216 protein-coding genes, 1 tRNA gene, 1 pseudogene and 1 riboswitch (1 of these 219 cut by a window edge) are annotated in these 222,962 nt (G+C 72.8%); of the genes and pseudogenes, 92 read left to right on the top strand and 126 right to left on the bottom strand.

Features of this window, described 5'->3' with window-relative positions; all coding sequences use genetic code 11:
* The 8 genes from AC0666_RS16190 to AC0666_RS16155 form a co-directional block, all read right to left on the bottom strand.
* Nucleotides 1-1,370 carry the 5' portion of an aldehyde dehydrogenase family protein gene (locus AC0666_RS16190; protein WP_478707786.1) on the bottom strand. 100 nt of this gene lie to the left of the window's left edge, so 1,370 of the gene's 1,470 nt are visible here — the first part of the coding sequence; the start codon lies at nt 1,368-1,370; its stop codon lies beyond the left edge, outside the window.
* Nucleotides 1,367-3,106, bottom strand: a complete 1,740-nt coding sequence (locus AC0666_RS16185) for an N-acyl-D-amino-acid deacylase family protein (RefSeq protein WP_478707785.1) — start codon at nt 3,104-3,106, stop codon at nt 1,367-1,369. The genes AC0666_RS16190 and AC0666_RS16185 overlap by 4 nt, the downstream gene beginning before the upstream one ends.
* Before the next feature lie 351 nt (nt 3,107-3,457).
* Complete coding sequence (locus AC0666_RS16180) at nt 3,458-4,579, bottom strand: LLM class flavin-dependent oxidoreductase (RefSeq protein ID WP_468970000.1); 1,122 nt, start codon at nt 4,577-4,579, stop codon at nt 3,458-3,460.
* A 105-nt stretch (nt 4,580-4,684) separates the two neighbouring features.
* Nucleotides 4,685-5,470, bottom strand: a complete 786-nt coding sequence (locus tag AC0666_RS16175; protein ID WP_468970003.1) for an SDR family NAD(P)-dependent oxidoreductase — start codon at nt 5,468-5,470, stop codon at nt 4,685-4,687.
* A 10-nt stretch (nt 5,471-5,480) separates the two neighbouring features.
* On the bottom strand, nt 5,481-6,389 hold the full coding sequence (locus AC0666_RS16170) for an LLM class F420-dependent oxidoreductase (RefSeq protein ID WP_468970006.1): 909 nt from the start codon (nt 6,387-6,389) through the stop codon (nt 5,481-5,483).
* Nucleotides 6,390-6,632: 243 nt separating this feature from the next.
* Complete coding sequence (locus AC0666_RS16165) at nt 6,633-7,394, bottom strand: L,D-transpeptidase family protein (protein WP_468970008.1); 762 nt, start codon at nt 7,392-7,394, stop codon at nt 6,633-6,635.
* Nucleotides 7,395-7,477: 83 nt separating this feature from the next.
* Entirely contained in the window at nt 7,478-8,143 is a 666-nt protein-coding gene (locus tag AC0666_RS16160; RefSeq protein ID WP_468970011.1) for a sensor histidine kinase, read from the bottom strand.
* Nucleotides 8,143-8,652, bottom strand: a complete 510-nt coding sequence (locus AC0666_RS16155; protein ID WP_468970014.1) for a hypothetical protein — start codon at nt 8,650-8,652, stop codon at nt 8,143-8,145. The genes AC0666_RS16160 and AC0666_RS16155 overlap by 1 nt, the downstream gene beginning before the upstream one ends.
* A gap of 285 nt (nt 8,653-8,937) precedes the next feature.
* Here AC0666_RS16155 and AC0666_RS16150 point away from each other — a divergent pair, with 285 nt between their 5' ends.
* A complete protein-coding gene (locus tag AC0666_RS16150; RefSeq protein ID WP_361712863.1) occupies nt 8,938-9,387 on the top strand; it encodes an NUDIX hydrolase in 450 nt (149 codons plus the stop codon).
* A gap of 59 nt (nt 9,388-9,446) precedes the next feature.
* Here the strand turns inward: AC0666_RS16150 and AC0666_RS16145 are convergent, their stop codons facing one another.
* Entirely contained in the window at nt 9,447-10,298 is an 852-nt protein-coding gene (locus AC0666_RS16145; RefSeq protein WP_468970017.1) for a trypsin-like serine peptidase, read from the bottom strand.
* A 93-nt stretch (nt 10,299-10,391) separates the two neighbouring features.
* Nucleotides 10,392-11,612 carry an amidohydrolase family protein gene (locus AC0666_RS16140; protein WP_468970020.1) on the bottom strand — a complete coding sequence of 407 codons (1,221 nt, stop codon included), beginning with the start codon at nt 11,610-11,612 and terminating at the stop codon, nt 10,392-10,394.
* Between the two features lie 396 nt (nt 11,613-12,008).
* Between AC0666_RS16140 and afsR the strand changes: the two genes are divergently transcribed.
* The 4 genes from afsR to AC0666_RS16120 all read left to right on the top strand — a co-directional run bounded on the left by afsR (nt 12,009) and on the right by AC0666_RS16120 (nt 17,661).
* Nucleotides 12,009-14,993: an SARP-family global regulator AfsR gene (gene afsR / locus AC0666_RS16135; protein WP_468970516.1), complete on the top strand. Its 2,985-nt coding sequence runs from the start codon at nt 12,009-12,011 to the stop codon at nt 14,991-14,993.
* Between the two features lie 173 nt (nt 14,994-15,166).
* A complete protein-coding gene (locus tag AC0666_RS16130) occupies nt 15,167-15,391 on the top strand; it encodes a hypothetical protein (protein WP_361725093.1) in 225 nt (74 codons plus the stop codon).
* Nucleotides 15,392-15,640: 249 nt separating this feature from the next.
* Nucleotides 15,641-16,381 carry a class I SAM-dependent methyltransferase gene (locus AC0666_RS16125; protein ID WP_478707784.1) on the top strand — a complete coding sequence of 247 codons (741 nt, stop codon included), beginning with the start codon at nt 15,641-15,643 and terminating at the stop codon, nt 16,379-16,381.
* A gap of 134 nt (nt 16,382-16,515) precedes the next feature.
* On the top strand, nt 16,516-17,661 hold the full coding sequence (locus AC0666_RS16120) for a hypothetical protein (RefSeq protein ID WP_478707783.1): 1,146 nt from the start codon (nt 16,516-16,518) through the stop codon (nt 17,659-17,661).
* Nucleotides 17,662-17,699: 38 nt separating this feature from the next.
* On the opposite strand, the gene AC0666_RS16115 is transcribed toward AC0666_RS16120, so the two are convergent.
* On the bottom strand, nt 17,700-19,325 hold the full coding sequence (locus tag AC0666_RS16115) for a FadD3 family acyl-CoA ligase (protein WP_478707782.1): 1,626 nt from the start codon (nt 19,323-19,325) through the stop codon (nt 17,700-17,702).
* A gap of 86 nt (nt 19,326-19,411) precedes the next feature.
* Here AC0666_RS16115 and AC0666_RS16110 point away from each other — a divergent pair, with 86 nt between their 5' ends.
* Genes AC0666_RS16110 through AC0666_RS16100 form a run of 3 tightly spaced genes read left to right on the top strand, consistent with a single transcriptional unit; the run spans nt 19,412 to nt 21,802 of the window.
* A complete protein-coding gene (locus AC0666_RS16110; protein ID WP_468970030.1) occupies nt 19,412-20,563 on the top strand; it encodes a lipid-transfer protein in 1,152 nt (383 codons plus the stop codon).
* 10 nt (nt 20,564-20,573) lie between these two features.
* Nucleotides 20,574-21,029, top strand: coding sequence for a Zn-ribbon domain-containing OB-fold protein (locus AC0666_RS16105; protein ID WP_468970032.1), 456 nt, complete (start codon nt 20,574-20,576; stop codon nt 21,027-21,029).
* Nucleotides 21,026-21,802 (top strand): enoyl-CoA hydratase/isomerase family protein, encoded by a 777-nt coding sequence (locus AC0666_RS16100; protein WP_468970035.1) that lies wholly within the window; start codon nt 21,026-21,028, stop codon nt 21,800-21,802. The genes AC0666_RS16105 and AC0666_RS16100 overlap by 4 nt, the downstream gene beginning before the upstream one ends.
* A 52-nt stretch (nt 21,803-21,854) precedes the next feature.
* Here AC0666_RS16100 and AC0666_RS16095 read toward each other — a convergent pair whose 3' ends face one another.
* Entirely contained in the window at nt 21,855-22,343 is a 489-nt protein-coding gene (locus tag AC0666_RS16095; RefSeq protein ID WP_468970038.1) for a hypothetical protein, read from the bottom strand.
* Between the two features lie 107 nt (nt 22,344-22,450).
* On the opposite strand from AC0666_RS16095, the gene AC0666_RS16090 reads away from it, so the two are divergent.
* Complete coding sequence (locus tag AC0666_RS16090; protein ID WP_478707781.1) at nt 22,451-22,945, top strand: hypothetical protein; 495 nt, start codon at nt 22,451-22,453, stop codon at nt 22,943-22,945.
* A gap of 105 nt (nt 22,946-23,050) precedes the next feature.
* Here the strand turns inward: AC0666_RS16090 and AC0666_RS16085 are convergent, their stop codons facing one another.
* From AC0666_RS16085 to kbpA, 7 genes are all read right to left on the bottom strand, one after another.
* Complete coding sequence (locus AC0666_RS16085; RefSeq protein WP_478707780.1) at nt 23,051-23,425, bottom strand: hypothetical protein; 375 nt, start codon at nt 23,423-23,425, stop codon at nt 23,051-23,053.
* A gap of 173 nt (nt 23,426-23,598) precedes the next feature.
* Nucleotides 23,599-24,060, bottom strand: coding sequence for a hypothetical protein (locus AC0666_RS16080; RefSeq protein ID WP_468970045.1), 462 nt, complete (start codon nt 24,058-24,060; stop codon nt 23,599-23,601).
* A gap of 77 nt (nt 24,061-24,137) precedes the next feature.
* Entirely contained in the window at nt 24,138-26,039 is a 1,902-nt protein-coding gene (locus tag AC0666_RS16075) for an alpha/beta hydrolase (RefSeq protein WP_478707779.1), read from the bottom strand.
* Nucleotides 26,040-26,048: 9 nt separating this feature from the next.
* Nucleotides 26,049-26,504 (bottom strand): hypothetical protein, encoded by a 456-nt coding sequence (locus tag AC0666_RS16070; protein WP_478707778.1) that lies wholly within the window; start codon nt 26,502-26,504, stop codon nt 26,049-26,051.
* 150 nt (nt 26,505-26,654) lie between these two features.
* Entirely contained in the window at nt 26,655-27,149 is a 495-nt protein-coding gene (locus AC0666_RS16065; RefSeq protein ID WP_468581789.1) for a peptidylprolyl isomerase, read from the bottom strand.
* Nucleotides 27,150-27,206: 57 nt separating this feature from the next.
* Nucleotides 27,207-29,633, bottom strand: a complete 2,427-nt coding sequence (gene afsK / locus AC0666_RS16060) for a protein serine/threonine kinase AfsK (RefSeq protein WP_468970051.1) — start codon at nt 29,631-29,633, stop codon at nt 27,207-27,209.
* A gap of 227 nt (nt 29,634-29,860) precedes the next feature.
* Entirely contained in the window at nt 29,861-30,670 is an 810-nt protein-coding gene (gene kbpA / locus AC0666_RS16055) for an AfsK-binding protein KbpA (protein WP_468581786.1), read from the bottom strand.
* A gap of 420 nt (nt 30,671-31,090) precedes the next feature.
* Here kbpA and AC0666_RS16050 point away from each other — a divergent pair, with 420 nt between their 5' ends.
* Complete coding sequence (locus AC0666_RS16050; RefSeq protein ID WP_468970053.1) at nt 31,091-31,738, top strand: TetR family transcriptional regulator; 648 nt, start codon at nt 31,091-31,093, stop codon at nt 31,736-31,738.
* Nucleotides 31,739-31,925: 187 nt separating this feature from the next.
* Here AC0666_RS16050 and AC0666_RS16045 read toward each other — a convergent pair whose 3' ends face one another.
* Entirely contained in the window at nt 31,926-32,408 is a 483-nt protein-coding gene (locus tag AC0666_RS16045) for a nitroreductase family deazaflavin-dependent oxidoreductase (RefSeq protein WP_468970519.1), read from the bottom strand.
* Between the two features lie 8 nt (nt 32,409-32,416).
* Nucleotides 32,417-33,679 carry an acyl-CoA dehydrogenase family protein gene (locus AC0666_RS16040; RefSeq protein ID WP_478707777.1) on the bottom strand — a complete coding sequence of 421 codons (1,263 nt, stop codon included), beginning with the start codon at nt 33,677-33,679 and terminating at the stop codon, nt 32,417-32,419.
* Nucleotides 33,680-33,850: 171 nt separating this feature from the next.
* Between AC0666_RS16040 and AC0666_RS16035 the strand changes: the two genes are divergently transcribed.
* Complete coding sequence (locus tag AC0666_RS16035; protein ID WP_478707776.1) at nt 33,851-35,050, top strand: thiolase C-terminal domain-containing protein; 1,200 nt, start codon at nt 33,851-33,853, stop codon at nt 35,048-35,050.
* Between the two features lie 627 nt (nt 35,051-35,677).
* Here the strand turns inward: AC0666_RS16035 and AC0666_RS16030 are convergent.
* A complete protein-coding gene (locus tag AC0666_RS16030) occupies nt 35,678-36,394 on the bottom strand; it encodes an SDR family oxidoreductase (RefSeq protein ID WP_389192600.1) in 717 nt (238 codons plus the stop codon).
* A 140-nt stretch (nt 36,395-36,534) separates the two neighbouring features.
* Between AC0666_RS16030 and AC0666_RS16025 the strand changes: the two genes are divergently transcribed.
* Entirely contained in the window at nt 36,535-37,488 is a 954-nt protein-coding gene (locus AC0666_RS16025; RefSeq protein ID WP_468581776.1) for an AraC family transcriptional regulator, read from the top strand.
* 17 nt (nt 37,489-37,505) lie between these two features.
* Here AC0666_RS16025 and AC0666_RS16020 read toward each other — a convergent pair whose 3' ends face one another.
* Complete coding sequence (locus AC0666_RS16020) at nt 37,506-38,060, bottom strand: DUF3291 domain-containing protein (protein WP_478707775.1); 555 nt, start codon at nt 38,058-38,060, stop codon at nt 37,506-37,508.
* A gap of 1,062 nt (nt 38,061-39,122) precedes the next feature.
* On the opposite strand from AC0666_RS16020, the gene AC0666_RS16015 reads away from it, so the two are divergent.
* Nucleotides 39,123-39,818: a pyridoxine/pyridoxamine 5'-phosphate oxidase gene (locus tag AC0666_RS16015; protein ID WP_478707774.1), complete on the top strand. Its 696-nt coding sequence runs from the start codon at nt 39,123-39,125 to the stop codon at nt 39,816-39,818.
* A 10-nt stretch (nt 39,819-39,828) separates the two neighbouring features.
* Here the strand turns inward: AC0666_RS16015 and AC0666_RS16010 are convergent, their stop codons facing one another.
* Together AC0666_RS16010 and AC0666_RS16005 are read right to left on the bottom strand one after the other, a co-directional pair.
* A complete protein-coding gene (locus AC0666_RS16010; RefSeq protein ID WP_468970069.1) occupies nt 39,829-40,242 on the bottom strand; it encodes a Zn-ribbon domain-containing OB-fold protein in 414 nt (137 codons plus the stop codon).
* Nucleotides 40,239-40,691, bottom strand: coding sequence for a DoxX family membrane protein (locus AC0666_RS16005; protein ID WP_468581768.1), 453 nt, complete (start codon nt 40,689-40,691; stop codon nt 40,239-40,241). Before AC0666_RS16005 ends, AC0666_RS16010 begins: the two co-directional genes overlap by 4 nt.
* A 256-nt stretch (nt 40,692-40,947) precedes the next feature.
* Here AC0666_RS16005 and AC0666_RS16000 point away from each other — a divergent pair, with 256 nt between their 5' ends.
* The 3 genes from AC0666_RS16000 to AC0666_RS15990 all read left to right on the top strand — a co-directional run bounded on the left by AC0666_RS16000 (nt 40,948) and on the right by AC0666_RS15990 (nt 45,589).
* Nucleotides 40,948-42,153 carry a flavin-containing monooxygenase gene (locus AC0666_RS16000; RefSeq protein ID WP_478707773.1) on the top strand — a complete coding sequence of 402 codons (1,206 nt, stop codon included), beginning with the start codon at nt 40,948-40,950 and terminating at the stop codon, nt 42,151-42,153.
* A gap of 192 nt (nt 42,154-42,345) precedes the next feature.
* A complete protein-coding gene (locus tag AC0666_RS15995; RefSeq protein WP_478707772.1) occupies nt 42,346-44,580 on the top strand; it encodes an acetate--CoA ligase family protein in 2,235 nt (744 codons plus the stop codon).
* 181 nt (nt 44,581-44,761) lie between these two features.
* Nucleotides 44,762-45,589, top strand: coding sequence for an enoyl-CoA hydratase/isomerase family protein (locus AC0666_RS15990; protein WP_478707771.1), 828 nt, complete (start codon nt 44,762-44,764; stop codon nt 45,587-45,589).
* A 56-nt stretch (nt 45,590-45,645) separates the two neighbouring features.
* Here the strand turns inward: AC0666_RS15990 and AC0666_RS15985 are convergent, their stop codons facing one another.
* Complete coding sequence (locus tag AC0666_RS15985; RefSeq protein WP_478707770.1) at nt 45,646-46,437, bottom strand: VOC family protein; 792 nt, start codon at nt 46,435-46,437, stop codon at nt 45,646-45,648.
* A 244-nt stretch (nt 46,438-46,681) separates the two neighbouring features.
* On the opposite strand from AC0666_RS15985, the gene AC0666_RS15980 reads away from it, so the two are divergent.
* A complete protein-coding gene (locus AC0666_RS15980; protein WP_468970522.1) occupies nt 46,682-47,299 on the top strand; it encodes a flavin reductase family protein in 618 nt (205 codons plus the stop codon).
* A gap of 108 nt (nt 47,300-47,407) precedes the next feature.
* On the opposite strand, the gene AC0666_RS15975 is transcribed toward AC0666_RS15980, so the two are convergent.
* From AC0666_RS15975 to AC0666_RS15965, 3 genes are read right to left on the bottom strand one after another with little or no spacing between them, the layout of a single operon-like run.
* Nucleotides 47,408-48,475: a Zn-dependent alcohol dehydrogenase gene (locus AC0666_RS15975; protein ID WP_478707769.1), complete on the bottom strand. Its 1,068-nt coding sequence runs from the start codon at nt 48,473-48,475 to the stop codon at nt 47,408-47,410.
* 7 nt (nt 48,476-48,482) lie between these two features.
* On the bottom strand, nt 48,483-49,685 hold the full coding sequence (locus AC0666_RS15970) for an acyl-CoA dehydrogenase family protein (protein WP_468970088.1): 1,203 nt from the start codon (nt 49,683-49,685) through the stop codon (nt 48,483-48,485).
* 11 nt (nt 49,686-49,696) lie between these two features.
* Nucleotides 49,697-50,617 (bottom strand): SDR family NAD(P)-dependent oxidoreductase, encoded by a 921-nt coding sequence (locus tag AC0666_RS15965; protein ID WP_478707768.1) that lies wholly within the window; start codon nt 50,615-50,617, stop codon nt 49,697-49,699.
* 101 nt (nt 50,618-50,718) lie between these two features.
* Here AC0666_RS15965 and AC0666_RS15960 point away from each other — a divergent pair, with 101 nt between their 5' ends.
* Nucleotides 50,719-51,645: a cyclase family protein gene (locus AC0666_RS15960; protein WP_478707767.1), complete on the top strand. Its 927-nt coding sequence runs from the start codon at nt 50,719-50,721 to the stop codon at nt 51,643-51,645.
* A 100-nt stretch (nt 51,646-51,745) separates the two neighbouring features.
* Here AC0666_RS15960 and AC0666_RS15955 read toward each other — a convergent pair whose 3' ends face one another.
* Complete coding sequence (locus tag AC0666_RS15955) at nt 51,746-52,375, bottom strand: hypothetical protein (RefSeq protein ID WP_468970097.1); 630 nt, start codon at nt 52,373-52,375, stop codon at nt 51,746-51,748.
* Between the two features lie 148 nt (nt 52,376-52,523).
* Between AC0666_RS15955 and AC0666_RS15950 the strand changes: the two genes are divergently transcribed.
* Together AC0666_RS15950 and AC0666_RS15945 are read left to right on the top strand one after the other, a co-directional pair.
* Nucleotides 52,524-53,729: a sensor histidine kinase gene (locus AC0666_RS15950; RefSeq protein WP_478707766.1), complete on the top strand. Its 1,206-nt coding sequence runs from the start codon at nt 52,524-52,526 to the stop codon at nt 53,727-53,729.
* Entirely contained in the window at nt 53,726-54,388 is a 663-nt protein-coding gene (locus AC0666_RS15945) for a response regulator (RefSeq protein WP_468970101.1), read from the top strand. The genes AC0666_RS15950 and AC0666_RS15945 overlap by 4 nt, the downstream gene beginning before the upstream one ends.
* Nucleotides 54,389-54,578: 190 nt before the next feature.
* Here AC0666_RS15945 and AC0666_RS15940 read toward each other — a convergent pair whose 3' ends face one another.
* From AC0666_RS15940 to AC0666_RS15925, 4 genes are all read right to left on the bottom strand, one after another.
* Nucleotides 54,579-55,064: an ATP-binding protein gene (locus AC0666_RS15940; protein WP_361714417.1), complete on the bottom strand. Its 486-nt coding sequence runs from the start codon at nt 55,062-55,064 to the stop codon at nt 54,579-54,581.
* Between the two features lie 322 nt (nt 55,065-55,386).
* Nucleotides 55,387-56,367, bottom strand: a complete 981-nt coding sequence (locus AC0666_RS15935; protein WP_478707765.1) for an acyl-CoA dehydrogenase family protein — start codon at nt 56,365-56,367, stop codon at nt 55,387-55,389.
* A gap of 4 nt (nt 56,368-56,371) precedes the next feature.
* Nucleotides 56,372-57,526, bottom strand: coding sequence for an acyl-CoA dehydrogenase (locus AC0666_RS15930; RefSeq protein WP_468581750.1), 1,155 nt, complete (start codon nt 57,524-57,526; stop codon nt 56,372-56,374).
* Nucleotides 57,526-58,752 (bottom strand): amidohydrolase family protein, encoded by a 1,227-nt coding sequence (locus tag AC0666_RS15925; RefSeq protein WP_478707764.1) that lies wholly within the window; start codon nt 58,750-58,752, stop codon nt 57,526-57,528. The genes AC0666_RS15930 and AC0666_RS15925 overlap by 1 nt, the downstream gene beginning before the upstream one ends.
* 138 nt (nt 58,753-58,890) lie before the next feature.
* Between AC0666_RS15925 and AC0666_RS15920 the strand changes: the two genes are divergently transcribed.
* Nucleotides 58,891-60,459 (top strand): class I adenylate-forming enzyme family protein, encoded by a 1,569-nt coding sequence (locus tag AC0666_RS15920; RefSeq protein ID WP_478707763.1) that lies wholly within the window; start codon nt 58,891-58,893, stop codon nt 60,457-60,459.
* A gap of 137 nt (nt 60,460-60,596) precedes the next feature.
* Here the strand turns inward: AC0666_RS15920 and AC0666_RS15915 are convergent, their stop codons facing one another.
* Entirely contained in the window at nt 60,597-61,115 is a 519-nt protein-coding gene (locus AC0666_RS15915) for an EF-hand domain-containing protein (RefSeq protein ID WP_478707762.1), read from the bottom strand.
* A 302-nt stretch (nt 61,116-61,417) separates the two neighbouring features.
* Here AC0666_RS15915 and AC0666_RS15910 point away from each other — a divergent pair, with 302 nt between their 5' ends.
* A complete protein-coding gene (locus AC0666_RS15910) occupies nt 61,418-61,981 on the top strand; it encodes a sigma-70 family RNA polymerase sigma factor (RefSeq protein ID WP_361714399.1) in 564 nt (187 codons plus the stop codon).
* Nucleotides 61,978-63,255 carry a maleylpyruvate isomerase N-terminal domain-containing protein gene (locus tag AC0666_RS15905; RefSeq protein WP_478707761.1) on the top strand — a complete coding sequence of 426 codons (1,278 nt, stop codon included), beginning with the start codon at nt 61,978-61,980 and terminating at the stop codon, nt 63,253-63,255. Before AC0666_RS15910 ends, AC0666_RS15905 begins: the two co-directional genes overlap by 4 nt.
* Before the next feature lie 57 nt (nt 63,256-63,312).
* Here the strand turns inward: AC0666_RS15905 and purU are convergent, their stop codons facing one another.
* On the bottom strand, nt 63,313-64,188 hold the full coding sequence (gene purU, locus AC0666_RS15900; protein WP_361714393.1) for a formyltetrahydrofolate deformylase: 876 nt from the start codon (nt 64,186-64,188) through the stop codon (nt 63,313-63,315).
* 28 nt (nt 64,189-64,216) lie between these two features.
* Nucleotides 64,217-64,663, bottom strand: a complete 447-nt coding sequence (locus AC0666_RS15895) for an SCO4402 family protein (RefSeq protein ID WP_356850724.1) — start codon at nt 64,661-64,663, stop codon at nt 64,217-64,219.
* A 206-nt stretch (nt 64,664-64,869) separates the two neighbouring features.
* Between AC0666_RS15895 and AC0666_RS15890 the strand changes: the two genes are divergently transcribed.
* Nucleotides 64,870-66,144, top strand: a complete 1,275-nt coding sequence (locus AC0666_RS15890; RefSeq protein ID WP_478707760.1) for an ABC transporter substrate-binding protein — start codon at nt 64,870-64,872, stop codon at nt 66,142-66,144.
* 51 nt (nt 66,145-66,195) lie between these two features.
* Here the strand turns inward: AC0666_RS15890 and AC0666_RS15885 are convergent, their stop codons facing one another.
* On the bottom strand, nt 66,196-67,494 hold the full coding sequence (locus AC0666_RS15885; RefSeq protein WP_478707759.1) for a hypothetical protein: 1,299 nt from the start codon (nt 67,492-67,494) through the stop codon (nt 66,196-66,198).
* Between the two features lie 149 nt (nt 67,495-67,643).
* Nucleotides 67,644-69,026, bottom strand: a complete 1,383-nt coding sequence (locus AC0666_RS15880) for an NsdA family TPR-like regulatory protein (RefSeq protein WP_468970123.1) — start codon at nt 69,024-69,026, stop codon at nt 67,644-67,646.
* A gap of 214 nt (nt 69,027-69,240) precedes the next feature.
* Here AC0666_RS15880 and AC0666_RS15875 point away from each other — a divergent pair, with 214 nt between their 5' ends.
* From AC0666_RS15875 to AC0666_RS15865, 3 genes are all read left to right on the top strand, one after another.
* Entirely contained in the window at nt 69,241-69,927 is a 687-nt protein-coding gene (locus AC0666_RS15875; protein WP_468970126.1) for a bifunctional DNA primase/polymerase, read from the top strand.
* 136 nt (nt 69,928-70,063) lie between these two features.
* Complete coding sequence (locus AC0666_RS15870) at nt 70,064-70,909, top strand: ABC transporter ATP-binding protein (RefSeq protein WP_468581738.1); 846 nt, start codon at nt 70,064-70,066, stop codon at nt 70,907-70,909.
* Nucleotides 70,906-72,564 (top strand): transporter, encoded by a 1,659-nt coding sequence (locus tag AC0666_RS15865; protein WP_478707758.1) that lies wholly within the window; start codon nt 70,906-70,908, stop codon nt 72,562-72,564. The genes AC0666_RS15870 and AC0666_RS15865 overlap by 4 nt, the downstream gene beginning before the upstream one ends.
* Before the next feature lie 60 nt (nt 72,565-72,624).
* On the opposite strand, the gene AC0666_RS15860 is transcribed toward AC0666_RS15865, so the two are convergent.
* From AC0666_RS15860 to AC0666_RS15840, 5 genes are all read right to left on the bottom strand, one after another.
* A complete protein-coding gene (locus AC0666_RS15860) occupies nt 72,625-72,813 on the bottom strand; it encodes a hypothetical protein (protein ID WP_468970132.1) in 189 nt (62 codons plus the stop codon).
* 241 nt (nt 72,814-73,054) lie between these two features.
* Nucleotides 73,055-73,456 carry an oxidoreductase gene (locus AC0666_RS15855; RefSeq protein ID WP_468970135.1) on the bottom strand — a complete coding sequence of 134 codons (402 nt, stop codon included), beginning with the start codon at nt 73,454-73,456 and terminating at the stop codon, nt 73,055-73,057.
* Entirely contained in the window at nt 73,366-73,824 is a 459-nt protein-coding gene (locus tag AC0666_RS15850) for a tRNA-specific adenosine deaminase (RefSeq protein WP_478707825.1), read from the bottom strand. The genes AC0666_RS15855 and AC0666_RS15850 overlap by 91 nt, the downstream gene beginning before the upstream one ends.
* 47 nt (nt 73,825-73,871) lie before the next feature.
* Entirely contained in the window at nt 73,872-74,189 is a 318-nt protein-coding gene (locus AC0666_RS15845) for a DMT family transporter (RefSeq protein WP_468581734.1), read from the bottom strand.
* 129 nt (nt 74,190-74,318) lie between these two features.
* Complete coding sequence (locus AC0666_RS15840) at nt 74,319-74,735, bottom strand: DMT family transporter (RefSeq protein ID WP_478707757.1); 417 nt, start codon at nt 74,733-74,735, stop codon at nt 74,319-74,321.
* Between the two features lie 137 nt (nt 74,736-74,872).
* Here AC0666_RS15840 and AC0666_RS15835 point away from each other — a divergent pair, with 137 nt between their 5' ends.
* The 3 genes from AC0666_RS15835 (at nt 74,873) to AC0666_RS15825 (ending at nt 76,591) form a co-directional block, all read left to right on the top strand.
* Complete coding sequence (locus tag AC0666_RS15835; protein WP_468970142.1) at nt 74,873-75,319, top strand: MarR family winged helix-turn-helix transcriptional regulator; 447 nt, start codon at nt 74,873-74,875, stop codon at nt 75,317-75,319.
* A gap of 391 nt (nt 75,320-75,710) precedes the next feature.
* Nucleotides 75,711-75,920, top strand: a complete 210-nt coding sequence (locus tag AC0666_RS15830) for a hypothetical protein (RefSeq protein WP_478707756.1) — start codon at nt 75,711-75,713, stop codon at nt 75,918-75,920.
* Between the two features lie 191 nt (nt 75,921-76,111).
* Nucleotides 76,112-76,591 carry a hypothetical protein gene (locus AC0666_RS15825; RefSeq protein ID WP_478707755.1) on the top strand — a complete coding sequence of 160 codons (480 nt, stop codon included), beginning with the start codon at nt 76,112-76,114 and terminating at the stop codon, nt 76,589-76,591.
* Nucleotides 76,592-76,745: 154 nt separating this feature from the next.
* Here the strand turns inward: AC0666_RS15825 and AC0666_RS15820 are convergent, their stop codons facing one another.
* Together AC0666_RS15820 and AC0666_RS15815 are read right to left on the bottom strand one after the other, a co-directional pair.
* Nucleotides 76,746-77,627, bottom strand: coding sequence for an alpha/beta fold hydrolase (locus AC0666_RS15820; RefSeq protein WP_468970150.1), 882 nt, complete (start codon nt 77,625-77,627; stop codon nt 76,746-76,748).
* A gap of 365 nt (nt 77,628-77,992) precedes the next feature.
* Nucleotides 77,993-78,685 carry an iron-dependent transcriptional repressor DtxR gene (locus tag AC0666_RS15815; RefSeq protein WP_356850688.1) on the bottom strand — a complete coding sequence of 231 codons (693 nt, stop codon included), beginning with the start codon at nt 78,683-78,685 and terminating at the stop codon, nt 77,993-77,995.
* A 179-nt stretch (nt 78,686-78,864) separates the two neighbouring features.
* On the opposite strand from AC0666_RS15815, the gene AC0666_RS15810 reads away from it, so the two are divergent.
* Nucleotides 78,865-79,620 (top strand): SIS domain-containing protein, encoded by a 756-nt coding sequence (locus AC0666_RS15810; RefSeq protein ID WP_468970153.1) that lies wholly within the window; start codon nt 78,865-78,867, stop codon nt 79,618-79,620.
* A gap of 347 nt (nt 79,621-79,967) precedes the next feature.
* Here the strand turns inward: AC0666_RS15810 and AC0666_RS15805 are convergent, their stop codons facing one another.
* Nucleotides 79,968-81,284, bottom strand: a complete 1,317-nt coding sequence (locus AC0666_RS15805; protein WP_468970156.1) for a PAS domain-containing protein — start codon at nt 81,282-81,284, stop codon at nt 79,968-79,970.
* 574 nt (nt 81,285-81,858) lie between these two features.
* Nucleotides 81,859-82,521, bottom strand: a complete 663-nt coding sequence (gene pdxH, locus AC0666_RS15800; RefSeq protein ID WP_468581728.1) for a pyridoxamine 5'-phosphate oxidase — start codon at nt 82,519-82,521, stop codon at nt 81,859-81,861.
* 200 nt (nt 82,522-82,721) lie between these two features.
* Here pdxH and AC0666_RS15795 point away from each other — a divergent pair, with 200 nt between their 5' ends.
* A complete protein-coding gene (locus AC0666_RS15795) occupies nt 82,722-83,828 on the top strand; it encodes a citrate synthase 2 (protein ID WP_361714354.1) in 1,107 nt (368 codons plus the stop codon).
* A 107-nt stretch (nt 83,829-83,935) separates the two neighbouring features.
* Here AC0666_RS15795 and AC0666_RS15790 read toward each other — a convergent pair whose 3' ends face one another.
* The 7 genes from AC0666_RS15790 to AC0666_RS15760 form a co-directional block, all read right to left on the bottom strand.
* Complete coding sequence (locus AC0666_RS15790; protein WP_478707754.1) at nt 83,936-84,541, bottom strand: TetR/AcrR family transcriptional regulator; 606 nt, start codon at nt 84,539-84,541, stop codon at nt 83,936-83,938.
* Nucleotides 84,529-85,275 (bottom strand): enoyl-CoA hydratase family protein, encoded by a 747-nt coding sequence (locus tag AC0666_RS15785; protein WP_468970162.1) that lies wholly within the window; start codon nt 85,273-85,275, stop codon nt 84,529-84,531. The genes AC0666_RS15790 and AC0666_RS15785 overlap by 13 nt, the downstream gene beginning before the upstream one ends.
* Before the next feature lie 72 nt (nt 85,276-85,347).
* Nucleotides 85,348-86,520, bottom strand: coding sequence for an acyl-CoA dehydrogenase family protein (locus AC0666_RS15780; RefSeq protein WP_478707753.1), 1,173 nt, complete (start codon nt 86,518-86,520; stop codon nt 85,348-85,350).
* Complete coding sequence (locus AC0666_RS15775) at nt 86,517-88,499, bottom strand: acetyl/propionyl/methylcrotonyl-CoA carboxylase subunit alpha (protein ID WP_478707824.1); 1,983 nt, start codon at nt 88,497-88,499, stop codon at nt 86,517-86,519. The genes AC0666_RS15780 and AC0666_RS15775 overlap by 4 nt, the downstream gene beginning before the upstream one ends.
* 17 nt (nt 88,500-88,516) lie before the next feature.
* The gene (locus AC0666_RS15770) at nt 88,517-90,115 is read right to left on the bottom strand and encodes an acyl-CoA carboxylase subunit beta (RefSeq protein WP_478707752.1); all 1,599 of its coding nucleotides are present in this window, start codon (nt 90,113-90,115) and stop codon (nt 88,517-88,519) included.
* Nucleotides 90,112-91,833: an acyclic terpene utilization AtuA family protein gene (locus tag AC0666_RS15765; protein WP_478707823.1), complete on the bottom strand. Its 1,722-nt coding sequence runs from the start codon at nt 91,831-91,833 to the stop codon at nt 90,112-90,114. The genes AC0666_RS15770 and AC0666_RS15765 overlap by 4 nt, the downstream gene beginning before the upstream one ends.
* Before the next feature lie 113 nt (nt 91,834-91,946).
* Nucleotides 91,947-92,747, bottom strand: a complete 801-nt coding sequence (locus tag AC0666_RS15760; protein WP_468970176.1) for a TIGR03084 family metal-binding protein — start codon at nt 92,745-92,747, stop codon at nt 91,947-91,949.
* 300 nt (nt 92,748-93,047) lie between these two features.
* Between AC0666_RS15760 and AC0666_RS15755 the strand changes: the two genes are divergently transcribed.
* A complete protein-coding gene (locus AC0666_RS15755) occupies nt 93,048-94,679 on the top strand; it encodes an alpha/beta fold hydrolase (RefSeq protein WP_478707751.1) in 1,632 nt (543 codons plus the stop codon).
* A 45-nt stretch (nt 94,680-94,724) separates the two neighbouring features.
* Here AC0666_RS15755 and AC0666_RS15750 read toward each other — a convergent pair whose 3' ends face one another.
* Nucleotides 94,725-95,177, bottom strand: coding sequence for a hypothetical protein (locus AC0666_RS15750; RefSeq protein WP_468970180.1), 453 nt, complete (start codon nt 95,175-95,177; stop codon nt 94,725-94,727).
* Nucleotides 95,178-95,216: 39 nt separating this feature from the next.
* Here AC0666_RS15750 and AC0666_RS15745 point away from each other — a divergent pair, with 39 nt between their 5' ends.
* Nucleotides 95,217-96,182: a helix-turn-helix transcriptional regulator gene (locus AC0666_RS15745; protein WP_478707750.1), complete on the top strand. Its 966-nt coding sequence runs from the start codon at nt 95,217-95,219 to the stop codon at nt 96,180-96,182.
* Between the two features lie 47 nt (nt 96,183-96,229).
* Here AC0666_RS15745 and AC0666_RS15740 read toward each other — a convergent pair whose 3' ends face one another.
* Together AC0666_RS15740 and AC0666_RS15735 are read right to left on the bottom strand one after the other, a co-directional pair.
* Complete coding sequence (locus AC0666_RS15740) at nt 96,230-97,198, bottom strand: EamA family transporter (protein ID WP_468970186.1); 969 nt, start codon at nt 97,196-97,198, stop codon at nt 96,230-96,232.
* 47 nt (nt 97,199-97,245) lie between these two features.
* Nucleotides 97,246-100,218, bottom strand: a complete 2,973-nt coding sequence (locus tag AC0666_RS15735) for an FAD-binding and (Fe-S)-binding domain-containing protein (protein WP_478707749.1) — start codon at nt 100,216-100,218, stop codon at nt 97,246-97,248.
* 50 nt (nt 100,219-100,268) lie between these two features.
* Here AC0666_RS15735 and serC point away from each other — a divergent pair, with 50 nt between their 5' ends.
* Both serC and AC0666_RS15725 read left to right on the top strand, forming a co-directional pair.
* Entirely contained in the window at nt 100,269-101,387 is a 1,119-nt protein-coding gene (serC, locus tag AC0666_RS15730) for a phosphoserine transaminase (protein WP_468581714.1), read from the top strand.
* A gap of 188 nt (nt 101,388-101,575) precedes the next feature.
* Nucleotides 101,576-104,707, top strand: a complete 3,132-nt coding sequence (locus AC0666_RS15725) for a sacsin N-terminal ATP-binding-like domain-containing protein (protein WP_468970192.1) — start codon at nt 101,576-101,578, stop codon at nt 104,705-104,707.
* Nucleotides 104,708-104,728: 21 nt separating this feature from the next.
* Here AC0666_RS15725 and AC0666_RS15720 read toward each other — a convergent pair whose 3' ends face one another.
* Complete coding sequence (locus AC0666_RS15720; protein ID WP_478707748.1) at nt 104,729-105,730, bottom strand: ArsR/SmtB family transcription factor; 1,002 nt, start codon at nt 105,728-105,730, stop codon at nt 104,729-104,731.
* Nucleotides 105,731-105,831: 101 nt separating this feature from the next.
* Between AC0666_RS15720 and AC0666_RS15715 the strand changes: the two genes are divergently transcribed.
* Nucleotides 105,832-107,037: an MFS transporter gene (locus AC0666_RS15715; protein WP_468970197.1), complete on the top strand. Its 1,206-nt coding sequence runs from the start codon at nt 105,832-105,834 to the stop codon at nt 107,035-107,037.
* A gap of 8 nt (nt 107,038-107,045) precedes the next feature.
* Here the strand turns inward: AC0666_RS15715 and AC0666_RS15710 are convergent, their stop codons facing one another.
* The gene (locus tag AC0666_RS15710; RefSeq protein ID WP_468970200.1) at nt 107,046-109,511 is read right to left on the bottom strand and encodes an HAD-IC family P-type ATPase; all 2,466 of its coding nucleotides are present in this window, start codon (nt 109,509-109,511) and stop codon (nt 107,046-107,048) included.
* Nucleotides 109,512-109,625: 114 nt separating this feature from the next.
* Complete coding sequence (locus AC0666_RS15705; RefSeq protein ID WP_468970203.1) at nt 109,626-109,958, bottom strand: DUF2530 domain-containing protein; 333 nt, start codon at nt 109,956-109,958, stop codon at nt 109,626-109,628.
* A 162-nt stretch (nt 109,959-110,120) separates the two neighbouring features.
* Here AC0666_RS15705 and AC0666_RS15700 point away from each other — a divergent pair, with 162 nt between their 5' ends.
* Nucleotides 110,121-111,575: an NCS2 family permease gene (locus AC0666_RS15700; RefSeq protein ID WP_478707822.1), complete on the top strand. Its 1,455-nt coding sequence runs from the start codon at nt 110,121-110,123 to the stop codon at nt 111,573-111,575.
* 9 nt (nt 111,576-111,584) lie between these two features.
* Here the strand turns inward: AC0666_RS15700 and AC0666_RS15695 are convergent, their stop codons facing one another.
* Nucleotides 111,585-111,767, bottom strand: coding sequence for a ribbon-helix-helix protein, CopG family (locus tag AC0666_RS15695; RefSeq protein WP_361714295.1), 183 nt, complete (start codon nt 111,765-111,767; stop codon nt 111,585-111,587).
* 129 nt (nt 111,768-111,896) lie between these two features.
* Between AC0666_RS15695 and AC0666_RS15690 the strand changes: the two genes are divergently transcribed.
* Together AC0666_RS15690 and AC0666_RS15685 are read left to right on the top strand one after the other, a co-directional pair.
* Nucleotides 111,897-112,334: a MarR family winged helix-turn-helix transcriptional regulator gene (locus tag AC0666_RS15690; RefSeq protein ID WP_356850709.1), complete on the top strand. Its 438-nt coding sequence runs from the start codon at nt 111,897-111,899 to the stop codon at nt 112,332-112,334.
* A 26-nt stretch (nt 112,335-112,360) separates the two neighbouring features.
* The gene (locus AC0666_RS15685; RefSeq protein ID WP_478707747.1) at nt 112,361-113,722 is read left to right on the top strand and encodes an MFS transporter; all 1,362 of its coding nucleotides are present in this window, start codon (nt 112,361-112,363) and stop codon (nt 113,720-113,722) included.
* Nucleotides 113,723-113,806: 84 nt separating this feature from the next.
* Here the strand turns inward: AC0666_RS15685 and AC0666_RS15680 are convergent, their stop codons facing one another.
* Complete coding sequence (locus tag AC0666_RS15680) at nt 113,807-114,814, bottom strand: WD40 repeat domain-containing protein (RefSeq protein WP_478707746.1); 1,008 nt, start codon at nt 114,812-114,814, stop codon at nt 113,807-113,809.
* A 76-nt stretch (nt 114,815-114,890) separates the two neighbouring features.
* Between AC0666_RS15680 and AC0666_RS15675 the strand changes: the two genes are divergently transcribed.
* Together AC0666_RS15675 and AC0666_RS15670 are read left to right on the top strand one after the other, a co-directional pair.
* Complete coding sequence (locus AC0666_RS15675; RefSeq protein WP_478707745.1) at nt 114,891-115,577, top strand: GDSL-type esterase/lipase family protein; 687 nt, start codon at nt 114,891-114,893, stop codon at nt 115,575-115,577.
* Nucleotides 115,578-115,644: 67 nt separating this feature from the next.
* Nucleotides 115,645-116,634 carry an aldo/keto reductase gene (locus AC0666_RS15670; protein WP_468970215.1) on the top strand — a complete coding sequence of 330 codons (990 nt, stop codon included), beginning with the start codon at nt 115,645-115,647 and terminating at the stop codon, nt 116,632-116,634.
* Nucleotides 116,635-116,865: 231 nt separating this feature from the next.
* Here AC0666_RS15670 and thpR read toward each other — a convergent pair whose 3' ends face one another.
* The 4 genes from thpR to AC0666_RS15650 all read right to left on the bottom strand — a co-directional run bounded on the left by thpR (nt 116,866) and on the right by AC0666_RS15650 (nt 120,285).
* Nucleotides 116,866-117,435 carry an RNA 2',3'-cyclic phosphodiesterase gene (thpR, locus tag AC0666_RS15665; RefSeq protein ID WP_468970218.1) on the bottom strand — a complete coding sequence of 190 codons (570 nt, stop codon included), beginning with the start codon at nt 117,433-117,435 and terminating at the stop codon, nt 116,866-116,868.
* A gap of 42 nt (nt 117,436-117,477) precedes the next feature.
* On the bottom strand, nt 117,478-118,977 hold the full coding sequence (locus tag AC0666_RS15660; RefSeq protein ID WP_468970220.1) for an SPFH domain-containing protein: 1,500 nt from the start codon (nt 118,975-118,977) through the stop codon (nt 117,478-117,480).
* A 132-nt stretch (nt 118,978-119,109) separates the two neighbouring features.
* Nucleotides 119,110-119,328: a hypothetical protein gene (locus AC0666_RS15655; protein WP_478707744.1), complete on the bottom strand. Its 219-nt coding sequence runs from the start codon at nt 119,326-119,328 to the stop codon at nt 119,110-119,112.
* Between the two features lie 48 nt (nt 119,329-119,376).
* A complete protein-coding gene (locus tag AC0666_RS15650) occupies nt 119,377-120,285 on the bottom strand; it encodes a DUF3027 domain-containing protein (RefSeq protein ID WP_468970225.1) in 909 nt (302 codons plus the stop codon).
* Between the two features lie 383 nt (nt 120,286-120,668).
* Here AC0666_RS15650 and AC0666_RS15645 point away from each other — a divergent pair, with 383 nt between their 5' ends.
* The 4 genes from AC0666_RS15645 to AC0666_RS15630 all read left to right on the top strand — a co-directional run bounded on the left by AC0666_RS15645 (nt 120,669) and on the right by AC0666_RS15630 (nt 124,177).
* Nucleotides 120,669-122,039, top strand: coding sequence for an MFS transporter (locus AC0666_RS15645; RefSeq protein WP_468970228.1), 1,371 nt, complete (start codon nt 120,669-120,671; stop codon nt 122,037-122,039).
* A gap of 77 nt (nt 122,040-122,116) precedes the next feature.
* Nucleotides 122,117-122,602, top strand: a complete 486-nt coding sequence (locus AC0666_RS15640) for a DUF2771 domain-containing protein (protein WP_361714265.1) — start codon at nt 122,117-122,119, stop codon at nt 122,600-122,602.
* A gap of 11 nt (nt 122,603-122,613) precedes the next feature.
* Entirely contained in the window at nt 122,614-123,333 is a 720-nt protein-coding gene (locus tag AC0666_RS15635; RefSeq protein WP_468581697.1) for a futalosine hydrolase, read from the top strand.
* Nucleotides 123,326-124,177, top strand: a complete 852-nt coding sequence (locus AC0666_RS15630) for a 1,4-dihydroxy-6-naphthoate synthase (RefSeq protein ID WP_468970235.1) — start codon at nt 123,326-123,328, stop codon at nt 124,175-124,177. Before AC0666_RS15635 ends, AC0666_RS15630 begins: the two co-directional genes overlap by 8 nt.
* Before the next feature lie 57 nt (nt 124,178-124,234).
* On the opposite strand, the gene AC0666_RS15625 is transcribed toward AC0666_RS15630, so the two are convergent.
* Entirely contained in the window at nt 124,235-124,618 is a 384-nt protein-coding gene (locus AC0666_RS15625; RefSeq protein ID WP_030012939.1) for a cold-shock protein, read from the bottom strand.
* A gap of 189 nt (nt 124,619-124,807) precedes the next feature.
* Between AC0666_RS15625 and AC0666_RS15620 the strand changes: the two genes are divergently transcribed.
* The gene (locus AC0666_RS15620) at nt 124,808-125,059 is read left to right on the top strand and encodes a hypothetical protein (protein ID WP_361714255.1); all 252 of its coding nucleotides are present in this window, start codon (nt 124,808-124,810) and stop codon (nt 125,057-125,059) included.
* On the opposite strand, the gene AC0666_RS15615 is transcribed toward AC0666_RS15620, so the two are convergent.
* Together AC0666_RS15615 and AC0666_RS15610 are read right to left on the bottom strand one after the other, a co-directional pair.
* A complete protein-coding gene (locus AC0666_RS15615) occupies nt 125,056-125,682 on the bottom strand; it encodes an HAD family hydrolase (RefSeq protein WP_468581693.1) in 627 nt (208 codons plus the stop codon). The two genes, AC0666_RS15620 and AC0666_RS15615, sit on opposite strands and share 4 nt — an antisense overlap.
* Before the next feature lie 337 nt (nt 125,683-126,019).
* Nucleotides 126,020-127,030, bottom strand: coding sequence for a hypothetical protein (locus AC0666_RS15610; protein ID WP_478707743.1), 1,011 nt, complete (start codon nt 127,028-127,030; stop codon nt 126,020-126,022).
* A 108-nt stretch (nt 127,031-127,138) separates the two neighbouring features.
* On the opposite strand from AC0666_RS15610, the gene AC0666_RS15605 reads away from it, so the two are divergent.
* The 3 genes from AC0666_RS15605 (at nt 127,139) to AC0666_RS15595 (ending at nt 131,965) form a co-directional block, all read left to right on the top strand.
* Complete coding sequence (locus tag AC0666_RS15605) at nt 127,139-129,688, top strand: helicase-associated domain-containing protein (RefSeq protein ID WP_468970531.1); 2,550 nt, start codon at nt 127,139-127,141, stop codon at nt 129,686-129,688.
* A gap of 72 nt (nt 129,689-129,760) precedes the next feature.
* The gene (locus AC0666_RS15600; protein ID WP_468970242.1) at nt 129,761-130,369 is read left to right on the top strand and encodes a DUF4291 domain-containing protein; all 609 of its coding nucleotides are present in this window, start codon (nt 129,761-129,763) and stop codon (nt 130,367-130,369) included.
* Between the two features lie 318 nt (nt 130,370-130,687).
* A complete protein-coding gene (locus AC0666_RS15595) occupies nt 130,688-131,965 on the top strand; it encodes a hypothetical protein (protein ID WP_468970245.1) in 1,278 nt (425 codons plus the stop codon).
* A 56-nt stretch (nt 131,966-132,021) separates the two neighbouring features.
* Here the strand turns inward: AC0666_RS15595 and AC0666_RS15590 are convergent, their stop codons facing one another.
* A complete protein-coding gene (locus AC0666_RS15590) occupies nt 132,022-132,486 on the bottom strand; it encodes an N-acetyltransferase (protein WP_468970248.1) in 465 nt (154 codons plus the stop codon).
* Between the two features lie 142 nt (nt 132,487-132,628).
* Between AC0666_RS15590 and AC0666_RS15585 the strand changes: the two genes are divergently transcribed.
* Entirely contained in the window at nt 132,629-134,272 is a 1,644-nt protein-coding gene (locus tag AC0666_RS15585) for a DNA repair helicase XPB (protein ID WP_361714237.1), read from the top strand.
* Nucleotides 134,273-134,288: 16 nt separating this feature from the next.
* Here AC0666_RS15585 and AC0666_RS15580 read toward each other — a convergent pair whose 3' ends face one another.
* Nucleotides 134,289-134,474 carry a hypothetical protein gene (locus AC0666_RS15580; protein ID WP_356853809.1) on the bottom strand — a complete coding sequence of 62 codons (186 nt, stop codon included), beginning with the start codon at nt 134,472-134,474 and terminating at the stop codon, nt 134,289-134,291.
* A 414-nt stretch (nt 134,475-134,888) separates the two neighbouring features.
* Here AC0666_RS15580 and AC0666_RS15575 point away from each other — a divergent pair, with 414 nt between their 5' ends.
* Entirely contained in the window at nt 134,889-136,865 is a 1,977-nt protein-coding gene (locus AC0666_RS15575) for a HelD family protein (protein WP_478707821.1), read from the top strand.
* A 613-nt stretch (nt 136,866-137,478) separates the two neighbouring features.
* Here the strand turns inward: AC0666_RS15575 and AC0666_RS15570 are convergent.
* The gene (locus AC0666_RS15570; protein ID WP_361714233.1) at nt 137,479-138,165 is read right to left on the bottom strand and encodes a copper homeostasis protein CutC; all 687 of its coding nucleotides are present in this window, start codon (nt 138,163-138,165) and stop codon (nt 137,479-137,481) included.
* Nucleotides 138,166-138,302: 137 nt separating this feature from the next.
* Between AC0666_RS15570 and AC0666_RS15565 the strand changes: the two genes are divergently transcribed.
* Together AC0666_RS15565 and AC0666_RS15560 are read left to right on the top strand one after the other, a co-directional pair.
* Nucleotides 138,303-138,956: an HD domain-containing protein gene (locus tag AC0666_RS15565; protein ID WP_468581687.1), complete on the top strand. Its 654-nt coding sequence runs from the start codon at nt 138,303-138,305 to the stop codon at nt 138,954-138,956.
* Nucleotides 138,957-139,012: 56 nt separating this feature from the next.
* Nucleotides 139,013-140,236, top strand: a complete 1,224-nt coding sequence (locus tag AC0666_RS15560; protein ID WP_478707820.1) for a Cmx/CmrA family chloramphenicol efflux MFS transporter — start codon at nt 139,013-139,015, stop codon at nt 140,234-140,236.
* A gap of 100 nt (nt 140,237-140,336) precedes the next feature.
* Here AC0666_RS15560 and AC0666_RS15555 read toward each other — a convergent pair whose 3' ends face one another.
* The gene (locus AC0666_RS15555; RefSeq protein WP_468581686.1) at nt 140,337-140,603 is read right to left on the bottom strand and encodes a DUF4031 domain-containing protein; all 267 of its coding nucleotides are present in this window, start codon (nt 140,601-140,603) and stop codon (nt 140,337-140,339) included.
* A 7-nt stretch (nt 140,604-140,610) separates the two neighbouring features.
* Nucleotides 140,611-140,982: a hypothetical protein gene (locus tag AC0666_RS15550; protein ID WP_361714224.1), complete on the bottom strand. Its 372-nt coding sequence runs from the start codon at nt 140,980-140,982 to the stop codon at nt 140,611-140,613.
* A gap of 97 nt (nt 140,983-141,079) precedes the next feature.
* Between AC0666_RS15550 and AC0666_RS15545 the strand changes: the two genes are divergently transcribed.
* From AC0666_RS15545 to AC0666_RS15525, 5 genes are all read left to right on the top strand, one after another.
* Entirely contained in the window at nt 141,080-142,009 is a 930-nt protein-coding gene (locus tag AC0666_RS15545; RefSeq protein WP_468970256.1) for a MurR/RpiR family transcriptional regulator, read from the top strand.
* Complete coding sequence (gene murQ / locus AC0666_RS15540; RefSeq protein ID WP_468970259.1) at nt 142,006-142,938, top strand: N-acetylmuramic acid 6-phosphate etherase; 933 nt, start codon at nt 142,006-142,008, stop codon at nt 142,936-142,938. The genes AC0666_RS15545 and murQ overlap by 4 nt, the downstream gene beginning before the upstream one ends.
* Before the next feature lie 84 nt (nt 142,939-143,022).
* Nucleotides 143,023-144,507, top strand: a complete 1,485-nt coding sequence (locus AC0666_RS15535) for a PTS transporter subunit EIIC (RefSeq protein ID WP_478707742.1) — start codon at nt 143,023-143,025, stop codon at nt 144,505-144,507.
* 21 nt (nt 144,508-144,528) lie between these two features.
* Entirely contained in the window at nt 144,529-144,885 is a 357-nt protein-coding gene (locus AC0666_RS15530; protein ID WP_478707741.1) for a hypothetical protein, read from the top strand.
* 7 nt (nt 144,886-144,892) lie between these two features.
* Complete coding sequence (locus AC0666_RS15525; RefSeq protein WP_478707740.1) at nt 144,893-145,540, top strand: GNAT family N-acetyltransferase; 648 nt, start codon at nt 144,893-144,895, stop codon at nt 145,538-145,540.
* Here the strand turns inward: AC0666_RS15525 and AC0666_RS15520 are convergent.
* Entirely contained in the window at nt 145,486-146,190 is a 705-nt protein-coding gene (locus AC0666_RS15520; protein ID WP_478707739.1) for a hypothetical protein, read from the bottom strand. The genes AC0666_RS15525 and AC0666_RS15520 overlap by 55 nt on opposite strands.
* Nucleotides 146,187-146,405, bottom strand: a complete 219-nt coding sequence (locus AC0666_RS15515; protein WP_468581679.1) for a hypothetical protein — start codon at nt 146,403-146,405, stop codon at nt 146,187-146,189. The genes AC0666_RS15520 and AC0666_RS15515 overlap by 4 nt, the downstream gene beginning before the upstream one ends.
* Before the next feature lie 115 nt (nt 146,406-146,520).
* Here AC0666_RS15515 and AC0666_RS15510 point away from each other — a divergent pair, with 115 nt between their 5' ends.
* Both AC0666_RS15510 and AC0666_RS15505 read left to right on the top strand, forming a co-directional pair.
* Nucleotides 146,521-147,357, top strand: coding sequence for a helix-turn-helix domain-containing protein (locus tag AC0666_RS15510; protein ID WP_478707738.1), 837 nt, complete (start codon nt 146,521-146,523; stop codon nt 147,355-147,357).
* Entirely contained in the window at nt 147,341-147,595 is a 255-nt protein-coding gene (locus AC0666_RS15505; RefSeq protein WP_478707737.1) for a DUF397 domain-containing protein, read from the top strand. The genes AC0666_RS15510 and AC0666_RS15505 overlap by 17 nt, the downstream gene beginning before the upstream one ends.
* Nucleotides 147,596-147,604: 9 nt before the next feature.
* Here AC0666_RS15505 and AC0666_RS15500 read toward each other — a convergent pair whose 3' ends face one another.
* Nucleotides 147,605-148,786 (bottom strand): S8 family peptidase, encoded by a 1,182-nt coding sequence (locus tag AC0666_RS15500; protein ID WP_468970281.1) that lies wholly within the window; start codon nt 148,784-148,786, stop codon nt 147,605-147,607.
* Nucleotides 148,787-149,175: 389 nt separating this feature from the next.
* On the opposite strand from AC0666_RS15500, the gene AC0666_RS15495 reads away from it, so the two are divergent.
* Entirely contained in the window at nt 149,176-149,511 is a 336-nt protein-coding gene (locus AC0666_RS15495; RefSeq protein ID WP_468970283.1) for a protease inhibitor I9 family protein, read from the top strand.
* 6 nt (nt 149,512-149,517) lie between these two features.
* Here AC0666_RS15495 and AC0666_RS15490 read toward each other — a convergent pair whose 3' ends face one another.
* Complete coding sequence (locus AC0666_RS15490) at nt 149,518-150,117, bottom strand: phosphoribosylanthranilate isomerase (protein ID WP_468970286.1); 600 nt, start codon at nt 150,115-150,117, stop codon at nt 149,518-149,520.
* Between the two features lie 139 nt (nt 150,118-150,256).
* Between AC0666_RS15490 and AC0666_RS15485 the strand changes: the two genes are divergently transcribed.
* On the top strand, nt 150,257-150,829 hold the full coding sequence (locus AC0666_RS15485; RefSeq protein ID WP_468970539.1) for a Uma2 family endonuclease: 573 nt from the start codon (nt 150,257-150,259) through the stop codon (nt 150,827-150,829).
* Between the two features lie 189 nt (nt 150,830-151,018).
* Here the strand turns inward: AC0666_RS15485 and groL are convergent, their stop codons facing one another.
* From groL to thrC, 4 genes are all read right to left on the bottom strand, one after another.
* Nucleotides 151,019-152,638, bottom strand: coding sequence for a chaperonin GroEL (gene groL / locus AC0666_RS15480; protein WP_468581673.1), 1,620 nt, complete (start codon nt 152,636-152,638; stop codon nt 151,019-151,021).
* Between the two features lie 342 nt (nt 152,639-152,980).
* Nucleotides 152,981-153,184, bottom strand: coding sequence for a cold-shock protein (locus AC0666_RS15475; protein ID WP_005315736.1), 204 nt, complete (start codon nt 153,182-153,184; stop codon nt 152,981-152,983).
* 383 nt (nt 153,185-153,567) lie between these two features.
* Nucleotides 153,568-153,846 carry a MoaD/ThiS family protein gene (locus AC0666_RS15470; RefSeq protein ID WP_468970290.1) on the bottom strand — a complete coding sequence of 93 codons (279 nt, stop codon included), beginning with the start codon at nt 153,844-153,846 and terminating at the stop codon, nt 153,568-153,570.
* 34 nt (nt 153,847-153,880) lie between these two features.
* Nucleotides 153,881-155,155 (bottom strand): threonine synthase, encoded by a 1,275-nt coding sequence (gene thrC, locus AC0666_RS15465; RefSeq protein ID WP_478707736.1) that lies wholly within the window; start codon nt 155,153-155,155, stop codon nt 153,881-153,883.
* Between the two features lie 17 nt (nt 155,156-155,172).
* Nucleotides 155,173-155,325, bottom strand: a riboswitch (SAM riboswitch).
* Nucleotides 155,326-155,521: 196 nt separating this feature from the next.
* Between thrC and AC0666_RS15460 the strand changes: the two genes are divergently transcribed.
* Together AC0666_RS15460 and AC0666_RS15455 are read left to right on the top strand one after the other, a co-directional pair.
* The gene (locus tag AC0666_RS15460) at nt 155,522-156,499 is read left to right on the top strand and encodes a glucosyl-3-phosphoglycerate synthase (protein WP_478707735.1); all 978 of its coding nucleotides are present in this window, start codon (nt 155,522-155,524) and stop codon (nt 156,497-156,499) included.
* 46 nt (nt 156,500-156,545) lie between these two features.
* Nucleotides 156,546-158,030, top strand: a complete 1,485-nt coding sequence (locus tag AC0666_RS15455; RefSeq protein WP_478707734.1) for an alpha,alpha-trehalose-phosphate synthase (UDP-forming) — start codon at nt 156,546-156,548, stop codon at nt 158,028-158,030.
* Nucleotides 158,031-158,197: 167 nt separating this feature from the next.
* Here the strand turns inward: AC0666_RS15455 and otsB are convergent, their stop codons facing one another.
* The 3 genes from otsB to AC0666_RS15440 all read right to left on the bottom strand — a co-directional run bounded on the left by otsB (nt 158,198) and on the right by AC0666_RS15440 (nt 160,743).
* Nucleotides 158,198-159,058, bottom strand: a complete 861-nt coding sequence (otsB, locus tag AC0666_RS15450) for a trehalose-phosphatase (protein WP_478707733.1) — start codon at nt 159,056-159,058, stop codon at nt 158,198-158,200.
* 53 nt (nt 159,059-159,111) lie between these two features.
* Nucleotides 159,112-159,348 carry a DUF3263 domain-containing protein gene (locus AC0666_RS15445; protein ID WP_361714166.1) on the bottom strand — a complete coding sequence of 79 codons (237 nt, stop codon included), beginning with the start codon at nt 159,346-159,348 and terminating at the stop codon, nt 159,112-159,114.
* Between the two features lie 93 nt (nt 159,349-159,441).
* Entirely contained in the window at nt 159,442-160,743 is a 1,302-nt protein-coding gene (locus tag AC0666_RS15440; protein WP_468970299.1) for an extracellular solute-binding protein, read from the bottom strand.
* Nucleotides 160,744-160,919: 176 nt separating this feature from the next.
* On the opposite strand from AC0666_RS15440, the gene AC0666_RS15435 reads away from it, so the two are divergent.
* The 4 genes from AC0666_RS15435 to AC0666_RS15420 all read left to right on the top strand — a co-directional run bounded on the left by AC0666_RS15435 (nt 160,920) and on the right by AC0666_RS15420 (nt 164,641).
* The gene (locus AC0666_RS15435) at nt 160,920-161,852 is read left to right on the top strand and encodes an ROK family protein (RefSeq protein WP_468970542.1); all 933 of its coding nucleotides are present in this window, start codon (nt 160,920-160,922) and stop codon (nt 161,850-161,852) included.
* Nucleotides 161,852-163,015, top strand: a complete 1,164-nt coding sequence (gene nagA / locus AC0666_RS15430; RefSeq protein ID WP_478707732.1) for an N-acetylglucosamine-6-phosphate deacetylase — start codon at nt 161,852-161,854, stop codon at nt 163,013-163,015. The genes AC0666_RS15435 and nagA overlap by 1 nt, the downstream gene beginning before the upstream one ends.
* Before the next feature lie 93 nt (nt 163,016-163,108).
* Complete coding sequence (locus AC0666_RS15425) at nt 163,109-164,029, top strand: 1-phosphofructokinase family hexose kinase (protein ID WP_468970304.1); 921 nt, start codon at nt 163,109-163,111, stop codon at nt 164,027-164,029.
* Nucleotides 164,030-164,182: 153 nt separating this feature from the next.
* A complete protein-coding gene (locus AC0666_RS15420) occupies nt 164,183-164,641 on the top strand; it encodes a hypothetical protein (protein WP_478707731.1) in 459 nt (152 codons plus the stop codon).
* Between the two features lie 93 nt (nt 164,642-164,734).
* On the opposite strand, the gene AC0666_RS15415 is transcribed toward AC0666_RS15420, so the two are convergent.
* Together AC0666_RS15415 and cdgB are read right to left on the bottom strand one after the other, a co-directional pair.
* Nucleotides 164,735-165,760, bottom strand: coding sequence for a CBM35 domain-containing protein (locus tag AC0666_RS15415; RefSeq protein WP_478707730.1), 1,026 nt, complete (start codon nt 165,758-165,760; stop codon nt 164,735-164,737).
* A gap of 68 nt (nt 165,761-165,828) precedes the next feature.
* A complete protein-coding gene (cdgB, locus tag AC0666_RS15410; RefSeq protein ID WP_478707729.1) occupies nt 165,829-167,562 on the bottom strand; it encodes a diguanylate cyclase CdgB in 1,734 nt (577 codons plus the stop codon).
* Nucleotides 167,563-167,865: 303 nt separating this feature from the next.
* On the opposite strand from cdgB, the gene AC0666_RS15405 reads away from it, so the two are divergent.
* Nucleotides 167,866-168,435: a flavin reductase family protein gene (locus AC0666_RS15405; protein ID WP_468970316.1), complete on the top strand. Its 570-nt coding sequence runs from the start codon at nt 167,866-167,868 to the stop codon at nt 168,433-168,435.
* Nucleotides 168,436-168,488: 53 nt separating this feature from the next.
* On the opposite strand, the gene arfB is transcribed toward AC0666_RS15405, so the two are convergent.
* Nucleotides 168,489-168,914, bottom strand: a complete 426-nt coding sequence (gene arfB / locus AC0666_RS15400) for an alternative ribosome rescue aminoacyl-tRNA hydrolase ArfB (RefSeq protein ID WP_361714145.1) — start codon at nt 168,912-168,914, stop codon at nt 168,489-168,491.
* 154 nt (nt 168,915-169,068) lie between these two features.
* Between arfB and AC0666_RS15395 the strand changes: the two genes are divergently transcribed.
* The gene (locus tag AC0666_RS15395; RefSeq protein WP_361714142.1) at nt 169,069-169,644 is read left to right on the top strand and encodes a TerD family protein; all 576 of its coding nucleotides are present in this window, start codon (nt 169,069-169,071) and stop codon (nt 169,642-169,644) included.
* 175 nt (nt 169,645-169,819) lie between these two features.
* Nucleotides 169,820-170,374 (top strand): N-acetyltransferase family protein, encoded by a 555-nt coding sequence (locus tag AC0666_RS15390; protein WP_478707728.1) that lies wholly within the window; start codon nt 169,820-169,822, stop codon nt 170,372-170,374.
* Here the strand turns inward: AC0666_RS15390 and AC0666_RS15385 are convergent.
* Together AC0666_RS15385 and AC0666_RS15380 are read right to left on the bottom strand one after the other, a co-directional pair.
* A complete protein-coding gene (locus tag AC0666_RS15385; RefSeq protein ID WP_468970323.1) occupies nt 170,371-171,795 on the bottom strand; it encodes a M1 family metallopeptidase in 1,425 nt (474 codons plus the stop codon). The genes AC0666_RS15390 and AC0666_RS15385 overlap by 4 nt on opposite strands.
* Before the next feature lie 51 nt (nt 171,796-171,846).
* Entirely contained in the window at nt 171,847-172,404 is a 558-nt protein-coding gene (locus AC0666_RS15380) for a GlcG/HbpS family heme-binding protein (RefSeq protein WP_468970325.1), read from the bottom strand.
* Nucleotides 172,405-172,805: 401 nt separating this feature from the next.
* Between AC0666_RS15380 and AC0666_RS15375 the strand changes: the two genes are divergently transcribed.
* The 3 genes from AC0666_RS15375 to AC0666_RS15365 all read left to right on the top strand — a co-directional run bounded on the left by AC0666_RS15375 (nt 172,806) and on the right by AC0666_RS15365 (nt 175,207).
* Nucleotides 172,806-173,924, top strand: a complete 1,119-nt coding sequence (locus AC0666_RS15375) for a sensor histidine kinase (protein WP_468970544.1) — start codon at nt 172,806-172,808, stop codon at nt 173,922-173,924.
* Complete coding sequence (locus AC0666_RS15370) at nt 173,921-174,550, top strand: response regulator (protein ID WP_468970328.1); 630 nt, start codon at nt 173,921-173,923, stop codon at nt 174,548-174,550. The genes AC0666_RS15375 and AC0666_RS15370 overlap by 4 nt, the downstream gene beginning before the upstream one ends.
* 153 nt (nt 174,551-174,703) lie before the next feature.
* Nucleotides 174,704-175,207, top strand: coding sequence for a hypothetical protein (locus tag AC0666_RS15365; protein ID WP_468581654.1), 504 nt, complete (start codon nt 174,704-174,706; stop codon nt 175,205-175,207).
* A 106-nt stretch (nt 175,208-175,313) separates the two neighbouring features.
* Here AC0666_RS15365 and AC0666_RS15360 read toward each other — a convergent pair whose 3' ends face one another.
* The 3 genes from AC0666_RS15360 to AC0666_RS15350 form a co-directional block, all read right to left on the bottom strand.
* On the bottom strand, nt 175,314-175,862 hold the full coding sequence (locus AC0666_RS15360; protein WP_468970330.1) for a DUF1062 domain-containing protein: 549 nt from the start codon (nt 175,860-175,862) through the stop codon (nt 175,314-175,316).
* Between the two features lie 262 nt (nt 175,863-176,124).
* Nucleotides 176,125-176,814 (bottom strand): pentapeptide repeat-containing protein, encoded by a 690-nt coding sequence (locus AC0666_RS15355; protein ID WP_361721371.1) that lies wholly within the window; start codon nt 176,812-176,814, stop codon nt 176,125-176,127.
* Between the two features lie 29 nt (nt 176,815-176,843).
* Nucleotides 176,844-177,317, bottom strand: coding sequence for a GNAT family N-acetyltransferase (locus tag AC0666_RS15350; RefSeq protein WP_361721373.1), 474 nt, complete (start codon nt 177,315-177,317; stop codon nt 176,844-176,846).
* Between the two features lie 120 nt (nt 177,318-177,437).
* On the opposite strand from AC0666_RS15350, the gene AC0666_RS15345 reads away from it, so the two are divergent.
* The gene (locus AC0666_RS15345; protein ID WP_468970333.1) at nt 177,438-178,820 is read left to right on the top strand and encodes an NAD(P)/FAD-dependent oxidoreductase; all 1,383 of its coding nucleotides are present in this window, start codon (nt 177,438-177,440) and stop codon (nt 178,818-178,820) included.
* 85 nt (nt 178,821-178,905) lie between these two features.
* Here AC0666_RS15345 and AC0666_RS15340 read toward each other — a convergent pair.
* Both AC0666_RS15340 and AC0666_RS15335 read right to left on the bottom strand, forming a co-directional pair.
* Nucleotides 178,906-178,982: transfer RNA gene (locus AC0666_RS15340), tRNA-Thr, on the bottom strand.
* A 51-nt stretch (nt 178,983-179,033) separates the two neighbouring features.
* Complete coding sequence (locus AC0666_RS15335; RefSeq protein ID WP_478707727.1) at nt 179,034-179,693, bottom strand: hypothetical protein; 660 nt, start codon at nt 179,691-179,693, stop codon at nt 179,034-179,036.
* Nucleotides 179,694-179,869: 176 nt separating this feature from the next.
* Between AC0666_RS15335 and AC0666_RS15330 the strand changes: the two genes are divergently transcribed.
* The 3 genes from AC0666_RS15330 to AC0666_RS15320 all read left to right on the top strand — a co-directional run bounded on the left by AC0666_RS15330 (nt 179,870) and on the right by AC0666_RS15320 (nt 182,404).
* Entirely contained in the window at nt 179,870-180,958 is a 1,089-nt protein-coding gene (locus tag AC0666_RS15330; RefSeq protein ID WP_361721381.1) for an ABC transporter ATP-binding protein, read from the top strand.
* Between the two features lie 191 nt (nt 180,959-181,149).
* Nucleotides 181,150-181,563, top strand: coding sequence for a hypothetical protein (locus AC0666_RS15325; RefSeq protein ID WP_356849563.1), 414 nt, complete (start codon nt 181,150-181,152; stop codon nt 181,561-181,563).
* 52 nt (nt 181,564-181,615) lie between these two features.
* Nucleotides 181,616-182,404 carry a nucleotidyltransferase family protein gene (locus AC0666_RS15320; protein ID WP_468970340.1) on the top strand — a complete coding sequence of 263 codons (789 nt, stop codon included), beginning with the start codon at nt 181,616-181,618 and terminating at the stop codon, nt 182,402-182,404.
* A 387-nt stretch (nt 182,405-182,791) separates the two neighbouring features.
* On the opposite strand, the gene AC0666_RS15315 is transcribed toward AC0666_RS15320, so the two are convergent.
* The 6 genes from AC0666_RS15315 to AC0666_RS15290 form a co-directional block, all read right to left on the bottom strand.
* The gene (locus tag AC0666_RS15315; protein WP_468970343.1) at nt 182,792-184,396 is read right to left on the bottom strand and encodes a DoxX family membrane protein; all 1,605 of its coding nucleotides are present in this window, start codon (nt 184,394-184,396) and stop codon (nt 182,792-182,794) included.
* Between the two features lie 160 nt (nt 184,397-184,556).
* Nucleotides 184,557-185,513, bottom strand: a complete 957-nt coding sequence (gene rlmB, locus AC0666_RS15310) for a 23S rRNA (guanosine(2251)-2'-O)-methyltransferase RlmB (RefSeq protein ID WP_468581642.1) — start codon at nt 185,511-185,513, stop codon at nt 184,557-184,559.
* A 101-nt stretch (nt 185,514-185,614) separates the two neighbouring features.
* Nucleotides 185,615-187,015: a cysteine--tRNA ligase gene (gene cysS, locus AC0666_RS15305; RefSeq protein ID WP_468970347.1), complete on the bottom strand. Its 1,401-nt coding sequence runs from the start codon at nt 187,013-187,015 to the stop codon at nt 185,615-185,617.
* Nucleotides 187,016-187,131: 116 nt separating this feature from the next.
* Nucleotides 187,132-187,725 (bottom strand): 2-C-methyl-D-erythritol 2,4-cyclodiphosphate synthase, encoded by a 594-nt coding sequence (ispF, locus tag AC0666_RS15300; RefSeq protein WP_468970350.1) that lies wholly within the window; start codon nt 187,723-187,725, stop codon nt 187,132-187,134.
* A complete protein-coding gene (gene ispD, locus AC0666_RS15295) occupies nt 187,715-188,470 on the bottom strand; it encodes a 2-C-methyl-D-erythritol 4-phosphate cytidylyltransferase (RefSeq protein WP_478707726.1) in 756 nt (251 codons plus the stop codon). The genes ispF and ispD overlap by 11 nt, the downstream gene beginning before the upstream one ends.
* A gap of 240 nt (nt 188,471-188,710) precedes the next feature.
* On the bottom strand, nt 188,711-189,193 hold the full coding sequence (locus AC0666_RS15290; protein WP_003953493.1) for a CarD family transcriptional regulator: 483 nt from the start codon (nt 189,191-189,193) through the stop codon (nt 188,711-188,713).
* 605 nt (nt 189,194-189,798) lie between these two features.
* Between AC0666_RS15290 and AC0666_RS15285 the strand changes: the two genes are divergently transcribed.
* A complete protein-coding gene (locus AC0666_RS15285; protein WP_468970356.1) occupies nt 189,799-190,494 on the top strand; it encodes a DUF461 domain-containing protein in 696 nt (231 codons plus the stop codon).
* 76 nt (nt 190,495-190,570) lie between these two features.
* Here the strand turns inward: AC0666_RS15285 and phoP are convergent, their stop codons facing one another.
* Together phoP and phoR are read right to left on the bottom strand one after the other, a co-directional pair.
* Nucleotides 190,571-191,242 (bottom strand): two-component system response regulator PhoP, encoded by a 672-nt coding sequence (phoP, locus tag AC0666_RS15280; protein ID WP_466527820.1) that lies wholly within the window; start codon nt 191,240-191,242, stop codon nt 190,571-190,573.
* A 53-nt stretch (nt 191,243-191,295) separates the two neighbouring features.
* The gene (gene phoR, locus AC0666_RS15275; RefSeq protein WP_468970358.1) at nt 191,296-192,585 is read right to left on the bottom strand and encodes a two-component system sensor histidine kinase PhoR; all 1,290 of its coding nucleotides are present in this window, start codon (nt 192,583-192,585) and stop codon (nt 191,296-191,298) included.
* A 213-nt stretch (nt 192,586-192,798) separates the two neighbouring features.
* Between phoR and phoU the strand changes: the two genes are divergently transcribed.
* From phoU to AC0666_RS15255, 4 genes and pseudogenes are all read left to right on the top strand, one after another.
* Complete coding sequence (gene phoU, locus AC0666_RS15270) at nt 192,799-193,476, top strand: phosphate signaling complex protein PhoU (protein WP_361721411.1); 678 nt, start codon at nt 192,799-192,801, stop codon at nt 193,474-193,476.
* Nucleotides 193,477-193,938: 462 nt separating this feature from the next.
* A complete protein-coding gene (locus AC0666_RS15265; RefSeq protein WP_468581634.1) occupies nt 193,939-194,139 on the top strand; it encodes a hypothetical protein in 201 nt (66 codons plus the stop codon).
* Nucleotides 194,140-194,267: 128 nt separating this feature from the next.
* Nucleotides 194,268-195,005 (top strand): VOC family protein, encoded by a 738-nt coding sequence (locus tag AC0666_RS15260; protein WP_478707725.1) that lies wholly within the window; start codon nt 194,268-194,270, stop codon nt 195,003-195,005.
* Nucleotide 195,006: 1 nt separating this feature from the next.
* A pseudogene (locus AC0666_RS15255) lies at nt 195,007-195,183 on the top strand (site-specific integrase); the annotation flags it as partial.
* 78 nt (nt 195,184-195,261) lie between these two features.
* Here the strand turns inward: AC0666_RS15255 and AC0666_RS15250 are convergent.
* Nucleotides 195,262-196,023 (bottom strand): phosphoglyceromutase, encoded by a 762-nt coding sequence (locus AC0666_RS15250; RefSeq protein ID WP_361721420.1) that lies wholly within the window; start codon nt 196,021-196,023, stop codon nt 195,262-195,264.
* A 166-nt stretch (nt 196,024-196,189) separates the two neighbouring features.
* Here AC0666_RS15250 and AC0666_RS15245 point away from each other — a divergent pair, with 166 nt between their 5' ends.
* On the top strand, nt 196,190-197,542 hold the full coding sequence (locus AC0666_RS15245) for an MDR family MFS transporter (protein WP_478707724.1): 1,353 nt from the start codon (nt 196,190-196,192) through the stop codon (nt 197,540-197,542).
* On the opposite strand, the gene AC0666_RS15240 is transcribed toward AC0666_RS15245, so the two are convergent.
* Entirely contained in the window at nt 197,539-198,081 is a 543-nt protein-coding gene (locus AC0666_RS15240) for a type III secretion system chaperone family protein (protein WP_468970369.1), read from the bottom strand. The two genes, AC0666_RS15245 and AC0666_RS15240, sit on opposite strands and share 4 nt — an antisense overlap.
* Complete coding sequence (mshA, locus tag AC0666_RS15235) at nt 198,074-199,456, bottom strand: D-inositol-3-phosphate glycosyltransferase (protein ID WP_468581629.1); 1,383 nt, start codon at nt 199,454-199,456, stop codon at nt 198,074-198,076. The genes AC0666_RS15240 and mshA overlap by 8 nt, the downstream gene beginning before the upstream one ends.
* 189 nt (nt 199,457-199,645) lie before the next feature.
* Between mshA and AC0666_RS15230 the strand changes: the two genes are divergently transcribed.
* The 3 genes from AC0666_RS15230 (at nt 199,646) to AC0666_RS15220 (ending at nt 203,340) form a co-directional block, all read left to right on the top strand.
* Complete coding sequence (locus tag AC0666_RS15230; RefSeq protein WP_468970372.1) at nt 199,646-200,482, top strand: class I SAM-dependent methyltransferase; 837 nt, start codon at nt 199,646-199,648, stop codon at nt 200,480-200,482.
* Nucleotides 200,483-200,672: 190 nt separating this feature from the next.
* Nucleotides 200,673-201,743, top strand: coding sequence for a C40 family peptidase (locus AC0666_RS15225; protein WP_468970375.1), 1,071 nt, complete (start codon nt 200,673-200,675; stop codon nt 201,741-201,743).
* Nucleotides 201,744-202,017: 274 nt separating this feature from the next.
* Nucleotides 202,018-203,340 carry a PP2C family protein-serine/threonine phosphatase gene (locus AC0666_RS15220; RefSeq protein WP_361721435.1) on the top strand — a complete coding sequence of 441 codons (1,323 nt, stop codon included), beginning with the start codon at nt 202,018-202,020 and terminating at the stop codon, nt 203,338-203,340.
* 85 nt (nt 203,341-203,425) lie between these two features.
* Here AC0666_RS15220 and AC0666_RS15215 read toward each other — a convergent pair whose 3' ends face one another.
* The 3 genes from AC0666_RS15215 to AC0666_RS15205 all read right to left on the bottom strand — a co-directional run bounded on the left by AC0666_RS15215 (nt 203,426) and on the right by AC0666_RS15205 (nt 204,915).
* Nucleotides 203,426-203,767 carry a DUF2516 family protein gene (locus tag AC0666_RS15215; RefSeq protein ID WP_468970379.1) on the bottom strand — a complete coding sequence of 114 codons (342 nt, stop codon included), beginning with the start codon at nt 203,765-203,767 and terminating at the stop codon, nt 203,426-203,428.
* A 170-nt stretch (nt 203,768-203,937) separates the two neighbouring features.
* Nucleotides 203,938-204,498, bottom strand: a complete 561-nt coding sequence (locus tag AC0666_RS15210) for a hypothetical protein (RefSeq protein WP_361721439.1) — start codon at nt 204,496-204,498, stop codon at nt 203,938-203,940.
* 18 nt (nt 204,499-204,516) lie between these two features.
* Entirely contained in the window at nt 204,517-204,915 is a 399-nt protein-coding gene (locus AC0666_RS15205) for a helix-turn-helix domain-containing protein (RefSeq protein ID WP_361721442.1), read from the bottom strand.
* Nucleotides 204,916-205,126: 211 nt separating this feature from the next.
* Between AC0666_RS15205 and AC0666_RS15200 the strand changes: the two genes are divergently transcribed.
* Together AC0666_RS15200 and AC0666_RS15195 are read left to right on the top strand one after the other, a co-directional pair.
* Nucleotides 205,127-205,519: a VOC family protein gene (locus AC0666_RS15200; protein ID WP_478707723.1), complete on the top strand. Its 393-nt coding sequence runs from the start codon at nt 205,127-205,129 to the stop codon at nt 205,517-205,519.
* Nucleotides 205,520-205,555: 36 nt separating this feature from the next.
* On the top strand, nt 205,556-207,955 hold the full coding sequence (locus AC0666_RS15195; protein WP_468970384.1) for an ATP-binding cassette domain-containing protein: 2,400 nt from the start codon (nt 205,556-205,558) through the stop codon (nt 207,953-207,955).
* Here AC0666_RS15195 and AC0666_RS15190 read toward each other — a convergent pair.
* The 5 genes from AC0666_RS15190 to AC0666_RS15170 form a co-directional block, all read right to left on the bottom strand.
* Nucleotides 207,906-208,433, bottom strand: a complete 528-nt coding sequence (locus tag AC0666_RS15190) for a hypothetical protein (RefSeq protein WP_468581623.1) — start codon at nt 208,431-208,433, stop codon at nt 207,906-207,908. The genes AC0666_RS15195 and AC0666_RS15190 overlap by 50 nt on opposite strands.
* A gap of 119 nt (nt 208,434-208,552) precedes the next feature.
* Nucleotides 208,553-209,395, bottom strand: coding sequence for a putative protein N(5)-glutamine methyltransferase (locus AC0666_RS15185; RefSeq protein WP_478707722.1), 843 nt, complete (start codon nt 209,393-209,395; stop codon nt 208,553-208,555).
* A complete protein-coding gene (locus AC0666_RS15180; RefSeq protein WP_468970388.1) occupies nt 209,392-210,297 on the bottom strand; it encodes a sigma-70 family RNA polymerase sigma factor in 906 nt (301 codons plus the stop codon). Before AC0666_RS15180 ends, AC0666_RS15185 begins: the two co-directional genes overlap by 4 nt.
* A 153-nt stretch (nt 210,298-210,450) precedes the next feature.
* On the bottom strand, nt 210,451-211,695 hold the full coding sequence (locus AC0666_RS15175) for a GNAT family N-acetyltransferase (protein WP_478707721.1): 1,245 nt from the start codon (nt 211,693-211,695) through the stop codon (nt 210,451-210,453).
* Nucleotides 211,696-211,790: 95 nt separating this feature from the next.
* Nucleotides 211,791-212,393 carry an RsiG family protein gene (locus tag AC0666_RS15170; protein WP_468970393.1) on the bottom strand — a complete coding sequence of 201 codons (603 nt, stop codon included), beginning with the start codon at nt 212,391-212,393 and terminating at the stop codon, nt 211,791-211,793.
* A gap of 662 nt (nt 212,394-213,055) precedes the next feature.
* Here AC0666_RS15170 and AC0666_RS15165 point away from each other — a divergent pair.
* Together AC0666_RS15165 and dtd are read left to right on the top strand one after the other, a co-directional pair.
* Nucleotides 213,056-214,288 carry a hypothetical protein gene (locus AC0666_RS15165; protein WP_478707720.1) on the top strand — a complete coding sequence of 411 codons (1,233 nt, stop codon included), beginning with the start codon at nt 213,056-213,058 and terminating at the stop codon, nt 214,286-214,288.
* Nucleotides 214,289-214,317: 29 nt separating this feature from the next.
* A complete protein-coding gene (gene dtd, locus AC0666_RS15160; protein WP_361721466.1) occupies nt 214,318-214,743 on the top strand; it encodes a D-aminoacyl-tRNA deacylase in 426 nt (141 codons plus the stop codon).
* Nucleotides 214,744-214,795: 52 nt separating this feature from the next.
* On the opposite strand, the gene ygfZ is transcribed toward dtd, so the two are convergent.
* The 11 genes from ygfZ to AC0666_RS15105 all read right to left on the bottom strand — a co-directional run bounded on the left by ygfZ (nt 214,796) and on the right by AC0666_RS15105 (nt 222,718).
* Nucleotides 214,796-215,764, bottom strand: a complete 969-nt coding sequence (ygfZ, locus tag AC0666_RS15155; protein ID WP_356849608.1) for a CAF17-like 4Fe-4S cluster assembly/insertion protein YgfZ — start codon at nt 215,762-215,764, stop codon at nt 214,796-214,798.
* A gap of 21 nt (nt 215,765-215,785) precedes the next feature.
* A complete protein-coding gene (locus tag AC0666_RS15150; RefSeq protein ID WP_468581616.1) occupies nt 215,786-216,241 on the bottom strand; it encodes a Fur family transcriptional regulator in 456 nt (151 codons plus the stop codon).
* 69 nt (nt 216,242-216,310) lie between these two features.
* A complete protein-coding gene (locus tag AC0666_RS15145; protein WP_361721475.1) occupies nt 216,311-216,883 on the bottom strand; it encodes a heme-binding beta-barrel domain-containing protein in 573 nt (190 codons plus the stop codon).
* Between the two features lie 296 nt (nt 216,884-217,179).
* Complete coding sequence (locus AC0666_RS15140; protein ID WP_478707719.1) at nt 217,180-218,175, bottom strand: hypothetical protein; 996 nt, start codon at nt 218,173-218,175, stop codon at nt 217,180-217,182.
* Entirely contained in the window at nt 218,172-219,005 is an 834-nt protein-coding gene (locus tag AC0666_RS15135; protein WP_468970404.1) for a hypothetical protein, read from the bottom strand. The genes AC0666_RS15140 and AC0666_RS15135 overlap by 4 nt, the downstream gene beginning before the upstream one ends.
* The gene (locus AC0666_RS15130; RefSeq protein ID WP_478707718.1) at nt 219,002-219,844 is read right to left on the bottom strand and encodes a hypothetical protein; all 843 of its coding nucleotides are present in this window, start codon (nt 219,842-219,844) and stop codon (nt 219,002-219,004) included. The genes AC0666_RS15135 and AC0666_RS15130 overlap by 4 nt, the downstream gene beginning before the upstream one ends.
* Nucleotides 219,845-219,961: 117 nt before the next feature.
* Nucleotides 219,962-220,225 carry a DUF3099 domain-containing protein gene (locus tag AC0666_RS15125; protein ID WP_468970408.1) on the bottom strand — a complete coding sequence of 88 codons (264 nt, stop codon included), beginning with the start codon at nt 220,223-220,225 and terminating at the stop codon, nt 219,962-219,964.
* A 107-nt stretch (nt 220,226-220,332) separates the two neighbouring features.
* Entirely contained in the window at nt 220,333-220,623 is a 291-nt protein-coding gene (locus tag AC0666_RS15120; protein ID WP_007265476.1) for a DUF1416 domain-containing protein, read from the bottom strand.
* A 99-nt stretch (nt 220,624-220,722) separates the two neighbouring features.
* Nucleotides 220,723-221,568, bottom strand: coding sequence for a sulfurtransferase (locus tag AC0666_RS15115; protein WP_468970410.1), 846 nt, complete (start codon nt 221,566-221,568; stop codon nt 220,723-220,725).
* A gap of 190 nt (nt 221,569-221,758) precedes the next feature.
* Nucleotides 221,759-221,842 (bottom strand): putative leader peptide, encoded by an 84-nt coding sequence (locus tag AC0666_RS15110; protein ID WP_350206375.1) that lies wholly within the window; start codon nt 221,840-221,842, stop codon nt 221,759-221,761.
* A 162-nt stretch (nt 221,843-222,004) separates the two neighbouring features.
* Nucleotides 222,005-222,718, bottom strand: coding sequence for an LmeA family phospholipid-binding protein (locus tag AC0666_RS15105; RefSeq protein ID WP_468970412.1), 714 nt, complete (start codon nt 222,716-222,718; stop codon nt 222,005-222,007).
* Between the last annotated feature and the right edge of the window lie 244 nt (nt 222,719-222,962).

Below are 222,962 nucleotides of genomic sequence, written 5' to 3'. Positions count from 1 at the left end.
GCCTCCATGTTCCGCCCGATGGTGTTGACGCCGACCCCGCCCGCCCGCAGCCGCCGCGCCACCCGGAAGGCGCGGGCGGCGTCCCCGGACCACACGTAGCTCAGCAGACCGAAGTCGCTGTCGTTGGCCAGCGCCACCGCCTCGTCCTCACCCCCGTCGAAGGGGACGACCACGACCACCGGCCCGAAGATCTCCTCCCGGACCACCCGCATGTCGTTCGTGCAGTCCACCAGCAGGGTCGGCGCGACGTAGAAGCCGCGGCCCTCCCCCACCACCGGCCGCTCGCCGCCGTACGCGATCCGGGCGCCCTCCTTGCGGCCGAGCTCGATGTACGACTCCACCCGGTCGCGGTGTGCCGCCGAGATCACCGGGCCGACCACCGTGCCCGCCGCCGCCGGGTCCCCGACCTTCATGAAGGCCAGGTAGCCGGTCAGCTTCGCCACCAGCTGCTCGTACACGGACCGCTGCACGATCACCCGGGTCGGTGCGGTGCAGATCTGGCCGCTGTAGAAGGAGAAGGTGGTGCCGATCCCGAGCACGGCCGCGTCCAGGTCGGCGTCCTCGAAGACGATCGCCGCGCCCTTGCCGCCGAGCTCCATCAGCTGCCGCTTCATCGACCGGCCGCAGACCTCGGCGATCCGCTGCCCGACCGCCGTCGACCCGGTGAACGACACCATGTCCACGTGGGGGGAGTCGACGGCCGCCTCGCCCACCTCGACCGACTGCCCGTTCACCACGTTCACCACGCCCGGCGGTACGCCCGCCTCGTCGAGCGCCTGCGCCATCTTGAACACCGACAGCGGGTCCTGCGGGGCGGGCTTGACCACCACCGTGTTGCCCATGGCCAGGGCCGGGGCCACCTTGCCCGCCGGGTTCGCCCACGGGTTGTTGTACGAGGTGATGCAGGTGACCACCCCGACGGGCTGGCGCACCTCCAGCGCGCCCAGGATGCTCGCCCTCCCCATCGGGCCGGCCTCGGTGACCTGCGGCGGCAGCCCCCGCTCCACCGGCTCCAGGGCGCCCTTCGCGTACCGCCGGAAGCGGGCCACCCCGACCGCGACCTGCATCCCGCGCGCGATGCCGGTCGGCGCGCCCGTCTCCGCCCGGGCCAGCTCCGTCCACGGCTCGAACTCCCGCTGCATGATGTCCGCGGCGCGGTCCAGGATCGCCGCCCGCTCCTCGGGCCGGGTACGGGACCAGGTCTCGAAGGCCGCGGCCGCGGCGCGCGCCGCCTCCTCGACCTGGCCGCGCGAGGCCTCCGGGGCGAGGCCCACCACCGACTCGTCCGCCGGGTTGACCACCTCGTAGTGGCCACCGTCCGGCTCGACCCACTCCCCGCCCACGTACAGCTTCCGGGGCCCGTCGGTCATCGGGTGCTCACCGTCCTCGTGTCCCGGCCCGACCGGAGCACGATCCCCGGTACGGCGCCCGTCACCTCGTCGTCGCGGATGGTCTCCACGCCGTTGACCCGTACGGACACGATCCCGATCGCCCGGGCGTCCAGCCGCGGGCTGTCCCCGGGCAGGTCGTGCACGAGCGTCGCCGGGCCGGCCTCGATCCGCTCCGGGTCGAACAGCACCAGGTCCGCGTGGTAGCCCTCGGCGATCCGGCCGCGCTCGCGCAGCCCGAACAGCTGCGCCGGCTCGTCGGTGAGCATCCGCACCGCCTGCTCCAGCGGCACCAGCTTGCGGCCGCGCAGGCAGTCCCCCAGGAACCGGGTCGTGTACGGGGCGCCGCACATGCGGTCCAGGTGGGCGCCCGCGTCGGAGCCGCCCAGCATGACGTCCTCGTGCTGCCAGGTCTCGGCGCGCAGCGCCCAGCTCGCCGGGTCGTTGTCGGTCGGCATCGGCCAGAGCACCGTGCGCAGGTCATCGTGGGCGCAGATCTCCACCAGGCAGTGGAAGGGGTCCTGGCCGCGCTCGGCCGCGATGTCGCCCACGACCCGGCCGGAGAGGCCCTCGTTCTCCTTGCTGTACGTGTCGCCGATGACGTAGCGGCCGAAGTCGGCCAGCCGGCGGAAGACGCCGGCCTCCTTGCTGTCGGCGCGGCGCAGCATCTCGGCCCGGACGGCCGGGTCGCGGAGCGTGGCTATGCGCTGCGGCACGGGCAGGCCCAGGATCTCGCCCCAGCCGGGGATCAGGTTCAGGGCGCAGAAGGTGCCGAGCGACATGTTCATGGGGGTGAGGATCGGCATCGTGAGGGCGACGATCCGGCCGCCTGCCTTGCGGGCCCGTTCGCTCGGGATCAGCTGGCGCGGCACGCGCTCCGGGACGGCGGCGTCGATGGTGAGGACGTTCCAGTTCAGGGGGCGTCCTGCGGCCGCGCTCATGTCGACGAAGAGGTCGACCTCCTCGTCCGAGAACTGGTCGAGGCAGCCCGCGACGATCGCTTCGAGCTGGGTGCCCTCGTGCTCGGCGACCGCACGGGACAGGGCGAGGAGCTCGGCGGGTTGGGCGTGGCGGGAGGCGACGGGTGCGCCGGAGCCGTCGGAGTGGGTGGAGGACTGGGTGGTGGACAGGCCCCAGGCGCCGGCGTCCATGGCCTCGTGGAAGAGCGCGAGCATCTCCTCCATCTGGGCGGGGGTGGGCTGGCCGCCGACGGCGTCGGCGCCCATCACGTACCGGCGCAGGGCGCAGTGGCCGACCATGAAGCCGGCGTTGACGGCGATCCGCCCTTCCAGGGCGTCGAGGTATTCGCCGAAGGTGGACCAGCTCCAGTCGACGCCTTCTTCGAGGGCCCGCAGGGCCATGCCCTCGACCTTGCTCATCATGCGGCGCGTGTAGTCGGCGTCCTCGGGGCGGTCGGGGTGGAGCGGGGCGAGGGTGAAGCCGCAGTTGCCGCCGGCGACGGTGGTGACGCCGTGGTTCATGGAGGGGGTCGCGTACGGGTCCCAGAACAGCTGGGCGTCGTAGTGGGTGTGCGGGTCGACGAACCCGGGGCACAGGACGAGCCCGTTCGCGTCCTCACTCGTGCGGGCCTCTTCGGTGACCGTCCCCGGCTCGGCGATGACGGCGATGCGGCCGTCCCGTATGCCGACGTCGGCGACGCGGGCGGGCGAGCCCGTCCCGTCGACGACGGTCGCTGCGCGAATGAGGTGGTCGAGCATGACGGATCTTCCCTCCGGTTTGCCGGTGTACGACTGCGTCGAGCTGGGCGGCCGCCCGGTACGCAGGGCGGCCGGAGCGCGTACGGCAGGCCGCTGCCCTGCGCGCTCCGGCCGACACCGCCGGGGCCGGGCCCCGTTCCGGGCGGCGGTCCGGGAAGACGCCGCCCCGTCCGTTGACCGTCCCGCCGTGCTAGTGCTGTGACCGGAAAGGTCCACCGGGTCGCGCCGCCCGGCACGGCACCTCGCTGCGTTGTCGGACCGCGCAAGTACGTCCAGTACGAGCCGCGGGCCTCCGCCTTGCGATGCACCGCACCGGACAACGCGACCCGGCAAACCTTCCCAGCCACAGCACTAGACGGACTGGCGGAAGCGCGTGGTGCGGTGCACCGGGTCGGTGTCGATCTTCGGGATCACGTGCTCGCCGATGAGCTTGATGGTGGTCATCGTGTCCTCGTACGAGACCCCGGTCGGCAGGCCGAAGGAGAGCTGGTCGGCTCCGGCCTGCTCCCAGCGCTTGCACTGGGCGAGGACCTCGGACGGGTCGCCGCAGATCAGCAGCTCCTCGGCGATCAGCAGCTCGACGATCTCGGCGTTGTACTCGGGGAGGGTCTCGGGCCACTGCGGGATGGCCTCGGGCCGCGGGAAGGTGTCGTGGTAGCGGAAGACCAGCGACTGGAAGCGGTTCATGTTGGCGTTGACCGCGATCTCGACGGCCTTGTCGTGGGTCTCGGCGCAGATCGCGGTCGAGGTGACCATGACGTTGTCGTTGACGAAGGCGCCGATGGCCTTGGCCTCCTGGATGGCGGTCTTGTACTGCTCCAGCACCCACTCCATGTCGGAGACCTTCTGGACGCTGAAGCCGAGGACGCCGAGGCCCTTCTTCGCCGCCATGGCGTACGAGGAGGGGGAGCCGGCGGCGTACCACATGGCCGGGTGGGCCTTGCCGTACGGCTTGGGGAAGACCTTGCGCGGGGGCAGCGACCAGTGCTTGCCCTGGAACCCCTCGTATTCCTCCTGGAGGAACATCTTGGGGAACTCGGCGATGGTCTCCTCCCAGATCTCCTTGGTGTGGTTCATGTCCGTGATGCCGGGGAGGAATCCGAGGATCTCGTGGCTGCCCGCGCCGCGGCCGGTGCCGAACTCGAAGCGGCCCTTGGAGAGGTGGTCGAGCATGGCGACCTTCTCGGCCACCTTGACCGGGTGGTTCACCGGGGCGAGGGGGTTGAAGATGCCGGAGCCGAGGTGGATGCGCTCGGTCGCGTGGGCGAGGTAGGCGAGGAAGACCTCGTTCGCCGACAGGTGCGAGTACTCCTCCAGGAAGTGGTGCTCGGAGGCCCAGGCGTACTTGAAGCCGGACTTGTCGGCCTGGATGACGTACTCGGTCTCCTCGATCAGCGCCTTGTGCTCTGCCTCGGGGTCGACCTTGGACCGCGCCTCAGGCACGTATCCCTGCACGAAGAGCCCGAATTCCAAGGGGGTTCACCGTCCTTCGTTTTCTGACGTTGCGTCAGATCAGATGTGCCGACTGTTCCACCGGGAAGGCCGGAGCGTCAATACCTGACGCTCCATCAGGCATCGTCAGAGGATGCTGACTCCGGCCATCCAGCCGCCGTCGATGACGAACGGCTGACCGGTGATGTACGAGGAGTCCTCGCTGCTCAGGAAGAGTGCGAGCCTCGCGATCTCCTCGGGCCGGCCCACCCGGCCCATCGGCACGACCCGCCGGTAGAGCTCCGCCATCGCGTCCCGGGCCTCGTCGCCCAGGTTGGCCGGGTCCAGCAGGCCCGGATTGGCCATCGGGGTGTCCACCGCGCCCGGGCACATCGCGTTGACCCGGATGTTCTTCGCGGCCAGCTCCAGCGCGGCCACCCGGGTCAGGCCCACGATCGCCGCCTTCGTCGCGGCGTACGAGCCGACGTACGCCATGCCCGTCAGGCCCGTGTACGAGGAGGTGTTGACGATGGTGCCGCCGCCGGCCGCCTCGATCTCGGGGGCGACGGTCTTGATGCCGAGGAAGGCGCCGACCTGGTTGACCTGCACCACCTGCTGGAACTCCTCCAGCGGGGTCGAGACCAGCTCGTTGAACCGCAGGATGCCCGCGTTGTTGACCAGGCCGTCGACCCGGCCGAAGGCCTCCTTGGCCGCGGCGACGGCCACCGCCCAGTCCCCCTCCCGGCTCACGTCGAGCCGTACGTACCGGGCGCGCTCCTCGCCGATCTCCTTGGCGACGGCGGTGCCCTGCTCGTCCAGCACGTCTGCGAGGACCACCTGCGCGCCCTCGGCGGCGAAGAGGCGGGCCTCCTGCTCACCCTGGCCGCGCGCCGCACCCGTGACGATGACGACGCGCCCGTCCAGCTTGCCCATGCCGGTGCTCCTAGTCGTTGAGGAGGGGGGCCACCTCGGCCCCGAAAGCGGTGATCTGGTCGGTCAGTTCGGCCCGGTCCCGGCTGCGCAGGCGCACCTGGATCTGGTCCACGCCGAGCGCCGCGTACTCCCGCAGGGACTCGGCGAGCACCTCCGCCTTGCCGGTCAGGGTGCGGCGGCCGGTGTCCCAGCCGGGCTCGCCGACGTACAGCGCCTCGGTGATCGCCCCGAACTCGATCGGCTCGGCGATCCCGGCCGCCTCGCGCAGCTCCCTGATCCGGGCCATCCCGCCCGGGAGCCGGTCGCGCGGGTCGCCCTGCGGGAGCCAGCCGTCCCCGCGTTCGGCCGCGCGGCGCAGGGCGGCGGGAGAGGAGCCGCCGACCCAGACGGGGATCCGCTCCTGGGCGGGCCGCGGCAGCTGCCCGAGGTCCGCGAAGGAGAACAGCTCGCCCTCGAAGCGCGGGAACTCCTCAGGGCCGAGGGCGGCGCGCAGGGCGTCGAGGGTCTCGTCGAGGACGGCGCCGCGGCGGGCGAAGTCCACCCCGAGGAGCTCGAACTCCTCCTGTACGTGTCCGGCGCCGACCCCGAGGATGAGACGGCCGCCCGAGAGGTGGTCGACGGTGGCGTACTGCTTGGCGCTGAGCAGCGGATGGCGCAGGCCCAGGATCGCGACGTGGCTCAGCAGGCGCACCCTCCCGGTGATCCCGGCGAGGAAGGCGAGGGTGGCCACCGGGTCGTACCAGACGGTGCTCATGGCGCCGGCGAGGCGGCGCGGCACGGCCACGTGGTCGCAGGTGGCGAGGTAGTCGAAGCCGGCCCGGTCGGCGGCGCGCGCGACCTCGGCGAGGTCGGCGGCGGTGGCCCGGGCCTCCCAGGGCTCGGCGTACAGGGTGCTCTGCGACTGGATTGGGAGCTGCATCCCGTAAGCCAGCCGGCCTTCCGCAAACACGCGCGCCATGCCGTCCCCGCCTCGTCCTCGTGTGCCGAACCGTCATGTCGGCGCCGAGGGGACATCGTCGTATCTGACGGTTCGTCAGGCAATAGGGGTGACGGGATCCGGCACGCGCGGGGCGGCGTAGGGCCGGATCCCGGCAGGGGGCGGGGCGGGGTCCGGCCAGGGACGTACCGGTAGGTGGACCAGGGCCGGGGCGGGGCGGCCCGGTCAGAAACCCTGCGGGCCCATCACGATGACCGGCTTCGCCGCCGGGTCGAGGGTGGCCAGGATCTTCTTCATGGCCTCCTTCGGGATGCCGACACAGCCCCGCGAGGGCCCGTCGTGGTCCACATGAAGCCAGATGTACCCGCCCTTGTCCCGGCCGTCCGGCTGCGTCGGGTCCAAGGGCGACACCCCCGGCTTGCGGTTGAAGTCGATCGCGACGACGTAGTCGAAGGCCCCGTCCAGGGGCTCCCCGTTCACTCCGCTGCCCGAGGGGACGAAGGACTCGTCCTGGTCGTACGGGAGCTTCGTGCCCGGCGGCTTCGGCAGCAGGCCGCCCGCGTCGGTGAGTGCGAACACGCCCTGCGGGGAGGTCAGGTCGCCGTAGGTGCGCTTCGTCGACCAGCCCTTGGCCCCGTTGCGCGCCGGCCAGCTCTCCGCCCGGACCCAGTCCGCGCCGGCCGCCGGCCGGGTGTAGAGCGTCGCGGTGGACTCCGAGGAGTGCCTCGCCTTGCCGGCGACGAGGATGAGCTGGCGGGAGGCGGCGGGGATCCTGGCCCGGGTCCGGTCGCTCACGCCGGGCAACCCCTGCCGGGGCGCCCTGCGCGCCACGCGGGGCGGGGCGGCCGGCGGAGTCTGCGGGCGGGCGACGGCGGGCCGCGCCTTGGCGTCCGCGGCTGCGGACGCGGAGGCGTCCTGGTGCTGGGCGGTGTACACCCACCCGGCTCCGAAGGTCAGCAGACCGAGAGCTGCTGCTACAAGGGCCACGGGTCGCGACGCACGGGGGCTACGCGTGCCGTCAGGACGCGGGGCACGGGTGCGGGCGCGGACGCGGGCTCGGCGGGGCGTGCTCATCCCCCCGACCGTACACAGGCGATCTTCAGTTCCGTGGCAGGCGGATGCTGTCGGGCGCTGGGGTCGGCCCTTCGGGCAGGGGGAAGCGGACGCGGACCGTCAGTCCGCCCTCCGGACCCGGATTGGCCTCGGCCGCCAGCCGCGCGCCGTGCGCGCGCGATCGAGGCGACGATCGACGGCCCCAGCCCGGCACCCTCGCCCGCGGTGTGCCGCCGCTCGGCGCTGCGCCGGAACGGCTCCAGCAGCCGCGGCACATCGGCCGGGTCGATCACCGGTCCGGTGTTCGACACCCTCAGCACCCCGTCGGCGGAAGCCGACAGCTCCAGCCGGCCGCCAGGGCGGTTGTGCGGTGCGGCATTGGCCGGCAGGTTCCGCACCAGGTGGCCCAGGAGCGTCCCGTCCCGGACCACGGTCAGCGGCGCGAGGTCCCGTACGACCGTCAGGTCCTGGGGCGGGCCTGCCGGGCCGGCGCCCGGTTCCCCCGCGGCGGGCTCCGTCGCGGCCAGGGCCGCCAGGTCCACCGGGCCGGTGTGCTCCAGACCCTCCTCCGAGACCGCGGGCAGCAGCGACTCGATGAGGTGCTCGCCGGAGTCCGCGACCCCGATCAGGCTCCCTCTCCCGTCGGCGCCCGACGGGAGAGGGAGGGGGCCCGGCGGGGGCATCAGAGCTTGTGCACTCCGCGCCAGGTCCATCCCGCCCCGGTGACCGTGTCCCGCAGGGGGTTCTTCATGTCCCGGGTGTCCAGGCTGAAGGTCTCGACCTTGCGGCGGCGGCCGTCGGGCCCCTTTTCGTACGTCCATTCCTTGTGGATCAAGCGCATCGGCCCCCGGCCGCGCTCGCGCCCCACGGTCAGCCCGGGCGGGTTCCCGGCCCGGGTCACCGACCACTGCTCGTCCATGGCGCGCACCACGCGCTCCCCGGGGAGCAGGCGCATCCAGATCTTGAGGGTGCGCTCCACCTGCCGGCGGGACACGCCGCTGCCCCAGGCGGGCTCCACGACCCGCCACTCCGCCAGCAGGTCCGACCCGGCCGCCCCGGCGTCGCGCACGTCGAACGGCACGCCCGTGCCGTTCAGCGCGAGCAGCGCGGTCCGGAGCTCCATGGTGGGAAGCGGCGTGACACCGCTGTCGGGGTATCGGGTACCCATGTACTTGTCCCAGAGGCGGCCCATCGCTAGACCTCCTCCCCGCCCACCAGTTGGTCCTGACCGCAGCCCGTCGGCACGTTGCGCCTCCCCCGTCGTCGAACGTCGATCATATGACCGGCCTCTGCGGCCTTCACCGCCTCCCCACGCCGCCCTCACGCCCCCCCTGGCCGCACCGAACTCCCCACCTCACCCGGTCACATGGGGCACCACGGGCCGCCTGAGGCGACGTGAGGTGCGGCGGGCCGGCCCCGGCGGGAGGTGCCGTCCCGCGGGATCCCCTCCAACCCCTCCCCGTCGTACGCTGATCTGATGAGAACTCCACGTCAGGCTGCGCGCATCGTCATCCTGTCCCCCGCCGGATCCGTGTTCCTCTTCCGCGAGAACAACGTCGAGGTGGGCATCCACTGGCTGCCGCCCGGCGGGGGGATCGATCCCGGGGAGACCCCCGAGGAGTGCGTGCGGCGGGAACTGCGCGAGGAGACCGGGTGGACCGACCTGGAGCCGCAGCGGCTCCTGTGCACCTGGGAGCACGACTTCACGCACCAGGGCATCCCGGTCCGCCAGCACGAGCACATCTACGTCACCACCGGACCCCACCGCGACCCGGTCCCGGAATCCCCCGACGCGCACTGGCGCTGGCTGACGCCCCGGGACCTGGCAGGGCTCGGCGAGCCCCTGTGGCCTCCGCGGCTCGCGGACCTGCTGGCCGACTCCCTGGCCGAGCCCGTCCACCTCGGCCTGGTGGCCAACGGCAACTAGAACAGGAACCGACCTGGTCGCCGCCTGCGATCCCGTCGGTCAGCGGTGCTGACCGCGGCTCACCGCCGGTTGCCGGCGGCCGCTCCCGGCGAGGCCGCCGTCGCCTTCGCGTAGAGCGCTGCCGCGTACTCGCCCAGGATGGTGCTGGTCGAGACGTCGTCCGTGTCGCCGCCCGTCAGGATGCCGATGACCTTCCCGTCGCGGGCCAGCCAGGCGCTGCCGCTGGTGCCGCCGGGGAAGTCGGCGCAGTCGAAGCGCTGCTCCGTCGGGGTCTCGCGGACCGCCACCGCCGTGCAGGTCCGGGAGACCTTGCGGTCGGCCGGGTAGCCGGTGACGGTGATCTCCTCGTCCGAGCGGCCGGTGGTGTCGAGGACGGCAGCGCCCGTCACGTCCTCGATGGAGCGGCCGGTGGCGTCCGGGGCGAGCCGGGCGAAGGCGAGGTCGTAGTCGTCGTCCGTGTCGTCGGACCAGCGGGGGTCCTCGAAGACCTCCTCGACCTTCCAGGACCCGTACGGGGCCGCTCCGTTCGCGTACGCGGGTGCGAAGACCGCGCCGCCGTCGCCGGACTTTCCGGCGAGCAGGCAGTGTCCGGCGGTGACGATGAGGTTGCGGCCCGGGCTGTGCACCACGGTCGCCGTACAGAAGTGGTCACCCTGCACACTGCCCGAGAACAGGGCGCCGGTGAAGGCCGCGGGGCTGCCCGGCCTGGGCGTGCCCGTGGCCGACAGCTGCGGTTGCTTTGCCGCTTGCGATCGCGATGACGGGCTCGGGGAGGCGGTCGCGGGGGCGGCTGCTTTGGTGCGCGCCTCCGGCCGGCCCTCGGCGGCCGGCACCACCTTCGTCATGACAGCGGACGCGCCCAGCGCCGCCACCGCGCACAACACCCCGGTCACCACGGTCCGCTTGTCCACCACAGTCGCCCCTCCAGCTTTGCTCTGGCGAAGCATGCCCTGGCGTCCCGTCGGCCGCAAGGGGCGGGCGGGGGCCGAAGCCCGGCCCCCGTCCTACGCCCCCGCCCAGAGGCCCTCCGCCGTCAGCCCCAGCAGGTCGATGGCGTTGCCGCGCACGATGCGCTCCACCACGTCCGGGGCCAGGTGGCCCATCTGGGCCTCGCCCACCTCGCGGGACTTCGGCCAGGTGGAGTCCGAGTGGGGGTAGTCCGTCTCGTACAGCACGTTGGCCACGCCGATCGCGTCCAGGTTCCTCAGTCCGAACGCGTCGTCGAAGAAGCAGCCGAAGACGTGCTCCGCGAAGAGTTCCGACGGCGGGCGCAGTACCTTCTCCGCGACGCCGCCCCAGCCGCGGTTCTCCTCCCACACCACGTTCGCGCGTTCCAGGATGTAGGGGATCCAGCCGATCTGGCCCTCCGCGTACATGATCCTCAGGTTGGGGAAGCGTTCGAACTTCCCGCTCATCAGCCAGTCGACCATCGAGAAGCAGCAGTTGGCGAAGGTGATGGTGGAGCCGACCGCGGGCGGGGCGTCCGCCGAGGTCGACGGCATCCTCGACGAGGAGCCGATGTGCATGGCGATGACCGTGCCGGTCTCGTTGCACGCCTCCAGGAAGGGGTCCCAGGCGTCGGTGTGGATCGAGGGCAGTCCCAGGTGGGGCGGTATCTCGGAGAACGCGACCGCGCGTACGCCGCGCGCCGCGTTGCGGCGGACCTCGGCGGCGGCCAGGCGGGCGTCCCACAGCGGGATGAGGGTGAGCGGGATGAGCCGGCCCTGCGCCTCGGGGCCGCACCACTCCTCCACCATCCAGTCGTTGTACGCCCGGACGCCGAGCAGCCCGAGTTCGCGGTCCTTGGCTTCGGTGAAGGTCTGGCCACAGAAGCGGGGGAAGGTCGGGAAGCAGAGCGCCGATTGGACGTGGTTGACGTCCATGTCCGCAAGGCGGTCGGGAACCGAGAAGGAGCCCGGGCGCATCTGTTCGTACGTGATCACCTCAAGCCGGATCTCGTCGCGGTCGTAGCCGACGGCGGTGTCGAGGCGGGTCAGCGGCCGGTGCAGGTCCTCGTACACCCACCAGTCGCCGATCGGCCCGTCGTCGCCCTTGGCGCCCATCACGGGGGCGAACTTGCCGCCGAGGAAGGTCATTTCCTTCAGGGGGGCGCGGACGATCCGGGGGCCGGTGTCGCGGTATCTCGACGGGAGCCGGTCCCGCCAGACGTGAGGGGGCTCCACCGTGTGGTCGTCCACCGAGATGATCTTCGGGAAGGTCTCCATGCCTCCCACGGTAGCGTTCATCTGACGAACCGTCAGCTAGTTCGGAGGCGATCGGTCCGACACGGGCTGACGGGTACGAGCAAGACAGGGCAGACTGGCCCTTACACCGACGGAAGGCAGGGGGGACGACAGATGGACGGCATACCGGCCATCCCGCACCAGCGGAACCACCCCGAGACAGCCCGACGCCACCGCGCCGCCGCGCCGAGCACGCCTCCCGGACCCCACCCCGCCACCGCCGCCACCACGCCCGGGGCGCCGGCCTGTGCCCCGCCCGACTCCCCCTCCCCGTCCCCTGCGCCCGCCGAGCCCGCCTCCACCGCCCCGGCCGCCGGCCCTGTCTCCACCGCCCGGCCCTCCTCCGGGGCGGGCGCCGTCCCCGCCACCGCGTCCACCATGCCCATGCCCGAGCCCGTGCCCGTGTCTTCGCCCGCGCCTGCGCCTGCGCCTGTGCCGGAGCCCGTGCCCGTGAACGCCGCCGGCTCCCGCTTCGCCGTCCTCGGCCCCATCCGGGCCTGGCGCGGCAGCGAGGCCCTGCCCTCCGGAACCCCCCAGCAACGCGCGCTGCTCGCCGTGCTGCTGCTGCGCGACGGGCGCACGGCCACCGCGCCCGAGCTCATCGACGCCATCTGGGGCGAGGACCCGCCGCAGCAAGCCCTCGCCACCATCCGTACGTACGCCTCGCGCCTGCGCAAGGTCCTCGACCCCGGCATGCTCGTCACGGAGTCCGGGGGCTACGCCATCCACACCCCCACCGGCGCCCTCGACCTCGGCGTCGCCCGCAGCCTGGCCTCCGAGGCCGAGCACGCCCGCGCCGCGGGCGACCGCCCGCTCGCCCGCACCCTGCTGGCCCGCGCCCTGGACCTGTGGGACGGAGAACCCCTCGCCGGGGTGCCCGGGCCGCACGCCGAGACCGAGCGCACCCGGCTCGCCGAATGGCGCCTCCAGCTGCTGGAGACCCGCCTCGACCTCGACCTGGAGGTCGGCCACCACGCCGAGGCCGTCTCCGAGCTCACCGCGCTGACCGCCGCCCACCCGCTGCGCGAACGGCTGCGCGAGCTGCTCATGCTCGCCCTGTACCGCAGCGGCCGGCAGGCCGAGGCCCTCGCCGTCTACGCCGACACCCGCCGCCTCCTCGCCGACGAGCTCGGCGTCGACCCGCGCCCCGAGCTCTCCGCGCTCCAGCAGCGCATCCTGCGGGCCGACGCCGAACTGGCCCGCGCCGAGGACTCCGCCCCGGCCGCCCGGCCCACCCAGGTCAGGCCCGCCCAACTGCCCGCCACCGTGCCCGACTTCACGGGCCGTTCCAAACTCGTCGCCGAGCTGGGCGACACCCTCGCCGAGGCCGACGGCCAGGTCATGGCCGTCTCCGCGCTCGCCGGTATCGGCGGCGTCGGCAAGACCACCCTGGCCGTCCACGTCGCGCACGCCGCCCGCCCGCACTTCCCCGACGGGCAGCTGTACGTCGACCTGCAGGGCACCGAGCCCCGCCCGGCCGAGCCCGTGGCCGTCCTCGGCTCCTTCCTGCGGGCGCTGGGCACCCCCGACACGGCCATCCCCGACACCGCCGCCGAGCGGGCCGCGCTGTACCGCTCGACGCTCGACGGCCGGCGCGTGCTGGTCCTGCTCGACAACGCGCGCGACGCCGCCCAGGTCCGCCCGCTGCTGCCGGGGACCGCGGGCTGCGCGGCCCTGGTCACCAGCCGGGTCCGGATGGCGGGACTCGCGGGGGCGCACCTCGTCGACCTCGACGTGATGAGTCCCGAGGAGGCCCTGCAGCTGTTCACCCGGATCGTCGGCGCGGAGCGGGTCGGCGCCGAGCGGCAGGCCGCTCTCGACGTGGTCGGTGCCTGCGGTTTCCTGCCGCTCGCCATCCGCATCGCCGCCTCCCGGCTGGCCGCCCGCCGCACCTGGACCGTGTCCGTGCTCGCCGCGAAGCTCGCCGACGAGCGCCGCCGCCTGGACGAGCTCCAGGCCGGCGACCTCGCCGTCAAGGCCACCTTCGAGCTGGGCTACGGGCAGCTGGAGCCCGCCCAGCAGCGTGCGTTCCGGCTGCTGGGGCTCGCCGACGGGCCCGACATCTCGCTGGCCGCGGCCGCCGCCGCCCTGGACCGGCCCGAGCACGACACCGAGGACCTCCTGGAGGCCCTCGTCGACTGCTCCCTGCTGGAGTCCGCCGCGCCCGGCCGCTACCGCTTCCACGACCTCGTACGCCTCTACGCGCGGGCGTGCGCGGAGCGCGACGAGCAGCCGCCGAGCGAGCGCGACGCGGCCCTGGACCGGCTGCTGGACTTCTACCTGGCGACCGCCTCCGCGGTGTACGCGGTGGAGCGCCCCGGCGACCGGCTCCCCGCGCACCTGTCCGCCACCCACTATCCCGGCCTGCGCTTCTCCGACTCACGCGCCGCCCTGGACTGGCTGTACGCGGAGGCCGACCCGCTGCTGGCCTGCGTCCGGCAGGCCGCCGTACGCACGACCGGGCAGGCGGACGTACTGCGCCGGGCCGTGGACCTGCTGTGGGCGGCGAAGGACCTGGCCGAGTCGGGGGCCAACTCCAAGCAGTACGAGTCCGCCGCGGTGGCCCTGCGCGACGCGGCGCACGCCGCGAAGGACCCGCACGCCGAGGGCCGCGCCCGTACCACCCTCACCAATGTCCACCTGGTCGCGGGCCGTTTCACCGAAGCCGACGACGAGGCCCGCCGGGCCATGGTGCTCGCCCGCGAGGCCGGCGACCCGCTGCCGAGCTGCTGGGCGCCCAACGACCGCGGGATCATCGCCCTTTACCAGGGACGGCACGCCGACGGCGAGCGGTACCTGCTGGAGGCCATCGAGAACTTCCGCGCCGACGCCAACCACATCGGGGAGGCGAGCGCGCTGTGCAACCTCTCCCGCATCCACGTGGAGCTGGGCCGGCTGACCAGCGCCATAGAGCTCGCCGAGCAGGGCATCGCCATATACGACCGCATGGGCCTGACCCTGCGCCTGGCCAACGGCCGCTACGCACTGGGCATCGCCCTCACCGAGGCGGGCCGGCTCGCGGAGGCGCAGGAGCAGCTCACCGAGGCGCTGTCGCTGTTCCACGACAACCGGCAGCCGCTGTGGGAGGGCGTGACGCACTTCCGGCTGGCGGTGGCCCATCTGGCCGCGCACCGGCCCACCCTGGCGGCCGCCCACGCCGAGCAGGCCATCGCGCTGCGCGGCATCGGCGGGGAGTGGCGCCGGGCCACCGTGCTGACGGTCCTCGGCAAGGCGCTGCGGCGGCTGGGCCAGCGCGACCGGGCGCGGGTGTGCTGGCGGGACGCGGAGTCCATCTTCGCGCAGCTGGGCTCGGCGGAACTGGCCGAGGTGCGGGCCCTGCTGGCGGCGGAGATACCGGCCTGAGCTGGGCGGATGCTGCGATGAACGCGGCATTCATCGTTCGTTTATCGCCGCGCGCCACTATAAGTGCATCGACTCACCGCGTCGGGGGAAGCGGGAGTCGGCTGGAGGACCACCCGTTCGGCGGTCCGCGGGGGAATCGCCGAACGGGCCCGACCCATCCATCAGGAGATCCGATGACGACGAACGAGAACACCCTGCCGAACGACGGCGACATCAAGCCGCTCGACAACCACGCGTCGGGCATCGAGATCAAGCCGCTCGACAGTCACGCGGGCAGCGCCGACATCACGCCGATGGACAACCACGCCTCCGGCATCGAGATCAAGCCGCTCGACAACCACGCCTCGGGTGAGGACATCGTGACGCTGGACAACCACGCGTCCGGTCCTCGTCCGTAAGACGTCCCACGGGGGATACGGGGGACAGGTCCCGCGGGGGGAGTACGGGGGTACCGGGACCACGGGGGAAGAAAGGGGTGCCGGCGCGGGTCACGGGGGACCGCGGCGGCACCCACGGGGGAGCACAACGGGGAACGGCGGCCGCGGTGGCCCGGAGGGGGAGCCACCGCGGCCGCCGCATGTCCGCACGTCTGCATGTCCGCACGTCTGCATGCCCGGACGGGGGCTTCGGATCATTAGGCTGGGGGCGTGTTCACCTCCCAGGGACCGACGCTCCGCGAGCTCGCCGTGCAGGCCCTCTCCTCCGTCGAGCGCGGCTACGACCTGCTCGCGCCCACCTTCGACCACACCCCCTTCCGCACCCCGGACCGCATCCTCGACGCCGTGGAGGAGACGCTGGCCCAGCACGAGGGTTCCTTCGGTACGGGCCTGGACGTCTGCTGCGGTACCGGCGCGGGAATCGCAATGCTGCGGCGGCTGTGCCGCGGGCCGGTGACCGGGGTGGACCTGAGCGCGGGGATGCTGGCCGAGGCCGAGCGGGCCCACGCCGACGAGCGGGTCCGCTTCGTACGGGCCGACGCGCGGGCGCTGCCGCCCGAGTTCGAGGACGCGTACGACCTGGCGGTCAGCTTCGGCGCCTTCGGGCACTTCCTGCCGACCGAGCGGCCCGCCCTCTTCGCGGGGGTGCACCGGGCGCTGCGCCCGGGCGGGCTGTTCGCCTTCCCGATCGGGGCGCCGATCCCGCCCACCTCCCCGGTGTGGTGGGCGGTGGCGGGCTTCGACGCCGTGATGCGGGTGCGCAATGCGGTGTGGCGGCCGCCGTTCGTCATGTACTACCGCACCTTTCCGCTCAGCGGGGTGCGGGCGGACCTGGCGGCGGCCGGTTTCGCGGTGGGGACGGCGGCGCTGGAGCACTTCGGCCGCCGCGACGACGGCTCCCCGCGGTGGCGGCTCGTACTGGCCCGCAAGCCGCTCCAACCAGGGCCGTAGCCGGGCTCGTCCCCTCCCCCGCATGAGGGAGGCGGATGCTCCGTACGGCGGATGTGACCGGTACCGGTGCGGGCGAGCCTTGAGTGGCAGCTCGTCTTGAGCGGCAGCTCGGATCGTCGGAACCGGAGGGCACCATGGCTGTTTCCAGACCACCGCAGACGACCGCCGGCACCGTCCGGACATGGGTGCGGCGCTGGCCCGTGTGGGTCCCCTACGCCGCCGTCCTGTGGGGCGCGGTGTTCGCCGCGGTCGAGATCGCGTGGGCCGCCACCGGCACCACGGTGCCCTGGTCGCCGCACGTCGCGTACCCGCCGACGGTCCACCTGTCCCTGGCCGCCCTCGCGGTGCTCGCGGCCGGAGCCGCTCTCGCCACCACCCGCAGGCTCCCCGGGTGCGGCCGGGTGCTGGTGGCGGCGGTGCTGGTCCTGGCGACCGCGGTCCTCACGACGGGGATGGCCGCCCTGCCGGCGTACTTCGTGACGTTGGTGGCGCTCTGCGGGGTGGAGAGCGCCACCGGCTTCGTGCAGGAACTGCTGAGTGCGGCGGGGGCCGCGCTGCTGGTCCTCGTCGCGCTGTCGTACCGTCGGCGGCTGCGCGGCAGGTGTCCGCGGTGCGGGCACCGTCACGGGGGTGAGGTCGACGGTCCGCTCGCGCACCCCGCCCCTTCCGTCGCGTCGAAGCGGACCCGGGCCGGGGTCTACCTGTCGATGTGCGGGCTCGTGCCCTGGGCGGGGGTCAAGACCGTCTGGACGCTGGGTGGCGATGCGCTCGGCGTGTCGGCGCAGGGGTGGCGGGAGGCGAGCGCGGGCTCTTCGGGGTTCGCGAAGGCACTCGCGTCGGTCGGCGTCGACGTCACCGTGCTCGCCGCGGCGGCCGGGAGCTTCCTGCTGCTGGGCCTGTTGTACCCGTGGGGGCAGGTCTTCCCGCGCTGGACCCCGGTCGTCGCGGGACGGCGGGTCCCGCGCCTCCTGCCCCTGCTGCCGGCCTGGCTGAGCGCGGTCGGCCTGTCGGTGTACGGCGCATTCCTGCTGGTCTACGCCCTGCTCACGGCCACCGGGGTGCTGCCGGGGATGCAGCCGTCGGGCATCTTCACCACCGGGTCCGGCATCACCTGGATGGTGGTGTTCGGCGGCCTGGCCTTCGGCGGCCTCGGCTTCGGCCTCCTCGCGGCCTCCCGTTCCTACGCCGCCCGCACCCGCCCCGTCTGCGCCGGCGCCACCGCGGCTCCCCGTGCCGCCGAGGCCGGGGTGCGGCCGGGGTGGGCCGGGGCCGGGACGTAGCCGGGGCGGGCCGGGGAAGCCGCCCCGGAGGTCGTCCCCTAGGCCACGGGCCGGGCGCGGGCGCGCAGTTCGCGCTTGAGGACCTTTCCGCTCGCGTTGCGCGGGAGTTCGGTGACGAACTCGACGGCGCGCGGGACCTTGTAGTTGGCCATCTCCCGCCGGGACCAGGCGATCAGGTCGTCGGCGGTGAGGGTGGAGCCGGGGCGGCGTACGGCGTAGGCCTTCCCGACCTCTCCGAGGCGCGGGTCGGGTACGCCGACGACGGCGACGTCCGCGATGTCCGGGTGCAGGCCGATGAGCTGCTCGATCTCGGCGGGGTAGGCGTTGAAGCCGCCGACGATGAACATGTCCTTGATCCGGTCGGTGATGCGGAGGTTGCCGGCCGCGTCGAGGACGCCGACGTCCCCGGTGCGCAGCCAGCCGTCGGCGGTGACGGCCCGGGCGGTCTCGGCCGGGTCCTCGAAGTAGCCGCGCATGACGTGGTGGCCGCGGACCCACACCTCGCCCGCGGTGCCGGCGGGCTGCGCCTGCCCGTCCTGGCCGACGATCCGCACCTCGGTGCCGGGTATGGCCCGTCCCGAGGTGGACGCGATGACCTCGGCCGGGTCGCCGCGGCGGCACATGGTGACGATGCCGCTCGCCTCGGACAGCCCGTACGCGGTGAGGACGGTGGCGATGTGCAGTTCGCCGCGCAGCCGCTCGACGAGCCGCAGCGGGACGACGGCAGCTCCCGTGACGACGAGGCGCAGGGCGGACAGGTCGTGGTGGTGGCGCTGGGGGTGGTCCAGGAGGGACTGGTGGAGGGTGGGCGGGCCGGGGAGTACGGAGATCCGCTCGGCGGCGATGTTCGCGAGGACGGTGTCCACGTTGAAGACGGGCTGGGGGACCATCGTGGCCCCGCGCATCAGGCAGGCGATGATGCCGGCCTTGTAGCCGAAGGTGTGGAAGAAGGGGTTCACGATCAAGTAGCGGTCGCCCTCGCGCAGTCCGGCGAGCTCGCTCCAGACGTCGTAGCAGCGCAGGGACTGGGCGTGGGTGATGACGGCGCCCTTGGGGCTGCCCGTGGTGCCCGAGGTGAAGATGATGTCGGAGGGGTCTTCGGGACGGATCGACTCGGCCCGCTGGCGCACGGCCCCGGCGCTCACGCCGTCCCCTCCGGCCAGGAAGTCCTTCCAGGTGCGGAAGGACTCGGGGGCGTCCTCGGCGAGGACGACGACCTGTTCGAGGTGCGGCAGCCCGGGCAGCGGTCCGGGGCCGTCCCCCGCGGCGGCGGCCCGGCGCAGGGAGGCGACGTAGGAGGTGCCGAGGAAGGTGCCGGTGATGAACAGGAGCCTGGTCCGGCTGCGCTGCAGGACGTATGCGGCTTCCGCGCCTTTGAAACGCGTGTTGAGGGGGACGAGCACCGCGCCCGCCGAGACGGCTCCGAGTGCGCTGACGATCCAGTCCAGGGTGTTGGGGGCCCAGACGGCGACCCGGTCGCCCGGTTCGACGCCGGCCGCGAGTGTGGCGGCGGCGGCGCGCTCGACGCGTTCGCCGAGCTGCGCGTAGCTGATGCGCACGCGTCCGTCGACGACGGCCTCGCGGTCGGCGTACTGCTCCGCCGCCGCCCGCACCAGCCCCGCGATGCTGCCCCAGCGCAGATCGCCCCGCGCGTCCTCGCCCATCGCACACCCCTCCCAGTAGCTGACTATCCGTCAGATTAGCTGTAGCCTTCGCGGCTGTCAGTACTGGCGCAGCCCCGGAGGTGGCGATGGCGGCAACACTCAAGGACGCTACGGCGATAGTCGGGATCGGCCAGACCGCCTTCGCCAAGCGGCTCCCCCAGTCCGAGAAGGAACTGGCCTGCCGGGCGGTCCTCGCCGCCCTCGCGGACGCCGGCATCGCCCCCTCCGAGGTCGACGCCTTCTCCTCGTACACGATGGAGGAGACCGACGAGGTCGAGGTCGCCAAGGCCATCGGCGCGGGCGACGTCACCTTCTTCTCCAAGATCGGCTACGGCGGGGGCGGTTCCTGCGCCACCGTGGGCCACCTCGCCGCCGCCGTCGCGACCGGGCAGGCCTCCGTCGGGGTCGCCTGGCGCTCCCGCAAACGCGGCTCCGGCCCGCGCCCCTGGAAGAACACCACCGTCCAACTGCCCACCCCCGGCCAGTGGACCCGCCCCTTCGGGCTGCTGCGCCCCGCCGACGAGATCGGCATGCTGGCCCGCCGCTACATGCACACCTACGGGGCCACCCGCGAGCACCTCTTCAACGTCGCGATGGCCTGCCGCAACCGGGCCAACGAGAACCCGGCCGCGATGATGTACGAGCGCCCGCTGACCCGCGAGATGTACATGACCTCCCGCATGATCAGCGACCCGCTCTGTCTCTTCGACAACTGCCTGGAGACCGACGGCGCGCTCGCCTGCGTGATCGTGAGCGCCGAACGGGCCCGGGACTGCCGCCACAAGCCCGTCTACGTGCACTCCGCCGCCCAGGGCCTGCCCGCCCAGCACCACGGCATGGTCAACTACTGGAATGACGACCCGCTCTCCGGACCCGCCTGGACGGCCGCCCGGCACCTGTGGAAGCACGCCGACTTCGGCCCCCAGGACGTGGACGTGGCCCAGATCTACGACGCCTTCACCCCGCTGATCCCGCTCTCCCTGGAGGGCTACGGCTTCTGCGGACGAGGCGAGGGAGCCGCCTTCACCGAGGGCGGCGCCCTGGAGACGGGCGGCCGGCTCCCCATCAACACGGGCGGCGGAGGCCTGTCGGAGGCCTACGTGCACGGCTTCAACCTGATCAACGAGGGCGTCAAACAGCTGCGCGGCACCTCCACCGCCCAGGTGCCGGACGCCTCGACCTGCCTGGTGACCGCAGGCGAGGGCGTCCCGACCTCCGCCATCCTGCTGCGAGCTTGAGGAGCCCACCATGACCGCTGCAGCCGAAGACGCCACAGGCCTCCTGCTGCCGGTACCTGACGAGGACGGCGCGCCCTTCTGGGAGTACGCCGCCCGCGGCGAACTGCGCATCCAGGCCTGCACCTCCTGCGGGCGGCTCCGCTTCCCGCCGCGCCCGTGCTGCCCGCACTGCCAGTCCTTCGACTCCGAGTGGCGCCCGATGAGCGGCCGCGGCCGCATCTGGTCCTACGTCCTGCCCCACCCGCCGCTGCTGCCCGCGTACGCCGCGCAGGCCCCGTACAACGTGATCCTCGTCGAGCTGGCCGACGCCCGGCACATCCGCCTCGCGGGCAACCTCGTCACCTCGGCCGACGCCCCGCTGAACTCCGTGGACCCGGCCCGGCTGCGCATCGGCGCACGGGTGCAGGCGGTCTTCACCGAGACCGGCGGCATCACCGTGCCGCGCTGGGTACTGGAGAGGTCATGACGGTACGGGTGGAGCGGGACAAGGCGAGCGGGGTCGCGGTCGTCACCCTGGACCGGGAGCGCACGCACAACGCGATCGACCTGGCGACGGCGGCCGAACTGGCCTCCCTGTGGCGGGAGCTGCGCCACGAGGAGGAGGTCCGGGCGGTGGTCCTCACCGGGGCCGGGCGGGCCGCGTTCTGCACGGGCATCGACCGCGGTGTGTCCGTCCCCCAGCCCTCCTCCCCGTACTCGGTCGACGATCCGCTGCTCGCGATCGGGCCGAAGGCCAACGACCTGTGGAAGCCGGTGGTCGCCGCCGTCAACGGCATGGCCTGCGGCGGGGCGTTCTACCTGCTGGGCGAGTCGGAATTCCTGATCGCCTCGCGGACGGCGACCTTCTTCGACCCGCACACCACGTACGGGATGGTCAGTGCGTACGAGGCGGTCTACATGGCGCAGCGGATGCCGTTCGGGGAGGCGGCCCGGATGTCCCTGATGGGAACGGCGGAACGGCTCTCCGCGGAGCGGGCCCACGCGATCGGCCTGGTCTCGGAGCTGGCGGAGCCCGGGGAACTGCTCGCGGCGGCCGTGCGCGCCGCCGAGACCCTGGCCGGTTTCCCGCCGGAGGCCGTGCAGGGCACCGTACGGGCCCTGTGGTCGGCGAAGCAGGCGGCCCTGCAGCAGGCCCTGTCCCAGGCCCCGGCGCTGATCAGCCTGGGAAACCTCCCCCCGGAGCGCCAGGAGGCTCTGTTCACGGCCCGCAGGACGCATCCGGTGCCCAGGGTGCGGTGAGGCCCGGGGGCCGGGGGGCCGAGGGCCGGGGGCCGGGGCCGCTGGGCGGCGGTCAGTCGATGCGGCCGACGACGCAGGTCCTGGTCTCGGCGGCCTTGTCTTCGTGGACCATCACGGCCGTGACCGTCTGGGTCTCGCGGGCCTTGAGGGTGACGCGGACGGAGGTGCGGTCGACGACGCCGCTCGCGCCTTCGAAGGTGACCGGCACGTCGACGGTGCGTGCCGTGTCGATGTCGGAGGTGACCGTGAGGACGGCCTTCGGGCTGCCGGGTCCGGCGCAGCTGACGACCTGGGCGTGCGCGGGCGGGCGCGCGCTCTTGGTCGGCGAGGGCGTCGACTTGCCGCTGCCGTTGCTGTTGTTGTTGTCGCTGGTGCTGTGGTAGCTGCTGCGCTTCTTGGAGCTGGAGCATCCGCCGCCACTGCTCCCGCCGCTGCTGCTCTTCCCGCCGTGGCTGCCGTGGCCTCCGTGGGAGAACCCGGTGAGCGAGAACACGACGGCCACCAGCACCGCGGTGAACCTGATACGACGGCCGGCCACCATGACGCGATCCCCTCCCTGGACAACGGCGGGCCACGCTATCACCGGCGTGCGGGGGACGGGACCGGGGCGTAGCTTCGGAGCAGGGACCGCTACCCCGGAGGCCCGGCATGATCCGCAACGTCATCGGTTCGCTCATGGGCCTGGCCGGAGCGGCAGCCGCCGTCTGGAGCCCGTTCCGCGCCTGGTACGACGGCCGTCCCGGACGCGACTACCGCCTGCAGGACCTCTTCACCGCCGCCGGGATCACCGACCACGAGGCCGCCCTGCTGGGCTCGCCGCTGCTGCCGTTCCTCGTCGCCGCGGTCCTCGTCCTCGGTGCGGTCGTGGTCCGCTCGCGGCTGCTGATGGCGCTGGCCGGGATCATCGTCCTCGGCTTCACGGTGCTCTGGATGGTCCGGCAGGGGCAGGCGGCGGGCAGCCTCTCGGTCAGCGGCGGCGGCCGCGGCATCGGAGACGGGGTGGCCACCGCCTTCGTCGCCGGCGCCCTGCTGCTCCTGGCGGCGGCGGTCATGAGCGGCCGCCCCCGGCGCGAATCCCCCGGCCGGGTCGGCCCCCCGCCCGACGAGCACTGGCCTTCGCCGCCGGGCGGGGATCCCGTGTGACGCGGCCGGGTCAGTACTCGCCGTCGAGGGCGGAGGCGGAGGCCGCGCGGTAACAGGCGGACACCACCGTGAAGTTGAGCATGGTGTCGCCGTGCGCGGTCTTCTTCAGGCCGTGACCACCATGTCGAACCCCTCGGCCTTGTTCTCGGCGATGATCTCCGGGTCCTGGTCCTTGGTCTTGGCCTTGCCGTCCTTGGTGATCTTCCAGCCGTTCTCGGTGAGCCCCTTGCGCAGGTTCGCCATGCCCGTGTCCACGTCCTGCTCGCTGAGGCCGTACACCGACCACGGGTGGGACGTGGAGAACAGGTCGTCCCCGTACTCGCGGCAGCGCGAGACGCTCGGGCCCGGCTCGGTGACCTTGCCCTCGGTGACCTTGCCCTTGACCCCGGTCATCTCCAGCAGTCGGCCGGAGACGGTCTTCGCCTTCTGGCGCGCCGGGTCGGGGTCCATCCTCACCGGCGTGTAGTTGAGCTCCTTCACGTTCGCACACCCCACCGACAGCATGGAAAACAACCCGGCAAGGACGACTGCGAGAGCCCCGGCCCGCAGAGGTCGGCAAATGCGGCGTCCGCCGGCCCCCGACCCATAGAGGGCGGGGCCGGTCGACCGTTGCGGGCGGGGCGGAGGCCAGGCGGAAGCCGGCGGAGACTTTCTCACTCCGCGTCGGTGGCGCGGAAGCACCGGGAGTAGACGCTGAAGTAGATCAGGTTCTCACCGCCGTCGGAGCTGTCCATCCAGCTGGCCTCAAGTTGGGTGTGCGTCTTCTCGTGGACCGCGAAGACCTCAAGCGTCTTGGCCTTCGTGTTCACGTTCGGGCCGTTCTTCACGACCTGCCAGCCGTTCTGCGGCAGCTTTTCGGCGAGGCTCTTCATACCCTTGTCGAGAGTGTCGCGGTCCGCACCGTAGAGGGACCAGACGTGCCGGACCACCCTCAGACCCTTCTTCTTCTCCTCGCTGGTGCCGCAGGGATAGGTCACCGGTCCCCCGGTTTCCGAAACCTTGCCCTTGACCTGGGTCATGTCGAGCGCCCTGCTCGACAGCTCGCCGACCTCTGCCTCCACCTCCTTGCTGGTGCGGGGCTGCGGGTCGTAGGAGCGCTTGGATTCGTTGTCCATGAGAGAACATCCTGCTGTGAGGGTCAGAGCGCCCAGGAGCGCCAGTGCAATGACGTTACGCCCGTGCCTTCGAACCACTAATGGGCCTCCCACTCAAGTTCGACTCTGTCGTACCGCCCGGCTATGACGGCTGCCTGGTTCCGCAGGCTGAGGGACGGCTTGCCGTCCTGCTCGTCCCAGAAGTTTCCGTGGCCCGGGGCGTCGCTCCGCATCTTGTTGGCGCCGAAGGACTCGTCGGTCGGAATGGTCCAGTTGTCGCCGAGCCCGACGAGTCGCCCGCCGCCGGTGACGAGGTCGTCGTCACCTCCACCTTCCATCGCCCACGTGTGCTTCCCCTTGAATCCCAGGTCCGCCGCATGGTCCGCCTGCATGCCGGGGCTGCCCGCCACGACCACGTCGTCGACGGGCAGGGGGTCGGCCCAGGTGTCGGCGTAGTCACTGCGGTACTTCGCCGTGTCGCCGATCACCGTGGAACCGTAACTGTGGCCCATGAGCGTCGTGTGGGAGTGGTTGCCGGAAGCCGACTGGTGGGCCGCCTCGGTGCCGTCGAGAAACCGTCGCAGGGTAGGCGCCGCCTTCTCGGCGTACTTGTCGTCGACGGCCTCGGGGATGATGTCCCCGCTGTCGCCGGGCGCCGCCGAGCGCGGGGCGTCGTAGTCGAACCAGGTGATGGTCGACACCGTCTGGCCGGGCGCCATCGCCGAGCTGTGGCGCCACATGGCCTCACTCTTCAAGGCCTCGTCCTCGATGCTGCCCAGCGTCGTCTTCGTGCCGGGCACGAAGATCGCGGTGTGGTCCGCGGTGTCGGGATTCCCGTTGGCCAGGATCACGCGTCCGTCGTGGTTCGCCTCGGCGTCGAAACCGAGCAAGTACGCCTCGGGCAGTCCGTCCTTGCCCGTCTCGTCGAAGCGCTTCTGGATGACCTCCATGCCGTGCAGGCGGTCTTCCAGGTGGGCTTTCCTGTCCGCGTGCTTGTCATGCCACTCGCGCCACTCGTCGGTCTCCTCGCGCATCCATGCGCGCCCGTGCTGGACGTAGTGGTACTTGGGCTGCGGTTCCGGGGGGATCCCGTTCAGTTCAACCTGGTAGGCGCCGTGCTGCTCCGCGAGTACCGCACGGTTGGCCTGGTCACGGACGTCCGCCGGAAGCCCGTCCAGCGCTCCGACGCTCGCGGGCCGCAGGGTGACGTAGGCGTCCCTCTCGTCCTGGGACAGGCTCTTCCACCAGTCGGCGTTCGACCGCGGATCGCCGTCCTTCGGCGGGGCCTTCACATGGTCCAGGTAGTCCTTCGCGCCCGCGCGGACGTCCGCGGTGTCGCTCTGCACGTCGGCCCAGTCCTTGTCGGACACGACGAGGTCGTCGTCGGCCTTGAGCTTGCGGAGCTTGGGCGCCCACAGGGTGTCGGCCTCGGTGGCCTCGGCGACGGCCTGCGCGATGCGGTTGGCGATCTCCACCGCCTTGCCGAAGTTCGGGTTGGGGTGGATGTTCGCCGCCTGCCGCTCCAGGGCGTCGGCCAGGTTGTTGGCGTCCCGCGTCGGGTCGATCACGTTGCCGGAGGGCTTGCCCTTGGCGCTGCCGGTGACGGTGCCGCCCTCGGGCACCTTCCCGTCCTTCTCCTCGCCGCCGGGCGGGTAGCTCACCGAACCGTCCGCGCCCACCGTGAACTTCGCGTGTACGGCGTCTTCGAGGGCTGCTTCCAGCTTCTTCTTCGCGTCGGTCATCGCCGCCGCGAGCGCCTTCAGGGAGGTGGCGGCGAGTCCGCATTCCACCTGTACGTAGTGGAAGTTCTTCGCCAGGTCCCGGAGCGAGCCCAGCGCCGCGTCCACGGCTTCGCCCTTGAGGCCGGCCCGCAGGCGGGCCGAGATCTGGCCCTCCGCGTCCCCGTAGCCGTGGTCGGCCATGTCGCTGACGGCCTTGTAGCCGTCAGCCGCCTCGGTGAACTCGGACGGCTTGAGGGCCTTGAGTGCTGCGTAATCCATCGCTCAGGCTCACCGGCTCCCGTTGCCGCCGGTGGCGGGGGTGTCCTTGTACTGGCCGTTGATCTGGGCGAACCCGCCCTTGATGTCCTCGTCGTTGGCGTACTGGCCGGTGCCGGCCTTCTCCAGCGGCCCCTGGAGCGAGGTGCACTTGCCCGCCAGGCTGTCGAGGTACGTCTTCCAGGACTGGTAGAGCTCCTGCTGGGCCGTGGCGCTCTCCACGCCGGTGAGGGCGGCACCCTTCTGGCCGTTCTCCAGGGACGTCACGGCGGTCTTGATGCTCGTCGCCAGTCCGCCGAGGTCCTGACTGGCCCGGTTCCAGACCGCCTTGTCGGACGTCAGGTCACCGTCACCGCCACCGCCACCGCCGCCGCCTCCGTCGGCTGCCGCGGTACTGGCGAGGTGCATCTGCGCCCCGCCCGCCGTCTGTTGTTTGAGACCCGCCCACTCCGTGTCAAAGGACGTCATGCCGGATCGGCCCCCGTGCTCCCGATTGCTGTGATCAAGGGCTCATCCTATGAGCACATGAAGCGGAGCCGTCAGTACCGGGTGCCGGGCATGGCGGCGGCCCCGTTCCGAAACAGAGGGAACGGGGCCGGCCTGCCGGATCGGCGGGGATCAGGCCTCGACGACGCCCGAGGCGGCGACCTCGATCTTGCCGCGGGTGGCGCCCGAGGGGGTGCCGAGCTTCTCGATCCGGTCCACGACGTCCTGGCCCTCGACGACCTCGCCGAAGACGACGTGCTTGCCGTCCAGCCACGGGGTGACGACGGTGGTGATGAAGAACTGCGAGCCGTTGGTGTTGCGGCCGGCGTTCGCCATCGACAGCAGGTACGGGCGGTCGTGCTTCAGCTGGAAGTTCTCGTCGGCGAACTTCTCGCCGTAGATGCTCTTGCCGCCGGTGCCGTTCTGGTTGGTGAAGTCGCCGCCCTGCAGCATGAACTGCGGGATGACCCGGTGGAACGGCGAGCCCGCGTAGCCGAAGCCGTGCTCACCGGTGGCGAGCTCCCGGAAGTTCTTGGCGGTCTTCGGGACGACCTCGTCGAAGAGGTTGAAGACGATACGGCCGGCGGGCTGGCCGTCGATGTTGATGTCGAAGTAGACGTTGCTCATGGGGTCCATCCTGTCACTCCCGGTGCCGTACGCGACCCGGCGGGGCCGGAAACGGGCTCAGCCGGCCGTACGGGTGCCCGTGCCCTTGGCCGCGTCCAGGGCGTACACGCAGCGGTCCTTGCTGCACGCGTACACCACGCCCGCCTCCGCGACCGGGGCGCCGGTGATCTCCCCGCCCGTGGCCAGCTTCCAGCGCAGCTGGCCGCCTGCCGCGTCCAGCGTGTACAGGCAGTGGTCCGCCGAACCGAAGTGCACGCGGCCGTCCGCGACCGCGGGCAGGCCGGTGATCTCGCCGCCCGCGGCGAAGCGCCACTTCGGGGTGCCCGTGACCGCGTCCAGCGTGTACAGGGCGCTGCCCGCCCCCAGGTGGACGTTGCCGTGGGCGACCACCACCGGGTCCGCGGAGGACCGCGGCTCGGTCGCGATGCGCCAGCGGTCCTTGCCGGTGGCCGCGTCCAGGGCGTAGACGGTGCCCAGGTAGTCCGCGAGGTAGACGCCGCCGCCCGTCACCGCCGCGCCGGGCGCGAAGGCGGGGGGCGCCAGGAAGACCGCGGGGGCCTCGAAGTGCCAGCGGACCCGGCCCGAGGCCCGGTCGACGGACAGGACGCGGGTGCCGGCCGCGACGTAGACGTTGCCGTCCGGCGCCGGGGTGACCCGCACGGGGACGTTCCCGCAGGAGGCCGCGTCGCCGACCGGGTACGACCACGACTCCCGGCCCGAGCGGGCGTCCAGGGCGCGCAGCCGCGCGTCCTGCCACACGTACACGGTGCCGTCGTGCAGGACGGGGGCCGCCTCCGGGGTCTCGAAGTCGCTCTGCGCGCCGGTCAGCTCCCACAGCTTCTGGCCGTTCGAGGCCTCCCAGCCCTGCACTCCGCCGCCGCGGGTGGCGGTGACGACGGTGCCCCGCTCGGCGCGCAGGGCGTACACCCAGGCTTCGGTGGACAACCGCCACCGCTCGGAGCCGTCGGAGGCGTCCAGGGCGTAGAGCGAGGGGCCGTCGGAGGCGTGGATGCGGCCGTCGGCGACGGCCATGGACCAGGCCACGTCGCGCGTCTTGAACTGGCGCCGGCCGCTGGCCACGTCCAGGGCGTGCACCTCGAAGGAGGTGACGTAGAGCAGGTCGCCGGCGACGGTCGGGGTCCCCCAGACCTCGTTCGACATGCGGAAGCGCCAGGGGCGCCAGCGGCCGCTGTCCGGGGACGGGCCCGGATGGGGCACGGCCGCGGCCGCCCCCGCCGCCTGGACGGCCGCGGAGGCGCCCGCCCCCGCGCCGCCCGGCGGCCGGACCCAGCCCGTCGCCGAGTCCGCGGCCGGAGCGTGCGCCGCGGGCGCCGAGGCGGTCGCCCGCGGCCCGGGCCCGATCGGCACCGGGGAGCCGCCGAGGCGGACCGGCTCGCCGGAGGGCGCGGGGGACACCGGCCTCGGCGGATGCTGGGGTCGCTGCGGCGCAGGCCGGCCGGTCCGCGGGTCCACCCAGGAGTCGACGCCGCGGGGCTCGCGGCGGTGTGTGGCGGCGCTGGAGGCAGGGCCCCCGGCCGGGCCCCCGTCGCCCCGCGGTCCGGGCGCCGGGACGGGCGCGGCCGCCGTACGCTGGCCGGCCCGCCGGGCCTCGATCATCGCGACGGCCCGGCCGGGCAGCCACGCCGATGCGGTCCCGCTGTCGTCACCGCCGTCGAAGAGGTGCGGGGCCAGCTGCGCCTGGAGGTCCGCCGGGGTCGGCCGCAGGGCGGCGTCCATCTGCATGCAGGACTCGATCAGCGGCCGCAGCTCCTCGGGCAGCCCCTCCAGGTTGGGGCCCTCGCGCAGCAGCATGAACACCGTCTCCACCGGGTTGGCCCCGTGGTAGGGCGGGTGCCCGGTCGCCGCGAACACCAGCGTCGAGCCGAGCGAGAACACGTCGCTGGCGCCCTTGACGCTGCGCGAGTCCTTCGCCTGCTCGGGCGACATGTAGGCGGGCGTGCCGACGGCGACGTTCGTCATGGTCAGGCGGGTGTTGGAGACGCCGCTGGCGATGCCGAAGTCGATCACGCGCGGGCCGTCCTCGACGACGAGCACGTTGGACGGCTTCAGGTCGCGGTGGACGAGGCCGGCCCCGTGGATGGACTGCAGTGCCTCCGCGATGCCGGCGGCCAGCCACCGTACGGCCTGGGCGGGCATCGGCCCGCACTCGTTGACGATCTCCTCCAGAGAGGGCGCCGGGACGTACGCGGTCGCCAGCCACGGCACGGCGGCCCGCGGGTCCGCGTCTACGACGGCCGCGGTGTAGAAGCCGGAGACGGCGCGCGCCGCCTCCACCTCACGCGTGAAGCGCACCCGGAACAGCTGGTCCTCGGCGAGCTCGGTGCGCACCGTCTTGATCGCCACCCGGCGTCCGGACGCCGACCGTGCGAGATAGACCAGCCCCATGCCGCCGGCGCCGAGCCGTCCCAGCACCTCGAAGGGGCCGATCCGTCTCGGGTCGTGCTGCGTCAGCTGCTCCACCACTCGCCTCACACCTCCCCGTACGGGCCCTCGCCGGGCCCGTATCCACCTGCACGCGCGCCGGCACGGCGGTCGGCCCCGTGCAGCGTCTCATCCCGGGCGCCGCCCGGGGTCGCGCAACCCCGATTCTGTCAGGCCCGCGCCGAGGCCGTGTCGCCACACGGGAGCCGCGGGGCGCGTCGTGCGGATCAGGGCTCACGGATCAGGACTCACCGATCAGGACTCACCGATCAGGACTCCTGGGCGGACTGCCGGGTGCGGTGCTCCGACAGCAGCGCGAAGACCGCGCCCTGGTTGTCGGCGACGACCGCGATCCGGCCGTACGGCGTGTCGAGGGGATCGGCGGTGACCCGGCCGCCGAGCCGCTGCACCACCGCGACGGACTGGTCGCAGTCCGGGACGGCGAAGTACGCGAGGAAGTGCGCGGGCATGATGTCCGGGAAGGCGTCGGTGATCAGGCTGCGGCCGAGGACGGCGGTCTCGGCACCCGGCGCACTGCCGGGCGGGGACCACAGGCGGTATTCGAAGCCGGTGCCGTCGTCGTCCTGGTCCTCGGGGACGTAGCCGAAGACGTTGGCGTAGAAGACGTCGACGGCGTCACGGGCCCGCGTGTAGAGCTCGGTCCAGCAGTAGGTGTACGGCTCCTGCTGGGCCTCGAAGCCGTGGTGGGTGCCGGGCTGCCACAGGCCGAAGACGGCCCCGCCGGGGTCGGCGGCCAGGGCGGCGGTGCCGTACGGGCCCACGGGCTGCGGATCCATCACCATCTGGCCGCCGGAGGCGCGGATGCGGGCGGCGCAGGCGTAGGCGTCGGACGTGTAGAGGTAGATCCCCCAGACGGTGGGCATGCGGCCGTCGGGCTTGGGGGCGAGGGCGGCGACGTTGCGGCCGCGGCTGTAGGCCTGGGTGTAGTGGCCGTACCGGGCGCCGGCGCCCTCTCCGAAGGTCCACCCGAAGAGCTCCCCGTAGAAGCGCTTGCCCGCTTCGACGTCCGGAAGGGAGGCATCCACCCAGCAGGGTGTGCCCTCCGCGAATGCGGCCATGGCCCGTTTCCTTCCGTTGTGCGGGGGTGCGTACCCTCTCCCTCGGCCATGATCCGCCCGAGGCCTTGTCCACACCCTGTTGATAAGACTAATCGGGGGATACCGAGAGGAAGCGGGCGGGTCGGGCTCCGGAGGGCGGGAGGGGGCCGGGAGGGGGCGGGAGCGGGCCGAGGGGCGGGGGCGGGGCCGGTGTGGGGGTGGTGTGGGGGCGGGCGGGTGCAGGGCGGCAGCGGGGCGGGTGTGGGGCGGTCTCGGGGCGGGCCGCGGGGAGGCCACGGGCCGGGGCGCCTGCGGCACACGATCGGCCGGAATCCGCCGGGAAGCGCCCACGGGTGCGGCTCAGCCCCAGGCCAGGGGCCCCGTCACCCCATTTGCAGGCGGCCGAATCGCGCCCGGATCCCCCCTCGGTAAGCTGACGGCATGACAGGACAAGTACGCACCGTCGACGGCCGCGTTGCCGGTCGGCGCGGTCAGGCGACGCGGCAGAAGCTGCTCGACTGCCTGGGCGAGATGCTCAGCTCCTCGCCGTACCGCGACGTGAAGGTGATCGATGTCGCCCGCAAGGCCGGCACGTCCCCTGCGACCTTCTACCAGTACTTCCCGGACGTCGAGGGCGCCGTCCTGGAGATCGCCGAGGAAATGGCCAGCGAGGGCGCAGAGTTGACGACGCTCGTCGAGGGCCGCAGCTGGGTCGGCAAGGCGGGCTGGCAGGCCGCCGAGGAACTCGTCGAGGGATTCCTGGACTTCTGGCGGCGCAACGACGCGATCCTGCGGGTCGTCGACCTCGGCGCGGCCGAGGGCGACAAGCGCTTCTACAAGATCCGCATGAAGATCCTGAACTCCGTCACCAACTCCCTCACGGAGTCGATGAAGGAGCTGCAGGCGAAGGGCAAGGTCGACAAGGACCTCAGCCCGGCGGCGATGGCCGGTTCACTGGTCGCGATGCTGGCCGCGGTCGCCTCGCACCAGAAGGGCTTCCAGACCTGGGGTGTCAAGCAGGCCGAGCTCAAGCCGAACCTGGCGCTGCTCGTCCACCTGGGCATCACCGGCAAGAAGCCGACCAGGTAACGGCGGACCCCGCCCGGGTCCGCCGCCGGCCAACCGTTTCCCCTTCGGCCGTTTTCCCTTCGGCTGCCTCCCCTTCGGCCGTCTCCCCTCCTCGGCCGCCCCTCCCTTCCTCGCCTCGCCTCGACTCTCCGCTCCTCCCCTCCCTCCCCTCTCCTCCCTGCGGCCCCGTTCCGGTCATCCGCCGCGATCAGCGACGCTCCAGGCGGAACAACCGGATCTCACGCTCGATGCGCGCCTGGTACGTCGCGTACGGCGGCCAGAACCGCAGCACCCTCCGCCATGCCGCTGCGCGCTCCTCACCCTCCAGCAGCCGAGCCCGTACGGCGATGTCCCGGCCCTTCCAACTGACCTGTGCCTCGGGGTGCTTGATCAGGTTCCCGGTCCAGGCCGGGTGACCGGGACGGCCGAAGTTGGAGCCGATCAGGATCCAGCTCGCGCCCCCTTCCTCGGGCATGCAGGCGAGCGGCGTGGTGCGCGGCTCCCCCGTTTTCGCGCCTTTGGCGGTGAGGATCACGCCGGGGAGCATCTGGGCGCTGAGGATGACCTTGCCGCGGGTCAGCTTGTGCACGGCCTTGTCGAGGGCGGGGATGAAGTGCGGCGCGATCCTGGCGAAGAGCAGGGTCGAGGAGATCTTCTGCATGAGCTTGACGCCGGGAGCCGACCCGGCCATCGGAGTCCTCACGCGATCACCCTTTCGCTGTTGCTTTCGCTGTTGCTTTCGTCGTTGCTTTCGTCGTTGCTGTCGGTTGCGCTTGCGTTTTCGCCGTGGTCGGTGGGGGCGGCGGTGAAGAGGCCCGCCCGGTGAGCGGCGTGCGCACGCAACCGGTGGACCGGGCCGAACAGGAGCTCGTCGCCCGCCGCCCGCTTGAAGTACAGGTGGGCGTCGTGCTCCCAGGTGAAGCCGATGCCGCCGTGCAGCTGGATCGCCTCGCCGGCGGTCAGCCGCAGGGCGTCCAGGGCCTGGGCGAGGGCCAGGGCGCCCTGCTGTGGGTCCCAGGCGGCGTAGTAGGCCGCCGAGCGGGCCGCCTGCACCTGTACGTACAGGTCGGCGAGGCGGTGTTTGACCGCCTGGAACGATCCGATCGCCCGGCCGAACTGCTCCCGCTGCCGGACGTGGTCCACCGTGCGGGCCAGCGCCTGTCCGGCCGCGCCGACCGCCTCGGCGGCCAGGACCGCGGCGGCGGCGCGCCCGGTGGCGGCGAGTGGGCCGAGCACGTCCTCCTCGCCGGTGCCGAGCAACTCGGCCGGAACGTCGCGCAGTTGGATCCGGGCCTGCGGACGGGTCTCGTCCAGGGTGGCCTGCCGTGACCGTACGAGGCCGGGTGCGTCCTCCCGTACGAGGAAGAGCAGGGTCCGGCTGCGGGCGAACCCACCGGTGTGCGCGGCGACGACCAGCACGGAGGCGCTGTGCCCGTCGAGCACCTGGGCCACCTCCCCGTACAGCCGCCAACCGCCGCCCTCCCCCGTACGGGCCTGGACCCCGCCGGCGCGCCCCCCGCCGGACCACTCCCCCGGGGCGTTGTCGCCGGTCAGGGCGAGGGCGGTGGCCAGCGCCGGGCCCGCGACGGCCAGGGCGGCCGTGAGGCCGCCGACGGCGAGCCTGGGAAGCAGGGCGGCGCGCTGCGGGGCGCTGCCGAGGCCTGTGATCAGCGGCACCGCGAGGGACGCGGTGGCGAACAGCGGTGACGGCAGCAGCACCCGTCCGGTCTCCTCACAGGCCAGCGCGAGGTCGGCGGGGGTGCAGCCGACTCCTCCGTACTCCTCGGCGATGGCGAGGCCCGGCAGGCCGAGCCGCTGCGAGAGCTGCTGCCACAGCTCGCGGTCGTAGCCGGCGGCAGTGCGGACGGCGGCCTTGACCTCGTCCGGTCCGCAACGTTTGCCCAGGATCTCGTGCAGGGTGCGGCGTACCTCGTCCTGCTCCGCGGTGAAGGCGGCGTCCATCGGCTGGCTCCTCCTGGGGGCACCACCCCAGCGGCGGCTGGGACGGTATCTGACGGACCGTCATGTTAGGGCGAGTAGTCAGAGATGCACAGGGGGCGGGGTGCGGGGATCCGGGTCCTGCGGCCGTGCGCGCTCTAGCATCTGACGCAGCGTCAGATGTACCGTCGGGCCATGCCTGGACCCCTTACCGGACCCGCCCCCGCCCCCGCGCGCCGCCGCAGGGTGGCGGTCGTCGGCGTCGCCCTCTCCGACTGCGGCCGCGTGGACGGCCCCACCCCGTACGCCCTCCACGCGCAGGCCGCCCGGCGCGCGCTGGCCGACTCCGGCCTGGACCGCGCGGTCATCGACGGCTTCGCCTCGGCGGGCCTCGGGACGCTCGCGCCGGTCGAAGTCGCCGAGTACCTGGGACTGCGCCCCACCTGGGTCGACTCCACCTCGGTGGGCGGCTCGACCTGGGAGGTCATGGCGGCCCACGCGGCGGACGCCATCGCCGCCGGGCACGCCGACGCGGTGCTGCTGGTCTACGGCTCCACCGCCCGGGCGGACATCAAGGCCGGGCGCCGCACCTCGAACCTGTCCTTCGGCGCGCGGGGACCGCTGCAGTTCGAGGTGCCGTACGGGCACACGCTGGTCTCCAAGTACGCGATGGCCGCGCGGCGCCACATGCACGCGTACGGGACCACGCTGGAGCAGCTCGCCGCGGTGGCCGTCCAGGCACGGGCGAACGCGGCCGCCAACCCGGACGCCATGTTCCGCGACCCGATCACGGTGGAGGACGTGCTGTCCGGGGAGATGATCGCCGACCCCTTCACCAAGCTGCACTGCTGCATCCGCTCGGACGGCGGCTGCGCGGTGCTGCTGGCGGCGGAGGACTACGTCCCCGACACCGCGAAGGCCCCGGTCTGGATCCTGGGCTCGGGTACGTCCGTCTCCCACACCACCATGTCGGAATGGGAGGACTTCACCGTGTCACCCGCGGCGGTCTCGGGCCGCCTGGCCTTCCAGCGGGCGGGTCTCACGCCGGCGGACGTGGACATCGCCGAGATCTACGACGCCTTCACGTACATGACGCTGGTCACCCTGGAGGACCTCGGCTTCTGCGCGAAGGGTGAAGGCGGGGCCTTCGTGGAGAAGGGCCGGCTCCTGCGGGACGGCGAGCTCCCGGTGAACACCGACGGCGGCGGCCTCTCGGCGTGCCACCCCGGCATGCGCGGCCTGTTCCTCCTGGTGGAGGCGGTCCGCCAACTCCGCGGCGAAGCAGGCCCCACCCAGGTCACCAAGCCGAACGCCCGCCTCCCCCACATCGCCCTGGCCTCGGGCACGGGCGGCTGGTTCTGCTCGTCGGGAACGCTGATCCTGGGGCGGGGGTAGGGGGCGGGATTCGCACACTCGGCATCAGGGGAGGTCCGGGGGCGTCCCGTCAGTCGACTGTCCTTCCGTGTCGGTCCGGCCCGTCAAGGGCGCTCCTCCTCGTTCCTCGTCGTCGCGTCGCTTCGCGATGGCCTTCGGCCACCCTTGACTGCCCGGCCCGCCCCGGAAAGACAACAGACTGCCGGGAAGCCCCCGGGGAATGGCCGGGGGGTTCGTGTTCAGGGGCGGGCCCGTCAGCGATCCACGGGCCGATCCCGGCTGCCATGTCCCCATCCGGGGCCGATAGATCCCCCTTCCCGAGCCCAGGTCGGGTCAAGCCGCAGCCGACGCCAATCAGATGGGCAATCCGGGGCCCGCAGGGGCCACCATCGCGTCAGATCGCTACACAGCCGGTCTCGGCATAGCGTCTCCGGCCCGTCCGGGGGTGCTCACAAGCCGCCACAGATGCCACAGGGCGTTCAGGGCTGTGATCTGCGGGCTGAACAGTGCGCCGATCAGGCGGCGGATCACCGGGACGGCTTCGGGGGGCTCGCATCCGCACGTCTGGTCCACTCGCGTCGTCGACTGCCGCGGCAAGGAACGCGTCGCGTCGGTGCGCGTTGCTTCGCTGGCTGAGTGGCGCCTCTGTCACACCAGTGCCGCGCCGCCGTCTATCGCGAGCGTGGTGCCGGTGACGTAGGCGTTGGCCAAGACGAAGAGATAGGCCGCCGCGGCTTCCTCGGCAGTGCCGACACGCCGCGTGAGCAGCTCGGACCCGGCGCCCTGGAGGAAAGCCTCCGGGTCCGGGACACTGCCGTCCCACAGCTCGGTACGGATCACACCGGGCTGGATCACGTTGACGCGCAGAGGGGCGAGTTCGACGGCGAGTGCCCGGGACAGGGCCTCGATGCCGCCGGTGATACCTGCCGTGAGCGCGGTTCCGGACAGGGGGCGGATCGCGAGGACGCCGGAGCTGAAAGTGATCGAGCCGCCGTCGCGCAGTCGCGGTGCCGCGTACTTGGCGGAGAGGAACGCGCCCCAGAACCGGCGCTCGAAGACGGCCCTGGCTTCCTGCGGGGTGGTGTCGACCAGCGGCTTGATCAGCAGAGATTCGCCCGCGGTGTAGACGAGGTGGTCGAAATCCCCGACCTGCTCGAAGAACGCGGCGATGGCGTTGCCGTCGGCGACGTCCAGGCGGCGACCTTCGGCCGGCTCGCCCAACCGCTTCGTCGCGGCGTCCACGCGGTCCTGGTTGCTGGAGGCGACCACGACGTCCGCGCCGGCCGCCGCGGCCTGTTGGGCTACCGCGAAGCCGATGCCGGAGGTTCCACCGATGATCACGATCTTTTTGCCGGCCAGAGACATGGGAGCCATTCCTTCGTCGATGCAGTGCGGTTCGGCCACCGCCATGGCAAGAACGTACGCCTCCACATCGAGACGGTGAATGACTTAAGATCTCGATTTCCTGTCCTATCGTCTCGTCATCCAGGCACTGGAGTGCCGTTATGGACATCCTGAGCGACACACTCGAAGTCCTGCGCACGGGACGCCCGATGGTGACGCGCACCGACGCGCACGCCCCGTGGGCCCTGAAGTTCCAACCCATCTCAGGAGCCGGATTCCACGTGGTCGTGGAAGGGCACTGCCACCTGCTGCCACCGCACGGCCAACCGCTCGCGCTCGGACCCGGCGACATCGTGTTCCTGCAGCGGGGCAGCGGACACACCCTGTGCGACGTGCCGGACCGCGATCCGGTGGACTTCGTACCGGACCGCGTGGACCGTTCCTCGCCGATCGGCCAGGTCACCGTGGACGGACCAGGGCCGCACACGGTGCTGGTGTGCGGGGCGTACGCGATCGACGTTGATCGCCCGCATCCGCTGTTCAGCGATCTACCGGAGGTCATCCACCTCCCCGCGGTTCCAGGCCGCCACCCCGTGTTGCGCTCGGCGGTCGATCAGCTGTGCGCCGAGTTCCACGCGCCGCAGCCGGGCTCGGACGCGGTCGTCACGGCGCTCGTGGATCTGCTGCTGCTGTACATCCTCCGGTCGTGGTACGCCGAACTACCGAAGGAGCGGGCCCGGGGCTGGGCGGCCGCGCTGACCGACCCGGCAGTCGCCCCGGCCCTGAAGGCGATCCACGACGATCCCGGCCATCCCTGGACCGTGGAGTCTCTGGGCACCCGCGCCGGACTGTCCCGCGCGGCGTTCGCCCGCCGCTTCGCCTCGGTGGTCGGCGAGCCGCCGTTGACCTACCTGACCAACTGGCGGATGGCCACCGCGGCGCGATTGCTGCACCAATCGCCGACCCCGCTGAGCACAATCGCGCAGCGCACGGGGTACACGTCGGAGTTCGCCTTCGCCAAAGCCTTCAAACGACACTTCGGGTCGCCGCCGGGGGCCTACCGCAAGCAGGTCAAGACGGCAGGCGACTGTTCAGCCCGCCGATCCCAGCCCTGAACGCACTCTTGCAACCACTACCGGCAGTGGCTCTTCGGCCCGATGCCTTTGATCCTGGTCGGAGTTCCGTCCGGGGCGAATGAGTGGTGGAAGGTGAAGGCGTGTGGCGCGGAGCCGTGGTCGTGGAGGTGTTCCAACCTGGAAACCCCGTCCTGCCAGGTGGGTATCACCCCGTCGGAGACCCACCAGCACACGTAGTTCGGGTGTCCCGTCCTCTCGAACCAGTCGTAACGCCTGTTCAGCGCCTCACGGTGCAGACCGGTGTAGATGGCGTCGAAGGCGGAGCGCAGGTCGGTCCAGAGTGAGAGGGTCGCGGCCAGGGCGGTGGTTTCCACCGTATGGCCCTTGCCGTACCAGGTCGGTACGGCGAACTCTCCCCATGCACCCCAGTCCGCCTCGAAGAGCATGCCCCGGTCACCGTCTGCCGCTTCAGCGCGCGCGAGATATCCGGGGTGCTGACTGATCGTGCGGTAGACGGCCTCACCCCTGTCGTAGAACTCGCGCATGAGAGGTGCGGGATCGACGAGAGGTGACTTCAGGACGCCGAATGTGTACAGCGCGAGATGGGGCATGCGTCTCTCCCTGGTTGCCTGGTGTGGACCCGTTGCGGTGGCTTGCGCATGGGGACGAGGATTCGCAGGCATGACCGACTCACCCCTTCGCGGGTGGCTCAGCCTGAAGGAACTCCTGCGCCGTGGGCGATCGCCGAAGACCAGGTGAAGGTAGCTGCCTCTGCGGGCCATGTCGAAGTTGCGTTTTCCCTCTCCAAGTGGCCTCTTTCACCGGTCATTACGAGGGCTCAGCCGGATAGCCCCGGGTACCGAACGCGTGTGACATCTGGAGGTCCGAAAGGGCACAGAAGGAGCGCGATGCCAGGCTCTTCGTCATCACGCCCGGTCAACGGCCCATCCATCCATCAACCGGCCGCCAAACCGGGACAAACAGACCGCAGGGGCATGGCTGACGTCATGCCCGCTTCGATGGCGCCCACTCCCAGCCCCATACGACCGCCGGACGCCAAACCGCGCCCCGCTGTGTAGCGATCTACCGCGCCTTCCACCAGACGGGCCGCGGACGCTATGCCCACATCGACTGTGTAGCGATTCGTCGCGGCTATGAGCGACCCCAGACGGGCCGGAGACGCTATGCCGAGACGGGCTGTGTAGCGATCTGACGCGATGGTGGGCTGGATGCCCCCCGATGCCCATCTCGTTGGCGTCGGCTGCGGCTTGACCCGACCTGGGCTCGGGAAGGGGGATCTATCGGCCCCGTATGGGGACATGGCGGCGGGGATCGGCCCGGGCATCGCTGACGGGCTCGCTCCTGGACTCTCACCCCCCGGCCATTCCCCGGGGCTTCCCGGCAGTCTGTTGTCTTTCCGGGGCGGGCCGGGCAGTCAAGGGTGGCCGAAGGCCATCGCGAAGCGACGCGAACGCAGTGAGCGCCCTTGACGGCCCGGCCAGCCCCGGAAGGACAGTCGACTGACGGGACGCCCCCGGACCTCCCCTGATGCCGGGTGCGGGCATCCCGCCCACCCCAACCCCGCCCCGCCCTCCGACCCCGGGTACGGGCATCCGCCCCCGAAGCCCCCGCCCCGCCCCCACCCACGCGCCCCACCCCCCTAGCCTCTACCCATGACCCGTGAGATCGGCAAGGCCGAGATGGACCAGATCGACGCGTTCCAAGCCGTCCTGCATTCCTTGCGGGTGTGGGACGGGCCGCTCCCCGGCTTCGATGCCGGTGCCGCGCCCGCCGAGCCCCTGCCCCTGTTCCGGGAGTGGTTCCTGCATGCGGCCGCGGCCGGGCAGGCCGAGCCGCACACCATGAGCCTGGCCACGGTGGACGGGGCGGGGCGTCCCGACGTGCGCACCCTCATGCTGCACGACGCCGACGCGCACGGCTGGCACTTCGCCTCGCACTCCACCAGCGCCAAGGGGCGGCAGCTGGCCGAGCACCCCGACGCCGCGCTCGGGTTCTACTGGCCGGCGGTCGCCCGGCAGATCCGGATCCGCGGGCGGGTCACCCCGTGCGGGCCGCAGGAGAGCCGGGCGGACCTGGCGGTCCGCTCGCGGGGTGCGCTCGCGGCGGCGCTGACCGGGCGGCAGAGCGCGGTGCTGGGCTCCGTGCAGGAGCTGGCGGAGGCTTCGGCGGCCGCCTGGGAGCGGGCCGGTACCGAGCCTGACGCGCCCGCTCCGACCTGGACCCGGTACGTACTGGAGGCCGCCGAGGTCGAGTTCTTCCAGGGCGATGCGGCGCGCCGGCACATCCGGCTGCGGTACCGCCGGACCGAGGACGGTACCGGCTGGACCCGGGAGCTGCTCTGGCCGTGACCGGCGCGGCTCAGTGCGGCCGGAAGACCGCCACCCACACCCCTTCGGCCGCTTCCCGGAAGGTCACCTGCAGGGGCATGTCGATGCGGAGGTCCGCGGCGTGGCAGTCCACCACCTCGGTCATCATCCGCGGCCCCTCCGCCAGGTCGACGACGGCCGCCGTGTAGGGGACGCGGGTCCCGAACGGCGGGAGGTCGTTGCGGTGGACCACCGACCAGGTGTAGAGGGTGGCGCGGCCGCTGGCCGGTTCCCAGGCGACCCGGTCTTCCCCCGCCCAGCAGAACGGGCAGAACTCGCGCGGGTAGTGGTGCGCCCGTCCGCAGGCGCCGCAGCGGCGCAGCAGGAGTCGGCCCTCGGCTGCCGCGTCCCAGTAGGGGCGGGTGAACTCGTCGATCTCCGGGAGGTCGTACCGCACCGTACTCACAGGAAAAGTCCGATCGCCGCGTCGAGGGACCAGGTCTGCCAGCTCATGGCGAGGAGGGCGACGAGCGAGATGAGCGCCATCATCGCGTTCTGGCCCTGCTCCGCCCAGTCGTGGATCATCAGCACCAGGTAGACGAGGTTCAGCAGCAGCCCGCCGGCCAGGGCGATCGGGGTCAGGAAGCCGAGGACCAGACCGAGGCCGAGGGCCAGTTCCGCGTAGACGACGATGTACGCCATCAGGCGCGGGCGCGGCTGGACGACCTTCTCGAAGCCGCCCTTCACGAACGGCCAGCGGTGTTTGCCGGCGACGTCGGCCGCCCAGGCGATACCGGTGCCGCGCTCGAACCAGCCCTTCTTGTCCTTGTGCCGCCAGCTCTCCAGCCACCACAGGCCGAGGCCTGCCCGGAGCACGGCGAGCCACTCGGCCCCACTGAGCCAGATGGTCCGCATCGGCCCTCCCCTCTCTATCTGACGGTACGTCAGTTCAGCGGATCGGGACGGATCCCGCAAGGGCCGCGACCGGCCCCGGTTGCGCCACCCGGCCGCCGCCCGGCTGCCCCACCCGACCGCGCCGCCCGGCCGCCCCTCCCCCGGCCCCACACCAGTCGTGATCGATCCGCAACCGATTCCCTCCTTGTCCGAGACCCATCAACGCTGTGTGTCGATACGCTCACACCTCATGCCCGGAGTCCCCACAGCCCCCGACATGACCACCCAGCCCCGCCCCGTGTACGTGATCGGCGCCGGGCCCGGCGGCCTTGCCGCGGCCGCCGCGCTGCGCGCCCGCGGGGTCCGCGCGGTGGTGGTGGAGAAGTCCGACGCGGTCGGCTCCTCCTGGCGGCGCCACTACGACCGGCTCCACCTGCACACCACCCGCCGGCTTTCCGCGCTCCCGGGCCTGGCGATACCGCGCCGGTTCGGCCGGTGGGTCTCGCGGGACGACGTGGTGCGGTACCTGGAGAAGTACGCCGAGTTCCACGAACTGGAGCTGGTCACCGGCGTGGAGGTGACCCGGATCGAGCGCGCCGCCGACGGGGAGGGCTGGCTGCTGCACGCCTCCGGCGGGCGGACCCTGGCCGCCCGCGCGGTCGTGATCGCCACCGGGTTCAACCACACGCCGGCGCTGCCCGACTGGCCGGGCCGGGACACGTACGGCGGGGAGCTGCTGCACGCCCGCGACTACCGCAACTCCCAGCCGTACGAGGGCCGGGACGTGCTCGTCGTCGGCAGCGGCAACACCGGCGCCGAGATCGCCGTCGACCTGGTCGAGGGCGGGGCCGCCCGGGTCCGGCTCGCCGTGCGCACCGTCCCGCACATCGTGCGCCGCTCCACCGCGGGCTGGCCGGCCCAGCGCACCGGGATCCTGGTGCGGCGGCTGCCCGTACGGCTCGTGGACCGGCTCGGTGCGCTCACCGCCAAGGCGTCCGTGCCGGACCTTGCGGCGTACGGGCTGCCCCGTCCCGCCACCGGCCTGTACAGCAGGGTCAAGGAGGGGGCGATTCCGGTCCAGGACGTCGGCCTGATCGAGGCCGTGCGCTCGGGCCGGGTCGAGCCGGTCGCCGCCGTCGCCTCCTTCGAGGGCGCCGAGGTGGTGCTCGCGGACGGCTCGCGGATCACTCCGGACGCGGTGATCGCGGCCACCGGGTACCGACGCGCCCTGGAGGGGCTGGTCGGGGATCTGGACGTGCTCGACGGGCGCGGCCGCCCGCGCACGCACGGCGCCCGCACCCTCGCGCAGGCTCCCGGCCTGTACTTCACCGGCTTCAGCAACCCCATCAGCGGCATGTTCCGGGAGATGGCCCTGGACGCCGAGAAGATCGCCAGGGCGGTGGCGCGCGGGCTCGGCATCCCGGCCCGGCGGCAGGCCCCCGAGCCCGGCACCGGTCTGCCCCCGGTCGACCCCCTGGCCTGAAAGGCACCCCCGCCGCCCCCTCCCGAACCTCGGCCGAATCCGGTCCTGGACCGGGCCCGAAGGGATCTGCCACCGTTCCACACATCACCTCCACCAGCTTTCCTACGCAGCACTGTTCCTGACGTCACGTCAGTTCAGTAATCTGACTACGCGTCAGTTATTGAGGTTCATCGAGCAGGAGCGGGCGAAGCGATGCTTGGATCTACTCACGGCACCCTCACCACCGACTTCCGCGCACGTGTCGAGGCCTGCGGGGAGACCCCCAGGACGGCCGTCCACTCCACGACGGCGCCCTCTGCCCGGGAGGCGGGCGCGCTGGACGTCAGCGGGCGGCCCCTGCACGCCGATGTGCCCGACCTGGACCGGTTCTTCCGGCCGGAGTCCGTGGCCGTCGTCGGCGCCTCCGACGCCGAGGGCAGACCGAACACCGGTATCACCCGCCGGCTCATCGCCTGGGCGGAGCGCGTCGGCGCCCGGATCCACCCGGTACACCCCACCCGCCCCACCGTCTTCGGGCTGCCCTGCCACGCGTCCGTGGCCGACCTGCCCGAACAGGTGGACCTCGCGGTCCTGCTGGTCGGCGACCCGCTGCCGGTGATCGAGGAACTGGCCGAGGCCAAGGTGAAGTTCGCCGTGGCCTTCGCCTCCGGCTTCGCCGAGACCGGCGACGCGGGCGCCGCCGCCCAGGCCCGGCTGGCCGCCGCGGTCCGGCGCTCGGGCCTTCGCCTCCTCGGCCCCAACACCAACCTCAACGCCTTCGAGCAGTTCCGCGACGACCTCGAAGGCCCGGCGATCGCCCTGATCACCCAGTCCGGCCACCAGGGCCGCCCCGTCTACACCCTCCAGGAACTGGGCATCCGCCTGTCCCACTGGGCGCCCACGGGCAACGAGGCGGACCTGGAGACCGCCGACTTCATCTCCTACTTCGCCGAGCAGCCCGAGGTCGGCGCCATCGCCTGCTATGTGGAGGGCCTCAAGGACGGCCGCTCCTTCCTGCTGGCCGCGGACCGGGCCGCGCGCAACGGGATCCCGGTCGTCGCGGTCAAGGTCGGCCGCACCGAGACCGGCGCCCGGACGGCCGCCTCCCACACCGGCAAGCTGACCGGGGCCGACACCGTCGTGGACGCGGCGATGCGGCAGTTCGGCGTCATCCGCGTGGACGGCCTGGACGAGCTCCAGGACACCGCGGCCCTGCTCGCCCGCGCCCGCAGGCCCCGGGCCGAGGGGGTCGTCGTCTACTCCATCTCCGGCGGCACCGGCGCCCACTTCTCCGACCTCGCGTCGGAGGCGGGGCTGACGCTCCCCACCCTCTCGCCGGCCAAGCAGGACGAACTGCACCAGTGGATCCCGCCGTATCTGAACGTCGCCAACCCCGTCGACAACGGCGGCCACCCCGTCGGTGACTGGCGCGGCCGCAAGATCATCGACGCGATCCTCGCGGACCCGTCCGTCGGCGTCCTGATCTGCCCGATCACCGGGCCCTTCCCGCCCATGAGCGACAAGCTCGCCCAGGACCTGGTGGACGCGGCCGAGCAGACGGACAAGCTGATCTGCGTGGTCTGGGGCTCTCCCGTCGGCACCGAGGAGGCCTACCGCACCACCCTGCTCGGCTCCTCCCGGGTGGCCACCTTCCGCACCTTCGGCAACTGCATCACCGCCGTACGCGCCTACCTCGGCCACCACCGCTTCACCGCCGTCTACCGCTCCCCCTTCGAGGACGCCCCCCGGACCCCCTCCCCCTCCTACCGCAAGGCGCAGGCGCTGATGCGCCCGGGCCAGCAGCTCAGCGAGCACGCGGCGAAGCAGCTGCTGCGGGCCTACGGGATACGGGTCCCGCGCGAGCAACTGGTGACCAGTGCGGCGGCCGCGGTGCGGGCGGCCGGACTGGTGGGCTACCCGGTGGTGATGAAGGCATCGGGACCGCAGCTGGGGCACAAGACGGAGCTGGGCCTGGTGAAGATCGGCCTGACCTCGGCGAGCCAGATCCGCGATGCGTACCGGGAGCTGACGGACATCGCGCGCTACGAGAACGTCCCGCTGGACGGCATCCTGGTCTGCCAGATGGTGGAGCGGGGCGTCGAGATGGTCGTCGGCGTCACGCAGGACGACCTCTTCGGCCCGACCGTGACGGTGGGACTGGGCGGGGTCCTGGTGGAGGTGCTGCACGACGCGGCGGTACGGGTGCCGCCGTTCGGCGAGGACCAGGCCCGCGCGATGCTGGCCGAACTGCGCGGCCACGCCCTGCTGGAGGGGGTCCGCGGGGCGCCCCCGGCGGATGTCGACGCGCTGGTCGAGGTCGTCCTGCGGGTCCAGCGGATGGCGCTGGAGCTGGGCGACTCCCTCTCGGAGCTGGACATCAACCCGCTGATGGTGCTCCCGCGCGGCCAGGGCGCGGTGGCGCTGGACGCCCTGGCCATCTGCCGATGAGGCCGCCGCCACCGCTGCCACCGCCGCGACCACCGCTGCCACCGCCGCCGCCGGGCGACACGACCTCGTCCCGTAGCCCGGCTTCCGTCGGCGCGGGACGCCGGCCCGGGCGGCCCGCACCCTGCGCAGGTCCCCTACAGCGCGAGGTCCCTTCCCCGTCCCTGACTGGAGCAGTGCCCCCATGACCGACTCCCCCCGTGTCGAACCAGCCCCCGATCCCCTCGCTTCCTTGGTACTGCACCGCACCGACAACGGCGTCTCGTGGATCACCCTCAACCGCCCCGAGGCCATGAACGCCGTCACCTGGGACCAGCGGGAGCGGATCATCGCCCTGCTCGGCGAGGCCTCCGCCGACCCCGCCGTGCGGGCCGTCGTCCTCACCGCCACCGGCAAGGGCTTCTGCGCGGGCGCCGACCTGCGCGGGGGTCCCGCCGCCGGTGACCGGGTGGCGGGCGACATCGCCCGCATGATCCGCCTCGGCGCGCAGCGCCTGATCACCGCGGTCCTGGACTGCGAGAAGCCGGTGGTCGCGGCCGTCAACGGAACGGCCGCCGGTATCGGCGCACACCTCGCCCTCGCCTGCGACCTGGTCCTGGCGGCCGCATCGGCCCGCTTCATCGAGGTCTTCGTACGCCGGGGCCTGGTGCCCGACGGCGGCGGCGCCTATCTGCTGCCGCGGCTGCTCGGCCCGCAGAAGGCCAAGGAGTTGATGTTCTTCGGCGACGCGGTCCCGGCGGCGGAGGCCGAGCGGCTGGGCCTGGTCAACAAGGTGGTCGCCGACGCGGAGCTGGAGGCCACGGCCCGGGGGTGGGCGGAGCGCCTGGCGCAGGGCCCGACCCGCGCCATCGCCCTGACGAAGCAGCTGGTCAACGCCTCCCTCGACGGTGGCCGGGCGGCCGCACTGGCCGCCGAGGCCACCGCTCAGGAGATCAACATGACCACCGCCGACGCGAACGAGGGCGTGGCGAGCTTCGTGGAGCGCCGTACGCCCAAGTACCTCGGCCGCTGAGCCCTGACACCGCCCTGCCTCGCCCTGCCCCCGCCCCGCCCTCCCTCCCTCCGGTCCTACATCCGGGGGTTGGGCTTCAGCAGCGCGAACCGGGCCCCGAAGGGGTCGGCCAGCCACGCGATCCGCCCGACGTCCGGCACGTCCGCCGCCGGCATGAGCACCGAGCCGCCCTTCTCCTGGGCGGACCCGACGGTGGCGTCGACGTCGGTGACGTGGAAGTACGGCACCCAGCGCGGCTTCTCGACGCCGCCGCTCGCGCCCTCGCCCATCGGGGCGACCCCGCCGAACGAGGCCTGCTGCTGGTCGCCCTCCTTGGTGCTGAGGACGCGGTACGTCATGCCGGGCGCCTCCATCTCCTGGCTCCGCCAGCCGAACAGCCTCTCGTAGAAGGAGATGGCCGCGGTGGGGTCGGGCACGTGCAGTTCCACCCAGAGCAGTGAGTTCTCGGCGGAGGCCAGTTCCAGGCCGGAGGTCTTCCCGGGCTGCCACACGGCGAACTCGGCGCCCTGCGGGTCGGTGGCCTGGGCGAGCCAGCCTTCGCCCATGACGTCCATGGGCTCCATCCGGATCTTCCCGCCGCCGTCCCGGACGGCCTGGACGGTGGACTGGATGTCCGGGCTCATGAAGTGCACCATCCAGGCCGACTGCGCGCCTTCCTCGGAGAGCGGCCCGAGTCCGGCGACGGTCTTGCCGTCGCGCTGGAACATCCCGTACCCGCCGGCCTCGGGACCGGCGGAGACGAAGTCCCAGCCGAAGACGGAGCCGTAGAAGCCGGTGGCGGCCGCGGTGTCGGGGCTGCCGAGGTCGAGCCAGTTGGGTGATCCGATACGGAAGTCGGTGCCGAGCATGGGGATCCTCCTGGGGGGACGGGGCCGGCGGGCCGCAGGCCACGATGCCGACACCGCCCGGGACAGCACCGCCGTGCACGTCGCTGCACGGCGCGGGTCCACCCGTACGGCGCAGCGCGCCGCGTCCGCCGGGCTCGCGGCCGGGCTGCGTACGCCGCCTCCCGGGTCCCACCCCGGGCGGCCGAAACCCTTCCCATCTGACGCACCGTCAGTTCTAATCGGGTACGTGATGGGACACGCAGGGATGGCGGCCACCGTCGTCCGGTACCTCAGGTCAGTCGGCTCCGCCACCTCCGCCGCGCCGGAGACGGAGCCGGAGCCGGTCGAAGTCCTGCCGCGGCCCGATCTGCGGGCCGTCGGCGAGGACGAGCGCGCGCCCGTCAGTCCCGCCGAGTTCCGTGCCGTGCTCGGGAACTTCGCCAGCGGCGTCACGGTCATCACCGCGCCGCCCGGCGCGGACGAGGACGGTCCGGCCGGCTTCGCCTGCCAGTCCTTCGCCTCACTGTCCCTGGACCCGCCGCTGGTCACCTTCATGGTGGCCCGTACGTCGACCACCTGGCCCCGCATCGCCCGCGCCGGGGTGTTCTGCGTGAACATCCTGGGCGCCGAGCAGGGCGAGCTGTGCCGGGCCTTCGCGGTCAGCGGCGCCGACAAGTTCGCCGGGGTCGCCCACACGCCCGCCCCCGTGACGGGATCCCCGCAGCTCGACGCGGTGCCCGCCTGGATCGACTGCCGGATCCACGCCGTGCACACGGGCGGGGACCACCTGATCGTCGTGGGCCGGGTCGAGGCGATGGGCGCCGCCGGCGAGGGCGATCCGCTCCTCTTCCACAAGGGCCGCTTCGGTCGTTTGGCCCCGTGAACCCCGGCCGGCCCACCCCCGGCCGGCCCACCCCGGCCGGTCCGCCCACGGCGCCCCACGGCCGAGGGGCCCCGGCCGAAGCCGGAACCCCCCGCACCACGGCGTGCCTCAGAACGTGAGCACGCCCCGGGCCACCCGGCCGTGCCGGGCGTCGTCCACCGCCTTCGCGAAGTCCTCGACCGGGTAGGTCTCCGTCACCAGCTCGTCCAGCAGCAGCCCGCCCTGCCGGTAGAGCTGCGCGTACAGCGCGATGTCCCGCTGCGGACGCGAGGAGCCGTACCGGCAACCCATGATCGTCTTGTCCAGGTAGAGGGACGAGACCTGGAAGGACGCCTCCTGCGTGAAGCCCGGCACCCCGAGCAGGACCGCCTGCCCGTGCCGGTCCAGCAGGTCGATGGCCTGGCGGATCAGCCTGACGTCGCCCACGCACTCGAAGGCGTGGTCCGCGCCCGTCGGGAGGATCTCGCGGACCGCCGCCGAGGAGTCCGGCACGGCCGAGGCGTCGATGAAGTGCGTGGCGCCGAACTGCCGGGCCACCGCCTCCTTCGCCGGGTTCGCGTCCACCGCGACGATGGCCGTCGCGCCGGCGATCCGGGCCCCCTGGATCACGTTCAGCCCGATGCCGCCCGTGCCGATGACGACCACCGACTCCCCATGGCCGACCCGCGCCCGGTTCAGCACCGCTCCGACCCCGGTCAGGACCCCGCAACCGATGAGCGCCGCCGAGGTCATCGGCAGCTCGTCAGGGATCTTCACCGCCTGTACGGCCTTGACGATCGTCCGCTCGGCGAAGGCCGAGTTCGAGGCGAACTGGAACAGCGGCTTCCCGCCGCGCGAGAACGGCTGCCCCGGCATCCCTATCGCCTTGCGGCACATGGTCGGCCGCCCCCGGTCGCAGTCCGCGCACGCCCCGCAGTTGGCCAGGGTGGACAGGGACACGTGGTCACCGGGCGCCACGTGCGTCACGCCCGCCCCGATCGCCTCGACGACGCCCGCGCCCTCGTGCCCCAGCACCACCGGCGAGGGGAACGGGATCGTCCCGTCGATCACCGACAGGTCGCTGTGGCACAGCCCCGCCGCCCGGATCCCGACCAGCACCTCCCCGGGCCCCGGCTCCCGGAGCTCCAGATCGTCGACCACCCGGACCTGCTTGCCGTCGAACACGACGCCCCTCATGTGGACCTCACCTGGACTCCTTGGGCAGGCCGAGCACGCGCTCGGCGATGATGTTCCGCTGGATCTCGTCCGAGCCGCCGTAGATGGTGTCGGCGCGGGTGAACAGGAACAGGCGCTGTGCCTCGTCGAGTCCGTGCTCGTACGGGGTCCCCGGCGCCCAGTCGGCCGGTCCGGCCGAGGCCGCCGCGCCGCGGACGGCCACCGCCAGCTCACCGAGCCGCCGGTGCCATCCGCCCCACAGCAGCTTGGCCACGCTCGGCGCGCCCGGGTCGGGCGAGGTGCCCAGCGTGCGCAGGGCGTTCCAGCGCATGGTGCGCAGTTCCGCCCACTGCCGCACGAGCCGGTCGCGCAGTACGGGGTCCTCCGCACCCGAGGCCGTGTACGAGGCCAGGACGCGTTCCAGTTCCGCCGCGAAGCCGATCTGCTGGACCAGCGTCGAGACGCCGCGCTCCAGGGCGAGCAGGCCCATGGCCACGGTCCAGCCGTTGCCCTCCCCGCCGACGACCTCCGCCGCCACCGCCCCGTCGAAGAACACCTCGTTGAACTCGCTGGTCCCCGACATCTGGCGGATCGGCCGCACCTCCACCCGCCCCGGCTGGTCCATCCGCACGAGCAGGAAGGACAGCCCTCGGTGGCCCCGGGAGCCCGCTTCCGTGCGGGCCAGGACGAAGCACCAGTCGGCCTCCCGGGCCAGCGAGGTCCAGATCTTCTGCCCGGTGACGCGCAGCAGCCCGGCCGCGCCCCGACGGGGCTCGCGTACCGCCGCCGTACGCACGCCCGCGAGGTCCGATCCGGCGCCCGGCTCGCTGTACCCCTGGCACCACAGCTCCTCGCCGCGGGCGATGGCGGGCAGGAAGCGGTCCCGCTGCTCCGGCGAACCGTAGGCGATCAGCGTCGGGGCGAGCAGGTTCTCGCCGATGTGGCCGACCCGGGCGGGGGCGCGCAGCGCCGCGTACTCCTCGGCCCACACCACCTGCCCGGTCAGGGAGAGCCGCCGGTTGCCGTAGCCCTCGGCCTCCCAGCCCTGTCCGATCCAGCCGCCCCGGCCGAGCTCGCGCTCCCACGCGCGGCGCGGGGCGACCGCCTCGTGCTCGCTGCCGGGGCCGCCGAGGCCGCGGATGTCCGCGTACGGGCCCGCCAGGTGTTCGGTGAGCCAGGCGCGGGCGCGGGCGCGCAGCTCCTCGTCCTCGGGTCCGAAGCCGAAGTCCACGTCGCCGCCCCCTAGGCGTTGGGGCGGTCCTTGACGGCCGCCGCCTTGGCCATGGCCTCCAACTGCGCGAGCAGCGGCATCGGGTCGGTGCCCACCGTCCCGGGCAGGAAGTCGGCGATCTTCTCGGGGGTCCAGGAGCCTTCGGCGTAGCCCGCGCGCAGCTCGCGGGGCTGCGCCCACACGGCGATCTTGGGGCCGGCGATCGTGTAGACCTGGCCGGTGATCCTTTCGCCGCCGACGGCGACGGCCCGGTCGGAGAGCAGGTAGGTGACGAGCGCGGCCACGTCCTCGGGTTCGCCGATCTCCTTGAGCTCCATGGGCACGTTCGCGGACATGCGGGTGCGGGCGACCGGGGCGACGGCGTTGGCGGTGACCCCGTACTTGGCCAGGCCGAGCGCGGCGGACCGGACGAGCGAGATGATCCCGCCCTTGGCGGCGCTGTAGTTGGCCTGCGCCACGGATCCCTGGTGGTTTCCGCTGGTGAAGCCTATGAGGGTGCCGGAGCCCTGGCGGCGCATGACGGCGGAGGCGGCGCGGAAGACGGTGAAGGTGCCCTTGAGGTGGGTGGCGAGGACCGGGTCCCACTCCTGTTCGGACATGTTGAACAGCATCCGCTCGCGCAGGATGCCGGCGACGCAGACGACCCCGTCGATGCGCCCGTACCGGGCGAGCGCCGTGTCGACGATGCGCTGGCCGCCCGCCATGGTGGATATGTCGTCGGCGACGGCGACGGCCTCGCCGCCCGCCGCGGTGATCTCCTTCACCACGGCTGCGGCGACCTCGCTGGTGGGTTCGCCGCCCTCGATGCCGACCCCGTAGTCGTTGACGACGACCTTGGCGCCCTCGGCGGCGGCGGCGAGGGCCACGGCGCGTCCGATGCCCCGGCCTGCGCCGGTGACGGCCACGACCTTGCCTGCCAAGAAGTTCCCCACGCCGACCCCTTCCCGCGGTTTCTGACGGACCGTTAGATTCTATGGGCAGTCGGATGCGGCTGCACAAGCCCTCGTGCGCATCTCCAGGAGCTGATGAGGTCATGGGCCTGCCCGCCGAGTTCCACGACATCGCCAAACGCGTCAACAACTGGGGCCGTTGGGGCGCCGAGGACGAGATCGGCACCCTGAACCTGATCACCGACGAGGTCGTCAGGGCCGCCGCCGCCGAGGTCCGTACGGGCCGGCGGGTCCCACTCGCGCTGCCGCTCAAGGAGGACGGGGTGCAGGCGGGCCTGATCCCCGGCCGGATCAACCCGCTGCACACGATGGTGCAGATCAACCAGGAGCTCTTCGGACCGGGCACCGTGGCGTGCAGCGACGACGCCGTGACGATGGGGCTCCAGGCCGGCACGCACTGGGACGCGCTCACGCACGTCTCGCACTCGGGGAAGATCTACAACGGCCGGCCGGCCGTCACCGTGACCGCGCACGGGCGCTCGGAGTTCAGCGGGATCGACAAGGCGGCCCCGATCCTCTCGCGGGGCGTCCTGCTGGACGTGGCCCGCGCGAAGGGCCTGGACCGGCTGCCCGGGGGGCATGCGGTCACCCCCGAGGACCTGGCCGAGGCGGAGGAGTTCGGCCGGGTGACCGTACGGGCGGGCGACGTCGTGCTGGTGCGGACCGGGCAGGTCCAGGTCTACCTGGCGGGCGACAAGCACGGCTACGGCTTCCCGTCACCCGGGCTCTCGGTCCGTACGCCCGAGTGGTTCCACGCGAGGGACGTGGCGGCCGTGGCCAACGACACCCTGACCTTCGAGATCTTCCCGCCGGAGATCGACGGCCTGTGGCTGCCGGTGCACGCGCTGGACCTCGTCGAGATGGGCATGCACCAGGGCCAGAACTGGAACCTCGAAAACTTGTCCACAGCCTGTGCAGAAGTGCGGCGCTACGGCTTCCTGCTCTCCGCCATGCCGGAACCCTTCGTCGGCGGCACGGGCACGCCGGTGGCCCCGGTGGCCGTGCTCTGACCCCGGCTCCGGCCCCCGCTGCGGCCCCGGCTCCGGCCCGGCCCCCGGCTTCCGAGCCCTCCGGGCAGGCGCCCGTACGGTGGCCGCCCCGGGGGTCCCGTCAGTGGAAGCGGGCCGCGGCCGCCGCGAAGGCGGTCGCCTCGGCGGGAGTGGCGGCGAGGAAGGCGACCCAGGACAGGTCCGCGAACTCGATGTCCATCCGGCCCTTCTGCAGCAGGCCCGTCGGGTTGGCGCGCAGCGCGACGACCGCCGAGCGCGGGGCCTCCCAGTACTGCTTCATCACCGGCGTCGACTGCCACAGCGGTGACACGTCGGTCAGGCCGAACCAGCGCCGGTCCGTCACCACGAGGACGTCCGGCACCGAGCCCCGGGCATTGGCGCGGCTGATCAGGAACTGTCCGGCCGAGCTCTGCCAGCCGCCCTCCATGCTCTTGCCGTGCATCAGGCGCGTGCCGAGGTCGTCCGCCAGGTCGGGGAGCCGGTCGGCCGCCTCGGCCGCGGCGGCCGGCCTGGACCGGCGGGAGTCGTGGGTACGGGCCTTGAACAGGCCGTGGAGGGAGCGCGGGAGCTTCTCCTCGATCTTCTGGCCGAGCCCCGCGGGCTCCGGCGGCGCGAGCAGCGATTCCGGCGGGCTCGGAACGCCCGGAGCCGGTTCACAGGCGCACACGGCGATCAACCGCTCACCGGAATGCAGGAAGCTCTCGGCCTGGTGACGCCTGTCCTGGTCCAACGTGGTGCTCCTACTGCTGAGTAACCTGTGGTGCGTTCCCGATTGTTCCTGAGGCGGATTCCCTCGTGATCACCGGGGGGCACACCGGCCCCCGGGATGCATCCCGCAGGCCGATGCCGGTGCCCAGTACGGTCGTTAGGGTCGCGACATGGACACCTCATCAGCGCCCTCGGCCGACGGGCGGACTCCACTTCGGTGGCAGACCGTCGGGCTGTGGGCCGGCGCCGGACTCGTGACCCTCGCGCTCTCCAACCTGGCGCTCCGCGTGCCCCTCGGCTTCGGTGACCGCATCTTCGAGGTGGGACCGCTCCTCGCGGTCCTGGGCCTGGCCCTCGCCGCCGTGCTGGTGCGGCGGGCGCCGCTGCTCACGCTGGGCCTGATGCTGCTCGGCGTCCACCTCATGCTGTTCCTGGCGAACGCGCCCGCGCTCACGCCGGCCCTGGTGCTGCCCGCCGCGGTCGCGCTCGGCCTGGTCGCCGCCCGGCGCCCGCGGCGGACGGCCCTGACCGCCGTGGTCCTCACCGTGCTCGCGCTGCTCCTCGCCCAGTTCGCGCGGCCCGGCGCGGACACGGTCCCGGTGCTGATGCAGGCCCAGTTGCCGATCGTCGTCCTCGGGTGGCTGATCGGCGACTCCGTACGGCGCGGCCGCGAGGCCGCCGCACAGGCGCACGCCCAGGCCACCGAACAGGCCCTGACGGAGGAACGGCTGCGGATCGCCCGCGAACTGCACGACATGGTCGCCCACAGCATCGGGATCATCGCCATCCAGGCGGGCGTCGGCAGCCGGGTCATCGAGACCCGGCCCGCCCAGGCCCGCGAGGCGCTGCAGGCCATCGAGGCCACCAGCCGCGAGACCCTGGCCGGCCTGCGCCGCACCCTGGTGGCGCTGCGCCGCAGCGAGCCCGCCCCGCTCGCCCCCGCGCCCGGACTCGACGGCCTCGACCGGCTCGCGGCCACCGCCTCGGCCGACGCCGGGGTACGGGTGGAGCTGGTGTGGTCCGGGGACCGGCGGCCGCTGCCGCCCGACATCGAGCTCGCCGCCTTCCGGATCGTGCAGGAGGCGCTGACCAACGTGGTGCGGCATGCGCGCGCCGCGCACTGCCGGGTGGCCGTCGCGTACGCGCCGCAGGAGCTGTCGCTGGAGATCACCGACGACGGCCGTGGGACGGCCGGCGGCGGGGGCGGCTTCGGGATCACCGGCATGCGGGAGCGCACCGCCCTGCTGCACGGCGGCTTCGAGGCCGGGCCCGGGCCCGGGGGCGGCTTCCGGGTGGCGGCCGTCCTGCCGCTGGAACCGGATCAAGGGCAAGGGCCCGAACGGCCCGTACGGCCCGTACAGGAGGAGGAGAAGTGACGGACAGCGGCATCCGCGTCCTGCTCGCCGATGACCAGCCGCTGGTGCGCTCGGGACTGCGCGTCCTGATGGCCGACACCCCGGACCTGCGGGTGGTGGGCGAGGCCGCGAACGGCGCGGAGGCGGTCCGGCTCGCCGCCGAGCTCGCGCCCGACGTGGTCGTGATGGACATCCGGATGCCGGAGATGGACGGCATCGAGGCCGCCCGCCGGATCACCTCGGCCGGTCCCGGCGCGGCCCGGGTGCTGATGCTGACCACCTTCGACGAGGACGACCTCGTGTACGGGGCGCTGCGCGCCGGCGCCAGTGGTTTCGCCGTCAAGGACATGGCGCTGGACGACATCCTCGCGGCGGTACGCGTGGTCGCCGCAGGGGACGCCCTGATCGCGCCGGGGGTGACCCGTCGCCTGATAGCGGACTTCGTCGACGGTTCGGCTCCGGCCCCGGAGCGGACACCGGCGATCACGGCGCGGGAGCAGGAGGTGCTGACGCTGGTGGGGCGCGGCCGGTCCAACAGCGAGATCGCGCAGGACCTCTTCATCACGGTGGCGACGACGAAGTCGCACGTGGCGCGGCTGCTGACGAAGCTCGACGCCCGGGACCGGGTCCATCTGGTGATCAAGGCGTACGAACTGGGGCTGGTCGCGCCGCCCCGGTGACGCACGCCGCCACGCGTGGTGGCGGCGGCGCGGTCCAGCGGGTGGCGGCGTACGGTCGTGCACGCCCCGAGCGCGGCACGGCAGCCGCCACCCCACGACCCGCACTCGTCAAGGCCTGCCCTTGGCGTCCCCTCGCGACGAATCGTTGAACACAAGAGTGATCAACCGTTGACGGTCCGTCAACACCTCGTTAGAGGTACACGCGCGGTTCCCGGATCGATCCAAAATTTTCGTTCGGCCTGCCGGCACCCCGGGCGAGGCCTCCGCCGGGACCGTCCGCGGCGGCCTTCTCCGCGCGGTCGATCTCGCACCAGATCCGTTTGCCCGCGCCCTCGCGCTGCCAGCCCCAGCGGTCGGCCAGGCCGTCCACCAGCTCCAGCCCCCGCCCGCCCGTGTCGTCCCCGGCGGCCTGCCGCCGGGCCGGCGCCCGGTCGCTCGCGTCGGCGACCTCGACCCGTACGCCCGGACCGCCGAACAGCATCCGCAGCACGGCCGGAGCGCCCGTGTGGACGACGGCGTTGGTGACCAGCTCGGAGATCAGCAAAATCAGCGTCTCGGCGAGCGGTTCGTCGTCCCCTATGCCGGACCCCGCCAGCCGGGACCGCGCCCACCTGCGGGCCCGGCCGACCTCGGCGGGGTCCGGTCCTACCTCCAGCTGCACCTGAAGCACCTGCACCGCTCACACCATCCGAACCGGCGGACACTTCGCCTCGCGACAGGATGGGATCACCGACCGTGACCCCCTTGCGGAGCAGCATGGTTGACATACAGTCACGACAACAAGCGCTTCGGGCATATTCCAGCGCGAAGTAGTAGGCGTGGTGCATACTGTGCGACGCTCGCGCCGCTCAACCGCTCGCATTCCCGGGAGCGTACCGGAGCAGTCCCCCGAGTACAGGCTGCAATGAGCCGGGACAAGGACACAAACCGATATCAACTCTCTGTAATCGGACATGCGTCCCGCTCCGTCCCTCCCGTGCCCGTCCCGTGACAGCCCGCTACTCCGGGTCCGCGGGCGCACCCGCCGCCAGCAACTCCTCCGCGAGCCGTTCCTCCGCCTCCGCCGCCCTCAGCCACTGCCGGGCCCGCACCCAGGCCCGCTTGAGGTGAAGGTGCACATCGGCCTCCCACGTGAATCCCATTCCCCCGTACACCTGGAGGCAGTCCCGCGCATTGCGCACGGCCGCCTCGTCGGCCAGCAGCTTGGCTCCCGCGGTCTCCCCCGGGTCGGCCGTGACCGCCGCCGCGTAGACCGCCGTACGGGCCACCTCCGCCCGTACCAGCATCTGCGCGCACAGGTGCTGGACCGCCTGGAAGGCGCCGATCGGCTGCCCGAACTGCTCGCGCTCCTTCGCGTGGCGCACCGCCAGCTCCACCGTCCGCAGTGCGCTGCCGAGCTGGAGCGCGGCCGTCAGCAGCGCCCCCTCGTCGCGGTACGCCTCGGGGTGCCCCGGGGCTGCGGCGGCCGCCACCCGGTACAGCGGGGTCAGCGGGTCCACCGAAGGCACCGGCTCCCCCGCCGGAAGCTCCGAGGCGCCCGCGGGGCCCGCTGCACCCGCGGCTCCCGCCGGGCCTGCTGCGTCCGCGGCGCCCAGGATCGCGTCGGCCTCGGCCAGGTGGGCCACCAGCGGCCCGTCCAGGTCGAAGGCGGTGACCACCGCGGTCCCCTCCGCCGCTCCCGGGACCGTCCCGGCCGCCAGGTGGGTGGCGACCAGCGGGCCCGGCAGCAGGGCCCGGCCCGCCTCCTCGAAGAGGAGGACCGCCTCCGGCAGTCCGAGCCCGACCCCGAGCCCGCGCTCCCCCTCCGGGAGCCGCAGGGCGAAGAACCCGGCCTCGCCGAGCTCCCGCCACAGCTTCCGGTCGAGACCGCCGCCGCCGTCCACCGCCGCCCGCAGGGCCTCGCGCCCGTACCGCCCGGCCAGCAGGTCCCGTACGCCCGCGCGCAGGTCCCGCTGCTCCTCGGTCGGCTGGAAGTCCATGTCCTCACCGGCCCTTCGGCAGGCCGAGGATCCGCTCGGCGACGATGTTGCGCTGGATCTGGGAGGTGCCCGCCGCGATGGTGTACGAGAGGGACGAGAGCCGGTCGAGCATCCACGGGCCGTCCAGCACGAGGGCGTCCGGGCCGAGCACCTCGGCGGCGGTGTCGTACAGCTCCTGCCGGGCGTGCGAGTAGGCCAGCTTGAACACGGAGCCGCCGATGCCGGGGACCCCGCCGGAGCGCTGGGCCCCGCTCACGTTCCACTGGGTGAGCCGCCACAGGGCGCCGAACTCCGCGTACAGCCGCCCGAGCCGGCGCCGCAGGACCGGATCGTCCCAGCGGCCGTTGGCCTTGGCGGCGCGGGCGAGTTCGCCCAGGGTGCGGCGGCAGGCCACCACCTCGCCGACGAAGGCGGTGCCCCGCTCGAAGGACAGGGTCACCATGGTGACGCGCCAGCCGTCGTTCTCCGCCCCCACCCGGTGGCCGGCGGGGACGCGCACCTCGTCCAGGAACATCTCCGCGAACTCGGTGGACCCGGCGAGGGTGCGCAGCGGCCTGACCGTGATGCCCGGGGCGTCCATCGGCATGGCCAGCCAGGAGATCCCCCGGTGCCGGGGCGCGGCGGGGTCCGTGCGGACGAGCAGTTCGCACCAGTCGGCGACCTCCGCGTGCGAGGTCCAGATCTTCGAGCCGGTGACCACGTAGTCGTCGCCGTCGCGGATCGCGCGGGTGCGCAGGGAGGCCAGGTCGGATCCGGCGCCGGGCTCGCTGAAGCCCTGGCACCACACCTCGTCCCCGCGCAGGACGGGCGGCAGCCAGCGCGCCCGCTGCTCGGCCGTCCCCTCGGCGGCGATGGTGGGTCCGGCGTGCAGCAGCCCGACGAAGTTCGCGCCGACGTAGGGGGCGCCGGCGCGTTCCGTCTCCTCCAGGAAGATCAGGTGCTGGGTGGGGGTGGCTCCGTGGCCGCCGGCGTCGACGGGCCAGTGCAGGCCCGCGTACCCCGCGTCGTACAGCCTGCGCTGCCAGCCGAGGTCGTAGGCGCGCCGGCCCGGCCAGTCGTCGGGCGACGGCCTGGGGGGCAGCCCGGGCAGCACCTCGGCGAGCCAGGCGCGCAGCCCGGCCCGGAACTCCTGCTCCCGGGGCGTGTAGGTGAGGTCCACTAGGCGGCCCGGCCCCGGTCCAGGCCGCGGTCCAGGTCGAGGTCGAGGTCGAGGCCGAGCATGCGGATGGCGTTGCCGCGCATCAGCTTGTAGACGGTCTCCTCGTCGAGGCCCTTCACGTGGTCGAGGGCGACCTCCTTGGTGTGCGGGAAGGTCGAGTCGACGTGCGGGTAGTCGGTTTCGAAGGTGGCGTTGTCCCGTCCGACGACGTCCAGCGAGGCGATGCCGTGCTTGTCGCGGAAGAAGCAGCAGAACATCTGCCGGTAGTAGTAGGTGGACGGCGGTTCGGGGATCAGGTCGCGGACCCCGCCCCAGGCCCGGTGCTCCTGCCACACGTCGTCGGCGCGTTCGAGGGCGTACGGGATCCATCCCATCTGCCCCTCGCTGTAGGCGAGCTTCAGCGTCGGGAACTTCACGAGGACCCCGCTGAAGAGAAAGTCCATCATCGAGGCCATCGCGTTGTTGAAGCTGAGCGAGGCCTGGACGGCGGGCGGCGCGTCGGGGGAGGCGGCGGGCATCTGGGAGGAGGAGCCGATGTGCATGTTGACGACGGTGCCGGTCTCCTGGCAGACGGCGAAGAAGGGGTCCCAGTACCCGTAGTGGATGGAGGGCAGGCCCAGGTAGGTGGGGATCTCGGAGAAGGTGACGGCGCGCACTCCGCGGGCGGCGTTGCGCCGGATCTCGGCGACCGCGAGGTCGATGTCCCACAGGGGGATGATGCACAGCGGGATCAGCCGGCCGCCGCTGTCGCCGCACCACTCCTCGACCATCCAGTCGTTGTAGGCGCGCACGCAGGCAAGCGCGACCTCCTTGTCGTGGGCCTCGGCGAAGGTCTGGCCGCAGAACCGGGGGAAGGTCGGGAAGCACAGGGAGGCCTCGACGTGGTTGAGGTCCATGTCGGCGAGGCGCGCCGCGGGGTCCCAGCAGCCGCGGCGCATCTCCTCGCGGGTGATGCCCTCCAGCGTCATGTCGTCGCGGTCGAAGCCGACGGCGGCGATGTTGCGCTTGTACGGGAACTTCAGGTCCTCGTAGATCCACCAGTCGGTCGGCGGGCCGTCGGGGTCCATGGAGATCACGTACTTGCCGCCCGTGTACCGGAGCTCGCCGATGCCCGCGGTGAGCGGTTTGGGGCCGCGGTCGCGGTACTTGGCCGGCAGCCAGACGTCGAAGAGGTGCGCGGGCTCGATCACGTGGTCGTCCACGCTGATGATCCGAGGCAGTTCCATGGTGTCCCCTCGCGGCAGGCCCAAATATCTGATGGATCGTCAGAAACAAGCTAGCCCCGCCACCCCTGGACCGACAAGCGCCCGAGGCCTACGCTCTGCCCTTGACCTGACTCACCGTCAGCTAGCGGGAGGTCTGCGATGCCGTACGCGGCGGACACCACGGTCACGGCGAGGGAGCTGGGCGCGTCCCCCACCCTCTGGGAGCTGGTCGCCCGGCGCGCCGCGCTCACCCCCGACACCCCCGTCCTCGTCCAGGCGGCCCAGGACCCGGCCGAGGACCGGACCTTGACCTTCGGGGAACTGCGCGGACGCGCCGAGCGGGTGGCGGCGGGCCTGTACGGCATGGGCGTGCGCCCGGGCACGGTCGTCGCCTGGCAGCTGCCGACCCGGATCGAGACGGTGCTGCTCTCCGTCGCCCTGGCCCGGATGGGGGCCGTCCAGACTCCCGTGATCCCCTTCTACCGGGACCGCGAGGTGGGCTTCGCGCTGCGCGAGTCCAAGGCCGAGTTCTTCGCCGTCCCGGGCGTCTGGCGGGGCTTCGACCACACGGCGATGGCCGGGCGGCTCGGCGCGCGCGGCGTGTTCGAGGCGTACGGGGACCTCCCGGACGGCGACCCGGCCGTGCTGCCCGCGCCGCCGGGCGAGGGGACCTCCGTACGGTGGATCTACTGGACCTCCGGGACCACCTCGGACCCCAAGGGAGTCCTGCACACCGACCGCTCGCTCATCGCCGGCGGCTCCTGTCTGGCCCACGCCCTGCACCTGGGGCCCGCCGACGTCGGCTCGGTGGCGTTCCCGTACGCGCACATAGGCGGCCCCGACTACCTGGTGATGCTGCTGCTCTACGGCTTCCCCGCGGTGCTGTTCGAGAAGTTCGCCCTGCCGGACGCCCTGGAGGGCTACCGCCGCCACGGCGTCACGGTCGCGGGCGGCTCCACCGCCTTCTACTCCCTCTTCCTCGGCGAACAGCGCAAGTCACCGGAGAGCAGGCTCATCCCCACCCTCCGCCTCCTCGCGGGCGGGGGCGCGCCGAAGCCCCCCGAGATCTACCACGCGGTCGTCCGTGAACTGGGCTGCCAGCTGACCCACGGCTACGGCATGACCGAGGTCCCGATGATCACCATGGGCTCGCCGGACGACACCGCCGACCACCTGGCCACCACCGAGGGCCGCCCGCCCGCGGGCATGTCGATCCGCATCACCGCCCCGGACGGCACCCCCCTCCCGCCGGGCACGGACGGCGAGGTCCGGCTGCGCGGCGAGGCGGTCTGCCGGGGCTACCTGAACGGGGACCGGTCGGCGGAGCTCTTCGACGCCGACGGCTACCTGATCACCGGCGACCTCGGCCACCTGACACCCGACGGCTACCTGGTCCTCACCGGCCGCAGCAAGGACGTCATCATCCGCAAGGGCGAGAACATCTCGGCGAAGGAGATCGAGGACCTCCTCCACCAGCTCCCGGCGGTCGGCGACGTGGCGGTGATCGGCCTCCCGGACGCGGACCGCGGCGAACGCGTCTGCGCGGTGGTGGAACAGCCTCCGGGCGCCGCCCCGCTGACCCTCCCCGCGCTCACGGCCCACCTCCGCGCCCAGGGCCTGTCCCCGCACAAGCTCCCCGAACAACTGGAACTGGTCGACGCCCTCCCCCGCAACGAGATCCTGCGCAAGGTCCTGAAGTACAAGCTCCGCGAACGCTTCGCCCGCTGACCCGTCGCAGGGCGCGAGCCGGCCGCGGCGGCCAGGCGCGCGGCGACCGCACGGCCCGCGGCGACCGCACGCCCGCCGCCGCTGCGGAGCGCCGTGCGGCGCACCGGCCGCACGGGGATCAGGGAAGCGGGCGGGCCCTACGCGTCCGGGGCCTCGACACCGCAGTAGGCGGCGAAGGCCGTCAGGACCTCGTCCTCCGAGATGTGGCCGTCGCCGTCCGTGTCGAGGGCCGCCGCCACCCGGGTCGCCACTTCCGCGGGGGTGCCGAGCACGCCCAGTACGCGGGCCGCCGCCGTCGGGGTCGTGCCCGCGGAGTCGCCGGACGCCACCGCGATCACCGCGCGCAGGAACGGCCGGGCGATCTCCGCGAACCGCTCCGGGTTGTCCCGCAGCCGCTTCGCCGCCCCCGTGATGAACTCCTCGCGGGTCACGCGCTGGTCGCCGTCGACGTCCGCGATGCCGGCCATGCCCTGCCAGAACGCCTCCGCGCCGGCGAAGACCGCCTGGCCCTTGTCGGAGCGGGCAGTGGTGCCGAATTCGGCCAGCACCGCCTTCGCGGCGGCGCTGAAGTCCTCGCGGTCGATATAGCCGTTGCCGTCCTGGTCGAAGGTGGCGAATCGGGCGGCGATCTTGCGCTCGTATTCTGCGCTGTCCATATTCGTGGTTCCGCCTTCACATGTGCGGTGGGGTGCAGTTCAAGACAAGCCAGGAGCGTAAGGCCTCGGTGGCCTGCGCGTTAAGCGAAGCCGTCAAGCCGGTGGCCGCATCGAACCCGCGCACGGGGAGCGCGGCGGGGCGCGTACACCAGTGCCCATGTGCCGTGGCCCGCCGCACGGTTCACCCCCCGCCACCGCCGTATCACGCAGGGCACTCTTCCAGGGGGAGCTTCCCCCAAAACGGGCGCGGACCTGCCACTGCCCATTACATTCGATGCGTCGACACACGGCTGGGGGCACTTATGCCGAAGGACGTACCACCGCGCTGGGACCGGCGCATGCAGCAGCGCCTCGCCCGCGGTGAGGCAGCCGCGCTCGGGGAGTTGTACGACCGCTTCGCCTCGCTCGTGCACAGCCTCGCGCACCGGGTGCTCGGCGACGAGAAGGCCGCGGACCGGATCACCCGCGAGGTGTTCGGCTACATCTGGGAGAACCCGGACGCCTACGACCCCAAGCAGGGCTCCATGCGGTCCTGGGTCGCCCGGATCACCCAGGGCCAGGCCGTCGCCCGGCTGCGCCAGGCCGAACTGGGCCGCGGCTCGCGCGAGGAGCTGGAGCAGAAGGTGCGCAGCGCCAATGCCGCGGCCCGCGCCGACTACATCGTCACGTCGATGCCCGCGCCCCTGCGCGCCGCCCTGGAACTCGCGTACTTCAAGCGCCGCGACTACCGTCAGGCGGCCGCCGACCTGCAGATCAGCGAGGACGAGGCCCGACGCCGACTGAGGCTCGGACTCCAGCTGCTGTCGACCGCCAACGCCCTCCCCCGGGAGGACACCGCCCCGCCCGGATATGGAACGCCCCGATGAACGGCCCCGCCGAGCCAGCCGACGACGGATTCGAGGAGCAGCGGCCCGGAGGCGCCGGCGCCCGGATACCGGGTCCGCGCGAACCGGCCGACGACCTCGACCCGCGGTACGCGCCGGGGCCGCTGCCCGAACCGGTGCCGGAGGCGGAGCCGCAGGAACCGCAGGAACCGCCGCCCTCGCACGCCGTGCTGAAGTCACTGCTCGGCGCATGGGCGCTGTCCGCGTGCTCCGCCGAGGAGACGCAGGCGGTGGAGGACCACCTCACCGAGTGCGCGCCCTGCGCGGAGGAGGCGCTGCGGCTGCGCGACGCGGTGGGCCTGCTGCACCCGGAGGAGAGCCTCGACCTCAAGCCGCTGCTGCGGTCGCGGGTCCTGGAGGACTGCCTGGGCAAGCGGCCGGCCCGGATCCCGGTGCCGGTGTGGGCGAGCCCGTACGACACCGAGACCGCGCGGCTCGACGCGCTGCTGCGGGACTTCGGCGACTCGGAGTGGCACACCCCGGTCCGGCTGAAGTGGTTCGAGGAGGAGCGGCACCAGTCGCGCCGGACCACGGTGGCGGGGGTGATCGGCCATCTGCTGACGGTGGACGGGCTGATCGCGACGGCGCTGGGACTGGACGATCCGCTGGGCCCCGACGCACCGCAGAAGGGCGGCACGACGGCCCGTACGGAGTTCTACTGGGACTCCGCCGCGCACCCCGCCACCCGCCAGGTCCGCGAACCGTGGCGGGAGCAGGGCCACACACTGGTGCGGACGGTGTCGTTCGCCGGTCGGGGCGTGGCGGAACTGTCGGTGGCCTACGGGGCGTTCGCGCTGCCGCTCGGGGACGCCTTCCTGGAGCGGGCCTTCGAGTGCTGGGTGCACGCGTGGGACATCGCGGAGGCGGTGGACTACCCGTACGACCCGCCGTCCGGGCCCCATCTGAACCGGATGATCGACCTGGCGGCCCGGCTCCTGCCGAGCGCCCTGGCCCACCGGCGGCGGGCGGGCCTGGCCGCTCCGGCGCGGAGCCTGGTCGCGGCGGGGGCGCCGGGGCGGACGCTGCACCTGGAGATCGAGGGCGCGGGCGGAGGCAGCGGGGACATCGCCCTGGACTCCCCCGCGGCGAAGCCCTCGCCGGACCACACGGTGGCCCGGATCGCACTCGACGGGGCGGAGTTCTGTCAGCTGGCCGCCGGGCACATCTGGCCGGAGGAGGCGGCGGTGGGCCAGCACGGCGACCGCGAGGCGATCCGCGACGTCCTCTTTGCCGCGGCCTCGCTCAGTCGCCTCTAGGCGGGGCCGGACAGGGCGTGGCCCCGGACCAGGCCCGGGGCCACGACGGAGACGCGACTACGCGAAGACCACCGTGCGGCTGCCGTTGAGGAGCACGCGGTGTTCACTGTGCCACTTCACGGCGCGCGCCAGCGCCTGGCACTCCACGTCGCGCCCGATCGCCACCAGCTGGTCGGGGGTGACCTCGTGGCCCACCCGCTCCACCTCCTGCTCGATGATCGGGCCCTCGTCCAGGTCGGCCGTCACGTAGTGGGCGGTCGCACCGATCAGCTTCACGCCCCGCGCGTGCGCCTGGTGGTACGGCTTCGCGCCCTTGAAGCTCGGCAGGAACGAGTGGTGGATGTTGATGATCCGCCCGCTCAGCTCCTTGCACAGGGTGTCCGACAGCACCTGCATGTACCGGGCGAGCACCACGAGCTCCACGTTCTCGGCGCGCACCAGCTCCAGCAGCTGCGCCTCGGCCTGCGCCTTCGTGTCCTTCGTCACCGGGATGTGGTGGAAGGGGATGCCGTAGGAGCGGACGAGCTCGGCGAAGTCGGTGTGGTTGGAGACCACGGCGGCGATCTCGACCGGCAGCGCGCCGATGCTCGTACGGAACAGCAGGTCGTTCAGGCAGTGCCCGAACTTCGACACCATCAGCACGATCCGCATGCGGTCGTCCGAGCGGTGCAGCTGCCAGTCCATCCGGAACGAGTCCCCGATCGCGGCGAAGCTGGCCCGCAGCTTGTCCAGCGTCACGGTGGCGTCGGCCGAGAAGTGGACCCGCATGAAGAAGAGGCCGGTGTCGTGGTCGCCGAACTGCCGGCTGTCCTCGATGTTGCATCCGGTCATGAACAGATAACTGGACACGGCATGCACGATGCCCTGCTTGTCGGGGCAGGACAGCGTCAGGACGTACTGCTGGGGGGCCTGGGTGTGCGGGTCGTCGCTCATGACCCCACAGCCTTTCACACTCCGTCTTTCACCCCGCGCGGGTGAGGATCCTCAGGAGTTCCAGCGAGCGCGGCGCCTCGTCCGGGTCGTCCCCGTCCGCGGTGGACAGCCGTACGTGGGCCTCGCGGGCCGCCCGTACCGCCTCGGGCCAGGCGTGGTGCTCCAGGTAGGCGGAAACGGGGGCGTCGGGGCCGACCTGGTGCAGGATGCGCAGCACCCGCAGCACCGCGAGGTCCACGAGGGTGGCCTCCTGGGAGTCGCGGAAGATCGTGCCGACGTACTTCTCGGCGGACCAGCTGTCGAGCCAGGTGTCCTCGACGAGGCGGTACACGGCGTCGGTGACGTCCCCGTATCCCTCGACCCCGGCCAGCCAGGTCTCCTCGTGGAACGCCGGATCGGAAAGCATGTGAAGCGCCGAGCGCACGTTGCTGCGCCAGCGCCACCACGGCATGTCGTTGAGGGGCATGCCGCCCATGGTGGAGGAGCGGCCGCCGCGTCGGGAAGAGTTCTTCGAACCTTGGGCGAATGTCACGCATTCGATCGTACGTTCCGGCTCAGCGTGATCTTGAGGCGCCCATCCATGACGCTGGGTGAGCGTGCACGCGGAATTCACCTGGATGTCACCGGGAGTTGCGGGTCCCTCACCGTTCGGTTACCCCTCGGGCGGAATGGTGCATGGACATGACCGATCGGCGACGCACCGCATTCCTCTCCCGCACCTTCACGGCCACGGCGACGGGTGCGTGTCTCGTCGCCGGATGCGGGGTGGTCCCCGGAGGCTCGGGGGGCTCCGGGGACACCATCACGGTCATGACCTTCGCCCCCCAGGACACCAAAGCCACCAACATGCCCGGAATGCCGGGGATGGCGAAGGCGTACGAGGCCTGGGTCAACGCCAAGGGCGGCATCAACGGCCACAGATTGCGCGTCCTGACCTGCAACGAGAAGAACACGACGAACGGCGCCGCCGACTGTGCCCGCAAGGCCATCGCGGAGAAGGCGGTCGCGGTCGTCGGCTCGTACAGCCAGCACGGACGCGCCTTCATGGCTCCCCTGGAGGGTGAGGGCATCCCCTTCATCGGCGGGTACGGGGTCTCCTCGGAGGAGTTCCAGAGCACCCTGTCCTACCCCGTCAACGGCGGCCAGCCCGTGCTCCTCGCCGGGGCCGGACACCAGTTGGGGCGGGCCTGCAGCCAGGTCGCGCTGGTCCGCCCGGACACCCTCGCGGGCGACTCCATGCCGGTGCTGCTCAATGCCGGTCTGAAGGCCAACAAGATGCCCGAGGCCAGCGACATCCGGGCCGCCGAGGACTCGGGGGACTACCTCCCGCAGGCCCGGGAGGCACTGGCCGACCCCTCGGGCGGCAAGGAGAAGCGTTGCGTGACGGCCGTGCTCGGCGAACGCACCGAAACCTTCTTCGACGCCTTCCGCCGGGCCGACGACAAGCACCGGAACCCGCAGATCTCCTCGGTGCTGGGCAGTGTCAGCCAGGCCCTGGTCGACCGCACCGGCGGCAAGGAGAGCCCGTTCGAGGGCGCGTACCTCACGAGCTGGTACCCGGTGTCGGGCGATCCGCTGTGGCAGCCGATGCGGAAGGTGATCTCCGAGTACGCCTTCGGCAACGACGCCGTGGACCCCGACGACAGCGGTACGCAGACCACGTGGATCGCGTACACCGTGCTGAGCGAGACCCTGAAGCGGTTCAAGTCCGGCGAGGACATGACGGGGCGCAAGGTGGCGCGCATGCTGAACCAGTCGGAGCCCGTGCAGACCGGCGGCCTGACCCCGGACCTCAGCTGGCGCTACAAGGACATGCGCGCCGTCGCCGGCCTCCCGCGGATCGTGAACGGGCGGGTCACCTTCCAGGTCGTCCAGGCCGGCCGGCTGGTCGCCCAGCAGGGCGAGCAGTCGATGGACATGACGCAGACGCTGGAGCAGGCCCCGCGCACGGCGTGAGCCTGCACGTGGCGCGGGAGGGCCGGATCCCCGCCGGGCGGGCCCCCCGGGCTACAGCTGGGACTTGTCCCGCTTGGTGAGGTTGTACTTGGCCGCTATCGCGTTCCACAGGGTCGCGGCCGACTCCTTCGCCTTCGTCGCCTCGCCGCTCGACTTGTTGCCCTGTGCGGCGTTGCCGGTCGACTTGGCCTGCCCGTCCTTGCAGCCCTTCTTCTCTCCGGAGACGTCGTCCGCCCAGGCGGCGTAGCTGTTGTCGGCGTCCGCCGACGCCTGCCAGGCCTTGGTGAGGGAGCCGGCCAGCTTCGCGTTGTCCGGGAGCTGGTCGATCTTCAGGTCCTGGAGACGGGTGACGAGCTGCTCGCGCTGACGGGCGGCGTCGCGCAGGTCGTTCGCCGCCTGGCCGAGGTTGCGGCAGCCCTTGATGTCGTCGACGGCCCGGATGACGGCGGCGCGGCTGTCATTGCTGTCCGCGAGGAGCTTGTCCAGCTGGACGGCCTGGGAGCGGGCCGGGTCGACGGGGGCCTCTCCGCCACCGGCCGCGGTCGAGCTGCCGGCGCTGGGGGCGGCCCCGACCGCGCCGGGGTCGTTGTTGCGTGCCTTGCCGTCGCTGAGCAGCGCACCGACGCCGAGCCCGACGACGGCCAGGCCGATGACGACGGCGCCGACGACCACGGGCGACACCCGGCGGCCCGCCTCCGGCGGGGGCGGCGGCGCGGGCGGGGCGTACTGGGGGTGCGGCTGGAACTGCTGGGGCGGGGGCGGTACGGGGCGCTGCCCGCGCGGCGGGTACGCCCGCGGCGGCGGCTGCCGCAGCACCGGTTCCTGGACCGGCGGCAGCTGCTGGGTGTGCCCCTGGGCGGCTGCGCCGGAGTCGCGGAACAGCCCGTCGAAGGCGTCGGGAGCGGCCGGAACGGGCGGGATGTACTGCGTCGCGGCCTCGTCCTGACCGGCGGACGCAGGGACCGGCGGGATGTACTGCGTCGCGGCCTCGTGGTGCCCGGGGGACGCCGGCACCGGCGGGATGTACTGGGTCGCGGCCTCGTCCTGACCGGCGGACGCAGGGACCGGCGGGATGTACTGCGTCGCGGCCTCATGGTGCCCGGGGGACGCCGGCACCGGCGGAATGTACTGGGTCGCCGCCTCGTCCTGCCCCGGAGCCGCCGGGACCGGCGGGATGTACTGGGTCACGGCCTCCGGGAGCGGCGGGTAGCCGTATCCGTGCGGCTCGCCCGGCCCCTCGTACCCGGGCCCGACCACGTGCCCGTAGGCCGGCTCCGCCGGGTCGGGACCCCACGGCGCGCCGGCCTGCGGGGCGGCGTGGTCGCCGCTCCCCTGTCCGCTCTCCGTCACCGGGACTCCTTCACCGACTACTCCGACCTCCGCAACCGTCGCCTCACGCTACCCGGTCACCCACCTCGCCGTCAGACCCCCACGGCTCGCGCGGCCCCCGCGAGCCCCACGGCCCCCGGGCCGCGGAGCCGCGGACCCCGCCCCGCGGCTCAGGCCGCCGCGGTCTCCAGTCGGGCGGTGAACTCCCGGACCGCGGCCTCCTCCCGGTACGGGTCCAACCGGCGGCGGAAGTCGTCCAGGTACTCGCCGCCGCGGTTCGAGCGCAGCCCCGACAGCAGTTCCGCCGCCTGCGCGGCGGTCTGGCACGCCTGCTCCACCTCCCGCTGCTGCACCTGCGCGGCAGCCAGCAGCAGCAACCCGATCGACCGGCGCCGCGCCTTGCCCGCCGGCAGGCCCCGCAGGGCCAGCTCCGCCTGCTGGGCCGCCGCGTCCGCCTGGCCCAGGTCCCGGTGGCAGTGGGCCAGTTCGTCGGCGAGGTACGCCTGGTCGAAATGCCGGATCCACACCGGATCGTCACCCGACTCCGGATCCGCCCGCTCCAGCGCGCCGACCGCCCGCGAGGTCAGGACGGCCGTCGCCCGCGCGTCGCCCAGCAGCGCGTGCCCGCGCGCCTCCGCGGCGTAGAACATCGCCTCCACCCGCGGGGGGACCTGCCCGCGGGTGCCTTCCTGGGCCGCCCGCGCGAGCTGCGCGATCTCGCGGGGGTTGCCCAGCTCGGCGGCCAGGTGGCTCATGGACGCCGCCAGCACGTAGCCCCCGTACGCCCGGTCCCCGGCGGCCTGGGCCAGCCGCAGCGCCTGGATGTAGTAGCGCTGGGCGAGGCCCGGCTGGCCGGTGTCCACCGCCATGTACCCGGCCAGTTCGGTCAGCCGGGCCACCGCCGCGAACAGCGCCCGCCCCACCGGCTCTCTGTACGAGCCGCCGATCAGCCCGGACACCACGGAGTTGAGGTAGTGGACGACGACGGGCCGGACGTGGCCGCTGCCGAAGCGGTGGTCGAGGTCCTTGAGGGCCTCGGTAGTGGCCCGTACGGCCTCCACGTCCGGCATCCCGACACGCGCGCCCCCGTTGCGGGCGACCTGCGCGTCGGCCCCGGTGATCAGCCAGTCGCGGCTCGGCTCGACGAGCGCGGACGCAGCGACGCTCGACCCGGACAGGAAGTCGCGGCGCCCGACATCGCTGCGCCACAGCTCGCTGACCTGCTCGATGGCCCCGACGACGGTCGGGGAGAACTGCAGGCCGATGCCGGAGGCGAGGTTCTTGCCGTTGGCCATGCCGATCTCGTCGATGGTGACGGTCCGGCCGAGTTTGCGCCCGAGCGCCTCGGCGATGATGCCGGGCGCCCGGCCGCGCGGCTGCTGGCCGCGCAGCCAGCGGGCGACGGAAGTCTTGTCGTAGCGGAGATCGAGGCCGTGTTCGGCCCCGCACATGTTGACGCGCCGGGCAAGCCCGGCATTCGAGCACCCGGCTTCCTGGATGAGCGCCTGTAGCCGTTCATTCGGCTGGCGCGCGACGAGAGGCCTGGCTGCCATGAAAACCCCCAGTGGCCGCGGGTGATCGTTGGAATGATCACTTCCCGCCTGAGTTGCGGAGAATCATCCGCTCTGCGTCGTGTCGCTACCCAACTCCAGCGCTCCGGCCTCCCACGCGCCCCCGCGCGTGCATCAGTGCGCCCCGCATGCAGGATCGATGCTCCGTCCACCGCACGGTTTACGCCCGTAACCCCGGGTGACCCCGAGAGTTGTGATGGGCGTGGAAGAGACCATCGGAGTCACGGAGACCGCACCCATCCCCAGGCAGCGCGGCGAGCAGCTGTTGGACCATGCCGTGCGGTACGTGGAAGAGCGGCACTGGGATGTCTTCGCCGGCGCCTGGCTGGAGCCCGGTGACGGACGGGAGCTGTGCTCCTGCGGGGCGGAGGACTGCGTGGCGCCGGGCGCGCACGCCACGGTGAAGGACTGGGCGGCGCAGGCCACCGGCAGCGCCGTACAGGTCCGGCGGCTGTGGGGGCGGCAGCCGGAGGCGTCGATCCTGCTGCCGACGGGCCGGACCTTCGACGCGCTGGACGTGCCGGATACCGCCGGATTCCTGGCGCTGGCGCGGCTGGAGCGGATGCAGCGCACGCTCGGCCCGGTCACCCTCACCCCCGACCACCGGATGCTGTTCTTCGTCCTGCCGGGAGCCGGGGCGAAGGTGCCGGACCTGGTGCGCAAGCTCGGCTGGTCCCCGGCCGCGATCGACCTGGTCGCGCGCGGTGAGGGCGAGTACGTGGCCGCCCCGCCCACCCGCTTCGGCGGCCGGGGCGCAGTGCAGTGGGCGCGGCGGCCCACACCGGCGAACCGCTGGCTGCCGGACGCGGAGGAGCTGATCGACGCGCTGGCCTACGCGTGCGGGCGTGAAGCCGCGTCGGAGCGGTCCCGGCGCAACTCCTGAGCCCGGCCCGGGCGGTGGCGGTCCGCGGCGGAGGTCACGGCACCGGAAGTCATGACATACGTAACTGCCCCTCCTCTCCCCCGGCTCCTATCGTGAGGACCGCACGACCACGGGGAACAGAACGAGAGGCAGGCGCATGCCGCACCAGGGTGATGCGACGGGCGGGACGGACGGTCCGGGCGGTGCGCGACCCGCGCCGTCCGCCGTACCGGCGGCAGTACGGGTCGAAGGGCTGTGGAAGCGCTTCGGCGAGCAGGTGGCGGTGGCCGGGATCGACTTGGAGCTGCCCGCCGGCAGGTTCATAGGCCTGGTCGGCCCGAACGGCGCGGGCAAGACGACCACGCTGTCGATGGTGACGGGACTGCTGCGCCCGGACATGGGGCGGGTCGTCGTCGCCGGGCACGACGTGTGGGCCGATCCGGCCGAGGTGAAGTCGCGGATCGGCGTGCTGCCCGAGGGGCTGCGCATGTTCGAGCGGCTGTCGGGGCGTGAACTGCTCGGCTACATGGGCCGGTTGCGGGGGCTGCCGGGCGAGGAGACCGACAAGCGGGCGACGCAGCTGCTGGAGGTCCTCGACCTCGCGGGCTCGCAGCACAAGCTGGTCGTGGACTACTCGACGGGCATGCGGAAGAAGATCGGGCTGGCCGCGGCGCTGCTGCACAATCCCGAAGTGCTCTTTCTCGACGAGCCGTTCGAGGGCGTGGACCCGGTGTCGGCGCAGACCATCCGCGGGGTGCTGGAACGTTACACCTCCTCCGGTGCCACGGTCGTCTTCTCCTCCCACGTGATGGAGCTGGTGGAGTCGCTGTGCGACTGGGTCGCCGTCATGGCCGCCGGCCGGATCCGCGCCGCGGGCCCGCTGGCCGCCGTACGGGGCGACGCGCCGTCGCTGCAGTCCGCCTTCCTCGAACTGGTCGGTGCGGGCGGGCGCGACGCGGGCGACTCCCTCGACTGGCTCGGCGGCGGGCAGGCGGCCCGGTGAGCGCCTCCGTTCCGGCCGCGACCGGGGTCCAGGAGGCGACTGCGGCGGTGGCCGCGGCTCCGGCGGTGAACCTGACGCGGATCTTCATCCGGCTGAAGCTGTCGCTGCTGCGCAACGGCCTCAAGGGCTCGTCGAAGCGCAAGGCCGCCTACTTCTCCTCGCTGGCGTTCGCCCTGGTGGTGGGCTTCTTCCTCATCCTCGGCCTGACGTTGCTGCACGGTCACGCCCATGCCGGGACGGTCGTCGTCCTGCTGGCCGCGATCCTCGCGCTCGGCTGGTCGGTGATGCCGCTGTTCTTCCCCTCCGGCGACGAGACCCTCGACCCGAGCCGGCTGGTCATGCTGCCGCTGCGCCCGCGTCCGCTCGTCCGGGCCCTGCTGGCCTCCTCGCTGGTCGGCATCGGGCCGCTGTTCACCGTGTGCCTGGCCGTGGGCTCGGTGGTGGCCGTCGCGCGCGGGGCCGCCGGGGCGGTGGCCGCGGTGGTGGCCGTACCGCTGCTCCTGCTGGGCTGTGTCGCCCTGGCCCGTGCCGTGGCCACGGCAAACGTCCGGCTGCTGACCAGCCGCAAGGGGCGTGACCTCGCGCTGCTCAGCGGGCTGGTGATCGGCGTGGGCGCGCAGGTGGCCAACTTCGCCGGCCAGCGCCTGTTCGAGACGGGCGGCCTGGAGCGGCTGGAGCCGGCCGAGGCGGTGCTGCGGTGGCTGCCGCCGGCGACGGCCGTCGGCATGGTCGACTCGGCGAGCGAGGGCGCGTACGGGGTGGCGGCGGCCCAACTGGCCCTGACCCTCCTTGCGCTGGCGCTGCTCCTGATGGCCTGGGAGCGGAGCCTGACGAAGCTGATGGTCACCCCCGACGGGTCGACGATCGCGGCGGCGCAGCCGAAGCAGCGCAGGTCCGCGGCCGGCGGCCCGGCCCGCTCCCTGCTGCCGGGCGGACGCACCGGCGCGATCATGCAGCGCACCCTGCGCTATGTGGTCCGCGACCCGAAGACCAAGGCGGCGTGGGTGACGGCCCTGGTGGTCGGGCTGATCGTGCCGGTCTTCAACGCCCTGCAGGGCACGGGTTCGGTCTATCTGGCCTGCTTCGGCGCGGGCATGCTCGGTGTGCAGATGTACAACCAGTTCGGCCAGGACACCTCGGCGTTCTGGATGGTCGCGCAGACCATCTCGACCCCGCGCGACGCGTTCACGGAACTGCGCGGCCGTGCCTGCGCCCTGGCCCTGGTCACCGTCCCGTACACGGTGCTGGTGACGGCGGTGACGGCCGCCCTGGTGCACGACTGGCGGGGCTTCCCGGCCGCCCTGGGGGTGGCCCTGGCCCTGCTGGGTTCGATGCTGTGCTCGGGCGCGCTGGCTTCGGCCCGTTTCCCGTACTCCGTTCCCACGGACGGCGCCTTCAAGAACGTCGCCCCGGGGCAGGGCGGTCTGGCGTGGGCGGGCATCTTCGGCGGCCTGCTGGCCTCGGCGGTGGTCTCCTCTCCGGTGATCGCCCTGGCGATCTGGTGCAACGTGGCGGACCAGCAGTCCCTCTCCTGGGTGCTGCTGCCCCTGGGTGTGCTGTGGGGCGCCCTGGCCGCCTGGTCGGGGCTGCGCCTGGCCGCGCCGATGGTGGCGCGCAGGCTCCCGGAGATCCTGCTGGCGGTCAGCAAGGGCTGACCGTGTGGGTGTACGGGAGGGGGTGACGGGCCGGGGAGGCCGGTCACCCCCTCCCGACGCTCACGCCGGCTGGCCGGCCCGGACCCGGCGGGCGTTCTCCAGCGTGGCCAGCGGGTTCAGCACGGCCGGGTCGAACGGCGTGAGCGGCACTCCCTCCACCAGCCTGCGCGGCAGGTCGGGGTCGGCCGGCGCCGCCGTGCCCAGGGCGAGCAGTTCGGCATGGCCCTCTTCCAGCACCCGCCGGGCCACGGCGGGATCGCGCAGCCCGCCGTTGGCGATGACCGGCAGGCCGGTCGTGGCCCGGGCCAGCGCGGGGAGGATGAGGGCGTTCCCGCCGTCGAGGGCTGTGCCTTCTGGTCATCTCGGCCGGCACCCGCCAGGGCCCCGGCGCCGCGGAACCTCGCCAGCTGCGTGCCGAACGGTCAGACCGCGGAGGGGCCCGCGGTGCCGTCCCGGTAGCGGTTGCCCTGGGCCAGGGCGCCCGCGTGCATCAGCTGGAGGACGGTCCGCCCCCGGCCGCGTGCACCCGGGTGGTGACCTGCCGCCGGGCCGCCCGGTGCGCGGGGCCGGCGATGCCCGGCTGGTTGGTGTAGCCCTGGCTGAAGGCGGTGTCGGTGTAGGTGCCCTCGGTGATGACGAGCCCGAAACCGCCCTGCGCGTAGCCCTCGTAGTACGCGGCCATGTCCGCGGTGGCCCGGCCGTCGGCGGTGGCCGACACCCGGGTCATCGGGGCGACGGCGAGCCGGTTGGGCAGGTCGAGGTGCGCGAACCGGATCGCGGCGAGGGCGGGGTGTGCCACCGTCATGTCAGCACCCTTCGACCCGCAGGCGGCGCCCTGGACCACGGCCTGTTCGGCCCGGGCGTCGAACACGGCCTTGCGCAGCTGCGCCACGGCGGGGACGCCCTCGATCCGGTGGTTGTCGCCGATGATGATCGTGGGGGCGACGGTGATCCGGTACGCCTGGGCGGTCCGCAGGGCCTCCTGGTGGGTTGCGGTGTAGGTGGAGGTCGCGGGTGGCTTCGTGCAGCGGCCCTGGCAATCAGGGTGGCCCCGGCGGTGGCGCGCAGCCCGTGCCGGGCGGCGGCCTCGCGCAGTGCGACGACCTCGGCGTGCGCGGTGGGGTCGTTGTCCTCGCGCACCCGGTTGAAGCCGGTGCCGAGGATCCGGCCGTTGTTGACGACCAGGCCGGAGAACGGGATGCCGCCGGCCGCGACGTGCTCACGGCTGATCCGTACCGCTTCCCGGACCCAGCCGGTCAGCTCGCTCTGAGGGATCTCGGTGATGCGCAGACGTGCTCCCTCCCGGCTCAGACCGCGGTCAGACGCAGGAGGATGGCACCGCCGATGATCGACGCGAAGGAGATCAGACGGGCGAGCGTGATCTTCTCCTTGAAGAGGATCGAGCCGAGGATGACGGTGCCGACGCCGCCGATACCGGTCCAGATGGTGTAGCCGACGCTGACGTCCAGCTCGCGCAGGGCCAGCGACAGGGTGTAGATGCCGCCCGCGGCGGCGAGCAGGGTGAGCACGGAGGGCCACAGGCGGGTGAAGCCCTTGGTGGCATTGGTGCCGAGCGCGAAGACGATCTCGAAGAGGATGGCGACGCCGAGGAAGACCCAGGTCATGACAGCGGCCCTTCTGTTCTGTGACGGGACGGGACGGGACGGAAGGAGCGGTGTGGGGTGGAGCGCCGGCGGGCGCGGGTGCGGGCGCGGGCGCGGTTGGGCGGGTACGCGGTCAGGCGACGGGAGCGGTCAGGCGACGGGAGCGGGAGCGGGCTCGGCCTGGGCTCCGGGGACGGAGGCCGCCTTCTTGGCCGCGATGTCGTCGGTGATCCGCAGGCCCAGGGCGCCGCCGATGATGAGGATGAAGGCGAGGACCTTCCAGACGGTCATGGGCTCGCCGTAGATGAGGGTGCCGAAGACGACCGTGCCGACGCCGCCGATGCCGGACCAGACGGTGTAGCCGACGCCGACGTCGATGGCCTTGAGGGCCTGGGACAGCGTGTAGATGCCGCAGGAGGCGGCGGCGGCCGTCAGCAGCGAGGGCCACAGCTTGGTGAAGCCGTCGGTGGCGTTGGTGCTGAGCGCGAAAGTGATCTCGAAGACCGAGGAGAACAGCAGCCAGGCCCATCCCTTGGAGGAGCCGGCGGGCGCCGTGTTCGCGGACATGAAGCCTCCATATAGTTGCTTGTACGTGCATATAACTCTTGGCCTCAGAAGTCCCTAGGCAGGGATGAGCGGCAGAACAAAAGCTTGCATGGTCATGTATCTTGTTGTCAACGTTGATCCCGGAGGAGGTTCACCTGATGACCACACGCCCCTTTGCACCGCCTGCCTCCTCCGACCAGGCGATGTGGAGCCGGGTCCTGACCCTGCACAACCAGGTCGAACGCGCGCTGACCCAGGCCCTGCAGCGCCGGCACGGCATCGGACTCTCCGAGTACCGGGCCCTGGAGGACCTGTCCCAGGCCGGCGAAGGCGAGCTGCGGATGCAGGAGCTCGCGGACCGGATCGGCCTCGGCCAGAGCTCGGTGACCCGCCTGGTGGGCCGCCTCGACGCAGCCGGTTTCGCCTACAAGGACCTCTGTCCCGCCGACAAGCGCGGTGTGTACGCGGTCATCACCGAGGAGGGTCGCGAGCGCTACAACGCCGCCCGCACCACCTACGCCGAGGTGCTCAGCTCCGCACTGAACACCATGGGCGCCGACCCGAGGCTCGCCGGCACCGTGCAGGCACTGCGCAGCGCGTACTGAGCAGGCCGGTCGCCTTCGGACCGAAGAGAGCCGCCCGCCGTCCGGGCGGCTTTGACTTGTTTCCGCCCCCATGCGAACACCCCCGGGTGAGCGCGGCGCTTCCTGCGCCCCACCCGGTGTGCCCCGCGGCTCACCTCTGTCGACAGCACCGTTGCGGGTACTTGAACATGCAAGCTCAAGTGACCTGGCTCACCCTTGCTTCGGTTGAGACATGCGTGACTGCGCATAGACCTCGGTGGACACCTTCAGACTGCAACGATCAGGGGGCACGTGAGCCGGGGCCGGGCTGCTGCCGCAGCGCCGTGGCCGGAGCCCGTTCGCAGCCGCCATGTGCACCCCGTGATCCGTATCGGCGACCACTTCGCATCGACGGATGAACGACCGGGGAACCGTGCCTTCATTCCGACCGCTCGACCCGCCGGCCGACCTGGCCCTGCCCCACGACCAGCCGCTGTGCATCCCGGCGCACAAGAGGCCCGAGACGATCGCCCTGCTCATCGGGGCCTTCCGAGCCGGCCACAGCGTCCTCGCCCCGGCGCCCGAACTGGGCACGGAAGCCTCGACACCCTTTGCGCGCAAGCGCGTTGCTCCCGGATCCTGACCGTCGACGAGGACGGTCTGCGCGACCGCCGTCGCACCCGACGCGGCGGCCGCCGAGGGGTTCGCCCGGCGACCCCGCCGGCACCCGCCTGCTACTCACCACGTCCGGCTCCACCGGAACACCGAAGATCGCGCCCATCACCGCCACGGCCCTCGACAACTTCGCGCAGTGGGCCGCCGACCTGCTTCGGGTTGACCGCCGCGGACACCGCGCCGGCGCTGCCGGTGGTACGCGGTCTGCCACAGGTGCGGCGCGAGGGGGGAGCGGGATCCTGGCTGCGGCTGCCGTCCGTTCCCCGCCCCAACCGGCAGGACCTGCTGGCGAGTCTGGCCGCCTACCTGCCGGGCATGACCGGGACTTCGTTCCTGCTCGCCTTCGGCCCGTCCGTGCTGGCGAACCTCCTCGGCACCTCGAACCGGCTCGTCGCGGGCGGCTCCGCCTTCGTGATGTTCGGGGCGTCGACCGGGGTGCAGTTCGCGGTGAGCCGGTGGCCCACGCACCGGCTGCTCGCCGCGGCCGTGCCGGCGGGCGCCGGCCAGGGCATGAGCCGGCTCGGCGGCTTCTCCCTGCTGAACGCGCGGGTCCCGACGCCCCGGCTGGCCGAGTCGAACGCCGCGCTGAACGCCTGGGGTTACCTCTTCGCCGGGATCCTGCCCGTCGCCGCGGGCTAACTGAGCGACGGGCGCGGCGTCGCCTTCAGCGCCACCGTGCTGGGCCTGACGGTGGGGGGCACGGCGGCGATCGGCATGCTGTTCGTCCTGCGGCTCGGCAGGACGGACAGAGCGGAGTAACCCGGGCGGCTTCGGCTTCCTCCGGTCGGGGGCGTCAGGGGGCGGTGGCTCTGATGCGGTCCAGGAAGGGTTCGAGGGCCGCGCGCCAGGCGGTCGGCTGGTCGTAGTGGAGGTAGTGGCCCGCGTCGGGGATTTCGGCATACTGGCCGGCCGGCAGGACGCGGACCATTTCCTGGGCCTCGGCCCGGCCCAGCTCGCCGTCGAGGCCCCGGACGACCAGGGTCGGGCAGCGGACCTGGGCCAACTCCTCCCAGTGCGCGTCGTGGACCCAGGTCTCCCGGGCCGTCAGCATCTGGCGGCGGGAGAAGAGGGGGCGCCAGCCGTCCGCGGCCTCGTGCATCACCTCGGCGAAGAAGGCGCCGCGGCCGGGGTCGGGGCGCTCGACCCGCGGGTCGTCCTCGCCGAACCAGCGACGGGCGGCGTCCTGGGTGGGGAAGGGCAGGGGCCAGCGGCGGAACCATTCTTCCCAGGCGCGCTGGGAGGCTTCGCCGAGGGCGGAGGCCCGCATGTCGCAGATCACCAGGGCCTCGACCAGCTCGGGGCGGCGGGCCGCGAGCTGCCAGCCGGTGAGGGCGCCCATGGAGTGGCCGACCACGGTCACCGGGGCCAGGCCGAGCTGCTCGATGGCCGCCTCCGCATCGGCCACGAAGGCCTCGCGGCCGAGGGGGTACGGGCTGCCGGGGCGGGTCGGCGGGCGCTCGCTCTGTCCGTGGCCGCGCTGGTCGAGGGCCACGACGCGGCGGCCCTCGGCGAGCCAGCGGGCGGTACCGGCCCAGTGGGAGGCACGGCCCATCAGGCCGTGGAGTAACAGCACCCGCGGGCTCTGCGGGTCCGCGGGCTCGTCCTGGGCTTCCCGGAACTCCCAAGCGGCCAGGCGCACGCCGTCGGACCCCGTCACATCAATGCGCTGTACCACCGCAGATGCACCCCCTTCGCTCCCGGCCAGACTATCGAACCCGCATTCGAAAACAGGGTTCTCGCCCCCAACACCCCTCTTTCGAGTGACCTTGCTCAAGGATTGACCACCGCTGCCGATGGAGATCCTTTCCACAGGGAGGACGGGCCGCTCGGGGAAGACGGTCCGAGGGGATGACCCTGAGAGCTCGGGGCTCCGGGTCAGCAAGGGGAGGACCGGTCCCGGCGCCGCAAGGCGCCGGGACCACCCACATCACCACACCCTGGCACCGCATCCCCACCTCACCCGCCACACATCCCCAGGACGAGTGACCGGGACACGTGACGGTGACGCGGGGCGCGGCCCCGGCGCGAGCCGACGAGGCCTCAGCGCTTGGCGACGAAGACGTGCGAGGCGATGTCCGCCTCCAGCTCGGCCGCCTCCCCGCCGCTGCCGACCAGCACCCCGCCCGGCGACTCCGTCACGCTCACCACCGATCCCGGCTGCACGCCGGCCCGCCGCAGCGTGTACATCAGCTGCGCATCCGTCTGGATCGGCTCGCCGATCCGGCGCACGACCACGGTCTTGCCCTCGGTCCCCGGGTCCAGCTCCGAGAGGCTGACCATCCCGTCCTCCAGGAAGGGGTCCGCCTCGGCCTTCTCGCCGAGCTCCTCCAGGCCCGGGATCGGGTTCCCGTACGGCGACTCGGTCGGGTGGCGCAGCAGCTCCAGCACCCGCCGCTCCACCGCCTCGCTCATCACGTGCTCCCAGCGGCAGGCCTCGGCGTGCACCTGCTCCCACTCCAGACCGATGACGTCGACGAGCAGACACTCGGCGAGCCGGTGCTTGCGCATCACGCGCGTCGCCAGCCGCCGCCCCTCGTCGGTCAGCTCCAGGTGCCGGTCGGTCGCGACGGCCACCAGGCCGTCCCGCTCCATCCGCGCCACCGTCTGGCTCACCGTGGGGCCGCTCTGATCGAGCCGCTCGGCGATACGGGCGCGCATGGGGACCACACCTTCCTCTTCCAGCTCCAGGATGGTGCGGAGATACATCTCCGTGGTGTCGATCAGTCCGGACATTCGTGCCCCTCGGATATCGTGCGCTGGCCCTGCCCCCAATTCTGACGCATCGGGCCGACAACCGTCCCGTGCCGGGCGCGGGCCCGGGGATTGACGTCCGTATTGACACGCCCTTGGTACAGACCGCACGGTGAGCGGCGGACACGGACGCACCCCACTTTCGGAAGGGCCTTCGGCGTATGAGCGAGAGCAAGCTGGCCGGTCAGTTCCTCGACGCCGCCATCGGCCTGCTGGAGCGGGTGCGGGAGGAGGAGGGCGGGCGCCTCGCCGAGGCCGGGGCCGTCATGGCCGACGCGGTGGCGGCCGGGAACCGGCTGTTCGCCTTCGGCGCCGGCCACTCCTCGCTGCCGGCCCAGGACGTGGTCTACCGGGCCGGCGGGCTGGCGCTGATGAACTTCCTCGCGGTGCCCGGCACGGTCGGCGTCGACGTCATGCCCGCCACGCTGGGCAGCGCCCTGGAGCGGGTCGACGGCCTCGCCGGGGCCGTCCTGGACAGCAGCCCGGCCACTGCCGGGGACGTCCTCGTGATCATCTCCCTGTCGGGGCGCAACGCCCTGCCGGTCGAGATGGCCATGAACGCCCGCGCCCTCGGCCTCAAGGTCATCGGCGTGACCTCGGTGGCCTACGCGACGCAGACCAGGTCGCGACACGTCTCGGGCACCTTCCTCAAGGACCACTGCGACATCGTGCTCGACAGCAAGATCGCGGTCGGGGACGCCGAGCTGACCCTCGACGGCATCGACGCCCCCTTCGCCCCCGCCTCCACCGTCGTCACCAGCGCGATCATGCAGGCCGTGATGGCGGCCGCGGCCGGCGAACTCGCCGCCCGCGGGGTGGAGCCCCCGCTGCTGCGCTCGGGCAACGTGGACGGCGGCCACGAGTGGAACGGCCGGGTGCTCCAGGAGTACGGCGACCGCATCTTCTTCCGCCACTAGTCCGCCACGGAACGACCGGGGCCGGCCACCAGGCCCTGACGACCGGCCTTCACCACCGGGTCCTCACCGGGGCCCGTGCACTGTCCTGGGCGGTGGGGGAGGCGGAGCGGCGGGTACGGCGCCACCCCGACCGGACCGGCCCCGGGAGCGGGAGCAGGCTGGTCGGTGGTGGGGACCTGCGGGAAGAGGGGGCACTGAGGCGGGCGTTGACAGGCAGCGCCACCCACGGACCGGCACCGGCGCACGGGCCCCCTCTCCTCGCAGGTCCCCACCCCCGCCCCACCCCGCTCCCGGGGCCGGGCGGGGTTGCCGGATGGCGCCCTGTACCGGGTCCTCACGACCGGGTCCTACGGCGCGTCCTTCGGGACGCGGGCCAGGTCCAGGTCGGCGGCGACACGGGCCGCGACCTCCTCCGCGTACGCGGCGTCCGCCTGCTCGAAGGCGGCCCGCGACGGTCCCCGTACGAAGGTCAGCACGCCCAGGGTCCGCCCGCGGCTGCGCAGTACGGTGCACAGCGCGTGCGCCGTGTCCCGCGGCCAGTGGCGGGCCTGCGCCCAGCCCTCGGCCGCTTCCCCGCGCGGCGCGCTGCTGCGCACCGACCCGATCCGGTCCAGGGCCTGGAGCGCCGGGTGTCCGGGCTCGTACCGCACGGGGATCGCCCCGGATCCCGGCAGCAGCGGCGGCGAGGCGGCGGAGCGCACGAGCCGCTGCCGCTCGGGATCGGCCGGCTGGTCCAGAACGTCGAGCAGGGCGTGCTCCGCGAAGCCGGCCAGGGCGAAGTCCATGCGTACGACCGCGGCCTCCGCCGGGTCCTCGCACTCGGCGGCCGCGCGCCCCGCCCGGTGGAGCTGGCTGGAGCGGAACCGCAGCTGGGCCGTGTCCAGCGCGGCCTGGCGGCCCTCGGTGATGTCCTGGAACAGCCAGCCGACGCCGAGCGGTACCGGCTCCTCCGCCAGCGGAGAACCGAGCCGCAGGAACCCGCACCGCCAGCACCGCCGCCGCACCCCCTCGGGGGTGGGCACGGACACCCAGAGCTCGACGGGCTCGGGCGAGGATCCGTCGGCCAGCACGTGCTGGAGGGCGCCTTCCAGCTCCTCGACGCCCTGGCTGAGCAGTTCCCCGAGGGGCCGCCCGAGCAGCGTCGTGCGCCCGGAGCCGAAGGCGCGGGCGGCGTGGGCGTTGACGACGGCGGGGCGCAGGTCCACGTCGACGAGGACGACGCCCCAGGAGGCGTCCTCCATCAGGGCCTCGCTCAGGGCGATGGACCGCTCCAGGTCGATCTGCGTGTGCACCTCGGTGAAGGCGCAGTACACCCCGGCGGGTTTCCCGTCGGCGCCCGGCACCCCGGCGGACTGGGTCCGCACGAGGACGCGGCCGCCCTCCTTGGTGAGGAGCGCGAACTCGTTCACCTGCCGGCCGGGAACCTCCAGGGCGGCCATGAGCCGGTCCTCGACGTCCTGGGCGTCGGCGGCCCGCGCCGCCCACCCGGCGAAGCCCTTGCGCCCCACCGCCTCGGCGGCGCTCCAGCCGAGGATCCGTTCGGCCTCGCGGTTCCAGTGGGTGATCACGCCGTCGGCGTCGAAGGCGCAGAGAGCCGCGTCCATCCCGTCCAGCAGCGCTGCGAGCAGATCGTCGGCGGTCTCACTCCGTCCGGAAGCACTCACCTGGCACCCCCTGCAGGTGTTCGCGTGTGCGGCACGTCAGATCATTGAACTGGAACGTGACGCAGCCCACACCGCATTCCCCGAATTGGGCACGAAATCCGCTCAGGAGGGCCCGGTGAGCACCCCGTGGGCCACCCTCGCGGCCACCCGCACGGCCGCGGTCGGGGGCCGTCACGGCGCAGAGCCTCCGGCGCGTACGGACGTCGCCTGCCGGCCGGAGGCCGTGACGCGGCGCTGCGCGGGGCGGGGGGAAATAAATGGTTGTGGCGCGCGGGGTGCGTGTCTAGGCTCTGCCGTACACGAGAAGGGAGGTGGTTCCGGAAATGTACGGTAACCGGACGCGTGAGGTGGCTGCGGGCTAAAGGCCCGTCGTCGCACGCACCCAGTGCGGTGCCCGGCGGAATCGCCCGGCGCCAATCCCAAGCAGTCACCCGACCCGCGGGCTCGCCGGTACGTCCGGCCGGCTTCTCTTACTGCAGAAGAGAAACCCGAGCCCGCGGGTCGTCTGCGTTCCCGGACGGCGCTCCGGGGCCGGGCGCGGCCGCCCGACCCTCCCGTCAGCGCCGCCGCACGGCTACGGGCAGAGCCGCTCGATGCGCCACTTGCGCCCCTCGCGGACGTAGCGCAGGCGGTCGTGGAGGCGGTTCTCGTGGCCCTGCCAGAACTCCACCTCCTCGGGGACGATCCGGATGCCGCCCCACTCGGGTGGCACCGGGACCTGTTCCCCCTCCGGGTAGCGCTCCTCCAGCTCGGCGTAGCGGCGGTCGAGCTCCGCGCGGGAGGCGATCACCGCCGACTGCTCGCTCGCCCAGGCGCCCAGCTGGGATCCGTGGGGGCGGGAGCGGAAGTACGCGGCGGTCTCGTCGCGGCCCGTGCGGGAGGCGGTGCCGGTGACGATGACCTGGCGGGCGATGGGGTGCCAGGGGAACAGCAGGGCGATGTGCGGGTTGGCGTCGAGTTCGCGGCCCTTGCGGGAGGCGTAGTTCGTGTAGAAGACGAAGCCCCGCTCGTCGAACTGCTTCAGCAGGACCGTGCGGGAGCTGGGGCGGCCGTCGGGCGTCGCGGTGGAGACGACCATCGCGTTCGGCTCGAAGAGGTGCGAGTCGGCGGCCTGCTGGAACCACACGGCGAACTGGCGCATGGGATCCTCGGCGAGGCCGTCCTCGTGGACGATCTCCGAGCGGTACTGCTTGCGCATGGTGGCGGGGTCAATGTCCTGGTCGGTCACGCGGGCCATCCTGCCGCAGGAGGACGCGCGGCAGTGTGCCGTATGTCACGCTTCCGCAGGCCAGCGGGAACCGCCAAAATCTTGGGGCCGGTCCGCGGGTCCCACAACGGGTGACCAGCGGCCGTGCCGGGCATCAACGGGGATGACCGCGCCGGACTGCGAGTCACGCCGGGAGCCGCGCGTGTTCGCACTATCTGAGGAGCCGCCTGATGTCCGACTTCGTACCCGGGCTCGAAGGGGTCGTCGCGTTCGAAACCGAGATCGCAGAACCGGACAAGGAAGGCGGATCGCTGCGCTATCGCGGCGTCGACATCGAGGACCTGGTCGGCCACGTCTCCTTCGGGAACGTGTGGGGCCTGCTCGTCGACGGGGCGTTCAACCCCGGCCTGCCGCCCGCGGAGCCGTTCCCGATCCCGGTGCACTCCGGTGACATCCGCGTCGACGTGCAGTCCGCCCTCGCGATGCTCGCCCCCGTGTGGGGCCTGAAACCGCTGCTCGACATCGACGAGCAGACCGCCCGCAACGACCTGGCGCGGGCCGCCGTGATGGCACTGTCGTACGTCGCCCAGTCCGCCCGCGGTCAGGGCCTGCCGATGGTTCCGCAGAGCGAGATCGACAAGGCCGAGTCCGTGGTCGAGCGGTTCATGATCCGCTGGCGGGGCGAACCGGACCCGAAGCACGTCAAGGCCGTCGACGCGTACTGGACCTCGGCCGCCGAGCACGGGATGAACGCCTCGACGTTCACCGCGCGGGTGATCGCCTCCACCGGCGCCGATGTGGCGGCCGCCCTGTCGGGTGCCGTGGGCGCGATGTCCGGGCCGCTGCACGGCGGCGCGCCGTCCCGCGTGCTCGGCATGATCGAGGAGATCGAGCGCACCGGCGACGCCGTGGCGTACGTGAAGAAGGCCCTGGACAAGGGCGAGCGGCTGATGGGCTTCGGGCACCGGGTGTACCGGGCCGAGGACCCGCGCGCCCGCGTGCTGCGGCGTACCGCGAAGGAGCTGGACGCCCCGCGCTACGAGGTGGCGGCCGCGCTGGAGAAGGCCGCGCTGGAGGAGCTGCACGCCCGCCGCCCCGACCGCGTGCTCGCCACCAACGTGGAGTTCTGGGCCGCGATCATGCTGGACTTCGCCGAGGTCCCGGCGCACATGTTCACCTCGATGTTCACCTGTGCCCGCACCGCCGGCTGGTCGGCGCACATCCTGGAGCAGAAGCGCACGGGCCGCCTGGTGCGCCCCTCGGCCCGCTACATCGGCCCGGGCCGGCGCGACCCGCGCGAGATCGAGGGCTTCGCGGACATCGCCAAGACGGCCTGACCCGTCCCCTCCGCTGGAGGCCGCAGGGCGCCGCACCCCCAACGGGGTGCGGCGCCCTGTGCCGTGTGCGCCCCGGCTTGCCGGGTACGGCTCGGGTGGCGTACGGCTCAGGCGAGGACGGTGTCCAGGATGCGGGTCCACTGGGCGACGACGCGGGCGCGGCGGGTGCCGTCGTCGGTCAGGACGTTGGCGAGGCCGAGGCCGCGGGCCATGTCGAGGAAGCCCTGCACGGTCTCCCTTACGCCCGGGACGGATTCGTCGGCGCCCAGGAGCTCGACGGCGATGCGGTGGGTCTCGCGGCCCACGCGCGCCTCCAGTTCGACCACCTGGGGGCGCAGCTGTTCCTCGTTGGAGGCGGCGACCCACAGTTGGAGGGCGGCCCGGAAGAGGGCGCCGGTGTAGAGGTCGACGAGGGCCCTGACCACGGCGGGGCGGGCCGCCGGACCGGCGTGGAAGAGCTCGCGCAGGGCGGTGGAGCGTTCCTCGGCGACGTAGGCGACGGCCGCGGTGAACAGGGCCTCGCGGGTGGGGAAGTGGTACTGGGCGGCGCCGCGGGAGACACCGGCGCGTTCGGCGACGACGGCGACGGTGGAGCCTGCCCAGCCCTGTTCGGCCAGGCAGGAGACGGCCGATTCCAGGAGGTGGCGGCGGGTGACGCGGCTGCGGGCCTGCTTGGGGCCGGTCACGGGCTTCGCGTCGGTCACAGGGCCCATGAGGGGTCCCGGCGCTCGAAGCGGGCGGTGATGCCCTCGCGGGCCTCGTCCGAGGCGAAGTGGCGGGCGGACAGCTCCGCCAGCGCGTCTCCGTCCCGGTCCAGAGCGGCCCGCAGCGGCGCGGTGACCAGGCGCTTCGTCTCGGCCAGGGCCTGCGGGCCGGCCTTGCGCAGCCCGGTGAGCACGGGCGTGAGCACCTCGTCGACGTCCTCGCCGTGCAGGGTGAGCAGCCCGATCCGGGCGGCTTCGGCCGCGTCGAAGACCTCGGCGGTCAGCAGGTAGCGGCCGGCAGCGCGCGGGTCCAGGCGGGGCAGCAGCGGCGCGGAGATGACGGCCGGGACGACCCCGAGGTGGGTCTCGGTGAAGGCGTACGAGGACTGCGGCCCCGCGGCGGCGATGTCGCAGGCGCCGAGCAGGCCGAGCCCGCCCGCCCGGACGTGACCGGTGACGCGGGCGACGACCGGCCGGGGCAGTTCGGCGATCTCGCGGAGCAGGGCGAGGAAGTCGGCCGGCTGGCACGGGGACTTGAGGTCGGCGCCCGAGCAGAAGGTGCTGCCGGTGTGGGTGAGGAGGACGGCCCGGACCGCGGGGTCGGCGGCCGCCGCGGCGAGGGCGGCGCGCAGCTCGCCGACGAGGCCCGCGGACAGCGCGTTGCGGTTGCCCGGGGAGTCCAGGGTGAGGGTGGTGATACCGGGCGGATGCGCTGCCGGCTCGACGCGGACCAGGGGGGACATGCCGTTCTCCTCCGGAGGGTTGTACGGGTGGTGCGGGGCGTCGGCCACCGGGCGGCGGCCGACGCCCGGGGCTCAGTACGACTTGGGCAGGCCCAGGGTCTGGTGCGAGACGAAGTTGAGGATCATCTCGCGGCTGACGGGGGCGATGCGGGCCACCCGGGAGGCCGTGATGAGGGAGCCCAGTCCGTACTCGCGGGTGAGGCCGTTGCCGCCCAGGGTGTGGACGGACTGGTCCACTGCCTTCACGCAGGCCTCGGCGGCAGCGTACTTGGCCATGTTCGCCGCCTCGCCCGCGGCCGTGTCGTCGCCCGCGTCGTAGAGGTGGGCGGCCTTCTGCATCATCAGGCGGGCGAGTTCCAGGTCGATGTGGGCGGCCGCGAGGGGATGGGCGATCGCCTGGTGGGCGCCGATCGGCTCCTTCCAGACCTGGCGGGTGCGCGCGTAGTCGACGGCCTGGGCGAGCGCGTACCGGCCCATGCCGATGGCGAAGGCGGCGGTCATGATGCGTTCGGGGTTGAGCCCGGCGAACAGCTGGAGCAGGCCTGCGTCCTCGTCGCCCACCAGGGAGTCGGCGGGCAGCCGTACCTCGTCCAGGACGAGTTCGAACTGCTTCTCGGCTGCCTGGAGTTCCATGTCGATGACGGAGCGGGAGAAGCCGGGGACGTCGCGGGGGACGATGAACAGGCAGGGCTTGAGGCGTCCGGTGCGGGCGTCTTCGGTGCGGCCGACGATGAGGGTGGCGTCGGCGATGTCCACACCGGAGATGAACACCTTGCGGCCGCTGAGCACCCATTCCTGTCCGTCGCGGCGGGCGGTGGTGGTGATGCGGTGCGAGTTGGAGCCGGCATCGGGCTCGGTGATCCCGAAGGCCATCGTGCGGCTGCCGTCGGCGAGGCCGGGGAGCCAGGCCCGCTTCTGCGCCTCGGTGCCGAAGCGGGCGATGACCGTGCCGCAGATGGCCGGTGAGACCACCATCATCAGCAGGGGGCAGCCCGCGGCGCCCAGTTCTTCGAGGACGATGGACAGTTCGGCGATGCCCCCGCCCCCGCCGCCGTACTCCTCGGGGAGGTTGACACCGAGGTAGCCGAGCTTGGCGGCGTCGGCCCACAGCTCGTCGGGGTGGCCGCCCTCGCGGGCGACACGGGCGAGGTAGTCGCGCCCGTAGCGCCGGCCGAGGGCGGCGACGGCGGCCCGCAGGGCCTTGTGGTCTTCGGATTCCATGACGGGGCTGGCGGCGGGGCTCATGCTGGCGGTTCCTCCTGGACTACGGCGAGCAGGGCGCCGAACTCGACCTGGTGGCCGACGGCGGCGTGGAGCGCGGTGAGCGTGCCGGAGGCGGGCGAGACGATGCGGTGCTCCATCTTCATGGCCTCCAGCCACAGCAGGGGCTGCCCGGCGGTGACGGGCGTGCCGGGGGTCAGGCCCTCGGCGACGCGGATGACGGTGCCGGGCATGGGGGCGAGCAGGGAGCCGGGGTCGGTGCGGGCTCGGGGGTCGGCAAACCGGGGGACGGGGGTCAGGGTGCGCGCGCCCGGCGTGGGGGTCCCCCCGCCGAAGGCAGGGGCGGAGTCCACGTAGGTCTCCTCCCCTCCCGGTCCTTGGGTGTTCGATTTGCGTTTCACGTGGAACGTCCGCCGGACACCGTCGACTTCGAGGGTGACGCGTTCCCGTTCGACGGAGAGGACGCGAACGCCGGGCTGGTCCACGAGCTCCGGGGGGCCGTTACGAGCGGGGCGGTAGCGAACCTCGTACGGGGTTCCGCCCGCGCTGTAGCAGCGGCTCTGCGGCTGGGAGCGGAGGTTGCGCCAGCCGCCGAGGCGGGCGGCGAGCGGGGCGCCGGGGGCGGGCGCGGCATCGGCGAGGGCGGCGGCGACGGCGGCCAGGGCGGTGGCCCGCTCGGCGCCCGGGGCGGGCGCGGTGAGGGCGGCCAGGTGCCGCTCGTAGAAGCCGGTGTCGACGCGGCCGGCCGCGAACTCGGGGTGGTGCAGGGAGCGTACGAGCAGTTCGCGGTTGGTGAGGAGCCCATGGATCCGGGCTCCGGCCAGGGCGTGGGCGAGGGCCCGGACCGCCTCGGCTCGGGTCGGGGCGTGTGCGACGACCTTGGCGAGCATCGGGTCGTAGTGGATGCCGACCGTGTCGCCGTCGGTGAAACCGGTGTCCACGCGGACGTCGCCGGAGACGGCGAGGGTGTGCAGGACACCGGTCTGGGGCCGCCAGTCGCTGCCCGGGTCCTCGGCGTACAGGCGGGCCTCCACGGCATGGCCGGCGGGCTCCGGAGGCGTGAGGGGCAGCGGCCTGCCCTCGGCGATCCGCAGCTGGAGGGCGACCAGGTCGAGGCCGAAGACCGCCTCGGTGACGGGGTGTTCCACCTGCAGGCGGGTGTTCATCTCCAGGAAGTACGGGCGCCCGTCGGCGGCGACCAGGAACTCGACCGTGCCCGCGCCCTGGTAGGAGACGGCCCGGGCGGCGGCCACGGCCGCCTCGTGCAAGGTGGCGCGCAGGGCTTCGGGAAGGCCGGGCGCGGGGGCCTCCTCGATGACCTTCTGGTGGCGCCGCTGCAGGGAGCAGTCCCGGGTGCCGAGCGCCCAGACCGTGCCGTGGCCGTCGGCGAGGATCTGCACCTCGACGTGGCGGCCGCGCTCGACGTAGGGCTCGGCGAAGACCTCGTCGTCGCCGAAGGCGGACCGGGCCTCGGCAGCCGCGGCGTCCAGCTCGGCCTTGAGCTCGGACAGCTCGCGGACGATGCGCATGCCCCGCCCGCCGCCGCCCGCGGCGGCTTTGAGGAGCAGCGGCAGGTCCGCGGCGGTGGCGTGCGCCGGGTCCACGGGGTCGAGGAGCGGGACCCCGGCGGCGCGCATCAGCTCCTTGGCCCGGGTCTTGGAGGCCATGGCCTCGATGGCCTCGGGCGGCGGGCCGATCCAGACCAGGCCCGCGGCGAGTACCTCGCGGGCGAAGTCGGCGTTCTCGGAGAGGAAGCCGTAGCCGGGGTGGACGGCGTCCGCGCCCGCGGCGAGAGCGGCTTTGACGACCAGGTCGCCGCGCAGGTAGGTATCGGCGGGGGCGGCCCCGGGCAGGCGTACGGCCGCGTCCGCCTCCCGTACGTGCAGGGCGCCCGCGTCGGGGTCGGAGTGCACGGCGACGGTCGCCAGGCCGAGGGCGCGGGCGGTGCGGAAGACGCGGACGGCTATCTCGCCGCGGTTCGCGACGAGGACCGAGGTGATCAGCTGGGTCATGTGCGGGCTCACATCCGGAAGACGCCGAAGCCGCCGCGGGCGCCCTCGACGGGGGCGTTGTGGACGGCCGACAGGCACAGGCCGAGGACGGTACGGGTGTCGCGCGGGTCGATGACCCCGTCGTCGTACAGCCGCCCGGACAGGAACATCGGCAGGGACTCGGACTCGATCTGCGCCTCCACGAAGGTCCGCATCCCCGCGTCCGCCTCCTCGTCGTACGGCTGTCCCTTCGCGGCGGCGGACTGCCGCGCGACGATGGAGAGCACGCCGGCGAGCTGCTGGGGCCCCATGACGGCGGATTTGGCGCTGGGCCAGGCGAAGAGGAACCGGGGCTCGTAGGCGCGGCCGCACATGCCGTAGTGGCCGGCGCCGTAGGAGGCCCCGATGAGCACCGAGAGGTGCGGGACGCGGGAGTTGGAGACCGCGTTGATCATCATCGCGCCGTGTTTGATGATGCCGCCCTGCTCGTACTCCTTGCCGACCATGTAGCCGGTCGTGTTGTGGAGGAAGAGCAGCGGGATGTCGCGCTGGTTGGCGAGCTGGATGAACTGGGCGGCCTTCTGCGACTCGGCGCTGAAGAGCACGCCCTGCGCGTTGGCGAGGATGCCGACCGGGTAGCCGTGGAGGGTGGCCCAGCCGGTGACCAGGCTGGTGCCGTACAGCGGCTTGAACTCGTCGAAGTCCGAGGCGTCGACGATGCGGGCGATGACCTCGCGGGGATCGAAGGGGGTCTTCAGGTCGGCCGGGACGATGCCGAGGAGTTCCTCCGGGTCGTACGCCGGCTCCTGGGCGCGCGGCGGATCCGGGTGCGGCTTGCGGTGGTTGAGGCGGGCCACGACCCGGCGGGCCTGGCGGATCGCGTCGTGCTCGTCGAGGGCGTAGTGGTCGGCGAGGCCGGAGGTGCGGGCGTGCATATCGGCTCCGCCGAGGGACTCGTCGTCGCTCTCCTCGCCCGTGGCCATCTTGACCAGGGGCGGACCGCCGAGGAACACCTTGGACCGGTCCTTGATCATGATGGTGTGGTCGGACATGCCGGGGACGTACGCGCCTCCGGCGGTGGAGTTGCCGAAGACGACGGCGATGGTGGGGATGCCGGCGGCCGAGAGCCGGGTGAGGTCCCGGAAGATCGCGCCGCCCGGGATGAATATCTCCTTCTGGGAGGGGAGATCGGCGCCGCCGGACTCGACGAGGCTGACGCAGGGCAGGTTGTTCTGCCGGGCGATCTCGTTGGCCCGCAGGGCCTTCCTGAGGGTCCAGGGGTTGGACGCCCCGCCGCGGACGGTGGGGTCGTTGGCGGTGATCAGGCACTCGACGCCCTCGACCGTGCCGATGCCGGTGACCATGGAGGCGCCGACGGGGTAATCGCTGCCCCAGGCGGCCAGCGGGGACAGCTCCAGGAACGGGGTGTCCGGGTCGAGGAGCAGCTCCACCCGCTCGCGGGCGAGGAGTTTGCCGCGGGTCCGGTGGCGGGCCGTGTACTTCTCGCCGCCGCCGAGGAGGGCCTTGGCGTGTTCGGCATCGAGCTCGGCGAGGCGTTCCCGCGCGGCCGCGCGGGCGGCGGCGAACTCGGGGGCGTGGGGGTCGACGGTGCTGGTGAGACGGGTCATGGGCCGGTCCCCTCCGGGGCGGGCAGCAGGTGGACGGGGATGTCGAGGTGGCGGGCGCGCAGCCATTCGCCCAGGGCTTTGGCCTGGGGGTCGAAGCGGTGGGCGGAGGCGACGCCGGCGCCGAGGATGCCGGTGACGGTGAAGTTCAGGGCCCTGAGGTTCGGCAGGGCGTGCCGCTCCACGGGCAGGCCGCGGGTCTCCGGGAGCAGTTCCTGGAACACCTCTGCGGTGAGGGTGCGGTGGAGCCAGTCCCAGGCCGGGTCGGTCTCGACCCAGATGCCGACGTTGGCGTCGCCGCCCTTGTCCCCGCTCCGAGCCCCGGCCACCGCCCCCAGGGGGGCGCGGCTCACCGGCCCTGCGGGGATCGCCCCCTCCCCGCCCTTCCCCGGAGCCGGGGGCTGCGGCCCCGGGCGCCGCTCCGGGGGCTCCGCCCCGGGGCCGACGGGGGCTCCGCCCCCGGACCCCCGCGCTTCACCCGCCGGCGGGGCGGAGGCGGAGGCTCGGGCAGCCGGGATCATCCGGCGGGTGCCGTCCGGGAGGACCGCCACGTGCGGGACCTCGTCGGCCGGGACCGGGGCCGAGGTGAAGACCCCGTACGGCTGGGCCGGGCCCGGCGGGGCCGTGACGTGGAACCCCGGGTAGCTGCCCAGGGCGAGCTCGACGGCCGCCGAGGTCAGCTCGCGGCCCACCCGCTCCGGCGAGGGGTCCCGGACCACCAGCCGCAGCAGCGCGCTCGCCGTTTCCTGCGTCGGGGCGTCCTCGTGGTCCGTGCGGGCCAGGGTCCAGGCGACCGAGGAGACCGGTGCCAGCGCCTCCGCCATCTGCGCCCGCACGAGGGCCGCCTTCGCCTCGATGTCGAGGCCGGTCAGGACGAAGACCACCTCGTTGCGCCAGCCCCCGATCCGGGTGACCCCCACCTTCAGGGTGGAGGGCGGCGGCTCGCCCACCGCGCCCGAGATCCGCACCCGGTCGGGACCCGCCTGGGTCAGGCGGACCGTGTCCAGGCGCGCCGTCACGTCGGGGCCGAGGTAGCGCACGCCCTGGGTCTCGTAGAGGAGTTGGGCGGTGACGGTGCCGACCGAGACCACCCCGCCCGTACCCGGGTGCTTGGTGATCACCGCCGTGCCGTCCTCGGAGATCTCCGCCAGCGGGAAGCCTGGCCGACGGACGTCGTGCCCGGCGAAGAAGGCGTAGTTCCCGCCGGTCGCCTGGGTCCCGCACTCCAGGACGTGGCCCGCGACCACCGCCCCGGCCAGCCGGTCGTAGTCGTCCGGCGCCCAGTCGAACCACCAGGCCGCCGGCCCGCTGACCAGGGCCGCATCCGTGACCCGGCCGGTGACGACCACGTCCGCGCCCTCCCGCAGGCAGGCGGTGATGCCCGCGCCGCCGAGATAGGCGTTCGCGGTCAGGGCCCCCTCCGCCCCGGCATAGGGCATCAGGTCGTCGCCCTCGACGTGGGCGACCGCGACCGGCACCCCGACCTCGGCCGCCAGCGCGCGGATCGCCCCGGCCAGCCCCGCCGGGTTCAGTCCGCCCGCGTTAGCGACGATCCGTACGCCCCGCTCGTGCGCCAGGCCGAGGCCTTCCTCCAGCTGGCGCAGGAAGGTCTTCGCGTAGCCGAGGTCCGGGTTCTTCAGCCGGTCGCGTCCGAGGATCAGCATGGTCAGCTCGGCCAGGTAGTCCCCGGTCAGTACGTCCAGCGGTCCGCCGGTCAGCATCTCGCGCAGGGCGTCGAAGCGGTCTCCGTAGAAGCCGGACGCGTTCCCGATCCGCAGCGGACGACCGGGCACCGGGCGACCGGGCAACAGGCGACCGGGCACCGGGGGACGGGTCACCGCGCGTCTCCCGGTGCGCGGCCCGGGCCCGCCGGCCCCGCGAAGGCCTGGGCGATGTCCAGCCAGCGGTCGGCGTCGGGGCCGGTCGCCGTCACGCCCAGGTCGCCGCGGTGGGCCCGCTGGGTCACCAGGAGGCAGAAGTCGAGCGCCGGGCCGGTGACCCGCTGCGCGGCGTCCTCCGGGCCGTACGACCAGAACTCCCGGCCGTCCGGGGAGCGCAGTTCCACCCGGAACTCCTCGGCGGGAGCGGGCAGTCCCCGTACGGCGAACGCGTAGTCCCGGGCGCGTACGCCGATCCTGGCCACGTGCCGCAGCCGCGCGGTCGGGGTGCGGCGGACGCCGAAGGCGTCCGCGACGTCCTGGCCGTGCGCCCAGGTCTCCATCAGCCGGGCGCTCGCCATCGAGGCGGCCTTCATCGGCGGCCCGAACCAGGGGAAGCGGATGTCCGGCGAGGCTGCGGCGAGTGCCGCGTCGAGCGCCGTACGGGTGGCCCGCCAGCGCTCCAGCAGCTCGCCGGGCGGCAGCGCCGCGCCCTGCGCCGCGCCCTCGTCCACGAAGGTGTCCGGCGCCGCGAGGGCCGTCTCGGTCAGGCGGGCGAAGCCGGGGGCGTCGGTGAGGGAGAGCAGCGCGGCCCGGTCCGTCCAGTGCAGGTGGGCGATCTGGTGGGCGACGGTCCAGCCCGGGGCGGGGGTGGGGCGGGTCCAGTCCTCCTCCGGCAACCCCCCTACGAGGCGGTCGAGTTCGAGGCTCTCCTCGCGCAGATCGGCACGGACGGCGACGGCGGACGGATCGGGCACTGCGTGCTCCCCTCTCGGCGTGAGGGAAGACTGGCAGCCCGCCGTAAAACAATCAAGCATGCTTGCATGATTTGGCCGCCCAACCGCCGCCTTCCCGCCACCCGCCCCCACCGGCGCCCTCGGACGCCCGCTTGCCGTCCGGCCGCGGACCCGGCAGGTCCGACCCCCGGTCGCCCCGCTCACCATGCCGGGCGCTTCAGGCCGTACCTCCCCAACTCGCCAGGGATCACCGGATGTCGCACCGATACTGAACGCTTCGTCCCCCCACCCCGGGCAAGCCGACGAAGAGGATGAACCGACGTGACTGACGTGACCGGCAGGAACCCAGCCGCCTTCTCCCTCTATCCCGAGCTCGACGCGACCACCCTCACCGCCTTCCTCACCGCCTTGGAGAGCGGCGACGTCACCGGCCTCGCCCCGGCCCGCGCCGCCGAGATCGCGGACGTCCGCTCCGTCGCCGTCTTCGGCCGCGTCAAGGTCGCCGGCGCCGACGGGGACCTGCTCGACGCCGCGCTGTGGCGGCACACCGGGGTCCAACCGCGGCCGGTGATCGTGATGCCCTCGCCGTGGACGCACCACGGCTGGCTCCCCTACGTCGTCCAGGCGAGCATCTTCGCGGCCCGCGGCTACAACGTCCTCGCCTACAGCGCCCGCGGCTTCGCCGGTTCCGAGGGCCAGGTCGACGTGGCGGGCCCGCTCGACGTCGCCGACGGCAGCCGGGCCCTGGACCACCTCATCGAGCGCACCGCCGGGCCGGTGACCAGGATCGGCTTCGTCGGTGACTCGTACGGCTCCGGCATCGGCCAACTGGTCGCCGCGCACGACACCCGCGTCGACGCGGTGGTCGCCCTCAGCACCTGGGGCGACCTCGGCGAGGCCTTCTACGAGAACCGGACCCGCCACGTCTCCGCCGTGGAGGCACTGCTGCGCGCGGCCTCGAAGGCACGGCTGAGCCCGCAGACCCAGAGCGTGTTCGAGAACGTCCTCGCCAACCGCGACGTCCGGGGGACCCTGCGCTGGGCCGAGCAGCGCTCCCCGTACAGCCACGTCAAGGAGCTCAACCGCCGCCACGTGGCCGTCTACTTCGCGCAGGCGTGGCACGAGACGCTCTTCCCGAACAACCAGTCGCTGAAGATGTTCAACGAGCTGACCGGCCCCAAACGCCTCGACTTCTCCATCGGCGACCACTCCGGGCCGGAGATGACGGGCGTGATCGGGCTGCCCAACCGGATCTGGACCAACGCCCACCGCTGGCTGGACCACCACCTCAAGGGCATCGACAACGGCATCGCCGACGAGGGCCAGGTGCTCGCCGAGGTCATGTGGAGCCGGGCCCTGGAACCCCGCCCCACCTGGCCCTCCGTCACCGAGGACGTACGCCGTCTGCACCTGGCCGGGACCGGCGAGCTCACCGACGCCGCCGACGCCGGCTGGAGCGCGAGCGTCCTGTGCGGGGTGGACACCCCCGCCACGGTCGCCGACGCGGTCGTGCTCTCCGGGTACGACGAGATCGCCGGCCGCCCGAAGACCTACCGGACCGGTGACATCGACCGCTCCGTCGCCGCCGTCTGGGCGGCCGACCCGGAACCGGAGACCACCCGCCTGCGCGGCATACCCCGGCTGCGCGTGACGTACCGGGCCGCGAACTCCAAGTCCACCTTCGTCGCGTACCTGCTCGCCGTCGCACCCGACGGCACGGGCCACCTCGTCACGCACGCCCCGTACACGGACCTCGACTCACCGCCCGACAGCCTCGTCCGCGCCGACATCGAGCTCCAGGCCACGGCGTACGACGTCCCGCGCGGGCACCGGCTGATGCTGGTGATCGACGCCCGCGACCCCTTCTACGGCGACGCCAACCTGCCCCGCGCGACGCTCGCCTTCACGTCCCCGGAGACCACCCCGTCCTACCTGGACCTGCCGCTCGGCTAGGCCGGGCCCCCGTCCCGCCGGCCCCCCGTACCGGCGGGACGGAACTCACGACGTACGGGCCAGGTCCATCGTCCAGTTGAGGAGCCAGCGGTCGTCCTCGTCCACGGAGAAGTACTGCTCCCACCGGGCGGAGTCCGCCGTGATGTCCCGCCACACGAACCGCACCCGGACCGCCTTGCCCTCGTAGGTGTCCTCGCCCTCGAAGACGCCGGTACCACCGCGGAACCCGCCGACCACCGGCGGGAAGAGGGTGCCCGTGCGCCCACTGGCCCAGTACAGCGACCACTGCTCCCGCTCGGGGTCGTAGAGGCGCAGGGTGAGCCCGGCGAAGCCCTTCGTCGGGAACTCGATCTCGTCGAAGCTCGCGTGTCCGTCGAAGTGGCGCGATGCGCGGGACACCGCCGGGAACTCCTCCCACGCACTGTCCGCGTCGAGGGGGTCGGTACGGCGGCGGTTGGTGACGTCCCAGGTGCCGAGCAAGAAGTCGAAGTCGTTCATGCCGCGAACCTAAGAGCCCTCCCCTGACATCCTGTGTCAGTGAAGTCCAGCCGACTCCTCTCGATGCTCCTCCTGCTCCAGACCCGCGGGCGGATGACCGCCGCCGAACTCGCCGCCGAGCTGGAGGTGTCCGTACGCACCGTCTACCGCGACGCGGAGGCGCTGGCCGCGGCGGGCGTACCGCTGTACGGGGACGCCGGCCACAGCGGCGGCTACCAGCTGCTCGCCGGCTACCGGACCCGCCTGACCGGACTGAACTCGGGCGAGGCGGAGGCCCTGTTCCTGACCGGCATGCCGGGCCCCGCGGCGCAGCTCGGCCTCGGGCCGGCCCTGTCGGCAGCCCAGCTCAAGCTGCGCGCCGCCCTGCCGCCCGAGCTGCGGGAGCAGGCCGACCGGATGCGCCTGCGCTTCCACCTGGACGCCCCGGGCTGGTACGCGGAGCACGAGGACACCCCGTACCTCGCCCAGGTCGCGGACGCGGTCTGGCGCGGCCGGGTGATCGAGGTCCGCTACCGCCGCTGGAAGGAGCCGCGGGAGGTCGACCGGCGCCTGGCCCCGTACGGGCTCGTCCTGAAGGCGGGCCGCTGGTACCTGGTGGCCGCACCCGCCCAGGCCGAGCCGCGCACCTACCGCGTGGACCAGATCCTGTCGGTCACCGAAACCGAGGAACGCGCCGAGCCGCCGCACGGCTTCGACCTGGCGGCCCACTGGCACCGCACCCAGACCGACTTCCACGCCCGGCTGTACCCGGAGGAGGCCCTGGTACGCCTCTCCCCCCGCGCCGCCGCCCGGCTGACCGGCGCCCAGGCCCGCGCCCTGACCGCCACGGCCGAACCGGACCCGGACCTCCCGGGCTGGACCCGCGCGGTCCTCCCGATCGAGTCCCACACCCAGGCCCAGGAGCAGTTCCTGTCCCTGGGCCCGGACGCAGAGGTCCTGTCCCCGCCACCCCTGCGAGCCTCCATCCGCGCAGCCCTCACCACCATGACGGCCCGCTACACCTGAGGCGCCCACGGGCGGGGCAGGTGGTGCGTCCGTCCCTGCGGGTGGGGTCAGGCGTCTGCCGGGCGGGGCTGGGAGCGGACCGCGCCCATGGAGGCTGCGATCACCAGGGCGATCGCCGCCGCGTCCAGGGCGGACAGTGCCTGGTGGAGGAGGAGGAAGCCAGCCGTGGCGGCGATGGCCGGCTCCAGGCTCATCAGGATCGCGAAGGTCGGGGCCGGCAGCCTGCGCAGGGCCAGCAGCTCCAGGGTGTACGGCAGGACCGACGACAGCACGGCGACCCCGACGCCCAGCGCCAGCGTGCTCGGCACCAGCAGCGCCGAGCCCGCTTCGTACACGCCCAGCGGCAGCGACAGCACCGCCGCCACCGCCATGGCCAGGGCGAGGCCGTCCGCCTGCGGGAAGCGGCGGCCGGTACGGGCGCTGAAGAGGATGTACGCGGCCCACATCGCGCCCGCTCCCACCGCGAGGGCCGCGCCCAGCGGGTCGAGGCCGCCGAAGCCGCCTCCGCCGTGGCCGGCCAGCAGCCCGACTCCGCCCAGCGCGAGGACCGCCCACAGCAGGTTCACCAGGCGTCGCGAGACGAGCACCGACAGGGCCAGCGGGCCGAGCACCTCCAGGGTGACGGCCGGGCCGAGCGGAATGCGGTCGATGGCCTGGTAGAAGAGGCCGTTCATCCCGGCCATGGTGATGCCGAAGGCCACGACGGTGCCCCAGTCGGCCCGCGAGTACCCCCGCACCTTGGGGCGGCACACGAGCAGCAGGACCAGCGCGGCAGCGGCCAGCCGCAGGGTGACCACGCCCGCCGCGCCCGCCCGCGGCATCACCAGCACGGCGAGGGCGGCCCCGAACTGCACCGAGACCCCCGCCGCGATCACGAGCGCGACCGGACCGAGCCGGGACGGGCTCACGGCAGGCTCCGCGGAGGCGGAACCGGAACCGGTGGAATCGGACGCCGAAGCGGACGGCGAACGGGTCGCAGAAGCGGAAGCGGAGGGAGCGGGCACGGGTGCGGGCATGAATCCAGACTAAGGGGTCTGTAAGACCCGTTCACCGATGTCCTGCCTTACAGCCCCTCCGCCAGCACCTCCGCCAGGTGTGCACCCCGGCCCCCCGCCAGCTGGGTGATCTGCGTGCGGCACGAGAAGCCGTCCGCCAGGACCACCGCGTCGGGCGGCGCCCCGCGCAGGGACGGCAGGAGCTGTTCCTCGGCGCAGGCCACCGACACCGCGTGGTGGCCCGGCTCGAAGCCGAAGTTCCCGGCGAGGCCGCAGCAGCCGCCGCTGAGCTCCCCCGTCAGGCCGGCCCGTTCGCGGAGCCTGCGGTCCGCCGCATCACCGAGCACGGCGTGCTGGTGGCAGTGGGTCTGGCCGACCACCGGCCGGTCCAGCCGGGGCGGCTGCCAGTGCGGGGCGTACTGCTCCAAGGTCTCCGCGAAGGTTCGGACGGCCGCCGCCAGGCGGGCTGCCCGGGGCTCGTCGGGCAGGAGGGCGGGGAGGTCGGTGCGCAGGGCGGCCGCGCAGCTGGGTTCGAGGACGAGGACGGGCGCCTCGACCTCGCCCACCGCGTCCAGTGTGCGGGTGAGGACCCGGCGGGCCCGGTCGAGGCGGCCGGTGGACAGGTAGGTCAGCCCGCAGCAGACTCCCGCCGGGGGTACGGCCACCTCCAGTCCCGCCGCGGCCAGGACCCGGACGGCCGCCCGTCCGGCCTCGGGGGCGAGGTACTCCGTGAAGGTGTCCGGCCAGAGGGTCACGGTGGCGGCGGGGCCCTGCGGGCGGCTCTCCCCACCCCGCCGCTCCCCGAAACCGGGGCCGCGCCCCGGACCCCGCGCCCCGCCCGTCCGCGCGACCGCACGGCTGCGCCGCCACCACCGCGTGAAGGGCTCCGCCGCCAACGGAGGCAGCCGCCGCTCCGGCGCCAGCCCCACCAGCCCCGCCAGCCATGCCCGCCCCGCCGAGCCCACCGACCGCCTCCCGGTCACCAGCTCCGCCTGCCCAGCACCCACGCCCCCCGACCCGGCATCCCCAGGCCCCGCACCGCCCGGCTCCGCACCGCCCGACCCCCCACCCCCCGGTCCCGGCACCCCGCCGGCCAGCCGCCCCAGCCCGTTCACCAGCCCCGCCGCCCGCACCGCGGAGATCGCCCGGAGCCAGCGCGGCAGGCCGCCCAGCGTGTAGTGGGAGAGCGGCCGGATGCGGCCCGCCCAGTGGCGGTGCAGGAACTCCGCCTTGTACGCCGCCATGTCCACGCCCACCGGGCAGTCGCTGCGGCAGCCCTTGCAGGCCAGGCACAGGTCCAAGGCCTCGGCGACCTCCGCCGAGCGCCAGCCGTCCGGCAGGATCTCCCCGGCCAGCATCTCGTGCAGCAGCCGGGCCCGGCCCCGGGTGGAGTGCCGCTCCTCCCCCGTGACCCGGTACGAGGGGCACATCACCCCCGGCCCCCCGACCTCCGTCGTACGGCACTTCGCGACGCCGACGCACCGGGCCACCTCCGCCGCCTGCGGCGCGGCCATCGGCAGCACCGCGAAGCGGAGGTTCTCGTCGAGCCGGGCCGGCCGCACCAACATCCCCGGGTTCATCCCGCCCGCCGGGTCCCACACGTCCTTGTACGCGCCGAACAGCCGCACCACCTCGGGCCCGTACATCCGCGGCAGCAGCTCCGCCCGCGCCTGCCCGTCCCCGTGCTCCCCCGACAGCGAACCGCCGTGAGCCACCACCAGCTGCGCCAGTTCCTCCGAGAAGGCCCGGAAGCGGGCCACCCCGCCCGCCGTCACCAGGTCGAAGTCGATCCGCACGTGCACGCAGCCCTCCCCGAAGTGCCCGTACGGGGTACCGCGCAGCCCGTGCACCGCCAGCAGCGCCCGGAACTCCCGCAGGTAGGCGCCCAGCCGGGCGGGCGGGACCGCGCAGTCCTCCCATCCCGGCCAGGCCATGCCGCCCCCGGGCAGCCGGGTCGCCGTGCCCGCCGCGTCCTCCCGGATCCGCCACAGCGCCCGCTGCCCCGCCGGGTCCGCGACCACCACCGCGTCGAGCGCGTCCGCCGCCCGTACGAGGGCGCGCGCCGCCCCCTCGTCCCGCATCTCCGCGAACAGCCAGGCGCCGCCGCGCGGCAGGGCCGACGCCGCGCCCCGCACCAGGTCCTGGGCCATGCCCTCCACCGTGAGCGGGGCGTAGCCGAGCAGGCCCGCGGCCGCGTCGGCGGCGGCGCTCTCGTCGGCGTACCCGAGCACCGCGAGCACCGGCGCGCGCGGCGCCTCCACCAGGCGTACGACCGCCTCGGTCACCACCCCCAGCGTGCCCTCGCTCCCGCAGAAGGCCCGGGCGAGCTGCACGCCCCGCTCGGGCAGCAGCGCGTCCAGGCCGCCGTATCCGGAGATCCGCCGGGAGAACCCCCCGGACATCCCCGTCCGCAGCACCGCCAGGTTCCCCGCGACCAGCTCGCGCAGCCCGTCGGGAGCCCCCGCCCAGCCGGTGCCGATCCGGTGGACCGCTCCCCCGTACGCGGCCACCTCCAGCTCCGCCACGTTGTCCGCGGTGGTGCCCCAGGCCACCGAGTGGGCGCCGCACGCGTTGTTGCCGATCATCCCGCCGAGCGTGCAGCGGGAGTGCGTCGAGGGGTCGGGGCCGAAGACCAGCCCGTACGGGCGCACCGCCTCCTGCAGCCGGTCGAGCACCAGCCCCGGCTGGACCACGGCGGTCCGGGCCGCCGGGTCCACCGACACCACCGCGTCCAGGTGCCGCGTCAGGTCCAGCACCACCCCCACCCCGGTGGCCTGGCCGGCGATGGAGGTGCCGCCGCCGCGCGGGACGACCGGGACCCCGGCCTGCGCGCACACCCGCAAGGCCGCCGCCACGTCCTCGGCGTCGCGCGGACAGACCACCCCGAGCGGGACACGCCGGTAGTTCGACGCGTCCATCGTCACGAGGGCGCGCGCCGCCGCGCCGAAGTCCACCTGCCCGCGCAGCTCGGCCCGCAGGGTCCGCTCCAACTCCCCGGAATCCGTCACCCGTCCACCTTGCCCCGGACACGCGCGTCTCATCCGGTGGACGCGCCTCCGGGCCGCGGACCTGGACCGGATACGCTCCGCTCGTGGCTGAGATCCAGATTCCCGCTGACATCAAGCCCGCCGACGGACGCTTCGGCGCGGGCCCCTCCAAGGTGCGGACCGAGGCGCTGGACGCCCTCGCCGCCACCGGTACCTCCCTGCTCGGAACCTCGCACCGCCAGGCCCCGGTCAAGAACCTGGTCGGCTCGGTACGCCAGGGCATCCGGGACCTCTTCTCGCTGCCCGAGGGATACGAGGTGATCCTGGGCAACGGCGGTTCCACCGCCTTCTGGGACATCGCGACCGCCGGGCTCATCGAGCGGAAGTCCCAGCACCTGACCTTCGGCGAGTTCTCCTCCAAGTTCGCCAAGGCCGCGAAGCTCGCGCCGTGGCTGGAGGAGCCGTCCGTGATCTCCTCCGAGCCGGGCACGCACCCCGAGCCGGTCGCCGAGGCGGGCGTGGACGTGTACGCGTACACCCACAACGAGACCTCGACGGGTGTCGCGGCCCCCATCAAGCGGGTCGCGGGCGCCGACGCCGGTTCCCTCGTCCTGGTGGACGCCACCTCGGGCGCCGGCGGTCTGCCGGTGGACATCACCGAGACCGACGTCTACTACTTCGCCCCGCAGAAGTCCTTCGCCTCCGAGGGCGGTCTGTGGCTGGCGGCGTTCTCCCCGGCCGCCCTGGAGCGTGCCGCACGCGTCCACGCGTCCGGCCGGCACGTACCGGAGTTCTTCTCGCTGCCGACGGCGATCGACAACTCGCTGAAGAACCAGACCTACAACACCCCCTCGCTGTCCACCCTCTTCCTGCTGAACGAGCAGCTGGAGTGGATCAACGGCCAGGGCGGCCTGGACTGGGCGACGGCCCGTACGGCGGCCAGCGCGCGGAACCTGTACGGCTGGGCGGAGGCGTCGAAGTACGCGACCCCCTTCGTCGTGGACGCCGACAAGCGCTCCGCCGTCATCGGCACGATCGACTTCTCGGACGACATCGACGCGGCGGCCGTGGCCAAGGTGCTGCGCGCGAACGGCATCGTGGACACGGAGCCCTACCGCAAGCTCGGCCGCAACCAGCTGCGGATCGCGATGTTCCCGGCGATCGACCCGGCGGACGTGCAGGCGCTGACCGCCTGCATCGACCACGTGATCGAGAAGCTCTGACCGGGAAGTCCTGAAACCCCGGCGCGACCCCCGGCGCAGCCCCTGACCGGAAGGCCCTGACCGGTCGGGACCCGCGTACGCAGCCCCCGGCGACCTCGGTCACCGGGGGCTCCGTCGTTCCCGGACCGCACGCGATACGGTCAAGACCTCGGCATTCGGTGAATGCAGTACAGCTTGGAGGCAGCGGCGTGAGCGTGCGAGTGACGGCGGCCCAGGGCGGCGCGGACCCCTTCGGCACGGCCCGGTTGCGGCGCGGGGTGCTCGACGCGTGGGGCGCGGGCCCGGCCCGGTTCCGGGAGGACGCCAACGCCGAGGAGGACCTGGCCCTCGGCGGCTACCGCGACCGGCTCGTCGTGGAGCTGGCGCAGAACGCCGCAGACGCCGCCGCCCGGGCCGAGGTGCCCGGCCGGCTGCGGCTGACCCTGCACTCCGGCGAGGTCGGGCATGCGGTGCTGGCCGTCGCCAACACCGGTGCCCCGCTGGACGCGGCGGGTGTGGAATCGCTGAGCACCCTGCGGGCGTCCGCCAAGCGGGAGCCCTCCGCCCCGGGCGGCGCCGCGGACACGGTGGGCCGCTTCGGCGTCGGCTTCGCGGCCGTGCTGGCGGTCTCCGACGAGCCCGCCGTACTGGGCCGGCACGGCGGGGTCCGCTGGTCCCTGGCCGAGGCCCGTGAACTGGCCCGGGAGGCCGCCAACGGCAGCCCCGGACTCGGTGACGAACTGCGCCGCCGCGACGGCCACGTGCCGCTGCTGCGGCTGCCGCTGCCCGCCGAGGGCAGCGCGCCCGAGGGCTACGACACCGTCGTCGTCCTCCCGCTGCGCGACGCCGCCGCCGAGGACCTGGTGCAGCGCCTCCTCGACGGCATCGACGACGCCCTGCTGCTGACCCTGCCCGGCCTGCACGAGATCGTCGTCGAGACCCCGGCCGACGGCACCCGCACGCTCCGCCGCCGCACCGAGGGCGCGTACACCGTCGTCGAGGACTCCGCCGGCGGCACCCGCCGCTGGCGCACCGTCCGCCACACCGGCCCCATCGAGCGGGCGCTGCTCGCCGACCGGCCGGTGGAGGAGCGGCTGCGGCCCGTCTGGACGGTGTCCTGGGCCGTGCCCGTCGACGCCGAGGGCGAGCCCCGCCACCCCGCCACCGCGCCCGTGGTGCACGCGCCGACGCCGACCGACGAGCCCCTCGGCATCCCCGCGCTGCTCATCGCGACGCTGCCGCTGGACACCGCCCGCCGCCACCCCGCGCCGGGGCCGCTGACCGACTTCCTGGTGGAGCGCGCGGCCGACGCGTACACCGAACTGCTGGGCTCCTGGGACCCGGTGACCACCGCGCTCGTCGACCTCGTACCCGGGCCGCTCGGCAAGGGCCCGCTGGACGGGGCCCTGCGCGCGGCCATCCTCCGGCGGCTGCCGCGCACCGCCTTCCTCGAACCGGCGGCCCCCGCCGAGCATGCCGAGGAGCGCACCGCCCTGCGCCCCTTCGAGGCCGAGGTCGTCGAGGGCGCGGGCACCGACACCGTACGCGTCCTGGCCGAGGTGCTGCCGACCCTGCTGCCCGCCGGGCTGGAGCGCCGCGCCGAACTGCGGGCGCTCGGCGTGGGCCGGCTCCCGCTGGGCGACGCCATCGAGCGGATCGCGGGCATCGAGCGCACCCCCGACTGGTGGCACCGGCTCTACGACTCGCTGGCCGGGGTGGATCCGGACCGGCTCTCCGGCCTCCCGGTGCCGCTGGCCGACGGCCGGACCACGATCGGCCCGCGGCACGTCCTGCTGCCCGACGCGGACACCCCGGCGAACCTGGCCCGGCTCGGCCTGAAGGTGGCGCACCCGGACGCGGCGCACCCGCTGCTGGAGAAGCTGGGCGCGCTCCCGGCGACCCCGCGCGCGGTGCTGACGACCCCGCAGGTCAGGGCCGCCGTCGCCGCGTCCCTGGACGCCGGGGAGATCTGGGACGAGGACGCGCTGGATCCCGACGAGCTGGCCGAGGTGGTGCTCGGGCTGGTCCGCGACGCCGATCTCGCCCCGGGCGACGAGCCGTGGCTGGGCGCGCTGGCCCTCCCCGACGAGGACGGCGAGCTCACGCCGGCGGGCGAGCTGCTGCTGCCCGGCTCCCCGCTGGCCGCCGTGATCCGCGAGGACGAGGTCCCGTACGTGGACGCGGAGTTGGCCGAGCGGTGGGGCGCCCAGCCGTTGACGGCCTGCGGGGTGCTGGCCTCCTTCCAGCTGGTCCGCGCCACCGACGTGGTCCTCGACCCGGACGAACTGGAGCCCCGCGAAGGCGACTTCGCCGAACCGGACGACGTCGGCCTGCTCGACGCGGTCGACGTGTGGTGCGAGGACGTGCTCGACCAGCTCCCGGACACCCCGCTGCCGCCGGTCGCCACCGAGATCGTCGCCGTACGCGATCTCGACCTGGTCGACGACGACTGCTGGCCGCAGGCTCTGGCCATGCTCGCCCAGCCCCCGCTGCGCGACGCCCTGACCCAGCCCGTACGGGTCCTGCTGCCGGACGGCACCACGCAGTCGGTGCGCCCGTACACCGCCTGGTGGCTGCGCGACCACCCCGTGCTCGACGGCCGCCGCCCGGCCGGCCTGCGGGCTGCGGGCGGTGACCCGCTGCTGGCCGGTCTCTACACCTCGGCGGACGCCACCGGCTTCGAGGACGAGCAGGTCCTGCGGGCGCTCGGCGTACGCACCACCGTGGCCGCCCTGCTGGACGAGCCCGGCGGCGCGGCCGAGCTGCTGGGCCGGCTGGCCGACCCGGACCGGGAGGTGACCGACCGCCAGCTGCACGCCCTGTACGGGGCGCTGGCCGATCTGGACCCCGAGCAGGTCACCCTGCCCGACGAGCTGCGGGCGGTGGTGGACGGGGGGATCCGGGTGGTGGACGCGGTCGACGCGGTGATCGCCGACGCCCCCGACCTGCTGCCGCTGACCGCCGGGCTGCCGCTGCTGCCCGTCGCCCCCGACCGCGCGGCCGACCTCGCGGACCTGCTGCAGGTGCGCCGCCTGTCGGATTCGGTCCCGGCGGAGGTCACCACCCCGGGTGAGGAGCACGAGGTCCCCGATTCGGTCCTGCTCCTGCTCGGCCCGGCCACGCCCCGGACGTACGTCGAGCACGAGGAGCTGATCGCGGGCGGCGTGGAACTCGACTGGCGGCTCACCGGGGACGGTGTGCTGCACGCCTCCACCCTGGAGGGCGTGGCGGCGGGCTTGGCCTGGTCGGCGAGGCAGTGGCCGCGCCGCTTCGAGGTCGCGGCCCTCCTGGAGGACCCGTCCCGCACGGCCGAACTGGCCCGCGACCGCTGGTTCGACTGACCCGTCCGGGGCGGGCGGGCCCTACGGGGCCTCGGCCGGGGTGAGCAGGGCGTCGGCCACCGCGGTCCGCGCGTAGAGCATGGAGCGACCGTTGCGGTGCGCGGTGACCAGGCCCGCGTTCCGCATCGCCGTCAGGTGCTGGGACACCCCGGCCGCCGACAGTCCGCACTGCCGGGCGAGCTGGGTGGTCGAGGCCGGGGTGTCGAGTTCGGTCAGGAGCAGCGCACGGGAGCGGCCGATGACGGCCGCGACGGCTTCGGCGGCGGCCCCGCCGGCGCGCGGCTCCCACAGCGTGCCGATCCCGCGGGCGGGATACGCCAGTTGCGGCGCCTCGCTCACCACCGTCCGGGTCAGCACGCGCGGCCAGGCGAAGACCGAGGGCACCAGGAGCAGCCCCGGCCCCGCCTGTTCCCGGGTCGGGTGGCAGTGCCGGCGGAGCAGGCGCAGGGTGCCCTCGTCCCACCGTACGGAGGCGTGCAGTTCGTTCAGGACGTGCGCGGAGCCGTGCTCGGCGACCTGCCGGGCCCGGTGGAACAGGTCGGCCTCCAGGAGCCGGCGGATGCGGGCCCAGTAGGGGGCGAGCGCGAGCTCCCAGTACGTCTCGATCTCCGCGGCCACCTTCTCCAGCGCCGCCTCCGGCTCCTCGTGAAGCTGCTGCAGACGGACCCGGCCGGCTCCCCCCTTGGCCTCCAGGGTCCGCAGGTCCGCGCGTACCCGGTCGGCGGGGGTGCGGCGGATGACGGCCAGCTCGGCGGAAACGTCGGGGAACGGCCCGGCCGGAGTGGGGGTGAGGAAGTCGGCCAGGTATCCCCGGCCCGGGATCAGATCGGCCAGCCAGCCCCGGTCCAGACCCGCGCGCAGCAGCCGGGGCCGCACCTGCGCGGCCCAACGGCGGTGCAGCGGCGGCTCGGCGGGGTCGCCCAGCAGACGGAAGCTGGTGACGACCTCCCACATCGGCGAGACCGCGAACCGGGTCTGCGCCAGGTCCGTCGCCGAGAAGCTCAGTCCCGATTCCCTGTCCACGGGGTCCCCGCCCTTCCATGTCCCGGGCTGCCGATGCCCGTTGGATTCGGTCTGAGCTTAATCACTACGGTGCAGGGGAGGCCGGGACGCAGGCTCCTCGCATGCCCACCTCCTTCCGCGGACTCCCGCGCACCGTCTGGACCGTCTTCGCCGGCACGATCGTCAACCGCCTCGGCCATCTGGTCACCCCCTTCCTCGTGTTCCTCCTGGCCGACCGCGGGGTCACCGGGGCGCAGACCTCGTACGTGCTCGGCGCTCTGGGGGCGGGCAATCTGCTCGGCCCGGCGGTCGGCGGGCTGCTCGCCGACCGGATCGGCCGCCGCCCGACCATGCTCATCGGGCTGCTGGGGGCCGCGGCGGCGCAGGCTGCGCTGTTCCTCGCGCCGGGGGTGGCGACGATGGCCGCCGCCGCGCTGCTGCTGAGCACGGCATCGGCGACGGTGGGCCCCGCCGCGTACGCGCTGATGGCCGACGCGGTGGACGCGGAGCGCAGGCAGCGGGCGTACGCCCTGTTCGGCTGGGGCGTCAACATCGGCACGGCCGTCGCCGGGGTGCTCGGGGGCTTCCTCGCCGCACACGGCTACTGGCTGCTCTTCGCGGTGGACGCCGCGACCCTGCTGGTCTACGCGGGCATCGTGGCGACCCGGCTGCAGGAGCCGCGGCGCACGGCGGCGGGCTCGCCCGGGGAGTCGGGCCCGGGGTACGGGGTGGTCTTCCGCGACCGGCTGCTCCTCGCGCTGCTGCCGCTCTTCGGCATCCAGCTGTTCGTGTACTCGCTGACGGAGGTCGCCCTGCCGCTCGCCGTCCACGGCAGCGGGCTGCCGCCCGCCGTCTACGGGGCGATGGCGGCGGTCAACGCGGTCCTGGTCGTGGGGCTCCAGCCGTTCGTCACGGGCCGCCTCGCCCGGCTGCCGCAGCTGCGGGTCCAGGCGGCGGGCAGTGCGCTGATCGCCGTCGGGGTGGCGCTGACCGGCCTCGCGGACTCCGTCGCCGGATACGCGGCCTCGGTGGTCGTCTGGTCGCTCGGTGAGGTGGTCGTGGCCGGTATCGCGGCCTCGGCGGTCGCCGCCCTCGCCCCGGCCTCCGCCCGGGGCCGCTACCAGGGCGCCTTCAGCTGGACCTGGGGCCTCGCCCGCTTCGGTGCGCTCACCCTGGGCATCACCGTGTACGCGGGGATCGGCCCCGCGGCCCTGTGGTGGGGCGCCCTGGCCGCGGGCCTGCTCAGCGCGGCGGCGACCCTCGCCCTGAGCGGCCGCATCCGCGCCCGGGCCGAGCACGACCTCGCCGCACCGGCTCTGGCCGCGTAGCAGACGGCTCAGGCGGGGAACCTGCGGTCCACCCGGCGGAAGACGAACTCGATGAGGGCCGCCGCCGCCGCGGCGGCGGCCACCGCGATCCAGGGCATCTGCGTGCCCACCAGCCTCAGCTGGAAGAAGTCCTGGAGCCACGGGACGACGAGGACGACCAGGAACGTCCCGCCCATCGCCCCGACCAGGGCGATCCGCCACCACGTGTACGGGCGGGCGATGATCGCCAGGATCCATGTGGAGACCAGGAAGAGGGTGAGCGTCGCGGCGCTCGTCTCGGCCTTGAGGGCGTCGGCTCCGGTGTAGTGGTGGCGGGCGAGCAGGTACGTGACGAAGGTGGCCACCGCCGCGATCGCCCCGCCGGGCACCGCGTAGCGCATCACCCGGCGCACGAAGTGAGGGCGCGCCCGCTCCTTGTTCGGGGCCAGCGCCAGGAAGAAGGCCGGGACGCCGATCGTCAGGGTCGACAGCAGGGTCAGGTGGCGCGGCAGGAACGGGTAGTCCACGCCCCAGCACACCACGAGGACCGCCAGCAGCACGGAGTAGACCGTCTTCGTCAGGAAGAGGGTGGCCACGCGCGTGATGTTGCCGATGACCCGGCGGCCCTCGGCGACCACCGACGGGAGGGTGGAGAAGCTGTTGTTGAGGAGGACGATCTGGGCGACGGCGCGGGTCGCCTCGGAGCCCGAGCCCATCGAGACGCCGATGTCGGCGTCCTTGAGGGCGAGGACGTCGTTGACGCCGTCGCCGGTCATCGCCACCGTGTGGCCCTTGGACTGGAGGGCGCCGACCATGTCGCGCTTCTGCTGCGGGGTGACCCGCCCGAAGACGGCGTTCTCGTCGAGGACGGCGGCCATCTCGTGCGGTTCGGGGGGAAGCCGGCGCGCATCGACCGTGTTCTCGGCGCCCGGCAGACCCAGCTTGCCGGCCACCGCGCCGACGGAGACCGCGTTGTCGCCGGAGATGACCTTCGCGTGGACCTTCTGGTCCTCGAAGTAGCGCAGCGTGTCGGCGGCGTCGGGGCGCAGCCGCTGTTCCAGGACGATCAGGGCGGTCGGCCGGGCCCCGACGGCGACGGACGCGTCGTCGAGTTCGCGGGAGGCCCGGGCTAGCAGGAGGACGCGCAGGCCCTGTTCGTTGAGGTGGTCGATCTCGTCAAGAGCGGGGTCGCCGGCCGGGAGGAGGACGTCGGGGGCGCCGAGCAGCCAGGTGGAGTTCTCGCCGTCGCCCTCGCTGAAGCTGGCGCCGCTGTACTTGCGGGCCGAGGAGAACGGCAGCGACTCGGTGCAGCGCCACTCGGCGCTGTCCGGGTAGGCGTCGATGATGGCCTGGAGGCTGGCGTTGGGGCGCGGGTCGGACTCGCCGAGCGCCCCGAGCACCTTCTTGACGTACGGGGGCTCCGCGCCGCCGAGCGGGCGCAGTTCGGTGACGTCCATCCCGCCCTCGGTGAGGGTGCCGGTCTTGTCGAGGCAGACGACGTCGACGCGGGCGAGGCCTTCGATGGCGGGCAGCTCCTGGACCAGGCACTGCTTGCGGCCGAGCCGGATGACGCCGATGGCGAAGGCGACGGAGGTGAGCAGCACCAGCCCCTCGGGGATCATCGGGACGATGCCGCCGACGGTGCGGGCGAGGGAGTCCTTGAGGTTGGAGTCCTTCACGACCAGCTGGCTGATGACGAGGCCGACGGAGGTCGGGATCATCATCCAGGTGACGTACTTGAGGACGGTGGAGATGCCGGAGCGCAGCTCGGAGTGGACGAGCGTGAAACGCGTGGCCTCTTCGGCCAGCTGGGCGGCGTAGGCCTCGCGGCCGACCTTGGTGGCGGTGAGGGCTCCGCCGCCGGCGACGACGAAGGAGCCGGACATGACCGGGTCGCCGGGCTTCTTCAGGACGGGGTCGGCCTCGCCGGTGAGCAGCGACTCGTCGATCTCCAGGCCGTCGGCCTCGCCGACGACCCCGTCGACGACGACCTTGTCGCCGGGGCCGAGTTCGATGACGTCGTCGAGGACGATCTCGGAGGTGGAGATCTCGGCGGTGCTGCCGTCGCGGCGGACGCTGGGTTTGGCCTCTCCGATGACGGCGAGGCTGTCCAGGGTCTTCTTGGCGCGCATCTCCTGGATGATGCCGATGCCGGTGTTCGCGATGATCACGTAGCCGAACAGGCTGTCCTGGAGCGGCGCGACGAACAGCATGACCACCCACAGCACGCCGATGATCGCGTTGAAGCGGGTGAAGACGTTGGCGCGGACGATGTCCACGGTGGAGCGGGACGAGCGGACGGGGACGTCGTTGACGTCGCCGCGGGCGAGGCGTTCGGCGACTTCCGCAGTGGTCAGGCCGCCGGGCCTGAACCGGGGGGCGGGCGGGCGGACCGGGTGCACCGGGTCCAGCTCCGCGCCCGCGTCGATGGCGGCGGAGCCTGCGCCACGGCCCGGCTCCGGACCGCCCGGTTCGATCCCTGCCCGCTGCGTCATGCTTTCGACGGTAAAGGGGGTTCCGCCCGCTCACCCGCCGAGATGGACGGATGTCCGACCTCAGGATGAACCGGATCGTCCCGTGACCGGGGGGCCGGGCGTCCGGCCGGGCGGTCAGCCGGCGTGGGGCTTCGGGGCCGCCGGGCCGGCGTGGGGCTCCTGGGGCGTCGGGCCCGCCCCTTCCTCGTCCTGCGCGGCCAGCGCGGCGGCGTGCCGCTTGAGCGCCGCGTCCCGGCCGCGGACGTACCAGAGGCCGATCAGCCCGAGGAAGCCGCCGGCCGCGCAGCACCACACCCACCACAGCAGGTCCCGGTCGGCGAACCAGCCGTAGAACGGGAGCTGGACGACGAACAGGGCGAACCAGAGGATCGTGCCGCCGGTGACGGTCGCGACGACCGGGCCCTCCAGGGGCTCCGGCGCCTCGTGCTTCGCAGTCCATTTCGCCATGGCCCCAGTTTAGGCGGGTCGTGGACACCCACCCCCGCCTCCCCCGGCCGCCGGTGTCTACGCGCGGAGATGGACGGGCTTTCGCTCATGTGTTCATACTGAAACGGTTTGGGCTTGGCCCATTTTCCTCGTAGGAACCACCCAATGAGCGTTGAGGACCGTATGAGCACGTCGGCCCCCGCCCCCGCGGACACTCCCCACGCCCCCACCCCCCGGGGCGCCTCCGGCCTCGACCGCTACTTCAAGATCTCCGAGCGCGGCTCCACCGTCGCCCGCGAGGTGCGCGGCGGTTTCGCCACCTTCTTCGCGATGGCGTACATCATCGTGCTCAACCCGATCATCCTGGGCAGCGCGAAGGACATGTACGGGCACCAGCTCGACGGCGGCCAGCTCGTCACCGCCACCGCCCTGACCGCGGCCTTCACCACCCTGCTCATGGGCGTCATCGGCAACGTCCCGATCGCGCTCGCCGCGGGCCTCGGCGTCAACACGGTCGTCGCCCTCCAGCTCGCCCCGCGCATGAGCTGGCCCGACGCCATGGGCATGGTTGTCCTCGCCGGCTTCGTGGTGATGCTGCTGGTCGCCACCGGCCTGCGCGAGCGGGTCATGAACGCGGTCCCGCAGGGCCTGCGCAAGGGCATCGCCATCGGCATCGGCCTGTTCATCATGCTCATCGGCCTGGTCGACTCCGGCTTCGTCTCTCGCATCCCGGACGCCGCCCACACCACCGTGCCGCTCCAGCTCGGCACGGACGGCCACCTGCACGGCTGGCCGGTGCTGATCTTCATCGTCGGCGTGCTGCTGACCCTCGCCCTGCTGATCCGCAAGACCCCCGGCGCGATCCTGATCTCCATCGTCGCCATGACCGTCGTCGCGGTGGCCGTCCAGCTGGTCGCCGAGCTGCCCGACTCGGGCTGGGGCCTGACCGTGCCCGAGTGGCCGGGCAACCCGGTGGCAGCGCCCGACTTCGGCCTCGTCGGCCAGGTCAGCCTGTTCGGCGGCTTCGGCAAGGTCGGGGTGCTGACCGGCATCCTCTTCGTCTTCACCGTGCTGCTGTCCTGCTTCTTCGACGCGATGGGCACGATCCTCGGCGTCGGCGACGAGGCCAAGCTCATCGACAAGGACGGCAACTTCCCCGGCATCAACAAGGTCCTGCTGATCGACGGCCTGGCCGTCGCCTCCGGCGGCGCGACCTCCTCCTCGGCCACCACCTGCTTCGTGGAGTCCACGGCCGGTGTCGGCGAAGGCGCCCGCACGGGCCTGGCGAACGTCGTGACCGGCGCCCTCTTCGGGGTGGCGCTCTTCCTGACGCCGCTCGCCACCATGGTTCCCTCCCAGGCCGCGACGCCCGCCCTCGTGGCGGTCGGCTTCCTGATCCTGGCGGGCTCGGTCAAGGACATCGACTGGAGCGACTTCACCATCGCCGTCCCGGCCTTCCTGGCCATGGTGATGATGCCGTTCACCTACTCGATCACCAACGGCATCGGCCTCGGCTTCATCAGCTTCTGCGTGCTGCGGGCGGCGACCGGCCGCGGCCGGGAGGTCCCGGTGGCCATGTACGTGGTGTCGGCCGTGTTCGTCTTCTACTACGCCATGCCGGGGCTCGGCCTCACCTGAGCCCCTGCCTCACGTCACCCCGTAGAACTTCTCCGTCTCGTCGACGGCCGCCTTGAAGCGCTCGTCGAAGTCATCGCGAATGAGCGTCCGGACCACGTAGTCCTGGACGCTCATTCCGCGTTTGGCGGCGTGAGTCCGGAGGCGTTCGAGCAGCTCCCCGTCTATGCGCATGCTCAGCACATGTGTCCCCATGCACGAAAGGGTCGTGCCACGGGCCGTGGACGCGTGTCACTTTCCGCGGCCGACTCACCCGTATGAGTGATGCCCGCGTGACACGGAAACCGGTGTTTCTTAGCGAGAGTAATGAGTTATTCTAAGTACATGCCCGACCTTGCCCATGGCGACGATGCTGCCGCCGTGAACGACCTCCGCTCCGCCGTCATGCGGCTGGGCCGACGCCTCAAGCACCAGCGCGTCGACGAATCGCTGAGCCCGACCGAGATGTCGGTCCTCGGCACCCTCGCCCGCTGCGGCCAGGCCACCCCGGGTGAGCTGGCCCGGCGCGAGCACGTCCAGCCGCCGTCGATGACGCGCATCGTGGCGCTGCTGGAGGCCAAGGGGCTGGTCCGGCTGGAGCCGCACCCCGACGACCGCCGCCAGAAGGTGGTCAGCCAGACCGCGGAGGCCGAGGCGATGCTCGAAGAGAGCCGCCGCAAGCGCAACGCGTTCCTGGCCGGGCTCGCGGCCGAGCTCACCGAGGACGAATGGGCCAAGCTGCGCGAGGCCGCGCCCGTCCTGGAGAAGCTCGCGCACTTGTAAGGAACGACGCCAGGAGGCGAACGCTTTTGAGTACGGGAAACGGAGCAGACTCCGCACCCGGCCACATATCCACCTCTACCACTCGCTCCGCGGGCAGGAACCCGGCAGCCCCTCCCGGCGGCAGCCGGGGGATGTTCAGCTCGCTGAAGATCCGGAACTACCGGCTCTTCGCCATGGGACAGGCCGTCTCGAACACCGGCACCTGGATGCAGCGCATCGCCCAGGACTGGCTGGTCCTGTCCCTGACCGGCTCGGCCTCCGCCGTCGGCATCACCATCGCGCTGCAGTTCCTGCCGATGATGCTCTTCGGCCTCTACGGAGGCGTACTCGCCGACCGCCTCGCCAAGCGGCCGCTGCTGCTCGCCACCCAGAGCGCGATGGGCCTGACCGGCATCGCCCTCGCCGCGCTCACCCTGGCCGGACACGTCCAGGTCTGGCACGTGTACCTGGCGGCCTTCCTGCTCGGCCTCGTCACCGTCGTGGACAACCCCGCGCGGCAGACGTTCGTCTCCGAGATGGTCGGTCCCGCCCAGCTCGCCAACGCGGTCTCGCTGAACTCCGCGAACTTCCAGTCCGCGCGGCTGGTCGGCCCGGCGCTGGCCGGTGTGCTGATCACCGCCGTGGGCTCCGGCTGGGCCTTCCTGCTGAACGGGCTGTCCTTCGCGGCGCCCCTCGCCGGCCTGCTGCTGATGCGTACGAACGAACTGCACCCGGTGCAGCCGCAGCCGCGGGCCAAGGGGCAGCTGCGGGAGGGCCTGCGGTACGTCGCGGGGCGGCCCGAGCTGATCTGGCCGATCGTGCTGGTCGGCTTCATCGGCACCTTCGGGTTCAACTTCCCGATCTGGCTGTCGGCCTTCGTGGAGGACGTGTTCCACGGGGACGCGGGCACGTACGGCCTCTTCAACACACTGATCGCGGCGGGCTCCCTGGCCGGCGCCCTGCTGGCCGCCCGCCGCGGGCACTCGCGGCTGCGCCTGCTGGTGGCGGCGGCGCTGGTCTTCTCGGCGCTGCTGCTGGTGACGGCGTTCGCGCCGGGGTTCTGGCTGTTCGCGGCGCTGCTGGTGCCGATCGGGATCTTCGGCCTGACGGTCAACGTCACGGCGAACTCCAGCGTCCAGATGGCCACCGATCCCGAGATGCGGGGCCGGGTGATGGCCCTCTTCATGATGGTGTTCACGGGCGGCACCCCGATCGGCGCACCGCTGGTCGGATGGGTCACGGACACGTACGGGGCGCGGATCGGCATGGCGGCGGGCGGAGCGGTCTCGCTGGCCGCCGCCGCGGTGATCGCGGTGGTCCTCTCCCGGGTGGGCAACCTCCGCCTGAGCGTGAGCCGCCGCGGGGTGGCCTTCGTCCCGTCCCGCCAGACCCTGACGACGGCGGCCTGACCGCCGCACCGGGCCGGCCCCTCGGGCCCGGCCCGGCCCCGGGCGGGGCCCGGTGGGGGCCCGGTCAAGACGCCGGGCTCCCGGTCAACGACGGCGGCGGGACAGCAGGCGCTTCCCGGCCAGCACCAGCACCGTCCCCACCACCAGCACCGCCGCGCCCTTGGGGAAGCTCCCGCCCTGGGGGAGGCTCCCGCCCTGGCCCCCCGGAGCGGCGGTGGCCCCGGCCGACGGGCCGGCCGAGGGGCCGCCGGCGGCGGGCGGCTTCACCGGGACCGCCACCACCCGGCTACCCTCCCCCTCCGACCCGAACAGCAGCGCCGACCCGTCCGCCGCGTACGTCACCGACTCCGCCTGCCCCTGCCAGGGCGCGTCGACCCGCTCCCCCTCACCCTGCGGCCGCCCGTCCTTCCACGGATAGGTGCGCGCCCAGAAGTACCCGCGCAGCGCGAGGCGCCCGCCGTCCGGGGAGAACGCCCCGTCCGTCACCCAGGGGACGTCCGCCACCCGCCGGAACACGTTCGCCCCCGACGCGGACAGCTGCTCCGGACCCTCGTACAGGCCGCCCTTGTCCTCGCTCTTGCTCGCGATGTAGACCCGCCCGGTGACCGGATGCACCATCAGCGCCTCCGCGTTGCGCGGCCCGTCCGCGTAGCGCACGGTGAACTGCTCCGCCCTGACGGTGGCATCGGCGAGCTGCTTCGGCTCCGGGAAGCGGTAGATCCACACGTGGTCCCAGCTGCCGTTCAGGTTGTCGCCGATGTCGCCGACGTACAACTGCCCGTCCGGCCCGAGCGAGATCGCCTCGACGTCGCGCGGTGTCCCGATCCCGGTCAGCGTCACACGGGCCACCGTCTTGCCGGTCACCGCGTCCACGGCGTACACGTACGGGCCGTCGTCGCTGTCGTTGTGGGTCCAGTACACGCCCGGGTGGACCCGGCTGGCCGCCAGCCCGCTCGACTCCCTGATCCGCGGATCGGTGATCGTGAAGCCGGTGGCTCCCGCCCCCGGGGACTGCGCCGCCACCGCCGAACCCGGCAGCACGGCAAGGACGGTGGCGGCACACAGGGCAACGGTCGACGGCAACAGGCGCATGCCCCAAGCCTGCCAGCCCTCCGTGCGTGTCCGGCATCACAGGGGCTCATGCCGCACGATCCGCGATGATGACCGGATGCGTTTCATGTTCGTCGGCGACTCCATGACCATCGGACGCGCCGGCGACTACACCTGGCGCTACCGGATGTGGCAGCACCTCAATGCCACCTTCGGCGGCCCCTACAAGATCGTCGGCCCGCGCAGCGAGGTCTACGACACCTTCGCGGGCACGCCCACCAGCCACGAGTACGCCGATCCCGCCTTCCCCGAGCACGCCCGCCGCCACCTGGCCGGCTGGGGCGAGGGCTGGCAGCACATGGCCCCGCTCATCGGGCCCGCGTGCCGCTCCGGCAAGGCCGACGTCCTGCTCGTCTCCCTCGGGCTGATCGACCTCGGCTTCTACACCGCGGCCACCGAGACCGCCGCCAACGCCCGCCGCTTCATCGCGGAGGCCCGCGCCGCCCGTCCGGGCATCCGGATGGTGCTGCTCCCGGTCATACCCAACGTCCGGGCCGAGTCCGACGCGCCGTTCGCCGCCGAGGTCGCGGGGTTCAACGAGCTCCTGGCGAAGGCGGTCGCCGACCTGTCCACACCCGCCTCCCCGATCCTGCTGGGCGCGCGCCCGCAGGCGTACGAGATCCACCACGACACCTACGACGGCACCCACCCCAACGCCTCCGGCGAGCACCGGCTGGCGGGCGAGTTCGCGGCGGTCCTCCACCAGGCCTGGGGCATCGGCGCCCCCTACCGCCCGGCGCCGTAGACACGTAACACGGCCTTCACCGGGGGGCCTTGCCTGGAGTGCACTCCAAGCAGTTGGCTAGTGCCCCATGAAGTACACACAGCTCGGACGCACCGGTCTCAAGGTCAGCCGACTCGTACTCGGCACCATGAACTTCGGCCCCCTCACGGGAGAGCCCGAGAGCCACGCCATCATGGACGCGGCCCTGGACGCCGGCATCAACTTCTTCGACACCGCCAACGTCTACGGCTGGGGTGAGAACAAGGGCCGGACCGAGGAGATCATCGGCACCTGGTTCGCCCAGGGCGGCCGCCGCCGGGACAAGACGGTCCTCGCCACCAAGGTCTACGGCGGCATGGCCCCCGAAGGGGAGTCCTGGCCCAACTACGACCGCCTGTCGGCGCTGAACATCCGACGGGCCGTCGAGGCCAGCCTCAAGCGCCTGAACACCGACTACATCGACCTGTACCAGTTCCACCACGTTGACCGGAACACCCCCTTCGAGGAGGTCTGGCAGGCCGTCGACGTCCTGGTCCAGCAGGGGAAGGTGCTGTACGCCGGATCGTCGAACTTCCCCGGCTACAAGATCGCCCAGGCCAATGAGACGGCCGCCCGGCGCGGCTCCCTCGGGCTGGTCAGCGAGCAGTGCCTCTACAACCTGGCCGAGCGGCGTGCCGAGATGGAGGTCATCCCGGCCGCCCAGGAGTACGGGCTCGGCGTCATCCCGTGGTCCCCGCTGCACGGCGGGCTGCTCGGCGGCGTGATCAAGAAGGAGGTCGAGGGCGGGCGCCGGGCCTCCGGCCGCTCGGCGGACGCGCTGGCCGACAGCGAGGTACGGGCGCAGGTGCAGGCCTACGAGGACCTGCTCGACAAGCACGGCCTGGACCCGGGCGAGACGGCGCTGGCCTGGCTGCTGAGCCGGCCGGGGGTCACCGGGCCGATCGTGGGGCCGCGTACGGCGGAGCAGCTCGCCTCCGCTCTGCGGGCGGTCGAGCTGGAGCTCTCGCAGGAGGTGCTGACGGGCCTCGACGAGGTCTTCCCGGGGCCGGGGCCGGCGCCGGAGGCGTTCGCCTGGTAGCCGGTGGCCGGGCCGCGGCGGCTACGGCGGCTACGGCGGCTGTCGCCGGTACGGCGGCTGTCGCCGGTACGGCGGCTGTCGCCGGTACGGCGGCTGCGGCGGGTCGGCTACTGGCCGACGGCCGCCGCCACGGCCACCACGACGAACATCAGCACGAGCACACCGGCCATCACACGGTTTCGGGTCTTGGGATCCACCCGTCGAGCCTAACCTGTGGCCGGCGGCTCGCGGTCAGCGGCCGAGCGGCCAGGCGGCGACGACCTCGTAGCGGGGCTGCTCGCCGGGGATCCCGCTGGTCGGCAGGTTGCTGCGGACCAGGCTCAGTTCGCCGACCTGCCAGGGACTGCCCTCGAAGCCCTTCAGGGCGTCCAGGTACGGGCGCAGGTCGGCCCCGCCGTGGCTGCGGCCCAGGGTGAGGTGGGCGGTGTACCGGCGGTGCTGCTCCATCGGCACCCCGGCCCGGCGGGCGGCGGCGTCGGCCCGCTCGGCGAGCATCCGCATCGTGTCGATGCCGCCGGCGGCGCCGATCCACAGGGCCCGGTCGCCGAAGTGTCCGCAGCCGTGCAGGCGCAGCGGGAACGGGTCGGTCCGCTCGGCGGCCCGGGCGAGCCGGGCCCGCAGGTCCGGCAGGACCGGGTCGGCCACCTCGCCCATGAAGGCGAGCGTGAAGTGCCGGCCCGCTTCGGTGGTCCAGCGGATCCGGTCGTCCCGGCCGGCCCGCTCACCCCGCACGGCCTCCACGGCCCTGCGCAGCTCGTCCAGCGCCTCCGGGGGCGGCAGCACCGCGGCAAACAGCCTCATGCCTGCGGAGCCTAGCCGCCCCCGGGAGCCGGGGCCCGGCGGTCACGCCTCCGCGATCGGGATCTGCTGCGGCGGCGGGGACGGCTTCGCGCCGTTCACGGCAGCGCCGGGCGCAGCTGCGGGCCGGGGCTGCGCGGCGTCGGGCCGGGACATCGACGCCAGCAGTTGGCGGGCCAGGCCGAGGCCCGTGCCGCCCATCGTCAGCGCCTTCGCGAACATCTCCGACATGCCCTCTGCGCCGTTCAGCAGCACCATGTGCTCCACGTTCCCGAAGGCGCCCGCGCCCGCCTCCACGATCGCCGGCCAGTTCTCGGCGAGCTGCTGCGCGACCACCGCTTCCTGGTTCTCCGCCAGGGCCGCGGCCCGCGCCTTGATCGCCTCGGCCTCGGCCAGGCCCTTCGCCTTCGCGGAGGCCGCCATCGCGAGCCCCTTGGCCTGCGTCGCCGCCGCCTCGGCCTCGCCGGTGGCCCGGGTCGCCTTCGCGGCGGCGAGCCCGCGGGCCTCCGTCGCCGCGGCGTCCGCGGTCGCCGCCGTCGTCACCCGGGTCGCCTCGGCCGCCGCCGCGAGCTCCGTCTCCTTCGCCTTGGCCTGCGCCGCGGAGATCCGGGCGTCGCGTTCGGCCTCGGCCCGGGTCCGGGTTTCGTACGCCGCCGCGTCGGCGGGCTTGCGTACGTCCGCCTGGAGCTGCTGCTCGCGCCGGTGCGCCTCCAGCTCCGCGACCCGCGTCTCCTGGACGACGACCTCCTGCCGCGCCGCCGCCTCGGACAGCGGTCCGGCCTGCCGGGCGGTCGCCGCGGCCTTGTCCCGTTCGGCCTGGTAGCCGGCCTGGAGGATCTCGCTGTCCCGGGTGGCCTCCGCCATCCGGGCGAAGGCGGTCTGCTCGGCCTCGGTGGCCAGCCGGTTCGCCTCGGCCTGCGCGATGCGCGCGTCCCGCTGGACGGCCGCGGCGTGCGGCATCGCCAGGTTCTTGATGTAGCCGGTCGGGTCCTCGATCTCGTGGATCTGCAACGAGTCGACGATCAGGCCGAGCTTCTCCATCTCCGTACCGCAGGCCGCGCGGGTCTGCCCGGTCAGCTTCTCCCGGTCGCGGATCATGTCCTCGACCGTCAACCCGCCCACGATGGACCGCAGATGGCCGGCGAAGACGATGTGCACCCGCTCCGGCATCATCTTCTGCTGGTCCAGGAAGCGGCGTGCGGCATTGGCGATCGACACCAGGTCGTCGCCGATCTTGAAGATGACCACGCCCTTCACCCTCAGCGGGATGCCCTGGTGGGTGACGCAATCCACGTTCAGCTGGGTCTCGTTGAGGTCCAGCGACAGCTTGCGCACCGCCTGCACCCCGGGCAGTACGAGGGTCCCGCGCCCGGTGACGATCCGGAACCCCATGCCCTCGCCGAGGCCTTCGGTCTTGTGCGTGGAACCGGAGATGACCAGTGCCTCGTTCGGTTCGGCCACCCGCCACATGAGCTTGAACAGGCCGATCAAGGCAAGAACTGCGGCGAGAACGATTCCCGCCACGACGCCGACAGACATCGGCAACGCCCCCTTATCGCGGTGCCGTTCGACACCGACGAGGGTGAGTTTGCGCCTGCGCGGGCGCGTGAAGAAGACGTCAGGGGATTCTTGTCGCCATCTTGATACGTACACGTCGGAGGCGGCGCGGGGCACGCCTCAGTTGTCGTAAGCCGCCATCACGTACACCGTGCGCGGCGGCAGGTGTTCGACCACCGTCACCACCGTCCCGACCGCCAGCCGGCCCGTCCCCGGCGCCGGGTACGCGAGGAAGTGCTCGGCGCCGCCCCGGATGCGCACGATCACCTCGCCGACGAGCCCCGGCCCCACCGTCCCGGTCACCCGGCCGTCCAGCCCCACCATGCCGCTCTCCCCCATGCGGCGAGCGTACGCCGCCGCATGGGGGGAGGGACCGGCCGTGCGGGATCAGGAGTGGCCGAGGTCCGCGGACGGGAGCTCGCCCGCGGGTACCGAGCCCGTGTCGGGCGTCGGGCGCAGCGAGAACTCGTCCGCGGCCATCGAGTCGAGGACCGGCGGCGCGGGCCGCAGCGGCTTCGGCATGACCGCGGCCTCCGAGTGGCCGCCGCAGCCGTACGACAGGGAGACCAGCCGGCCGTCGGCCGGGCTGAACTCGTTCGCGCAGACACCGAAGGCCTGGCCCAGGGAGCCGCCGATCGCCACCAGGAAGCCGCAGCTCACGCAGGAAGCGGGCGCGGCCTGGGCCATCGGGGTCTTCGCCCCGAAGGACTCGTCCCAGCGGTCGGCGGCGGTGTGCAGCCCGTACCGGGACAGGACCCGGGCGCGCCGCATGCCGAGCTCCTCGGCGACCGAGGCGATGGTGCCGCGGGCGGGCACGACGGTGCGGTCGGTGACGTCGGCGTCCTCCGCCTCCACCAGTTCGGCCATCTCGGCGGAGACGACCGAGTTGGGCGGCGGCGCGTCCTCGCCCGTCCAGCCCGGCTCCAGGCGCAGGTCGTCGGCGTCGGTGGGCAGCAGGTCGCCGGGGCCGAGGTCCCCCGGGCGCAGCCGCTCGCTCCACGGCACCCACTCGGGGGCGAGGAGCGCGTCGGAGCCGGGGAGGAGCACCGTTTCACTGAGGGTGACGTTCTTGGCGCGGGAGGCGCGGGTCACGGTGACGGCCCAGCGCCAGCCGCGGTAGGCGAGGTCCTTGCACTCGAAGAAGTGCGTGACGACCCGGTCGCCCTCGGCGACGGCGGAGACGTGCTCGCCCACCACGCCGGGCGCGGCGGCTTCCTCTGCCGCCGCACGGGCGAGGTCTACCGCCTCGGCGCACAGGCGGTCGGGGGTACGGCTTCGCGTCGTCGCAGCACTCACAGGTCTCGTTCTCTCCTACGCCGTCTCACGAGTGCGCCGTCCGTACTGTCGTCCTGAACGACCCGTCGGTCCTGTCCGTACGTGGCGCGGGCGGAGCGGACCAGAGGGCCGCGTCGACGTCCGCACCCGATCGGCCTCGGGCGCACCTACCTGCTATCCATTCTGCGGGATGGCGAAGAGGCGCGCGGCCAAGAGCAACCGCCGGTGGCGCGCTACGCACGCTACCTCCTTCGACGCCCTGGGCCCACATGCAAGGTCCGATTCGCGGACAACCCCGCGCCCCGGCGGCGACCCGACCGGGGCGGAACGCGCCGGGACGGGACCGGGGCGGAACGCGCCCGGGATGGGACGGGGACGGGACCCGGACGTGTCCGTGGGGCACTATGTCGAGTGTGGCACCCGTTCGGTCGTCCCGTGACGGCTCGGGACCGGCCAGGCGGGCCGGCCGGGCCCTGGGGCGTGCCCTGCACTTCCCGATCACCGGGACGGCGCGCGGGATCAGGCGGGCCACCCATGCGCACGGGGCCGGTGAATCGGGCCTCGGCAAGCTGATCGAGCTGCACGCCATCAACGGCGCCGGCGATGTGATGATCACGGTGGCGCTGGCGTCGACGGTGTTCTTCTCGGTACCCACGGACGAGGCACGCGGCCGCGTCGCCCTGTACCTGGCCATCACCATGGCCCCCTTCACCCTGCTGGCCCCGGTGATCGGCCCGCTGCTGGACCGGCTGCCGCACGGGCGGCGGGCCGCGATGGCGGGCGCGATGCTGACGCGGGCCCTGCTCGCGGTGACGATGTCGGGCGCGGTGGCCACGGGCGGACTGGAGCTGTACCCGGCGGCGCTGGGGGTGCTGGTCGCGTCCAAGGCGTACGGGGTGGTCCGCAGCGCGGTGGTCCCCCGCCTCCTCCCCCCGCGGTTCTCACTCGTCAAGGCGAACTCCCGGGTCACGCTGGCGGGCCTGCTGGCCACGGGCGCGGCGGCGCCCGTCGCGGCGGGCCTGCACACCATCGGGCCGCCGTGGCCGCTGTACGGGGCCTGCGTGATCTTCCTGTGGGGCACGGTGGCGGCGGCCACGCTCCCGCACAAGGTGGACGAGGCGAAGGGCGAGCGGCGGGCCCGGCTCTCCACGCACGAGCCGCGCTCGCGCAAGCCGGGGCTGCGCACGGTGAGCCGGTCGGTGCTCTGCGGTTTGCTGGCCAACGCGTCGATGCGCGTCCTGTCCGGCTTCCTGATCTTCTTCCTGGCGTTCCTGCTGCGCGAGCACCCGCTGGCCGGGCAGAGCGCGGCGGTGTCGCTCGGCATCGTCGGCGTCGCGGCGGGCGTGGGCAACGCGGGCGGGACGGCGGTGGGGGCGTGGCTGCGGGCCAGGGCCCCCGAGGGCATCATCGCGTCCGTCCTCGCCCTGACCCTCGGCGTGGCGATCCTGGCGGCGGTCTTCTTCAGCGGGCTGTTCATGGCCGTACTGGGCGCCACCGCGGGCTTCTGCCAGGCGCTGGCGAAGCTCTCCCTGGACGCGATGATCCAGCGGGACGTACCGGAGGCGGTGCGGACCTCGGCGTTCGCCCGCTCCGAAACGCTGCTCCAGGTGGCGTGGGTGCTGGGCGGTGCGATCGGCATCGCGCTGCCGCTGAACGGGGCCCTCGGCATGGCCGTCGCCGCAGCCGTGGTCGCGGCGGGCACGGCCATGGCGCTGCGGGGCCTGCTCGCCTCCCCCCGCCACCACCCGGGCTCCCCGCGCCCCCGGGTGGCGTAGCCCGTCCCTGCGGCGCGCCGCAGGTCGGCGGGACCCCGTGCTGCGGCGCAGGCAAGCGGCCCGATAGCCTTCGGCTCATGACCGCACGCCTTTTCTCGGGTAAGGGCCGCCGCAGCGTCGCGGCCCTCGGAGCCGTGTCCGCCGGCCTCCTCCTTCTCTCCGCCTGCGACAAGCCGACGCCGCTGGCGACCGTGACGGTCGGCAGCACGTCGGTTTCCAGCGAGGCCGCCTGCCACGACAACAAGGAGCTCTCCATGGACAAGGTCCAGGAGTGCCTCACCGATCTGAAGGACGCCAAGACCCTCAAGTACGGGCGCGGGGACACCCTGCGCCTCGGTGTCGAGCCCGACGTCGTCGAGGACGGCAAGCGCTGGCAGGCGGTCCTGGACGGTCAGCCGATCACCGAGCCCTCCTCCAACACCTACCGCAGCTTCCCCGGCGCCGACCTCTTCGCCACCGGCGGCCAGGGCGAGGCCCCGGCCTCCAAGAAGCTGAACATCGTCCAGGTCGCCGAGGACGGCAAGCCCCTCGCCGTCTGGGCCTTCAACATCAAGCTCAAGTAGTCACGCAGCCGGTGCGCGCGCTCATCGTGACCGCGGTGGCGGCGGAGGCAGACTCCGTCGCCGCAGGTCTCACCCCTCATCCGGACCCGGCCACGCCGGAGCCGCGCACCCTGCCCGGCGGGTATCCCGTCCACCGGCGCGATCTGCCCGGACTCGCCGCCGACGTGCTCGTCGGCGGCGTGGGACCGGCCGCCGCCGCCGCGGGCACGGCCACCGCACTCGCCCTGGCCGAGTACTCCCTCGTCGTCTCGGCCGGCATCGGCGGCGGCTTCCAGCCCGCCGCCCCGCCCGGCTCCCTCGTCGTCGCCGACGCGATCGTCGCCGCCGACCTCGGGGCCGAGACCCCCGACGGCTTCCTCGACGTCCAGGCACTCGGCTTCGGGCACAGCGTGCACCTGCCGCCCGCCGAGCTCGCCGCCCGCGCCGCCGAGGCCACCGGGGCGCTGCTCGCGCCCGTACTGACCGTCTCCACCGTCACCGGCACCGCCGCCGGCGCCGCCGGGCTCGCCGCCCGCCACCCGCTCGCCGGGGCGGAGGCCATGGAGGGCTTCGGCGTCGCCGAGGCGGCCGCCGCGCACGGGCTGCCGGTCCTGGAGATCCGCGCCGTGTCCAACGCCGTCGGCCCCCGCGACCGCGACGCCTGGCGGATCGGGGACGCGCTCGCGGCCCTCACCGCGGGCTTCCGCGCGCTGGGGCCCGTACTCGTCACCTGGGGAGCACGCCATGAGTGAAACGCTCAAGATCGCCTACTCGCCCTGCCCGAACGACACCTTCGTCTTCGACGCCTGGGCCCACGGGCGCGTCCCCGGTGCGCCCGCCCTCGACGTCACCTTCGCCGACATCGACCTCACCAACGGCATGGCCGAGCGCGGCGAGCTGGACGTGCTGAAGGTGTCGTACGCGGTCCTGCCCTGGGTCCTGGACGAGTACGCGCTGCTGCCCTGCGGCGGCGCACTGGGCCGCGGCTGCGGCCCGCTCGTCCTCACCCGCGAGCCGTCCGCGGACCTCGCCGGGAAGACGGTCGCGGTCCCCGGCGAACGCTCCACCGCCTACCTCCTCTTCCGGCTGTGGGCGGCGGACGTGCTCCCCGAGCCGGTCGGCAAGGTCGTCGTGCTGCCGTTCCACGAGATCATGCCCGCGGTCCGCGACGGGCGGGTGGACGCCGGACTGGTCATCCACGAGGCCCGGTTCACCTATCAGGACTACGGGCTGCACTGCCTCGCCGACATGGGCGAGCACTGGGAGACCACCACGGGCCTGCCGATCCCGCTGGGCGCGATCATCGCCAAGCGCTCGCTGGGCGCCGAGACCCTCCGCGAACTGGCCGCCGCCGCCCGCACCTCGGTCCGGATGGCCTGGGACGACCCGGAGGCCTCCCGCCCGTACGTACGCGCCCACGCGCAGGAACTGGACCCGGCCGTCGCCGACCAACACATCGGGCTCTACGTCAACGAGTTCACCGCCGACCTCGGCGACGACGGGTACGCGGCGGTGCGCGGCCTGTTGACGCGGGCCGCGGCGGAGGGCCTGGTCCCGGCCATCAAACCGGACGCCCTGGCCTTCCCGCACGCCTGAACAACGGTGCCCCGCCCCTCCGGAGGAGGAGGCGGGGCACCGCCGCACGTCCGCGGCTCAGACGTCGAGTTGATCGGCCACCGCACGCAGCAGGCCGGCGATCTTCGTGCCGTGCACCTTGTCGGGGTACCGGCCGCGCTCCAGCATCGGCGTGATGTTCTCCAGCAGCGTCGTGAGGTCCTGCACGATCGAGGCGAGCTCGTCCGGCTTGCGGCGCTGCGCCGCGGCGACCGACGGCGCCGGGTCCAACACCGTCACCGAAAGCGCCTGGTCACCGCGCTGCCCCGCGACGACGCCGAACTCGACGCGCTGGCCGGGCTTGAGCGCGTCGACGCCGGCCGGGAGTACCGACGAGTGGACGAAGACGTCGCCGCCGTCGTCGCGGGAGAGAAAGCCGAAGCCCTTCTCACTGTTGAACCACTTGACCTTGCCGGTAGGCACGTCCGTCCTCTGTCCTTGTGCTCGTCGGGGTCCGGTACGCCGCGCAGCGGCTCCGGATAACAGCGCAGCGGGCCATGGGTGACCCGCCGAGTCCAGGCTAGTGGGCGTTGGGCAGGTGACAAGACGTTCCCCGGTCCTTCACCGGCTGATCGCCGTCGGCTGCTTCGGCCAGGGAACTACCCTGGTCGGGTGACTGTTACTCCTGACCCCGACGAAGCGCGGCCCGGCGACGCCCTGGTGCGCACCGGCGGCATCGTGTTCATCGCCGGCGCCGTGGCCACCCTGGTGACGATGGCCCCGCTGTTCCTGCACACCGACCCGTTCCCCTCGTACGCGTGGGCTGTGTGCATGCTGATGGGCGTCGGCTTCGCCATCTCGGCGGCGGGCGTCCTGCGCTCGGCCGCCGCCCAGCGCAAGGCCGCCCGCGCCTCGCAGTCCTAGGACCAGGACCGCACGTACTCCTCCAGCCACTCGGGCAGCGCGGTCAGGTCCCGCAGCACCACGTCCGCGCCGGCCTCCCGCAGCTGGCCCTCGGGGCACGGGCCCGTGGGCACCGCCACCGACAGCGCACCCGCCGTACGGGCCCCGCGTACGTCGCCCACGTGGTCGCCGACGTACACCTGCGCCCCGTACTCGCGCAGGGCACCCGCCTTGGCCTCGGCCCACAGCCAGCCGATGACCGCGTCCGGCTCGATCCCGAGGTGGCTCAGGTGGAGCCGGGCGTTGGGCTCGTGCTTGGCGGTGACGACGATCGCCCGGCCACCGAGCGCCTGGACGGCCGCGATGGCCTCACGGGCGCCGGGCATGGCGGGGGTCGGCTCGATGGCGTAGGTGGGGTAGATCTCCCGGTAGCGGTCGGCCATGGCCTCGATCTCCGCCTCGGGGAACCAGTACGCCAGCTCCTCGGCCAGCGGCGGCCCGAGCCTCGTGACCGCCTGGTCGGCGTCGATGAACGTGCCCGTCTCCGCCGAAAGCGCCTGGTAGGCGGCCTTGATCCCGGGCCGGGAGTCGATCAGGGTCATGTCGAGGTCGAAGCCGACGGTCAACTGCGCGGGGATCGTCATGCGCCCATTGTGCCGACCCCGCGCAAACAGCCGGTTACCCCCCGCACCACCGGCCGAAGGGGCACCGGACGAAAGCCAGAAGACAGGGAGGCGGCCGACCGGGGACAACAAGGGACCTCCCGGCTGCCAAACACCGGGCGGAAGCCGGGGGCAGCGAAAACGCCGGCCGGGGACGGGGACGGGGTGGGGTGTTGTCCGGGGCGTAGAACGTGATTTGTTGGCGCGGGATCCGGGTCGGCGCATGCACCCGGGATCAGGCGCCATAAATCATGAGCCCCGGACGACACCCCACCCCGGCACCGGCCCCGGCCCCTCCGCAACCACCGCCCCGCAGGGGTCAGCGACGGCGGGCCCGCCACGCCAGGTACAGCGCCGACGCCACCGCCGCCGCCCTCGCCAGCCACGGCCACATCCCCTGGAACACCCCGCCCAGCCCCTCGTCGGTCAGCGGCGCACCCCACCGCCCGTCCAGCCGCCCCCACAGCCACACCACCGCCCCCGCGAACACCACCCCCGGCAGCCCGAAGACGACCCACTTCCGCTCGGCCGGCCCCAGCACCCGCGAGGCGTAGGCCAGCAGCCAACCGCCGATCAGCAGCAGCCAGGACCCGGTCACCGCCCCCGCCACAAGCACCACCGCGGCCAGCAGCAGAAAGGCATGCGGCCTCGGCCGCGCAGCCCCCGCGGCGGCCGGCCCCGCCGCAGCCGGCTCCGCGGCACCCGCACCCGCACCCGCACCCGCACGCTTCGCCCGCCGCCGCTCCAGCAGGAACCGTACGAGCCCGCCCCCGGGGGCAGACCCGGGCCGCCCCGGCCCGGCCGCCGGCTCCGGCTCCGGCTCCGGCTGCTTCGGCGCCTCGAACAGCTCCGGGATCTCCACCCCGCCCGCGAAGCCCTCGACCTGCGACCCGGGCACGACCCGCCACCAGTCCGGTTCGACACCGCCGTCCGAGGACCCGAGCTCGTCCAACCCGGCCAGATGCGGCGGCGCGGGCGCCGTCTGCGGCGGGGCCGACGGGGCCGACGGGGCGGGCGGCGCAGCCGGCTTGCGCAGCCGGCCCGGCCCCCGCTGCACCGGCACCGACGGCATCCCGGGCGGCGCCCCCGCCCCTCCCCGCCCCGCCGCACCCAGCGCGTCCACGACCTCCTCCGGCGTGCCGATCCGCTCCAGGATCCGGCGCACGGCAGCGGGCGTCTCCGGCTCGTACTTGGCACGCCGACGGTCGATCTCGTCCCGCAGACCGGCCACCAGCCGCATCCGGTCACCGGAGGCCAGCTGCCGCTGCTGCGCCAAGTCGCCGACGCGGCTCAGATATTCGTAGACCAGATGGTCGCTCTCGATCCCCATGCCCGGCTCCTCCCGTACCGCCTGCCGGGAAAGGTAGCGCGTGCGCCCGTGGAGCGGCCGAGGGCGCAGCGGATACCGTTGGCCGGATGGGGACCGGCCGACGCGACCATGGAGGCGACCGTGCCTGAGCCGACGAGCAGCGCCGCGGACACCGCGGACACCGCGGCCCGCGCCACCGCGGGGACCGCGGGCAGCGCCCCGCGCTCCCTCGCCGAGGCGCTGCGCGCCCGCGACGACGCGGCGCTCGCCGCCCTGCTGCACGCGCGCCCGGACCTGCTCAGCCCGGTGCCCGGTGACATGACCCAGCTGGCCACCCGCGCCGGGACCCGCGCCTCCGTGGTACGCGCCCTGGACCGCCTGGACCGCTTCGCCCTGCAGACCGCGGAGGCCTTGGCGGTGGCCCCGGACCCGTGCCCGTACCCGGTCCTGGAAAGCCTCATGGCCGGGACGACCGACACCCCCACCGCCACCCCGAGCGACAGCGGCACCGGCACACCCACCGCCACCCCGAGCGACAGCGACACGCCCCTCGCCCCGCAGACCCGCGCCGAACTCCCCCGCGCCCTGGCCACCCTCCGCGACCAGGCCCTCGTCTGGGGCGACGACGACCGGCTCCGCCTCGTGCGGACCGCCCGCGAGCTGCTGTCCCCCTCCGCCGGCCGCCCCTCGCCCACCGGCCTCGGCCCGACCGTCGCGGAGGCCACCGCCGGGATGTCGCCGACCCGGGTCCAGGAGATCGTGGCCGCCGTCGGGCTGCCCGCCACCCACGACCCGGTGTCCGCGGTGACGGCGCTGACCGCCCTGTTCACGGACCAGAAGCGGATGTCGGCGCTGCTGGACGAGGCCCCGGCGGAGGCCCACCAAGTGCTGGGCCGGCTCGTGTGGGGGCCTCCGTACGGGGAGGTCACCGCGAACCCGGCCCCGCCGGTGCGCTGGCTGCGCGACCGGGGGCTGCTGCTGCCCACCTCGGCCCGGACGGTGGTGCTGCCCCGCGAGGTGGCCCTGCACCTGCGCGGCGGCCTCGCGCACCGCACCCCGGAGCCCCTCGCCCCGCCGGTGACCGCACACCGCGAGCACCGTCCACAGCTTGTGGACGCGAACGCCGCCGGGCAGGCGCTGGCCGCGCTGTCCACCGTCGAGGAGCTGGTGAAGTCCTGGGAGCACGCCGGTCCGCCGGTACTGCGCGCCGGCGGGCTCTCCGTACGCGACCTGAAGCGCGCGGCGGCCACTCTGGACACCACCGAGCCGATGGCCGCGTTCTGGATCGAACTGGCCTACGCGGCCGGTCTGCTGGCGAGCGACGGAGAGGCCGACGAGCGGTACGCCCCCACCCCCGCCTTCGACGACTGGCTCGAACTGCCGCCCGCCGAACGGTGGTCGGCGCTCGCCTCGGCCTGGCTGGCCGCGACCCGTACGGCCGGTCTGGTCGGCGAACAGGACGGGAAGGGCCGCACCCTCTCCGCGCTGGGCGCCGACCTGGACCGCTCCGCCGCGCCCGAGGTCCGCCGGCGCGTCCTCGAACTCCTCGCGGGGCTGCCCGAGGGCGGCTCGCCCGACCCGGACGCCCTGCTGAACCGGCTCGGCTGGGAGCGCCCCGTACGTGGGACGAGCAATCTGCGGGGCCGCCTCGCGCACTGGACGCTGACCGAGGCGGAGACCCTCGGGGTCACCGGCCGGGGCGCGCTCGCCACGCACGGCCGCGCCCTGCTGGAGCACCGGGATCCGGTGCCGCTGCTGGCGGCGCTGCTTCCCGAGCCGGTGGACCACGTACTGCTGCAGGCGGACCTGACGGCGGTGGCTCCGGGGCCGCTGCGCCGGCCGCTCGCCGAGGTGCTGGCGGTGCTGGCGGACGTGGAGTCCAAGGGCGGGGCGACCGTCTACCGCTTCACACCCGGCTCCGTACGCCGCGCCCTGGACGCCGGCCACACCGCCGTCGACCTGCACGCCTTCCTGGCCGAGCACAGCCGCACCCCGGTCCCGCAGCCGCTGGCGTACCTGATCGACGACGTGGCCCGGCGGCACGGGCACCTGCGGGTCGGTGCGGCGTCCTCGTACGTGCGCTGCGACGACGACGGCATGCTGAACGAGATCCTGGCCGACAAGCGGTCGGCCGGGCTGGGGCTGCGCCGGCTCGCCCCGACGGTGCTGGCGGCGCAGGCCGAACCGACCGCGCTGCTCGACGGGTTGCGGGCGATGGGCTACGCGCCGGCCGCGGAGTCCCGTACCGGCGACGTGGTGGTGGCGCGCGCGGACGCGCACCGCACTCCGGCGCGCTCGGCGCCCGTGCCGGTGCCGGACGGCCCGCCGGTGCCGGACGACACGCTGCTGGGGGCGGCCGTGCGGGCCATCCGCGCCGGGGACCTGGCGGCGACGGCGGTACGCAAGGAGACCGCGACGGCGCCGTCCGCGGCGCCGGGCGAACTCCCGCGCACCAGCGCGGCGGAGACCCTGGCGACCGTGCAGGCGGCCGCGCTGACGGGGTCCGCGGTGTGGATCGGCTACGTGAACGCGGACGGGGCGGCGAGCCAGCGGGTCATCGCCCCGGTGCGGGTGGAGGGCGGTTTCGTCACCGGGTACGACCACACGGCGGACGAGGTGCGGACGTACCCGCTGCACCGCATCACGGGGGTCGCGGAACTGGCGGAGGACCAGGTGTGACACGGCGGCGGCCACCGTCGGCGGGAACAAATGCGCTGGCGGCGGCGCCCGTTCACCCCGCAGTCTGGCCCCATGCACGACGAGCAGAACCGGTCCGGGCCCCCGCTGCGGCAGATCCGCGCCGCCCACACCGCCACCACGGTCACGGTCTACCAGGCGTACGCGCCCCGGCTCGGGCTCCCCGCGGCGCGCGACGGCCGTTTCCCCGTCGCCTGGAAGCGGGAGCGGATGACGTGGATCAAGCCGTCGTTCCTGTGGATGATGTACCGCTGCGGCTGGGCGACGAAGGCCGACCAGGAGACGGTGCTCGCCGTCGAGATCACCCGTGAGGGCTTCGACCACGCGCTGCGCCACGCCTGCCTGTCCCACTTCGAATCGGGTACGCACACCGACCGGGAGGCCTGGCAGCAAGCGCTGCGGGAGGCACCGGCGCGCGTGCAGTGGGATCCGGAACGCGATCTCCACCTGAACCCGCTGCCGCACCGCTCGCTCCAACTGGGCCTGTCCGGGCCGGCCTCGCGGGCGTACGCCGACGCGTGGACGGTGTCGATCCGGGACGTGACCCCGCTGGCTCGGCAGATCCACGCCCTGGTGCGGTCCGGCGACGAGGCCGCGGCGCGGGCTCTGCTGCCGGTGGAAACCCCCTATCCGGCGGGTTCGCTGGCGCACCTCGGCGCCTGATCGCCGCCCGGCCTTCCAGGCGGAATGCGGGACTCCTTTCCTCGCAGCTCAGCCGGGTCGCAGGGGCCTTCGCGGCCTGTTGCACAGCGGTGACACTGGGCCGGTGGATTCGTGATCCACCGTGTGTGAAGATCAGTCCATCGCCAGAGCGGCCGAGGGGATGAAACACCGGCCCGAGAGCGACACCCCGTACGACCAGACCACCCGGCCAGGCGCTCTGCCCCGGCCGAATCGTTTCACCACCCTCGCCTGTGCCCTCTGCGCCGGCTGCCGCCCTGCGGCCGCCCGGCCCTCGTGATTCCTTGGGGGGAGTCCACCATGTCCGCTCGCACCGCCACCCGCCACGCCTTCCGCTCCGCGGCCGCCACCGCCGTCGTCGCCGCGGTCGCCGGCACCGTCCTGATGCCGCTGTCGGCCTACGCCGCGCCGGCGGAGGGCGGCACCAACCAGCACGCGCTGAAGATCACGATGGGCGCCCCGGCGCCGAGCGGCCCGCTGACCCGTGGCGGGGCCACGGAGACCTTCGAGCTGACGGTGACGAACCCCTCGGACAAGGCCCACTCCTTCCACCCGTGGATCCTGGGCGACCCGGAGGGCCCGAGCCCGCTCCAGAAGAGCGACGTGCTCTTCAAGGTCGAGGCGGTGGACGCCCCGGCGACCACCTCCTTCATCGGGCAGCAGGACGGCGAGTGGCAGGGCATGTTCCACCCGACCGGCAAGGAGCCGAACCAGGGCTTCGAGGTCCCGGCCGGCGGCAAGCTCACCTGGAAGGTCACGGTCGGCCTCGGCGCCGGCTACCCGACCAACGACGGCGACTTCACCCTGCGGGCCACCAGCTACCAGGCCGAGGTGGCGGAGGGCGGCTCCCCGTCCCTGGCCTTCAAGACGGACCCGTCGGTCAAGACCGGCACCGTCGACCTCTGGTTCGACCAGATCAACCCCTGCCAGGAGAAGATCGACGAGCGTCAGTGCCGGGAGATGGACCTGCGCTACCGCGCCAACGGCGAGGGCGCGTTCAACACCGCGCTGGCCACCTACCTGGACGTGAACATCGCCGACGGCATCTCCGACGAGCAGGCCGACCTCCAGCTCCAGGTCCAGGTCGACGGCAAGTGGCAGGACCTCGCCGGCACCAACGGCAACCGCCGCCTGCCCGACATCGCGAAGGGCTTCGGCAAGGCGTCCGGCGAGCGCAAGGTGCACCTGCGCGCCAAGCTCGGCCCGAAGTCCAAGCTGCCGAAGGCGACGACGGCCACGCTGACCGCGCAGGTCGGCCTGGCCGAGGGCAACACCTACCCCTTCCTGGCCGACGAGGCGAAGTTCCAGATCGCCCCGGCCGCCACGACCACCCCGAGCCCCTCGCCCTCGAAGTCCGCGACCCCGCAGCCGTCGACGAGCCCCTCGCCCTCGGCTTCGGCCTCCACCACCGCTGCCGTGACCGGCAACTCGAACACCACCACCACGGGCGGCTCCCTGGCCCACACCGGCGCCGACTCCCACACCGGCCTGTACTCCGGCCTGGCCGCGGTCCTCGTCGCCCTCGGCGGGGCGGCCATGTGGCTCGGCGCCCGCCGCCGCCGCGCCACCCGCGTCTGATCCTGCGCACCCGAAGGGCCCGGCACACGTGCCGGGCCCTTCGGCATGCCGGGTCCTCACCTCGCCGCGTAGTCGATCAGCTCCTCCTCGAACGGCCACACGTCGGCGAGCCAGCGCCGCACCCGCTCGTACAGGACCTTGTCGAGCGCGGCCCGGTCGGCCCGGACCCAGGAACTGACCTGGACCCGCCCGGGCGCGTCCTTCGAGGGGTAGATGTAGAGGCACCCGATGACGTCGTCACCGCCGTCCAGGACGGTGTACGTGAACCCCCGGCGCTCGGCGAAGTCCCGCGCGTGCCGGGCCAGGTCGGCCAGGTTGTCCTGCGCCGACATCCCCTCCGGCGGCGGCCAGCCCCGGCCCTGGAAGCCGGGCGTGGCCCGCACGTGCGCGATGCTCCCGCTCCACGCGGCGAGGTCCCGCTCGTTGTGCGCCTCGCCCAGCGGCTCCAGCCGGAAGCCGTCCCCTTCGCACCCGAGCGGCACCGCGAAGTCCTCCGGCACGAACAAAAGTCGATCGCTCATGCCCCGACCCTACGAACCGGCCCACCGCCCGTCATCCCGATATCCGCCCCCGCCGGGCACCCCGGGCGGCCCGGGGATACGGCAGACTGGAGGTTTGGCCGCCCGCGTCCGGGCAGCCACCGCCACGCCGAAAGGGACGTTCGTGAACGGGCCTCTCATCGTCCAGAGCGACAAGACACTCCTCCTCGAAGTCGACCACGAGCTCGCCGGCGCAGCACGCCGTGCCATCGCCCCCTTCGCCGAGCTGGAGCGGGCCCCCGAGCACATCCACACGTACCGGATCACCCCGCTCGGCCTGTGGAACGCCCGCGCCGCCGGGCACGACGCCGAGCAGGTCGTCGACGCGCTCGTCGAGTACTCCCGCTACCCCGTCCCGCACGCCCTGCTCGTCGACGTCGCCGAGACCATGGCCCGCTACGGGCGCCTCACCCTGTCCAAGCACCCCGTCCACGGACTGGTGCTGACCAGCACCGACCGGCCGGTGCTGGAGGAGATCCTGCGGTCCAAGCGGATCGCCCCCCTGGTCGGGGCGCGGCTCGACCCCGACACGGTGGCCGTGCACCCCTCCGAGCGCGGGCAGATCAAGCAGACCCTGCTCAAGCTGGGCTGGCCCGCCGAGGACCTGGCCGGGTACGTCGACGGCGAGGCGCACGCCATCGACCTGGTCGAGGACGGCTGGGCGCTGCGGCCGTACCAGCAGCAGGCCGTCGAGGGTTTCTGGCACGGCGGCTCGGGCGTCGTGGTGCTGCCCTGCGGCGCCGGGAAGACGCTGGTGGGCGCCGGTGCCATGGCGAAGGCGAAGGCGACCACGCTGATCCTGGTGACGAACACCGTCTCGGCCCGCCAGTGGAAGCACGAGCTGGTGCGGCGGACCTCGCTGACGGAGGACGAGATCGGCGAGTACTCCGGCACGCGCAAGGAGATCCGGCCCGTCACCATCGCCACGTACCAGGTGCTGACGACGAAGCGGAAGGGCGTCTACCCGCACCTGGAGCTGTTCGACTCCCGCGACTGGGGGCTGATCCTCTACGACGAGGTGCACCTGCTGCCGGCGCCGGTCTTCAAGTTCACCGCAGACCTCCAGGCCCGCCGCCGGCTCGGCCTGACCGCGACCCTGGTCCGCGAGGACGGGCGCGAGTCCGACGTCTTCTCCCTCATCGGCCCGAAGCGCTTCGACGCGCCGTGGAAGGAGATCGAGGCGCAGGGCTACATCGCCCCGGCCGACTGCGTCGAGGTCCGGGTGAACCTCACCGAGTCGGAACGGCTCGCGTACGCGACCGCCGAGACGGAGGAGAAGTACCGCTTCTGCGCGACCACCGCCACGAAGCGGAAGGTGACCGAGGCACTGGTCCGCAAGCACCGCGGGGACCAGACCCTGGTCATCGGGCAGTACATCGACCAGCTCGACGAGCTCGGCGAGCACCTGGACGCGCCCGTCATCAAGGGCGAGACCTCGAACGCGCAGCGCGAGAAGCTCTTCGACGCCTTCCGGGCGGGCGAAATCAACGTGCTGGTGGTGTCAAAGGTCGCCAACTTCTCCATCGACCTGCCGGAGGCCACCGTCGCCATCCAGGTGTCCGGCACCTTCGGCTCCCGCCAGGAGGAGGCCCAGCGGCTGGGCCGCGTGCTGCGCCCGAAGGCGGACGGGCACGAGGCGCGCTTCTACTCGGTCGTCGCGCGCGACACGATCGACCAGGACTTCGCCGCGCACCGCCAGCGCTTCCTGGCCGAGCAGGGCTACGCCTACCGGATCATGGACGCGGACGAGCTCCTGGCGAACGACTGATCCTGCCGGGGCGCGGTCAGCGACGTATGACGCCGGCGTCCTCGGAGTACTCGCCGAGGACGACGACGCTCACGGCGGTCGCCGCGAACACCTTCGCGGCGCGCAGCAGGTCGCCCAGGCGGTGCCGGGGCGGTGAGTCGGTGGCGGCGGTGGCCCCGCGCGGGCGGCCACCCTGGACCGGGGTGAAGGTTGCGGTGCTCATGAGTCCATGGTGCGCCGCGACCGGCCCCGGCACATCGCCCTGCGAGCTGAGCCGCCTGGCCTCCGGCCTCCTCCTCCCGTCCCATGCCGCCCCCGAGGACCCCTACCCGAGGTCTGACACTCCCGGGTATGACCCCCGGACGGGGGCCCGGCCTGCGCCGCGTCAATCCGCTCGCGCGGCGCCCCGCCCCTGACTACAATCTCCGCTCTTGCCTCCTCCCGCCGCCGTACCGGGGAGTGCCGCCCGCCTGGGGGTACCTCCCAGCGGTAGCTGGGGGAGGAAACCGGCGGGCTTCGTTCCGTACCAGCAGCTGGAGGCATTCCCGTGCCCGCGCACGCCACCGACCTCGCCCCCTCCCACCCCCTGGCCCGCGAACAGGCGCACCTCACCGCATCGCGGGCCGCGCTCCGGGCGATGCGCGCGGACGTCGAGGCCCTCGACATCCGCGACGTCACCGCGAACTGGGTCAACGCGCTCGTCCTCCAGGCCCAGATCGACGACCGGATCAAGGCCCTCGCCGACCTCGCGCACACCCCGCTCTTCTTCGGCCGCCTCGACTACCTCCACGCGCCCGGCGCGGACCTCGCCGAGGGCGCCGAGGGGGAGCGGTTCTACATCGGCCGCCGCCACGTCCACGACGCCGACGGCGACCCCATGGTGATCGACTGGCGCGCACCCGTCTCCCAGCCCTTCTACCGCGCTTCGAAGGCCGACCCCCAGGACGTCGCCCTGCGCCGCCGCTTCGGCTACACGGGCGGCGAGCTCACGGCGTACGAGGACGAGCACCTCAGCGACCCCGCCGAGGCGGCTGCGGTCAGCAAACTGCTCCAGCGGGAGATCGAGCGCCCGCGCGTCGGCCCCATGCGCGACATCGTCGCCACGATCCAGCCCGAGCAGGACGAAATCGTCCGCTCCGGCCTGTCCGGCTCCGTCTGCGTCCAGGGCGGCCCCGGCACCGGGAAGACCGCGGTGGGCCTGCACCGCGTCGCGTACCTCCTCTACGCCCACCGCGAGCGGCTCGCCCGTACGGGCACGCTCGTGATCGGGCCGAACCGTTCCTTCCTGCACTACATCGAGCAGGTCCTGCCGGCCCTGGGCGAGCTGGAGGTCAAGCAGGCCACCGTCGACGACCTGGTCGCCCGCGACGGCCTGGAGGTCCGGGCCGCCGACCCCGCCCGGACCGCGGTGGTCAAGGGCGACGCCCGGATGGCCGAGGTGCTGCGCCGCGCGGTCCGCTCGCACGTCACCCTGCCCGCCGAGCCCCTGATGGTGGTCCGCGGATCGCGCCGCTGGCGGGTGCCGGCGTACGAACTGGAGGAGATCGTCACCGAGCTCCTGAACCGCGACATCCGCTACGGCGCCGCCCGTGACGCGCTGCCGCAGCGGATCGCCCACGCGGTGCTCGTCCGCATGGAACAGGCGGGCGAGGCCCCCGACGACCGCGTCCAGGACACGGTGGCCCGCAACCCCGCCGTGAAGGCGGCCGTCAAGGCGGTCTGGCCGGTGGTGGAACCGGCGAAGCTGGTGCTGCGGCTGCTGTCGGACGCGGAGTTCCTCGCCGCCCACGCGGACGGGATCCTCTCGGACGAGGAGCAGAAGCTGCTGCTCTGGCCGAAGCCGTACCGCAGCGTGAAGTCGGCGAAGTGGTCGGCGGCGGACCTGGTCCTGATCGACGAGGCGGCGGACCTGGTGGAGCGTACGCACTCGCTCGGGCATGTCGTCCTCGACGAGGCGCAGGACCTGTCGCCGATGCAGTACCGGGCGGTGGGCCGGCGCTGCACGACGGGCTCGGCGACGGTCCTGGGCGACCTGGCGCAGGGCACCACGCCGTGGGCGACCCGCAGTTGGGCGGAGGCCCTGACCCACCTCGGCAAGCCGGAAGCGGTGGTGGAGGAGCTGACGGCGGGCTTCCGCGTGCCGCGCGAGGTGATCGCGTACGCGTCGCGGCTGCTGCCGTCGATCTCCCCGGGCCTGGCGCCGGTCTCCTCGGTCCGCGAGACGCCGGGCTCCCTGGTCGTGACCCCGGTGTCGGACCTGACGCCCGCGGTGATCGAGGCCTGCCGGGCGTCCCTGACCCAGGAGGGCTCGATCGGCCTGATCGCGGCCGACGCCAGGATCCCGGAGCTGGCGGAGGCCCTGCGGGGGGCGGGACTGCCGTACCTCGCGCCGGGCGAGGAGACGACGGCGCGGGCGCGGCTGACGCTGGTGCCGGCGTCGCTGGCGAAGGGCCTGGAGTACGACTACGTGGTGCTGGACGAGCCGGCGGCGATCGTCTCGGGCGAACCGGACGAACGCACCGGCCTGCGCCGCCTGTACGTCTGCCTCACCCGAGCCGTCTCCGGCCTGACGGCCCTCCACACCACCCCCCTCCCGGCTGCCCTCCTGGCCTGACACCGACCGGTGCCCCGCGCACCAACGCCGGGGCCGGCGGGGTCCGATCGCCTGTGCGGCGCCGCTGCGGGGGCCAGCCCCCGACCCCCCGCGCCTCAAACGCCGGCGAGGCTGATTTTGCAGGCCCCGCGCCTCAAAGGGTGGGGCGGCCCGGGCCCCGACGCCCGCGGTGGGGAGGTTCGATTGCCCGTGCGGCGCCGCTGCGGGGGCCAGCCCCCGGACCCCCGCGCCTCAAACGCCGGCGGGGCTGAATTGGTGGGCCGGTGCCTCAAAGGGGGGCCGGGGCTCCGGCTTGGCCGTGGCATCGGCGGGTGGGGTGGGGACACTGCGGTGGTGAGTCGAGGATGAGCGGTCACCGCCGAGTCAGTCCGCGATCCCGCCAGGATCCGCGAGCCGAGACGAACTTCCGGAGTGGCACCGCCCCACCACCACACGCTCCCGAGCAACGACACCACAGCCCGCGAAGCCCGTCCCAGCCCCGCGGCTCCCCGCCACGACACCACCGCCCACGAAACCCGCCCCAGCCCCCGGGGCTCCCCGCCACGACACCACCGCCGGCGAAGTCCGCGCAGCGGCACCGCACCCGGCAGGGCCCAACCCCGCGCCCGTCCCGTCAGGACAACGCCTCGCGCCACCTCGCCACCGCCGGCGCGGAGACCGGGGCGGACCACCCGGAGGGCCTGGCCGCGCCGCCGATGTGGAAGCCGTCCACCCCCGCCCCCAGCAGCACCGGCAGGTGCGCCAGCGCCAGCCCCCCGCCCACCAGCAGCTGCGCCCCGTACCCCGGCTCCCCCCGCCGCCCGGCCTCGGCCACCAGCACCGGCAGCCCCGCCTCGACCCCCTCCGCCGATCCGGCCGTCAGGTAGGTGTCCAGCCCGGGCAGCTCCGCGAGGGACTTCCGCAGCTGGTCCCGGTCCGCCGCCCGGTCGATCGCCCGGTGGAACGTCCACCGGCAGCCCCCCAGCTCTCCCACCACCGCCTCGATCGCCGCCAGGTCGGCCGTGCCGTCCGGCTTCAGGAACCCGAGGACGAACTCCTGTGCCCCCTCCGCCCGCAGCTCTCGCGCCTGCTCGACGAGGAGGTCGACGGGACCGGCGGCGAACCCGTCCGTCCTGCGGAGCATCACGCGCAGCGGGATGTCGACCGCCGCCCTGACCGCCGCGAAGGTCTCGCGCGACGGGGTGAGCCCGTCGGCGGCCATGTCGGTGACCAGTTCAAGACGGTCCGCCCCACCCGCCTGGGCCGCGACCGCGTCCTCCACGTCGAGGGCGATCACCTCCAGGACTGCACGGTTGCTCATTGGGCCCCACTCCTCCGAAAAAGCTGCTGGTATGGAAAATAGGTCTAGTCCAATATCAGGGTAGGGCCCGCCCCCGCCCTCCACCAGCACAATCACGCCACCCGCTACCCCCACCCGCCCGCCCGCAGAATGTGCCCATGGACACCGCGACCTCAGACCTCCGCGCCCGCTGGGCCGCCACCACCGCCGCCGCGGGCGCCGACCCCGGCCGGGACCCCGCCCCCTACGCCGACCGGCTCCTCACCGCCTGGGCGGAGCCCCAGCGCCGGTACCACACCACCGCCCACCTGGCGGACGTCCTCGCCCGGATCGACGTCCTCGCACCGCACGCCGCCGACCCGGCCGCCGTCGAACTCGCCGCCTGGTTCCACGACGCCGTCTACCGCCCCGACCGCTCCGAGAACGAGGAACGCAGCGCCGCCCTCGCCGAGCGGGCCCTGCCCGAGCTCGGCGTCGACGGGGCCCGCACGGCCGAGGTGGCCCGCCTCGTACGGCTCACCGTCACCCACGACCCCGCGCCCGGCGACACCAACGGCGAGGTGCTGTGCGACGCGGACCTGGCCGTCCTCGCGGGCGGCCCGGACGCGTACGCCGCGTACGCCGCCGCCGTCCGCGCCGAGTACGGCTTCGTCCCCGACGACGCCTTCCGCGCCGGCCGCGCCGCCGTCCTGCGCCAGCTCCTCGACCTGCCCCGGCTCTTCCGCACGCCCCACGGCACCGCCCACTGGGAGGCCCCGGCCCGCCACAACCTGGCCGCGGAGCTCGCGCTCCTCACCGGCCCCAAGGAATGAGATCCCCTTCGCGGTGGTTCGGGAGAGACATGCCCCCCGCCGCCGCCCGCTCCCGCATGCCCGTCGCCGTCTACGTACTCGGTCTGTCCGTCTTCGCCCTCGGCACGAGCGAGTTCATGCTCTCCGGGCTGCTGCCCCCCATCGCCGAGGACATGGCCGTCACCATCCCGCAGGCAGGCCTGCTGATATCCGCCTTCGCGATCGGCATGGTCGTCGGCGCACCCCTGCTCGCCGTGGCCACTCTGCGCCTCCCGCGCCGCACCACACTCATCTGCCTCATCAGCCTCTTCGGCCTCGGGCAGGTCGCGGGCGCGCTGGCCCCCTCGTACGCGCTCCTCTTCGCCTCCCGCATCGTCTCGGCGCTCGCCTGCGCCGGCTTCTGGGCGGTCGGCGCGGCCGTCGCCATCGCCATGGTCGAGCAGAACCAGCGCGCCCGGGCCATGGCCGTCATGATCGGCGGCTTGTCCATCGCCAACGTCCTCGGGGTCCCCGCGGGCGCCTTCCTCGGCGAGCACCTGGGGTGGCGTTCCGCGTTCTGGTCGGTCGGCGCCGCCTCGGCAGTCGCGCTTGCCGGCATCGTCGCGCTGATCCCGAGGATCCCGCTGCCCGCCGAGAGGCCGTCGCCGGTACGGGAGCTGCGCATCTACCGAGACCGGCAGGTGTGGCTCTCCATCGGCGTCACGGCCCTGGCGGCGGGCGGCGTGTTCTGCGCCTTCAGCTACCTCTCGCCGCTGCTCACGGACGTCGCCGGGCTGGACTCCGGCTGGGTGCCGTGGGTGCTGGCGCTGTTCGGGGTGGGCGCGCTGGCCGGTACGACGGTGGGCGGCCGGGTCGCGGACGCGCACCTGTTCGGGGTGATGCTGTGGGGCATCACCGCCTCCACGGTCTTCCTCGTGGCGCTGGCCCTGCTGGCGTCGTCGGCGGGAGCTGCCGTCGGGCTGTCGTTCCTGATCGGGTTCTCGACCTTCTTCACCGCGCCCGCGCTCAACGCCCGCATGTTCAACGTGGCGGGCGCCGCCCCGACCCTGGCCGGAGCCACCACCACGGCCGCGTTCAACCTGGGCAACACCGGCGGCCCGTGGCTCGGCGGTACGGTCATCGACGCCGGCCACGGCTTCGCGGCGACCGCCTGGGCGGGGGCCGCCATGACGGTCACCGCGATCGGCCTGGGCGCACTCGCCCTGCGCCTGGACCGTCGTACGCCGCCGGCCCCGACCCGGATCGTCGCCTCGTCGCCCACCCGCCCGGCGCCGGCGGACACCGTCCGTACCGCTAGGTGAACCACTGACGGTGCCCGCCGCCGGCCGGGTCCGGCGGTCCCGGACCCCGAATGGCGCTGGGTGCGGGAGGAGATGACCGCTCCGGGCCGCCTCCCGGCGGCTACGCCGGGCGGCCCTTCGGGCGGCGCAGGCCCGCCGCCGTGAGGCGGCGGACCAGTTCCTTGCTGCCGACCTCCACGGCGCCGGCGTCCACCGCGTCCGCGTAGCGGTGCTCGGGGACGTCGTAGTGGTCCCCGTCGAAGGCCCGCGCCGGGCAGCCGATCTTCGCCGCGAAGGCGTGCAGTTCCTCCACCGAGAGGTCGCTGACCATGTGCGACCACATGCGGCCGTGGCCCGGCCAGGTGGGCGGGTCGATGTAGATCGTCACCGGCGGCTCACCGGCCGAGGACGGGGCCGAGGCCGCCCACCGCGGCGACCTTCACGCCCGCCTTCCCGCACACCCAGTGCGGATCGGGTCCGAGTTCGGGTTCGACGTCCAGCGCGTGCGGATCGCCGTGCGAGCAGACCGGGCACAGCGGCCAGCGCCCGTACTTCTCCAGCAGTGCGTCCTGTACGTCCTGGGCGACGAGTCCGGCGAGGTAGTCGACCCCCTCCGGCCACTGCTCCACCCACCACCGGCGGTGCGTGACCGAGTCCTCGACGAGGGAGACGACATCGGCCTCGGCGACCTCGCCCGCGACGAGATCGGCGAGTACCAGGGCACGGGCGGCGTGCAGCGCCTGTTCCAGGGGGGTCGCGTGGTCCATGGGGCCATTGTGAACCCGCACCGGCCAGGTGGCGAAGGTCCCTCGGTCACAGCCCGGCGGCTTGCCCCTCGGCGGATTGTGAAAATAGATTTCACACATGAGTGAGGTCATGAAGGAAAGTTTCACCGAGGCGTTCACCGCCCGCACCCCGCTGCACGCCCGCGTCCGCGCGCTCGGCCCTTCCATGCCCCCCTCCGTGCTGGCCGTCGCCGAGGCCGTCGCGGCCGACCCGGCCGGCTGCGCCCGGCTCACCGTCACCGCCCTCGCCGAGCACACCGGCACCAGCGAGGCCACCGTCGTCCGCACCGCCCGCCTCCTCGGCTATCCGGGCTACCGCGACCTGCGCCTGGCCCTCGCCGCGCTCGCCGCACAGCAGGAATCCGGCGCCGCCCCCTCCGTCACCGTCGACATAACCGTCGACGACCCCCTCCCCGACGTCGTCGCCAAGCTGGCCCGCGAGGAGGCCCAGACCCTCGCCGACACGGCGGCAGGGCTCGACCTCACCGCACTCGCCGCCGCCGTCACCGCGCTCGCGACGGCCCGCCGGATCGACATCTACGGCGTCGGCGCCTCGGCGCTCGTCGCCCAGGACCTGGCGCAGAAGCTCCAGCGCATCGGGCTCGTCGCCCTCGCCCACGCCGACCCGCACCTGGCCGTCACCAACGCCGTCCAGCTCCGTCCGGGCGACGCCGCCGTCGCGATCACCCACTCCGGCTCCACCGGCGACGTGATCGACCCACTCCGTACGGCCTTCGAGCGCGGCGCCACCACCATCGCGCTGACCGGCCGCCCGCACTCACCGGTCACCCGGCACGCCGATCACGTGCTGACCACCTCCGCCGCCCGCGAGAGCCGGCTGCGCCCGGCCGCCATGTCCAGCCGCACCAGCCAGCTCCTCGTCGTGGACTGCCTGTTCGTCGCCGTCGCGCAGCAGACCTACGAGACCGCCGCACCCGCCCTCGCCGCCTCCTACGAGGCACTCGCCCCCCGCCACCGCCCCACCAGCCGCCAGGAGCAACGCCCATGACCGCGTACGCCGATCTCCGCGCCCAGCTCGCGGCCCTGACCACCGAGGCCTTCCGCCCCGAACTGGCCGAGATCGACCGCCTCCCCACCCTCGAACTCGCCCGCCTCATGAACGCCGAGGACGCCACCGTCCCCGCAGCGGTGGCCGGCCAACTGCCCCGGATCGCCGCCGCGATCGACGCCATCGCGCCCCGGATGGCCCGCGGCGGGCGGCTCGTCTACGCGGGCGCCGGCACCGCCGGCCGCATCGGCGTGCTGGACGCCAGCGAATGCCCGCCCACCTTCAACACCGACCCGGCCCAGGTCGTCGGCCTGATCGCGGGCGGCCCCTCCGCGATGCTCCGGGCCGTCGAAGGCGCCGAGGACTCCGCCGAACTCGCCGAAGCCGACCTCGCCGCCCTGGACCTGACCGCCGACGACACCGTCATCGGCATCTCGGCCTCCGGCCGCACCCCGTACGCGGTCGGCGCCGTCACCTACGCCCGGCGGCGCGGCGCGCTCACCATCGGTCTGGCCTGCAACGCCGGCTCCCCGCTCGCCGAGGCCGCCCTGCACGGCATCGAGGTCGTCGTCGGCCCGGAGCTGCTCACCGGCTCCACCCGCCTGAAGGCCGGCACCGCGCAGAAGCTCGTACTGAACCTCGTCTCGACCCTCACCATGATCCGGCTCGGGAAGACGTACGGGAACCTGATGGTCGACCTCCGCGCCACCAACGACAAGCTCCGCGCCCGCTCCCGCCACATCCTGGTGCTCGCCACCGGCGCCTCCGACGAGGAGATCGAGGCCGCGCTCACCGCCACCGGCGGCGAGGTCAAGCAGGCCGCCCTCGTCCTCCTCGGCGGCGTCGACGGGCCGACAGCCGCCGCACTCCTCACCGCCGCCGACGGTCATCTCCGCGCCGCCCTCGCCCGCACCCCGCACGCCCCCTGACCCCACCGCCCGGCAACACCCCGCACGCCTCCCGACCCCCACGGTTCCCGAACCCCGGTTCCCTCACGGCAAGGCGACCCCCACATGAGCACTGACAAGAACCGCGCCACCGCCGCCGCGCTCCTCCCCCTGGTCGGCGGCCCCCGCAACATCGGCTCCATCGCCCACTGCATGACCCGTCTGCGCCTGGCCCTGCACGACCGCTCGCTGGTCGACGAGACCGCGCTGCGGGCGCTGCCCGCCGTGCTGGGCGTGGTCGAGGACGCCGACACCTACCAGATCGTGCTGGGCCCGGGCACCGTGGCCCGCGTGACCCCGGAGTTCGAGGCCCTGGTCGAGGAGGGCCGGGCAGGGGCCCCGCCGCTGCCGGTCACCGCCGCGGAACTCGCCGAGCGGGGCGCCGCGCTGAAGGAGGCACAGAAAGCCCGCAACAGCACCCCCTTCAAGCTGTTCCTGCGCCGCGTGGCGAACATCTTCGTCCCACTGATCCCGGCGCTCATCGGCTGCGGCATCATCGCCGGGCTGAACGGCGTGCTGGTGAACACCGGCCGGCTGCCCGCCGTGGCCCCGGCGCTCGCCGCCCTCGCCTCCGGCTTCATGTCGCTGATCGCGGTCTTCGTCGGCCTCAACACCGCGAAGGAGTTCGGCGGTACGCCCGTCCTCGGCGGCGCGGTCGCCGCGATCATCGTCTTCCCGGGCGTCGCCAAGGTGGATGCTTTTGGCCAACATCTCTCCCCCGGGCAGGGCGGTGTCCTCGGCGCCCTGGCGGCCGCGCTGCTGGCCGTCCACGTGGAGAAGTGGTGCCGCAGGTGGGTGCCGGAGGCGGTGGACGTCCTGGTCACCCCCACCCTCACGGTCCTGGTCGCGGGCCTGGTCACCCTGTTCGGCCTGATGTTCCTGGCCGGTGAGGTCTCCACCGCCATCGGTACGTCCGCCCACTGGCTCCTCGCCCGCGGCGGCGCCCTCGCGGGCCTGGTCCTGGGCGGGCTGTTCCTCCCCCTGGTCATGCTGGGCCTGCACCAGGCGCTGATCCCGATCCACACCACCCTGATCGAGCAGTCCGGCTACACGGTCCTGCTGCCGATCCTGGCCATGGCAGGCGCGGGCCAGGTGGGGGCCGCCCTCGCCGTCTACTGCCGGCTGCCGCGGAACCGCTCCCTGCGGACGACCATCAAGTCGGCCCTGCCCGCGGGTTTCCTGGGCGTCGGCGAACCGCTGATCTACGGGGTCTCCCTCCCGCTGGGCCGCCCCTTCGTCACCGCATGCGTCGGCGGCGCGGCGGGCGGAGCGTTCGTCGGCCTGTTCAACCAGCTCGGCGTCACCTTCGGCTCCACCGCCATCGGCCCGTCCGGATGGGCGCTGTTCCCCTTGCTCGACGGCACCGCGGGCCTCGGCCTGAGCCTCGCGATCTACGCGGGCGGCCTGGGCGTCAGCTACCTCGCCGGCTTCATCGCCACGTATTTCTTCGGCTTCACCGGGCAGATGCTGACCGACCTGAACACCGACGCCGAAAACACGAATCCGGCCACCGTTCAACCGGCACAGGGGCCTGCTATGGCCAAAATCTAAGGCGAAAGCGAGACTTTCCGGATGGAGTTCCCCGCCGACGCCGTTGCCGCCACCGCCCTGATCAAGGTCGTACGCCTCTCCGAGCGCCCGCAACGGTTCGGCGACCCCGTCACCGGCAGCCCGCTCGCCTCCTGGACCGGCAAGGACGCCTCCGAGGCGCTCGCACTGCTCTCCTCCATGCAGCCGGGCGAGCGCCGCGCCTGCCCGGCCCCCGGCTACGGCCTGCGCGTCTACGACGCCATGGAGGAGCTCCTGTTCGAGATGATCTTCTGTTTCAGCTGCGACCGCACCTGGCTCTGGGGCCCGGCCGTTCCCCCCGAACTGACCCTCGGCGCAGGGCCCGACGACCTCCTGTCCCACTTCCACGACGCCGCATGATGGGGGCATGACCCACTCCATACCCCCCGTGGTCCCGCCGGGCCGCCTGGCCGCCCTCGCCCAGCCGTGCTTCGCTCTCCCGGGTGCACTGGTCCTGCGCCCCTGGGCCGCGCAGGACGCCCCGGCGCTGGTGCAGGCCTGCCTGGACCCGGACATCCAGCACTGGAACCGCCCCGGCCTGCCCTCCCACGAGCAGGCGCGGGAGCGCATCGCCGCGTGGGAGACCCGCCGCCTGGCCGAGCGGGCCGTGATCTGGGCCGTGGCACCCGCCGAAGGCGGCCTGCCCGTCGGGCTGATCGGCCTCGGGGACATCGACCTGCCGGGCGGCAGCGCGGAGTTCCTGTACTGGCTGCTCCCGGCCGGACGCGGCAGCGGCGCGATGGCCCCGGCCACGGACCGGGTCAGCCGCTGGGCCTTTGAGGAGCTCGGCCTGCACCGCCTGCGGATCACCCACTCCGTGGCGAACCCGGCCTCGTGCCGGATCGCGGCCAAGGCCGGCTTCCCCCTGGAGGGCACCATGCGCGGCGCCCTCCTCCACGCGGACGGCTGGCACGACGAGCACCTCCACGCCCGCCTCCGCACGGACCCGGTACCGCCGGCTCAGGCCGCCCCGGACGCGGTGCGCAGGAAGGTCACCAGGTCGTCGGTGCTGTAGCCGAGCTTCGGCGCCCGCTCCGCCGCCATCAGCAGCAACTGCCCGACGATCTCGGCGCCCCACCCGTCCGTGCCGTCCTGCGACCACTCCCACAGCTTCTCGATCCCCAGGTCGGCCATCACCAGCCCGTACCCCGCCCGGATCTCACCGCACAGCTCCGCCACCGCGTCCAGCAACCGCGCGCCCGGCCGCTCGCACCGCAAGCCGAAGCACCCGCCGACGTCCTCGACCACGCATCCCTTCGGCGGCCGCACCCTGAGCGCCTCGTAACGCGGCTCGTCCTCCTCGGACGAACCGTCCACCGGGCAGTGGATGAGCGTGAACCGGTGCCACCCCGGTGGCGGGGGCGGCTGCGGCCGCCACGCCGTCAGCCCGAGCGCCTCCTGCGCCAGGGACGTCGCCTCGTCCGCCGTACCGGCCGTCTCCCGCACCCGCCGCTCCCCGTCATCGCCGACGGCGGTCCACAGACCGCTGCGCCCGTCCCGCCCCACCCGCACCGAAAGGCCCGTGCCCGGACGCCTCCACCCTTCCCCCACCAGGCCCTGCTCCAGCCAGCACAGCTTCCAGGCCAGCTCGAACTCCCACCCCCGCGCCACCTCGAAGAACCCCTCCAGAGCGGACTCGCACCACGCCCGCTCGTCCCCGCTCACGGGTGCGCCCGCTCGTGGAGCACGGCGGCCAGCCGCAGCGCGGTGTCGAGATTGCAGCGACCGAGCTCGACCAGCGGCAAGCCGTACGTCCCCGCCGCGGACACCACGTCCACCCCGAGCGACGGGAACACCACCCCCACCCCGCCGAGCGCGTCCCGCAACTGCCCGACGGCCTCCTCGGCCGCCCTCAGCCGCTCCTTCGGAGTGAGCACCATGACATGTCACCTTTCTACTCTGGGTGTTCGTCTTCTGTACACAGAGTGGCGACGGGCTCGATAGCCTTTCAAGGACGGACCCGAAACAACGGGACCTGTTGGCCAGGGAGTTGCCATGGCAGGTAAGCACCTCGATCCCTCCTCCTCCCCACGCGCCCTCCTCGGCGCGGAACTCCGCGTGGCGCGCGAACGCGCGGGCCTCACCCAGGCCGAGCTGGGCGAACCGCTCTTCGTCAGCGGCTCGTTCATCGGCCAGCTCGAAGCGGGCACGCGCCGGATGCACCTCGACTTCGCGCGGCAGATAGACGACATCCTGGGGACGGACGGCTTCTTCGTCCGCAACTGCGGGGCGGCGGCCAAGTCCAAGTACCCGGACCACTTCGCGGCGGCGGCCGAGGCCGAGGCCTTGGCGACGGCGATCCGCGAGTACGCGCCGTTGATCGTGCCGGGGCTGCTCCAAACAGAGTCGTACGCACGGGCCGTCTGCAGGGCCTACCAGCCGACGGCTACGGAGGACGCAATCGACGAGCTCGTCACCAACCGGTTGGAGCGCGCTGCACTGCTCAACAACCCAACAATCCCGATGTTGTGGTGCGTCCTCGATGAAGCGGTACTCCGACGTCAAGTCGGTGGTCCGTCGGTCATGGCCGAAACGCTCAGGCACATCGCGGGTCTGATCCGGTCCCACCGGATCATCGTTCAGGTCCTCCCCTTCAGCGAGGGTGCCCATGCGTCCACAGGCGGCTCCATCAAGCTGATGTCCTTCGAGGACGCTCCCCCGCTCGCCTATTCCCAAGGCAACGGAACAGGTCTGCTATTCGACGATCCTGCCGAGGTCGCTCGCCACTCCCTGACCTACGATCTGCTCACGGCTAGTGCGCTGCCACCACACGAATCACTGGCCCTGATCGAGTCTGTAGCGGAGGATTACGCGCATGACCAGCACGCCTGAGTACGACCTGTCAGCGGCCACCTGGCACAAGTCGAGCTACAGCGATGGCAGCGGCGGCGACTGCCTGGAGATGGCCACCTGGCGGAAGTCCACCCACAGCGGCGGCGACGGCGGCAACTGCGTCGAGGTGGCCGACGGCCGGCCCGGGGTGGTTCCCGTCCGGGACTCCAAGCAGCCCGAAGGCCCGCACGTGGTGTTCCACGCACGAGCCTGGGCGGCGTTCGTCGCGTCCCTCTGACCGGCCAGGTCACAGGCCGCCGGTGAACAGCAGCCGGTTCGGGCTGCCCAGGCTGATGCTGCTCACGACGTCCTTCGTGGACTCGCGCTCCAGGAAGTCGCCGACCTCTGCCGGGTCCGCGTTCGGGTGGGTCGCCTTGTAGAGGGCGGCGACACCGGTGACGTGCGGTGCGGCCATCGACGTGCCGTCGAGGGCCACGCTGCCGCCGCCGAGCCTCGCGGAGACGATGTCCTGCCCGGGGGCGTAGAGGCTGAGGCACGAGCCGTAGTTGGAGAAGCCCGTCTCCTGGTCGTACTCGTCGGTCGCGCCGACCGCCACCACGCGCTCGGCAGAGGCGGGCGAGACGCCGCAGGCGTCCTGCGCGGAGTTGCCCGCCGCGAAGACCGGCAGGACGCCCGCGTCGGACAGGGCGGTGGCGGCCGTGTTGACCGCGTCCGACTTGGTTCCGCCCAGGGAGCCGTTCAGGACGGCGGGCTGCGTGGCGTTCCGGGCCACCCAGTCCATGCCCGCGATGACACTGGACCAGGTGCCGCTGCCGTCGCAGCCGAGGACACGGACGCTGACCAGCTTCGCGTGGCGCGCCACCCCGTACGTCGCACCGGCGACCGTACCCGCGACGTGCGTGCCGTGGCCCTGGCAGTCCGCGCCGTCGCGGCCGTCGTCGACGGCGTCGAAGCCGGGCTCGGCACGCCCGCCGAACTCGGTGTGCGTGTAGTCGATGCCGGTGTCGAGGATGTACGCGGTCACCCCGGCGCCGTCGCCCAGCGGGGTGAAGCCGTTGTCGAGCGGCAGTGCGCTCTGGTCGATGCGGTCCAGGCCCCACGAGGCGGCCGAAGCCCGCACACCGGGCGCCTTGGTCGGCACCGGCACGGACTGGACCGACGCGTCCTCCTCGACCGACTTCACCCCCGGAGTGCTGCGGACGGTCGCCAGCTGGGCCGCGGTCATCGGGACCGCGAAGCCGTTCATCGCCGAGGTGTAGACGAACGACGGCTCCAGGCCCAGTTGCTCCGCCGCCACCGCACCGTCCACCCCCTTCTCCAGGGTCACGATGTACTGGCCGGGCACGGCGTTCGGCGAGGTGTACAGCGGTGCCGGGGTCGGCTCCGGGCCGGCGGCGGAGGCCGTACCGGCCGCGAGGGGGGCCGCGGTGAGGAGGACGGCCGTGGCCAGACGTGCGAGCAGGCGCATGGAGGTGACTCCCTGAAGGAGGTGGGGGCTCGGCATGGGTGGGGCCGCCTCCACGACGGCGCGTGTCCGTCCGTCCTGGTGCGGCCCTTCCTTCCATCGGGTGTCGCCCCGGCGCGGCTTGACCCGCCGCCGCCCGCCCGGCCGATCGTCCGCGGTCCGCGCCACCCCGCGTCAGGCCGTCGCACATGCCGCGCAAGGGGGCGGCACCTTGCGGATCAAGGCCGCGCGGGCCCGTCACCCCTGGCCGACAGGGCCCGGGGCGCCTCCGCAAGATCACCCGTACGGTCCGCCCCCAGACCGGCGAGCGCACGGCCGGTGCGCTCTCCGTGCCCCCGCCACACCTGCGGACGTCGTTGACCGGCAGCGCCGCCGCGTGGTGGCCTCGACCCATGCGCCTGCCCCTGAGCCGAGTCCTGCCCGTGGCCCTCGCCGTCCTGGCCGCCGTCGCCGTCCTGCCCGTGTCCGCGGCGAGCGCCTCCGAGCGCGGGCCCGTGCCGTACGCCTTCCCCGTCGACCACCCCACGTACATCGTCACCGTACGGAAGGACCTGGACCCGGCCGAGGTGGCGGGGCTGGTCGGGGTCACGCCGCTGCACGTGTTCCGCTCCGCGCTGCACGGCTTCGCCGCCCGGCTCTCTCCCGCCCAGGTCGCGGCGCTGGAGGTGCTGCCGGGCGTGGAGTCCATCGAGGAGGACGGCACCGCCTCCCAGGGCTGGACGTTCTAGGCCGGCTCAGCCGCGGGCGGCCTCGACGAAGGCGCGGATCAGGTCCGGGGACTTCACGCCGCGGGAGCTCTCGACGCCGCTGGAGACGTCCACGCCCCAGGCGCCGGTGGTCCGCACGGCCTCGCGGACGTTGCCGGCGTTCAGCCCGCCGGCCAGCAGCCAGTGGCCCGCGGGGGCGGTGAACTCCTGCGAGGCCCAGTTCCAGGGCTTGCCGGAGCCGGGATCGGGGGCGTCGATCAGGAGCAGGTCCTCACCGAACTCCCCGCAGCGGGCGACGTGCAGGGCGGTGGCCCGCAGCAGGGTGCGGCCTTCGGCGCGCAGCGCCTCGTAGTACTCGGGGCCCTCGTCGCCGTGCAGCTGTACGCCGCGGACGCCGCTCTCCTCGGTCAGCCGCCGGACCTCGTCCACGGACTGCCCGCGGAACACCCCCACGGTGAGCACCCCGGCGGGGACCCGCGCGGCGAGGTCCCGCGCGGCGTCGGCCCCGATCGTCCGGGGGCTCCCGGGCGCGAACACGAACCCGACGGCGTCGGCCCCGGCGTCGACGGCGGTGTCGACGTCGTGGGCCGTCGTGAGCCCGCAGATCTTGACGAAGAGATCGGTCATGCCTCCAGTCAACCAAAACCCACCCGTCCGGTGGTGAGCCGTCTCGGCACCCGGGCGCGGCCCCGCACGCGCAGCTAGCCTGGGACGAGGCTCACACCCAGTGCGCAGCACGCCACGGCGGAGGACAACGGTGACGATCATGATCGAACGGGCCACACCGATAGAGCACGCGGCACCGCCGACGTTCGAGACACTCCTGCGCACCGTCGAGGAGATGGACACGCCAGACGGCTTCAAGGCCGAGCTCATCCGGGGGAAGATCATCGTGTCACCGTGGTCCAAGCTGCGCTACTCCCGTCGCATGCGGGTACTGCGCGAGCAGCTCCAGGCACACGTTCCCGAAGGGCACTTCGCAGACACCTCCCCCTTCCTCTTCCAGTTCCCGGCGGTAGAGCGCGGCTACGGGCCGGACCTGTACGTCGCGGACGAGTCCGCCTTCGACGAGGAAGGCCGACACGCGGACGGCGCGGCCTTGTCGCTGGTCGGCGAGTTCACCTCACTGTCCACGAAGGACGCCGACTGGAACGAGAAGCTGGAAGTGTACGGACAGCTCGTTCCCGTCTACCTCGTCGTCGACATGGAGGCGTCCGAGATCACCTGCTTCTGGGACCCCTCCCCGCACGGGTACCGCTCCCGCACGACGGTCTCCTTCGGCGAGGACCTGCACGTCCCGAAGCCGTTCGACTTCACGCTCGACACCACGGGCTTGTAGGACGCCGGATCAAGCGGGTGCGTCGACGGGCAGTCCCGCATCCCGGGCAGCGTCGGCCAGGCGAAGGTCTCCCGGGTGGAGGGGGCGGACGCCGTGCCGACGTTGCCCCTCCTGCAACGCCCGAGGGCGGCACCCCCTGTACGGGGAGTGCCGCCCTCGGTCGAGAACAGCCGATCAGCCAGGGGCCGATCAGAAGTCCATGTCACCGCCCGGCATGCCGCCCGGAGCGGCGGCGGCCTTCTCCGGCTTGTCGGCGATGACGGCCTCGGTGGTCAGGAACAGCGCGGCGATCGACGCGGCGTTCTGCAGCGCGGAGCGCGTGACCTTCGCCGGGTCGATGATGCCCTCGGCGATCATGTCGACGTACTCGCCGGTCGCGGCGTTCAGGCCGTGGCCGACGGGCAGGTTGCGCACCTTCTCCACGACGACGCCGCCCTCAAGGCCGCCGTTGACGGCGATCTGCTTGAGCGGGGCCTCCAGGGCGAGCTTCACGGCGTTGGCGCCGGTCGCCTCGTCACCCTCAAGCTCCAGCTTCTCGAAGACCGCGGAGGCCTGGAGCAGGGCCACGCCACCACCGGCGACGATGCCCTCCTCGACGGCCGCCTTCGCGTTGCGCACGGCGTCCTCGATGCGGTGCTTGCGCTCCTTGAGCTCGACCTCGGTCGCGGCACCGGCCTTGATGACGGCCACGCCGCCGGCCAGCTTCGCGAGGCGCTCCTGGAGCTTCTCGCGGTCGTAGTCCGAGTCGGAGTTCTCGATCTCGGCACGGATCTGGTTGACGCGACCCTGGACCTGGTCGCTGTCACCGGCACCGTCGACGATCGTGGTCTCGTCCTTGGTGATGACGACCTTGCGGGCGCGGCCGAGCAGGTCGAGGCCCGCGTTCTCCAGCTTGAGGCCGACCTCCTCGGAGATGACCGTGCCGCCGGTGAGGATGGCGATGTCGCCGAGCATGGCCTTGCGACGGTCGCCGAAGCCCGGGGCCTTGACGGCGACGGACTTGAAGGTGCCGCGGATCTTGTTGACGACCAGGGTCGACAGGGCCTCGCCCTCGACGTCCTCGGCGATGATCAGCAGCGGCTTGCCGGACTGCATGACCTTCTCCAGCAGCGGAAGGAGGTCCTTCACGTTGCCGACCTTGGAGTTGACGATCAGGATGTACGGGTCGTCGAGCGACGCCTCCATACGCTCCATGTCGGTGGCGAAGTACGCCGAGATGTAGCCCTTGTCGAAGCGCATACCCTCGGTGAGCTCCAGCTCCAGACCGAAGGTCTGGGACTCCTCGACGGTGATGACGCCTTCCTTGCCGACCTTGTCCATGGCCTCGGCGATGAGCTCGCCGATCTGGGTGTCAGCGGCGGAGATGGAGGCCGTGGAAGCGATCTGCTCCTTGGTCTCGACATCCTTCGCCTGCTCCAGCAGGGCGCCGGAGACGGCCTCGACGGCCTTCTCGATGCCACGCTTGAGGGCCATCGGGTTGGCGCCGGCGGCGACGTTGCGCAGGCCCTCGCGGACGAGCGCCTGGGCCAGCACGGTCGCGGTGGTCGTACCGTCGCCGGCGACGTCGTCCGTCTTCTTGGCGACTTCCTTGACCAGCTCGGCGCCGATCTTCTCGTACGGGTCCTCGAGCTCGATCTCCTTGGCGATGGAGACACCATCGTTGGTGATCGTGGGGGCGCCCCACTTCTTCTCAAGGACGACGTTGCGACCCTTGGGGCCAAGGGTGACCTTGACGGCGTCGGCGAGCTGGTTCATCCCGCGCTCGAGACCGCGCCGGGCCTCCTCGTCGAACGCAATGATCTTGGCCATCTGAAGTGGTCCTCCAGGACTGGGGTTCCCCCTGCGCCACGAGACGCACGGGGAGGGTTGGATTGCTCCGGACCGCGCCCGCGCCCGCGACGGACGGCCTGCGTGCCCGGCGGTTCCTTCCCGCCGGACCCTGCGGGCCTCACCGACCCGGTCCTGTGTAGTAGCACTCTCAGCACGAGAGTGCTAACGCCAATGATTAGCACTCGACCCCTTCGAGTGCAAGCGGCTCAGCCCAACCCGGACCCCCGCGCGGGTCGCCGACCCCGACACGCACGAGGGCCCGCATCCCGGTCGGGGATGCGGGCCCTCGTGCGTATGCGTCGGTGGTCGATCGCGCCGGGACTAGACGGCGAGCTTGACCATGTCCGCCTGCGGACCCTTCTGGCCCTGCGAGATCTCGAACTCGACCCGCTGACCCTCTTCAAGGGTGCGGTACCCGTCCATCTGGATGGCGCTGTAGTGGACGAACACATCCGCACCACCGTCGACCGCGATGAAGCCGTAGCCCTTCTCCGCGTTGAACCACTTGACGGTGCCCTGAGCCATGCCTAACTCCCCTATTACTGGCCCTTGCGCAGGACCGCACTTCGCGGTCCCGGGTCAGAACTTGCGCCGGAACGCCTCGACCGCGGCTGAATGTATCCGCACCGGTGCTGTGAGCAACAGGTCAATCCGACGAGAAATCTGGTCACGCAGATACATTGAAATAGAGTGAAAATTTGGCATCTACCGGGGCAACTCGGGCCCGACAAATCTCGCCAAAGCCCCATACCGCGCATGCATATTGACTCAATGTCAACCCTCACGCGACCCGCTCATATGCGGCGGGCAAGAACAGCGGAGGGGACTTCCCCAACTCTACCGCGCCCAACCAAGCAGAATTACCCCCTCCGCTTATTAACGGAGGGGGTAATTACGGTTTGCGCGTGTCAGCAGCCGCCGGCCACGGCGGGGATGATCGAGACCCCGGCACCGTCCGGCGTGGCGGCCTGCAGACCGCCCTCGAAGCGCACGTCGTCGTCGTTGACGTACACGTTCACGAAGCGGCGCAGCTTGCCCTGGTCGTCCAGGATGCGCGCCCCGATGCCCGGGTGGCTCTTCTCCAGCGACTCGATGACCTCGGCCAGGGTGGCGCCCTCGGCGGGGACCTCGGCCTGGCCGGCGGTGTAGGTGCGCAGGATGGTGGGGATGCGGACGTTGACGCTCATGGCGCTACTGCCTTTCCGGGAACGGCGGGGATGGTCAGGCCAGGCCGGCGGCGCGGAACGCGTCCAGGCTGGGGCGGATGGTGGCGGTCTGCCCGCTGTCCGCGGCCACCGCCTCCAGGGTCTTGAGGCCGTCACCGGTGTTCAGGACCACGGTGGTCAGCGCCGGGTCGAGCAGCCCGTTCTCGATGAGCTTCTTCGTCACGCCGACGGTCACGCCGCCCGCGGTCTCGGCGAAGATGCCCTCGGTCTGCGCGAGGATCTTGATGGCCTCGACGACCTGCTCGTCGTTGACGTCCTCCACGTAACCGCCGGTGCGGCGCGCGATGTCCAGGACGTACGGGCCGTCGGCCGGGTTGCCGATGGCGAGCGACTTGGCGATGGTGTTCGGCTTCTGCGGGCGGACCACGTCGTGACCGGCCTTGAAGGCGGTCGACACGGGCGAGCAGCCCTCGGCCTGGGCGCCGAAGATCTTGTACGGCTTGTCCTCGACGAGGCCGAGCTTGATCAGCTCCTGGAGGCCCTTGTCGATCTTCGTCAGCTGCGAGCCGGACGCGATCGGGATGACGAGCTGGTCGGGCAGCTGCCAGCCGAGCTGCTCGCAGATCTCGTACGCGAGCGTCTTGGAGCCCTCGCCGTAGTACGGGCGCAGGTTGACGTTGACGAAGCCCCAGCCCTCGCCCAGCGGGTCGCCGATGAGCTCGGAGCAGAAGCGGTTGACGTCGTCGTAGTTGCCCTCGATGCCGACCAGGTCGCCGCCGTAGACGCCGGCCATGACGACCTTGCCCTGCTCCAGGTCGTGCGGGATGAACACGCACGAGCGGAAGCCGGCCCGGGCGGCCGCGGCGCCGACGGCGCCGGCCAGGTTGCCGGTGGAGGAGCAGGACAGGGTGGTGAAGCCGAAGGCGCGGGCCGCCTCGACGGCGATGGCCACGACGCGGTCCTTGAAGGAGTGCGTCGGGTTGCCGGAGTCGTCCTTGACGTAGAGCTTGCCGGTGACGCCCAGCTCCTTGGCCAGGTTCTCGGCGTCGACGAGCTTGGTGAAGCCCGGGTTCAGGCTGGGCTTGGAGGCCACGTCGGCGGGGACGGGCAGCAGGGGGGCGTAGCGCCAGATGTTGTTCGGACCGGCCTCGATCGCGGCGCGCAGGGCTTCGGGGTCACCGGTGGGGAGCTCGTAGGCGACCTCCAGCGGCCCGAAGCACTCGACGCACGCGAAGATGGGGCCCAGCTCGAAGCGGGTACCGCACTCACGACACGAAAGGCCGGTGGCAGGTCCGAGATCGACAGAGGTGGCAACAGTCTGTGCAGCCATGATGGCGAGGCCCTTTCTCCTCATCTTCCCCATGGCGCACTTCGCCATGAGACGGAATTGGCACCTTCCCTAGCCGGGGACCCCGCGGCGTGCGTATCGCATCGCGAGAACCGACTGGAGGGTTGCCGGGGCTTCAACGGGCCGTGTCCCTCTGCCCCTCTGGATGAGCGGTATGGCACCGGGCCGCGCGCTCTGTGGCGCACCCGGGCGTTTGTGCACGAGGACCCCCGGCATGCCGTGGTCCTTCGCGTTGTTCAAGACTGTAACCGAAGTGCCCGGGCGGGTGAGACAGCCGTCCGAACCGCGAGATGGATCACTTTTCGGCCGAATGGGCCGGACCCCACCGAGGAATCAGGAGTACCGATCGTGCTGGATGAGGTGGAGCGCTGGCTGGCGGACCGCTCCTGGTCCGCTGCCGACCGACCGCTCGACCAGCTGCTCGCCGCCAAACGGGCGACGGGCACCACGGTCAGCGTGGTCCTGCCCGCCCTGGACGAGGAGGAGACGGTCGGCGCCATCGTCGAGGTGATCCGGCGCGATCTCATCGAGGGACTGCCGCTCCCGCTCGTCGACGAGCTGCTGGTCGTCGACTCCGGTTCCACGGACCGGACGGCCGGGGTGGCGGCCGAGGCCGGCGCCCGCGTCGTGCACCGCGACGAGATCCTGCCGCGGATACCGGCCCTGCCCGGCAAGGGCGAGGTGCTGTGGCGCTCGCTGCTGGTGACCGGCGGGGACATCGTCTGCTTCGTGGACGCGGACCTGCGGGACTTCTCCTCCGCCTTCGTCTCCGGGATCGTCGGTCCGCTGCTGACCGAACCGGACGTGCAGTTCGTGAAGGCGATGTACGAGCGCCCGGTCGGCCCGGAGCTCCAGGGGCTCGCCTCCGGCAAGACCCCCGGCCAGGGCGGCCGGGTCACGGAGCTGGTGGCCCGGCCGCTGCTGAACCTGCACTGGCCGCAGCTGGCGGGCTTCGTGCAGCCGCTGGGCGGCGAGTACGCCGTACGCCGCTCCCTGCTGGAACGCCTGCCGTTCCCCGTGGGCTACGGCGTCGAGCTGGGCCTGCTGGTGGACGCGCTGCACACGGTCGGACTGGACGCGCTGGCCCAGGTGGACGTGGGCGTACGGCTGCACCGCCACCAGGACGGGCAGGCGCTGGGCCGGATGGCCGCGGCGATCTACCGCACGGCGCAGCTGCGGCTGTCGCGGGCCCACCTGGTCCGGCCGGAGCTCACCCAGTTCGAGCGGGGGCCGGACGGGTTCGTGCCGCGCACCCACCCCGTGGACACCGAGGAGCGGCCGCCGATGAGGGAGATCAAGGAGTACGCGGGCCGCCGCGTGGCGTGAGGAACATCCGGGTTTGAGCAGGGCGGCCCCCGGCTAGGTTGGCGGCATGGCTTCCCAGGTACTCGTTGCAGCGAACCGCGGCCCGCTCTCGTACTCCCTCGACGCCGAGGGCGCCCTGTCCGCCCGGCGCGGCGGCGGCGGACTCGTCTCCGGACTCTCCGCGGCCCTCGCGCAGCAGCCGGACACGCTCTGGATCTGCGCGGCCCTTTCGGAGGCGGACCGGGAGGCGGTCCGCCGGGGCGTCGCCGAGCCCGGCGTCCGGATGCTGGACATCGATCCCGAGGTGTACGACGGCGCGTACAACGGCATCGCCAACTCGGTGCTCTGGTTCACCCACCACCACCTGTACGACATCCCGCGCGAGCCGGTCTTCGACGCGGAGTTCCGGCGGCGGTGGGGCGCGTACACGGAGTACAACCGGGCCTTCGCGCAGGCCCTCGCGCAGGAGGCGGCGGAGGGCGCCTGCGTCCTGGTGCAGGACTACCAGCTGGCGCTCGTGCCGGGCCTGCTCCGGGAGCTGCGGCCGGACCTGCGGATCGCGCACTTCACGCACACGCCGTGGGCCTCGCCGGAGTTCCTGCGGATGCTGCCGGACGACATCCGCGCGCAGCTGCTGTGGGGGATGCTCGGGGCGGACCGGCTGGGCTTCCACACGCGGGCGTGGGCCGCCGACTTCGTACGGGGCGCGGGCATCGACGACGCGAGCGGGACCGCGGAGGGGGTCTGGCCGAGCGGGGGCGCACCCGGGGTGTGGCACCGCAAGGCGGCCCCGGACGGGAGCGGGCTGCTGGAGCGCCGGTTCACCGAGGTGGCCGCGTACCCCCTCGGAGTCGACGCGGACGAGCTGCGGGCGCTGGCGCACCGGCCCGAGGTGAACGACAAGCTGGCGGCGCTGCGGGCGGAGGTCGGCGACCTGAAGACGATCGTCCGGGTGGACCGCACCGAGCTGTCGAAGAACGTCCTGCGCGGGCTGCTCGCCTACCGGGAACTGCTGGCCGCGCACCCCGAGTGGCGCGGCCGGGTGGTGCACCTGGCCTCGGCGTACCCCTCCCGGCAGGACCTGGAGGTCTACCGCAGGTACACGGCGTCGGTGCGGGAGCTCGCCGACGAGATCAATGCGGAGTTCGGCGAGGAGGGCGGCTGGCAGCCGGTCCTGGTGTCGGTGCAGGACGACTTCGCGCGCTCGCTGGCGGCGTACCGGATGGCGGACGTGGCGCTGGTGAACCCGGTGCGGGACGGGATGAACCTGGTGGCGAAGGAGATCCCGGTGGTGTCGGAGCAGGGGTGCGCGCTGGTGCTGTCGACGGGGGCGGGGGCGTACGCTGAGCTCCGCGCGGACGCGCTGACGGTGAACCCGTACGACGTGACGGCGACCGCGGAGGCCCTGCACACGGCCCTGTCGATGCCGGCCGCGGAACGCGCGGAACGCTCGAAGCGCCTTGCTGCGGCAGCCACGGCCCTCCCCCCGTCCCGGTGGTTCGCGAACCAACTGACCGACCTCCGCGCCCCCACCGGCCCCGCCGGCGTTTGAGGCACAGGCCCGGGCGCAGCCCGGGGAACGGTGGAAGGGCGGGTAGGGGACAGCCCCGCAGGGCCCGGTCGCGCCCGACGGAGCGCGCCGGGTCGGGCAGAGCCGCGGCGAGCCCCGGCGGCCCGGACGGCTTCGCCCGGGCCTGCGGGGGCTCCGGTGCTCCCGGGTCAGGCCCCGCGGGAGCGGATGGCTTCGGCCAGGGCGGCCAGGAAGGCCGTGACCTGCGCCGGCCCGGGGAGGACCAGGTCGGCGCGGGCCGCCAGCTCCGGCACCTCGGCGGAGCCGCTGCACACCAGCAGCCCCGGCAGGCCCTCGGCGCGCCGCTTCTCGACCGCGGAGTACGCCGCGAGGTCGCCCAGGTCGTCACCGGCGTACAGCACCGCCTCGGCGCCCTGCTCCTCCAGGAATTCCGTGAGGGCCACGCCCTTGTCCATGCCCGGCGGGCGCAGCTCCAGGACGGCCCGGCCCGGCTCCACCATCAGCCCGTGCCGCGCGGCCAGCTCGGCCAGGGGCTCCCGCAGCGCGGCGAAGGCGGCCGCCGGGTCGGAGGCGCGCCGGGTGTGGACGGCCAGCGCCCGGCCCTTCTCCTCGATCCAGGTCCCGCGCCACGCGCCGATCGCGTCCAGGAAGCCGGGCAGCTCCGCCCGTACCGCCGCGACGCCGGGGTGCTCGGCCGGGGCGTGGACGATGCCGGTGACGGCGTCCCAGCGCTCGGCTCCGTAGTGGCCGAGGACCACCAGGTGTTCGAGTCCGGCGACCCCGGCGAAGCCCCCGTACCGTACGGCGACCCCGGCCGGCCGGCCGGTGATCACGGCGACCGAGGCGACCTCGGGTGCGAGCGCGGCCAGGGCCGGTACGGCGCCGGGGTGGGCGCGCGCCTGGTCCGGGTCGGGGACGATCTCGGCGAGGGTGCCGTCGAAGTCGAGCGCGACCACGGACCGGCGGGGTACCCGGATCAGGGCTTCCAGCCCCTCGCGTCCGGCGGCTGTGTCGGGCATCGGCAGGTTGCTGTGCGGATGGCTCGCCATAAGGACGACCCTAACCGGCCCGCTCCCTCCCGGCTACGGCGCCTGCGGCGCGCTCAGCGGCGGGCCCGCTGCGCCTCGCGGAGCCGGCGCAGCCGGTTCACGGTGCCCGGTGCGTGGGCCAGCGCCCGCGGATCGTCCATGAGCGCATTGAGCAGCTGGTAGTACCGGACCGGGGTGAGCCCGAGACCCTCCCGTATCGCCCGCTCCTTGGCCCCGGGACCGGGCCAGGTGCGCCCCTCGTACGCGAGCACCGCGGCCTCGGTCGCCGTGAGCTGCCCGTCGTCCGTCATACGGCCAGATTAACGCCGCCCACCGACACGCCCCCGGGCCCCGGGGCCGAGGCCCGGGGCAGGGCCCCTGGGGCTGTCCCCGGCCCGAACCGGTCAGTGCGTGTCGGCCGACCGCGCGGCCAGCGCGATCTCCTCCAGCACCTTCGCCGGCTGCCCGCCCGGCTGCACGCTCGCGCCGATCTTCTGCTTGACGTCCTCGCTGACCCCGGCCCAGGACTTCTTGCCCACCGGGTAGAGCCGGGCGTTCGGCAGGGCCTGGAGGAAGACCTTCAGCTGCTGCGCCGAGGCGCCCGTACCGGCCTCCATCGCCCGGTAGCCGCTCGTCGTCACGGGCAGCAGGTCGTACTTGGCGGTGAAGGCGGTCACGTTCTGGGGCGTGTACAGGTAGTCCAGGAACTTGCCCGACTCCACCCGGTGCCCGTTCTTGAAGGCCATCACCCAGTCCGCGACGCCCATGGTCGGGTGCTCGGTCCCGTCGGCCGTCGGCATGGCCACCATGCCGAACTTCACGCCCTTCGCGGCCGCCTGCTTCAGCAGCGTCGGGTGGCCGTTGAGCATGCCGACCTCGCCCCGGGAGAAGGCGTCGAAGGCGGCCTGCCGGTCGGTCTTGCCCGGCTCGGCCGCGCCGGTCAGCCCCTGGCCGACCATCTTGTCCCGGAGGAACTCGAAGGTCTTGACGTTCTCCGGGGAGTCGATGGCGTAGGCCTCCTCGTTGTCGGTGTAGCCGCCACCGCCCGCGAGCATCCACATCATCGTCTCGGCCTGCGCCTCCTCGCGGCCCAGCGGCAGCGCGAAGGGGGTGGGTACGCCGGCGGCCTTGAGCTTCTTCGCGGCCGCCTCCAGGTCCGCCCAGCTCTTGGGCTGCCAGCCGCCCTTGGCGTCCTTCGCGAGCACCCCCGCGTCGGTCAGCAGCTTCTCGTTGTAGAAGAGGAGCCGGGTGCTGGAGACGAAGGGCATGCCGTACTGGACGCGCTTGATCTTGCCCGCGTCCGCGAGCGGGGCGAGGAAGTCGGCCTCGGTCTTCACGGCGAGCAGTTCGTCGGCGGTGTAGAGCTTGCCGGCGGCCGCGTAGTCGGCGTAGGCGCCGATCTGCGCGATGTCGGGCGCCTTCCCGGCCTTGACCATCTCGGCGACCTTCGCGTCGACCTCGGACCAGGAGTAGACGCTGACCTCGACCTTGATGCCGGGGTGGTCCTTCTCGAAGCCCGCGGCGAGGTCCTTCCAGTACGCGGACGAGGAGTTCTGCGGATTGTCCCCGTAGTCGGCCGCCACGACCCGCAGGGTCACCTCGTTGTCCCCGGTGATGCTCTCCAGGCTGCCGCAGCCGGTCAGCGTCACGGCGGTCAGGCACAGCGCGGCGCCTGCCGCGGCCAGGCTCAGGTAACGGCCCTTCACGGTTCTCGATCCACCCCTTGTTGTCCGTACGATCAACGTAAGGTCTACACCACTTTGGCGGCTCTTCCACATCCGGGTCAGGGGAGGGCCCCGAATTTGTATGGCAGCTCAACAATCCCTCTCAATGGACTAGACCTTTCCCCGCCGAGCACGCGAGACTGTCACCTGTGAAACCCGTGAAACACGTCATCGCCCTCGATGTGGGCGGCACCGGGATGAAGGCCGCCCTCGTCGGCGAGGACGGCACCCTGCTCCACGAGGCGCGCCGCGCCACCGGCCGCGAGCGGGGCCCCGACGCCGTCGTCGAGACGATCCTGGACTTCGCCGCCGAGCTGGGCGCGCTCGGCCGCGAACGCTTCGGCCGCCCCGCCTCGGCGGCCGGAGTCGCCGTCCCCGGCATCGTCGACGCCGAGAACGGGATCGCCGTCTACGCGGCGAACCTCGGCTGGCGCGACGTACCGATGCGCGAGCTCCTCGGCAGGCGGCTCGGCTCGCTCCCGGTGGCGCTGGGCCACGACGTGCGCACGGGCGGACTCGCCGAAGGCCGCATCGGCGCCGGGCGCGGCGCCGACCGCTTCCTGTTCGTCCCCCTCGGCACCGGCATCGCCGGCGCCATCGGCATCGCGGGCCGCATCGAGGCGGGCGCCCACGGCTACGCCGGGGAGATCGGCCACATCGTGGTCCGCCCCGGCGGACCCTCCTGCGGCTGCGGGCAGTACGGCTGCCTGGAGACCCTCGCCTCCGCCTCCGCCGTCAGCCGCGCCTGGGCGGCGGCCTGCGGCAATCCGGAGGCGGACGCCGCGGAGTGCGCCAAGGCCGTCGAGTCCGGCGATCCCGCGGCCCGTGCGGTGTGGCAGACCGCCGTCGGCGCCCTCGCCGACGGCCTGGTCACCGCGATCACCCTGCTGGACCCGCGCACGCTGATCATCGGTGGCGGGCTGGCCGAGGCGGGGGAAACCTTGTTCACACCCCTACGGGCGGCCGTCGAGGAGCGCGTGACGTTCCAGCGCCTGCCCCACATCGTGCCGGCGGCCCTCGGGGACACCGCCGGATGCCTGGGCGCAGGGCTGCTCGCCTGGGACCTACTCGCCACGGAGGTACCTGCCTGATGTCCGGAAGCGCACAGAGCACCGTTCTCTCCGGCGCCAGAGTGGTCCTGCCCACCGGAACCGTGGCGGGCGGCCGTGTCATCGTCTCCGGCGAGCGCATCGCGGGCAGCGCCGAGGAGGGCGCGCGGCTCCTCGACCTGTCCGGGCACTGGATCGTCCCCGGCTTCGTGGACATGCACAACCACGGCGGCGGCGGCGCCTCCTTCACCTCCGGCACCGCCGAGGAGGTGCTCCGGGGCGTACGCACCCACCGCGAGCACGGCACCACCACCCTCGTCGCCTCCACCGTCACCGGCGATCTGGACGAGCTGGCCCGCCGCGCCGCCCTGCTCGCCGAGCTGACGCAGCAGGGCGAGATCGCGGGCATCCACTTCGAGGGCCCCTTCATCAACCCCTGCCGCAAGGGCGCCCACAAGGAGGAGCTGCTCCGCGACCCCGACCCGGCCGAGGTCCGCAAGCTGGTCGACGCCGCGCACGGCGCCGCCCGCATGGTCACCCTCGCCACCGAACTCCCCGGCGGCCTTGACTCCGTACGGCTGCTGACCGAGCACGGGGTCATCGCCGCGATCGGCCACACCGACTCCACGTACGACCAGACGCGCCAGGCCATCGACGCGGGCGCGACCGTGGCCACCCACCTCTACAACGCGATGCCGGGCATGGAGCACCGCGCCCCCGGGCCGATCGCCGCGCTCCTGGAGGACGAACGGGTCACCGTCGAGCTGATCAACGACGGCACCCACCTGCACCCGGCGATGCTGGAACTGGCCTTCCACCACGCGGGCGCCCACCGGGTCGCGCTGATCACCGACGCGATGGACGCGGCCGGCTTCGGCGACGGGACCTACCACCTGGGCTCGCTGGAGGTGGAGGTCAAGCAGGGCGTGGCCCGCCTCGTCGAGGGCGGTTCGATCGCCGGCTCCACCCTCACCCTGGACACGGCCTTCAAGCGGTCGGTCATCCTGGACCGGCTGCCGGTGGAGTCCGTGGTCCAGGCGATCTCCGCCAACCCCGCCAAACTGCTCGGCCTCTACGACCAGGTGGGCTCCCTGGAGCCCGGCAAGTACGCCGACCTCGTGGTCCTCGACGCCGCATTCGACGTCAAGGGCGTCATGCGGCGCGGCGAATGGATCGTCAGCCCGCCCGGCCCGCCGCTGGTCTGAGCGGGTATCCGGCGAAGCGGGCGGCCGGGGGGACTGGGCCGCCCGCGCATCTTTTTGGCATGATCCCGGCACACACCGAGACCGGGGCTTGCCATGATCCTGACCGTGACGCTCAACACCGCACTCGACGTCACCCACCGCGTACCGCAGTTGCTCCCGCACGCCTCGCACCGGGTCACCGCCGTGACCGAACGCCCCGGCGGCAAGGGCCTCAACGTGGCCCGGGTGCTGGCGGCGCTCGGCCACGAGGTCACCGCGACCGGCTTCGCGGGTGGCCGCACGGGCGAGACCGTACGCGAACTGCTCGCCGAGGCGGGCGGGGTGAAGGACGCCCTGCTGCCCTGCGCGGGCACCACCCGCCGCACCCTGGCCGTGGTCGACGCGTCCTCGGGCGACACCACGCAGTTCAACGAGCCGGGCCCGCTCATCGGTTCCGCAGAATGGGCCCGGTTCCTGGAGCACTACGAGGAGCTGGTGGCCGGCGCCGAGGCGGTGGCCCTGTGCGGCAGCCTGCCGCCGGGCGTGCCCGTCGGCGCGTACGCCACCCTCGTACGGGCCGCCCGGGCCGCCGGGGCGCCGGTGCTGCTGGACACCAGCGGAGAGGCACTGCGCCGCGGGGTCGCCGCCCGTCCCGAGATGATCAAGCCGAACGCGGCCGAACTCGCCGAGCTGACCGGATCCCGCGAACCCCTCCAGGCCACCCGCGACGCCCGCCGCCGGGGCGCCCACGCCGTGGTCACCTCGCTCGGACCGGACGGCCTGCTGGCGGCCACGGCCGAAGGCACCTGGCAGGCGGCCCCGCCCCGCGCCCTGGCGGGCAACCCGACCGGAGCCGGCGACTCCGCCGTCGCGGGCCTGCTCTCCGCCCTCACCGAGGGCCTGGACTGGCCGGCCCGCCTGACCCGCGCGGTCGCCCTGTCGGCGGCCACGGTGCACGCGCCGACGGCGGGAGACTTCGACCCCCGCGCCTACGAGGAGTTGCAGCAGGCCGTCTCCGTCACCTCCGGCACCTGACGATCCGGCTGCGGAACACCGCGTCCGGTCGCTGAACCACCGTCAGCCCACGCTGGACACCGCGCACTTGAGGGGCAGACGGATCATGGGCCTCGGATTCGGCCATTAGGATCAAGGCATTAGTTGATCTTCGAAAATGCAAGGTTGAACCACATGAACCGAATCTTCCGCAGGGCGCTCGCCATCGGCACCGGTGTGGCGGCCGTCTCCGCACTGGCCGCGGTCCCCGCCGAGGCCCAGACGATCTCGGGCGGCTCCTGCGGCGCGGGCTACTACCAGCAGGACGCCTACCCGCTCGGGGACAGCGAGCGCGCCACCGGCGCCGGCGTCATCTTCCTCTACTACAACAGCTCCACCGGCAAGAACTGCGCGATCCTGCGCCGTGACGCCAACTTCCTCGTCACCGACGGCATGGGCATCACCCTGAAGGCCAGCAACGGCGCCGTCGACACCGACGGCCAGCGGGCCTACACCCAGTACGCGGGCCCGGTGTACGTCCCCGCCCGCGGCGCGTGCGTCCAGATCTCCGCCGACATCACGGGCGTGTGGAGGGACTCCGCCTACCTGGCGTCGAAGCACAGCGAGAACACCGGCTGGGTCCATTGCGGCTAGAAGGCCGACTCACGTACCAGTTTCCGGCCCTGCCGCCTGCGCGGTGGGGCCGGACCCGTTCCCGTGGGCACACGGACAGCGGCTGCCGACAGATCAGCGCTTGGTGTGCCCCTTCCCCAGGTCGAGCTGATCGAAGATCGCGTCGCACTGGTTGCCGGCCTCACACGAGATCTTCATCGTGTTGGTGCCCTTCTTGAGGGTGACCCACGCGTACGTGCGGGTCCAGCCCTTGTCCCAGGCGCCGGCTTCGGCCTTGGCGAAGTTCGCCAGGTTCAGGGACTGCGACGGGCTCTGCCCGTTGACCGTGAGAGTCACCTTCGCGTCCTTGCCGGGCACCGCGAAGTTCACGAAGACCGTGTAATCCCCGGCCGTCGCGATGTCCACGGTCCAGGTCAGCGCCGCACCGGTCTGGTTGAAGCCGCCGACGTACTGGCCGCCCGCGCTCTTCGCACCCGGAACCGTGTTCTCCAGCCGCGCACCACCGGTCAGGTTCATACCGGAACCGGAGGCGTCCGCCTTCGGCAGCGGCGCCTCCGAGGCCGACGGGGAGCCGCTCGGCTGGGGGGAGCCGGAGTTCTGCGGGGGCGCCGACTGGTTATGCCCGGCCAGGTCCGCCTTGTCGTCCTTGTCCTTGCCGTCGCCGCCGAAGGCCAGGGCCGCGCCGATGCCGATCACGACCGCCGCCACCACCGCGACCGCAGCGATCAGCATGCCCTTGCGGCTGGAGCCGCCGCCGTGGCCGCCGCCGTGACCCGGCACGGGGACCTGCGCGGTGGCGTGCTGCTGCTGCTGCGGGACGCCGTAGCCGCCCGCCTGGAGCGCCTCGGGGGCCTGGTACTGGGCCTGGTAGGCCGGCGGCTGCTGCTGCGGGACCTGCCCGCGCTGGCCGCCGTACGTGCGCTCGCCGACCGTACGCACCTGGTTGTACGAGGTACGGGGGACGCCGGGCTGGGCACCGGGCTGACCACCGCCCGTCGGACCGGGGAAGCCGTATCCACCGCCCGAGCTGGGCGGGGTGGCTCCGGCGGCCTGGCCGTCCGCGTAGAGGTAGCCGAACGGATCGTCGTCCTCGGGCTTGTTCGCCCCGCTGTTCGGGCCGTTGTTCGCGGGCGTCGTCATCGCAGGTCACTCCTTTCGACCCACGGGAGCCTACCCCGAACACGTGCACCCACGGGCGGCCGATCGCCTCAGCCCGCCCGCCGGTGCGCCTTGGAACGGGACCTTTTCTCGATGTACATCCGCTGGTCGGCCGAGCGCAGCACCTCGTCCGCCGACATGCCGCAGCTGGCCCAGCCGATGCCGAAACTGGCCCCGACCCGCACCGCGCGGCCGTCGACCCGGATCGGCGGGATGATCGCGTTGCGCAGTCGGACGGCCAGGTCGGCGGCGTCTGCGGCACCGAGCCCGTCGGCCAGGACGACGAATTCGTCACCACCCAGCCGGGCGACGGTGTCACCGTCCCTGACGCCGGTCGTCAGGCGCCGCGCCACCTCGATGAGCACCGCGTCACCGGTGTGGTGCCCGAACCGGTCGTTGATCGACTTGAAGCCGTCGAGATCGCAGAAGAGCACCGCGAGCCCCTTCGTCCCGTCGTCGATGTCGGCCGCGGGCGCCACCGTGTGCACGTGGTGGTCGTACGGGCCGGCGCCCGCGGCGGGAGCGGCTCCCGGGCAGGACCCCGGATCGCCCGGGCCCGCGCCCGCACCGCCGGGGCCGCCGGCGTACTCGTAGGGGCCGGGGAACCCGTCGGACCGGAACCCGTGCTCCCCGGCGCCGCCCGCGGCCGCGCCGCCCCGCTCGTAGGCCGCGTCCAGCGCCTCGACGGCCGTCGCCCGCACCGACTGCGGCCTGCGGCACAGCCGCGCCCCCAGCCGGGAGCGCAGCTCGGCGCTGTTGGGCAGGCCGGTCAGCGAATCGTGGCTGGCCCGGTGGGCGAGCTGGAGCTCGTGGCGCTTGCGCTCCTCGATGTCCTCGACGTGCGTGAGCAGGAACCGCGGCCCGTCGGCGGCGTCCGCGACCACCGAATTGCGCAGCGACACCCACACGTAGGTGCCGTCCCGCCGCCCCAGGCGCAGCTCGGCGCGCCCGCCCTCGGCGGAGGTCCGCAGCAGGGTCCCGATGTCCTCGGGATGGACCAGGTCGGAGAAGGAGTACCGGCGCAGGACGGAGGCGGGCCGCCCCAGCAGTCGGCACAGGGCGTCGTTGGTCCGCAGCAGCCGGCCGTGCTGGTCCCCGCCCATCTCGGCGATGGCCATCCCGCTCGGCGCGTACTCGAAGGCCTGCCGGAAGGACTCCTCGCTCGCCCGCAGCGCCTGCTGCTCGCGTTCGAGGCGGACGAGGGCCCGCTGCATGTTCGCGCGGAGCCTGGCGTTGCTGATCGCAATCGCTGCTTGGAAGGCGTACATCTGGAGCGCCTCACGCCCCCATGCGCCGGGGCGGCGCCCGTTGCGCGGTCTGTCCACCGAAATGACACCCAGAAGTTCCCCGCCGGACGCATACATGGGGGCGTAGAGCCGGTCCTCGGGGTGCCACTCGTCCTCGAAGCGGGGATCGGGGCCCTCGGTGTGCCACTGGGGCACGTCGTCCTCCAGCAGGACCCAGCCCTCGGTGTGCGGGATGAAGCGCAGGCCGTCCCAGTTCTCACCCATCGTCAGGCGGCGCTCCCACGACGAACGGGAGCCGACGCGGCCGGTGATGAGCGCCTCGGCGGCGGGGTCGCCGGCGAAGGCGGCGACGACGAGATCCCCGTCAGGGCGTACGAGGTTGACACAGGCGAGTTCGTAGCCGAGGCCCACGACGATGCCGTCCACGACGGTCTGCAGGGTGTCCGCCAGGCTCCTGGCCGTGTTGAGCTCGGCCACCACCCGGTGAAGCTGCCGCAGGGTCGCAAGACGGACGTACGGCTCCGACTCGGTCTCCATTGCTCGCTCTCCCCGAGACCTCGACAGCAACTCCAGGTTTGTCATCGGCGTTTCGTTGCGGTGTCCCGTCCACTGAATCACAGTGAGCTGTGCCGCAGGTACACAGGGTCAACAAATCTTGCCCTCTGTGACTCAAGTCACATGAGATGAATAAAGGTGCCCTCTGGGGGTGGTGCGGACTGGGAGCGCTCCCCTGCCTTCCCGCACGCAAACGATACGCCCGGGCCTAGGCCGAGGGGCGGGGACGCGGCTCGGACCAGGGCCCGATGTGCACGGCGGGAGGGCGAGACTAGCGTTCCCGGCGTGCCGAATAAGACCCCTGTTCCCCTGGCTCCCGTCCCGACCCTTCATCCTGAGGGGGTGAGCAACGACGAGTTCCGGGCCGCGATGTCCCGACTGGCGGCAGGCGTGTGCCTGGTCACCGCGCACGAGGCGCCCCTGACGGCGGACGGCCCGCGCGGCGAGGACGTCGGCATGACCGCGACGGCCTTCATGTCGGTGTCCCTGGAACCGCCGCTGGTCCTCGTGAGCCTGCGCGAGGGCTCCCGGATGGACGACCTGCTGGCGGAGCAGCCCCTGTGGGCGGTCTCCCTGCTGGCCGACCACCAGCTGCAGGTGGCGGGGCGCTTCGCGATGAAGGGCCGGATCAGCGACCGCCTGCTCTTCGCGGACCTGCCCTTCGTACGGGGCGAGGCCTCGGGCGCCCCGCTGCTGTCGGGCGCGCTGGCCACGCTGGAGTGCCGTACGGAGGACCGGGTCGCGGCGGGCGACCACACCCTGGTGATCGGCCGCGTCCTGACCTCGGCCCTGCCGTCCCCGGACGGCGCACCGCTGACCTACTTCCGCGGCCGCTACCGCCACCTGGCCGGTTAGGCCGCCTCTTCCGGCGGCGGGGGCGGGGCCTGGAGGCCGGGCGCCCGGGCCGGCTACCAGTCGCGGCCGGTGCGGCCGCGCTTCGTCTCGGAGCGGGCCTTCTTCTCGCGCAGGCGCCGCTCGTTGATCCCGCGCGGGATCTTCGTGGCGCGCCGCGGCTTGGGCGGCGGAGCCGTGGCCTCGGCGAGCAGCGAAGCCAGCCGGACCAGCGCCATCTCCCGGTTGCGCCACTGCGAGCGGTGCTCGGACGCCCGTACGGTGACCACCCCGTCCACCAGCCGCGCGGCGAGCCGCTCCAGCGCGCGCTCCTTCCACACCTGCGGCAGCGCCTTCGTCGCGGCCAGGTCGAACAGCAGCTCCACCCGGGAGTCCGAGGTGTTCACGTGCTGCCCGCCCGGTCCGGAGGAACGCGAGAACCGCCAGGCGAGCTCCGCCTCGGGGAGCACGACCGAACCGCGGATGACATGGGGACCAGGCATGCCCCCCATGATCCCGCCCCGCGCGCTGCCCGTCACGCGCATTTCCCCGCCGCGGAACCTGCGGGCCCCCTCGTGGCGTTATGAAGAGCAGCGGTAACTTGGCCCCACCTCGCGGCCATGCGACGACTGCGACGACGAAGGGACACCAGTCAAAATGGCAGTAAGCCTGTCCAAGGGCGGCAACGTCTCGCTCACGAAGGAGGCCCCCGGCCTCAGTGCCGTCACGGTCGGCCTCGGCTGGGACGTCCGGACGACGACCGGTGTCGACTTCGACCTCGACGCCTCCGCCATCGCGGTCAACGCCATGGGCAAGGTCGTCTCCGACGGGCACTTCGTCTTCTTCAACAACAAGTCCACCCCGGACCAGACCATCGTCCACACCGGTGACAACCGCACCGGCGAGGGCGCCGGCGACGACGAGGCCATCAAGGTCAACCTCGCGGGCCTGCCCGCCGATGTCGACAAGATCGTCTTCCCGGTCTCCATCTACGACGCCGACTCCCGCAGCCAGAACTTCGGCCAGGTCCGCAACGCGTACATCCGCGTCGTGAACCAGGCCGGCGGCGCCGAGATCGCCCGCTACGACCTCTCCGAGGACGCGGCCACCGAGACCGCCATGGTCTTCGGCGAGCTCTACCGCAACGGCGCCGAGTGGAAGTTCCGCGCGGTCGGCCAGGGTTACGCCTCCGGCCTCACCGGCATCGCCCAGGACTTCGGCGTCAACGTCTGAGTCCCGCCCGGCACCCGCGAAGCCCCCTCCCGGGAAGCCTCCGGGAGGGGGCTTCGCCCCCATCAGGAGCCGCGCCGGGGCGGGGGCGCGCCGGGGCGGGGGGCGCCGGGGTCGGTCTGCGTCCCGGCCGCCGGCGGGGCCGTACACGCACTCGCGGTCCGCTAGCGTGCGCCGGGTGATCCTCCAGCCGCTCGCCCCGGTCGACGGCGCCCTGCCGGGCCCCGTCCTGACCGAGATCGCCGCCCTCTACGCCACCAACCGCGCGTTCTTCGAGCTCAGCGGCGACTTCCCCGACCCCGCCCGCATCACCGTCGAACAGGTCGCGGCCGCCCTCGCCGACGAACTCGCCCACGACGGCGCCGAAGTGCTCCTGGCCCGCTCCGCCGGCCGGCTGGTCGGACTCGCCGCCACCCTCGCCCACCACCCCGACCCCGCCTCCGGAGACCCGGACCCCTGGATCGGCCTGCTGCTCGTCGACGCCACCGCCCACCGCCGCGGACACGGGCGCACCCTCGCCGCCCTCTTGGAGGAGCGCTTCCGCGCCGCGGGCCGTACCGGCGTACGGATCGCCGTACTGGACAACAACCCGGGCGCCCTCGCGTTCTGGCAGGCCCAGGGCTACACCGTCCTGCGCCACGCCAAGGACCTCGAACGGGGCCGCGACTGCGCGGTCCTGCGCAAGTCCCTCCAAGCGGCTCCGGTCCCGGGGTCGCCGGACCCCGGGGTCTAGGACGTCGCCTGCGCGGTGGGGCGGGCCCGGCCGTACAGCCAGACGTCCCAGACCTTCTTCAGGTCGCGGCCCGTCTTCTGCTCGGCGTACGCGGTGAAATCGGCGGTGCTCGCGTTCCCGTACCGGTGGTCGGCGGCCCAGCCGCGCAGCAGGGCGAAGAACTTCTCGTCCCCCACCTCCTGGCGGATGCGCTGCAACACCATCGCGCCCCGGTAGTACACCGGGGCCTCGGAGATGTCCCCCGGCCCGGGCGGCGCGGCCGGCGGGAACGCGGCCCAGTCGGAGGCCGCCTCCGGATCGACGTCCGTGTCGCCCGCGAGGAAGGCGTCGAAGTACTGCTGCGCGGTGGTGCCGCCGTGGTCCTCCGACCACAGCCATTCCGCGTAGGTCGCGAAACCCTCGTTGAGCCACATGTCCTTCCAGGACTTCGGCGAGACCGAGTCGCCGAACCACTGGTGCGCCAGCTCGTGCAGGACGAGCTTCTCGTCGGGGGCGCCGGAGAAGACGGGTTTGGTCTGCGTCTCCAGCGCATACGTGAGGGACCCCTCCGGAAGCACGATCGCACCCGCCGTCCCGAAGGGGTACGGGCCGAAGCGACTGCTCCCCCACTCCACGACCTCCGGCAGCCGCGCCAGCGCCGGCGCGCTCTTCGCCGCCTCGCCGGGCACCACGGCCTCGTACACGGCGACTCCGGACGGCATCCGCCCGGTCGTCACCTTGAACTTCCCGACGGCGGCGACGGCCAGGTAACTCGCCATCGGCTGCGGGCTGTGCCAGCTGAACCGGGTCTGTCCTTCCGCGGTGTCGGTGCGCGAGGCCAACTCTCCGTTGGACACCGCCTCGTAGCCCTTGGGCACCGTCAGGGTGATGTCGTACGTCGCCTTGTCGCTGGGGTGGTGGTTCCCCGGGAACCAGGCCATCGACCCCACCGGCTCGCCGACACCGACCGCCCCGTCGTCCGTGGTGATCCAGCCCTCCTTGGAGCGGTCCGGATCGGTGATGGGCTGCGGCTTCCCGCGGTAGTCGACCTCCGTGCGGAAGACCTCGCCCTTCTTCAGGTCCTTGGCCGGACGCACGGTCAGCTCCCGTCCGCTGCGGTTGTACCGGGCGGCGGCCCCCTGCACGGTGATCTCATCGATCCGCAGGCCGCTGAGGTCGAGGTTGAAGGAGCTGAGCCCCTGCTCGGCGCGGGCCGTGATGACGGCCGTGGCGTTCAACTCCCCCTCGTCCGGGTCGTAGTCGAGGTCCAGGTCGTAATGCTCCACCTGGTAGCCGCCGTTGCCGGCCTTGGGGAAGTACGGGTCGCGCAGCCCCGACGCGCCCGGCCGCCCCTGCACCGTGCTGCCCGTACACCCCGTGGTCAGGGCGATCAGGGCGGCAGCGGCGGGGACGGCGAGGCGGCGGAACGCGCGGTGTTTCACGCGCTCGATCCTATGTGCGCATGCTGGTGTACTTCGGGGTGTTTCTGCGGATTACTTCTCCAGCGCGTCGACGCCCGCCTTGGCGTACTTCTCGTCCAGATCGCCGCTCGGGGCGCCCGCCACACCGATGCCCGCCACCGGCGCGCCCTTGGCCTGCACCGGGGTGCCGCCGCCCAGGAAGAGGGTGCCGGGGATGTCCTTCAGGTTCGGGGCCTGGGCGAGGCGGCCCGCGAGCACCGAGGTCGGGGCGTTCCAGGACACCGCGGTGTAGGCCTTGCGCTGCGCGGACTCGTAGGACTGCGGGCCCGCCCCGTCGCCGCGCAGGGTGACGATGGTGTTGCCGTTGCGGTCCACGACCGCCACCGTCACCTTCTGGTTCTCCTTCTGCGCGGCCTCCAGCGCGGCCTGGGCGACGCGGGTGGCGGCGTCGACGGTGAGGTGCGTCGTGGTGGTGAAGTTCTTCTCGTTCGCCTCCCCGTCCTTCTTCGCGACGGCGGCGGCCGGAGCCGACTCCGGCTGCGCGGCGCCGGCGCTGACCGCGCCGAAGGTGCCGGCGCCGAGTGCGACGGCGAGGGCGGTAGCGGTCAGAACGCGGGTGCGGGTCTTCATGTCTGCTGCTCCTGAGGGCGTCGGCGCGGGGTGGTCCGCTGGTGCTCCGTGGTGCTTGGTCGGTGCTCCGTGGTGCTCCGTGGTGCTCCGTGGTGCTCCGTGGTGCTCCGTCGGTGCTTCCAGCCTGCGGCCGCGCACCGCACCCGCCCGTCCCCGTACCGGCTCCGGACGGCTGCCGCACCGGATGACCCCGGGGTCGACCGATCGGTCGATGCGGAGCCGGGGCGGATCCGGATTGGCTGGTCAAAGGGGCACGATGGAGATGCCCGCCCGATCCGCACACCTGCCCGATCCACACCCCACGGCCCACGCACCGCGCCCGAACCACACCCCCCGCCCGAGGAGCCCGCGTGACCCACCCACCGCCGCGGAAGGCCGACACCCGCGCGCTGGCGGCCGTCATGCACACCGCGTTCTTCCTGCTCCTCGCCGCCTCCGTGGCCCGCTTCCTGCTGCGCCACCCCGGCTCGCCCAGCACCCCCTGGATCATCGCCCTCAGCATCGCCCTGGCCCTGCTGTACGTCCTCGGGCCCGCGCTCGGAGCCGCCCCCACCCTGCGGCGGCTGCTCTGGCTCGGGCTCGTGGTGGCGGCCTGGGTGGTACTCGTCGTCCTCGCGCCGAGCTTCGCGTGGTGTGCCGTACCCCTCTTCTACACGGCGCTGCGGACCCTGCCGCCGCGTGCGGCGGTCGTCCTCGTGGCCCTGCTCACCGTCTTCGTCGTCGCCGCCCAGCTGAAACTGTCCACCGCCTTCGACCCGAACCTGCTGCTGGCCCCGCCCGCCATCGCCGCGCTCGCCACCGCCGTCTTCGTCCACATGGAGCGCCAAGCCCAAGCCCAGCGGGCCCTGATCGACGACCTGATCCGGACCCGGCGGGAGCTGGCCGCCACCGAACGGCGCGAAGGAACCCTCGCCGAACGCCAGCGGCTGTCCATGGAGATCCACGACACCCTCGCCCAGCACCTGTCCAGCCAGCAGATGCTGCTCCAGGCCGCCGACCGCACCTGGGACACCGACCCGGACACCGCCCGCGCCCACGTCCGCACCGCCACCGACATCGCCGCCCGCGGCCTCGCCGAGGCCCGACGCCTCGTCCACGACCTGGCCCCACCCGAACTCGAAGGCGACGCCGGCCTCGCACAGGCCCTGCGCGCCCTCGACGCGGGACCCGGCATCGACGTCCGCTTCCACCTGGAAGGCACCCCCGGCCCCCTGCCCGACCGCGTCCAATCGGCCCTGCTGCGCATCGCGCAGGGGGCGCTGGCCAACGTCCGCGAGCACTCCGGGGCCCACACCGCGGCCCTCACCCTGAGCTACCTGGGAGACCAGGTCGTCCTGGACATCGCGGACGACGGCCGCGGCTTCTCCGCACCGGGCGCCGCAACCGCCGCGGACCGCGGGCACGGCCTGCCCGCCATACGCGCCCGCGTCCGCGCGCTGGGCGGCACCCTCACCGTCGAATCCACCGCGGGCGAAGGCACCGTCCTCTCCGCGGCCATCCCCCTGGAGCGCCACCCGTGACCACCATCCTGCTCTGCGACGACCACGCGGTGGTCCGCGCCGGCCTCCTGGCCCTCCTGGGCAGCGCCCCGGACATCGAGGTCCTCGGCGAGGCGGGCAGCGGCGAGGAGGCAGTGGCCCTCGCCGCGAAACTCCGCCCCCAGGTGGTCCTCATGGACCTCCAGCTGGGCGAGGGCATCGACGGCGTCGAAGCCACCCGCCGCATCACCGCCCTGCCGACCCCGCCCGCACCGCCGCACGTCCTGGTCCTCACCACGTACGACACCGACGCCGACATCACCCGGGCCATCGGAGCCGGAGCCACCGGCTACCTGCTGAAGGCGGAACGCCCCGAGGAGCTGTTCTCGGCGATCCACTCCGCGGCCCAGGGCCGCACCACCCTCTCGCCGCCGGTGGCCAGCCGCGTCATGGCCCACATGCGCGGCTCCCGCCCCACCCTGACCGACCGCGAACTGGACATCCTCGGCCAGCTCGCCCGCGGCCTCGGCAACCGGGACATCGCGCGGGCGCTGTTCATCAGCGAAGCCACCGTCAAGACCCACCTGGGCCGCATCTACGACAAGCTCGGCGTGGACACCCGCGCCGGCGCCGTCTCGGTGGCCAAGGAACAACGCCTCCTCCCCTGACCGGCCGCCGCCCGCCGTCCCGGCCCGAGCCGCGGCGCCGGAGCGGCGAGACCCCGACGGAAACCGGAGCCCCGGGCCCGGCAGCAGCCCGAGCGCCGGGCCCGGCGGACGTCGGCACGTCGGGCGCGGTGGACCCGTGACACCATCGGGTACGTGCTCGACATCGGCTATTCCCTCTCCCGGCGCTTCCCCGACCCCCCGCAGACCGACTACCGCTCGGCGGACGTCCACTCCCTGCGCCACGACCTGTTCTGCGGCGACGTCTACCTCGCCGACACGAACGCGGACCGCGAAGTGTCCACAGCCTGGGGATGGGTGCCCGTACTCGACTTCGCCTGGGCCCTGTGCGACATCGTCGAACAACTCGACCAGGACCCGCGCGGCAGCCGCTCCTCCCACCGCCAGCACGCCGAACTCGACTTCACCGAATCCACCGACCGCATGCTCTTCGAGCGCCGCTTCGGCTGGGTCGACATCGAAGCCGACTGGATGCCGCCCGAAGAAGAGCCGCTGACCTTCAGCCACCGGCTGCTGCGCCGCGAGGCCCGCGACTTCCTGCACGACCTGATCGCCGACCTCGTCGACATGCACGAGGGCCTGGCCGACAACCCCGTCGTCTGGACCCTCCAGGCCCGCTACCCCCGCGTCCCCGCGTAACGGGCCTGCCCGGGGGCTGCCCGGCGGCCCACCGGACGGCCCCCGCCCCCGAGGAGCGCTCAGCGCCCATCGCTTCAGCGGTTCAGCGCTTCAGCGCTTCAGCGCTTCAGCGCTTCAGCATGAAGGTGAAGTCGCCGGAGAGCCTGCCGCTCAGCCGGACCGCCGAAACGAGCTTCCCCTCCGCGATCAGCCGCTCGACCTCGGCCCGCGGAAGACCGCACCCTTCAGCGATCAGTCGCACCGGCCGGACCGGGATCCGCGCCGCGAAGCGGACCGAGACCTCGACCACCTCGCGGTCCAGGTGATCCGATCCGCCGGTGTCGAGGCGCCAGGCGCCCTCCCAGTCGAGGTCGATGCGATTACGGCGCCGCACGACCGGATCCCGGAGCAGCTCCGCTGCCAGACCAGGATCGTTGCCGTGCATCCGGTCCAACAGCTCAGGCCGTACGGAGCGCACGTTCACCCGGTCCAGGACCGACAGCTTCGCCGTGTCCCCGCAAGCGGTACAGAGCACGAGGAGCCAGGCATCGAGGAGCTTGTGGTGTGCGTTGACACGAAATTTGCCGTGTGCCCGGAAGCGCTCGGACGCGCAGGCGTGGCAACGGCGGAGAACGGTCGGCAGACAGGTGGGCGTGACCACCCAGGTGTTGAGCACAGAAATACACCGGTTTCAGTGAGAAAATCCGCAGCAAAAAGCAGCGCGGCGCACATGCGCGACGCGCGACACATCAGCTCTCGGGAGGTCTCACAGGGTGTACAACGGCATGTCCTTGCCTGGACGACATGATTCGCCAGCACGGTAAGGGCGCACGGCGGCGCCGCTCCACTGGTTTTCGCGCACGGGCCGCCCACTCGACGTTCGCCGGCTCTCCCCGCCCCACGACGGGCGCACGCCCCGGCCCGAACCCGTCACATGATCAGCCGGACAGCCCCTGGCCCAGCACCCGCAACCCCAGCTGCGCCGCCAGCGCCGGAGCCAGGTCGAACAGCTGCCCAGGACTGATCACCGCCCCCGCCAAGGCCTCCACCCCGCGTGCGATGTCCAACTCCGACGCCCCCCGCAGATCCACGTCGGCCAGCCGCGCCCCGGAGAAATCCACCCCGCGCAGCGCACAGCCCCGGAACTCCACCCGCTCCAGCACCGCCCCGCCGAAATCCGGCTCCACCAGCACGCACTCCTCGAAGACGACGTCCTTCAACCGGGCCGTCCGCAGATTCAAGTAGTCGATCTTGCCGCCGCGGACCACCACCCGCTCCCACACCGACCCGTGCAGCTGCACCCCGCCCAGGCGCGCCTCCAGCAGCTCCACGTCCCGCAAGGAAGCCCCGGACAGGTCCGTACCCACCCCCCGGACCCCCTCCAGCACCGAATCCAGGACCCGCGCCTTCGCCAACCCCGCCCCGTCCAGCGCACACCGCCGCAGCGCGCAGTCCATGAAACGGGCCCCGACCCCCTCCTGCCCCGCCAGATCCAGGTCCGCGAACTCCAGCCCGTCGTAGTCCCCGTCCGGCTCCAGTCCCCCGCCCTCCCAGACGGTCAGTTCCGGGAGCCGCACCTCCGGCCGCCGCGCCGCACCCACCGTCTCCCGCTGCCCCTTGCGCACCATGCCCCCATCCTCCCCCGCACGCCCCGGAGCTAGCGGGAACCGAGCCGACGCAACGGCTCGTCCGTCAGCCGGTACACCGCCCACTCGTCCTGCGGCCGCGCCCCCAGAGCCTCGTAGAAGGCGATCGTCGGCTCGTTCCACTTCAGCACCGACCACTCCAGCCGCTCGTACCCGCGCTCCACACAGATCCGCGCCAACTCCGCCAGCAGCGCCTTCCCATGGCCGCCCCCGCGCACGCCCGGCCGTACGTACAGGTCCTCCAGGTAGATCCCGTGCACCCCCCGCCACGTCGAAAAGCTGAGGAACCACACCGAGAAGCCGACCGCCTCCCCCTCCTCCGTCTCCGCGATGTGCGCGAACGCCGCCGGCCGCTCCCCGAACAGCGCCTCCCGCAACTGCTCCTCGGTGGCCCGCGCCTCGTGCGGCACCTTCTCGTACTCCGCGAGCTCGCGGATCATGGCGTGGATGACGGGCACATCGGCCACGACAGCGCTACGGATCATCCGGGCAGCCTACGGACCCGACCACCCCGCCCGCACCAGCCACAAGGCCGTCTCCCCCGCCCCAAAACCCGGCATCCCGCACCTGGACACCCCCGCGAAACCCGGTGTAGCAACTCCCCCATGACGACCAACGGCGGCATCTCCTTCTGGTACGCGACCGACCCCACCGCCACCGCCCGGCCACCCCGCGCCCCCCTCACCACCGACACCACCGCGGACGTGGTCGTCGTCGGCGGCGGCTACACCGGCCTGTGGACCGCCTACTACCTCAAGACGGCCGCCCCCGACCTGCGCATCACCATCCTCGAACAGAAGTTCTGCGGCTACGGGGCCTCCGGCCGCAACGGCGGCTGGCTCTACAACGGCATCGCCGGCCGCGACCGCTACGCCCGGCGCCACGGCCACCAGGCCGCACAGCGCCTCCAGCACGCCATGAACGACACCGTCACCGAGGTCATCGACGTCGCCGCCAAGGAGGGCATCGACGCCGACGTGCACCGCGGCGGCGTCCTCGAAGTCGCCCGCACCCCCGCCCAGCTCAGCCGCCTCAAGGCCTTCCACGAAGCCGAACTCGCCTTCGGCGAAACCGACCGCGAGCTCTACGACGCCGTCGAAACCCGCGCCCGCATCGACATCGCCGACGCGGTGGGCGCCGGCTGGACCCCCCACGGCGCCCGCATCCACCCCTGGAAACTCGCCAAGGGCCTCGCCGCCGCCTGCGAACGCCTCGGCGTGGTCATCCACGAAACCACCCCGGTCACCGAAATCCGCGCGGGCCGGGCCCTGACCCCGTACGGCACGGTCCGCGCCCCGTACGTCCTGCGCTGCACCGAGGGCTTCACGGCCGCCCTGAAGGGCCAGAAGCGCGCGTGGCTCCCGATGAACTCCTCGATGATCGCGACGGCTCCGCTCCCGGAGTCGACCTGGTCGCAATTGGGCTGGTCGGGGCGGGAAGTGCTGGGCGACATGGCCCACGCCTACATGTACGCCCAGCGCACCGCGGACGACCGCATCGCGATCGGCGGCCGCGGCATCCCGTACCGCTTCGGCTCCCGCACCGACACCGACGGCACCACCCAGCCCGCCACGATCGCCTCGCTGACCGCCCTGTTGACCTCCTTCTTCCCGGTCCTCACCGGGGTGGAGATCACGCACGCCTGGTCCGGGGTCCTCGGCGTCCCCCGCGACTGGTGCGCCACCGTCACCCTGGACCGCACGACGGGCCTCGGCTGGGCGGGCGGCTACGTCGGCTCGGGCGTGGCCACCGCCAACCTCGCGGCCCGCACCCTGCGCGACCTGGTCCTGGAGGACCGCACCGAGCTGACCACCCTCCCCTGGGTCGACCACCGCGTCCGCCGCTGGGAGCCGGAACCCTTCCGCTGGCTCGGCGTCCACGCCCTCTACGCGGCCTACCGCGAGGCGGACCGCCGCGAAACGGCCACCCACCGCCCCACCACAACCCCCCTGGCCCGCCTGGCCGACCGCATCTCGGGCCGCCGCTGACCAGACGCCGGAAGGCCCCGGGCGATCGCCCGGGGCCTTCCGTTTCTGTACGAATCCCTTGGGTCAGCAAGCCCCTGACCTGGGATGGAGCCCCCTGTCGGATTCGAACCGACGACCTACGCATTACAAGTGCGTTGCTCTGGCCAGCTGAGCTAAGGAGGCGTAGCCGCCCTCACTTTACACAGCGGCACTTCGCCCCGGCCATCACGTTCGTCAAGCCGCCGGGTACCCACAGCGGTTCAGCGCCCGGGTGAACTCCGCGAGCGTCAGCCGCGGGTTGAGGCCCCGCACGGCGGCCTCGGTCAGGGGGCGGAGCTCCCAGACGTGCTCCACCGCCGTCCGGTCGAGTGTGACCTCGTGGTAGTCCTCCGCGAACTCCTGATAGGCCGCGGCCGTACCCGCCGCGAGGACGGAGAAGAGGTGGTCGGCGCCGTCGTCGACATCCGCCGGGATCTCCACCTCGCCCGTCCGCCAGGCGGTGTCGGAGGTCTCGCGCCAGAAGACGGCCGTCGCCTGGAGCACGCCCCCCTCGCAGAACGCCGGCTCCGCCACCAGCGGCCGGAACACCTCCGGCACGGTGTCCACCAGGCCGGGCCACAGCGCCACGTCCTCGTCGCCCCAGGGGCTCATCGGGGACTCGTGGTCGAAGCCGCGCCCGAAGACCCCGGCCGGGGTGAAGACGATGGCGTACTCGTCGCCCGAGCCGTTCTCCATGAAGGCCGCCTCCTGGCTCGGGCCCCACGCAGCGTCGTATGAGAAGTAGCCGTACGGGCTGTTCCCGCCGACCACCCGGTCCAGCGCCGCCAGCGCGCGGCAGCGGTCCCGGAGGGTCGGGATGTCGGGGAGGACGCGGATCAGGTCGTGGACGGTCATGGGTGCAAGGGAAACAGACACCTCTGACAGCGGCGGAGCTCACGGGCACCGGGGTGCTGACAGAAGCGGCGGTTCCGGGTAGGTTCGGGCGGAAGTCCATTCTCGTGGACCAGACCAATTCTTCCTTCCACTCGGATCGTCCGGCACGTTCCTGCCGGTAGAAGGGATTCATCACCATGGCTTCTGTCACCTTCGACAAGGCGACCCGGCTCTACCCCGGCGGCGACAAGCCCGCCGTCGACGAGCTGGAGCTGCACATCGAGGACGGGGAGTTCCTCGTCCTCGTCGGGCCCTCCGGCTGCGGCAAGTCCACCTCGCTGCGCATGCTCGCCGGCCTGGAGGACGTCAACGGCGGTGCCATCCGCATCGGTGACCGCGACGTCACGCACCTGCCGCCCAAGGACCGGGACATCGCGATGGTGTTCCAGAACTACGCGCTGTACCCGCACATGACCGTCGCCGACAACATGGGCTTCGCGCTCAAGATCGCCGGCGAGGACAAGGCGACCATCCGCAAGAAGGTCGAGGACGCGGCGAAGATGCTCGACCTCACCCAGTACCTCGACCGCAAGCCGAAGGCCCTGTCCGGCGGTCAGCGTCAGCGTGTCGCCATGGGGCGGGCCATCGTGCGCAAGCCGCAGGTGTTCCTGATGGACGAGCCGCTCTCGAACCTCGACGCGAAGCTGCGCGTGTCCACGCGTACGCAGATCGCGGCGCTCCAGCGCGACCTCGGGATCACCACCGTCTACGTCACCCACGACCAGGTCGAGGCCATGACGATGGGCGACCGGGTGGCGGTGCTGAAGGACGGTCTGCTGCAGCAGGTCGACACCCCGCGCAACATGTACGACCGGCCGGCGAACCTGTTCGTCGCCGGGTTCATCGGCTCGCCCGCGATGAACCTGGTCGAGGTGCCGATCACGGATGGCGGTGTGAAGTTCGGGGACAGTGTGGTGCCGGTGTCGCGTGAGGCGCTGTCCGCCGCCGCGGACGCGGGCGACCGTACCGTCACGGTGGGCGTGCGTCCCGAGCACTTCGACGTCGGTACCGAGGGCGGGCTGACGATCACGGTCAACGTCGTGGAGGAGCTCGGCGCCGACGGGTACGTCTACGGCCAGACCTCGAAGGCCGACGGCGGCCAGGACATCGTGGTGCGCGTCGGCGGCCGCCAGGTGCCGGAGAAGGGCTCTTCGCTGCACGTCGTGCCGCGGGCCGGCGAGATCCACGTGTTCTCCACCTCCTCCGGTGAGCGGCTGTCCGGCTGAGCCGTGTGACGGGTGACCGCGAGGGGCGTTCCCGGGTCTCCGGGAACGCCCCTCGCGTCCCTGCACAGAGCGGGCAGAGCACCCCATTCGGGTCCGGTCGTCAACACGTGATTCGAAAGGCCACGTCGAACCATCCCTCGACCGGGTGACTAAATGTCGCCAAATCTTCACCGAGCGCTACTCTCGCCCTCGTGACCCACACTGCCCGCCGTATCGGCCGATCCCTCGCCCTGGTCCTGCCCGTCGTCCTGGTCCTGTCCGGGACTCTCGCGGTCACCATGGTCCCCTGGGCGGACAACACCCCTTCCCAGATCCTGACCGCGTCCGCCGAGGACGTCTCGGTCCCCGCGAAGCCGCGTGCCGCCCACGAGGTGCTGCGCGACAAGCTGCTCGGTGAGCTGCAGCAGGGCGAGACGCCGGGCGACGTCCTGACGCACCTCCAGCGGGAGGTGGACCGGCGGCCGTCGCTCGCCGAGCACTGCGTGGGGATCGCGCGGGCGCTGGGCCGGGCCGCCGTGGACGCCTACGGTCCGACGAAGGCGCAGTCCTTCGCGCGGCCCGTCTGCGACACGTCGTACGCGTCCGGCGTCGCCTCCATGGGCTGACGGGGCCCGACGTACGCGTCGAGCGGGTCGAGCGGCCTCTACCCTGGCCGCCATGACCGACGTTCCTGCCGTACCCCACCCCACCGTTTCCGCGGCCGCGTTCCCGGCCTCCCTCGTCCAGGCGCCCACTCAGGCGGTCGTACTGGCGGGGGGCCAGGGTTCGCGGCTGCGTCCGTATACGGACGACCGGCCGAAGCCGATGGTCGAGATCCCGGGGACGGGGATGCCGATCATCGGGCACCAGCTGGCGTGGCTGGCCTCCGAGGGGGTCACCGATGCGGTGGTGTCCTGCGGGCACCTCGCGGAGGTGCTGCAGGACTGGCTGGCCCGGGCCGAGCTGCCGCTGCGGGTGACGACGGTGGTGGAGGAGGAGCCGCTGGGGCGCGGCGGCGGTCTGAAGTACGCGGCACGGCAGCTGCCGTGTGCGGACCAGCCGTGGTACGCGACGAACGGGGACATCTGGACGCGGTTCTCGCTGCGCGAGATGGCGGCCTTCCATGCGGAGCGGGGGGCGACGGCGACGCTGGCGCTGGCGCGGCCGCGGATTCCCTGGGGGGCGGTGGAGACCAACGAGTTCGGGCAGGTGCTGGACTTCATCGAGTCGCCGCCGTCGCCGTATCTGATCAATGCGGGCGTGTACGTCTTCGGTCCCGAATTCGCGGCGCTGCTGCCGGATTTGGGCGACCACGAACGGACGACGTTCCCGCGGCTGGCGCGTGAGCGGCGGTTGGCGGGCTTCCCGCTGCCCCAGGGGGCCTACTGGCGGGCGATCGACACGGCGAAGGATCTGACCGAGGCGGCCCGCGAGTTGGCCGCCCAGAGCGGCCCCGGCGGCCTCTGAGCCCCTGTCCGGCCGCTGAGCCTCCCTACGCCGCCGCCGGCGAGTGAGCCGAAGGGGCGCGCCGGCGAAGGAGGGCGAACGCCCGGAGGAACCGCGAGGAACGAGCGGTTTCGAGGACGTACGGCCTCCTGGAGTCGGCATCAGCGCCCCGGAGGCGAACCGAGCCCGGAAGGGGGGAGAACGAGCGGTTTCGAGGACGTACGGCCTCCTGGAGCCGGCATCAGCGCCCCGGAGGCGAACCGAGCCCGGAAGGGGGGAGAACGAGCGGTTTCGAGGACGTACGGCCTCCTGGAGCCGGCATCAGCGCCCCGGAGGCGAACCGAGCCCGCAAAAGAAGAGGGCCCGGCGTGCCGGGTGCACGCCGGGCCCTTTCGGGGGTGGGGCCCCTCAGCCGAGGAGGCCGCCGACCAGGCCGGGCTGGCGCGGCTTGCTGCTGCCGCCTCCGCTGCCGGAGGTGCTGCCCGAGGAGGAGGACGGCGGCTTCGGGGTGGACTGCTTGGGGCTGCTGCTGCCGACGGTGGAGCCGGTGGTGGTGCCGCGGGTCGCGGTGGGTGACTGGGAGCCGGTTCCCGCGGTTGCGCGGGAGCTGGTACCGGCGGTGCTGCGGCCGGCCTTGGCGGTGGGGCTGCCGGCGCCGGCGGTGGGTTCCGCGGGCTTGGAGGGCTGCGGGGTGGTGGGCTGCGGCTGTTGCTGCTTGCTCGGAAGTTGCGGGAGCGGGGAGCCGGGCAGGTAGTTGCTGGGGGCGCGGCCCGGGCCGGGCACGGTGACGACGGTGGTGGAGCGGACGGCGCCGCCGAGCACGGAGCCGATGAGCATGGTGAGCCCGCACACCACGGCGGCCATGACGGAGCCGCGGCGCAGGACGCGCCTGCGCAGCTGCCAGACCTCGGAGCGGGGTCCGAGGGTGCGCCAGGCCTCTCCGGCGAGGCGGCCGTCGAGTGAGTAGACGGGGGCGCCCGCGATGATCAGCGGGCTCCAGGCGGCGAGGTAGATGATGTCGGGGGCGTCGTAGGCGGGGACGGTCTTCCAGCTCACCGTCATCAGCAGGGCGGCGGACAGGAGTGCGCCGAAGCAGGCGGCGAAGCGCTGCCACAGGCCGAGGACGGTCAGCACGCCGACGATGACCTGGAGGAAGGCCACGCTCAGGCCGGCGCCGACGGGGTGCGCGAGGGCGAAGTCGCGCAGCGGTTCGGCGAGGGCCCAGGGGTGCAGGGTGCGCAGCCAGGTGACCATGGAGCCGCGTTCGCCGCCGTCGAAGTAGACGGGGTCGCACAGCTTGCCCATGCCGGCGTAGATGGAGATGAAGCCGAGGAAGACGCGCAGCGGGAGCAGCACGACGCCGAGGTTCATCCGGCGGCCGGGGTAGTACGAGGCTTGCGCGCGGGCCTCGGAGGCCGCGCGGCGGGAGTCGCCGCCGGGGCCGGTGCCGGGCGGGTCGTCGTAGGGGGTGTCGAAGCCGGCCCCGCCGCCGCCCGCGTACGGCGGCGTGTACGGCGGCGTGTACGGCGGCGTGTACGGCAGGTCCCGTACGGCGGTCAGCCTGCGCGTCTCGTCGGGGTCGCCGTAGGTGCGCTGGCCGATGACGGTCGGCGTGGCGAGGGTGTCTCCGGCGAGGTCGTGCGCGAGGTCCACCCGTGGGATGACCTGGGTGGCTCCGCCGTCGTACTCGTCGTGGCCGCGCCCGTGTTCGCGCACGGCCTGGAGGAGTCCTCCCATGGCGGCGGAGTCGCCGCCCGGGGCGGACTTGCCGCTCCAGACGACGGGGGCGCGGCGGCGGGTGGCGCCCGCGGCGGCCACGGCACCGCCGAGGACGGGCGCGCGCCCGGGTGAGCCGGGGGCGTTCGCGGGCTTGGAACGCGCGCTCGGGCTCGGTGCGAGCCGCACGCGGAAGCTGGCGTGGTTGACGATGACCTGTGCGGGGTCGCACGGCACCTTGACCATGCTCAGCGCGGGCTGGTCGTCGAACCCTGACGTTCTGGTGTCCACACTCATCTAACCGAGTGATCAGTGTTTAGGACACTGCCTTGACAGCAGGGATGTGTCCGAGGCCCGTCAAGATCAAGCCACCCCGCCCGAAACGGGCGGGGTGACACGCTCACGGGTCACGCTGCGTGAGCCGATTGGCAGAGCCTCAGGGCCCGGCCGGGGCGCTTCAGCCGCGGCGGCGGGCCGCTTCGTAGAGCACGACGCCCGCGGCGACACCGGCGTTGAGGGATTCGGCGCCGCCCGGCATGGGGATGCGGACGAGGTAGTCGCAGTTCTCGCCGACGAGGCGGCCGAGGCCCTTGCCCTCGGAGCCGACGACGATGACGACCGGGCCGGCGAGCGCGTCGAGGTCGGCAACGGTGTGCTCGCCCTCGGCGGCGAGGCCGACGATGGCCAGGCCGGCCTTCTTGTACTCCTGGAGGGCGCGGGTCAGGTTGGTGACGCGGGAGACCGGGGTGCGGGCCGCGGTGCCGGCGGAGGTCTTCCAGGCACCGGCGGTCATACCGGCGGCGCGGCGCTCGGGGATGACCACGCCGTGGCCGCCGAAGGCGGAGACGGAGCGGACGATCGCGCCGAGGTTGCGGGGGTCGGTGACGCCGTCGAGGGCGACGATGAGGGGGTCCTCGCCGTTGTCGTAGGCGGCGGCGGTGAGGTCCTCGGGGTGCGCGTACTCGTACGGCGGGACCTGGAGGACGAGGCCCTGGTGGTTGAGCCCGTTGGTCATCCGGTCGAGTTCGGGGCGCGGGGCTTCCATCAGGTTGATGTTGCCGCGCTCGCCGGCGAGCTGGAGGGCCTCGCGGACGCGCTCGTCGTTGTCGATGAACTGCTGCACGTAGAGGGTGGTGGCGGGGACGCCGTCGCGCAGTGCCTCGAAGACGGGGTTGCGGCCGACGACCATCTCGCTGGTGCCCTTGGGGCCGCCGCGGCGGGGCGCGGGGCGGCGCTTGGCCGCCTGCTTGGCCATGGCGTTGGAGATGCGGAAGGCCTTGTGGCCCTTGCGGTCCTCGGCCTTGGGCGTGGGGCCCCTGCCCTCCAGGCCCTTGCGCCGCTGCCCGCCGCTGCCGACCGTGGCGCCCTTCTTGTTGGACGTGCGGCGGTTCCTGCGCTGGCTGTTCCCGGCCATGACCTCTACCTGTTTTCGTTGGTGCTGCGATACGTACGTATGAAGAGTGTGCCGCCCGGAGGCCCGGGCGGCACAACAGAGCTGGTCCGGGCCTTGCCGGCTCAGCGCGGGCCGAGCGTCCAGCGGGGGCCGGCCGGGCTGTCCTCGATGACGAGGCCGGACTGCTGGAGCTGGTCGCGGATGGCGTCGGCGGTGGCCCAGTCCTTGCGGGAGCGGGCGGACTCCCGCTGCTCCAGGACGAGGCGTACGAGCGTGTCGACGGCCCCGTGGAGGTCCTCTCCGCGGTCGCTCTCCTCCGCCCAGTGCGGGTCGAGCGGGTCCAGGCCGAGGACGGCCAGCATGGCCCGTACCTCCGACAGGCGCGCGATGGCCGCGTCCTTGTCGTCGGCGGCCAGTGCGCTGTTGCCCTGGCGGACGGTGGTGTGGACGATGGCGAGCGCCTGCGGGACGCCCAGGTCGTCGTCCATGGCCTCGGCGAAGGCGGGCGGGACCTCGGCCGCGGGGTCGACGGTCTTGCCGGCCTTCTCGATGACGCGCTGGTAGAAGCCCTCGATGCGCGCGAAGGCGGATTCGGCCTCGCGCAGGGCCTCCTCGCTGTATTCGATCATCGAGCGGTAGTGCGGGGTGCCGAGGTAGTAGCGCAGGACGATCGGGCGCCAGCGCTTGACCATTTCGGAGACGAGCACGGAGTTGCCGAGCGACTTCGACATCTTCTCGCCGGACATGGTCACCCAGGCGTTGTGGCACCAGTACTGCGCGAACGCGTCGCCGAAGGCCTTGGCCTGGACGATCTCGTTCTCGTGGTGCGGGAAGATCAGGTCGAGGCCGCCGCCGTGGATGTCGAAGGCGCTGCCGAGGTACTTGTGCGCCATGGCGGAGCATTCGAGGTGCCAGCCGGGGCGGCCGCGGCCCCAGGGGGTCTCCCAGTCGGGCTCGCCGGGCTTGGAGGCCTTCCACATGGCGAAGTCGCGGGGGTCGCGCTTGCCGGTGATGCCTTCCTCGGCGGGCTGGCGCAGGTCGTCGATGTCCTGGTTGGACAGGGCCAGGTAGTCCGGGTAGGAGCGGACGTCGAAGTAGACGCTGCCGTCGGCGACGTAGGCGTGGCCGCGCTCGATCAGGACGCGCATCATCTCGATCATCTCGGGCACGTGGCCCGTGGCGCGCGGCTCGTAGGTGGGCCGCAGGCAGCCCAGCGCGTCGTAACCGGTGTTGAACGCGAGCTCGTTCTCGTAGCCGATGGACCACCAGGGGCGGCCCTGCTCCGCGGACTTGGCGATGATCTTGTCGTCGATGTCCGTGACGTTGCGGATGAAGGTCACGTCGTAGCCGCGGTAGGTGAACCAGCGGCGCATGACGTCGAAGTTGAGGTACGACCTGATGTGCCCGATGTGCGGGGCCGCCTGCACGGTGGCACCACACAGGTAGATCGAGACGCAGCCCGGGACGAGCGGGATGAAGTCGCGGATCTGCCGGGCGCTGGTGTCGTACAGGCGAATAGTCACGGCATCCAGGGTAGTGCGCCTGCGGCAGTGCCCCGCGACCCTTTCGGGGCGCGGGGGGCGCTTTGCTGCCGAAGAGGTGACGTCGACGACGCCGGGGTTGTGGCCGTACGTCGTACTCAGGTGCGGTTCGTCCGGTAGACGAGGGCGGTGGCGATGGCGGCGAGCCCTTCGGCGCGGCCGGTGAGGCCGAGGCCGTCGGTGGTGGTGCCGGAGACCGCGACGGGGGCGCCCGCGGCGGCGGCGAGCGCCTTCTGCGCTTCTTCGCGCCGTTTGCCGATCTTCGGGCGTACGCCGATCACCTGGATGGCGATGTTGCCGATCTCGAAGCCCTCGGCGCGGACGATACGGGCGGCCTCCGCCAGGAGGGTGACACCGGCGGCGCCGGACCACTCGGGGCGGGAGGTGCCGAAGTGGGCGCCGAGGTCGCCGACGCCGGCGGCGGAGAACAGGGCGTCGCAGGCGGCGTGCGCGGCGACGTCGCCGTCGGAGTGTCCGGCGAGGCCGTCCTCGCCCTCCCACAGCAGCCCGGCGCACCACAGCTCACGGCCGGCCTCGAAGGCGTGCACGTCGGTGCCGATGCCGACCTGCGGGAGCAGCGGGGCGGGGGCGGCGGCGCGCGCGGCCCCGGCCGGAGCCTCGTTCCGGCCGCCCTGGCCGCCGGGGCCGCCGTGGCCGGAGAACTCCTCGGAACCTGCGGAGTCAGTAGGCATCGGTGGCCCTCCTGCGGGCGAGTACGGCCTCTGCGAGGACCAGGTCGAGCGGGCGGGTGACCTTGAAGGCCTCTTCGTGGCCGGGGACCGCCATCACGGTGACGCCGAGCCGTTCCACCATTGCGGCGTCGTCGGTGGCGCCCTCGCCGTCGGCTGCGCCCACCGCGAGCTCCTCGTGTGCGCGAACGAGCGTGGCGAGGTCGAAGCCCTGCGGGGTCTGGACGGCGCGCAGCCGGGCCCGCTCGGGCGTGGCGACGACGGGCTCGGGCTCGCCGGGCTTGCCGGGCTCGACCTCCTTGACGGTGTCGGCCAGCGGCAGGGCGGGCACCACGGCGGGCGAGCCCGCGCGGACGGCCTCGATCACGGAGTCGACGGTGTCGACGGGGACGAGCGGGCGGGCCGCGTCGTGGATGAGAACGGAGGTGATGTCGGCCGGGAGCGCGGCGAGGCCGGCGCGTACGGACTCCTGGCGGGTCTCCCCGCCGGGCACGACCAGGATCTCGGTGCGGTCGGGCAGCGCGTGCTCGTCCAGCAGGCGGCGCACCTCGGCGGCTCCGTCGGAGGGGGCGACGACGACCACGGCGGAGACGGCCCGGGAGCGGGCCATCGCGCGGACGGCGTGGATGAGCATGGGGGTGCCGCCGAGGGCCCGCAGGGCCTTGGGCGCACCGGGGCCGAGGCGTACCCCGCGGCCGGCGGCCGGGATCACCGCGGCGGTGCGGTGGGGGCGCGTTTCGTCAGACATCAGTAGCTCCGAGCCAGGTTTGTGACTTCGGCCGACATGGGTATGGCCTGAGGGGTGCCGGGTGCGACGCCCTCGCCCCTTCCGTGACGACCGGTCGAGCCGGCTGCCCGGACCCGGCACGCCAGTGAGGAAATCGGTGTGGGTACAGACATGCCGCAGCGCCCGGCAACAGCCCCCTCCCGGGAGAGAGGGCGTGTCATCGGGCACCGCGGCACAACTGTGTGACGAGGTGTCCTCGCGTCAGGACGCGAGAACCTCGTCGAGGAGGGCCTCTGCCTTGTCCTCGTTGGTGTTCTCAGCGAGCGCGAGCTCGCTCACCAGGATCTGGCGCGCCTTCGCGAGCATGCGCTTCTCACCCGCGGACAGCCCGCGCTCACGCTCGCGACGCCACAGGTCACGCACCACTTCGGCGACCTTGATGACATCGCCAGAAGCGAGCTTCTCCAGATTTGCCTTGTAGCGCCGGGACCAGTTCGTCGGCTCTTCGGCATACGGCGCACGAAGCACCTCGAAGACCCGGTCCAGCCCGTCCTGGCCGACTACGTCGCGAACGCCGACGAACTCCGCATTGTCCGCAGGCACACGAACCGTCAGGTCGCCCTGGGCGACCTTGAGCACCAAGTAGGTCTTGTCCACGCCTTTGATCTGGCGAGTTTCGATGGCCTCGATCAGCGCGGCCCCGTGATGGGGATAGACCACGGTGTCGCCAACCTTGAACGTCATGTGACAGGTACCCCTTCCGTGGCTATCCAGGGTAACACGAGAACTGACTGTTATGAATGGCGTTTTCGCAGGTCAGGGCACATCTCGGGGCTTGACAACAGCGACTCGAACGTGCTGCGAAGGGCTTCCGGAAGAGGGTATTCGCAGGTCGGAGGCGCTGTGCGGACCGGACGAAACGGCCACGTTACACCTGACCGGCAGGCCCGTCAGTGTGACGTACGTCCCGTTTTGCCGGTTTCGATGCCGGGAAACCGAACTACTCCGTTCGACTGGCGACCACCCGTACGGAGCGGTTCCGGCCCAATCCTGAATTGATCACGGAGCGCCGTTCGACGGAATCCCCGAATTGATCACCAGGCGGCGGAGCGGCTTACCCCGGTGCGATACCCCCGCGGTATATGTGGGCGGCACATGAACGGCGGCCGGAATGCAAGATCGCGGGGGCCGGTGCAGGGCGGCCCCCGCGCTGCGGAGGGTCGGGTGCGGGGGCGGGGCGGCGGCTCGGTAACCTAAGCGCGCTGACACACCCTTAGAGCGGCTTTACCTCAGCCGCCCCGGGGGACGCCCACCCTTCCGTTCCGTACGTCCAAGGAGTTGCCGCCGCCGTGAGCCGCAGCCTTCGACGCGGCGCCCTCGCCGCCACCGCCATCGTGTTCTCGATCGCCTCGCTGGCCGCCTGCGCTGCCGGCGAGCACGCGGAGACGCTCCAGATCAAGCCGGACAACGCCGCCGTCACCAAGGGCGACATCAAGGTCCAGAACGCGCTGGTGATCACCCAGGGCGGCAAGGACAAGAAGGGCGGCCCCGCCGCCGTCTCCGCGACGGTCTTCAACATGGGCACCGCGCCGGAGACCATCGACGCGATCACCCTCCCGGGCAGCAAGGGCAAGGTCGTCCTGAAGGCCGCCGAGGGCGCCGCCGCCGGCAAGGTCGTCGTGCCGCCCGGCGGTTCCCTGGTCCTGGGCGGCAAGGGCAACGCCTCCGCCGTGATCGAGGGCGGCGAGTCCGTCAAGGACGGCAACGCGCAGAAGGTCGTCTTCCAGCTCAGCCGGGCGGGTGACGTGGCGCTGGACGCGCTCGTCGTCCCGGCCACCGGCATGTACGCGGGCTTCGGTCCGACCGAGGCGCCCGCCACCGGTGCCGCCGGCGCCGGCCCCTCGGGCAGCCCGACGGCCACGCCGTCCGGTGCCGCGTCCGGCTCCCCGGCCGCCGGCGTCCCGGCCGCCACCCCCTCGGGTGCGGCCTCCGGCAGCCCGGCCGCCACGCCGTCCGGCTCGGCGTCGCACGCCGCCGGTCACTGACCGCCGCGCCGTCCGCGTACCACGGGTAGGGCCCCCACCGCTGCTGCGGTGGGGGCCCTACCCGTATAGACGGGGCTTACGGCTCGAACTTGTAGCCCAGGCCGCGGACCGTGACCAGGTAGCGCGGCGCGCCCGGGTCCGGCTCGATCTTGGCGCGCAGGCGCTTCACGTGGACGTCCAGGGTCTTCGTGTCGCCGACGTAGTCCGCGCCCCAGACCCGGTCGATCAGCTGCATGCGGGTCAGCACGCGGCCCGCGTTGCGCAGCAGCATCTCCAGCAGGTCGAACTCCTTCAGCGGGAGGTCCACCTTGGCTCCGGCGACCGTGACCACGTGGCGGTCGACGTCCATCCGTACGGGACCGGCCTCCAGCGCGGCCGGGGTGACCTCTTCCGGCTCTCCGCGGCGGCGCAGGACCGCGCGGATGCGGGCGACCAGCTCCCGCGAGGAGAAGGGCTTCGTGACGTAGTCGTCGGCTCCTATCTCCAGGCCGACGACCTTGTCGATCTCGCTGTCCTTGGCGGTCACCATGATGACGGGGACGTTGGAGCGGCCGCGCAGCTGCCGGCAGACCTCCGTGCCGGGCAGGCCGGGGAGCATCAGGTCGAGGAGGACGAGGTCGGCGCCGTTGCGCTCGAACTCGTCGAGCCCGTCGGGCCCGGTCGCGGCGATGGCGACCTCGAAGCCCTCCTTGCGGAGCATGTAGGACAGGGCGTCGCTGAAGGATTCCTCATCCTCGACGACGAGCACTCGGGTCACGGAAGGACCTCCGGGGCAGGGATGGCTGGTTCTGGTGAGGCAGGTCAGGCAGGGGTCGAGTGGGGGGTCGTGGGAGCCGGGGCGGCGGCGGGCCCGGCGGGCTCGGCCGCGTCGGGGTTCGTGTCCGTACGGGCTTCCGCGTCAGGGGTCCCGGAGTCGTGGGCCTGGGCCTGGGCGCGCGCGCCTGCTTCCGGGAGCCGCAGGGTGAAGGTGGAGCCCTGCCCCTCCGAGCTCCAGACCGACACCTCGCCGCCGTGCGAGGCCGCCACGTGCTTGACGATCGCGAGGCCGAGGCCGGTTCCTCCGGTGGCGCGGGAGCGGGCCGGGTCCACACGGTAGAAGCGTTCGAAGATGCGCTCGCGGTCCTTCTCCGGGATGCCGATGCCCTGGTCGGTCACGGCGATCTCGATCAGATCACCGCCCGGCGCCGACACCCTGCGGCCGGCTATGCCGACGCGGGTGCGGGCGGGACTGTAGTTGACGGCGTTCTCGACCAGGTTCCCGAGGGCTGCCGCGAGCTGTCCGCGGTGGCCCCAGACCTTCAGGTCGGCGGTGCCGCCCGCGGCCATGGTGATCTGCTTCGACGAGGCGGTGTGGCGACAGCGGTCGATGGCCTCCGCCACGAGCGTGTCCACGCGTACGGGCTCGGCGTCCTCCAGCGGGTCGTCGTTCTGCACCCGGGAGAGGTCGATGAGCTCCTGCACGAGGTTGATCAGGCGGGTGGCCTCGATCTGCATGCGGCCCGCGAAGCGGCTGACCGCCTCGGGGTCGTCCGCGGCGTCCATGACCGCTTCGGAGAGCAGGGAGATCGCGCCGACCGGCGTCTTCAGCTCGTGCGACACGTTCGCGACGAAGTCGCGCCGTACGGCCTCGATGCGGCGGGCCTCGGTGAGGTCCTCGACGAGGAGCAGCACGAGCCGTGAGCCGAGCGGGGCGACGCGGGCCGAGACCGCGAGGGCCTCGCCGCGGCCGGTGCCGCGCCGGGGCAGGTCGAGTTCGACCTGGCGTATCTCCCCGTCGCGGCGGGTGTCGCGGGCCATGTGGAGCATGGGCTCCACGGCCAGCTTCCCGCCGCGGACCAGTCCGAGGGCGTACGCCGCCGAGCTGGCCTTGACCACCGCGTCACCCTCGTCGAGTACGACGGCGGAGGAGCGGAGCACGGACAGGACGGTGTCCACGCCGGGCGGCAGGACCGCATTGATGTCGGGGCGCATGGAGCTCCTGGTGGGGCGGGCCTGGTCGCGCTCGCTCCAGCGGAACGCCAGCATCGCGATGACGCCGGTGCACAGACCGGCGATCGCTGCAGCTGCGGCGACCGCCGCGTTCACGTCCATGCATCCAGGTTAAGCAGGCACGACGGCACTTCCACAGCCGTTCGGGTGGCACCTCGAACAGTCGTCGCCCAGAGTTCACCCTGGGGACGGGGTTGATTCACTTGGGGTGCCGGAGTCGGACGCGTTCGCGTCCGAACGTGTCACCGTGGGGCAGGAGGCCACCCCGGCCCGCCCCCCGGGCACCAGACGCAGTCGGCCAAGAGAGGGACACCCATGCGTGACGCGTACCACGAGGAACTGGACTCGATCGGAGAGAGCCTGGTCGAGATGGCCCGGCTCGTCGGTTCCGCGATCGGGCGGGCCACGACGTCCATGCTCGACGCCGACCTGAAGCTGGCGGAGAGCGTCATCGCCGCCGACCAGAAGGTCGACGACCTCCAGCACGACCTGGAGGCCCGCGCCATCGCGCTGCTGGCCCGCCAGCAGCCGGTCGCCACCGACCTGCGCATCGTGGTGACCTCGCTGCGGATGAGCGCCGACCTGGAGCGCTCGGGCGACCTCGCCCAGCACGTGGCCAAGCTGGCCCGGCTGCGCTTCCCGGACACGGCGGTCCCCCGGGACCTGCACGCGACGATCCTGGAGATGGGGCAGCTGGCGCAGCGCCTGATGGCGAAGGCGGCCGAGGTCATCATCACGAAGGACGTGGACCTGGCGCTCCAGCTGGAGACGGACGACGACGAGATGGACCAGCTGCACCGCACGCTGTTCCAGCACCTGATGGACGACCGTTGGAAGCACGGCATCGAGACGGCGGTCGACGTGACCCTGCTGGGCCGCTACTACGAGCGGTTCGCGGACCATGCGGTGTCGGTGGCCAAGCGCGTGGTCTACCTGGTGACTGGCGAGCACGCGGACGAGCTCCAGCCGCCCACGCAGGTCGAGGGCGTCTGAGCCGTTCTGCCCCAGTGCGCCGTTGACGCGCCGGTGTGGCTGGGCATGAATGGGGCGAAGGCACTCCGCCGCCTGCGAGGAGGAACCATGCCCGATTCCCCCGTCCCCATCACCCCGGAGCACGAGCAGCCGCCGCCGACCCGGCCCGAACCGCTCCGCCTCCCGCTGCTCGCGGCCTGCGGCTGCGGCTCGGGCTGCGGTTGCGGGTGCCAGTCCGGTGCCCCATGCCAGTGCGGCGGCTGACCGCCGCCGGCGTGCCGAGGGCCCCGTCCGAAGTGCCGGACGGGGCCCTTTCCGTTCCCCTCCGTCGGGCGGCGGGCGGCGGGCGAGTCCGCCGGCAGGGGCTTTCGCGGTCGGCGCCGCGCGACTTTCACTCGAATGGAGCAACGTGAGGCGCCACCCCCATGGGTGCGGAGGAGCGTGGCTAGTGGCCCACCAGTCAATCCGCGAAAGGGGAAGCAGATGCGCGTTCGACGACTACTGGCCGCTGCCATCGCCGCGGCAGCCCTTGCAGGAGCCGGCCTCACGGGCGCTGCCACCGCTCAGGCCGCCGCGCCCGACATCTCCGGCTACGACTGCACGTACGCCGGGGGGAAAGTCGTGTACTACGGAGATCACAAGTACTGCCAGGGCGGCAAGTACAACGGGTACACCGTCTATTGACCGACCATCGCCAAAGCTCCCACCGGCGGCAACGCCCCAGGTGGGGGCTTTGTTCACCTCGGTGATCGCGGTCGAGCACATGTCTGATCGCGGCGGCCCGGCCGGCGGCGGCTTTTAGGATCTTGTGCATGGCAACACGACTCGTGCAGATCAACATGAAGGCCCGGGACGACTCCGCGCTCGGCCGGTTCTGGGCGGAGGCACTCGGTTGGGGTGTCGACAGCGAGGGACCCGGCGTGACCAACCTCGAACCCGTGGGCTTCGCCTACCCCGACCCCGTGGCCGTCTGCATCGACATCGTCGCCCGCCCGGAACCCAAAACGGTCAAGAACCGCGTGCACGTCGATCTGGCCACCACCTCGACCGCCCACCAAGCGGAGTTGGTCGCGCGCTTGAAGGATCTCGGCGCGACGCTCGCCGACGTGGGGCAGGGCGACGTCCCCTGGACGGTCATGGCCGACCCGGAAGGCAACGAGTTCTGCGTCCTGGAGCCCCGTCCGATCTACCAGGGCACCGGGCCGATCGCCGCGGTGGTGGTCGACTGCACCGACCCACGGGGGATGGCCCGGTTCTGGGGCGAGGCGATGGACTGGACGCTGCACGAGGTCACCGACGACCACGCGACCATGCGCTCCGCCAAAGGCGTCGGCCCCTACCTGGAGTTCCTCCGCAACCCCGACACCAAGAGCGGGTGGAACCGCGTCCATCTCGACGTCTGTCCCTACCCCGGTGACGACCCGGCCGCAGAGGCAGCCCGACTGCGCGCCCTGGGCGCCACCGACCCCGATATCGATCAGTCCGCAATCTCCTGGACGGTTCTGGCCGACCCGGAAGGCAACGAGTTCTGCCTCCTCACGCCTCGCTGACCACGCGTCCGTGCTGCTGGACGCCGGGGAGAGCATCACGGCGGTCGGCGAGCACCTCGGGCACTCCGACCCCGGACTGACGCTGAAGGTGCAAGCGCACCTGATGCCCAGCAGCCGGGATCGGGCCCGGAAGGCCCTCGGCAAGGCGCTCCGGCCGCAGGACCCGCCGTCGGGCTGAGGGCCCAGGGTGGACCCAGGGCATGAGAACGCCTCCCACCCGCGCTGTATGCGCAGGTGGGAGGCATGATCACAAAACTTACTTCTTCTTGCCCTGGTTCTTGACGGCCTCGATGGCGGCCGCGGCAGCCTCCGGGTCGAGGTAGGTGCCGCCCGGGGTGAGGGGCTTGAACTCGGCGTCCAGCTCGTAGGAGAGCGGGATGCCGGTCGGGATGTTCAGACCCGCGATGTCGGCGTCGGAGATGCCGTCCAGGTGCTTGACCAGGGCACGCAGGGAGTTGCCGTGCGCGGCGACCAGGACCGTGCGACCGGCGAGCAGGTCCGGGACGATGCCGTCGTACCAGTACGGCAGCATGCGGACGACGACGTCCTTGAGGCACTCGGTGCGCGGGCGCAGCTCCGGCGGGATCGTCGCGTAGCGGGCGTCGTCCGACTGGGAGAACTCGGTGCCGTCCTCAAGGGCCGGCGGCGGGGTGTCGTACGAGCGGCGCCACAGCATGAACTGCTCCTCGCCGAACTCGGCGAGGGTCTGGGCCTTGTCCTTGCCCTGGAGGGCGCCGTAGTGGCGCTCGTTCAGGCGCCAGGAGCGGTGGACCGGGATCCAGTGGCGGTCGGCGGCCTCCAGCGCCAGCTGCGCGGTGCGGATCGCGCGCTTCTGGAGCGAGGTGTGCACGACGTCGGGGAGCAGGCCGGCGTCCTTGAGCAGCTCACCGCCGCGGACCGCCTCCTTCTCGCCCTTCTCGTTGAGATTGACGTCCACCCAGCCGGTGAACAGGTTCTTCGCGTTCCACTCGCTCTCGCCGTGGCGGAGGAGGATCAGCTTGTACGGTGCGTCGGCCATGCGTACGAGCCTAATGGACGGGCCGGAGCGCTCGCGCGCGGCGTCCGGGGGGTGGCCGGGCCTCCTTCCGATTGACGCGGCGCGTCAATTCAGTGGCCGTCCGGGGCGCCCGGCCGTACGGTGCGAGGAGCAGGAGAGCCACTTACATCGCCCGGGGGGATTCCGTATGTCCGTTGCCAGTCTGAGACGGGCTGCCCGGGAGAGCGTGTCGGGTCTGCCGCGGGCGTTCTGGTGGCTGTGGGCGAGCACGCTGGTCAACCGGCTCGGGGCCTTCGTCGCCACGTTCATGACCTTGTACCTGACGCTGGAGCGGGGCTACTCGGCCTCCTTCGCGGGACTGGTGGCGGCGCTGCACGGGCTGGGCGGGGTGGTCTCCTCGCTCGCCGCGGGGGTGATGACCGACCGGCTGGGGCGGCGTCCCACGCTGCTGGCGGCCCAGGCCTCGACGGCGTTCTCGGTGGCGCTGCTCGGCTTCATGGAGGATCCGGCGGCGATCGCCGCGGTGGCGCTGCTGGTGGGGCTGACCTCGAACGCCTCGCGCCCGGCGGTGCAGGCGATGATGGCGGACATCGTGCCGCCGCAGGACCGGGTACGGGCGTTCTCGCTCAACTACTGGGCGATCAACCTCGGCTTCGCCGTGAGCTCGGCGGTCGCGGGACTGATCGCCGAGTACAGCTACCTGGCCGGGTTCCTGGGCGAGGCGGCGCTGACGCTGGTGTGTGCGGTGCTGGTGTACGTGAAGCTGCCCGAGTCCCGTCCGCAGCGGGGCGCTGCGGAGACGGCCGAGGCCGGCGGCGCGGACGGCCCCGAGGACCGGACCCGGATGGGGACGGTGCTGCGCGACGGGCGGTTCATGGGGGTGGTCGGGCTGTCGTTCCTGATCTCGATGGTCTTCTCGCAGGGGTTCTACGGCCTGCCGGTCACCATGGGCGCCGCGGGGTTCTCCCCGGCGGACTACGGGCTGGTCATCGCCGTGAACGGCGTGCTGATCGTGCTGCTGCAGATCCCGGTGAGCCACTTCATCGAGCACCGCGATCCGCGCCGCCTGCTGGTCGTCTCGGCGCTGCTGGCGGGGTACGGGTTCGCGCTGACGGCCTTCGCGGGGCCGCTGTGGGCGTACGTCCTGACGGTGTGCGTGTGGACGCTGGCGGAGATCGTGAACTCGCCGACCCAGATGAGCCTGGTCGCGCGGTTGTCCCCGGTGCACGGGCGGGGCCGCTACCAGGGCATGTACACCCTGTCGTGGGCGGTGGCCTCGCTGGTGGCGCCGCTGTTGGCCGGCTTCGTGATCGACCGGTTCGGGGCGGGCTGGCTGTGGGGGTCCACGGGGGTCCTGGGCACGGCGGCGGCGGTGGGCTACTGGCTCCTGATGCGCGGGCTCCCGGCGGCGGAGGACTTCCCTGCGGGGGGCGCCGTACCCGAGGGTGGCGCCCGCCCCGAGGGGGAAACGGCTCCCGCGGCGGCGGCCGCGGCGCCCGCTGCCGCCGGCGCGGAGGCCCCGGCCCGGGTCCAGGCCTAGGGCTGCGGCTGGGTCTCGGGCTCGGGCTTTGCCTCGGGCTCGGCCCCGGCCTCGCCCGACGGCTTGGTCAGGTGCCGGAAGGCGTCCAGGTTGCGGGTGGACTCGCCCCGGGAGACGCGCCACGCGTACTCGCGCTTGATCGCGCCCGCGAAGCCCAGCTCCAGCAGGGTGTTGAACGCCCCGTCCGCCGCCTCCAGGACCGTGCCGAGCAGCCGGTCCAGCTCCTCCGGGGTGACCACCGACAGCGGCAGCCGGCCCGTCAGGTAGATGTCGCCGAGGCGGTCCACCGCGTAGCTCAGCCCGTACAGCTTGAGGTTGCGCTCCAGCAGCCAGCGGTGGACCCCGGCCTCGTTCTCGTCGGGGTGGCGGATCACGAAGGCGTTGACCGACAGCGAGTGCCGGCCGATCCGCAGCGAGCAGGTGGTGGACAGCTTGCGGTTGCCGGGGAGCTGGACGACGTACGCGCCCGGCTCGGGGCACTCCCAGCTCAGCTCGGCGCCGCTCAGCGTGGCCTCGATGATCTCCGCGGTGTCAGCCATGGTGGGAGCGTACGCGACGGCGGTGATCATGCATGGCCGCGGTGTACACGTCGGCCGTGCCGCTCGCGGCCGTCTCCCACCCGAAGAACTGCGCGTGCCGCGCCGCCTCGCCGCCCATGCGCTCGGTGAGCGCCGGGTCGTCCACGAAACGCCGCAGCTCACGGGCGTAGTCCACCGGGTCGTGTCCCGGGACGAGGATGCCGGTGACGCCGTCGTTGACGGCGACCGGCAGTCCGCCGACCTCGGCGGCCAGCACCGGCGTGCCGGTGGCCTGGGCCTCGATCGCGACGAGCCCGAACGACTCGCTGTACGAGGGCATCACCAGTACCGACGCCGCCCGGAACCAGTCGGCGAGCCGGTCCTGGGCGACGGGCGGGTGGAAGTGCACGAGGTCGGTGATGCCGAGCTTCGCGGCGAGTTTCTGCAGGCCCTCCGGCTTGGCGAGGCCGCTTCCGCTCGGGCCGCCGACGACGGGGACGAACAGGCGGTGGCGCAGCGAGGGGTCGCGGTCGACCAGCTCGGCGACGGCGCGCAGCAGCAGGTCGGGGGCCTTGAGGGGCTGGATCCGTCCGGCGAAGAGCGGGATGACGGCGTCCTGGGGCAGGCCGAGGCGGGCGCGGGCGGCGGCCCGGCCGTCGGCGACGGCGAAGCGGTCCAGGTTCACGCCGGGGTGGACGACGGCGACCTTGCCGGGGTCGGCGTCGTAGTGGCGGACGAGCTCCTCGGCCTCCTCGGTGGTGTTGGCGATCAGGCGGTCGGCGGCGGCCACGATCTGGGTCTCGCCGATGACGCGGGCGGCCGGTTCGGGCGTGTCGCCCTCGGCGAGCGCCGCGTTCTTGACCTTGGCCATGGTGTGCATGGCGTGGACGAGGGGGACGCCCCAGCGCTCGGCGGCGAGCCAGCCCACGTGCCCGGAGAGCCAGTAGTGGGAGTGGACGAGGTCGTAGTAGCCGGGGCGGTGGCCGGCCCAGGCCTGCATCACGCCGTGGGTGAAGGCGCACAGCTGGGCGGGGAGGTCCTCCTTGGCGAGGCCTTCGTAGGGGCCCGCGTCCACGTGCCGGACGAGGACGCCGGGGGCCAGCTCGACCACCGGCGGCAGCCCGCCCTCGCTGGCCCGGGTGAAGATCTCGACCTCGATGTTGATGGCGGCGAGCCGCTTGGCGAGCTCCACGATGTAGACGTTCATACCGCCGGCGTCTCCGGTGCCCGGCTGGTGCAGCGGTGAGGTGTGCACGCTGAGCATGGCCACGCGGCGCGGCTTGCGGTGGTGTCCGACGGCGGGAAGGCGCAGGCGGGGCGGGTCGTGGCGGGCGCTGCGAGCGGACGCGATCCGGCCGCCGAGGCTGCCGCCGATGCGGGACACGTACTGGCTCAAGGGAGCAGTTCCTCTCGCTCGGACGACATTCGGATGGCGGGGCGGACGGGCATGGCGGCGGGAGCGCGCTCGGCACCCGCCAAGGAGTGCAACCCGAACGGCAGTGCCCCGCATTCCGGGGCATCCGCTTTTTTCCTCGTGGGCCGCCCGGTTTTTCTCCGGCGGGGGCGCTCCGCTTACCCTCGCCCCATGTCCTCCCGTTCCGTTCCGCCCCCGGGTCGTGCCGTCGCCGCCGGCCGGACCGGCCGCCCCGTGGGCACGGTGACGCGCGGGACGACGAATCCGAACCGCCTGCGCCGGATGGACCGCTGGATCGCGGCCGCGCACGGGGCGGTGCTGCGCCGCGCGCAGGCGCCGGTGGCGGTGGACCTGGGCTACGGGGCGGCGCCGTGGACGGCGGTGGAGCTGCTGGCCCGGCTGCGGGAGGCGGCGCCGCGGGTGCGGGTGGTCGGCATCGAGATCGAGCCGGCCCGGGTCGCGGGCGCGAAGCCGTACGAGTGCGAGGGGCTGAGCTTCCGGCACGGCGGCTTCGAGGTGCCGCTGGACGGCGGTGCGCGCCCGGCGCTGATCCGCGCGGCGAACGTACTGCGCCAGTACGACGAGGAGCAGGTGGCGGCGGTCTGGGAGCGGCTGTGCGGGCGGCTGGCTCCGGAGGGGCTGCTCGTGGAGGGGACCTGCGACGAGATCGGGCGGCGGCACGTGTGGGTGGCGCTGGGGCCGGAGGGGCCGCGGACGGTGACGTTCGCGACCAGGCTGGGCTCGCTGGAGCGCCCCTCGGATCTGGCGGAGCGGCTGCCGAAGGCTCTGATCCACCGGAACGTTCCGGGCGAACCGGTGTACGCGTTCCTGCGCGACTTCGACCGGGCGTGGGCGGCGGCGGCTCCGTACGCCTCGTACGGGGCGCGGCAGCGCTGGATCCGTACGGCCCGGGCGCTGTCGGGCGACTGGCCGCTGGCGGACGGGCCGGGGCGGTGGCGGCAGGGGGAACTGACGGTGCGCTGGGAGGCGTTGCGTCCGGCGGGGTGAATGTGGCGCAGCGGGGGAACCGGTTGTCGGGGCGGCCCGTTGAGTCGTCGGGGTCGTGTGTGGAGGACTGGTCCGGCTGGGCAAGGGTGTTGGATTTCACGGACTCGTGGCACCATCCCGAAGGCAGTGAATGTTACTGATGGATAGTCAGATCTGATGTCGGATCTGACTCGGGCCACCTGGGGGGACCATGGCGACCGTGGAGCGCAGGCGATGGAGGGGCAGGACCGCTCTCACGCTGCTGTGCGCGTCGGCGCTGCTCGCGGTGTCGGGGGTGCTGGGTGCGCCGGGAGCCGCGCATGCGGTGCCGCTGCCCGAGCCGGGCGCCAAGTCCCTTGAGCAGGTGCACAAGGAGATCGACGAGCTCTACCGGCAGGCGGGCACGGCGACGGACGCCTACAACCTCGCGGAGAGCGAGGCCAAGGCCCAGTCCGCCAAGATCGTCGAGATCGCCAAGCAGGTCGTCGCGGGCCAGGACCGGATCACGGCCCTGAAGAACCGCGCGGGCGCCGCCGCGCGCGCCCAGTACCGCTCGGGCGGGATGCCGGCCGGCGCCCAGCTGGCGCTGAGCGGGAGCCCCAGTCAGTTCCTCGACGGGACGGACCGGTTGCGGCAGGGCGCGAAGGCGACCACGGACCTGCTCGCCGAAATGAACCGCACCCAGGGCGCATTGCAGCAGTACGCGAAGGACGCGAGCGAGCAGTGGCAGAAGCTCGAAGCAAACCGGGTCAAGCAGGCGGCCTCGAAGAAGGAGATCGAGGACAAGATCAAGGCGGCCGAGGAGCTGGAGAGCAAGCTGCAGGCCGAGGAGAAGGCCCGGCTGCTCCAGCTGGAGCACGACGCGCAGTACAAGGCGCAGGCGGCATGGCTCTCGACGGGCGTGCTGAAGGAGCTCAACGCCTCGGCGTCCGAATCGGGCCGCAAGGCGGTGCAGTTCGCCGCCGCGCAGGTCGGCAAGCCGTACGTATGGGGCGCCGAGGGCCCGGGGGCCTTCGACTGCTCCGGTCTGACCTCCCAGGCGTGGCTGTCGGCGGGGAAGGCGATTCCGCGCACCTCGCAGGAGCAGTTGCGGCTGCTGCCGAAGGTGGCCCTCAAGGACATGCGACCCGGCGATCTGATCATCTACTTCGACGACGCGAGCCACGTCGCCCTGTACGTGGGCGACGGCGCGATCATCCACGCCCCGCGCCCCGGCCGCAACGTCACCCTCGCAGGAGCCGGCTCGATGCCGATCAAGGCGGTCGTCCGCCCGGACGCGTAGCGGCCGCCCGTCGGTGGGACGCGCAGCCGCCCGCGCCTCCGCGCCCGCGGCGGCGGGGACCCGGAAGGAACCGGTCACCCGGCGGCGACGTCTCGTCAGGCGGGACTGCGACCCGGCTCACCGTGACGTTGGTCATGCGGTGAGACGGACTTTCCCCCGCGATAACGGCATATGACAGCGGCCTTGGCCCAGAACGCCATTCCGCTCGCCCAGGACGGACCGCTAGGGTCGGCGCACGAGCGCACCCTCGGGGGGAGGGAAGGAACCGGAGACGATGCCCGTACCCGTACCGCGGCAGAGGGACATCCCCCTCCCGGAGGCCCCCGCCACGGAGAGCGGTCAGCCCGCAGCCCCCACCGCCGCACCACAGGCATCCCCACAGGCATCCCTGACCCTGCTGGTGATCGAGGACGACCCCGCGGGCGGTCTCACCGTCCCGGAGATCCTCGACGCCGACCGCCACCGCATCCGGCTCCGCACGGCCCGCAACCTCACCGAGGCCGCCCGCCTGCTCACCCCCGACGTCCACTGCATCCTGCTGGACCTCGCCCTCGCCGACGCGCAGGGCGGCAGCCGTACGGCGGCGTCCGGCGGCGCCACCGCCACCCGCGACCCCGCCGCCGACCAGCTCGCCACCCTCCACCAGGTGCTGCGCATGGCGCCCCGGCACGCGGTCCTCGTCATGACCGCCGAGGCCGACGCCGAGCGCGGCGCCGAGGCCGTACGGGTCGGCGCGCAGGACTTCCTCTTCCGCGACGAGCTCGACGGCAGGCTGCTGAGCCGGGCCATCCGCTACGCGGTGGAGAGAAAACGGGCCGACATCGCCCAGTACAAGCTTGCAGAATCGAAACTGCGGGCCCAGGAGAACGCCCGTCTGGAGCGCGGGCTGCTCCCGACGCCCCTCCTCGAAGGCTCCGACCTCCGCTTCGCCGCCCGCTACCGGCCCGGCCGCAGCCGCGCCCTCCTCGGCGGAGACTTCTACGACACCGTGCGCACCCCCGACGGCACGGTCCACGCCATGATCGGCGACGTCTGCGGGCACGGCCCGGACGAGGCCGCCCTCGGCGTCGAGCTGCGCATCGCCTGGCGGGCGCTGACCCTCGCGGGGCTGTGCGGTGACGACCTGCTGGCCACCCTCCAGGAGGTCCTGGAGGTGGAGCGCCCCTGCGAGGAGATCTTCGCGACGCTCTGCACGGTGGACATCAGCCCCGACGGCCGGCGGGCGGGCCTGTGCCTGGCCGGGCATCCCGCCCCGCTGGTGTCCCGGCCGGGGCGGCCCGCGCGGCTCCTCCCGTACGAGAACAGCGGCCCGGCGCTGGGGCTGCTGCCCAAGGCCCGCTGGCCGCGCCGCCAGGTCGAGCTGGGCGGGACCTGGAGCCTGATGCTCTACACCGACGGGCTGATCGAGGGCCGCATCGGCGAGGGCAGGGAACGGCTCGGCCAGGACGGGATGGTCGAGATGATCAACCGCCACCTGGACCGCGGGCTGAGCGGCGAGGGCCTGCTGGAGGCATCCGTCACCGAGGCCCGCCGGCTCAACGGGGGCGAGCTCACCGACGACGTGGCGGTGGTCCTGCTCTCGCGCAACGAGAGCTGAGGCCGGGCCCGGCGGGCGTCGTCACGCGCGGCGCCGTCACGGCCCGCGCCACAGGGCACGCCACCGGCCGCCGTTGCGGCGTCGGCTACCGGCCGCCGTTGTACGGCCCGTAGGGGCCGTCACTGCTGCTGCCGCCCCGGCGGCGGCCGCCACCCGAGACCTGCTTGAGGGCGGGGCGGACGTCCACGAGGAACACGATGGTGGCCACGAGACCGGCGATCTGCAGGAACAGCATGCTCGCCAGGAAGAAGTCCACGAGGACCGTGACGCCGAGGATGACCAGCCAGAACGTCTTGCTCTGCTTGTCGGCGGCCCGGTACGCGTCATCCCGCGCCACCAGCGCGAGGACGAAGGCCACCACGGCGAGCGCCAGCATGGCGAACCCGAGCAACGGGAGGACCCCGTTATCGAACCCGTTCATCAACATCGCCTCGACCGCCTTCTCCCGCTGGCCCGTCTTCTGCCGCCTGACTCCACGCTACCCGCAGAGGCGCCCCCCACCCCGTCCAACGGGCCGGACACCCCACCGGTGCCCGGCCCGCCGTCCCGCATGCGTACGCGTCCTGCGCGTCAGCGCGTCCTACGCGTCCTTCCGGATCAGCTCTCCTCGCCCGGCGTGCCGGCGGACTTCCGCGGGCCGCTCTTGCGCGCCGGGGTCTTGCGCGCGGCCGGTACGCCCTCGGACTCCGCCGCGGGGGCCGCCGCGGCGGTCTCGGGCTGCGGGTCCGGCTCCACGGCGACGGCGATGTCGACGATCTCCTCGGAGACCCCGCCCCGCCAGGCCCGCACGGCCTGCTCACCGTGCTCGGCGACCTTGTCGTAGGTCTCCTTGGCGAGCACCGCGTACTCGGCGGCCACGCCGACCCCGCGCAGCGCCAGGTCCTGCGCGGTCTCCCCGAGCTTCTTCGGGTCGATAGCGCCGAGCACCTCGGCGAACTTGGCGGTGACCGCCTCCTGCGCCTCCTTGGCCTTCTCCTGGACGATCTTCGGGTCGGTGTTCATCACGGCCTCGATGCGCGCGGGCGCCTCGGCGCGCAGCTGCTCGATGAGCCCGGGCACCTTCTTGGCCTGCTGCACCGCGAGATCGGCGGTGCCCGCGGCGAAGTAGAGCGGGGTCGGGTCGGTGAGGGTCTTCTTCAGGTCATCGGCGATGGCCATGGGGCTGGTCCTCCCGGATCACAGTTCGGTTCGTTGGTGCTGGGGGCCGTCCGCGCCGGCCGGGTCGGCCTCCTGCGCGTTCTCCTTGCGGAACGACTCGTAGATCTGGAGCAGCACCTGCTTCTGCCGCTCGTTGATGGACGGGTCGGCGAGTATGACGCTGCGCGTCTCCACCTCGTCCCGATCCCGCTCATCGAGGATCCCGGCCTGCACGTACAGCGTCTCCGCGGAGATCCGCAGCGCCTTGGCCAGCTGCTGGAGGATGTCCGCGCTCGGCTTGCGCAGCCCGCGCTCGATCTGGCTCAGGTACGGATTCGACACTCCGGCCGCATCGGCCAGCTGCCGCAGCGAGAGCTGGGCCTGCCGCCGCTGGTCGCGGAGGAACTCGCCGAGATTTCCGACGTTGAGCGATGCCATGCCCCGATCCTGCCGGAGTCTGCTAACTATTGCAAGCGCATGCTTGCAAGAGCACCCAACCGGCGTGTCGCGTCGGACCGGCCCGGGGACCGGACGCCGGAGACCGCTCAGGAGGGACCGCTCAGGAGGAGACCGGTCAGGAATCGAGAAGCACAGAAGACCCGGCCGCACCTAGCGTGAATGCCACAACCCCTTCCCACCGGGAGCGACCATGACCGGCTCTTCTGCCCCTTCCCCCTCTACCCCGTCTTCCCCTTCTTCCACGCAGGGCGTCAAGACCGTGCTGCACCCCGTCTCCGACTTGGCGGCGGCCAAGGCCGTGTACACCGCCCTGGTCGGCGTACCGCCGCAGACCGACGAGTCCTACTACGTCGGCTTCGAGACCGCCGGCCAGAGCATCGGGCTGGTTCCGGCCGGTGGGCCGCAGGGCATGACCTCACCCGTGGCCTACTGGCAGGTGGCGGACCTCGACGCGAAGCTGGCCGAGGTGACCGCCGCGGGTGCCAAGGTGAAGGAGCCCGCGCACGACGTCGGCGGCGGCCGCCTGGTGGCCACCGTCACCGACCCCGACGGCAACGTCCTCGGGCTGCTCCAGGACCGCTGACCCCGCGAAGACCCCCGCCCGACAGAGGGAGAGACGATGAGCACGGCCAAGAGGACGGACACGCAGGCGCCCGCGCCGCACGCCGCCGACAGCCACGACCTGATCCGCGTCTACGGCGCCCGCGTGAACAACCTCAAGGACGTCAGCGTCGAGATCCCGAAGCGCCGGCTGACCGTGTTCACCGGCGTCTCGGGCTCGGGCAAGAGCTCGCTGGTGTTCGACACGATCGCCGCCGAGTCCCAGCGGCTGATCAACGAGACCTACAGCGCCTTCGTCCAGGGCTTCATGCCCACGCTGGCCCGGCCCGAGGTCGACGTCCTCGACGGACTGACGACCGCGATCATCGTCGACCAGCAGCGCATGGGCGGCGACCCCCGCTCCACCGTCGGCACCGCCACCGACGCCAACGCGATGCTGCGCATCCTCTTCAGCCGGCTCGGAACGCCGCACGTCGGCCCGCCCAGCGCCTACGCCTTCAACGTCCCCTCGGTCCGGGCGAGCGGTGCGATCACCGTCGAGCGCGGCGCGAAGAAGGCGGTGAAGGCGACCTTCACCCGCACGGGCGGCATGTGTCCGCGCTGCGAGGGCCGCGGCGCGGTCTCCGACGTCGACCTCACCCAGCTCTACGACGACAGCAAGTCCCTGGCCGAGGGGGCGCTCACGATCCCCGGCTACAGCATGGACGGCTGGTACGGCCGCATCTTCAGCGGCAGCGGCTTCTTCGACATGGACAAGCCGATCCGCAAGTACACCAAGCGAGAGCTGCACGACCTCCTCCACAGGGAACCGACCAAGATCAAGGTCGAGGGCATCAACCTGACCTACGAGGGCCTGATCCCGAAGATCCAGAAGTCCATGCTGTCCAAGGACATCGACGCGCTGCAGCCGCACGTCCGCGCCTTCGTGGAGCGGACGATGACCTTCACCACCTGCCCCGAGTGCGACGGCACCCGGCTCAGCGAGGGAGCCCGGGCCTCGAAGATCAAGGGCGTCAGCATCGCCGACGCCTGCGCGATGCAGATCAGCGACCTCGCCGCATGGGTCCGCGGCCTCGACGAGCCCTCGGTGGCTCCGCTGCTCACCGCGCTCGGGCAGACCCTCGACTCGTTCACGGAGATCGGCCTCGGCTACCTCTCGCTCGACCGGCCGTCGGGCACGCTCTCCGGCGGCGAGGCACAGCGCACCAAGATGATCCGCCACCTCGGTTCCTCCCTGACCGACGTCACCTACGTGTTCGACGAGCCCACCATCGGCCTGCACCCCCACGACATCCAGCGGATGAACGACCTGCTGCTGCGGCTGCGGGACAAGGGCAACACGGTGCTCGTCGTGGAGCACAAGCCGCAGACGATCGCGATCGCCGACCACGTCGTCGACCTCGGCCCCGGCGCCGGCAGCGGGGGCGGCACCGTCTGCTTCGAAGGCACCGTCGAGGGGCTGCGGGCCGGCGGCACCGTCACCGGCCGCCACCTCGACGACCGGGCCGCCCTCAAGGAGACGGTGCGCAAGCCCACCGGCACGCTGGAGATCCGCGGAGCGACGGCGCACAACCTGCAGGGCGTCGACGCCGACATCCCGCTCGGGGTGCTGTGCGTGGTCACCGGCGTCGCCGGCTCCGGCAAGAGCTCGCTCGTGCACGGCTCGATCCCGCCCGGAAAGGGCGTGGTCTCCGTCGACCAGGGCGCGATCCGCGGCTCCCGGCGGAGCAATCCGGCGACGTACACCGGGCTGCTCGACCCGATCCGCAAGGCGTTCGCCAAGGCCAACGGCGTCAAGCCGGCGCTGTTCAGCGCCAATTCCGAGGGCGCCTGCCCCACCTGCAACGGCGTCGGCGTCGTCTTCACCGACCTGGCGATGATGGCCGGCGTCTCCAGCACCTGCGAGGAGTGCGAGGGGAAGCGGTTCCAGGCCTCGGTGCTGGACTACCACCTCGGCGGCCGCGACATCAGCGAGGTACTCGCGATGCCGGTGACCGAGGCCGAGCAGTTCTTCGGCGCCGGCGAGGCACGCACCCCGGCCGCGCACCGCATCCTCGACCGGCTCGTCGACGTCGGCCTCGGCTACCTCAGCCTGGGCCAGCCCCTCACCACGCTGTCCGGCGGCGAACGGCAACGGCTCAAGCTGGCCACCCACATGGCGGAGGAGGGCGGCGTCTACGTCCTCGACGAGCCGACCGCCGGCCTGCACCTCGCCGACGTCCAGCAGCTGCTCGGCCTGCTCGACCGGCTCGTCGACTCCGGCAAGTCGGTCATCGTCGTCGAGCACCACCAGGCGGTCATGGCGCACGCCGACTGGATCATCGACCTCGGCCCCGGCGCCGGCCACGACGGCGGCCGGATCGTCTTCGAGGGCACCCCCGCCGACCTCGTCGCGGCCCGCTCCACCCTCACCGGCGAGCACCTCGCGGCGTACGTCGGCGGTGGTACGCCCAGGTGACCGCCGCGAGCAGCGGGCCCCACAGGACCAGGGGCAGGTAGAGGAAGCCCGCGACCGTGGCGCCGAGGGCGGTCATGTCGGGGTGCGGGAGGGACCACCACAGGAGGAACGGGGTCCACACGACGGCCAATACGAGCGCGACGGCTCCGGCTGCGGCGGTGACCCCCCGCGGCGGGAGCCGTCGGCCGCCCACGAACGGGAGCCGGGCCGGGAGCACCTCTCCCCAGGGCCGCACCAGGCCGAGCGTGAGCAGGGCGAGCACCTCGCTGCCCACGCTGAGGGCGAGCACGTAGACCCGGCCCCAGCCGGGGATGCCCGCGGCGGTGTATCCGGCCTCGGTGTAGCCCGCCAGGCAGCCCGCCGCCAGGAGCACGCGCCACAGGCCGGACGGCAGCGTGAGCAGCGCGGTCAGGTGCGCGGCCCGAACCGCCCAGCGGGGAGCGGTCGTTGAAGTGCCGTTTGGCTGCGTCGTCGTCATGTCCACCATCGTGTCGGCCCGTCCCGGCCGATACGTCGGCCCCGGGGACGGGCCGCGGGCCCGCCCCCGGCAGGACCCGGCGCCCGCCGCCTCCCTCGGCCGGGGGAGGCGGCTCCGCCTCAGGCGCGGGTGCCGATCACCACGGTGGCGGACAGCTCCTCCGAGGTGCGCGCGCGTACCGACAGGCCGGCCGACGTCAGGGCCGCGGCCGTCTGCGGGGACTGGCGGGCGCTGGTCTCGATCAGCAGGTGCCCGCCCGGCGCCAGCCACGGCAGGGCCCCCGCCGCTACCCTGCGGTGGATGTCCAGGCCGTCCGGGCCCCCGTCCAGGGAGGTCAGGGGCTCGTGGTCGCGGGCTTCCGCGGGGAGCAGCCCCATCTCCCGCGAGGGGACGTAGGGGGCGTTGACCACGAGGACGTCCACCCGGCCCCGCAGCGACGCGGGCAGCGCCTCGTACAGGTCGCCCTCGTGGACCCGACCCCCGTACGGGGCCACGTTCAGCCGCGCGTACGCCGCCGCCACCGGGTCGATGTCCGCCGCGTGCAGTTCCACCGGGGCGCCGCCCAGCCCCGCCGCGACCGCCGCGCCGAGCGCGCCCACCCCGCAGCACAGGTCCAGCACCACGGCACCCGGCCGGGCCAGCGCCACCGCCTCCTGCACCAGGAACTCGGTGCGCCGGCGCGGCACGAAGGCCCCCTCCCCGACCCGCATCCGCAGTCCGCAGAACTCGGCCCAGCCGACCACGTGTTCCAGCGGTTCCCCGGCAGCCCTGCGGGCCACCAGGTCCGCCAGCTCCGCGCCGTCCTCGGCGGCGGCCGCGCTCAGCAGCTCCGCCTCCTCCTCGGCGAAGACACAGCCCGCGGCGCGCAGGGCGTCCACGACCGCGGCCGGGGGCGGCGGCGGGGAGGACGGGGACGGGGACGGGGACGGGGACGGGGACGACGGTGATACCACGGAACTCATTCCTCGTTCTCCAGGACGGTGACGTCCAGGGATGCCAGCCGGGCCGGATCGGCCAGGATGTCGATGGCGACGATACGGCCGCCGCCCACCGTGAAGGCCAGCACCGAGAGCGGCTTGCCCCCGGGCGGGATGGTGACGACCCCGGGCACGCCGTTGACCAGCGCGGGCCGCCCGAACGGCGCGAGCCGCTGGAAGGTGAGCGCCTGCCGCGCCACCGCCCCCGCGCCGAGCGCCAGCTCCGCCATGTCGACGCGGAGCACCACGTCGGGGTCGAGGACGGTGATGAGGCCCTCGAAGTCGCCGCCCCGGGACGCCGCCAGGAACGCCCCGACGACCTCCTTCTGCTTGGCCAGGTCGACGTCCGGTGCGGGAGCACCGCCCCGCACCCGCCTCCGGGCCCGGCTCGCCAACTGCCGTGCCGCTGCGGGCGTGCGCTCCACGATGGGCGCGATCTCGTCGAAGGACACGCCGAACATGTCGTGCAGGACGAACGACAGCCGCTCCGCGGGCGCCAGTTGCTCCAGGACGACGAGCAGCGCAAGCCCGACCGAGTCGGCGAGCAGCACCTCCTGCTCGGGGTCGAGCCCGTCCGGCGGGCTCAGCAGCGGCTCCGGCAGGCCGAGCGGTGACTCCAACGACTCCTCGCGCCTGACCTTGCGCGAGCGCAGCTGGTCGAGGCAGACGCGGGCGACGACGGTGGTCAGCCAGCCGCCGAGGTTCTGCACCTCGCTCGTGTCGGACCGGTCGAGCCGGATCCAGGCCTCCTGCACGGCGTCGTCGGCCTCCGTGAGGGAGCCGAGCATCCGGTAGGCCACAGCCCTCAGATGCCCGCGGTTCTCCTCGAAGCGCGCTGCCAGGTACTCGCTGTCGCCGCGGTACCCGGTGTCGCCGGTGCCGGTCATGTGGTCGTCCCCCTCGGTCGTCCGTGCGTCTTCACCGTTCCTGCTCCTCGTCCCTCTGACGAACCGGAGGCCCACGATGTGACGAGGAGCGACCGGGAAGAGCGGTCGGAACGGGGCGGCCGGAGGAGCAGGGCGGTCAGAGGAACAGGGCGGTCAGAAGACGTCCGGGCACCAGGGGCGGCGCGCGGTGCGGAACACGGCGTCGGCGAGCGCCAGCGCCCCCGCCCGCTCCTCGGTCACCCGGCCCAGCGCGCCCAGCCGCACGGCGGACTCGTCGCCGAGGTACAGAGAGCCCAGCGCCGCCACGTCGAGCCGCAGGTCCGCCGGCTCCGCGGTGCGCGTGCACTCCCCCGTCCCGGCATCCAGCCGGTAGCGGCCCGCTGCCGGTCCGGTGGGATCGGCCACGTCCAGGACGAGCACCCCGGGCACGGCGTACGTCCGCGCGCGCAGGGCCCGTACGACGTCCAGCACGCGCACCCACAGGAAGTCGGACGCGGTGACCACCCGTGCGGCCCGCGGATCGGGCAGCAGCTGCGCGACGAGGTCGTCAGGGGCGCGGTAGCCGGTGCGGACCTTCAGCACCCAGTCGATGGAGCACAGGAACCGCCACAGGGCCCGCTCCGCCTCCGGGCTGACCGCGATCAGCTGCTTGACCTGCACCGTGTTCTGCGGGAGCTTCGCGTCCGACCAGTGGTCGTCGGCCGTGTAGGCCACCAGTCCGGCCACCTCGCCGGCCGCGGTCCGGTACACGGCGTGGAACTTGTCCCGGTACGGGCGGTGCGACATCTCCTCCAGGCCGGTGGTCAGGTTCCACCAGCGGGTGTCGCGGTCCACCGCGCCGTGCGTGGCCGCCCGCAGCCGCTCGTGCAGCCCGGGGCCCACCAGGCGCACCTCGGCCTCGTCGACCATCTCGATCCGGCTGCCGTCCGCGGGCCCGGACCAGCGCGGGTCGAGTCCGGTGCGCGGTACGTCGATCTCCCATTCCGAGATGGAGGCGGCGGGCCCGTACCCGTAGCGTCCGTAGATCGGGTACTCGGCGGCGATCAGCGTCGACACCACGTCGCCGCGCTCGGTGGCGGCGGCGAGCTCGGCGGTCAGCATCCGGGTCAGCAGGCCCTGGCGGCGGTGCGTGGGCGACACGGTGACGTTCGAGATGGCGTCGGCCGCGATCGCCGCCCCGCCCGGCACCGTCAGTTCCTGAGCGAAGGAGCGGAGGGTGGCCACGCACCGGCCGGTGCCGGTGTCGAAGGCACCCCGCAGGCGGGCGAGGTCGCTGTACTTGGCGCGCTGTGCGACGTCGGAATCGGTCACCTTGGCCGGGGTCAGGAACCCGGTGTTCAGGGCGCGCAACCACTCGGGGAGTTCGGATTCGGCGATCGGCCGGACGTCAACGCTCATAACCGGCCACGCTAATGCGCCCGCCGGCCCGCGTCGCCTGAATTTTCCGCCGCCGGAGGGCTCCGGAGCAGCCGGACTCCCGAGCTGCCGATCTCCTACGCCAGCAGGTCGTCCACCTGCGCCTCACCCTCCCGGTAGCGCCGGGTGATCTCCGTGGTGCAGTCGTCCACCGTGCGCTGCAACTGCTGGCGGCGCCGCGACACCTGCTGCTCGTAGCGCACCAGGCGGCCCATCGCGTCGTGCAGTTCACCGTCGGTACGTGCGCCGAGGTCGGACAGCTCCACGTCGGCAAGCATCTCCGCGGCCAGCAGCCGGAACTCCTCGCTGTGCGGGGTGCCGAGCGTGACGTGCCGGGCTGAGGCGCTGCGGCTGGACGGCGCGTCGGCGAGGATCTCCGAGAGCCGGTCCACCATGGGCTGCCCGGGAGCGACCGGCGCCTCGGGACCGGCACGCCGGGCCAGTTCGGCGCGCAGGATGTCGATCCGGCCCTGGAGAAGTCTGCGGATGTAGCTGAGGTCCGCCTCGTCGCGCTGGGCGTCACGGCGCAGGCCGCGCAGCTCGGGCAGCCCGAGCGCATTGGCGACCCCGGCAGGCGTGGTCGGCGCCTGCTCCTCGCCCGTGCGCTGCGCGGGCGGTCGTACCGCGCCGGCGCACGTGGCTGCGGGTGATGCAGGTACGGAGGTACCAGAAGTATTCATCGAACGTGTCCGTCCCCTCGACCGGTGCTGGGGGCACCGCCTGCATGCATCGTGCCACTCTCCGTGGTGCAGGTGCAGTCCCACCCCACCCGATCGGCCCCGGACGGCGGTATGCGTCGGTGTCGCTCCGGCCTCGGCCGGCCGCCGGTTGTCCCGTATGGGTGAACGGGACTGGCTCGGGCACCCGGGCTTCGCACGAGACGTCAGTCTCAGTGGAGAACGGCAGTGCCGCAGAAGCGAGTGGAGGAGAGGGGGGGGTGGGTGGTGACGCGCGGTCGGGGCAGGCAACAGCGGGGGTTGCGCACGCCAGCTGCTCCGTTCACGGTGTCGGCGCCCACGGGCGCACGCATCCGGGATCGCCTGCATCCGTCGACGCTCGATGTGGAGGTCCTGCGTGTTGTCGGCGGGCATCTCGGCCGCGAGGCCCGTGCCGACTTGGTGGAACGGGTGCGGATCGGGGTGGTGCCGGCCAAGGAGAACCGGCGGGCGGAGCGCAAGCGAGCACTGACCCGGGTGTCGTCGTCGCGGTGGGCGGGCGCCCTCACTCGTATGTCGGAAGACCGGTACCAGCTTGCCCTGCGAAGCTGTTCGACGAGAGGGCATCCCTGCACCGAGTCATCGCCAGGATCCGTACCCGTCTGGCCGTGCCTTGCGGCCGACGCGTGAGCGGGGTCCGGGGCTATGCGGACCGGGACGAGCGTGCGCAGAAGCAGCGCCGACTACAGGTGCTCGTCGCCCGCCTGGCCGACGTGGAGCAGCGCATCGAGACCGGCCACCCGGCGATCGTCGGCGGCGACCGCCGCCTGGCGAAGGTGTGGCACAACCTCGACGGCTTTGGCCTCACCCGGCCCGAGTGGCGCGAGCGGTGGGACGCGGGGCGCATGTTCCTGACCGCCGACGGGGAGTCGGGGGCGCCGTATGGGAACTGCACGATCAGCGTGGACCCGGCCAACGGCACGGTCACCCTCGTCCTATCCGAACCCCTGAAGCACCTGGCGAACGCCCCGCGCGGCCGCTACCGGCTCAAATGCACCGTCACGTTCCACCATCGCCGGGAGGAATGGCTGGACCGCACCATCGCCGACCGGGCCGTCCGCGACGACATCACCCATGGTCCTGTGCGTGGTCGCTGGTACCTCGATGCCTCGTGGTCCACACCGCAGGTCGTATTGCCCGCTCCTGGCGACCTGGCAGCGGCAGGCGCCCGACTGCTCGCCGTCGACCTCAACGCCGACCACCTTGCCGCCTGGGTGATCGACGCACATGGCAATCCGGTCGGCCGGCCGATCACGGTGTCGATCGACCTGACCGGGCCCGCATCCCGGCGGGACGGCCGACTGCGGGCTGCGATCAGCGAGATCATCCGATTCGCCGGCCTGCACGGCTGCGCAGGTTTCGCCATCGAGAACCTCGGCTTCGCCGATGCCCGTACCACTGGTCGGGAGACCATGGGCCGAGGCAAGCGAGGCAAGGCATTCCGCCGCACCGTCGTGGGACTGCCCACCGCGAAATTCCGGGAACGTCTGCGAGGCATGGCCCACCACGCCGGCCTGGTAGTCATCGCGGTCGATCCGGCTTACACCTCCCGCTGGGGCGCGCAGCACTGGCAGGCCCCGCTACAGCAGCAATCGAAGACCATCGTCGTCACCGGCCACCACGCGGCCGCGGTGGCGATCGGCAGGCGCGCCCTCGGACACGGCATACGGCGTCGGCCAGGTGTGACCGCTCGCGACCGGAGGATCGTGAAGCGGAGAGCTACCGGCCAGACCGTCCTCCGCCCGGGAGCGCGCGGGACCGCGAGCCCGCCAACCTCGCGCTGCTCCCTGTCTCCCAAGACCGTTCGGGGAGGCACCCGGCCGGGCAGTGATGAGGCCGTCGACGGCCCCCGTCGCTAGCAGCGGTGCACGGCTGGTACACAGGTGGTATGCGAGCAGTGGTGCAGAGGGTGGACGGCGCGCGCGTCGTGGTGGCCGGCGAGACCGTGGGCGAGATCGTCGGCGAGGGTTTGTGCGTGCTGGTGGGGGTGACCCACGACGACACCGCGGAGAAGGCGGCGCAGCTGGCGCGCAAGCTGTGGTCGGTGCGGATCCTGGAGGGCGAGAAGTCCTGCAGCGACAACGGTTCGCCGCTGCTGGTGATCTCGCAGTTCACCCTCTACGGAGACGCCCGCAAGGGCCGCCGCCCCACCTGGAACGCCGCCGCGCCCGGCGAGGTCGCCGAGCCGCTGGTCGACGAGGTCGTGGCGCAGCTGCGGGCGCTGGGGGCGACGGTGGAGACGGGCCGGTTCGGCGCGGACATGCGGGTCTCGCTCACCAACCACGGCCCGTTCACCCTCGTCATCGACGTCTGAGACGTCCCGCGGAGACGTCCCGACGAGACGTCCCGGCGGCCGGGGCCTGCCCCTAGGGCGCTACGACGACCTCCTGCGCCGCGGCCGTCTTGCCGGCCAGCAGCGGTGCGTCCACCGGGACGTTCCGCTTGACCAGCGCGAGCGCGATCGGGCCCAGCTCGTGGTGGCGCACCGCGGTGGTCACGAAGCCCAGCTGGCGGCCCTCCTCCCCGTCCGCGGCGAGCCGCAGCGGCGCGCCGTGGGCCGGGAGGACCACCTCGGAGCCGTCCAGGTGCAGGAAGACCAGGCGGCGCGGGGGCTTGCCCAGGTTGTGGACGCGGGCCACCGTCTCCTGGCCGCGGTAGCAGCCCTTCTGGAGGTGCACGGCCGTGCCGATCCAGCCCAGCTCGTGCGGGATGGTGCGGTGGTCGGTCTCCAGGCCGAGCCGCGGCCGGTGCGCCTCGACGCGCAGCGCCTCGTACGCGAGCAGTCCGGCGGCCGGGCCGTGGGAGGCGGCGAAGGACTCCAGCTCGGCGCGGGGCAGGAAGACGTCGCGGCCGTGCGCGGTCTCCCGTACGACGTGCTGCTTGTCGACCTCGGCGATGGAGCCGGCCGGCAGGTGGACGACGGCGAAGTCGGCGGTACGGTCGGCGACTTCGACGCGGTAGAAGAACTTCATCGACTCCAGGTAGGCGATCAGTGCCTCCTGCGTGCCGGGCTCGACGTGCGCCCACACCGTCTCGCCGTCGTCGACCAGGTAGAGCGCGTGCTCGATGTGGCCGTGCGCGGACAGGATCAGCGCCTCGGTGGCCTGCCCGGGCGGGAGTTCGGTGAGGTGCTGGGTGAGCAGCAGGTGCAGCCAGCTCAGCCGCTCCGGTCCGGTGACGGTGACGACTCCGCGGTGCGAGAGGTCGACGAAGCCGCGGCCGTCGGCGAGGGCGCGCTGTTCGCCGTACAGCTCTCCGTAGTGGGCGGCGACGCCCTCGTCACGGCCTTCGGCCGGTACGGCGCCGGGAAGATGGAGCAAGGGGCTGCTGGTCATGCCGCCAAGCCTACGACCCTCCTAGGCGGAGGCGGCAGCGTGCTTCGCGGCACACTTCTTGCAGAGTCCGAAGATCGCGAAGTGCTTCATGTCGGTCTCGAACCCGAAGGTCGCACGGAGCTTCGCGGTGAACTCGGCGGCGATGTCCAGATCCGCCTCGATCACGTCGGTGCACTCGCGGCAGACCAGGTGGATGTGGTGGTGCCGGTCAGCGAGGTGGTAGGTGGGCGCGCCGTGCCCGAGGTGGGCGTGCGAGACGAGCTTCAGCTCCTCCAGGAGCTCCAGCGTGCGGTAGACCGTGGAGATGTTGACCCCGGAGGCCGTCTTGCGCACTTCGGCGAGGATCTCGTCGGGGGTCGCGTGCTCCAGGGCGTCGACCGCTTCCAGCACGAGCTGGCGCTGCGGTGTCAGCCGGTACCCGCGCTGGCGCAGATCGCTCTTCCAGTCGGCGGTTTCGCTGTCGTCGGTGCTCGCCACCCGGCCAGTGTACGGGCGCGGGAGGGACCGCGGGCGGGCCCGCGGTCCCCTTGTCCGGCGCGTCCGGTGTCAGCGGAAGAAGGCGATGCCGTCGTCCGGCATGTCCGGGAGGTTGCGCGCCATCTCGGCGACCTCCTCGGGCGTGACGACCTTCTTCAGCTGGGCCGACATGTACGGGCGCAGCTCGACCTCGGGGGTGGCCTTCTCACCGACCCACATCAGGTCGCTCTTGACGTAGCCGTAGAGCCGCTTGCCGCCGCTGTACGGGCCGGAGGCGGCGGTGCGGGCGACCGCGTCCGTCGCGAGGTCGATCTGGGGCTTCTGGTCGGCGAGCTCGCCGTACCAGACCTCGACGACGCCCTGGTCGCGGATCATGACGATCTCGACCTTGCGGTCCTTGTCGATCCGCCAGTAGCCGGACTCGGACTCCAGCGGCCGCACCTTGTTGCCCTCGGAGTCGAGGACCCACGTGCGGGAGACGTACTCCAGGAAGTCCCGGCCGTCGTGGCTGAAGACGACTTCCTGGCCGAAGTTGCACTTCTCCTCGCCGGGGAAGTCGAAGACGCCCGCGCCCTCCCAGGTGCCGAGGAGGAAGGCGAGGGGGACGAGGCCGGGGTTCAGGTCGGACGGGATCTGGATCATGGTGGGCTGCTCAGGCGATCTGTGAGGGGTTCCGGGTCGGGGCGGCGGCCGGTGCCGGGGACGCCCCCGGACAGGGTCCGGGGGAGGTCAGCGCTGGCCCTGGTACAGCTTCTTCACGGCCAGGCCGGTGAAGGCGAGCACGCCGACGCAGACCAGGATCAGCAGGGAGGTGAAGACTGCCTCAAGCACGGGGTGCTCCTCGGAAGGTTCGTTAGGGCAATGGGCCGGTCCCCAGCCTACTGGCCCGGGGACCGGCCCACTCCGTGAGGTGGCCCGCAGCGGCCGCGCCGGTGCGCTCAGCCGAGCAGCTGGCTCTGCAGGATCGCCGTCTGGTGCAGCGGAACGGAGGCCACCTGGCCCTTGCGGCTCTGGAAGATCACCGCCTGGATGTCGCCGGAGCTGACGCAGCCCGCCTTGATCTGCTCGTCGCCGACCGGCGCGGCCTCCTCGTAGACCGCGATGCCGCTGTGCGCGGGCGGGGACTCGATGAACTTGACCTTGGTCCAGGACGCGTCCTGCTCCATGCGGTTGACGCCGTTCACGTTCATGTCGATGTTGCAGCCGTGGAAGGTGTCCACGAAGCCCGAGCTGTGGAAGCGCAGCAGGTAGATCCGGGTGCGGGTGCCGTCCGGGGTGGTCCAGCCCCGGCCGACGATCTGGCGCAGGCCGTCGTCGGTGAAGCCCTGCTTCATCTTCTCGCGCACCGTGGACTCGTACTCCTGGAGGAAGGTGTCCGTGGTGACCACGGAGTCCTTCTCCAGCTTGAGCCCGGCGTCCGGAGCGGAGCCCCGGGGGGCCGGCAGGAGCAGCTGCGCGAGACCGGCGTAGTGGATACCGTCCTCGTTGTCCTTGGCGAAGGGCAGGGGGGCGCCGGGCGGCAGGGTGGGCTTGGCCAGCGCGGGGTAGTCCCAGCGGCCGTCGTCGCGGGTGGAGAGCCCGGGGATGTCGGTGCGCTCGGGCTGCGTGATCCCGTACGCGACCCCGGTGCCGACGGCGCCGAAGACGAGGACGGCGGCCGTCCAGCGCAGCGCGGCGTGGAGCCGGCGGCGGCCCTTGGGCGGGGCCGCTGCCTCCGGCGGTACGAGTGCTTCCGCCTCGGGAGCGGCGGGGGCTACGGGCACGGGCGGTGCGGCGGGGGCCGCGGGCGCGGGCGGTGTCGCTGCGGCCTGCGCGGACACGGCGGGCGCGGCCTGGGCGGGCCCGGCCGGCGCGGGCGCGGCGTCCGGCGCGGGCGCGGCGTCCGGCGCGGGCGCGGCGTCCGGAGCGGCGTCGGTGGCGGTCGGCTCGGTCACACGGACTCCCCGGGGGACTTCAGGTGGCTCAGCTGGTTCTTGAAGAAGGCGACGGCGTCGGAGTGCGAGAAGGGCTTGGCCCCGAACGCCCGGAAGTTGACCAGCACATCACCCTGGACCGCGACGCAGTCCATCGAGTCGATCTTCTCCTTCTTCTCCTCGCCGATGGCCACCAGCGCGCACTTGGCGTCGGGGTAGCCGTCGACGGCGGGCGCCTCGCGGTCGTCACCGGTGAGGTCGAGGAGCTTCTTGGACATCTCGGAGAAGGCACCCACGGCCTTCGGGTCCGCCTGCATGATGCGGACCTGGTAGACCGCCTCGCCGCCGCCCTTGGTGTAGCTGCGGCCGGCGAGTCCCTTGAGCTTGAGACCGGCCAGCATCTCGTCGCGCTGCTTGCGCTCGGAGCTGGACAAGCCGTTGCGGGCGTCCTTGAAACCCTGGACGGCCTTCTCCCCCGAGACGAAGAAGTTGTTGCCGTCCTGGGCGAGGTCGGGGCCCAGCGTGAAGTTGGAGGGGACCGGCAGCAGCTTCCCGGAGAGCTCGTTCGCCGGTACGGGCGCCGGCTCCTCGGGCTTCTGCGGGGCGCTGCCCTCGGCGGTCCAGTAGCGGGTGGGCGCGGTCCGGTCGGCGTGCTCCAGGGCGACGGAGGCCGCGATGCCGCCGCCGGCGAGGACGGCCAGGCCGATCCCGCCCGCGATGAGGGCGGCCGCCGTGCGGCTGAGCCCGCGCGGCGCCTTGCCGGACGGCTCGGCGGCGGGCGCCGGGGCGGGCTCCGCCGCTTCGGGAGCCTGGGCCGGAGCCGGGGTTTCGGGGTGCTGCGGCTCGGTCACAGTCGCTCCAGCTGTCGCTTGGCCAGGTCGAGGACATCGCTCTCGGACACCTTGCCGCGGTTGTCGTAGTAGGCGATCTCCATGACGATGTCGCCGCGGCGGGCGATGGCCCGCGCCCCGCGGATCGGGTAGTACCCGGGCTTCTCGTGGGCCTCCGAATCGACCCAGACGTGCCCGAGGTCCGCGGCGGTGCCGGGAATGGCCACACCGGCGTTGCCCGCGTGCTTCGCCTCCGGCATGTACGCGGACTGCCCCTTCTGGTACTTCTCCGCCTCGGAGCGCTCGGTGAACTGGATCAGCCGGACCTCGACGAACGTGCGGTCGTCCTCCGACCACAGCGTCGTGGCGATCCGCCGCACGTGCGCGTCCGCGAGCTGGCGGACCATGTGCTCCGGCTTCTCGAAGAAGTCGGCCGCGAAGACGTCGAGGGTCTCGTAGCCGGTGCCTTCGCCCTTCGCCCCGGCCGGCGCCTCGACCAGGAGCTTGCCGAGGTCGTCGTCCGTCTTGTGCCAGCGGTTGGCGTTGATCGTCTTGTGCGTGGTCTCGCCGTCGGGCGCCAGCGCCTTCGGCGTGTCGATCTTCTGCTGGGCCAGCGGCGGCAGCGGCGTGGGCTTGCGGCCGTACTGGACCGCGTACCCCGTGACCGTGCCGGCCAGCACGCCGAGTACGGCCGCGCCCGCGATCAGGGCGACCGTGCGGCCGCGGAGGCGCCGGCGCGCCACGGGCGCGGAGGCGGGTGCAGGTGCGAAGCCGGGAGCGGCGGTCAGGTCCGCCGGAGCCGGCTCCGGCGCGGCCTCCCCCTCGTTGCGCTGCTCGGAGAGGGTCTGGTCATGTTCCAAGGAAGGGTCCCCCCACAGGACTGGAGGCACCGGGTCGGTTCACCCGTGCACATCCATGACATGTACCGGAGGAACCCGGTTGTACGCATGCTTATTACATTCTTATCTCGGCGGCCTTCAGTCCTCGCGCCGCCGCTTTCCGTCCAGTTCGTCCCACCACTCGTCGGACTTCGGATCGCCCGAGGGGTCGTCCCACCACCGGTCGTCCGGCCCGCGCCGGTTCGCGACCATCGCGGCGACCGGCGGGATGACCATGGCGACCACGCACAGGGCGACCGCCGCCTCCACCGAGATGAGGCGTACGAAGGCCCAGGCGGACACGAACAGGAACAGGCATCCGCCCATGAGGAGGAAGTAGACGCGGCGCCGCCGTGCGTACATGCCTCCAGGGTAGGGCCGTGGCCGGACGGCGCGAAGGGCCGCACCCCGTTCCAGTGGCGTCCAACCCCTGGGGTGCGGCCCTTCGGCCGGTCATCTGCTGCGAGCGGTCAGACCGCGATCGCCACGTCCGTCACGCCGCCGGCTTCGGCGACCACCACGGCGCGGTCCGCCTGGGCGCCGGGCACCAGCGCCCGCAGCGTCCAGGAACCGGTCGCCGCGTAGAAGCGGAACTGGCCGGTCGCCGAGGTCGGGACCTCGGCCGTGAACTCGCCGGTCGAGTCGAGCAGCCGCACGTAGCCGCTGATGGGCTCGCCGTCCTTGGTCACCTGACCCTGGATGGCGGTCTCACCGGGCTTGAGCGTCGCGAGGTCGGGCCCGCCGATCTGTGCTCCACACATGTTCTCTGTCCTGTCCTGAGAGAAAGTCGTACCGCGAAGGGCGTCGCGTGCCCGGTCGCCGTGCTTGCTTGCTGGTTGGCGCTGAACTACCCGTCGGCGCTACTTGTTGGCGCCGAGCTCGATCGGCACGCCGACCAGGGAGCCGTACTCGGTCCACGAGCCGTCGTAGTTCTTGACGTTCTCCTGGCCCAGGAGCTCGTGCAGCACGAACCACGTCAGCGCGGAGCGCTCACCGATGCGGCAGTAGGCGATGGTGTCCTTCGACAGGTCGACCTGCTCCTGCTCGTAGAGGGCGGTGAGCTCCTCGTCGGACTTGAAGGTGCCGTCGTCGTTGGCGTTCTTCGACCAGGGGATGTTGCGGGCGCTCGGCACGTGGCCGGGGCGCTGCGACTGCTCCTGCGGGAGGTGCGCCGGGGCGAGCAGCTTGCCGGAGAACTCGTCGGGCGAGCGCACGTCGACCAGGTTCTGGGCACCGATCGCGGCCACGACGTCGTCGCGGAAGGCGCGGATCGAGGTGTCCTGGGCCTTGGCCTTGTACTCGGTGGCCGGGCGCTGGGGGACCTCGGTGCCGTCGACCAGGTCGCGGGAGTCGAGCTCCCACTTCTTGCGGCCGCCGTCGAGGAGCTTGACGTCCTGGTGGCCGTAGAGCTTGAAGTACCAGTAGGCGTACGACGCGAACCAGTTGTTGTTGCCGCCGTAGAGGACGACGGTGTCGTCGTTGGAGATGCCCTTGGCGGACAGGAGCTTCTCGAAGCCCTCCTGGTCCACGAAGTCACGGCGGACGGGGTCCTGGAGATCCTTCTTCCAGTCGATCCGGACGGCGTTCTTGATGTGGTTCTTGTCGTACGCGGAGGTGTCCTCGTCGACCTCGACGATGACGACGTTCGCGTCGTTCAGGTGGGCTTCGACCCAGTCGGCGTCTACGAGGACGTCGCTGCGGCTCATGGTGTTCTCCTCCGGGGCAGTGTGCGGCGGGGCTGTGCCGTGCAGGTGCAGGTGCTGCTGGCGCGTACCGCTGCCGAGGGCGCTCCTCGGACCTGCGCGGGGAGGCGGCAGGGGGCAGGAGGAAGCATGTGCGGTGCGGAACGCGCGGGAAGGGCGGTCGTCCGGCTGAGGGAGCGGATGCGCTCTCAGGTCACATGGATCGACAGAGCATGGCGGCGACGCGACACAGGTCTACTGCCCGCCGCTTCGTGAGGTCCGCCTGCTGATGCTTCATAGCCATGGATCGTAGGGACGAACCGGCCGCCCTGTCACCGGCGTGTCATATGTCGAGACAGGATCGTCCGGATGTCGGGACGCAACTCGCTCGGGGCGGCCGCCGCACCGGATTCCGGGCCCCGCCGGCGGGCCGCCCTTCTGCGGATCGGACCGGACCGTCTCACGATCCGGCCAGCACCACGTCCTGACCGCTCAGCGCGAGGTGGACGCCCGCCTCGTCCGAGGTCAGCGAGTCCAGCCGCAGACCGGCCGGGAGCCCGCCGTCCAGGCGCCGGTCGAAGTCGGTCTTCTTGCGGACCGCGCTCTCGATTCCGGGGATGCCCTCGCCCGGGACCGCGTCAGCCCGGACCCGGACCAGCTTCCCGGCGCCCTGCTCGGCGTCCACCAGCGTGACGGTCGACACCACGCTGCGGGTGAAGGTCCGCCCCAGGATCTCCACCGAGGCGGTGACCTTCACCTTCCCCGGCGCCCCGCCGTAGGCGAGGGTGACGCCGGTCTGCGAGGCCTGGGTCAGGTCCGCGTACGTGATGAGGGCCGAACCCTCGGCGCGCCGTGCGGTGCCGCCGCTGTAGTCCCCGTTCAGCCTGACCTCGCGGAAGCTGGCGTCGAGCTCCGAGAGCCGCGTCTTGCGGCCGTCCGCCACCGCGTCGACACCCTTCAGCTTCACGTCGACCCGGTCGAGGTCGTGGCTGAGCGCCTGGGTCAGAAACGGGAAGCCGTGGATGTCCACCTCCGTGCTCCCAGCCAGCCCCTGCCGGGCCTGGATCCGCTCGGCGAGCCGGTTCTCGGCGTAGCCGGCGGCCCAGCGGTCGACCCCCCAGAACAGGGCCCCCAGCACCACGGCAATGATCACGACGACACGCAGGAAACGCACGTGCCCCTCCCCCTGTAGATCGGTACGTGCGTTCTAGTGGACCACGGCGGCCCGTCGGACGGCCGTCAGCACGGCCGCCGGCGGGCCGCCCGTCGGCCGCCGTGGGCGTCAGCCCACCACCCGCCCGATCAGGTAGACCGCCGGAGCGGCGGCCGTCAGCACGGCCGCCGGCGGGCCGCCCGTCGGCCGCCGTGGGCGTCAGCCCACCACCCGCCCGATCAGGTAGACCGCCGGAGCGGCGGCC

Source organism: Streptomyces sp. NPDC043680 (genome assembly GCF_056436685.1).
Note: the sequence above shows the minus strand (reverse complement) of the source record. Positions and strands in the feature narration are given on the sequence as shown.

Excerpts from the sequence above, each read along its gene's own strand:
- AC0666_RS16185 (WP_478707785.1), bottom strand. The coding sequence starts at position 3,106 with ATGCTCGACCACCTCATTCGCGCAGCGACCGTCGTCGACGGGACGGGC.
- AC0666_RS16175 (WP_468970003.1), bottom strand. The coding sequence starts at position 5,470 with ATGGGCAAGCTGGACGGGCGCGTCGTCATCGTCACGGGTGCGGCGCGC.
- AC0666_RS16170 (WP_468970006.1), bottom strand. The coding sequence starts at position 6,389 with ATGCAGCTCCCAATCCAGTCGCAGAGCACCCTGTACGCCGAGCCCTGG.
- AC0666_RS16160 (WP_468970011.1), bottom strand. The coding sequence starts at position 8,143 with ATGCCCCCGCCGGGCCCCCTCCCTCTCCCGTCGGGCGCCGACGGGAGA.
- AC0666_RS16155 (WP_468970014.1), bottom strand. The coding sequence starts at position 8,652 with ATGGGCCGCCTCTGGGACAAGTACATGGGTACCCGATACCCCGACAGC.
- AC0666_RS16150 (WP_361712863.1), top strand. The coding sequence starts at position 8,938 with ATGAGAACTCCACGTCAGGCTGCGCGCATCGTCATCCTGTCCCCCGCC.
- AC0666_RS16140 (WP_468970020.1), bottom strand. The coding sequence starts at position 11,612 with ATGGAGACCTTCCCGAAGATCATCTCGGTGGACGACCACACGGTGGAG.
- afsR (WP_468970516.1), top strand. The coding sequence starts at position 12,009 with ATGCCCATGCCCGAGCCCGTGCCCGTGTCTTCGCCCGCGCCTGCGCCT.
- AC0666_RS16130 (WP_361725093.1), top strand. The coding sequence starts at position 15,167 with ATGACGACGAACGAGAACACCCTGCCGAACGACGGCGACATCAAGCCG.
- AC0666_RS16120 (WP_478707783.1), top strand. The coding sequence starts at position 16,516 with ATGGCTGTTTCCAGACCACCGCAGACGACCGCCGGCACCGTCCGGACA.
- AC0666_RS16115 (WP_478707782.1), bottom strand. The coding sequence starts at position 19,325 with ATGGGCGAGGACGCGCGGGGCGATCTGCGCTGGGGCAGCATCGCGGGG.
- AC0666_RS16110 (WP_468970030.1), top strand. The coding sequence starts at position 19,412 with ATGGCGGCAACACTCAAGGACGCTACGGCGATAGTCGGGATCGGCCAG.
- AC0666_RS16105 (WP_468970032.1), top strand. The coding sequence starts at position 20,574 with ATGACCGCTGCAGCCGAAGACGCCACAGGCCTCCTGCTGCCGGTACCT.
- AC0666_RS16100 (WP_468970035.1), top strand. The coding sequence starts at position 21,026 with ATGACGGTACGGGTGGAGCGGGACAAGGCGAGCGGGGTCGCGGTCGTC.
- AC0666_RS16095 (WP_468970038.1), bottom strand. The coding sequence starts at position 22,343 with ATGGTGGCCGGCCGTCGTATCAGGTTCACCGCGGTGCTGGTGGCCGTC.
- AC0666_RS16090 (WP_478707781.1), top strand. The coding sequence starts at position 22,451 with ATGATCCGCAACGTCATCGGTTCGCTCATGGGCCTGGCCGGAGCGGCA.
- AC0666_RS16080 (WP_468970045.1), bottom strand. The coding sequence starts at position 24,060 with ATGGACAACGAATCCAAGCGCTCCTACGACCCGCAGCCCCGCACCAGC.
- AC0666_RS16075 (WP_478707779.1), bottom strand. The coding sequence starts at position 26,039 with ATGGATTACGCAGCACTCAAGGCCCTCAAGCCGTCCGAGTTCACCGAG.
- AC0666_RS16070 (WP_478707778.1), bottom strand. The coding sequence starts at position 26,504 with ATGACGTCCTTTGACACGGAGTGGGCGGGTCTCAAACAACAGACGGCG.
- AC0666_RS16065 (WP_468581789.1), bottom strand. The coding sequence starts at position 27,149 with ATGAGCAACGTCTACTTCGACATCAACATCGACGGCCAGCCCGCCGGC.
- kbpA (WP_468581786.1), bottom strand. The coding sequence starts at position 30,670 with ATGGCCGCATTCGCGGAGGGCACACCCTGCTGGGTGGATGCCTCCCTT.
- AC0666_RS16050 (WP_468970053.1), top strand. The coding sequence starts at position 31,091 with ATGACAGGACAAGTACGCACCGTCGACGGCCGCGTTGCCGGTCGGCGC.
- AC0666_RS16045 (WP_468970519.1), bottom strand. The coding sequence starts at position 32,408 with ATGGCCGGGTCGGCTCCCGGCGTCAAGCTCATGCAGAAGATCTCCTCG.
- AC0666_RS16040 (WP_478707777.1), bottom strand. The coding sequence starts at position 33,679 with ATGGACGCCGCCTTCACCGCGGAGCAGGACGAGGTACGCCGCACCCTG.
- AC0666_RS16035 (WP_478707776.1), top strand. The coding sequence starts at position 33,851 with ATGCCTGGACCCCTTACCGGACCCGCCCCCGCCCCCGCGCGCCGCCGC.
- AC0666_RS16030 (WP_389192600.1), bottom strand. The coding sequence starts at position 36,394 with ATGTCTCTGGCCGGCAAAAAGATCGTGATCATCGGTGGAACCTCCGGC.
- AC0666_RS16025 (WP_468581776.1), top strand. The coding sequence starts at position 36,535 with ATGGACATCCTGAGCGACACACTCGAAGTCCTGCGCACGGGACGCCCG.
- AC0666_RS16020 (WP_478707775.1), bottom strand. The coding sequence starts at position 38,060 with ATGCCCCATCTCGCGCTGTACACATTCGGCGTCCTGAAGTCACCTCTC.
- AC0666_RS16015 (WP_478707774.1), top strand. The coding sequence starts at position 39,123 with ATGACCCGTGAGATCGGCAAGGCCGAGATGGACCAGATCGACGCGTTC.
- AC0666_RS16005 (WP_468581768.1), bottom strand. The coding sequence starts at position 40,691 with ATGCGGACCATCTGGCTCAGTGGGGCCGAGTGGCTCGCCGTGCTCCGG.
- AC0666_RS16000 (WP_478707773.1), top strand. The coding sequence starts at position 40,948 with ATGACCACCCAGCCCCGCCCCGTGTACGTGATCGGCGCCGGGCCCGGC.
- AC0666_RS15995 (WP_478707772.1), top strand. The coding sequence starts at position 42,346 with ATGCTTGGATCTACTCACGGCACCCTCACCACCGACTTCCGCGCACGT.
- AC0666_RS15990 (WP_478707771.1), top strand. The coding sequence starts at position 44,762 with ATGACCGACTCCCCCCGTGTCGAACCAGCCCCCGATCCCCTCGCTTCC.
- AC0666_RS15985 (WP_478707770.1), bottom strand. The coding sequence starts at position 46,437 with ATGCTCGGCACCGACTTCCGTATCGGATCACCCAACTGGCTCGACCTC.
- AC0666_RS15980 (WP_468970522.1), top strand. The coding sequence starts at position 46,682 with ATGGCGGCCACCGTCGTCCGGTACCTCAGGTCAGTCGGCTCCGCCACC.
- AC0666_RS15975 (WP_478707769.1), bottom strand. The coding sequence starts at position 48,475 with ATGAGGGGCGTCGTGTTCGACGGCAAGCAGGTCCGGGTGGTCGACGAT.
- AC0666_RS15960 (WP_478707767.1), top strand. The coding sequence starts at position 50,719 with ATGGGCCTGCCCGCCGAGTTCCACGACATCGCCAAACGCGTCAACAAC.
- AC0666_RS15950 (WP_478707766.1), top strand. The coding sequence starts at position 52,524 with ATGGACACCTCATCAGCGCCCTCGGCCGACGGGCGGACTCCACTTCGG.
- AC0666_RS15935 (WP_478707765.1), bottom strand. The coding sequence starts at position 56,367 with ATGGACTTCCAGCCGACCGAGGAGCAGCGGGACCTGCGCGCGGGCGTA.
- AC0666_RS15925 (WP_478707764.1), bottom strand. The coding sequence starts at position 58,752 with ATGGAACTGCCTCGGATCATCAGCGTGGACGACCACGTGATCGAGCCC.
- AC0666_RS15920 (WP_478707763.1), top strand. The coding sequence starts at position 58,891 with ATGCCGTACGCGGCGGACACCACGGTCACGGCGAGGGAGCTGGGCGCG.
- AC0666_RS15915 (WP_478707762.1), bottom strand. The coding sequence starts at position 61,115 with ATGGACAGCGCAGAATACGAGCGCAAGATCGCCGCCCGATTCGCCACC.
- AC0666_RS15910 (WP_361714399.1), top strand. The coding sequence starts at position 61,418 with ATGCCGAAGGACGTACCACCGCGCTGGGACCGGCGCATGCAGCAGCGC.
- AC0666_RS15905 (WP_478707761.1), top strand. The coding sequence starts at position 61,978 with ATGAACGGCCCCGCCGAGCCAGCCGACGACGGATTCGAGGAGCAGCGG.
- purU (WP_361714393.1), bottom strand. The coding sequence starts at position 64,188 with ATGAGCGACGACCCGCACACCCAGGCCCCCCAGCAGTACGTCCTGACG.
- AC0666_RS15895 (WP_356850724.1), bottom strand. The coding sequence starts at position 64,663 with ATGGGCGGCATGCCCCTCAACGACATGCCGTGGTGGCGCTGGCGCAGC.
- AC0666_RS15890 (WP_478707760.1), top strand. The coding sequence starts at position 64,870 with ATGACCGATCGGCGACGCACCGCATTCCTCTCCCGCACCTTCACGGCC.
- AC0666_RS15880 (WP_468970123.1), bottom strand. The coding sequence starts at position 69,026 with ATGGCAGCCAGGCCTCTCGTCGCGCGCCAGCCGAATGAACGGCTACAG.
- AC0666_RS15875 (WP_468970126.1), top strand. The coding sequence starts at position 69,241 with ATGGGCGTGGAAGAGACCATCGGAGTCACGGAGACCGCACCCATCCCC.
- AC0666_RS15870 (WP_468581738.1), top strand. The coding sequence starts at position 70,064 with ATGCCGCACCAGGGTGATGCGACGGGCGGGACGGACGGTCCGGGCGGT.
- AC0666_RS15845 (WP_468581734.1), bottom strand. The coding sequence starts at position 74,189 with ATGACCTGGGTCTTCCTCGGCGTCGCCATCCTCTTCGAGATCGTCTTC.
- AC0666_RS15840 (WP_478707757.1), bottom strand. The coding sequence starts at position 74,735 with ATGTCCGCGAACACGGCGCCCGCCGGCTCCTCCAAGGGATGGGCCTGG.
- AC0666_RS15835 (WP_468970142.1), top strand. The coding sequence starts at position 74,873 with ATGACCACACGCCCCTTTGCACCGCCTGCCTCCTCCGACCAGGCGATG.
- AC0666_RS15815 (WP_356850688.1), bottom strand. The coding sequence starts at position 78,685 with ATGTCCGGACTGATCGACACCACGGAGATGTATCTCCGCACCATCCTG.
- AC0666_RS15810 (WP_468970153.1), top strand. The coding sequence starts at position 78,865 with ATGAGCGAGAGCAAGCTGGCCGGTCAGTTCCTCGACGCCGCCATCGGC.
- pdxH (WP_468581728.1), bottom strand. The coding sequence starts at position 82,521 with ATGGCCCGCGTGACCGACCAGGACATTGACCCCGCCACCATGCGCAAG.
- AC0666_RS15795 (WP_361714354.1), top strand. The coding sequence starts at position 82,722 with ATGTCCGACTTCGTACCCGGGCTCGAAGGGGTCGTCGCGTTCGAAACC.
- AC0666_RS15790 (WP_478707754.1), bottom strand. The coding sequence starts at position 84,541 with ATGGGCCCTGTGACCGACGCGAAGCCCGTGACCGGCCCCAAGCAGGCC.
- AC0666_RS15785 (WP_468970162.1), bottom strand. The coding sequence starts at position 85,275 with ATGTCCCCCCTGGTCCGCGTCGAGCCGGCAGCGCATCCGCCCGGTATC.
- AC0666_RS15780 (WP_478707753.1), bottom strand. The coding sequence starts at position 86,520 with ATGAGCCCCGCCGCCAGCCCCGTCATGGAATCCGAAGACCACAAGGCC.
- AC0666_RS15770 (WP_478707752.1), bottom strand. The coding sequence starts at position 90,115 with ATGACCCGTCTCACCAGCACCGTCGACCCCCACGCCCCCGAGTTCGCC.
- AC0666_RS15765 (WP_478707823.1), bottom strand. The coding sequence starts at position 91,833 with ATGCTGACCGGCGGACCGCTGGACGTACTGACCGGGGACTACCTGGCC.
- AC0666_RS15750 (WP_468970180.1), bottom strand. The coding sequence starts at position 95,177 with ATGAACGACTTCGACTTCTTGCTCGGCACCTGGGACGTCACCAACCGC.
- AC0666_RS15740 (WP_468970186.1), bottom strand. The coding sequence starts at position 97,198 with ATGCCCGCACCCGTGCCCGCTCCCTCCGCTTCCGCTTCTGCGACCCGT.
- AC0666_RS15735 (WP_478707749.1), bottom strand. The coding sequence starts at position 100,218 with ATGAGACGCGCGTGTCCGGGGCAAGGTGGACGGGTGACGGATTCCGGG.
- AC0666_RS15715 (WP_468970197.1), top strand. The coding sequence starts at position 105,832 with ATGCCCACCTCCTTCCGCGGACTCCCGCGCACCGTCTGGACCGTCTTC.
- AC0666_RS15710 (WP_468970200.1), bottom strand. The coding sequence starts at position 109,511 with ATGACGCAGCGGGCAGGGATCGAACCGGGCGGTCCGGAGCCGGGCCGT.
- AC0666_RS15705 (WP_468970203.1), bottom strand. The coding sequence starts at position 109,958 with ATGGCGAAATGGACTGCGAAGCACGAGGCGCCGGAGCCCCTGGAGGGC.
- AC0666_RS15700 (WP_478707822.1), top strand. The coding sequence starts at position 110,121 with ATGAGCACGTCGGCCCCCGCCCCCGCGGACACTCCCCACGCCCCCACC.
- AC0666_RS15695 (WP_361714295.1), bottom strand. The coding sequence starts at position 111,767 with ATGGGGACACATGTGCTGAGCATGCGCATAGACGGGGAGCTGCTCGAA.
- AC0666_RS15690 (WP_356850709.1), top strand. The coding sequence starts at position 111,897 with ATGCCCGACCTTGCCCATGGCGACGATGCTGCCGCCGTGAACGACCTC.
- AC0666_RS15680 (WP_478707746.1), bottom strand. The coding sequence starts at position 114,814 with ATGCGCCTGTTGCCGTCGACCGTTGCCCTGTGTGCCGCCACCGTCCTT.
- AC0666_RS15675 (WP_478707745.1), top strand. The coding sequence starts at position 114,891 with ATGCGTTTCATGTTCGTCGGCGACTCCATGACCATCGGACGCGCCGGC.
- AC0666_RS15670 (WP_468970215.1), top strand. The coding sequence starts at position 115,645 with ATGAAGTACACACAGCTCGGACGCACCGGTCTCAAGGTCAGCCGACTC.
- thpR (WP_468970218.1), bottom strand. The coding sequence starts at position 117,435 with ATGAGGCTGTTTGCCGCGGTGCTGCCGCCCCCGGAGGCGCTGGACGAG.
- AC0666_RS15655 (WP_478707744.1), bottom strand. The coding sequence starts at position 119,328 with ATGGGGGAGAGCGGCATGGTGGGGCTGGACGGCCGGGTGACCGGGACG.
- AC0666_RS15645 (WP_468970228.1), top strand. The coding sequence starts at position 120,669 with ATGTCGAGTGTGGCACCCGTTCGGTCGTCCCGTGACGGCTCGGGACCG.
- AC0666_RS15640 (WP_361714265.1), top strand. The coding sequence starts at position 122,117 with ATGACCGCACGCCTTTTCTCGGGTAAGGGCCGCCGCAGCGTCGCGGCC.
- AC0666_RS15630 (WP_468970235.1), top strand. The coding sequence starts at position 123,326 with ATGAGTGAAACGCTCAAGATCGCCTACTCGCCCTGCCCGAACGACACC.
- AC0666_RS15615 (WP_468581693.1), bottom strand. The coding sequence starts at position 125,682 with ATGACGATCCCCGCGCAGTTGACCGTCGGCTTCGACCTCGACATGACC.
- AC0666_RS15610 (WP_478707743.1), bottom strand. The coding sequence starts at position 127,030 with ATGGGGATCGAGAGCGACCATCTGGTCTACGAATATCTGAGCCGCGTC.
- AC0666_RS15605 (WP_468970531.1), top strand. The coding sequence starts at position 127,139 with ATGGAGGCGACCGTGCCTGAGCCGACGAGCAGCGCCGCGGACACCGCG.
- AC0666_RS15600 (WP_468970242.1), top strand. The coding sequence starts at position 129,761 with ATGCACGACGAGCAGAACCGGTCCGGGCCCCCGCTGCGGCAGATCCGC.
- AC0666_RS15595 (WP_468970245.1), top strand. The coding sequence starts at position 130,688 with ATGTCCGCTCGCACCGCCACCCGCCACGCCTTCCGCTCCGCGGCCGCC.
- AC0666_RS15590 (WP_468970248.1), bottom strand. The coding sequence starts at position 132,486 with ATGAGCGATCGACTTTTGTTCGTGCCGGAGGACTTCGCGGTGCCGCTC.
- AC0666_RS15580 (WP_356853809.1), bottom strand. The coding sequence starts at position 134,474 with ATGAGCACCGCAACCTTCACCCCGGTCCAGGGTGGCCGCCCGCGCGGG.
- AC0666_RS15575 (WP_478707821.1), top strand. The coding sequence starts at position 134,889 with ATGCGCGCGGACGTCGAGGCCCTCGACATCCGCGACGTCACCGCGAAC.
- AC0666_RS15570 (WP_361714233.1), bottom strand. The coding sequence starts at position 138,165 with ATGAGCAACCGTGCAGTCCTGGAGGTGATCGCCCTCGACGTGGAGGAC.
- AC0666_RS15565 (WP_468581687.1), top strand. The coding sequence starts at position 138,303 with ATGGACACCGCGACCTCAGACCTCCGCGCCCGCTGGGCCGCCACCACC.
- AC0666_RS15560 (WP_478707820.1), top strand. The coding sequence starts at position 139,013 with ATGCCCGTCGCCGTCTACGTACTCGGTCTGTCCGTCTTCGCCCTCGGC.
- AC0666_RS15550 (WP_361714224.1), bottom strand. The coding sequence starts at position 140,982 with ATGGACCACGCGACCCCCCTGGAACAGGCGCTGCACGCCGCCCGTGCC.
- AC0666_RS15545 (WP_468970256.1), top strand. The coding sequence starts at position 141,080 with ATGAGTGAGGTCATGAAGGAAAGTTTCACCGAGGCGTTCACCGCCCGC.
- murQ (WP_468970259.1), top strand. The coding sequence starts at position 142,006 with ATGACCGCGTACGCCGATCTCCGCGCCCAGCTCGCGGCCCTGACCACC.
- AC0666_RS15535 (WP_478707742.1), top strand. The coding sequence starts at position 143,023 with ATGAGCACTGACAAGAACCGCGCCACCGCCGCCGCGCTCCTCCCCCTG.
- AC0666_RS15530 (WP_478707741.1), top strand. The coding sequence starts at position 144,529 with ATGGAGTTCCCCGCCGACGCCGTTGCCGCCACCGCCCTGATCAAGGTC.
- AC0666_RS15525 (WP_478707740.1), top strand. The coding sequence starts at position 144,893 with ATGACCCACTCCATACCCCCCGTGGTCCCGCCGGGCCGCCTGGCCGCC.
- AC0666_RS15515 (WP_468581679.1), bottom strand. The coding sequence starts at position 146,405 with ATGGTGCTCACTCCGAAGGAGCGGCTGAGGGCGGCCGAGGAGGCCGTC.
- AC0666_RS15510 (WP_478707738.1), top strand. The coding sequence starts at position 146,521 with ATGGCAGGTAAGCACCTCGATCCCTCCTCCTCCCCACGCGCCCTCCTC.
- AC0666_RS15505 (WP_478707737.1), top strand. The coding sequence starts at position 147,341 with ATGACCAGCACGCCTGAGTACGACCTGTCAGCGGCCACCTGGCACAAG.
- AC0666_RS15500 (WP_468970281.1), bottom strand. The coding sequence starts at position 148,786 with ATGCGCCTGCTCGCACGTCTGGCCACGGCCGTCCTCCTCACCGCGGCC.
- AC0666_RS15495 (WP_468970283.1), top strand. The coding sequence starts at position 149,176 with ATGCGCCTGCCCCTGAGCCGAGTCCTGCCCGTGGCCCTCGCCGTCCTG.
- AC0666_RS15490 (WP_468970286.1), bottom strand. The coding sequence starts at position 150,117 with ATGACCGATCTCTTCGTCAAGATCTGCGGGCTCACGACGGCCCACGAC.
- AC0666_RS15485 (WP_468970539.1), top strand. The coding sequence starts at position 150,257 with ATGATCGAACGGGCCACACCGATAGAGCACGCGGCACCGCCGACGTTC.
- groL (WP_468581673.1), bottom strand. The coding sequence starts at position 152,638 with ATGGCCAAGATCATTGCGTTCGACGAGGAGGCCCGGCGCGGTCTCGAG.
- AC0666_RS15475 (WP_005315736.1), bottom strand. The coding sequence starts at position 153,184 with ATGGCTCAGGGCACCGTCAAGTGGTTCAACGCGGAGAAGGGCTACGGC.
- AC0666_RS15470 (WP_468970290.1), bottom strand. The coding sequence starts at position 153,846 with ATGAGCGTCAACGTCCGCATCCCCACCATCCTGCGCACCTACACCGCC.
- thrC (WP_478707736.1), bottom strand. The coding sequence starts at position 155,155 with ATGGCTGCACAGACTGTTGCCACCTCTGTCGATCTCGGACCTGCCACC.
- AC0666_RS15455 (WP_478707734.1), top strand. The coding sequence starts at position 156,546 with ATGGCTTCCCAGGTACTCGTTGCAGCGAACCGCGGCCCGCTCTCGTAC.
- otsB (WP_478707733.1), bottom strand. The coding sequence starts at position 159,058 with ATGGCGAGCCATCCGCACAGCAACCTGCCGATGCCCGACACAGCCGCC.
- AC0666_RS15445 (WP_361714166.1), bottom strand. The coding sequence starts at position 159,348 with ATGACGGACGACGGGCAGCTCACGGCGACCGAGGCCGCGGTGCTCGCG.
- nagA (WP_478707732.1), top strand. The coding sequence starts at position 161,852 with ATGTCCGGAAGCGCACAGAGCACCGTTCTCTCCGGCGCCAGAGTGGTC.
- AC0666_RS15425 (WP_468970304.1), top strand. The coding sequence starts at position 163,109 with ATGATCCTGACCGTGACGCTCAACACCGCACTCGACGTCACCCACCGC.
- AC0666_RS15420 (WP_478707731.1), top strand. The coding sequence starts at position 164,183 with ATGAACCGAATCTTCCGCAGGGCGCTCGCCATCGGCACCGGTGTGGCG.
- AC0666_RS15415 (WP_478707730.1), bottom strand. The coding sequence starts at position 165,760 with ATGACGACGCCCGCGAACAACGGCCCGAACAGCGGGGCGAACAAGCCC.
- cdgB (WP_478707729.1), bottom strand. The coding sequence starts at position 167,562 with ATGGAGACCGAGTCGGAGCCGTACGTCCGTCTTGCGACCCTGCGGCAG.
- arfB (WP_361714145.1), bottom strand. The coding sequence starts at position 168,914 with ATGCCTGGTCCCCATGTCATCCGCGGTTCGGTCGTGCTCCCCGAGGCG.
- AC0666_RS15395 (WP_361714142.1), top strand. The coding sequence starts at position 169,069 with ATGGCAGTAAGCCTGTCCAAGGGCGGCAACGTCTCGCTCACGAAGGAG.
- AC0666_RS15380 (WP_468970325.1), bottom strand. The coding sequence starts at position 172,404 with ATGAAGACCCGCACCCGCGTTCTGACCGCTACCGCCCTCGCCGTCGCA.
- AC0666_RS15375 (WP_468970544.1), top strand. The coding sequence starts at position 172,806 with ATGCACACCGCGTTCTTCCTGCTCCTCGCCGCCTCCGTGGCCCGCTTC.
- AC0666_RS15355 (WP_361721371.1), bottom strand. The coding sequence starts at position 176,814 with ATGGTGCGCAAGGGGCAGCGGGAGACGGTGGGTGCGGCGCGGCGGCCG.
- AC0666_RS15350 (WP_361721373.1), bottom strand. The coding sequence starts at position 177,317 with ATGATCCGTAGCGCTGTCGTGGCCGATGTGCCCGTCATCCACGCCATG.
- AC0666_RS15345 (WP_468970333.1), top strand. The coding sequence starts at position 177,438 with ATGACGACCAACGGCGGCATCTCCTTCTGGTACGCGACCGACCCCACC.
- AC0666_RS15335 (WP_478707727.1), bottom strand. The coding sequence starts at position 179,693 with ATGACCGTCCACGACCTGATCCGCGTCCTCCCCGACATCCCGACCCTC.
- AC0666_RS15330 (WP_361721381.1), top strand. The coding sequence starts at position 179,870 with ATGGCTTCTGTCACCTTCGACAAGGCGACCCGGCTCTACCCCGGCGGC.
- AC0666_RS15320 (WP_468970340.1), top strand. The coding sequence starts at position 181,616 with ATGACCGACGTTCCTGCCGTACCCCACCCCACCGTTTCCGCGGCCGCG.
- AC0666_RS15315 (WP_468970343.1), bottom strand. The coding sequence starts at position 184,396 with ATGAGTGTGGACACCAGAACGTCAGGGTTCGACGACCAGCCCGCGCTG.
- rlmB (WP_468581642.1), bottom strand. The coding sequence starts at position 185,513 with ATGGCCGGGAACAGCCAGCGCAGGAACCGCCGCACGTCCAACAAGAAG.
- ispF (WP_468970350.1), bottom strand. The coding sequence starts at position 187,725 with ATGCCTACTGACTCCGCAGGTTCCGAGGAGTTCTCCGGCCACGGCGGC.
- ispD (WP_478707726.1), bottom strand. The coding sequence starts at position 188,470 with ATGTCTGACGAAACGCGCCCCCACCGCACCGCCGCGGTGATCCCGGCC.
- AC0666_RS15290 (WP_003953493.1), bottom strand. The coding sequence starts at position 189,193 with ATGACGTTCAAGGTTGGCGACACCGTGGTCTATCCCCATCACGGGGCC.
- phoR (WP_468970358.1), bottom strand. The coding sequence starts at position 192,585 with ATGGACGTGAACGCGGCGGTCGCCGCAGCTGCAGCGATCGCCGGTCTG.
- phoU (WP_361721411.1), top strand. The coding sequence starts at position 192,799 with ATGCGTGACGCGTACCACGAGGAACTGGACTCGATCGGAGAGAGCCTG.
- AC0666_RS15265 (WP_468581634.1), top strand. The coding sequence starts at position 193,939 with ATGCGCGTTCGACGACTACTGGCCGCTGCCATCGCCGCGGCAGCCCTT.
- AC0666_RS15260 (WP_478707725.1), top strand. The coding sequence starts at position 194,268 with ATGGCAACACGACTCGTGCAGATCAACATGAAGGCCCGGGACGACTCC.
- AC0666_RS15250 (WP_361721420.1), bottom strand. The coding sequence starts at position 196,023 with ATGGCCGACGCACCGTACAAGCTGATCCTCCTCCGCCACGGCGAGAGC.
- AC0666_RS15245 (WP_478707724.1), top strand. The coding sequence starts at position 196,190 with ATGTCCGTTGCCAGTCTGAGACGGGCTGCCCGGGAGAGCGTGTCGGGT.
- AC0666_RS15240 (WP_468970369.1), bottom strand. The coding sequence starts at position 198,081 with ATGGCTGACACCGCGGAGATCATCGAGGCCACGCTGAGCGGCGCCGAG.
- AC0666_RS15230 (WP_468970372.1), top strand. The coding sequence starts at position 199,646 with ATGTCCTCCCGTTCCGTTCCGCCCCCGGGTCGTGCCGTCGCCGCCGGC.
- AC0666_RS15225 (WP_468970375.1), top strand. The coding sequence starts at position 200,673 with ATGGCGACCGTGGAGCGCAGGCGATGGAGGGGCAGGACCGCTCTCACG.
- AC0666_RS15220 (WP_361721435.1), top strand. The coding sequence starts at position 202,018 with ATGCCCGTACCCGTACCGCGGCAGAGGGACATCCCCCTCCCGGAGGCC.
- AC0666_RS15215 (WP_468970379.1), bottom strand. The coding sequence starts at position 203,767 with ATGTTGATGAACGGGTTCGATAACGGGGTCCTCCCGTTGCTCGGGTTC.
- AC0666_RS15210 (WP_361721439.1), bottom strand. The coding sequence starts at position 204,498 with ATGGCCATCGCCGATGACCTGAAGAAGACCCTCACCGACCCGACCCCG.
- AC0666_RS15205 (WP_361721442.1), bottom strand. The coding sequence starts at position 204,915 with ATGGCATCGCTCAACGTCGGAAATCTCGGCGAGTTCCTCCGCGACCAG.
- AC0666_RS15200 (WP_478707723.1), top strand. The coding sequence starts at position 205,127 with ATGACCGGCTCTTCTGCCCCTTCCCCCTCTACCCCGTCTTCCCCTTCT.
- AC0666_RS15195 (WP_468970384.1), top strand. The coding sequence starts at position 205,556 with ATGAGCACGGCCAAGAGGACGGACACGCAGGCGCCCGCGCCGCACGCC.
- AC0666_RS15190 (WP_468581623.1), bottom strand. The coding sequence starts at position 208,433 with ATGACGACGACGCAGCCAAACGGCACTTCAACGACCGCTCCCCGCTGG.
- AC0666_RS15185 (WP_478707722.1), bottom strand. The coding sequence starts at position 209,395 with ATGAGTTCCGTGGTATCACCGTCGTCCCCGTCCCCGTCCCCGTCCCCG.
- AC0666_RS15180 (WP_468970388.1), bottom strand. The coding sequence starts at position 210,297 with ATGACCGGCACCGGCGACACCGGGTACCGCGGCGACAGCGAGTACCTG.
- AC0666_RS15175 (WP_478707721.1), bottom strand. The coding sequence starts at position 211,695 with ATGAGCGTTGACGTCCGGCCGATCGCCGAATCCGAACTCCCCGAGTGG.
- AC0666_RS15170 (WP_468970393.1), bottom strand. The coding sequence starts at position 212,393 with ATGAATACTTCTGGTACCTCCGTACCTGCATCACCCGCAGCCACGTGC.
- dtd (WP_361721466.1), top strand. The coding sequence starts at position 214,318 with ATGCGAGCAGTGGTGCAGAGGGTGGACGGCGCGCGCGTCGTGGTGGCC.
- ygfZ (WP_356849608.1), bottom strand. The coding sequence starts at position 215,764 with ATGACCAGCAGCCCCTTGCTCCATCTTCCCGGCGCCGTACCGGCCGAA.
- AC0666_RS15145 (WP_361721475.1), bottom strand. The coding sequence starts at position 216,883 with ATGATCCAGATCCCGTCCGACCTGAACCCCGGCCTCGTCCCCCTCGCC.
- AC0666_RS15125 (WP_468970408.1), bottom strand. The coding sequence starts at position 220,225 with ATGTACGCACGGCGGCGCCGCGTCTACTTCCTCCTCATGGGCGGATGC.
- AC0666_RS15120 (WP_007265476.1), bottom strand. The coding sequence starts at position 220,623 with ATGTGTGGAGCACAGATCGGCGGGCCCGACCTCGCGACGCTCAAGCCC.
- AC0666_RS15115 (WP_468970410.1), bottom strand. The coding sequence starts at position 221,568 with ATGAGCCGCAGCGACGTCCTCGTAGACGCCGACTGGGTCGAAGCCCAC.
- AC0666_RS15110 (WP_350206375.1), bottom strand. The coding sequence starts at position 221,842 with ATGAAGCATCAGCAGGCGGACCTCACGAAGCGGCGGGCAGTAGACCTG.